Genomic DNA, 225,853 nt, shown 5'->3' with positions numbered 1-225,853 from the left:
CCGAGAACCCGGCCGGCCGGGCGTTCCGCTCGTCCGCTCCCGTCCACGGCGCCCCGCGCCGCCCGTCGCCGACGCCGTTCACCCGACCCACCCCCGACTTCCCCGAACTTCCCTGTTTACAGGGTCGGCCCGGAAAAGTCAGGGACCGCCTCGCGAACCACCTGAAAGCACGCCCGTCGTCACACGGTGTTCCCGGCCACCACCTCGCCGCCCTGGATGATGTGGCGGAAGTGCTTCGGCTCGGCCAAAACCCCGAGGTCGGTCAGCGGATCACCGTCCACCACCAGGAGATCCGCGTGCGCTCCCACGGCCAGCGTCCCGATCTCGCCGGTCAGGTGCAGCAGGTCCGCCGCCGTCGACGTGGCCGAACGGATCACCTCCAGCGGGGACTGGACCTCGCCGCGCAGGCGGAACTCGTGGTTCTGGTGCCGGTGCATGCCGCCCAGCAAATCGGTGCCGTAGACCAGCTTCACGCCGCCGCGGGCCGCTCGCTCCAGGGCCGCCATGCCCGCACCGAGGACGTCGTCGACCTTGCGCCAGCTCGATTCCGGGAGCCCGTGCTCGCGGCCCTCCTCCTTCAACGCCCAGTACGTCACCAGCGTCGGCACCAGGAACGCCTCGTGCTCGAGGAACAGCGAAACGCTGCGGTCGTCGAGGAGGTTGCCGTGCTCGATCGAGCGGACGCCCAGCTCCAACGCCCGGTTCACCGCGCGGGCCGTGTACGCGTGCGCGGCCACGTAGCGGTTGGCCGCCGACGCCTCCTCGACGATCGCGCGCAGTTCCTCGGCCGAGTACTGCGTCGAGTCGATGCGGTCGGTCGGGGACGCGACGCCGCCGGAGGCCATCACCTTGATGTGGTGGGCACCCTTGCGCAGCTCGTCGCGGGCCGCGGCGCGGACCGCGTCCACGCCGTCGGCCACCCGGCCGAGGCCCGCGCAGCACGGGTGGTCGTCCTTCGCGTTGGCCCCGCGGGTGCGGCTGTCGCCGTGGCCGCCGGTCTGGCTCAGCGCGCGGCCGCAGAACAACAGCCGCGGGCCGCGGAACAGGCCCTCCGCCTGGGCGTCGGCGAGGCCGTAGTCGGCGCCCGACGCGTCGCGGACCGTGGTGAACCCGCGGTCGAGCATCCGGCTCATCGTGCGGGCGGCGTGCGCGGCCACATAGGACGGTGACGACGACGGCAGCGAACCCAGGTCCGCCGTCGACGCCGTGACGTGCACGTGCGCGTCGACCAGCCCGGGCAGCACGACCGCGCCGCGCACGTCCAGCGAACGCACATCGGCCGCGGCGAGGCCCGGCCCCACCTCCACGATGCGGCCGGAGTCGGCACGCAGGTCGCCTTCGGTGTACTCCCCGGACAGCGGGTCGAGCAGCCGGGCGTTGCGCAGCAGCAGGGATCCGGTCACCGGTTCTCCTTCTCCAGGTCGAGCAGGGCGGACACGGCCAGCGGCGCGAGCGATTCGGCCACCACCACCGCATCCTCGTCGTAGGCGCCTTCCGCGTCGAGGATGTTGAGCACCCCGAGCGTCCGGCCGTCGGCGACCACGGGCACGTTGATGATCGAGCCGCAGCCGAGGCTTTCGATCAGGTCGTGGTCGGCGAAGATCTCCCGCACCGCGGCCCGGTCCGGTCCGAAGTAGGGCTCCTGCGCGGTGATGCACCGGTCGAGCCAGCCGGCGGCGACCTCGACGGTCTTCTCCCCGCCGACCGGGTACTCCGCGGGGTGGCTGCTGTGCACCCGCCGCAGCGCCCGGCGCTGCGGCACCCACGCGAGCACGGTGAACAGCCGCACGCCGATCGCGTCGCGCACCCGTTCCTCCACTGTGGACAGCGTCACTTCGTCATCTCCTTCGCGACGGCCTTCGGCGCGCCGTGTTCGGTCAGTTCTTCGAGCGAGCGGCCGGCGGTGGACAGGCCGAACACCAGCACGCACAGCACGCCGGCCGCGAGGACGGCCGTCGTCAGGCCGAAGACGCCGGCGAACCCGAGGCTCGCCGCGGAGAGGCCGATGATCGTCGGCGCGAGGATGCTGCCGACCCGGCCGAACGCGCTGGACAGGCCGGTGCCGCTGGCGCGGATCCAGGTCGGGAACACCTCGGGCGTGTAGGAGTACACGCCGGCGTAGGTGCCGTTGAGGAAGAACGAAAGCACCGCGCCGGCGAGCGTGATCGACCACGGCGCGCTCGTCTGGCTCAGCCAGAACGCGCTCACGGCCGAGCCGGCCAGGTACAGCGCGATGGTGTGCTTGCGGTCGAGCCGTTCGGACAGCCACGCGGCGGAGAAGTACCCGGGCACCTGGGCCAGGTAGATGATGATCGAGAACTCGAAGCTCTTCGTCACCGTGATGCCGCGTTCCACGAGCAGCGTCGGGATCCACGAGAAGAAGCCGTAGTAGGAGAACGTGATCACGAACCAGACGATCCAGATCACCGCCGTCCGGCGCCGCATCGCGGGGCTCCACAGGAACCTCAGCGCGCTCAGCAGGTTGACCTTCGGCGTCTCCGTCGCGGGCTGGGCGTCGGCCGGGGGCACCGGCGGGAGCGCCGTCCGCGTGGCCTTCTCGACGTCGCGTTCCATCTTGGCGACGATGTTCTCGGCTTCGGCCGACCGTCCCTGCGCGAGCAGGAACCGCGGCGACTCGGGCAGGGAACGCCGCCACCACAGCAGCATGACGATCGGCAGCGCGGTGACCAGCTGCGCGACCCGCCAGCCCTCGTCGAACGACGGCACGACGAACCGCCCGATCAGCGCGGCCGCGACGAAGCCGAAGGAGAAGAACCCGGCGAGCGCGCCGACGAACCAGCCGCGCCGCCGGGCCGGGACGAACTCGGACAGGAACGGCGCGATGATCGCGCTTTCGGCGCCGGCCCCCGCCCCGGCCAGCACGCGGGCGCCGAGGAACACCTCGTAGTTGGGGGAAAACGACGCGACGACGGAGAACAGCGCGTAGAACGCCAGCGCGTACATCATGACCTTCTTGCGGCCGATCCGGTCGCCGAGCAGGCCGGCGGCGATCGCGCCGAAGAGGAAGCCGAACGGCGTCGCGGAGCCGATCAGCCCGAGCTGGCCGTTGTCGAGGTGCCACACCGCTTTGGCGCTGGGCAGCAGGAAGGCGACGACCGCCGAGTCCATGCCGTCGAAGGTGTAGCCGAGCCCGCCGATGAGCAGCAGTTTGTAGTGGGGCCGGCTCAGCGGGAGCCGATCCAGTCGAGCCAGCAGCGTCATGGGGAACGCCTTCCGTGTCCGGGCGTCGAGAAGTGCGGACAACGTATACTGCACTTTCTGGATTTTGCAACGTTCGTTGCAGGTCGATATCCCTGCGTTACGGTCTACCCGATCGAAGGAGGGGGCCGAGGTGGCGGAGACCGACGACGGGTTCGAGGCGTGGCTGCGGGACCGGCTGCCCGAACGCGGGCTGCGGCCGAAGTCGGCCGCGGTGCTGGAAGTGCTGGTCTCCCAGCCGAGGCGGGCCTCCTTCGGCTCGACGGCCGAGCTGGCGCAGCTCGCCGGCGTCAACGTCGCGACGGTGACCCGCACGGCGCAGGCGCTGGGCTTCGCCGGCTGGCCGGCGTTGCAGCAGGAGCTGCGGGCGCGCTACATGTCGTCACTCAGCGCGCCGCAGGTCGCCGAGGAACACCGCGGCGTCGACTCGCCGGGCTCGGCGTCCCTGCGCCGCGACCTCGACAGCCTGGCCCTGCTGAACCGGCGGTTCGACGAGGAGGTGCTCCGCGAGGTCGCCCGCGCGATCGCCGCGGCGCGCCGCACGCTGGTGATCGCCGACGGCAGCTACGCGGCGGTCGGGATCGCCATGGCGCACAACGCGCGGCTGGCCGGCTACGACGTCCACGCCGTCACGGCGGGCGACGCGGAACTCGCGAACACGACGGCCAAGCTCACCGCCGACGACGCGCTGGTGGCGATCAGCTTCTGGCGCCTGTACGAGAGCACGGTCCTCGCGGCGAACGAGGCGAAGAGCCGCGGCGCGCGGGTCTTCGCGATCACGGACGCGGCCAGCCCGGCACTGGCGAGCGCGGCCGAGCACGTGCTGATCGTGCCGGCGGAGGGCGTGACGTTCTTCCCGTCCCTGACCGCGGGCATGGCCCTGGTCCAGGCGATCGTGGCCCAGCTGGCCGCGGTCGACCCGGCCCGCACGAGCGAGTCCATCGAGGCGGCCGAGGCCATGTGGTCCCGCTTCGACCTCCTGCACCGGCGGCCGTCGCCGAAGTCGGTGTGACCCACCTCACTCCGTAGCCCCGACGATTTTTCCCGCTGCCGAAGGTCTTGATCCGGTCCGCACCGCTCAGACCTCCGGGAGAGCCCGATGTCCACCCAGACCACCGCCGTCGTCACCGGGGCCGGCCGCGGCTTCGGGCGCGCGATCGCCGCCGCGCTCGTCGCCGCCGGGAACACCGTCGTCGGCGTCGCCCGCACCGCGGGGCAGCTCGAAGCCGTGCGCGCGGAGCTCGGCGAGCGGTTCCTGCCCGTCACCGCCGACGTGACCGAGGAAGCGCTGGCCGACGACGTCCTCCGCGAACACCGGCCCGGCCTGCTCGTCCTCAACGCCGGGGCCACGCCGCACATGGCGCCCGTGCACGAACAGACGTGGGAGACCTTCAGCCGCAACTGGCACGTCGACACCCGGCACGTCTTCGCCTGGACGCGGGCCGCGCTGCGCGAACCCCTCAAGCCGGGCGGCGTCGTCGTCTCGATGTCGAGCGCGGCTGCCATCGGCGGCTCGCCGCTGAGCGGCGGGTACGCCAGCGCGAAGGCCGCGATCCGGTACCTGCGCGCGTACGCGGCCGACGAGTCCGAGCGTGGCGGCCTCGGCCTCCGGTTCGCCACGCTCCTGCCGCAGCTGACCCCGGCCACCGACCTCGGGTCGGCCGGCGTGGCCGGCTACGCGGCGCGCAACGGCGTCGACCGCGACACCTTCGTCGGGAACATGCCCTCGGTCCTGACGCCGGAGCAGGTCGCGAAGGCGGTCCTGGAGGTGGTCGCCGGGAGCGCGGCGGAGTACCAGGTCAGCGGCACGGGCCTGCAGCCGCTCTAACGTGGACGGGACCATGACCGATTTCGCCGCGGAGACCGAGCCGTTCCGGCCGGAGCTGCTCGCGCACTGCTACCGCCTGCTCGGCTCGATCCACGACGCCGAGGACCTGGTGCAGGAGACGTACCTGCGGGCGTGGCGCGCGTTCGACCGGTTCGAGGGACGCTCTTCGGTGCGGCGCTGGCTGTACAAGATCGCGACCACGGCCTGCCTGACGGCGCTGGAAACCCGGGCCCGGCGGCCGCTGCCGTCGGGCCTGGGCGCGCCCGCCGACAACCACCGGGTGGCGGTGGCGGCCGCGGAACCGTCGGTGCCCTGGCTCCAGCCGATCCCGGACGCGCTCCTCGACCCGGCGCTGGTCGTGGCGGGGCGGACCGGGGTGCGGCTGGCGTTCGTCGCCGCGCTCCAGCTCCTGCCCGCCCGGCAGCGGGCCGTGCTGACGTTGCGGGACGTCCTGGCGTTCCGCACGGCCGAGGTCGCCGAGATGCTCGGCACGACGCCCGCGGCGGTCGACAGCGCGCTGCGCCGGGCCCGCGACCGGCTGGCCGGGGCCGGCCCGGTCGAGACGGACCTCGCCGAGCCGGACGGGCAGGCCCGGCTGCTCGACAGCTACGTCGACGCGTTCGTCCGGGCCGACCTGGGTGCGCTGGTGGCGTTGCTGCGCGCCGACGTCGAGCTGGAGATGCCCCCGATCCCGACGTGGTTCACCGGCCGCGACGCGGTGGCCGGGTTCCTCGCCCACCGCGTGCTCCGCCCTGGCCTCTGGCGGCTGGTCCCGACCCGCGCGAACGGCCAGCCGGCGCTCGTCGAGTACGAGGCGGCCGGCGGCGGCCGGTTCGCGGCGCACGGCGTCCAGGTGCTGACGCTGATCGGCACCCGGATCGCCCGGATCACGGCGTTCAACGACCCCGCCCTCGTCCCGGTGTTCGGCCGGGCCCCGGCGATGATGGAGCCATGACCCGCCTCGGCCTGCTGTACCCGACGCGCGACTGCGCCGACCTCTGCCGACGGCTCGATCCGGCCCTCGGCCTCGACTTCGCCTACGTCGAGTGGAGCGAGGACGTCGGTCGGCTGGACGAGCTGGACGCGGCAGGCCAGACGGCGGCCGTGCGCGAGATCGGGGCGCCGGAGCGGCTCACGGCGGCGGTGGAGCAGTTCGCTCCGCGACCGGACGTCGTCAGCTGGGCGTGTTCCAGCTGCAGCTTCACCCGCGGGGCGAGCGGGGCCCGCGAGCAGGCGGACTCGCTGAGCGCCCGGGCCGGCGTCCCGGCGAGCAGCACGTCGCTCGCCTACCTGGCGGCGCTCGACCGGCTGGGCGTCGACCGCGTCGCCCTCGCCTCCGAACGCAGCGGCCGCCGGTGCTCAGGTTCGCGGCGGCCGGCGATCGGGACGGGGCTGGGCCGGGACCGCGCAATCCGGCGCACCACCGGCCCAGCGGGTCGGGCGCGGCGAGACAGGGTGCCACCCCTCGGCGAGCCGGGCCGCGGCACAACCGGGTGCCACCGCAGCCGGGCTGGGGCGCGACCGGGGGCCACCGCAGCCGGGCTGGGGCGCGACCGGGGGCCACGATCAGCCAGCCCGGCCACACCTTCACCCGTCCGAACGACAGGCCGTCGCAGGGCGACCCCCGACCGCACTCAGGTCCGCGGCGGCCCGCCGTCGGCCGAGCTCATCCTCCTCGTGAAGCGCGCCGCCACGTCGCGGAGCTTGATGTTCGTGTGCTGGGACTCGACGATCAGCCGCTGCATCGCCGCGTCCTCGCTGACCCGGTGGATCAGCATCAGCATGCCCTTGGCCTGCTCGATCACCGCCCTGGTCTCCATCGCGTTGCGGAGCTCGTCGGCGAGGCGGCGGGCCTCGCGGTAGCGGCGGGTCAGCCGCAGGACGGTCTCCACGCAGAGCGTGAACAGCCGCAGCACCTTCGTGTCGAACTCGTGGTAGCCGTGGGCTCCGAAGCCGAACAGCGTGATCGCGCCGACGAGGGTGTCGTCCACCCGCAGCGGGACCGCCAGGTAGCTGCCGACGCCGAGCTCCTTCGCCGCGGCGACGAAGTCGGGCCACTGCCCGCCCGTCTCGTCGACCGCGACCCGGACGACCTCGCCCGTCAGCGCCGCGAGCAGGCCGGGACCGTCGTTCGCGGCGTACTGCACTTCGTCGATGCGGCGGGCGCGTTCGTCGGTGACGGCCGCGGTCTGCGTCACGCCGTCGCGGACGACCATGATGCTGGCCAGGTCCGCGTCCGGCACCACCCGGACCGCCTCGCCGCAGACGGCGTCGAGCAGACCCGGCGTGTCGGACACCGATTCGAGGACCCCCACGAGATCGGCCAGGACGGCGTTCAGCTCGTCGACCCGCTCCGCCATGCCGTCGCCAGTGGTCGGCACAGCCCCACCCCTCCCATGCGTCAAGCGGCGAGCACGGGGAAGAGCTCGCCAGCAGCGTCAACCGAGACCACCGCTGGCGTTTCAACGGGTCCGGGAGAACTCTACCGGCCGGGCCGCCCGGTTCGGCGAGGGCCGCGCCGGGTGACCGCCGGCGAGCCGTTCCACGCGGCCGTCAAGCCCGCCGGGCGCGGAATTCGGCGACCTTCGCCCGGTTGCCGCACGACCGCATGTCGCACCACCGCCGCGCCTGCTTGCGCGACTGGTCGACGTACAGCCGGGTGCACTCCGGCGCCGCGCACTCCTTGACGTTCGCGGCCGCCGGGCCGCCGAGGAGTTCGACGGCCGCGCGCGCGACCTCCGTCAGCGCGGCGTCGAGGCCGCCCGTGCGGCGCACCGAACCGTCGTCGGCGAGGCCGGTCTTCACCGCGGGACCGGCGGCCGCTTCGTTGAGGACGCGCCGATCGCCCGCGCGGTAGCCGGTGCCCTCGATCGCGCCCAAGGCCAGGCAGTACACCGCTTCGCGCAGCCGCAGCGCCGCGGCGAACCCGCCGGCGTCCACGGTCACCGGCCGGTCGACCAGCCCGGCGCCCGCGACCCAGCGGGCCAGGTCGGCCGGGGTGGCGAGCAGCTCGAGGACGTCGCTGCGCCGGTGCCCGACGGTGCCGACGAGGTCCAGCGCGAGGTTCCCGGTGCCGTACTTGAAGTCCACGCCGCCAGCGTAACCACATGGACAGGTTACCGCCACGGCTGCTAGCTTCCCCGTAACCACTCTGACCGGTTACAGGAGGACCTCGATGGCGTCCGACGTCACCCCGCGCCCGGCCGCCACGGCACGCCTCGAGCTCGCCGTGCGCCCGCTGTTCGTGGTGCTGTGGAGCAGCGCCTTCATCGCCGCGGTGTTCGGCACGGCCGCGGTTCCGCCGCTGCTGCTGACGTTCTCGCGGTTCGCCATCGCGGGCGTGCTGCTCGCCGGGATCGCCTGGGTGACGCGCTCGCCGTGGCCCCGGGGACGGCAGCTGCTGCACGTCGCGATCACCGGCCTGCTCATGCAGGCGATGCAGTTCGGCGCCTTCTACCTGGCCATCGCGCGCGGGCTGCCCGGCGGTGTCGTCGCCCTCGTGCAGGGGCTCAACCCGGTGGTCATCGCGCTGCTCGCGGGCGGCGTCCTCGGCGAGCGGATCACCCGTGCGCAGTGGCTCGGCTTCGCGCTCGGCGGCGCCGGGGTCGCGCTCGCGGTGGTGGACCAGCTGCACGTGTCGGCGTCCGGCATCGTGCTCTGCTTCGCCGGCCTGCTGGGCCTGAGTTTCGGCACGGTGTACCAGAAGCGCTTCGCCACGGGCACCGACGTCCGCAGCAGCACGGCGGTGCACTTCCTGGTGAGCGCGCCGGTCGTCGGCCTCGCCTCGCTGCTGCTGGAGACCCCGCACGTCGGCGACTGGACGGCGTTCGGCCTGTCCCTGTCCTGGATCGTGCTGGTCAACTCGGTCGGCACGTTCCTGCTGCTGAACTTCATGCTGCGCCGCCAGGCCGCGAGCCGGGTCGGCACGCTGTTCTTCCTGACCCCGGCCGTGACGGCGCTGCTCGCGTGGCTGGTCAACGGCCAGACCCTGGACGCGGTGACGATCCTGGGCCTGGCCCTCGGCGGGGCGGGCGTCCTGCTGGCCGCCCGCCCCGCCCGGGTCAGCGAGCCACGGCCTGCCAGCGCTGGTTCGGCCCGTTCGTCGGCCGGTACAGGCCGATCCGGGCCCCGTCGTCCCGGGACTCGCCCGTGACGTCCAGCAGCTGCCCGTCCGCCGCGTTGACGAACGTCCAGGTCCCGTCGCCCGTCGTCGACAACGTCCACTGCGACGCCGGGTCGGCGGTGCCCGCCGGCGCCAGCGTCACCGCGCCGCCGGCCGTGCGGAGCACCTGGCCCGTGCCGGCGTTGGTGATGGTGAACCGGTCGCGGCTGCCGTAGCGGCCCGTGCGGTCGGTCAGGGTCCAGCGCTGCGCGGCCGCCGAAGCGTCCGTCGTGCGCTGGACCAGCGTGCCGTTCTCCGCGGCGAGGGACTTGCCGCTCTGCACGCCGGTGAAGGTGACCGGCTTGCCCGAGCCGAGGCCCGTGCCCTCGGCCGTCGCCGAGACGCCGTCGACGAGGAACGTCGTCACCGAGCGCGCCGGCACCCGCAGCGTCGCGTGGGCCGACGTCACCCGCACCGGCTTGCCCCGCTTCAGCGCGCCGGTGACGTCGGTGACGACCGGCGTCACCGAGGCGCCGGGCCGGACGCACCCGAAGCCGGACAGGTCCAGCGTGACGTCCTGCTCGGTGGTCCCCGCGTTGGTGTGGACGACCGTCGCCAGGTCCTCGCCGCGCATCGCGGCCGTCGACGCGGTGTCGTTCACCGCCACCAGCCGGTCACCCGGCTTGATGTAGTGGGTGAAGTTGCGCATCGTGTCGAACTTGGTGTTCGTCCGGATCGGACAGTCGGCGGACGTGCAGTCGAACGGGACCTGGATCTCGCCCCAGTTCATCCCGGCCGCGGACTCGCCGCCGGGCTTCATGTTGTTGTAGTCCTCGATCGGCTGCCAGCTGATCCACGCGCTGGGTTCGAGCAGCCGCAGGTCGTCGGTGATCTGCGCGGCCATCCCGAGGCCGGGGTCCATGCTGGTGAAGTCCTGCCGGTCGAGCCAGCTGCCCCCGACTTCGCTCATCCACAACGGCTTCGCCGCGCCCTTGGCCAGATCCCGCGGGATCGGCCGGTTGCCGGTGCCGTAGGTGTGCACGTTCAGCCGTCCCGCCGCCGCGCGGGCGGCGGCCGACCAGCCGTTCCAGTCGGCGGCGAAGGTGTCCGGGTTGGTTTCGTCGGGCGCGGAGACGATCGTCTTCGAGCCGGCCAGCGCCTGCGCCATCGCCGGGATCAGCTGCGACTGGACCGACGGCCCGATGTGCGCGCCCTCCTGGCGGCCGCCGGTGGGGTTCCCGTCGGCGCCGAGGGTGGTCTTCCAGTAGTTCGTGTTGGGTTCGTTCAGCGGGTCCACCGACGAGAACCTGATGCCGTGCGCGCGTTCGAGGGTGCGGACGACCTGCGCCAGGTACGCGGTGAAGTCGCCGATCTTGTCGGTGCGCAGCTGCTCGTCGGTGGCGTTGAAGCCGCCCGAGACGTACCCCGACACGGTCTGGAAGTACGGCGGCGAGTTGCTGAACGCCTCCCACTTCGTGACGCGGTTCTTGACGCGGTCGATCCACCAGCGCTGGTTCGGGTCGGCCTTCGGGTCGAACTCGGCCGGGTCGCCGGGCGTCCACCAGTCCTTGTCGGCGCGGGTGGTGCCGGCCGGCGCCTTCCACCAGCCCGGCACCGCGCCGCCCGCGCGCAGGTACGGCGGGACGTCGGGGGCGTTGCCGCCGCCGATGTTGAACCGGGCGATGTTGAGGTTCAGGCCCTGGGGGCCGAAGACCAGGTCGGCCAGCTTGGTGCGGACCGCGTCCGGGTAGCCGCCGGTCGCCTCGGCCATCCACGCCAGGCTGGCGCCCCAGCCTTCGAACGGCTGCTGGCGGTAGGCCGGGTCGGGCTTCACCGTCACCGCGGTAGCGGCCGACGCCGGTGCGGCGGCGAGCCCGGCGGCGGCTATCGGTACACAAAGGACGGTGAGCAAACGCCGGAACGTGCGGTTCATCGTCGAACTGCCCTTCGTTTCGGTGGGGACGTCTCAGGCTTCGGTGTGGCCCAGCAGCGGCCGCGGCACGAACCGGGCCGCCGGGTCGAGCATCGTGTCGAGTTCGAGCACGACCAGTTCGTTGGCGCCGGCCAGGACCACCGGGCGCGGCACGTACAGCGTCCGCTGCGGCCCGCGCCGCCAGTACCGGCCGAGCGGGAACCCGTTGAGCCACGCCAGGCCCTTGCCCCACTCCCCGGTGTCGAGGAAGAGGTCGGCGGGGGCGTCCACGGAGACGTCGGTGCGCAGCAGCACCGGCCCGGCGATCGGTCCCGCCACCGGCGAAGCGACCGGAGGCCGCAGCGAAGGCACCGCGGCCAGGTCGAGCGGCAGCACGTCCCAGCCGATCAGCGGTTCGCCGTGCAGCGACGCGCCGCCGATGATGCCCTTCGCCTCGCCGATCCGCGGGCCGTAGTCGACCCGGCCCTGGTCCTCGACCAGCACGAGCAGTTCGCCGTTCGCGCGCGGCAGCGGGAGCGCGCGGTCGTGGTGCTCCCGCGTGAGCGTGCCGACCAGGGCGCCGTCGAAGAACACCGTCGCGCGGTCGCGGACCTCGCCGAAGGTCAGCACCCCGGGCCGGTCGCCGGTGACGGGCGTGCGCAGCAGCGCGAGCCGCGGCATCGGTGTCAGGTCGTCGAACGCGGGCAGCTCCTCGTGCGCCTCCCAGATGCCCCAGCGTTCCGGGGCGTCGAGCAGCCGGACGGGGTCGCGCAGCACCGCGCTCGGGGCCGGCGCGGGCCGCGCCGGCGGCGGCACGCTGTCCGGCACCTTGTGGTACTTGGCGATCACGTCGCGGAAGGCGTGGTACTTCGGGGTCGGGTCGCCGGCTTCGTCCAGCGGTGCGTCGTAGTCGTAGGAGGTGACCAGCGGCTGGTAGACGCCCTTGTCGTTCGCGCCGTTCGTGAGCCCGAAGTTGGTGCCGCCGTGGAACATGTACAGGTTGACCGACGCGCCCGCGGCGAGCAGCGCGTCGAGCTCGGCCGCGGAGTCCGCGACCGAGGTGGTGTGGTGGTGCGCGCCCCAGTGGTCGAACCAGCCGTTCCAGAACTCGCTGCACATCAGCGGCCCGGTCGGCTGGTGGGCCCGCAGGACCGCGAGCCGCGCCTGCGCCGCCGAGCCGAACGACGCCGTGCGGTGCAGCCCGTCGAGGCTGCCCGCCTCGAGCATCTCCGGCGTCGGCTGGTCCACCGTGGTCAGCGGCACGGTGATGCCCGACTCCCGCGTGTGCTCGGCAAGCGCTTTCAGGTACTGCTTGTCGTCGCCGAACGCGCCGTACTCGTTCTCGATCTGCACGAGCAGCACGGGCCCGCCGCGGTCGATCTGGTGCGGGACCACGACCTCGTACACCCGGGTCAGGTACTCGCGCACGGCGGCGAGGTAGCGCGGCTCGTACCGGCGGACGCCGACCCCGGGGTCGCGGAACAGCCACGCCGGCAGGCCGCCGTTGTCCCATTCCGCGCAGATGTAGGGGCCGGGCCGGACGATCGCGTGCATCCCGGCGTCGGCGATCAGGCCGAGGAACCGGTCCAGGTCGAGGCCGCCGGCGAGGTCGAACGTGCCCGGTTCGGGGGCGTGCGCGTTCCACGGCACGTACGTCTCGATGGTGTTGAGCCCCATCCGCCGGGCCTTGTCGATCCGGTCGGCCCACAGGTCCGGGTGCACCCGGAAGTAGTGCAGGGCGCCGGAAAGGATCCGGAACGGGCGGCCGTCGAGCAGGAAGTCGGTCTCCCCGATGACGAATTCAGGCATGCGGGCCCGCCTCCGGGCTCAGCTGGAGCACGGTCCAGGACAACGGTGGCAGTGTCACGGTGATGGTCGTCCCCCCTGGGTCGGACGTCACGGCGGTGCCGGGGAGCGGCACCGGCCGGACCGGTTGCGAGTCGGCGGTGTTGACGGCGTGGCGCGTCTCGCCGTCGGGTGTGGTGAGCGTTTCGGCGGCGTACACGGCGAACCGCGCGCCGCGGAGCCGGAGGCGGACCTCGGTCGGCGACGCCGTCGCGCGGTTGGTGAGGAACACCGCGCCGCGCCCGGACTCCTCGACCGTGGCGGCGACGTCGACCAGGTCCACCTCGCCGTGCTGCGCGGTGCGGAGCCGTTCGCCGTCGACCGACAGGCGCAGGCTCACCCCACCGGCCAGCGCGGCGACCTGCCGGAACGGGTGGAACGTCGGCTGCCGCCACGCCGGGCCGCCGGGTTCGGTGCGGATCGGCGCGATGACGTTCACCAGCTGGGCCTGGTTGGCCATGGTGACGCGGTCGACGTTGCGCAGCAGCGAGCTCAGCAGCGAGCCGACGACGACCGCGTCGGTGACCGTGTAGGTGTCCTCGATGATCCGCGGGTGCTGCCGCCAGCCGCCCTCGGCGAGCCGCGCCTGGTCGACCTCGTTCCAGCGGCGCAGGTCCCAGACGTTCCACTCGTCGACGCTGATCCCGATCTTCTTGTCCAGGCCCAGCTCGGCGAGCGTCTCGTCGATGATCCCGGCCGTCGTGCGGATGAAGCGGTCCAGCGCGGCGCCGCTGGCCAGGTAGCTGTCGGTGTCGCCGTGCAGCTCCTGGTAGTAGGCGTGCAGCGAGATGTGGTCGACCAGCTCGGCGGTGTGACGCAGCACCGTGCGTTCCCACGAGCCGAACGTCGGCATGTCCGCGTGCGAGCTGCCCGCGACGACGAGCTCGAGGTCCGGTTCGATCATCCGCATGACCCGCGCGGTCTCCGCGGCCAGGCGGCCGTACTCGTCGGCCGTCTTGTGGCCGATCTGCCACGGGCCGTCCATCTCGTTGCCGAGGCACCACAGCTTGAAGCCGAACGGGCGGTCGGCGCCGTTCGCGCGCCGCCGCTCGCTCAGTTCCGTGCCGCCCGCGTGGTTGCAGTACTCCAGGACGTCGGCGGCTTCCTGGATGCCGCGGGTGCCGAGGTTGACCGCGTACATCACCTCGGCACCCGCGGCTTCGGCCCACGCGACGAATTCGTGCAGGCCGAAGCGGTTGGATTCCACGCTGTGCCAGGCGGGGTCGAGCCGGACGGGCCGGTCCGGCCCGACGCCGTCTTCCCAGCGGTAGCCGGAGACGAAGTTGCCACCGGGGTAGCGGAGCACGGTGGGACCGAGCTCCCGGACCAGTTCCAGCACGTCGCCGCGGAAGCCGCGATCGTCCGATGTGGAGTGACCGGGTTCGTACAGGCCGGTGTAGACGGACCGGCCCATGTGCTCGACGAACGAGCCGAAGAGGCGACGCGGGACCGGGCCGATGACCTGGCCCGCGTCGCCTTCGATGTGGACGGTCATCCCGCGCTGACCGTGAAGCCCTGCTGGTTGCCGTAGTCGACGATGGCCTGCTGCCAGGCCGCCAGCCCGGCGTCGAGCGGGGTGGCGTTCAGGTAGGCCTTGCCGGCGGTGTCGCTGAAGACACTGTTGGCGTAGGTCTGGTACGGCAGGTACGTCCAGCCCGGCGCCACGTCCTTCGACGCCTGGGTCAGCACCTGGTTGATCTTCTGGCCGCCGAAGTACGGCACCTCCTGGTCGACGAACGCCGGCGAGGTCAGATCGGCCGTGGTCGACGGGAAGCCGCCGCTCTTGATGAACGGCTGGACACCGCCGGCGTGGTTGAGCCAGCGCACGAACGCCGCCGCGAGCGCCGGGTTCTTGCTCTGCTTCACCACGGACTGGGCGCTGCCGCCGTTCTCCGAGGTCACCGGCTTGCCGTCGTAGGTCGGCATCGGCGCGACGGCCCACTTGCCGGCGGCACCGGGCACCGAGGAGATGAAGTTGCCGGGCATCCAGGCGCCGGTGACCAGGGAGGAGATGGTGCCGTCACCGAGGGCGCGGAACCAGTCGTCGGACCACTCCTTGACCGGGGCGAGCTGCTTGCCCTGGATCAGCTGGTCCCACATCGCGGTCCACTTCTTGGTGCCCGCGTCGGCGAGGTTGACCTTGACGTTCCGGCCGTCGACGGTGAACGGGTGCCCGCCCGCCTGCCAGATCATGCTCAGCACGAAGCCGGGGTCACCGGTGTCCGAGGTGATGTACTTGGTGGGGTCGGCGGCGTGCAGCTTCTTCGCCGCGGCGATGTACTCGTCCCAGGTCTTCGGCACGGTGATGCCGTTCTTGTCGAAGACCTCCTTGTTGTAGAACAGCGCCATCGGGCCGGAGTCCTGCGGGAGGCCGTAGACCCCGTTGCCGTTCTTGACCTGCGCCCACGTCGAGGCGCTGTAGTCCTTTTCGAACGAGCCGAAGCCGAACTGGTTGAGGTCGGCCAGTGAATCGGTCAGCGCGAACTGCGGGAGGGCGTAGTACTCGATCTGGGCGACGTCGGGGGCACCCGAGCCGGCCTTGATCGCGTTCTGCAGCTTGGTGTACTCGTCCTTGTTGGTGCCCGCGTTGACGTAGTTGACCTTGACGTTCGGGTATTCCTTCTGGAACGCGGCCACCTGGTCCTTGGCGGACGGGGTCCAGCTCCAGTACGTGATCTCGCCGCCGGCCTTCAGCGCGGCGTCGACGGAGTCCTGGGTGCCGGTGGCGGCGGCGGGCGCGGAGGACGTGCCCCCGGACGAACAGCCGACCGCCAGTGCGGCGGCCAGCGCCACGGCGGCGGCCGCCTTGGCGCGGGTGCGGAATCTTGACATCGAGTGTCCCTTCACGGCGGTGTGACGGCGGTTTTGCTGATGACGCTGCTACTGCTTGACGCTGCCGGCGCTCAGGCCCGATTGCCAGAACCGTTGCATGAGCAGGAAAGCGACGACTAGGGGGATGATCGTGAGCAACGACCCGGTGAGGACCAGGTTGAAGATCGGCTGGGCGCCGGCGCCGTTCGCCTGCGCGCTCCACTGGTTGAGCCCGACGGTCAGCGGGTACCACTTCGGCTCGCTGAGCATGATCAGCGGCAGGAAGTAGTTGTTCCACGTCTGCACCATCGTGAACAGGGTGACGGTGATGATCCCGGGGACCAGCTGGCGCAGTGTCACGGTGAGGAAGATCCGGAGCTCCCCGGCGCCGTCGATCCGCGCCGCCTCCAGCAGCTCGTCGGGGATGGCGTCGGCGGCGTAGACCCAGATCAGGTACAGGCCGAACGGGCTGATCAGGGACGGGATGATGACCGCCAGCGGTGTGTTGGTCAGCCCGAGCTTGCTGAACATCAGGAACGTCGGCACGGCCAGCGCCGTCGGCGGCACGGCCACCGCCCCGAGGACGACGGCGAACACCGCGCGGCGGCCGGGGAAGCGGTACTTGGCCAGCCCGTAGCCCGCGGCCGTGGCGAGGATCGTCGCGCCACCGGCCCCGACCACGACGTAGAGCAGGGTGTTCCCGAGCCAGCGGAAGAAGATCCCGCCGTTGTAGGTGAACGTCTGGCCGATGTTGTCGAACAGCGCGAACGTGCCGCCGAAGGACAGTCCCGACGTCGAGAACAGCGCCGGCTGGGTCTTGCTCGCGTTGATCACCAGCCACACCAGGGGAACCAGGGTGTAGAGCAGGTAGAGCGCCATGAAGCCGGTGAGGACACGCGACTTGCGGGGTTTGGTCACCGAGAACCGTGTCAGTGAAGACGTGGCCACGTCACATCTCCTTCCGGGAGCCGCGCAGCTGCACGACGTAGGCGATGACCGCGGTGATCACGCCCATCACGATCGCGACGGTGGCGGAGTAGTTGTACTGCTGCCCGTTGAAGGAAAGGTTGTAGGCGTACATGTTCGGCGTGTAGAAGGTGCCGATCGTGTTCGGCACCAGGTTGCGCATGATGTTCGGCTCGTTGAACAGCTGGAAGCTGCCGATGATCGAGAAGATCGTCGCGACCACGATCGCGCCCCGGATCGCCGGGAGCTTGACCGACACGATCGTGCGGAACGTCCCGGCGCCGTCGATCGCGGCCGCCTCGAACAGTTCCTTGGGGATCACCTTCAGCGCGGAGTAGAAGATGAGCATGTTGTAGCCCACGAACTCCCACGTGACGATGTTGCCGATCGACGTGAGCAGCCAGCTCGGCGACAACGGCTTGACCGCGGTGCCCAGCAGGTGGTTCAGGTCGGCGGCGAGTCCGAAGTGGTCGCCGTAGATGAAGCCCCACATCAGCGCGGCGACGACGGCGGGCACCGCGTACGGCAGGAAGATCACGATCCGGAAGAACCCGGCGGCGTGCAGCCGGGCGCTGTCGATCGCCAGCGCCGCGACCAGCGCGAGCAGCAGCATGATCGGCACCTGCACGGCGAGGAACACCAGCACCCGCCGGAAGGCCTCCCAGAACTTGGGGTCGGCGAGCACCTGCGAGTAGTTGTCGGCGCCGACGAACACGGTGCCGCCGAAGAAGGCCTGGTCGCGGAAGAGGCTGAGCACGAACGCGTACACGACCGGCGCGATGAAGGTCAGCGCGAACACCAGCATGAAGGGGGCGACGAAGAGCCAGCCGCGCCACTTCCGCCGCGGCCGTCGGGCCGCCGGCGGCCGGCGGGACGGCGCCGGGACGGGCGGTGCCGCTGTGGACGTCATCGTCACTCCGGTGGTTCAGGAAAATGTTTACGTCAACATGGACGGGCGAAGGGTAACGTGTTGACGTAAACATGTCCAGGACACACCCGAGGAGACACTCGTGCCGGCTGCATCACCCCGTCGTGGACCGTCCATGGCGGACGTGGCCCGGGAGGCGGGCGTGTCGGGTCAGACGGTCTCGCGGGTCGCGAACGGCAAGACCAACGTGGACGAAGCCACGCGCGAACGCGTCCTCGCCGCGATGCGCCGGATCGGCTACCGGCCGAACAGCGCGGCCCGCGCGCTGCGCAACGGCAAGTTCCGCAGCATCGGCGTGATCATCTCGGCGCTGCCGACGTTCGGGAACAGCCGCACGCTCGACGCCATCGCGGCCGCGGTCGTCCCGGAGGGCTTCTCGATCATCCTGATGCCGGTGACCCGGCCGACGCAGGGCGAGGTGACCGGCGCGTTCAGCAAGCTGAACGAGCAGGCCGTCGACGGCGTCATCATCCTCATCGAGCAGCACCAGCTCGACCAGAGCGAAATCGAGCTGCCGCACGGGCTCCCGGTCGTCGTCATCGACTCCAGCGCCCGCTACGACTACCCCGTTGTCGACACCGACCAGGCCGACGGCGCCGAACGGGCGACCCGGCACCTGCTGGACCTCGGGCACGAGACGGTCTGGCACATCGCGGGCCCGCCGCAGTCCTACTCGGCCGAGCGGCGCCGGAAGTCGTGGCAGGCGACCCTGGAGCGGGCCGGCCGCGCGGTACCCCCCGTTTCGACCGGCGACTGGTCACCGGAGTCGGGCTACCGCGCGGGACTGGTCCTGGCCGCCGACCCCGCGGTGACCGCGGTGTTCGTGGCGAACGACCAGATGGCGCTGGGCCTGCTGCGCGCGTTGCACGAAGCGGGCCGCCGCGTGCCGGCCGAGGTGAGCGTGGTCGGGTTCGACGACATGGAGGAGTCGGCGCACTTCTGGCCGCCCCTCACGACGATCCGCCAGTCGTTCGAAGCGGTGGGCCGCCACGCGGTTTCGGCGCTGCTGGCGGAGATCGAGACGGGCGCCGAGGCGGGGGAACCGGTGTCGGTGCCGACGGAACTGGTGGTCCGCTCCAGCACGGCACCCCCACCGGCCTGAGCACGCGAACCGACCATCCAGGTACGCGAACCGGCCCTCCGAGTACGCGAACGAACCCTTCCGGTTTCAGCGCGGGGAGGCGGGGGCATTACTGGCCGCCAAGCCGGGTCGTCCACTCCCGCGAACGTCGCAGTGGTGTGGACCATTCGGCCCCCCGCTGGAGAAACGAGGTCACCGTGCTCGCCATTCTCGCCGCCGTGTTGTTCGGGCTCGCCCTGCTGATGGAACTCTTCGGGTTCGGGCTCGGCCCGGTCATCACGAGCGGGACGCTGACCACCGCCGGGCTGCTGTGCGTTGCGCTGCACCTGGCCGGCGTCGCCACCGACCGCTCGCGGTTCACCCGGCGGCGGCGCCGTCGCTGACGTCCGCCGCGCGCCGCAGGACCTGGGTGAACACCTCGGGCGACTGGGCTCCCGCCACGCCGAACCGCCGGTCGATCACGAAGAACGGCACCCCGGTGGCGCCCAGCGCCCGAGCCTGTTCGCCGTCCGCGGCGACTTCGGCTTCGTAAGTGTCCGAATCGAGCACCGCGCGGGCCTCGCCGGCGTCGAGCCCGGCTTCCGCGGCGAGCTCGATCAGCGAGCCGCGGTCGAACAGCGACCGCCGCTCGGTGAAGTGCGCGCGGTAGAAGCGCTCGACGACGGCGTCGGCCAGCCCGCGGTCGGCGCCGAGGTGGACGAGGCGGTGGCCGTCGACGGTGTTGCCCATGTGGACGCGATCGAGGTGGTACTCGAGGCCGTCGGCGGCGGCGCGCTCCTCCATCTGCGCTTCCATCGCGTCGGCTTCTTCCAGCGTCCGGCCGTACTTCTCGGCCAGCACCTCACGCGACGGCCGGGACGTCCCGCGCGGGAACGCCGGGTCGAGCTGGAACGAGTGGTGGACGACCTCGACGTCCAACCCGACGTCGGCGACCGCCCGCTCGAAGCGGCGTTTGCCGAGATAGCACCAGGGACAGACCAGATCGGACCAGATGTCGACGCGCACGACGCCACGCTAACCGAAGGGGCGGCGCGCACTTCAAGGTAACCGGCGGCGACCTGGTGACTTCCGGGACCGCGCCACCCGGAACCCCCTAAGGTGGGGCCGGTGACCGTCTCGACCGAGGAAATCGTCCGGCATGCGGCGCGGCTGCTGTACGCCGGAACCCGCCTCGACCTCGGCCGGATGGCGGCCGACTTGGGGATCTCGCGCACGACGTTCTTCCGGCGCGTCGGCAACCGCGACGACGTGATGGGCGCCGGCCTCCGCCTGCTGTCCGACCGCACCTGGCGCCGAGCCCTCGAGCGCTGGCACGAGTCCCACGGCGACGCGGTGCGGACGCCGGAAGGCCGGCTGCGTTGCCTGTGGGTGATGGAGGAGTACCGCCGCGAGGTCGCGGGCAACGACGGCATGCGCAAGCTGATCGAAGCGGAGTCGACGGTGGCACTGCGGGTGTTGACGGACCCCCGCGGCGCGGTCCAGCCGGCGCTGGTCGACGCGCACGTGGAGCTGTTCCGGGAGGACGCCGAAGCGGCCGGGTTGACCCCGCTGGTGGGGTTGCCGGACCTGGCGTTCGCAGTGGTCCGGCTCGGCGAGTCCTTTCTGTACTCGGATGTCCTGGCGGCGCGCACGGTGGATTTGGCCGTGGCGACAACCCTGCTGGACACCTTGGTGCGGGGAGCTTTGGAACCGGACGCCGGGCGCTGAGCCGGATGAAAGTGCCGGCCGCGACTCGCTGAGCCCGGTCGACGAGCGCCCCCAGGACGGCTTGGGGTGCGACTCGCGCACCCCAGGCCGTATGGGGACGCTCGAAACCCTCACGTACGTGCCAGTCGGCGGCTGAGCGACCGCCCAGTTCGTCAACCACTCACCCATTCGGACGTTGTGGAACATTTGGCCGAAGTGTTTCATAAGGCGACGGGAAAGCGGTTACCCCGCGTCCCGCCCGCGGCATTCCCCCCGTTGCCGCACCACGGTTCCGCCGGTCCGCCCGTCCGTGTCCGGGCACGCTTTCGCCTGCCCGGGGAAAGAGAGCGATCCATGTCCGTACTCACCAGCCCGCCGACGTTGTCTGGCTCGGGTGAGAAAATTTCCCGCCACCGAGGGTGGCGCGCCAAAGCCGCCGGGGTGGTCGTGGCCGCCTTGGCCCTGACCACCGGGGTCGCCGCGCCGGCGCCCGCCGCCGCGAATCCCTACGAGCGGGGCCCCGACCCCACCACGGCCAGCATCGAGGCCACCCGGGGCTCCTTCGCGACCAGCACCGTCACCGTGTCGAGGCTGGCCGTCTCCGGCTTCGGGGGCGGCACCATCTACTACCCGACGTCCACGACCGCCGGCACGTTCGGGGCCCTCTCGATCGCGCCCGGCTTCACCGCCACCCAGTCGAGCATCGCCTGGCTGGGCCCGCGGCTCGCGTCGCAGGGCTTCGTGGTGTTCACCATCGACACCCTGACCACCAGCGACCAGCCCGACAGCCGGGGCAGGCAACTGCTGGCCTCGCTCGACTACCTGACCCAGCAGAGCTCGGTGCGCTCGCGCATCGACAGCACCCGGCTCGGCGTCGTCGGGCACTCGATGGGCGGTGGCGGCACCCTCGAAGCGGCGCGCTCGCGGCCGTCGCTGCAGGCGGCCGTCCCGCTGACCGGCTGGAACCTGACCAAGAACTGGTCGACGCTGCGCGTGCCGACGCTCGTCGTCGGGGCGCAGTCGGACACCGTCGCGCCGGTGGCGTCGCACTCGATCCCGTTCTACACGAGTCTGCCGTCCACTTTGGACCGCGCGTACCTCGAACTGCGCGGCGCCAGCCACTTCGCGCCGAACTCGCCGAACACGACGATCGCGAAGTACACGCTGTCCTGGCTCAAGCGGTTCATCGACAACGACACCAGGTACGAGCAGTTCCTCTGCCCGATCCCGAGCACGAGCTTGACGATCTCCGACTACCGGGGCAACTGCCCGCACGCCGGCTGACCGGACCCCGGGAGGCGCCCCCAGCGCCTCCCGGGGTTCACCGCGTCACGACGACTTTTCCCTTGGCGTGCCCGGCTTCCTGGTACGCGATCGCCGCGCGGAGGTCGTCGAACGGATAGCTCCGGTCGACGACCGGCGTGAGCTCGCCGCGCTCGACGAGGGCGGTCAGCTCGCCCAGCACCACCTTCTTGTCCCGGCAGGCCACCGCGTCCGCCCGCACGACCCGCCGCCGCGTGAACGGGCCGGCCGCCAGCGCCCCGAAGACGTGCCCGGCCGGCTGCAGCCAGCGTCCGGCCGGTCCGCCGACGGCGACGAACGTGCCGTCCCTGTCCAGCACCCGGCGGCAGGCCAGGAGCGACCGGCTGCCCGCGATGTCCACGATGACGTCGTAGCGACGGCCACTCCGGGTGAAGTCTTCCGTCCGGTAGTCGGTCACCTCGGCCGCGCCGAGCGCGCGGGCGCGGTCGGCGTTGGCGGCACCGCAGACGGCGTCGACGTCGGCACCGAGAGCTTTGGCCAGCTGGACGGCGAAGGTGCCGACGCCGCCGGAAGCACCGTTGACCAGTACTCGCTGCCCGGCTGCGACCCCGCGCAGGGCGAGCAATGCGGTGACGGCCGCCATCGGCATCGCCGCCGCCTGCTCGTGGGTGAGGTTCGCCGGCATGGGCGCCAGCAGGTCCTCGCGCACGCAGACGTACTCCGCGTAGGCGCCGTTCGGCAGGAGCGCGTAGACGTCGTCGCCGGGCCGGAAGGTGGTCCCGGCCGTCTCGACCCGGCCGGCCAGGTCGCAGCCGAGGACGCCGGCCACGGGTCGCCGCAGGCCGAAGCCGCCGGTCATCAGGCGTGCGAGGTACGGCTCGCCTCTCATGAAGTGCCAGTCGTACGGGTTGACCGACGTGGCCCGCATCCGGACCAGCACCTCGCCGGCGGCGGGGACGGGGTCGGGCACGTCCTCGAAGCTCAGGCTTTCCGGCGGACCGTAGACGCGCTGGACCAGGGCTTTCATGACGCCTCCCGCTGCTCTTACGTTGTAAGTCTTACGACGTAAGGTACGCCGTACGCCGTAAGGCGGTCAAGCGGCGGTGCCTTGTACGATCTCCGGGGTGACCACGGAAGCGCGGATCCCGCTGAGCCGAGAGCGCGTCCTGCGGGCGGCGGTCGACCTCGCCGACGAGCACGGCCTGCGCGCGTTGACGATGCGCCGGCTCGCGGAGGAGCTGGGCGCCGAGGCGATGTCGCTCTACTACCACGTGGCGAAGAAGGAAGACGTGCTCGACGGGATCGTCGACGTCGTGGCCCAGGAGATCAACGACGCCGTCGCCGGGCTGGCCCCCGCGACCGGCTGGAAGCAGGAGGCGCGGCAGCGGATCCTCGCGGCGCGCCAGGTGTTCCTGCGGCACCGGTGGGCGCCGGAGCTGTTCGAGACGAGGTCGTCGACGAGCCTCGCGGTCCTGCGCTACTACGACGCACTGGTCGGCCTGATGCGCGACGGCGGGTTTTCGCACGACCTGGTCCACCACGCGCTGCACGCGCTCGGCAGCCGCGCGCTGGGGTTCAGCCAGGAACTGTTCGACCCGGCCGCGGGCGAGTCGACGGAGGTACCACCCCAGCTGGCGGCCGAGCTGCCGAACCTGGTGGGCATGCTGGCGGAGATAGCCCACGACGACCCGGACTCGACCCTGGGCTGGTGCGACGACCAGACGGAGTTCGAGTTCGGCCTTGACCTCATCCTCGACGGCTTGGACCAGCTGCGAGAGGGAGCCCAAGAGGCTGTCTCGCGGCGTCGATGATCGCCACTGCCGCGAACACCTTCCGTCTGGGCCGGAACGGCGGTATCAGCGGCGCGGCAATACGCCAGAGCTCATCGGGGACCGGGTCCCGCGCAAGATCGGACGATCATGCCCGAAGTAGCGCCTGCGGCCCGTGCTCGGGGCAGTGCGGGGATTGGCAGTTGGTCGTCGAGTCCCACGACTTCTAACCTGCTCAAATGATCGAAGACGGCCCTGCGGTACGCGTGGGAGACACCGGACCACGACCGGTCCACCTGCTCTTCCACGAGCCGACAAGACCGTTCGGGGACGACCCCACACTCGACTTCCTCGTGAAAGCTCGCGGGTAATGGGCGAGCATCGAGACCCTGGTGCGGACGTGGGACGGCGACGGCCTCGACACCTTCCTCTCCTCACTGGCCGAGGACTTCCGCGGCTGGGAAGGAGCGCGCGCCTGGCGCTCTCTGGAAGGCGACCTGACCATCTCGGCGGAACACCGCCCGGGCGGCTACGTCCACCTGACGTGGGGTATCCACGACCGGCCTCCGTCCGAGGAGTGGCACTTCGAGACCACCACCGTGCACGCGGCCGGCGAGGAGATGCGAAACCTCGCCGCCGAGCTCCACACGTTTCCGACGAGCGCCATCGAGTAGCTGAAGCACCACCACGTGAGACAGCCGCTAAGCCTCGTCGCCCAGCCAGGCCTGGAACCCCCGCTTGGCAGAACCGTGCGACCTGCACGCGTTCATACCCCGCCTTGAGTTCGCGCAGGCACCGCCAGGGCGGCCACGGCGGCGCTCCGGCACCACCGGGCACGTCCAGCGCGATGCGGTGGCGATCACCCGGGCTGGGGTGGCGACCCGGCGGGGTGGCGACCGGTCGGGCGCACGCAGAACTCGGTGCCGTCCGGATCCGCCAGCACGACGGTGCCGTCGTCGCGGACGTCGAGCCGAGCGGCGCCGAGGGAGATCAGCGCTTCGACCGCCGCCCGCTGGTCGCCGTCCGCCGGGAGCAGCTCGAAGCACTGCCGGTTCGGCCCCGCTTCCGGCGCCGCGGGCGTGCCATCCCATGCGTCCCAGGCGACTTTCGTGCCGCCGCGCGGTGATTGGATCGCAATCTGCTCGCCCCGGTCCCACACCAGGGGCCAGCCCAGCGCCTCGCTCCAGAACAGGCCGACCTGCCGGGTGCCGGCACAGGTGAGCTCGCCCAGCGGGCCGCATCCGGCGAGGTAGCCGTTGCCGGGCTCGATCACGCAGAACTCGTAGCCTGCCGGGTCGGCCAGCACGACGTGCCTCTCCTCGGGTCGCTGCCCGACGTCGACGTGGCGGCCGCCGAGCCTGACCGCAGTGGCCACCGTGCGCCGCTGGTCGTCGAGGTCGGCGCTGGTCAGGTGCAGGTGCATCCGGTTCGCGCCGAGCCGGCCGGCGCGGCCCGGTACGAACCGCAGGCCGAGCTGGGCGTCCCCGCCCGGGAGCAGCACACCACCGGCATCCTCGACGACCTCCCGACCGAGCAACCCGGCCCAGAAGCGAGCCGGTCCAGCCGGGTCGTCCGCCTCGAAGGTCACCGCCAGCAGTCGCGAACGCATCACCGGAACGTAGACACCTCCCCGTGGGGCGGCAAGGCAATATCGGACCGGCGGAAACCACCCGGTGGAAACCGACCCCGGTGCCCGGAATGGCTCGTTGTCCCCACCATGGCCCTGGGAGCCGTCGCCCAGCTGGTGGAACTCCCGCGGCCACCCACCCCGGCGCGGGCAGAATCGGCCCCGTGTCGCGACCACTGCGGAAGCTCGGCTTCCTGACCATCGGCCTCTTCGACCCGGACGATCCGCGCCGGGGGCACGAGTCGACCCTCGAGATCATCGAGCTCGGGGAACAGCTCGGCTTCGACAGTGCCTGGGTGCGGCACCGGCACCTCCAGTACGGCATCTCCTCGCCCGTGGCCGTGCTCGCCGCCGCGTCGCAGCGGACCGGCCGGATCGAGCTCGGGACCGCCGTGATTCCGCTCGGCTGGGAAAATCCGCTGCGGCTCGCCGAGGACCTCGCCACCGTCGATCTGCTCTCCGGTGGCCGGCTCAACCCGGGGATCAGTGTCGGCCCGCCGATGCGGTACGACGAGGTCAAGCACGCCCTCTACCCGGACACCGCGGACGCCGAGGACTTCGGCTACGACCGCGTCCGGCGGCTGCTGGACTTCGTGCGGGGCGAACCGGCCACCGGGTTCAGCGGGACCGCGGGGTTCGAGGTGTTCTCCGACCGCGTCCAGCCGCAGTCGCCGGGGCTCGGGGACCGCCTCTGGTACGGCGGGGCGAGCCTGCGCTCGGCCGAGTGGGCCGGGAAGCACGCGATGAACTTCCTGACCAGCAGCGTGGTCAAGACCGAAGGCGAGAGCACCGACTTCGCCGAGATCCAGCACTCCCACATCCGGACCTTCCGCGAGCACCACCCGGCCGGCCGCGTCTCGCAGGGCCTGGTCGTGATCCCGACCGACAGCGCGACGCCGGAGCAGCGTGCGAAGTACGAGGCGTACGCCGCGAAACGGCTGCCGCGCACCGCGGAACCGCAGGGCCCCGCGCGGATGCTGTTCTCCCCCGACTACGTGGGCACCTCGGCCGAGATCGCCGAGCGGCTGCACGCGCACGAGGCGTTCCGCGAGATCGACGAGGTGGCTTTCGCCCTGCCGTTCACCTTCGACCACGAAGACTACGTGCAGATCCTCACCGACATCGCGGAACGCCTCGGGCCGGAACTCGGCCGGAAGTCCTGACCTGATGAGGCTTATTCAGCCGTCGGTCGCCGCCGGACTTTTGCCTTGATCAACCGCGTGCGGGCGGGTCGCGGCGGCCTGACCGGAATAAGCCTCACTTGTTGGTGCCCGGCGTCAGCACCTTGTCGATCACGAAGACCGTGGCGTTCTTGGTGGGGATGTTGCCGCACAGGATCTTCGCGCCGTTGACGGTCATGTTCTCGCCCGAGCCCTCGATCTTCAGGGGGCCGCCGGCGGTGTTCAGCGACTCCAGCGAACCGGCCGCACCCAGCCCGGTGGCGTCGTAGCGCTTGCCGACGACGTGGTATTGCAGGATCGGCGCGAGCTCGGCCGGCTTGCCCGCCAGCTCGGCGAACTTCGCGTCGCCCAGCGCGGCGAAGGCCGGGTCGGCCGGCGCGAACACCGTGATGGCTTCCTGGCTGTTGAGGGTGTCGACCAGGTTGGTGGCCTTGACGGCCGCCACCAGCTTGGTCAGCAGCGGGTTGGTCGACGCGGCCGAGGCGACCGGCTGCGGGCCCATCGAGTCGAGCGAGCCGGGCGCCGAGCCCTGCGGCAGCTGCGAACAGGCCGGGCCGAAGACGTCGGCGTTGGTGGTCACGCCGTTCGCGGCGGCGGCGTTGGTGGACGGCGCCGGCATCGACGACGACGGGGCCATGGAACTGCCGGAGCTCCCGGAGGAAGCGGTGTCGCTGCCGCTGCACGCGGTCAGCGAAAGGGCGGCCACGGCGGCGAACCCGAATCCGGCGACACGAAGCTTGGTCACGAAAATCACTCCACTAAGCGGCTTGGACAGTTCACGCGGAACTGTTTCTTGTCGGGTATTCGGAACTGCGGTCGAAAAAGATTGCCGTCCGATCGGGTGACGTGGGTCACCGTGCGGTGAAAGCGAGGCTGTGCCACCCGGTCGCGCCATCGGGAACGGTTCCGGCCCGCACATCGGTCTGCGTGTACCCGCTTTTGTCGGTCGCCCGGCAGACGATCTGGTGGCCACCCGGCGCGGCGTCGAACTCGATCCACCACATGCGCCACGTGTCGGGGTTGACCTCGTGGGACAGCATGGCTTCGCGCCACGGGCCGTTGTCGACCCGCACCTCGACGCGGTCGATCCCGGTGTGCTGCGCCCAGGCGACCCCGGCGACGCGGACCTTTCCCGACGGAACCGTTTCGAATCCCTTCGGCGTGTCGATCCGCGATTCCGTCTTGATCGGCGCTTCCCGGCCCCAGCCGCGTTTCAGCCAATACGCCTGCCGCGCCTGCCACGTGGTGACCTCGAGGTCGGTCACCCATTTCGTGGCCGACACATAACCGTACAACCCGGGGATCACCAGCCGGGCCGGGAAACCGTGTTCGATCGGCAGCGGCTCGCCGTTCATCCCGATGGCGAGCATGGCGCCGCGTGCGCGGTCCATCGCCGCGGCGACCGGGCTGCCGGAGGTCCAGCCGTCCACACTGGACGAAAAGAGCTGCTCGGCACCGGGGCGCACGCCGGCCTCTTCGAGCAGGTCCGCCAGGTCGACGCCGATGAAGTTCGCGGTCGACACGTACGTGCCGCCGACCTCGTTGGAGACGCACGTCATCGTGATCGTGCGTTCCACGAGCGGCCGGTCGCGGATGTCCCCGTAGCCGTAGCGCACCTCGCGGTCCACCATGCCGTGCAGCCGCAGGCTCCAGTCCTCGGTCCGCACCTGCGGCACCGACAGCGCGGTGTCCACGCGGTAGAAGTCGGTGTTGCGGGTCAGGAACGCCGGAGTGCCCAGCTTCGCGAAGTCGGCGTCGGCGGGGATCACCGGCGCCGTCCGGGCCGGCACCAGCCGCCCGACCGCGGCGCGCGACGAGGCCGCGTCACGGCTGCCGGCGAGCAGCTGACCGCCGAGGCCGGCGACCCCGGCTCCGGCGACCACCCCGGCCCCGGCCAGCAGCACCGTGCGGCGCGAGGAACCGGCCGCGGGTTCCGGCGTGGCGTCGCGCCGGGCCAGCCGGTGCAGGACGGCGAACGCCGCGACCCCGGCGACCAGGCTCGCCAGCGGGGCGAGCAGCGCGACCACGTCGAGATCGGGCCGCGCGTACACCGCGACGAGACCGACGAGACCGAACCCGGCGATCACGACCAGCCCCGGCCACGGCGTGCGGCGCGAGAGGAGCCCGGCCACCGCGGCCACGACCACCAGCACCACGGCCATCCCGGACAGCAGCACGAGCTTGTCGTAGGTGCCGAACGTGCGGACCGCGAAGTCCTTGAGGCGCACCGGGGTGAGGTCGATGGCGCCGTTGCCGACCGCCAGGTACGGCGACGCGTTGACGCCGACGAGTCCCGCGACGAGGTGGCCCGCCGCCAGCGCGGTGGCGAGCGCCAGGACCCCCAGTACCGCGGCCACCCACCGGCTCAGCCGGGGTTCGGACGTGCTCATGGTGCTCCTGTCATGGTGCTAGGCAAGGGAAATCCGGCTGACGGCCGGGGTTGTCGGGCCCGGGGAGCCGCCCACGGGCTCGACGGTGATCCCGATCCGGTCGGTGCCCGGCGGAAGGTCCGCGACGAGCATTCGCTGCGACGGCTCCGGGCTCATCAGCCCGGCCGAATGCGCGCCGCCGGAGCCGATGAGCCACACCTGGTAGACGTGCCCCGCGTCGAGGGCAGGCAGCCCGGACGCGAGCAGCACGGCCTGGTTCCGGCTGCGCGAGACGACGAGCGTGGCGTGGCCCTGGCCGACCCCCGGGATCGCCGAGGCGTCGGGCGCGGACAGCACCGAGTCGACCGGAGCCGGCTCGGAAGTGGTGCCCCGGACGCCGATCGCGACCGCCGCCACGGCCGCCGCGGCGGCCCCGAACAGCGCGACGCGCAGCTGCCACGTCTTGGCCCGGCTCAGCTTGCGGACCACCGGCACCCTCGGCGGCAGCTGGCGGGCGCCGGCCACGCCGGCGAGCACCGCCTGCTTCAGCCCCGGCGGCGGGTCCACCGCGGCGGCGACGCCGAGCCGGGCGCCGGTCGCGCGCAGCTCCGCCACCTCCTGGCGGCACGCGGCGCACTCGACGAGGTGCCGCTCGAATCCGGCGCGGTCCACATCGGACACGGCGTCGATGGCGAAGGCCCCGGTCAGCATGTGCAGCTCGGCGGTCATCGGTCCACCCCCAAGCAGTCACGCAGCCGGATCAGGCCGTCGCGGATCCGGGTCTTGACGGTGCCCGGCGCGACCTTCAGCACCTCGGCGACCTCGGGGTAGGTGTAGCCGTTGTAGTAGGCCAGCACGATCGACTCGCGCTGCAGGTCGGTGAGCGCGGACAGGCACTGCCGCACCCGCTGCTGCTCCAGACCGGCCAAAGTGGACTCGGTGACCTCGTCGAACGGCCGCCGCACGTCCATCCGGCCGGCCCGCTCCTCCCGGTCGAGCACGGCCTGGTGCGAGCGCACGCGGTCGACGGCCCGGCGGTGCGCGATGGTCAGCACCCACGACAGCGCGCTGCCGCGTTCCGGGACGTACCTCGTGGCCTTGCGCCACACCTCCACCAGCACCTCCTGAGCCACTTCCTCGGCTTGGGCGTGGTTGCGCAGCACGCGCGTCGCCAGCCCGAGCACCGGACCGGCGACGACGTCGTACAGCGCCGAGAACGCCGTTTCGTCCCCGGCCGCGACCCGCCGCAGCAGTTCCTCGGCGCTCGGCACGGGCGCCGGCGCCTCGTCCGGCTGCAGCCGTAACCACCCACGCTCACCCATGCCCGGCACCCTCCACCTCGCCCACCACGCCTCCCGGCTTGTGAGGGGGGTTCGCGGCCGGAGGAGGGGGCGGACTGGTGCTCGGTGGCGGTTCCCACCCGGACGGTCCAACTCCGGCGGGAAGACCCATCCGCGGGCTTCGCCGCTCCGAAAGCCAGCTGCCGAGGTGCGGTCGCGGGCCCACCGTGAGCCCCGGTGGCACCACGAGTCACAGCAGAACCGGCGGAGTCACCGCCATTCACCGTGGGTGATCAGACTGCCCTTTCGGCCACGCTCACGGTGACGTCCGCCACTTCTTGATCACCCCTGCGTGTGAAAGTTTTTCGGATCGCTGGGCGTTGAACTCACCATGGGTTATCCCTGGAACAAGATCAACCCAACCGACGAGTAGCAAAGGGGCCATCCATGGCCGACTCCCACGACGTGACCAGTGCCAGCATCGACTTCGCCCTGCGGACCTTCGGGGCTCCGCCGCGGCCGGTGCCGGCCGAGCTGGAGTACGACACCCTCGACCCCTACGCGGTCGCCGTCGTGCTGCACGCCGGCGTGAGCGCCGTCCGGTGGCTGTTCGGGCGCGACCTGCTCGCCGACGGCCTGCTGGCCCGCTGCGGCGACGGCGACGTGCGGATCGGGCCCGGCTCCGACCCCGCCCTGATCGTCGTCGAGCTGAACTCCCCCGACGGCGCCGCCGTGCTCGAAGCGCCCGCGAAGGAGATCGCGGCCTTCCTCGACCGGACCTACGACGTCATCCCGGCCGGCAGCGAGAGCGACTGGTTCGACTTCGACGAGGAACTCGAGAAGCTCTCCTACCAGGACTGAGGCTTGTCCCGCTGAGTACCGTCCCGCGGGTGAGCTTCTTCCTGACGAAAGTGCTCACCGCCCTCGACGACGGCGGTGACCGGGTCCTCTTCCACTCCGGCGGTGCCACGACCTACCGCCAGGCCCGCGACCGCCTGCGCCGGCTGCACGCCGGCCTGGGCGACGCCGACGTCGTCGCGATCGACCTCCCCAACCGGCCGGAAACCGTCCTCGTCCAGCTCGCGGCCCTGCTGCGCGGCGCGACCGTGCTGCTGGTCGCGGCCTCGGCACCGCGCCGGGACCGCCTCGCCGCGGCCGAAGCGGCGCGGGTCACGACCGTCATCACCGACCGCCCGGGCGACTGGCCCGGCATCGACGTCCGGACCCTCGACGACCTCGACGGCGAGCCCCAGCCGCTCGAGCCGCCGGAAACGGTCAGCCTGCTCTTCCCCACCGGCGGCACCACCGGCACCCCGAAGCTCATCCGCCACAGCGGCATCTACGACGGCATGGCGCACATCTTCACGCCGAACGAAGACGGGCCCGGGCGCACCCTGCTCGTCGCGCCGATGACGCACATGACCGGCAACGCCACCGTGCTCGGCGCGCTGCTGCGGGGCGACACCGTGGTGCTGCAGGACGGCTTCGACGCGGGCGCCGTCCTCGGCGCGATCCAGGAGCACCGGATCGACACGCTTTCGCTCACCCCGCCGCGTCTGGCGGCGGTGCTCGACCACCCCGCGCTCGCGGAGACCGACGTCAGCAGCGTCCGGTCGCTGTCCCTCGGCGCCGCGCCGCTGCCGCCGCACCGGCTCGCCCAGGCCCTCGAGGTCTTCGGCCCGGTCGTCGGCCAGGGCTACGGCCTCACGGAGGCCCCGATGATCGCGAGCATCTCCGCCGCCGAGCTGATCGGCCGGCCGGAGCGGCTGGGCTCGGTCGGCCGGATCGTGCCCGGCATGGAGGCCCGGATCACCGGCGACGGCGAGGTCGAGGTGCGCGGACTGGCCATGATGGACGGTTACCTCGGCGGCCCGGACGTCGGCGCCGGCTGGCTGCGCACCGGCGACCTCGGCCGCTTCGACGACGAGGGGTACCTGTACCTGCTCGACCGCGCGGACGACGTCGTCGTGGTCGGCGAGCACGGCACCAAGGTCGCCTCGACCGTCGTCGAGCACGCCCTCGCGACGCACCCGGCCGTCCGGAGCGCGGCCGTCTTCGGCGTCCCGGGCGAAGACGGCCGGCTGCTGCACGCCGTCGTGGTCGCCCGGGGGCCGCTCACCGCCGAAGAAGTCCGGGCGCACGCGCGCGAAGCCTTCGGCCAGGAGCACTACGTCCCGGCCGGCGTGGACTTCGTCGACGCGCTGCCGCTCACCGCCGTCGGGAAGGTCGACAAACGCGCGCTCGTTCAGCTCGTGACGGCGCCGTAGGACGACGACCGGACCAGCTTCGCGTACTTCCCGAGCACGCCTTCCGGGAACTTGTTCGGCAGCGGCTCCCAGCCTTCCCGGCGGGACGCCAGCTCGGCGGCGTCGACGAGCAGGTCGATGCTGCGGCCCTTGATGTCGACGGCGATCCGGTCGCCGGTGCGGACGAACGCGATCGGCCCGCCGTCGGCCGCCTCCGGCGCGACGTGGCCGATGCAGAGGCCGGTGGTGCCGCCGGAGAACCGCCCGTCGGTCAGCAGCAGGACGTCCTTGCCCAGGCCGGCGCCCTTGATCGCCGCGGTGATCGCGAGCATCTCGCGCATGCCCGGGCCGCCCTTGGGACCTTCGTAGCGGATGACGACGACGTCACCGGCCTCGATGCGGCCCTCGTTCAGCGCCGCCATCGCGTCCTGCTCGCGCTCGAACACGCGCGCCGGGCCTTCGAAGTTGGCGGTGTCGAACCCCGCGGACTTCACGACGGCGCCCTCCGGGGCGAGCGAGCCGCGCAGGATGGTGATGCCGCCGGTCGGGTGCAGCGGGTTGTCCAGGGTGCGCAGGACCTCGCCGTCGATCGGGTCGGGGTCCAGCTCGGCGAGGTTCTCCGCCACGGTCTTCCCGGTGACGGTCAGGGCGTCGCCGTGGAGCAGCCCCTCGTCCAGGAGCGCCTTCATCAGCACCGGGATGCCGCCGTGGCGGTCGATGTCGTTCATGACGTACTTGCCGAACGGCTTGAGGTCGCCCAGGTGCGGGACGCGGTCGCCGACGCGGTTGAAGTCGTCGAGGGTCAGCTCGACCTTCGCCTCGTGCGCGATGGCCAGCAGGTGCAGCACGGCGTTGGTCGAGCCGCCGAGGGCCATCACGACGGTGATGGCGTTCTCGAACGCCTCGCGCGTGAGGATGTCGCGCGCGGTGATGCCGCGCTCGAGGAGCCCGACGACGGCTTCGCCCGAAAGGTGCGCGTAGTGGTCGCGGCGGCGGTCCGCGGACGGCGGCGCGGCCGAGCCCGGCATGCTCATCCCCATCGCCTCGGCCGCCGACGCCATCGTGTTCGCGGTGTACATCCCGCCGCAGGCGCCTTCGCCGGGGCAGATGGCGCGTTCGATGCGGTCCAGGTCGTCGGTCCCGAGCCGGCCCGCCCGGCACGCGCCGACCGCCTCGAAGGCGTCGATGATGCTGACGTCCTTTTCGGTGCCGTCGGTGAGCTTCACCCAGCCGGGGGCGATCGTGCCCGCGTAGAGGAACACCGACGCCAGGTCGAGCCGGGCCGCCGCCATCAGCATGCCCGGCAGCGACTTGTCGCAGCCGGCCAGCAGGACCGAGCCGTCGAGCCGCTCGGCCTGCATCACCGTCTCGACGGAGTCGGCGATGACCTCGCGGGAGACGAGCGAGAAGTGCATGCCGTCGTGGCCCATGGAGATGCCGTCGGACACCGAGATCGTGCCGAACTGCAGCGGGTAGCCGCCGGCCGCGTGCACGCCTTCCTTGGACGCCTGCGCCAGCCGGTCCAGGGATAGGTTGCACGGCGTGATCTCGTTCCACGAACTGGCGACGCCGATGATCGGCTTGCGCCAGTCGCCGTCCCCCATCCCGACGGCGCGGAGCATGCCGCGGGCGGGCGCGGCCTCGATCCCGTCGGTCACCGTGCGGCTGCGGGGCTTCGGGTCGATCGTCATCTCACAGGCCTCCGATACGACGTTCGGACGCACTGCATGCTACCCGGGTCCGCGCGGTCCGCTGGCCGGAACGAATTCCTTCCCGCCGCCGCGCGAACCCGCGAAAACTCGGACCCATGATCGCCACAGTGGTGTGGGGCACCGGCAACGTCGGCCGTGCGGCAATCCGGGCCGTCGACGCCCACCCGGCGCTGGAGCTCACCGGAGTGCTGGTGCACGACCCGGCGAAGGTCGGCAAGGACGCGGGCGAACTGGCCGGGGCCGGCGCGCTGGGGGTCGCCGCGACCGACGACGTCGACGCCGTGCTGGCCGCGAATCCGCGAGCCGTCGTCTACGCCGCTTCGGGCGACGTCCGGTTCGACGACGCGCTCGCCGACATCGTGCGGGCGGTCGGGACGGGCGCGGTCGTCGTGACCCCGGCCCTCTACCCGCTCTACGACCAGCGCAACGCCCCGCCCGAGCTGCGCGACCCGGTGCTGGCGGCGATCAAGGAAGGCGGGGGCTCGCTCTTCGTCTCCGGCGTCGACCCGGGCTGGGGCAACGACGTGCTGCCGCTGCTGATCAGCGGGCTCGGCACCGACGTCGACGTCATCCGCTGCCAGGAGATCTTCGACTACTCGACCTACGAACAGCCCGACTCCGTCCGGTACCTGGTCGGCATGGGCCAGCCGATGGGCTACGACCCGCCGATGCTGATGACCGGCGTGCCGTCGATGGTGTGGGGCGGGCAGGTCCGGCTGATCGCGCGCGGCCTCGGCGTCGAGGTGGACGAGCTGCGCGAGACGCTCGATCGCCGTCCGCTCGAGGAAACCGTGTCCACGCGGACCATGGGCGAGTTCGAGAAGGGCACGCAGGGCGCGGTCCGGTTCGAGGTCCAGGGCATCGTGGACGGCGAGCCGCGGATCGTCATCGAGCACGTCACCCGCATCCACCCGTCGTGCGCGCCGGACTGGCCGGTGCCGCCCAGCGGCGACGGCGCCCACCGCGTGATCATCGAAGGCCGGCCGCGCATCGAGGTCACCGTCGAGGCGAGCGACGAGGGCGACAACCGGTCGGCGGGCGGGAACGCCACCGCCGTCGGACGGCTCGTCGGCGCGATCGACTGGCTGGCCGAGGCGGAACCCGGCCTCTACGACGCACTCGACGTCCCGCTGCGCCCCGCAGCCGGCAAGCTCGGAAGGAGGCGTCCGTGAACATCGACATCCCCGAGGGCAAGGACCCGATCGGGTACGTCTGGGGCGAAATGGTGCCCGGCATCGGGATCGCCGCGTCGCAGTTCTCCCTGGCGGTGTACGCCCACACGACGTTGGGGCTGCGGGAGTTCGAGGCCGCCCGGCTGCGGATCGCGCAGATCAACGGCTGCGTCTTCTGCCTCGACTGGCGCACCGAGCGCGACGGGCAGAAGGTCGAGGAGGAGTTCGCGGACGCCGTGCTCGACTGGCGCACGACGGACCGCTTCGACGACCGGACGCGGCTCGCGGCGGAGTACGCCGAGCGGTACACCCTCGACCACCACAACCTCGACGACGAATTCTGGACGCGGATGTCCGCGCACTACAGCCAGCAGGAGATCGTCGAGCTGAGCATGAGCCTCGGCGCGTGGCTCGCGTTCGGACGGCTGAACCACGTCCTCGGCCTCGACACCGTCTGCGTGCTGCCGTCCCACCGGTCGTGAGGGGCTGAGCGCCCCTCACGACCTTCGGGTCAGAAGTCCGTCGAGATGATCTTCTCGATGTTCCGTTCCGCCAGCGCGGTGATGGTGACGAACGGGTTGACGCTGGTGTTGCCCGGGATCAGGGAACCGTCGATCGCGTACAGGCCCGGGTACCCGGCCAGCCTGCCGTAGTTGTCGGTCGCCTTGCCGAGCACCGCGCCCCCGAGCGGGTGGTAGGTGAGATGGTCGCCCCAGATCTTGTACACGCCGAACAGGTCGGTCCGGTAGATCGTCCCCTCCGTCGCGTTGATCTTGTCGAAGATGGTCTTCGCCATGTCGATGCCCGGCTGCTTCCACGCCGTCTGCCAGTTCAGGTCCACGCTCTGCGTCGACGGGTTCCAGGAGAACTGCGCGCGGTTCGGGTTCTTCGTGATCGACAGGTAGAACGACGCCCACGTCTCGATCCCGGTCGGCAGCGGCGCGACCTCGGCGAACGCGCCGCCCGCGGCCCAGTTGTCGATGCCGCCGCAGGGGATGGACGACTGGAGGGCCCCGGTCGGGTCCCAGATGTGGTTGGCGCGCCCGCACATCACGTTCCCGTTGTCGCCCCAGCCCTTCCCGACCTCACCGCTCAGGTTCGGCAGCGCGCCGGTGGCCTTCAGCTTCACGAGCAGCTTGCTGGTGCCGACGCTGCCGGCGGCGAAGAACACCTTGTCCGCCGTCACGGTCTTCGTCGTGGACACCGCCCCCGCGGTGGTGAGCTGCTCGATCGCCACGGTGTAGCCGCCGCCGGACGCGGGCGCGACCGACGTGACCCGGTGCAGCGGCGAGATGGTGACCCGGCCGGTCGCCGCGATCTGCGGCAGGTACGTCTTCTGCAGGGATTTCTTGCCGTAGTTGTTGCCGTACAGGATTTCCCCGGCCAGGGCCGACTTCGGCACGGTGCCGGCCGCCTCCTGCTCCATGTAGTTCCAGTCGTAGACGTCGGGGACGAACACGAACGGGAACCCCGACCGCTGCGCCTGTTTCCGGCCGACGCGGGCGTACTGGTAGCAGTCGGTGGTGTCGAACCAGGCCGGGCGGACCGTGGCGACGCCGAGGCCCGCGTTCGCGCGCGGGTAGTAGACGTTGTACATCTCGTCGGCGTTGACGGTCGGGAGGATGGCGGCGAAGTTCTCCCGCTTCGGCGTGACGGCCATGCCGCCGTTGACGAGCGAACCGCCGCCGACCCCGCGGCCCTGGTACACGGTGATCCCGCTGAACTCCTCGGCGTCGAGGATGCCGGTGTAGCGCGGGATGTCCTTGTCGATCGGGAACCCGAGGAAGTTGCTGAGCGGCTGCTTCGTCCTGGTGCGCAACCAGAACGAGCGCTGGTCCGGGGTCGTCGTGTTGGCGAAGATCTTGCCGTCCGGGCCGGGCGTGTCCCAGGCCATGCCCATTTCGACCATGTGCACGTCGACGCCGGCCTGCGCGAGCCGCAGCGCCGCGACCGAGCCGCCGTAGCCGGTGCCGATCACCAGCGCGGAGACGCGGGCGCCGTTGGGAATGGATTGCGCGGCGGCGGGCTGCTGCGCTGCGGCTCGGCCGGCCAGCGCCGCGCCGGCCAAGATAGAACTGGTTCCAGCGATGAAGAGGCGACGGGATATTGCGCCAGAAGTTGTTCTCCACACGGGTTCGTCACTCATGTGTTGTTCCTCACCGTTGAGGTATTTAGAACAAGTTATAGCTTGGTGGTGCAGACAAGTCGACACGTACCCGTCGGTAACCTGCCGGGGTGGCGCGGCTGTGCCGCTGAATGGGCCATGATGGACGACTGTGGAGTCGACCCGAGTGGACCGCTGGCTCTGGGCGGTCCGGCTGACGAAGACCCGCCCGGACGCGGCGGCGGCGTGCCGCGGCGGGCACGTGCGCGTCAACGACAAGCCCGCGAAGCCCGCGACGACGGTGGTCCCGGGCGACGAAGTCCGCGTGCGCCTCGCCGGGACGACGAGGGTCCTCGACGTGGTCAGGGTGATCCAGAAACGCGTGGGTGCAGCGGACGCGGCGACGTGTTTCGTGGACCGCACCCCGAAGCCACCCCCGGAAACGGCGATCCCGGTGGCCCGCCGCGAGCGCGGCGCGGGACGGCCGACCAAAAGGGAGCGTCGGGTGCTGGACGCGTTCCGCTCCCAGCAGGAGCCCTGAGGTGAAGTCGTTCAGCGCGGGGCCGCGGGTCTTGGGGCGCGGCCCCGGCTCGGTGAACGTCGGCGGCCCCAGCCCTGCCGTGCGCGGGGCCGCGGGCGCCGGGCCGCATTGAACCCCGCGGCCCAGCCCTTCCGCGAACCGGGCTCAGCCTGAGCGGTCCGTGACCACCTTGCGCAGCTGGCCGAGCGCTCGGTGCTGCGCCACCCGGACCGCGCCCGGGGTCGAGCCCACCGCCTCCGCCGTCTCCTCCGCCGACAACCCCACCACCACGCGCAGCACCACGATCTCCCGCTGCTTCTCCGGCAGGACCTGGAGCAGCTTCGCCATGCGCTCGCCCAGCTCACGGCGCAGGGCGTGGTGCTCGGGGTCCATCGAGGCGTCGACCTCGTCCGGCAGCTCGGCGACCGGCTCGTCCCACTGCCGTGCCGCGGCCTTTTGGGCCGCCGCCACCTTGTGGCGGGCGATGCCGCACACGAAGTTGGGGAACGGGCGGTCCGGGGGACGTCCGGGCAGCGCCTTGAGCAGCGCGAGGCACACGTCCTGCGCGACGTCGTCGGCCGAGTGCCAGGTGTCCTGCCCGGTACCGAGGCGGGCGCGGCAGTACCGCACCACCAGCGGCCGCGCCGCGGCCAGCAACCGGTCCGGGGCCCCCGTTTCGTGGGCTGTGCTGGTCGTCATGTCTTCCTTTCCGCGCGATGGGGCGCCGGCGGACGCGCACCGGCACGGGGGACTACCCGTTTTCCGCCGTCCCCGATCCGGGTGACGCGGATTCCCCGCTATTTCCGGTGAACCCGCACCGGAATCGGCGATCCCTAGGTCAAGTGCGCGGATGACCTTCAGGCCTGCGCGGTGGGCCGGACGACGATCTCGTTCACGTCGACGTCGGCCGGCTGCTCGACGGCGAACGCGATCGCCCGGGCGATCGCCTCCGGCGGGATGGCCACGGTGTCCCGGGTTTCGGTGAGCTGCGCCCGCACCTCCGGCTCCGGAATGCCGTCGATGAAATCGGTGTGGATGATGCCGGGCGAGACGAGTGTGACGCGCAGGTCCTGGCCCGCCTCCTGGCGCAGGCCTTCCGAGATCGTGCGCACAGCCGTCTTCGTGGCCGCGTACACGGCCATCGTCGGCACGGTGCGGTACGCCGCGGTCGACGCCGTGTGCACGAACTGCCCGAAGCCCTGCTCGCGGAACACCGGCAGGGCCGCCGCGATGCCGTGGAGCACGCCCTTGACGTTGACGTCGATCATCGTGTCCCAGTCGTCGACGCGCAGGGCGTCGAGCGGCGAGATCGGCCCGACGCCCGCGTTGCCGACGAGAACGTCCAGCCGGCCGTGCCGCTCGCGGGCCACTCGGACGAGGTTCGCGACGTCTTCGGCCTTGCGGACGTCCGTGGGCACGGCGACGGCGCCGATCCGCGCGGCCAGTTCGTCCAGGCGGTCCTTGCGCCGCGCGCCGAGCACGACCTTCGCGCCGCGCTCGGCCAGCAGCGTCGCGGTCGCCGCGCCGATCCCGCTGCTGGCGCCGGTGATGACGACGACCTTGTTCTCGATCATGGGAGCTCCTCGCTAAGTGGACATATGTCCGGTTACGTCTCCGACGGTAGCGGACAGCTGTCCGGTTGGCTAGGGTGAGGGGCATGACACCGATGCGGGCCGACGCCGAGCAGAACCGCGAGCGGATCCTCGAGGTGGCGCGCACGGCGCTCAAGGCGTCGAGCGCGGCGTCCCTGCAATCGATCGCGAAGGCCGCCGGTGTCGGCCAGGGCACGCTCTACCGCCACTTCCCCAGCCGGGAAGCGCTGCTGCTGGCGGTGTACCGGCACGACGTCGAGGAACTGATCGACGCGGCGCCGTCGCTGCTCGCCGAGCACCCGCCGGCGGAGGCGCTGCGGCGGTGGTTCGAGCGCCTGGCGGCGTACGGCCGCATCAAGCACGGCGTCGGCGAGGCCGTCGAAGCGGCGACGCGCGCCGATCTCTCGGGTGAGTACTACGAGCCGGTGCTCAAGGCGATCACGCTGCTGCTGGACGCGGGCAAGCGGGCGGCGACGCTGCGGCCGGACGTCGACGCCGAAGACGTGCTGCAGCTGGTGGGTTTCCTGTGGCGCAACGACTTCGGGCCCGACCGGGCGGCGCGGACCGCGCACCTGCTGACCCTGGTGATGGACGGGCTGAAACCGCAGTCCTGAGCGGCGCTTCCGGGGCTACGCTGGCCGGGTGAGCGACAGCGAGGATTTCGAAGGGCGCGACATCGGGTCCGGGATCTCGGTCATCCACGAACGCACCGACGTCGTCGGCGCCGGGCCGCGGCTGCACCGGCACCCCTACGCCGAGACGTTCGTCGTCATCCGGGGGCGGGCCCGGTTCACCATCGGCGACGAGCAGCGCGACGGCGGCGCCGGGGACGTGCTGGTCGTCCCGGCCGGTACGCCGCACAAGTTCGCCGTGCTCGGCCCCGGCGTCTACGAGGCCGTGCACATCCACGAGAGCGACCACTTCGTCACCGAATGGCTGGAGTGACGCTCAGAGCTCGCCGTCCCCGATCATGCCGCGCAGTTTGGTCAGGGCGCGGTACTGCGTGATGCGGACGTTGCCGGCGGAGATGCCCAGCGCCTCCGCCGTCTCGGTCGCCGACAGGCCGACCACGATCCGCAGCGTGAGGATCTCCTGGTGCAGCCGCGGCAGCGTCGCCACCAGCCGGCCCAGCCGGGCGCCGAGGTCCAGCTCGAGCACGTGGTTCTCCGGCTCGTTGCCGCCCAGCGGCCGGTCCGGCAGCTCCGGCACCGGCTTCGACCGGTCCCGCGCCACCGAACGGAAGGCGTCGGCGACCTTGTTCGCCGCGATGGCGCGCACGAGGTACAGGAACGAGCCGCCGCGATCCTGGTAGTTCGGCAGCACCTTCAGCACGGCCAGGCACACCTCTTGCGCGACGTCGTCGGCCGAGAGGTAGGACAGGTCGCGCCCACCCATCCGGGCGCGGCAGTAGCGCACGACCGTGGGCTTGACGAGCCGCAGCAGCGCCTGGACCGCGTCCGGGTCGCCGGTGCGCGCCGCCGCCACCACCGGGTCGAGCCGCTCCTTCGTCAGCTTGCCGTCCGGCCGCGGCGACTCCCCGAGCACGACGTAGCCGTCGACCGCTTCCGTCGCCGCCTGCGACGCCGAGATCATGGTATCCACGGGTCCCTCCTCGCGTCCGCCACCGGGTACCCGTCCGTCCACAGTGGAGCACATCGGTGCCTGGACGATCCCCGGTCCGACATCCGGAGTAATCGAGGCGCTGACCAGCAACGTTGCACGCCCGCAGTGGTTGTCCAGCTATTGTCCGTTAACCGGGAACGGCCCACCCGGGTTACCCGGCGGTCGCCACCGGATTACGGGACAAATCCTGGACAGCTCAGCGCCAGCGGATCCCGTACGCGAAGCCGGGCGCGAGGTGCCGGAACCGCACGTGCACCTCGCCGGCGTCGTCGGTCCGCAGCACGGCGCCGCCCGGCGCCCGGTCGCGCGGGTCGCCCCGGACGGCCTTTTCCAGCCGCACGATCCGCTCCGGCACGCGGTCGCCGAACCGGACGTGCAGGTCGAAGAGATCGCACGGGTGCCGCGGAACGCAGACGTACCGCTGTTCCCGCATGTTCGCGCGGAACCGCAGGCCGATCTCGTGCCGGTCACCGCGCCGCAGCGGCTCCGGCAACCGCAACGACAACCCCACGCGGTCGTTCGTCTCCATGACGCGGCCGGCGAGCACACCGCCGTGGAACACGTCCACTTCGAGATCCGACTCGCGCACCGATTCCCCGGATTCGACGGCGACGGGCAGCGTCAATGCCAGGTCCAGCTGTGCGATTTCGTCGGCGTCGGCGATCACCCGGCGGAATTCGAACGCCTCCGCCACGGGCTGGTCGAGCGCCAGCGTGACGCGCAGTTCTTCGGTGTGCCAGCTGCGGCTCGGATAGCGCGGTCCCGGGTCCGGTCCGCCGCCGACGGCCATTGCGGCGATCTGCTCGATTCCTTCGTCGATCCGCCGCCGCACCGTGCGGTCGTCACGGTCGATCGTGATCGCCGCCCAGTGCACCCGTTCCTGGTAGAACGGCTTGCGCGCCCGCTCGTCCAGCGCGAACGCGGCGAGCAGCGAGATCTTCAGATCGTCCGGCAACGACTCGACCAGCGGCCGCAATCGGTCGGAAAGCTTACGCCGCACCACCACGGAGTCGTCATCTTCCAAAATGCCACACGCGGCGCGCAATGCGGGCCCGACCCGGTCTGCGAGCGATGTCGTGAAAATTGCCCTCCCTTTGCGCAGGACCTTCAGCTCCCCGACCACGTCCGCCGCATTGAGGCCCACCGTTCCTCCCTCGCCTTTCCCACGCACGGTGCTCAATGCTCGCCAGCGCCACCGCCGATGTCCAGTCGATCATGGGGCGGCAAACGGATCGTTATCCCGCGGTTTCCTTTCCCGCCCGCACGGGAAACGGGAAACTCCTTGCCGCGGCGTTACCGGCGGCCGCATTCTCGGGGTGCCGCATCGATTGCGCGGCGAAAATCCCCCGGACATCGAGCGCCGTCTCCCCCTCTGTCGAAGGAGCCGAAATGAAGGTCGTCTGTTCGTTCTCGCTGTTGCTGCGGCTGGCTTTCTGGGTGTCGGCGGTGGCTCTCGTCACGGGCGTCGCACTGGGCCAGCCGGGTGATCCGGCCCCCGCACCGCCCGTCACCCCCGTGGTCGCCGCGCACGCCCCCACCGGGTGATCGTGGCCCGGGCCCGGCCCGCCACCGGTTGGCGGCCGGCGGCGCCGGGTACTTGTTGATCATGAGCCCGAAGATGTGGCGTTGGCTGATCTCGGGGTCGCTGCGGCTCTTCCTGATCAGCGCCGTACCGGCCGCGGCGCACTTGTCGCTGTTCGCCGGGCTGGCGGCGACCGTGATCGCGTTCGTCGTGCCGCCGCCGCAGACCCCGCACCAGCGCGGCGGCCCCTAGCCGGTCACGAAGCGCGCCAGCACGGACGGGACGTCCCGTTCGAGCTCGGCGGCGGCCTCTTCCGCCCCGGCCAGGTACCGGAGCAGGGCCTGCTGGAACAGGCCGTCGAGCAGCGCGTACGCGACCGGTGGCGGCACGTCCACCGGCGCCGCCGCGAGTTCGGCGTAGCGCCCCACGACGTGCCAGATCATCTCCTCGCGGCGCCGGTCGATCTCCAGGACGTCGGCGCGGAACGATTCCTCGAACAGGGCCTGGTTGCGCAGGTCGTACCAGAGCCGGTGCATCTTCGCGTCGGCGCGCAGCGTCGCGGCCATCGCCGCCGCGAAGTCCCGTCGCAGCTCCTCCGCGTTCCGCGCGCGGGCGACGATCTCGTCGTACCGTGTGACGCAGACCTCCTCGAACTGCCGCACGCAGTGGGTCAGCAGGTCGACCTTGTCGGCGAAGTAGTAGTGCAGCACGCCGTGCGAAAACTCCGAGTTCTGCGCGATCTCGCGCAGGCTGGTGCGCGCGTAGCCGAGCTCGGCCAGCGTCTGCAGCGCCGACTCGGCCAGCTGCGCCCGCCGCTGCTCGAACTTGTCGACCTGGCGGCGGGAGATCCGGTCCCGGGTCCGCTCCTTCGCCTCTGTCACGTGCACCGTCCGTCGTGTTGTCGGTTGCCGGGTTCAGTCTATCGGGCACTTGACCAACTTTTCCTTGACGAGTGTCCAAGAAACTCTTGACGACTGTCCAGTCCTGGCCTGATGCTGTGGCCCAGCCGTCTCAAGGAGGAGATGTCCATGGGTGGATACGACCTGTCCGGGCGCGCCGCGCTGGTCACCGGTGGCGCGCGGGGCCTGGGCGCCGGAATGGCCGAAGCGCTGGCCCGCGCCGGCGCCGCGGTGGTGATCGCCGACATCCAGGAGGACCTGGGCCGCGCGACCGCCGACGCGCTCAAGCAGACCGGCGCCACCGCCGCGTTCGTCCGGCTCGACGTCACCGACGACGCGAGCTGGGAGCAGGCCGTCACCGCCACGATCGCCGAGCTCGGCGGCCTGGACATCGTGGTCAACAACGCCGGCATCGAGATCTCCGGCCTGGTCGCCGACCTCGATCCGGCCGACGTCCGCCGGATGCTCGACGTCAACGTCCTCGGCACCGCGCTCGGCATCAAGCACGCGTTCCGCGCGATGCGCCCCGGCGGCCCGGCCGGGCACGGCGGCGCCGTCGTCAACATCTCCTCGGTCGCCGCGACCATCGCGTTCCCCGGCATCGCCGGCTACTCCGCGACGAAGTCGGCGGTCGACCGGCTGACCCGCGTGGCCGCGATGGAGGCCGGGAAGCTCGGCTACGGCGTGCGCGTGAACTGCGTCTACCCCGGCCTGGTGCCCACCGAGATGGGCAACCAGCTGGCCACCGACGTCGTCCGGCTCGGCCTGTTCCCCAGCGTCGAGGACGCCATCGGCGCGGTGGTCGGGCAGACCCCGGCCGGCCGGCTCGGCGAGGTCACCGACATGGCCGACGCCGTCGTGTTCCTGGCTTCCGACGCCGCCCGCTTCGTCACCGGCGCCGGCCTGCCGGTCGACGGCGGCATGGGCATGTGACCCGCTTCCCCACCGAAAGGCGCTGCTCATGACCAAGCCCGTCGTCGTCTACGGCGCGTCCGGCTACACCGGTCGCCTGATCTGCGAATACCTGCGCGAGTACAACGTCCCGTTCACCGCCGCCGGCCGCGACAAGGCTCGCGTCCAAGCCGCCCTCGACCAGATCCCCGGCCTCGACACCGTCGACCACGAAGTCGTGGAAGTCGGCCACGAGGCCGAGTCGCTGGCCGAACTGTTCGAGGGCGCGTCCGTCGTCTGCAACACCGTCGGGCCGTTCGCCGAATACGGCCACGAGGTCGTCGAGGCCTGCATCCGCAGCGGTGCCCACTACCTCGACACGACCGGCGAGCAGGACTGGCTGATCACCTGCGACGAGACCTACGGCGCGCGGATGGCCGAGCGCGGCCTGCTGCTCTCGCCCGGCATCGCGCAGATGTACACGACCGGCGAGATCGCCGCAAACCTCTGCCTCGAGACGCCCGGACTGGACACTTTGGACATCCTGGTGTTCTGGAAGGGTTACCCCACCGTCGCTTCCACGCAGACGATCCTGGTCAACGCCGCGCTGTCGAAGGCGTACTACCTGGAGCAGGACACCTACCGGGAGTGGTCCGCCGACGAAGGCCTGCACGACGTCGCCGTGCCGGGTCAGCACGAGATCGGGCTCGCCCTGCCCTGGGGCGGCACGTCCCACCCGGTGTGGTTCAAGCGCGACCCGCGCGTGGCGAACGTCAAGGCGCTCGGCGGCGTCTTCGACCGGGCGCTCATGCAGGGCGTGCCGCTGATCGTGAAGGCGGTGCTCGAACAGGTCGCCGACCTGCCGGAGGCGGAGAAGCTCAAGGTGCTGCACGAGCAGGCCGCGGCCGTGCGCGACGAGATGCCGCCGCGGGAGAACCAGCGGATCAACACCTCCCTCGACTCCGTGCACGCGTCGGGCCCGGCCGGGCGCGCCCACTGCGTCATCCACGGCACGTGCAACTACAAGCAGACGGGGCTCCTGCAGGCGTACGCGGCGTATTCGCTGCTGCTGCAGCCGCCGCGGCGCGCCGGGTTCGCGTCGGCGTGCCAGGCGTTCGGGCACCGCGAACTGCTGGGCGTGCTGCGGAACTTCGGCCTGGTCCAGTCGCCGGTCCTGACGGTCCAGACCTGATCGCCATGCGCCTGGTCGACTACCTCGACAAGGGGGCCTCCCTCGGCCCCTCGGCGCCGTGCCTGACGATGGCCGGCGTCTCGCTGAGCTACGCGTTCGTCCAGGAGCTGTCCTGGCGGATCGCCCGGGCGCTGGACCGCTCGGGCGTCCGCCCGGGCGAGAAGGTCGCGATCCTGTCCGGCAACGACCCGACGGCGTTCTCCTGCGTCTTCGGCATTTCGCGGGCGGGCGCGGTCTGGTGCCCGGTCAACCCGCGCAACGCCGCCGGGGAGAACCGCGACCTCCTGGACCTGTTCGACTGCACGTGCCTCATCTTCCAGTCGTCGTTCGCGGCGCTGGTCGAGGAGATCAAGCCGGACCTGCCCCAGCTGAAGACGGTGGTCTGCCTCGACGACGGTTCGTTCGAGCAGTGGCTCGAGGACCCTTCGCCGTGGGAAGCGCCGCCGGTGGACGACGTCGTGATGATCGTCGGCACCGGCGGCACCACGGGCCGGCCCAAGGGCGTGGTGCTGACCGGGCACAACATCGAGACGATGACGGCGCTGACGTTGATGAGCTACCCCTTCGAGGGGCGGCCCCGGTACCTGGCGCTGGCGCCCCTGACGCACGCGGCGGGGGTGCTGTGCTTCCCGGTCATGACGCTCGGCGGCGAGATCGTCGTGATGCCGTCCCCGGACCTGACGGAGTTCATCGACCTGGTCGAGCGGAACCGGATCACGCACGCGTTCCTGCCGCCGACGTTGATCTACCTGTTGCTGGACAACATCACCCTGGACGCCGCGGACCTTTCGTCGTTGCAGTGCCTCTGGTACGGCGCGGCACCGATGTCCACGGCGCGGCTGAAGGAGGCGATCGAGCGGATCGGGCCGGTGCTGGGCCAGCTGTTCGGCCAGTCGGAGGCGCCGATGATGATCTCCACGCTGGCGCCAGCGGACCACTTCACCCCGGACGGCGGCCTCGCCGTCTCCCGGTTCGCTTCGGCGGGCAGGCCGACGCCGTTGACGCAGGTGGCCATTGTGGATCCGGACGGCCGGGTGCTGGGGCGGGACGCGCGCGGGGAGATCGTGGTGCGCGGGCCGCTCGTGATGGCCGGGTACTACAAGGACCCCGCGGCGACCGCCGAGGTGTCGCGGGACGGGTGGCACCACACCGGCGACATCGGCTACCTGGACCAGGACAACTACCTGTACATCGTGGACCGGCTCAAGGACATGATCATCAGCGGTGGCTTCAACGTCTACTCCGCCGAGGTCGAGCAGGCCCTGATGAGCCACCCCGCGGTCCGGGACTGCGCCGTGGTCGGGTTGCCGCACGCGAAGTGGGGTGAGCAGGTCACCGCCGTGGTGCAGTTCCACGCCGGGCGCGGGGTCGAGCCCGGCGAGCTGCTGCGCTTCGCCAAGGGGCTGCTCGGGAGCGTCAAGGCGCCCAAGGAGGTGCTGGTCTGGCCGGACCTGCCCCGGTCGAAGGTCGGCAAGGTGCTGAAGGCGGAGGTCAAGGAGCGGTTGCTGAGCGGTCGGTCCTGACCCACGAACGCAGCTTCTCCGGGTTCCGCACCGCCCAGATGTGCCGGATCGACTCCCCGGCGACGTCGAACGCGATGACCGTCACCACGATCCCGTCCCGGCGGGCGACCAGGCCCGGCCGCCCGTTGACCGTGGTCTCGGCCAGCGTCATCGCCGGGACCCGCTCGGTGATGGCGACCGTGTAGCGCGCGATCTGCTCGCCACCCGTGACCGGGCGCAGCACGGTCGTCACCAGGCCGCCTCCGTCGGCGGTCGCGGTGGCCTGCGGGTCGAGCAGGCCGACCAGCCCGGCGATGTCCTTCGCTTCCCACGCCAGCTTGAAGGCCCGGACGACCTCGGCACTCCGGCCGGGAGCGGGCGGCGGGGACGCCCGGACCCGGCGCCGCGCCGAGGACGCGAGCTGGCGGCACGCCGCCGCCGTGCGGCCGAGCACCCCGGCCACCTCGGCGAACGGGTAGCCGAACACGTCGTGCAGGACGAACGCCACCCGCTCGGCCGGGGTCATCGACTCCAGCACGATCAGGAACGCCATGGTGATCGACTCGTCCAGCGTGACGCGGTCCGCCGGGTCGGGCAGCCCCGCGACCGGTTCGGGGAGCCATTCACCCACGTAACGCTCCCGCCGCACGCGGGCCGAGCCGAGGTGGTCGAGGCAGATGCGGCTCGCCACGGTCGTCAGCCACGCGCCGGGCGATCCGATCGCCTCGCGTTGCGGCTCGGACAGCGCGTACCACCGGCCGTACGCCTCCTGGACGACGTCTTCGGCGTCGCTCAGGGAACCGAGCAGCCGGTAGGCGAGGCCGATGAGCCGAGGCCGCTCGTGCAGAAGATCACTCACACGCTTCTGACGAACCCGGGCGGCGATCTGTGACAGCGGCGCCTCACATCCGCGCGGGCTGCGTCGTCGGGCTACCGACACACCCGACCGGAAAGAAGGAACCCCATGCTCGAGTCACGCCTGCCGGACCCCGCCGAGTTCTTCCCGGAGCTGGGCGAGATCGCCGGCGCCCTGATCAAGGCGACGACGAACGGCGCGATCCCGCGGACGACGCTCAACCTGGTGCAGCTGCGCATCGCCCAGCTCGTCGGCAACACCTACCACACGGTCCGGCGCACGGAGCTGCTCCGCAAGTCCGGGGCGACGGAGGAGCAGATCGCGGCGGTGGCGTCCTGGCAGGACGCTCCCTACTTCTCCGAAGCCGAGCGCGTCGCCCTGGAACTCGCGGAGGCCGTCCTGACCCCGAACCCGTCCGGCGAGCGCGTCTCCGACGAGCTGTTCGCCCGGGCCGCGTCCCACTACGACGACAAGGCGCTCTGGACGCTCGTCCTGATCCTCGCGCAGATGTGCTTTTTCGTTCCGGTGGCGTTGATCGCGAAGCCGATTCCGGGGCAGCCGCTGGGGAGGAACTACTCCCGCAAGCAGCTCGGCTAGGCGCGGCCGCCGGGCACGGACTGCCGCAAGCAGCCCGTCAAGCGCGGCCGCGCACCCGGCGACCCCGCAGCACCACCGCCACCGGGTCGGCCAGCACCGCCAAGTCGAGCCGGGGGTCCCGGTCGTAGATCACCGCATCGGCCGGGGCTCCCGGCTCCAGCCCCCGCAGCCCCAAGTACTCCCGCGCGCTCCACGACGCCGCCGCCAGGGCCGCCTCCGGGTGCACTCCCGCCGCCGCCAGTGCGTGGATCTCGGCGAGGATTCCGCCGTGGGGCAGGGAATCCGTGCCCGCCAGCACGCGGACTCCCGCTTCCGCCGCGGCCGCCGTCAATGCGCCGTGCACCCGCGCGCCACCCAGGTACCACGTGCGGGCCGGGCTGTCCGGCTCCTTTTCCCTTCGCCCCAGGCCTTCCGTGATCACCGACAACGTCGGGGTCAGCGCCGTGCCCTGCTCGGCCATCCGGGCCAGCAGGTCCGGGTCGAGGCACATCCCGTGCTCCAGGCTGTCGACGCCCGCCGCCACCGCGGCCGCGCCGCCGTCCGGGTGCTGGCTGTGCACCGCCACCCGCCCGCCTGCCGCGTGCACCTCGCGCACCACCGCCCGCAAGATGTCCACCGGCACCGCGGAATCGCCGACGCGCCAGTCCGCGATGATCTTCGCCCAGCCCGTCGCGGCCGCCTGCGCCGCCGCCAGGGCCGGCAGCTCGTCGTGGGCGGCGCGGCGGCCCCAGCCGTCGAAGAACTGACCGTGCTGGGCCAGCCACGGGCCCGCGTGCCGGGCGCGGGGCACGTCGGGGTCTTCGCCGAACCACGGCGGCGGCTCCCCCGGCAGGCCCGGTGCGCGGATCAGGGTCACCCCGGCGTCGACGTGCTGGTGCAGCTGTTCCCGCAGCAACGTGGGATCCATCGGCTCCCCCGGCGACGACGCGCCGGGATGCGTGTGCGCGTCGACCAGCCCCGGCACCAGCCAGCCTTCGCCGACGAGCGAGGCGCCCGGGACCGGGTCGGTGGTCCAGCGGTCGCCGTCGGCGTAGAGGTCGACGTACTCGCCGCTCGGCAGCGCGTACCCCCGGATGCGAACGATCACCACCTCGAACGTACCCGCGTACGCAGCCCGGCGTAGCCGCAAGTGCCGTACGCGGGCGGACGACCGCGGCGCCGCGGATCCCGAGGATGGGAGGCACCGAAAGGAGAACCCATGACCAGGCTGAGCGCCCGGGCCCGCAAGACGTACCTGGTGGCGCACATCGTCTTCGCCGGCGCGTGGATCGGGATCGACGCCGTCCTCGGCATCCTCGTCTGCACCGCGCTGCTCTCGAGCGATCCCGCCGTGATCACCACGAGCCTGCGGGCGCTCGACCTGTTCGCCGTGTGGCCGATGCTGATCGCCGCCGTCCTCACGCTCGCCACCGGCCTCGTGCTCGGCCTCGGCACCCGGTACGGCCTGGTCCGCTACTGGTGGGTGGCCGCGAAGCTCGCCGTCAACGTCCTGATGGCCCTGCTGATCCTGTTCGCGCTGCGGCCGGGGATCACCGAAGCCGCCGCCGGGACGGGCGACCCCCGCGGCCTGCTCTACCCCGTCGTCGTCGCCCCCAGCCTCTTGCTGTTCGCCAGCGTCCTCTCGGTCTTCAAGCCGTGGGGCCGCGTCCGGAAGGAGCCCCATGACCCAGCCCGTGGAAACGACCGCACTGACCAAGCGCTACGGCGCGATCGCCGCGGTGGCGGACCTGAACCTGTCGGTGCGCGCCGGTGAGGTGTACGGCTTCCTCGGCCCCAACGGCGCGGGCAAGACGACGACGCTGCGGATGCTGCTCGGCCTGATCCGGCCGACGTCCGGCCGCGTCCGGCTGCTCGGCGCGGAACCGGGACCCGGCAGCCTCGCCCGCGTCGGCGCCCTGATCGAAGGCCCCGCCTTCTACCCGTACGTGTCCGGCCGCGCCAACCTGCGGATCCTCGCCGACCACGCCGGCGTCCGCCGCACCCGGGTCGACGCCGTGCTCGACGTCGTCAGCCTCACGAGCCGCGCCAAGGACCGGTACGCGACGTACTCGCTCGGCATGAAGCAGCGCCTCGGCCTCGCCGCGGCCCTGCTGAAGGAGCCGGAACTGGTGGTGCTCGACGAGCCGACCAACGGCCTCGACCCGGCCGGCATGGCCGACATGCGGGTCACCCTGCGCAAGCTCGCCGCGGACGGCTGCACCGTGCTGCTCTCCAGCCACCTGCTGGCCGAGGTCGAACAGATCTGCGACCGCGTCGGCGTGCTCGACCACGGACGGCTCGTCACCGAGACGACCGTCGAGGACCTGCGGGCGGGCGGTGCGCTGCGCGTCGTCGCCACGCCGGTGGACACGGCCCGCGACCACCTCGGACGCCTCTTCGGCGCGGACCGCGTCCGCGTCGAGGGCAAGGCGCTCGAACTCGACGTCGAACCCGGCCAGGCCGCGCGGGTCAACGCGGCACTGGTCGCCGCCGGCCTCGACGTCAGCGAACTGCGCTGGCACGAACCCGACCTGGAACAGACCTTCCTCGCCCTGACCGGAGGTACCCCCGATGCTGCGTGACATCCGAGCCGAGCTCCTCAAGCAGTCCCGCCGCCCCGCGAGCTGGCTGCTGCTGGCCGTCGCCGTCGTGCTGAGCCTGACGTTCGGCTACGCCATCCCGTACGCGGGCTTGAGCGGGGCGACGTCCGGTCCGCCGGGCTCCAACCGAGGGCTGGCCGCCATGCTGCCGGACGCGTTCATCGGCAGTGCGCTGGGCGGGCTGCCGATCTTCGTCGGCGCCCTCGCGCTGATCTTCGGCGTGCTGGTGGCGGGGAGCGAATACGGTTACGGCACCTGGAAGACGGTGCTGGTGCAGCACCCGTCGCGCGTCGCGGTCTACGGCGCGAAGCTGGTGACCGTCGCGATCGCCGCGCTCGCCGTGGTGCTCGCGCTGTTCGCGGCGACGGCGGGCGCGAGCGCGCTCGTCGCGTCGCTCCAAGGCCAGGCCGTGAGCTGGCCGGCGGTCTCCGAAGTCCTGCGCGGCCTCGGCGCCGGCTGGCTGGTCACGACGATGTGGGGTGCGCTGGGCGTGCTGCTCGCGATCGGCCTGCGCTCGGTCGCGCTGCCGATCGGGCTCGGCCTGGTGTGGCTGCTCGCCGTGCAGAACCTCCTGGCCTCGATCGCCGCGCCGCTGCTGGACTGGGTCGCCGAGCTGCAGAAGGTGCTGCCCGGCCCGAACGCGGGCGCCCTCGCCGCCGCCTTCGGGGCGAGCGCGCCCGGGGTCGGGCAGGTCGTCGGGTCCGGGCAGGCCACCGCCGTGCTGGTCGGGTACGTGGTCGTCTTCGGCGCGCTCGGCGGCTGGCTGCTGCACCGGCGTGACATCGCCTGACCAAGGGTACCGGCCACCGGTGCGGTGAGCCCGCGAGCGATCACGCCCGGTGTAGTGTTTCCCGGTCCGACCGGCGGGCGTGACCCACGTGAGGTGCCATGACAGTGCGGCGGTACCCGGGGGCGATCCTGCTCGTCGCCGGCACGGTGGCCCTGGTCGCGGTGAACGGCCTCGCCCTGTGGGGCGACGGGTTCGCGCTGTGGATCGACGACGTCATGCAGCTCGGCGCCGGGGTGGCCGCCGTCGTCTGCGGCGTCCTGCTCGCCCGCCGCGTGCGCGGGCACCAGCGCTGGTGGCGGGTGCTGATCGCGCTCGGCATGGCCGGCTGGTCGCTCGGCCAGTGCGTCTGGTCCTGGTACCAGCTCGTCGACGGCCGCGGGCTGCCGTCGCCGTCGCTCGCCGACGTCGGCTACCTGAGCTTCCCGGTGTTCGCGCTCGCCGCGCTGTTCACCCTGGCCCGGGCGCGGACCCGGCCGGACCGCGAACGCTGGCGGCCCGAGCAGTGGACCGCCCACTTCGGGGTCGCGGTGGTGCTCGACGGCCTGGTCGTCACCGGCTCGTTGTTCATCCTCACCTGGACCGCGGCGCTCGGGCAGCTGGTCCGGGCGACCGCGCCGGACGCGCTCGCCTGGGCCGTCGCCATCGCCTACCCGCTGTCGGACCTGGTCGTCGTGGTCGTCGCGGTGCTGCTGGTGGTGTTCGACCGGGTGGACCGCCCGTACCGCGCGAACCTGCTGCTGCTCGCCGTCGGGATCGTCGCGCTGGCCTGCTCCGACAGCGTGTTCGCCTACCTGGTCAGCATCGGCGCGCAGAGCATGAAGCCGTGGGCGGACGCGGGGTTCGTGCTCGGCCCGCTGTTCATCGCCTACGCGTTGCTGGCCCTGCCGGACGAGCGGCGGCGCGACGAGGCGAACCCGCCGGTCGGGGTCGACTGGTGGCAGCTGGCGCTGCCGTACGTGCCGGTCACCGCGGTCGCCCTGCTGATCACCGTGCAGGTCGTGGCGGGCGCGGGGCCGGACGGCGTCGAGGTCGCCGTCGGCGTGCTGGTGGTGTTCCTCGTGCTCGCCCGGCAGCTGCTTTCCTTGCTGGACAACAGGTTGCTGCTGCGCCGGGTGTACGAGGGCCAGCAGCAGCTGACCCACCAGGCCTACCACGACCCGCTGACCGGGCTGGCCAACCGCGCGCTGTTCGCCGACCGGCTGGACCGGGCCATCGAACACAGCGGGGAAGGCACCGGCGGGCACCGGCCGCTCGTGCTGATCTTCGTCGACCTGGACGACTTCAAGGACGTCAACGACCGCTTCGGGCACGCGGGCGGGGATGTCCTGCTGCACGCGGTCGCCCAGCGGCTGCTGAGCTGCGTGCGCGCGGGCGACACCGTCGCGCGCCTGGGCGGTGACGAGTTCGCGATCCTGCTGGAGGGTGAGCTCGACGCCCCGCAGGCCGTCGCCGACCGGATCCAGGGCGTGCTGCGGCGCCCGTTCGCGGTGGACGGCACGCTGGTCCCGGTCCGCGCGAGCATGGGCCTGGTCGTGCCGGACCCGGCCGAGCCGCTGATCAGCTCGGACGTGCTGCTGGGCCGCGCGGACACGTCGATGTACGCGGGCAAGCGGCTGGGCAAGGACACCACCGTCGTCTACCGCCCCTCGCAGGACGGCCCGCCCGACTTCCCGTCGGCGCTGCGGCGCGCGGACGGCGGCCTCCCGGAGGGCTTCGGCCTGGTGTTCCAGCCGATCGTCCGGCTGGCCGACGAGACCCCGGTCGCGGTGGAGGCCCTGGCCCGGTGGACCACGCGGGACGGCACGTCGGTCTCGCCCGAGACGTTCGTCCGCGCGGCCGAAGGCGCCGGCCTCGGCGCCGAGCTGGACGCGCTGGTGCTGGACCTGGCCTGCCGGGAGATCACCGCGGCGGGCGTGGAGCTCACGGTGCACGTCAACGTGTGCGCGAGCCGGCTCGGCGCCGCGACGCTCGAGCGGAGCGTCGGCGCGAGCCTCGCCAAGTACTCGCTGCCCGCGGAGCGGCTCGTCGTCGAGATCACCGAGACCGTGCCGGTGCCCGACCTCGTCGCGGGCGCCGCGGCGATCCGCCGCCTGCAGGAGCTCGGCGTCCGCGTGGCGCTCGACGACTTCGGCGCCGGGTACAGCTCGCTGACCGTGCTGCACGCGCTGCCGGTCGACCTGATCAAGCTGGACCGGGCGCTGACCACCGGCGTGCAGCCGGAACGGGACACGGCGCTGTGCCGGTCGCTGGTCGGGCTCTGCGCCGACCTCGACATGGCGGTGGTCGCCGAGGGCATCGAGACGGCCGAGCAGGCCGAACTGGTCACCCGGGCGGGCTGCACCACCGCCCAGGGCTACCGGTTCGGCCGCCCGGCCCCGCTGTCCGCGCTGAGGCTGTCGACGCTTTCGACCGGTTAGACGCTGTCCGGCAAGCCAGTGGAGCCGACCTCGGCTCGATCACCGCCCGCGCCTTCTCCGTCGACGCACCGCGGCCCTAGGCAGTCCCCGGCGGCAGGACGCCGAAGATCGTCGCGGTCGAACCGGCGCCCTTGCGGTTGATCGGCCCGCCGGCGAGGACCCAGGCGCCGGTCGTGGGCAGGGCCGCCAGGTTGGCCAGGATCTCCAGGCTGATCCGGTGGCGCCGGTAGACCAGCTTGGACACCGTGTACGTCTCGTCGGTGCCGACGTCGGGGCTGAACGTGTCGGTGCCGGTGCCGCCGCGGCGGCCGAGCCGTCCGGTGTCGATCAGCCACCGCACCGCGGGGATCGAGAACCCCGGCTGGTGCAGCACGCCGTCGGCGCCGGTGTTCGGGAAGGCGGGGGTACCCCACTTGGCGTCCCAGCCGGTCCAGAGCACGACGACCGATTCGGCGGGGATCCGGCCGTGGCGCTTCTCCCACGCCTTGAGGTTGTCGATCGTCACGGCGTAGTCGGGGTTGCCCGCGGCCTTCGCTCTCACGTCGATCTTCACGGCGGGCCGGAACAGGTCACCGGGGTCCATCTCGTCGGCGAGCGGCTCGCCGGTGTTGAAGTGGCCGGGGGCGCCCCAGTGCGTCCCGGTGTGCTCGCCTTCGCGGACGTACTGCAGGTAGTAGCCGTCGTCGGGGATGGTGGCGATGGTCTCCAGCTCGAAGGCCGGGTCCCCGGGGAAGACGTTGGTCGTGGCGGGGTCGTTGACGTGGGACAGGTTGACCAGCTTCAGCTGGTCGAGCCGGACCGGCGGCACCGACTGCGCGGCCTGGGCGGTGCGCCCGGACAGCGCGGCACCGAACACCCCGGCCAGCCCCGCGGCCAGCACCCTGCGTCTCATCGGCATGAGGGATCACCTTTCACCGGAACATCCGCCGCGGTGGCGGCCCCGCACGGTGATATCACCCGGGCCCCGCACGGCCAAGGAGTTGCGCGAAGATGGCAGTCATGGACGACGACATCGAAGACAACGCCGACGACGGCATCCTCGACCCCGAGGACACTTTGGACGACCGCGACGAGCTCGCGGAGGGGTATTCCCCGCCCGAACGGGCGCAGGCCACCGAAGGCTGGGGCACCACCGCGCGCGAGACGGCGGAGGGCGAAAGCTGGGCGGGCCGGCTCGCCCGCGAGGTCCCCGACCTGGCTTCCGGCGACGACGACGGCCTCGGCGACAGCGAGGACACCGACGGCGAGCTGATCGACGACGAGGTCGGCGACGTCCGCGCGGGCCGCCTGGTCGCCACGGACGAGGGTTTCGGCGCGGACACCGACGAGGAGCTCTACGCCTCGGACGCGGGCATCGACGGCGGCGCGGCTTCGGCGGAGGAAGCGGCGGTCCACGTGATCGATCCCTCGCGGCGCTGGTGAGCCGTTCACATCCGTGAACCTTCACTGATCTTCCCGGGCACGCCGCCCGGCAACGTCGTCCCGCGACGGCCGGGCTTCGGCGGCCACGAACCCCGTGGTCAGCAAGCCGAAGCCCGGGCCGCACCGGGGCCGGACCCACCCCCACGACGGGTCCGGCCCCGATTTCCGCAACCGGCCTAATCCTTTCCCCCGACCGGCGCGTGGGGTAGGTGGCAGAGCGGTCAGCGTCCGGATCCGGCCGTTCCGCCCGCCACTGCCGGAAAGGGACACCGATGCTGGAAGGCTTGCTGACGCCCGGCGCGGGCGCGCTGTACGACGCCATGGTGCGCACCGGGCCGGTGCCGCTGGAGGACCCGCGGGCCGAGAGCCCGGAGATGCGGGAGCTGTTCGACCGCGGGTTCGTGCGCCGCGACTACCGCGACGACCCGGTCATCGCGCCGATGGAACCGGTCCGCGCGGTCGACCACGCCATCCTGGGCGCGCAGCAGCGGCTGCTGGAGCAGCAGCGCCAGATCGTCGCCGCACGCCAGCAGCTCGACATGCTCCAGGCGGTGTACCGGGCGGCGAACGGATCCGGCGGCGACTCCGCCGTCGAGGTGCTGACCGACCCGCGGCGGATCGGCTCCCTGTCGCTGGAGCTGTGCCTGTCCGCGCGCGAGGAGTTCCTCACCTTCACCACGCGGCACTTCAAGCGGAAGCCGGACGCGAGCACGGTGATGCAGCTGCCCGACGCCGTGACCGAACGCGGGGTGCGGCTGCGCAACGTCTACGAGCGCGCCGCGCTGGAGTTCGAGGGCGCGAAAGAGGTTGTCGACGCCAGTGTCGCCGCCGGCTGGACCATGCGGGTGGCGCCCGAGCTGCCGATGAAGATGGTGATCGCGGACCGCCACTCCGCGCTCGTGCCGCTGGACCCGAGCGGGATGGAGGGTGCGGTGTTCGTCCGCAGCCCGACGATCGTGGCGGCCCTGCGGATGCTGTTCGAGCTGGTCTGGAGCCAGGCCGTGGCGGTGCACGGCCCCGGCTCCGAGCCGCGGCACGGGCTGACGCCGACCCAGGCCAAGGTGCTGGACCTGCTGGCCACCGGGATGACCGACGGCGCGATCGCGCGGCACCTCGACGTCAGCGAGCGGACGGTCCGGCGGCACGTGCAGGGCCTGCTCGAAGCGCTCCAGGCGGACAACCGGGTGGCCGCGGTGTTCGCGGCCACCCGGTTGGGTTGGCTGGGCTGAGGCCCGCGCTACTCCCAGTGGCAGGTCGGGCTGCCGGCCGTCCAGATCCAGACGCAGTCGGTCTTGGGCTTGCCCGTGGGCCCTCCGGCGTCGGCGGCCTCGGCAGCCGGCGCACCGGCCACCACCAGCGCGGCGATCACGGCGACCAGCCCGGTCAGCGCTCGTTTGATCATGCTCGTCCTCCCACGAAGTGATCTCTCCCCTCCCGCACGTTAGGGCCCCGCGCCACGCACCGGCAGGGGCGGCTTCGGCCACTGTCCGGTTCCGGCCACCGTCCGCCCGGCCGGAACCGGACGTTGGCCGCCCTAGACCGGTGCGCGTCGCCGCGAAGCGCTCTTACGGTCGGGGCATGGGAGACGAGGCGCCTTCGCGCTGGTGGGCCGAGGAGGGGACCCGTCCCCGCCCGGAGCCGGCGGGCTGGTGGCCGGAAGCCGACACCCTGCACTGGGTCCAGGCGCCGGATCCGGACGACGACGCGGGAACCCGGTCGTGAGGGGAGAATCCGACGTCACCCCCGACTAGCGCGACGCGGGAAAGCAGGGGCGGCAAGAGAATCCGACTTCCCGCTGGACCGCACTACGCGGGAAACCAGCCGTGCCAGGAGAATCCGGCGGCGACCCTCCCCTCCTACCCCGGCGCGTCCTCGCCCACCAGGCCGTCGAACGCCTCGCGGAGCAGGTCCGCGTGCCCGGTGTGGCGGGCGTACTCCTCGATCATGTCCGCGACCACCCGGCGCAGGTTCGGGGTCCGCCCGTCGGGCCAGGTGACGTGGCCGGGCTGACCGGCGTCGCCTTCGGCCAGTGCCGCGGCGACCAGGGCGCGTGACCGGGTGATCGCCGCCTTCCAAAGGGCGTAGAGCTCCTCCGGGCTGTCGTCGGCGGCTGTGCGCCAGTCCCAGTCCGGGTCGGCGGTCCAGTCGACCGCGTCCCAGGGCGGTCCGATCGGCTCGCCGCGCAGGGTGACGGCGAACCAGTTCGCCTCGGCGCAGGCGAGGTGCTTGAGCAGGCCGCCCAGCGTCATCGTGGTCGCGGCCGTCGTGGCCCGCAGCCCGGCGGCGTCCAGGCCCCCGCACTTCCAGGCGAAGGTGCGGCGGATGCGTTCGAGGGTGCTGAGCAGGGTCGCGATCTCGTCGCCGTCCATGACGACGGTCGGGTACGGGGTGTCGTCGGTCATGGCCGCGAACCCTACGATCGGTTCCGGACGATCCCCTTCCGGAATCGAGAATTCCCATGGCGGACGACACGAGCCCGACCGCACGGGCGTTGCTGACCCTCGCCCTGCTCCAGGCGGGACCGGGGCTCACCGCCGACCGCCTCGCCGGCGAGCTCGGCGTCTCCGAACGCGCGGCCCGGCGCTACGTCGGCATCCTCCGCGAGGCCGGCATCCCGGTCGAAGCCACCCGCGGCCCCCACGGCGGGTACCGGCTCGGCCGCGGCCTGCGGCTGCCGCCGCTGACGTTCACCCCGGCCGAGGCCCTCGGGCTGGTCATGGCCGTGCTCGACGGCCACCACGACGCCGACGACCCCGGCACCCTGGTCGGCAGCGCGCTCGGCAAGATCGTGCGGGCGCTCCCCCAGCCGGTCGCCGCCCAGGCCGAGGCGGTCCGCCGCACGGCCTCGCCCGCACCCGACACCGCGGCCGTCCGGCCCGACGCGGACACCACGACCGCGCTCGTGCACGCCTGCGCCCACCACCGGCGGGCCCGGCTCGGCTACCGCTCCGAAGCCGGCACGGAGTGGACCGGCGACGTCGAACCGTGGGCGGTCGTCGTCCGCCACGGCCGGTGGTACCTGCTCTGCCGCACCTGCCCGGAGAACGCCGTCCGGGCGTACCGGATCGACCGGGTCCGCGGCGTGGAAGTGCTGGACACCGCCTTCGACCCACCGGCGGGCCTCGACCCCGTCGCGCGGCTCGAGGAGCACCTCGCGGCGGGGTGGGAGTACGACGTCGAGGTCGTGGTCGACGCGCCTCCCGAAACGGTGCGCCGGTGCCTCCCCCGCGCCGTCGGCCGCCTCGACCGGCTCGATGACGGCACCACCCGCTTGAGCGGCAGCACCAGCAATCCCGCCTGGTACGCCGAGCAGCTCGCGAAGATCCCGGCGGGGTACCGGATCGTGCACTGCCCCGAACTCCGACACGCGGCCCGCACCCTCGGGGAGCGCATGCTGGCCGCCGCCGGGTAGAAACGTCGGCTGCGGTGCCGGCGCCGCTGCCGTGTCGCGGGAAAGCGCCCCCGTGGGGCTTGAGCCGGGGCACTGGGCGGCCACCAGCTAGACGCGGTTGTACTCGCGCACCGCGTCGAGGTACTCGGAAATCGCGTCGCGGTTGCGCAGCAGGCATTCCGCGCGCCGGGCCATGCGGTCGCGTTCCTCCTCCAGCGTGGCGATCATCTCCGGGGTCGCGTCCGGGAAGTAGATCGCCCGGGGCTTGTCGAGGCACGGCAGGATCTGTTTGATGATCCTCGTGGGCAGCCCGGCGTCGAGCAGCCCGCGGACCTGGATCACCCGGTCGACCGTGGCTTCGTCGTAGTCGCGGTAGCCGTTCGGCCCGCGCGAAGCGATGATCAGGCCCTGCTCCTCGTAGTACCGGAGCAACCGGCGCGATGTCCCCGTCCGCTCCGCCAGCTCGCCGATCCGCATGTGCGCCACCTCACGTAGACCTTCACATCAATGTGAGGGTTCGAGCATAGCGGCATGACGAGCACCGAAGTCCACCGGCAGACCGCCGCCCTCCTCGCCCTGACCACCGCCGCGTTCGTCACCGTGCTCACCGAGGCGCTGCCCGCCGGCGTGCTGCCCGGCATGAGCGCCGGCCTCGGCGTCGGCGAGTCCGCGGCCGGCCAGGCCGTGACGATCTACGCGCTCGGCACCGCCCTCACCGCCATCCCGCTCTCCGCGGCCACCGCCGCCTGGTCCCGCAAGCGCTTGCTGCTGGCCGGGGTGGCGGGGTTCGCCGTCGCCAACACCGTGACGGCGATTTCCGCGACCTACCCGCTGACCATGGTCGCCCGGTTCGTCGCCGGGGTGGCCGCCGGTGTCGTCTGGGCGCTGCTGGCCGGGTACGCCCGGCGGCTCGCCCCGGACAACCAGGGCAAGGCCATCGCGATCGTGATGGCGGGCATCCCGCTCGCGCTGTCGCTCGGGATCCCGGCCGGGACGTTCCTCGGCGGCCTGCTCGGCTGGCGCTCGGCGTTCGGCGTCATGTCCGCGATCGCCGTGGTGCTCCTCGCCTGGATCGCCGTCAAGGTCCCGGACCAGCCCGGGCAGACCGGCGGCCGGATACCGGTCCTGCACACGCTGAGCGTGCCGGGCGTGCTCCCGGTGCTGGTCGTCACGCTGGTGTTCGTGCTGGCCCACACCGTGCTCTACACCTACGTCGCCGCGTTCCTCGGTCACGCCGGGATGGGCGACGCCGTGGACGTCGTCCTGCTCGTGTTCGGCGTCGCGTCGATGGCCGGGATCTGGGTTGTCGGCGCGCGGATCGACCGCGCGCTGCGCACGCTGACCGTCCTCAGCACCATCCTGGTCGCCGTCGCCGCGACGATCTTGGCGACCACAGCCGGCAGCCCGGTGCTGGTCTACGCCGCCGTCGCGCTGTGGGGCCTCGGCTGGGGCGGCGTCCCGACGCTCCTGCAGACCGCGGCCGGCAACGCGGGCGGCGAAGCGGCGGACAACGCGCAGGCCATGCTCGTCACGCTGTGGAACGCGGCGATGGCCGCGGGCGGCGTGCTCGGCGGCGTCCTGCTCGACGCCGCCGGGCCGGCGTCCTTTCCCTGGACGCTCCTGCTGCTCCTGCTGCCGGTGCTCGCCGTGGTCCTGGGCGCCCGGCGGCACGGCTTCCCCGCGGCGTCTTGAATGGACGAAGGGCCCGGGCGGTTCGCGCCCGGGCCCTCCAGCTTCTTGGGAAGGCGGAATCAGCAGCGGCCGGCGATGGCCCGCAGCAGTTCCGCGTTCGCGGTGTCGCCGGACAGCTCCCAGGCGAACACCCCGCCGAGCCCCTGCGACTTCGCGTAGCCGGCCTTCGCCGACGCCGTCTCGGGCGTGTCGTAGCTCCACCACTGCGAACCGCACTTCGCGTACGCCGTGCCGGCGACCTTGCCGTTGGCGGGGCACGTCGTCTTGAGGACCTTGTAGTCCTCGACGCCCGCTTCGTACGTTCCCGGGGCGGGGCCGGTGGCCGTGCCACCCGGCTGCTTCTGCGTCACGCCGTCCCAGCCGCGGCCGTAGAACCCGAGGCCCAGCAACATCTTCGCCGACGGGACGCCCTGGTGGCGCAGCTTCTGGATCGCGGCGTCGGCGTAGTACCCGGCGTGCGGGATGCCCGGGTAGGACCGCAGCGGCGAGTGCGGCGCGGTGGGCCCGGTCGGCTGGCCGCCCGCGACGAAGTAGTCGTAGGTCATCACGTTGTACCAGTCGAGGTACCGGCTCGCGCTGCCGTAGTCGGTGGCGTCGATCTTGCCGCCGCGAGAGCCGTCCGCGGTGATCGCGGCGGTGACGAGCTGGCGCCCGAACTTCGCCCGCAACGCCTTGACCAGCGCCGTGAACGCCTTCGGCCCGCTGGTGTCGCAGGTCGCGCCGCAGGCGTTCGGGTACTCCCAGTCGACGTCGATGCCGTCGAAGACCCCGGCCCAGCGCGGGTCGTTGACGAGGTTGTAGCAGGACTCGGCGAAGGCCTCCGGGTTCTCGGCCGCCTCGGTGAAGCCCGCCGACCAGGTCCAGCCGCCGAACGACCACAGCACCTTCAGCTTCGGGTGCAGCTTCTTCAGCTCGAGGAGCTGGTTGAAGCTGCCGTGCAGGGCACCGGGCTCGGTGCTGTCGGCCTGGCCGCTGACGCTCGTCGCGGCGTCGTAGGGCATGTCGTGGTCGGCCCACGGGTCGCCGACGGCGCACCCGCCGCCCGTCACGTTGCCGAACGCGTAGTTGAGGTGGGTCAGTTTCGCCGCCGACCCCGACGTCTCGATGTCCTTGACGTGGTAGTTGCGGGCGTAGACGTCCCAGTCGGCGAAGTAGGCCATCACCTTGCCCTGCGGCTGGCTCGCTGCGGCGGACGGCGCCACGACGGCGGCCGCCAGCGCCAGCGCGACAATCGCAAGCGGACCGGTGATGCTCTTTTTCATGCGTTGCACGGCTTTCCCTTCGACGGGGGAGCTTCGGCGAACCGGCGCGCTGAGGCTAACAGGTCCAGACCACTGCGGACCAGGGCGAAACGTTGTGGGCAAAGGTTTCGCGATGACACCGCAGCCCGGCGCGAATTCACGGCGTGGCATGATCGGCCGATGACCGAGTTCGGCTGCGCCCGCTGCTCCGGCGAAGACGCCCTCACCGCGCTGGCGTTCTGCACGACCCGCCTGCGCGAAATCCACCGTCTGGTCGAACAGTCCCACTTCGGCATCTCGCTGCGCGAATGCCCGGAGTGCCACCAGGGGTTCGCCGCGATCTTCACGGAGTTCGTCGACTGGTCGGGCGGCGAGGACGCGCAGTACTTCGACTTCGTCCCGCTCACCCCCGCCGAGGTGACATCGTTGGCAGCGCAGGGTTCCCGGGTCGACCTGGTGCGGCTGGGCGCGCTCGGCAGCGTCCGGCGGCGGCTGTCGTCGAGCTGGCCGACCGGCGCGGAGAAGCAGATCGCCTGGCGGACGGACCCGCTTTCGGTGCGCGAAGGCTACTGACCGGCCAGCCGGCGGATCGCCGCGGCCGAGCGGTCGACGTCGGCCTCCGTCGTCATCCAGTTCGAGACGGAGATCCGCAGGTAGCGGCGGCCGCGCCAGGTGGTGCCGCCGAGCCAGCAGGTGCCGTCGTCCTGGATGCGGCGGATGATCCCGTCGGTGCGTCGGTCGTCGCCGAAGGAGACCAGGACCTGGTTGAGGACGACGTCGTTGGCGATCTCGGCGCCGCCTTCGGCGAGGGTGTGCGCGAAGCGGCGGGCCAGCCGGCAGCAGCGGTCGACGAGCTCGGCGACGCCGTCACGGCCGAGTTCGCGCAGCGCCGCCCAGACCGCGAAGCCGCGGGCGCGGCGCGAGGACTCCAGGGTCAGGTCGCCCATGCCGGACACCTCGCCGGCGCCGGTCAGGTAGGCCGCGCGGTAGGCGATCGTCTCGGCGTGGACCTCCGGGTGGGCGCAGAAGACGAACCCCGAGTCGTACGGGACGTTCAGCCACTTGTGGCCGTCGCAGGCCCAGGAGTCGGCCAGCTCGACGCCGTCGAGGAGGCTCGCGGTCCTGGGGTTGGCGGCGGCCCAGAGGCCGAAGGCGCCGTCGACGTGGATCCAGGCGTTCCCCGCGACCGCCCGGGCGGCCCGGATGTCGTCGCACGCGCCGGTGTTCACGTTGCCCGCCTGCAGGCAGACGATGGTGGGTCCGTCGATTTTGGCGGCGAGGTCGTCGATGTCGATGGCACCGTCCGGATTGGCCTTGACGGGTTCGACCGCCCGGGTGCCGAAGCCGAGCAGCCGCAGGGCGCGGTCGACGGTGGCGTGCCGCTCCTCGCTCGCGACGACTCGGACGCGCGGGGCGCCGGCGAGCCCGTCGCGCTCGACGTCCCAGCCGGCCTCGGCGAGCACGTGGTGCCGGGCGGCGGCCAGCCCGACGGTGTTGGCGGCCTGCCCACCGGTGACGAAGCCGGCGGACGCGGTGGCGGGGAGGCCGAGCAGCTCCTTGAGCCAGTCCCCGGCGGCCTGTTCGGCGGCGGCCGCGGCCGGGGAGAGGACAGCGTTGAACGCGTTCTGGTCCCACCCGGCGGCAAGGACGTCGGCAGCGGTGGCGGCGGGCAGCGCGCCCCCGATGACGAAGCCGAAGAACCGCGGCCCGGCGGTGGCGACCAGCCCGGGTTCGGCGGCTTTCGCGAGTTCTTCGAGGACGGTGGCGGGTGGGGTGGGAGCGTCGCGGAGCTGCCCGAACCCCGCGCGCAAGGCTGCCGGGTCGACGGGTCCGGCAACCGGGCGATCTCCGAGGCGCCCCCGGTAGTCGGCGGCCAGCTCGGCGGCGCGGGCCAAGAGGTCACGTAGGTCGTCCACAGGGCGACTGTAGGCCGGAACGACCGGGACGGCTGGCGGTTTTCGCCTCGGCCGACCGCCCGGGCGGAAGCTGAGGCGCCGCGGTTCGCGCGCAGACCGCGCCGCCTTCAAGCCGCTGCGCTCGTCCATCGACCGCGACGCCCCCGCAAGGCCGAAGCTAAGCCGCCTTCGGGTGGGCAGCGCGCCGGTTCTCGCGGGCCAGCTCGACCGTCCGCTCGATCCGCCGCTGCCGCGTCTCCGGCCGCTTGGCCTTGGCGATCCACTCCAGGATGAGCCGCTTCGACGAGGGCGGGAACGCCGCGAAGTGCGCGGCCGCGGCAGCGTCGAGCGCCCGCTCCAGATCCTCCGGCACCACGCCGTCCTGCGCCTCGGCCAGCGCGTCCCAGGTCCCCGTGCGCCGGGCGAGGTCGACCATCGCCTGTCCCGCGGGCGCCATCAGGCCTGCCGAGGCCAGCCGGGCCACGCGGTCCCGGTTCACCCGGCTCCACGTGCTCGCGGGCTTGCGCGGCGTGAAACACAGGTACGTGCTCCCGGCGTCACGCCGCAGCGCCTTGCTGTCGATCCACCCGAAGCACAGGGCCTGCTCCATCGCCTCGTGGATCCCCACCCCCGGCTCCGGGTTCCCCTTGCGCCGGATCACCAGCCACACCGCCGTCTCCGTGCGGCCGGACGCAGCCAGCCACCGCCGCCACTCCGCCACGGATGTGACCTGCAGCACTGCGACACCGTCGATCTTCTCCATCCCCCCATCGTCCGGGGTTAAGTGTTCATCTTCTGAGCACTTTCGCGCGGGAACAATCACCGACCTCCCGGCGTAGCGTCCTGGTATGGAGACTCCGTTGAGCACCGACCGGCTCGTGATCCGGGACTGGACGGTGGACGACGCCGAAGCCGCCTTCGCGATCTACGGCGCGGAGGACGTGACGCACTGGCTGACCCCGGCCATGGACCGCGTCGGCGACATCGGCGCGATGCGCTCGGTCCTGCAGGCCTGGCAGGAGGCGCAGCCGAACCTGCCGCCGCCACGCGGGCGGTGGGCCATCGAGCGCAAGGAGGACGGCGCGGTGATCGGCGGCCTCGGCATCCGGCTGCTGCCGCCGTTCGAGGAGGACCTCGAGCTGAGCTGGCAGCTCAGCCCCGGCGCCTGGGGCCAGGGCTACGCGTCGGAGGCCGCGACGGCGCTGATCGAGTGGGCGTTCACGCAGGACACCGAAGAGCTCTTCGCCGTCGCGCGGCCCAACAACACCCGCGCGATCGCCGTCGCCAAGCGGCTCGGCATGAACTGGGTCGGCGAGACGGACAAGTACTACAACCTGCGGCTGCAGGTGTACCGGATCCGGCACACCGACCTCATCGGCTGACCGGCTCCAGCAGGAAGACGCGGATTTCGCGGCCCTGCGCGCGCTCGGCGTAGCGGTCGTACGCCGGCCAGTACGCCGCGACCGCGTCCCACATCTCCCGACGCTCGTCGCCGGTCAGGAGCCGGCCGGTGACCTCGACGGTCCGGCCGCCGATGGAGACCGTCGCGTCCGGGTGCGCCAGGAGGTTCGCCGACCACGCCGGGTGGGCCTCGCCGCCCCAGTTCGAACCGATCACGACGTACCCGCCGCCGCGCTCGACGTAGAGCAGCGGCACCTGGCGCGGCTCACCGCTGCGGCGGCCGATGGTGGTGAGCAGCAGCGTCCGCAGCCCGACCGCCGCGCCGACGCCGACCCGGCCGCCGCTGATCCGCAGCAGCACCCGGTCGGCGGGCACGAGCGCCCGCCCGAGCACCGCGAACGCCCGGCTCTTGCCGAACCCGGCGAAAACACCCCGCAAACCAGCCACGGCGAAACCCTAGCTCCCCCACCCCGACGGCGCCGGGGGCGGCACGACCGGCGGCCGGTCGTCGCAGGTGATCGTGTTCGGCAGCAGCCACGGCGCGAGCCAGCCGCCGTCGTTGCCCCCGAGGTCGGTCAGCGAGAACTCCGACCCCGACGGCGGGAAGCCGAACGAACCGCAGTTGTTGACGCCGACCGCGCCGACGTTGCGGGCGTCGACGTCGCGGAACGACGCCGAGCCCGCCGACCGGGCGCTGAGCACCGACGTCCCGGTGCCGTCGACGCGCAGGTCCGCGAACCGGAGCCCGCTGATCGAGTAGCGGTCCTTCACCGGGAAGTCGCTGACCAGCATGATGGCGTTGTAGGTGTTGTCCAGGAAGTGGTCGCCGGTCACCTCGATGTCCGCCGCGATGTCCTTCTCCAGCGCGTAGAACCAGATCGCGCCGAGCCCGATCTTCCAGTTCAGCTCGAAGGTCCCGGCCCGCACGGTCGTGTTGCCCGCGATGCGCAGCGAGCCGGCGAACGGTTCCGCACCGAACCGCGAGCCGGCCTGGATCGCGCTGCCTTCGCGGATCGGGTCGGCGATGAGGTTGCCCGACACCGTGTTGTCCGCACCGCCGTAGAGCGCGATCCCGTTGGCCAGCACCGGCGTCTGGACGGTGTTGTGGTCGAAGGTGTTGCGCGCGTCCTGCGCCTTCTCCGACCACATGGCCAGGCCGTCGTCACCGGTGTTGCGGACGAAGTTGCCCGCCACCACCGAGTCCGTCACCCCCGTGTGGAAGTTGAGGCCGTCGGCGATCTGGTCGGCGATGACGTTGCCGGTGACGCGGGTGCGCGTCATCGGCCCGTCGAACCACAGGCCGACCTTCGTGTGGTGGAGGTACAGGGAGTCCACAGTGGAATCACTGAGCGCGCCGCCGATCGCGTTGACCTGGTCGGTGTCGACGCGTTCCCGGACGTCACCCTCGATCGCGAAGCCGGAGAGGTGGACGTTGTGACTGCCCCCGGCCGAGGCTTCCTCGCCGTACAGGCCGACGCCGTGCCCCTTGATGATCGTGTACCAGCTGCCGGCGCCTTCGATCGTCACGTCGTCGACGATGACGTGCCGGTCGACCCGGTACGTACCCGGCGGCAGGTACACCTTCAGGTGGGCGCGCCGCGCGAAGGCGATCGCGCGCTCGACGGCGCCGGCCGCGTCACGGCGTCCCGTCGGGTCGGCGCCGAAGAGCCGCACGTCGGCCGCGAAGGGAACCACCCGAGGCGGGGCGACCTGTTCGGTGTCGAGCAGGTCGATGACGGTCCAGGCGGCGGCTCCGGCCGGGACGGTGAGCCGCACGCGGTCCCCCGCCCGGTGCGACCGGCCGAGCAGGAGCCGCTGTTCGTCGTAGAAGTGGCTGGGGCGGAACGGTTTCGCGATTCCGGGCGCCGGTGTCGTCGCCGCCGGGACGCACGAGCACTCGGTGATCCACCAGTCCGGGTGCAGCAGCTCCGCGTCCGGGTCGTTGGTGAACGGGTACTGGTTGTACAGCCAGGAGTACTGCGAGGTCAGCGTCATCCGCTGCCGGTGGCCGCCGTTCACCGTGACGTCGAGCGGCGAAGTGATTCCGCCGCCGCGCGGGGCGTCCGGGATGCTGTACCGGACGGTGATCGCGTTCGCCGCCGCGGGCAGCGTGAACTCGACGTGCTGCCCCGGCGCCAGCCGCACCGCGCGCCGGCCGGACGCTTCGGCGGGCAGCGTGTAAGCCGTGCGGTCCGGCCCGATCACCTCGCCGTCGGTGCGGGCGTTCTCGGCCTCCTGCTCGAGGAAGCCGACGTCGGCACCGCGCCCGGCGACCAGGGCCGGATCGAGCGCGGCCCGCGTCACGACCGGCCGGTCGGCGGCGGCGGCGGCCGGAGCGGCCACCGACCCGAGGGCGGCGACCGCGACCAGCACGGCTCCGAAGGTGCGTCGCGACATCGCGGCCTCGCTTCCTCGTGAGGGAGTGCGGCGGAAGAGTAGGCCACTTATCACGCATCAAACAAGACTCTGCCCGGAAGTTGCAAAAAGAAGTCCGGTACTTGCGCAATCGGACGTTCGCCACCGGACGGCCCGAAGTTCTGCCAGGGTCCGGTCATGACCCGCCCCGAATCCGCCGCCGAGGTCTTCGACGCGCTCGGCAAGGACTACGAACACGCCTTCCGCGCAGCGACCGCGCAGCGGGACGCGATCACCGATCTGCTCGCGAACCTGCCCGCGTCCGCGAAGGTCCTCGACCTCGGCGCGGGCACCGGGCGGCCCACCGCGGAGCTCCTGGCCGCCGCGGGCCACGACGTCACCGGGTACGACGTCGCCCCGAAGATGGTCGAGATCGCGCGGGCGCAGGTGCCCGCCGCCCGGTTCGAACTCGGCGACCTGCGCGAACTGGCCTTCGAGGACGGCACCTGGGACGCGGTCACGGCGTTCTTCTCGATGCTGCAGCTGTCCCGGGCCGAGCAGGAAACGATGATCGGCCGGATGGCGGCCTGGCTGAAGCCCGGCGGCCTGCTCGTCTTCGCCACCGTGCCGGCCGATGTCGACGGGGTCGGCATCGTCTTCATGGGCCACCCGGTCCGCGCGAGCAGCTTCGCCGCCGACGCGCTGGCCGGGCGGCTGCGGGCGGCGGGCCTGGAGGTCGTCCGCGAAGAGCGGGCGGAGTTCGTGCCCGACCACCCGGGCGCCACCCCGGAGCCCCACGTCTACTTCACCGCGCGCAAACCGGCCTGAGGCCGGTTCCCCGACGGACCTGAATTTTGCTCAACTTCGTGCATGTCCCGGGCCGCGGACCCGAGCTAAAGTGAGGAATGGGCATCGAAGCTCTGGCCAGACCGGTACCTCGCGAACACCGTGAGCTCGTGCGCGAGATGCTGTCCAGGCTGCCGGAGTTCGCCGACCGCCTCGCCCGCCTGCTCAGCGAGGAGGACGAGTTCTACCGCCAGGTGGACCACGTCGCGCCCGACGAACTGCGCCAGGTGTGCCGCGCCAACCTCGAACGCGCGCTGACGGCCCTGGCGGAGGGCCGCGGCCTCGCCCTCGACGCCGCCCGCAAGACCGGGCTCGTCCAAGCGCGCCAAGGCATCCCGCTGCCCGCCGTGCTGCGCGCGTTCCGCATCGGCGGCACCTTCGTCTACGAAGCCCTCCTGGAGCTCGCCGGCCCCGAGTTCCTCAGCCCGGCCCGGACGATCGAGATCAACTCCTACGTCTGGAAGGCGATCGACCTCTACTCCGACGCCCTGACCACGGCGTACGAAGAGGTCGCGGCCGAGCCGTCGCACGCGAACGCGCGGCTGCTGGACGACCTCCTGCGCGGCCGGCTCACGAGCCAGGCCGACATGGAAGCCGCCGCCCGCGAACTGGGCCTGCCGACCGCGGGCATGTTCGTCGCCGTGGTCACCGAACGCGTCGAGCCGGACGAGCACGACACCGTCGAGGCGCTGCTGCGGGCACGCCGCTGGCGGTCGGTGTGGCGGCCCGGCGGCGAGGCGGGTCTGGTCGCGATCGACCGGATCGAGGACGTCCGGCGGCTGCGCGAGGTGCTGGGTTCGCTGCCGGTGGCCGCGGGGATGAGCCGGCCGTTCGCCGGGTTCCCCGACGTCCCGGACGCGCTCCACCGCGCCCGGATCGCCCGCCGCTCCCTGCCGGCGGCGACGGCGGGCGTGGTGGTGTTCGGCGATTCGCCGGTGACCACGCTGGTCGCCGCCGCGCCGGGGATGGCCCGCGACGTCGTGCGCTCCGCGCTGGCCGGCGTGCTCGCGCTGCCGGGCGCGGAACGCAAGGTCCTGCTCGACACGCTGCTCGCGTGGTTCGCCGGCCACGGCTCGGCGAAGGAGGCCGCGGACCGGTTGTTCGTCCACCCCAACACCGTCCGCTACCGGCTGCGCCGCGTGCAGGACCTGACCAAGCGCGACCTGACCGACCCCGTCGACATCGGCGAGATGTACGTCGCCCTCGAGTCGGTGCGCCTGGATCCGGAGCCGGACTGATCGCAAATCGATCACTACCGATTGACTTTCGATAGAAATCCGGTGATAGTCGGCGCATGGTTACCGAGAAGTGGGCCGTTGCCGCGCTCAGAGTGTTCCTCGTGGTGCTCTTCGGGGTGCTCGTGGTGTTCCAGACGATGTCCCTGCCGGGCGGGATCGCCTACCACACGCAGCAGAACCCGCACGACGCGAACCTGCGCTGGCCGTTGACCGCCATCGCGGTGTTCCTGGTGCTGTGCGTCCAGGTGGTGGTCGTCGCGACCTGGAAGCTGCTGACCCTGGTCAAGAAGGACCGGATCTTCACCAGCGCGTCCCTGAAGTGGGTCGACGCGATCGTCTGGGCCGTGGCCGCCGCGTGGCTGGTGTTCGTCGGCATGCTGCTGTTCGTCGGCTTCAACGCGGACGACCCGGGGATGCCGATGGTGCTGTTCCTGGTGACCGTCGGCATCACCGTGATCGGGCTGCTGATGGTGGTCATGCGGGCCCTGCTGCGGCAGGCGACCACGCTGCGGTCCGACCTGGAAGCGGTCATCTGATGGCGATCGTCGTGCGCATCGACGTCGAACTGGCCAAGCACAAGATGAGCGTCGGGGAGTTCGCCGAGAAGGTCGGCCTGACGCCGGCCAACGTGGCGGTGCTGAAGAACGGCCGCGCCAAGGCGGTGCGCTTCAGCACCCTGGAAGCGATGTGCCGGGTCCTCGGCTGCCAGCCCGGCGACCTGCTCGAGTGGGTCGAGGACTAGGAGCTGTCCCGGAAGTCATCGAAGCCAGAGCACGAGGGCGGCGATGGGAGTTCGGTCTGCCCCAGGTGCCGGCCTTGGCCCACCACCGCAACCGCTCATGCGCAGTTTTCCAGGGCCCGTAGCGATCGGGCAGATCACGCCACGGGGCACCGGTGCGCAGCTTCCACGCCACCGTCGGCCGCCGCCTTGCCGAGGCGGCAGCAACGGCCCGATCACCCGCCCACGCCCTGTCCGTCAACTCACGCGCCCCCCGGCACAACTACCAGAGGCCCAGCTCAACCGCTTACAGGACGCGCCCTAAGCCAGGTCGACGGGCCGCACCCGCAGCTTCGCGGCGATGCGGGCGAGCGCCTGCTGGTCGGCCGCGGTCAGCGGGTCGAGCACGTCGCGGACGCTGCGCACGTGGACGGGCGCGGCCTCTTGGACCTTCGCGAAACCGGCGTCGGTGAGGGCGACCAGGGTGTACCGGCCGTCGCCGGGGTCGGGGGAACGCTCCACCCAGCCCCGCTGCTCGAACCGCTTGACCACATTGGACAGCCGCGACAGGGAGCCGTTGGCGAGGTAGGCCAGCTCGCTCATCCGCAGACGACGCTCCGGCGCTTCCGAGACGTGGCTGAGCGCCAGGTACTCGAAGAGGGTCAGGCCCGCCTCGTGCTGCAGCGGCGCTTCCAGCCGCCCCGGAAGCAGCAGGACCAGCGAAGCCAGCCCCGTCCAGGCTTCCTTTTCCGCCGGGTTGAGCCATCGGGGCTCGTCGGTGGTGGTCATGGCGGAACCCTACCCGGCTGCCGCTGACTTCACGCTTGAAGTAAAACCGTGCTAGGTTGACTTCAAGGATGAAGTCAATCGAAGGGAATCCCATGCCGCAGTTCTTCGTGACCCCCGGCTACGGCCCCCGGCACCTCGCCGCCCTGCACTACAGCCAGGCGGTCCGGATCGGCGACCGCGTCGAAATCTCGGGCCAGGGCGGCTGGGACGACGACACCGTCTTCCCGGAGGCCCTCGAGGACGAGATCGTGCGGGCGTTCGACAACGTCGAGCGCACGCTCGCGACGGCCGGCGCCACCTGGGAAGACGTCGTCGCGGTGGACTCGTTCCACGTCCCGACCGCGACCGGCACCATCGGCGACAACCACACGCGCGTGATGGTCGAGCAGTTCCGCAAGCGCATGGGCGACCGCGCGCCCATCTGGACCCAGATCGGCGTCGCGGCGCTGGGCGCCCCGGGAATGCGCGTCGAGATCCGGGCGACGGCCGTCACCGGGAGCTAGGCCGCGTCGGCTTCCACGAGCCTCGCCAGTTCCAGCAGCGTGCCCTCGAAGCCGGGGCCGGCGGTCAGGGCCACCGTGAGCGGGTCTCCGCGCCGTCCCGTGCCCACCGGGAGCGTCACCGCCGGTTCCGTCCACTGGGGACGGTCCACTCCGGCCGAGACGACCACGTCCGGCCGCGGCGCAGGGCGGCCGCCACCGGCGTCGAGGTCGAGCACCACGTTGCCGTGCAGGGAAAGCAGCGCCGCGACGTCGGCCACGGCGTCGCGCAGCTCGCGGTCGGCGATCGAGTCCGAATGGGCGCCGATCGCCGCCCGGGAGGGTTCGCCGCCGAGGCGCGGCACGATCCGCCCGAGGTCGCCCGCGGCGCAGGCGAGCACCCGGATGCCGGGTGCGCCGGGCGCGGGGTCGGTCAGTGTGATCCCCGCGCTCGCGGCCGCCGCCACGATCCGGGCTCGCCAGCGCGCGGTGGCCGCGATGGCGACCATCGATGGGTCCTGCGACAGGAGTCTCTCCTTTGCGGTCCGGCGCGGCGGGTGAGGATCGTCCGATGGTGGGCCCGCGCCCGTTGTGCCCGGGAACAAACATGTTTGGCCGCTTGGTCCGAACGGTCGCGCCCATGCGACCTTCCGGTCGCACCGGTTGTCTGTGACCGCCGGTCACACTTTGACGCGCGACGTGGCGGGGGCCACTATCCGGGCACTGATTACCGCCGGGTAATTTGCGTTGAGCCGAAGACGACCCAGGAGGACCGTTGCGACGAGCTTTCGGCCTGATCTTGCTGGCACTGGGGGTTTTCGCGGTCGCCGGGGCGGTGCTCCTGCCGACCTACGTCTACCCGAAGCTCGCCAAGGTGCCGCTGGACCAGGACTCGACGTCGGTGCTCGAAGGCACCGCGAGCAAGGTCCTCGCGGTCACCGACAACGGTTCCGGCCCGACTTCGCAGATCCGGGAAAACGCGAAGCTGACGGCGACGGCGCGCGTGCAGGCGAACTTCGCCGCGCCCGAGATGCACCAGGACACCGACTACGCGGTCTGGCTGCTGGCGGTGCAGGTCACCGACGACGCCGACAACACGGTGCTCAGCGCGAGCAAGCGGCAGGTCTGCTTCAACCGGCGCACCTCGGAGGGCTACGAGCCGCGCGGGGAAACCGATCCGAAGTGCGACGCCAAGAGCAGCTACGTCACCGAGCTCGCGGACAAGGCCGACAAGGAAGGCCAGAAGCCGCCCGAGACGACCGACTACAAGGCGCAGGGCGGGCTGAACTTCAAGTTCCCGTTCGGCACCGAGAAGCAGGACTACAAGGTCTACGACGACAACACCGGCGCGCCCGTCACGGCCCGGTACACCGGCACCGAGACGGTGAACGGGATCGAGACCTACAAGTTCGTCCAGGACATCCCCGACACGAAGGTCGCGACGAAGGACGTGCCGGGGTCGCTGGTCGGCTCGGACCAGCCGACCGTCAAGGCCGACCTCTACTACCGCGGCGTGAACACGATGTGGGTGGAGCCGGTCACCGGGATCGAGGTGAACCAGCAGCAACAGCAGCACCAGGAACTGCGCGCCGGCACCAGCACGGCGGTCGTGTTCGACGGGACGCTCGCCTACAACGGCAAGACGATCTCGCAGATGGTGGACCAGATCAACGCGAACAAGGGCAGGCTGGAGTTCCTGTCGAGCACCGGCCCGCTCTGGCTCGGGATCGGTGGTGGCGTGCTGATCGTCGTCGCGATCGTCCTGCTGGTCCGCCGTCGCCGCGCCGAGCCGCCGGCCCCGCCGCAGCGACGGCGGGTACCGGTGGGCGCCGGCCGCTGAGTCAGCGCTTCCGGAGGACCAGGACCAGATTCCAGGAAGCCACTTCACGGAGGCCGGGAATCCGCACGATCCACATCGCCCAGCTCGGGTGGTACCGCGGATAACCGGCCACCAGGTCGGCGAGCGGCGTCGCCTTCGCCCAGCGAAGCGCGGCGCCGACCGAAACCGGGAACAGGCTTTCGCCGAATTTGTTCTTCGGCTGCTTGCCGAGCTTCCGGAAATAACGCTGCCGGGCGTAATGGCCGCCGAAGAAATGCCACGGCGCGGTCTCGTGACCGCCCCACGGCGAATACCACGGCGTGAACGACGCGAAGACCGTGCCGCCCGGCTTGGTCACCCGGCACATCTCCTCGAGCATCACCCACGGCTCGGACACGTGCTCCAGCACGTTCGACGAGTAGCAGACGTCCACGGATCCGGTGCGGACAGGCAGTTCCGTGCCGCTGGCGCGGATCATGTTCTCCCCCGGCTCGCCGCGCGCGGACAGCTCGCCGACGTCCGGGTCGAGGCCGAGGTAGACCGCGCCGGCGCCGCGGAAGGCGTCCGAGAAATACCCCGGGCCACCGCCGACGTCGAGCACTGTTCGCCCGGACAGCGGAGTGTGCGCCGCCAATTGCCGGACCGAGTCGGCGGCGAGCGCGGAATAGAAACCGTCGGGGTCCGTCTGCTCGGTGAGGAACGTGCGGAACAGCGTGACGGAACGGCGGAGCGTAGCGCGGTGCGGCGGCACGGCTCCATCGACCAAAACCGGATTCCCTACCATTGAACCGTCGCTTTCCGGAATACGTTCATCTACTGTGTACGCACGAGTAACCTAGCACCGTCGCTAAAGTTTGGATAACCCGATGGAACGTCCTCGCGTGCTCCTCGTCAACTGGCGCGACACCGGCCACCCCGAGGGTGGCGGGTCGGAGCGGTACGTCGAGCGGATGGCCGAAGGGCTGGCGAGAGCGGGGTACCGGGTCGAGATCCAGTGCGCCGCCTACCCCGGCGCGACCGCGGGCGAGTGGCGCGACGGCGTCCGCTACCGGCGGCGCGGCAACAAGTTCGGCGTGTACGCGCACGCGTTGCGCGCCATCCGCCGGGCGCGCGCCGACCTCGTGGTGGACGTCCAGAACGGCATGCCGTTCTTCGCCCGGCTGGTCGCCGGCTGCCCCGTGCTGGTGCTCGTGCACCACGTCCACAAGGAACAGTGGATCAGCGCGCTCGGCGAGACGCTGGGCCGGGTCGGCTGGTGGATCGAGTCGCGGCTGGCGCCGTGGCTGTTCCGGAAGTGCCGCTACGTCACGGTTTCCGAGGTCACCAAGGCCGAGCTCGGGGGCTTGGGCATCGAGCGGGACCGCGTCACGGTGGTGGCGAACGGCCTCGACGCACCGCCGCCGTGCGTGTCCGAGCGCGACCGCGAGCCGACCCTGGTCGCGGTGAGCAGGCTGGTGCCGCACAAGCGGATCGAGCACGCCATCGACGTCGTCGCGCGGCTCGCGCGGCGCTGGCCCGCCCTGCGCCTCGAGGTCGTCGGCCAGGGGCCGTGGGACGAGGTGCTGCGCGCGCACGCGGCTTCGCGCGGGGTCGCCGATCGCGTGGTCCTGCACGGCTGGGTCGACGAGCAGGCGAAGCACGAGATCCTGGCGCGGTCGTGGCTGCACCTGTGCCCGTCGGTCAAGGAGGGCTGGGGCATCGTCATCATGGAGGCCGCCGCGCACGGCGTGCCGTCGGTGGCCTACCGCGCCGCGGGCGGCGTGGCCGAGTCCATCGTGGAGGGCCGCACCGGCCTGCTGGCCGACGACTTCGACGACTTCACGGCGAAGGTCGACGGCCTGCTCGCGGACGGCCTGCGGCGCGCGGAGATGGGTCTGGCCGGGGTCGAGCGGGCCGGGAAGTTCAGCTGGGACAGCAGCGTCGGCCAGTTCGCCTCCCTGGTCCGGGACGTCTCCGGGCGGCCGGCGCCCCGGCCGAGGGTCCTGAGTCAGGTGGCGCGCGGCGAAGCGCTGGCGTCGTGAACCGCGTCCCGGAACTCCTCCAGCAACCGGGCAGCCGCAGCCGCATCGAAGTCCCGGCGCCGGGCCCGCACGGTCACCGTCGTGGTGCCGGCGGTGGTCGCCACCTCGGCCGCGAGTCCGGTTCCCCGCCGACCACGCACCCCCCACGGCGCCGCTTTACGGGTCCTGAGGGGGTCACCCACAGCACTGCTGCCGGACTGCGTCGCCGGAACTCCTCCGCAACCGCGCGGCCGCGGCCGCAGCGCCGCTTCCGCGTCCTGAGTCAGGTGGCGCGCGGCGAAGCGCTGGCGTCGTGAACCGCGTCCCGGAACTCCTCCAGCAACCGGGCAGCCGCAGCCGCATCGAAGTCCCGGCGCCGGGCCCGCACGGTCACCGTCGTGGTGCCGGCGGTGGTCGCCGCGCCGAAGGCCACGCCTGAGCGGCCGCTCGCGGCCGGGTAGAACGCCAGCGAGCGCACCGTGTCCCCGGTGGACACCACGCCGAGGTTCGACACCAGGAACGTCGAGCCGAGCCGGCTCGCCAGCAGGCGCGTGCCCAGGCGGGCGAGCCTGCTGCTGCGGGCCGGGAAGTCCGGTTCCGGTGCCTGGGCCGCCAAAACCGCGGCGGCGTCCGCGCCGGGACCGAGGCGCAGCCGGAAGAACGCGCTGTCGTGGACCGGTTCCGGCGCGGCGCCGGAGCGCCATGACGCGCCCAGCGCGGCCACGACGCGGGCGGTGCGGGCGCCGTGCGCGCGGTTCCAGCGTTCCGTGGCGCGGGCGCCGGCCGCGACGAACCCCGCCGCGCCCAGCCGCAGCGCAGGATCGTGCCGGGCCGCGAAGACGTCTCCGGCGGCCGGGGCGGCGCGGTCGGGCAGGATGCGGCCCGGCGGCGCGAAAAGCGCCTCAGCGAGCCGCTGGAGGGCCGAAACGAGGAACGGTTTGCCGCCGGTGCGTTCCCCGATCCCGGTGGCCCCGGAGGAAACCGGGACGTCGAGGAGGATGCCGAGCAGGGCCAGCAGGCCGAGGCCGTCGAGGGCGCCGTGGTGCGCGGCGACGAGCAGCGTGGGTTCACCGGCCCGGACGGCGACGCGCAGGAGCGGCGCCGACCGTTCGTAGGGCTCGGCGGCGAAGCGGTCGCGAGTGGCCGGCAGGTCCGTCGTCAGCTCGATTTCCGGCACGGCACCGAGGTGCGGGTACTCCTGGATCGCGGCCGCCAGCCGCGCCCGCAGCTTTTCCGGTTCCGGTGCGGCCGCGCCGAGGTCCGCTTCGAGGAGGATGCTCCAGGAAACGGTGGGGTCGCCGTAGAGCCCGACGACGCGGTGCGCGTGGTCGGAGGCGAACTGCGTCATCCGCCGCGTCAGCGGTTCCCGTAGAGCTTGTTCGGGTGGTCGGCGGGGTTGTACTTCACCTGCGCGTTCAGCTTCTCCAGCACCTGGGCGGAGCTGTCCGGGTCCGCGCCCGCGATGAGGGCGAAACCCGCTCCGGTCGCCGTGCCGCCTCCGATGAGGACGGCGGCGATGACGCCGATGACCGTGCCCACGTGTCACTCCTTCCGCGGCGGGGAGATCCTGCCGCGGCCCAATGTACGCATCGGTAACATGCGGCACAACAGTGCGACGCACAGCAACGCGAGCGCTACTCCGTTTGCCACCAAGGCAGGCGTCCACGAAATCGCTTTCACCGCCGGCACACCGGGTGTCCGGTAGAGCGTCAGCCAGTCACCCGACCACACCCGGGTCGCGTCGGCGAGCAACCGCGGGTCGACGTCGCCGGGCGTCCCGTGTTCGACGAGGATCCAGCCGATGCCCGCGGCGGTGAGCTCCCGCGCGGACGTCGCGGCGCGGACGTCGCCGATCCTCGGGTCCTCGCCGGCGATGCGTTCGGTGCCGACCTGCAGCGTGTCGTCCATCAGCACCGGCCTCGGGAGCGCGCGAGGAGCCGGGTCGAGCTGCGTGCGGTCGTCGTTCCAGGCGAACCCGCGGAACGCCGACAGCGGCAACGCCAGCACGTCCCCGGGGCGGTCACCGAGCACTTCGGACACCGCCCGCCAGTCGTCCGGGTACTGCGCGGTGCCGAGCCGTCCCCAGCCGCCCCACGCCAGGTCCGGCATGGTGAGCAGCGGGAACACGACCGCCGCCGTCACCAGTGCGACCCGGCCTTGGGCGCTTCGCAGCTTCGACGCGGCGGCTTCGATGGCCAGCGCGAAGCCCAGCGCGAGCGGCAACGCCCACCAGGCCACCCACTTCTGGGCGTCCCGCAGCAGTCCGGCGCCGGGCACGTGCCGCGTCGCCGCGGTCAGCAGCGCGTCGCCGCCCGGCAACGTCGCCAGCGAGGCCAGGAGGACACCGGCGACGCCGAGGCCGGACAGGGACCAGGCCGGTGCCGCACCCCAGCGCGCCTTGAGCGTGGGGAACCCCGCCACCGCGATCGCGACGGTGACGAGGGTGAGCACCGGGATCAGCGGCATGCTCCGGCTGCCGGGCACCGTTTCGGCGTTCCAGATGCCGCCCAGCCCGAGCACGCTGAGCAGCGCGGGGCCCCAGCTTTCGGCGCGCGCGCTGAACGCCGTGACGCCGGCGGGGTCGGAGAACGTGCTGCCGGCGTTGAGGAACGTCGGCACCAGCCACGGCAGGTTGAGGACGACGGCGATGGCGGCCGTCTGCCGGAGCCGGCGCGAACCGGCGGCCGTGACCGCGACGGCGGCCGCGAGCACCCCGCCCGGCGGCGTCAGGACGGCGGGAGCGCAGGCGAGGACCAGCTTCGGCAGGGCGTTCGGTTCCCGTTCCCGCACCTCGAGCCCGGCCCGCACGATCCACGGCAGGGCCGCGTACGTCAGCAGCAACGGCCAGTGCCCGATGAACAACCGCTCCGCGACGTACGGCGTCCAGGCGTAGGCGGTCGCGGCGACCAGCCGGGTGCCGGTGCGGTCGGTCGGGACGAGCCGTCCCGCGCCGAGGGCGGCACCGAAGACGGCCAGCAGCAGGACGAGCTTCTGCACGAGGTCGCCGGGCAGCACGGTGGTCGCCAGCGCGACGACGGCGTCGGCGGGGACCGAGCGCGGCAGCGTGGCGCCGATCCCGAAGGCGTCCGGGACGAAGTACTGCCGCGGCGCGAACACCATGTCGTAGCTCAGGACGAAGCCGCGGCCGAGCAGGGGCGCGCAGACGGCGAACGCGAGCGCGGCGGACAGCACGGGGAGCGCGAGCCGTCTGCCCGGTGCGTCCACGGCCCTTCCTTTCCGTTGCCCGCGCGGTTAGGGTCCCTGGTCATTACCCGCCGGTAATGGGAGTCCCCCGTTGAGCGTAGACACCGAAGCCCCGTCCCGGACCGGCAACCGGGTCGCGGCGATCCTCGTCTCGCTGGCGCTCGCGGGCAACAACGCGGCCAGTTACGTGCTGAGCCTGGCGGCCGCGCGGATCCTCGCGCCCGGCGCGTTCGGGGAGCTGAGCTCGCTGCTGGCGGTGCTGGTCATCGGCGTCGTCCCGGCGATGGGGCTGCAGACCGTGGTGGCGCTGCGGGTGGCGCGGTCGCCGTCGCCGCACCCCGGCTCGCTGTTCGCCCTCGGGCTGGTGACGAGCGGGATCGTCGCGACGGTGGCGTTGACGCTGAGCCCGTTGCTGGTGCTCCTGCTGCACCTGGGCTCGGTGGCGCCGGCGCTGCTGGTGACGGCCGCGCTGGGCCCGTTGACGCTGCTCGGGCTGTTCCACGGTCTCCTGCAGGGCAGTCACCGGTTCGCGACGCTGGCCGGGCTGATCGCGCTGGAGGGCGTGGGCAAGGTCGGCGGGTCGCTGGTGGGGCTGGTCGTCTCGGGCTCTTCCACCGGAGCCCTGACCGGAGCGGCGATCGGTTCGCTGGCGGTGGTCGTGGCGGGCTGGCAGATCTGCGGCCGCCCGCGTCCCCGCTGGGCCGACCGCCACGGCGGCGAGGTACTCCACACGGCCCAGGCGATGCTGGCGCTGGTGCTGCTGGTGAACCTGGACCTGGTGCTGGCGCGGCACACGCTGCCGGCCGGTTCCGCGGGCGAGTACGCGCTGGGCGCGATCGTCACGAAGATCGCGTACTGGCTGCCGCAGGCGGTGGGGGTCCTGGTCCTCCCCCGGTTCGCGGTGCGCGACCGCCGTCGCCGGGTGCTGCCGGTGGCGCTGGGGGTGTGCGCTTTCCTGGATGCCTTCGTGCTGCTGGTTTCCCTGGTGGCCGGGCCCGCTCTGCTGCCGCTGATCGGCGGTGCGCGGTACGCCGGAAGCACGATGCCGGTGTGGCCGTTCGCCCTCGCGGGATCGATGCTGGCGCTGGTCCAGCTCCTGCTGTACGCCCGCCTGGCGGACGGCGACCGCCGCGTGACGGTCCTGATGTGGACGGCGGTGGCCGCGGAAACGCTGCTGATCACGGTCTGGTTCCACGGCTCGGCGGCCCAGGTGGTCACGGTGGCGGCCTGCTGCGCGGGCGGCTTGGCCCTGGCCGGAGCAGTGCTGGAACTCCGCCCCCGCCGCAACTCACGTGACTGAACCCCGAACTCGCGTGATTGAACACGTAACTCGCGTGATCGAGGCCGGAACTCACGAGTTACGTCCCCCGTCACGCGAGTTACGGGCCTGATCACGCGAGTTACGTCCCCCATCACGCGAGTTACGCCGAGCGGTCGGGTTCCGCGGGGTTTTCCTTGCGGGTGAACCAGTCCACGCACGTCGCCACCATCGCGGCCGCGGCCAGGAGCAGGGCCGCCTGGGTCACCGGGCCGTAGGCCCACTCCTGGCCGTGGCCGAGGACGCGACCCGTCACCGAAACGGCCGCCGCCACGACCATGCCGCCGAACGCCGCGTACCGGGGTGCGCGCTCGGAGAACTGGCGGGCCAGCAGACACGCGATCAGCAGCACCACCGGGAGCATCCCGCCCAGTGCCACCAGCAGGCCGATCAGGACCACCGGGACCCACGAACCGCCCGGGACGACGGCGAAGGACCGCCGGCGGCGGACCGGCCACGCCACCCCCACCAGCAGCGCCAGGACCGCCGCCGCGCCGATCAGCAGGCTCACGCGGTACCGCGAGTCCGGCTCGAACGCCAGCGAGACCACCCCGCCCGCGCCCGCCGGGACGATCCACGCCTGCTGCCAGCCGTCGACCCGCGTGCGCGTCAGCTGGTGACCGTCCAAAGTGGCCACCCAGCCCGCGTTCGCGTTCTCCGGCACCGCCAGCACCGACTCCGGACCCGCCCCGACCGTCACCGACCGCGACGCCGCCTCCCACGATCCCACCTGCACCGAGCGGTGCACGGGCGGCGAAGGAGCCTGGGCCGGGCGCAGCCACAGGTCCTGGACGACGAACGACTCCGACCGGTCCGTGCGCAGCTCGTGCCCGCCGGACGGCAGGTCGATGCCGCCCTCGGAGTCCCGGCACATCCGCAGCGGCAGCGGCCGGTGCGCGGTGATGTCGGCCAGCGTGCCCTGCACCGACGTCCGGTAGTCGAGGCCGTCCAGGTGGATGTTGGGTCCGGAACCGCAGGGCACCGTGAACGCCGGATCCGGCCCCGGCAGCAGGCCGTCACCGCCGGACAGCGCCAGGCTGCCGATCCCCACCACCGCACGGGCCGCGGGATCGTCGTCGTCGCCCGGCAGCACGATCTGCAGCTGGTCGGTGTCCAGGGGCTCGAAGGACGCGGACCCGCCCGCGTCGAGCTGCACCGACCGCGTCCCGGACTTGCCGACCAGCTCCAGCCGGCGGGGCACCCGGGCCCCGCTCGACGGCGAAACCTCGACGTGCACCCCGGAAATCGTCTTCGGGCCGGTCCAGCCGAGGGTCAGCGCCGGCCGCAGGTCGGTGACGTCGGGACGCCACGTCGTGCCCGCATCGCCGTCCACGGCCGCGAACCCCGCCGCCGCCGGGTCGCCGCCCAGCTGGGACGTCGACGCCACCGTGACCCCGGGCAGCGACACCGGGTTGCGCCCGCCGCCCGCCGGCAGCACCGAGCCGCCGACCAGGTACGTCTCCTCGGCCGGCGTGCTGAACAGCCGCCGGATCCCGTCGGGCTCTTCGCCGTCACGGGCGGCGGAAGCGTCGCAGCGCACCGCGTCGCCCGAAGGCAGGCACGCGTACCGCGGCTGGGCGCCGCGCGTGAACGCGAAGCCGGGTGCCGGGCCGACGGGCAGGTCCGCCGGCACCTCCAGGGCGCGCTGCGGCTCGGTGCCGGGGATCTTCAGCTCCGCGACGCCGACGTTCCCGTCCTGCCGCCCGACCACCAGCGACAGCAGCGTGATCCGCACCTTGCGGGTGACCCCGGCGGCGACCGCGTACTCGTGCGTCCCGGCGCCGCGGATCACCTGCTGGTCGACCGAGCCGTTGTCGGTCGTGATCCGGATCCGGGTGGGCGGCCAGCCCACCCGGATGTCGTCCACCATCTGCAGGTCCACCGAGTTCACCAGCCGCGGCGTGTCCAGCTCCACCTCGAGCCACTGGCCGATCGGGCCGGTGAACGACGACGAGTGCCACGCCGTGCGCGGGTCGCCGTCAATCGCCGCGAAGGGCTGGTGCCCCGGGTCGGAACCCCCGAAGGCGTCGGCGAAGGACGCGGCCGTCGACGCCGTCACCGAGCGGATGCCCCGGTAGGCGGCCACGGTCTGGTGTTCCTGCCCCGGGAACGGCAGCACGTCGCCCGCGGCGCGCTGCTGGCGGAACGCCTCGCCGGCGGTCAGGGTCTGGCTGAGGTTGTCGCGCACGCCGCCGACGTTCCGCTCGGCGCGGCGCAGGCCGTCGGTCACCAGCCGCGGCCCGCCCGCCGATCCGCCGTCGCCGGTGAGCACGGTCGGCGTCGCCGGGTCGAGCTGGCCGGAGTCGATCAGCGGGAGCAGGTTCTCCGGGCCGCCGCTCACCGTCGGGACGTCCTTTGTGGACGTCGCAGTCGCGAGTGGCACCGGTTGCCGCACCTCGTAGACCGCCAGCGGCCCGAACTCCGCGGCCTTGGCGATGCCCGGCGACCCGGCCAGCCCGGCGCGCAGGGTGGCGATCGGCGGGGCGTTCGTCCGCTCGCGGTCGATGTCGTTGCGCAGCAGCAGGAACCGGTACCCGGACCGCGCGAGCAGCGCGGCGAGCCCGGGGTCGCCGCGGCCGTCGGCGAGCGCCGCGTCGACCGAGTCCATCAGCCGCGTGTTGCCTTCGGACCCGAGCGGCACCTGGTTGCGCACCGCCCACGGGCTCCGCGCGATGGCCTGCGCGGGCTCGTCGACCGTGCGGCCCCACTCGTACTCGCCGAAGCCGGTGGCCGGCAGCAGCAGCGTCCGCGCGTCCGGGCCGGCCTTGGCGACGTAGCCCATCGCGTCGTACCAGTAGCCGGGGACCTCGTCCCAGCCCGGCCCGGACCGCAGGTTCAGCAGCCACGCCGGCGCGGCCATCACCAGCACCAGCAGCAGGCCCAGTGCCGGCCGCAGGAACCGGCGCGCGGACTTCACCCGGGCCGGGCTCGAAATGCCGTGCACGAACGCCAGCACCAGCGGCAGCCGCAGCACCGGCTCGAACTTGTGCACGTTCCGCAGCGGGGCCAGCGGCCCGTCGAGCAGGTGCCGCACCTGCTCGGCCAGCGGGCTGTCGAGCGTCCCGACGTAGCCGATGGTCAGCAGGGTCAGCCCGGTGACCACCCCCAGCACGAGGAACCGCCGCTCGGGCAGGCCACGCCGGGTCAGCCCCAGCAGCCCGATGCCGGCGACCAGCCCGGTGGCGAGCATCAGCACCGGGTTGTCGATCAGCGACCAGCCACCGGGCCACCACGGCGTGCCCTGCACGACGTAGGCGACCCACTGGTTGGTCCCGCGCAGCACCTCGAACAGCGACATCGGCGCGGTCGTGTTCGTCGCGGACTCGATGTAGTCCAGGAACGGCAGGCTGTATTCGCCGAGCAGCAGCAGCGGCAGGATCCACCACAGCGTCGCGCCGACGACGAAGAGGAACCACCAGAGGACGAGCTCGACGTGCGAACGCGTCCAGCGGCGGGTCAGCAGCCACAGTCCCGGCAGGACGAGCGCCATCACGACCATCGCGCCGTTCACGCCGCCCATGCCGAGCACGGCCAGCGCGGACAGCCCGGCGGCGCGCCGCGGTGAGCCGGTCGTCCCGGCCCGCACCAGCGGCACCAGCACCCACGGCAGCAGCACCGCGGGCAGCATTTCCGCCGAGAGACCGCCGATCTCGGTCAGCATGCGCGGCGCGAGCGCGTACCCGAGCGCGCCGATCAGCCGGGTGCGCTCGGTGCCGATCTTCATCGCCCGCGCCAGCAGCAGCGCGCCGCCGAACGCGGCCGACAGCAGGACCGCGCCCCACAGCCGTTGCGCGATCCACGCGGGCATGCCGACGGCCTGGCACAGCGCGAAGAACGGGCCCATCGGGAAGAGGTAGCCGTACGCCTGGTTCTGCAGCTCCCCGCCGGTGGCCTGGGGGTTCCACAGGTGCAGCGCGCGGCCGAGGAAGGCGAGCGGGTCGACGGCGAGGTCGAGTTTGGTGTCGAACGTCGTCTTCCCCGGCATCTGCAGGAATGACAACGTGGTCAGCGCCAGCACGATCCAGGTGCTCGGCCGGCGGAGGAACGCACCGGGCGAGAACTTCCGGTCGCGCCCCGTGGGCGGGGCGTCGTCCCGGGTCCGTTCGCGGGTGCTGGTTACCATCCGGTAGATACTAAGCCGAAACCTGGCTACCATGTGCCGACGATTTTCCCGACCTCCGACTTCACGGGCAGGTGCGCCATTTCCGACGAACTGGTGGCGGACGGCTTCGCCGACGCGTGGGCACTGGCCGAGCCGGTCAAGGGCTGGATGACGCGGGAGCAGGGCGCCGCGCTGTGGCGGGCCGCGCGCCGCCTCGAGAAGGGCGACGTCATCCTGGAAATCGGCAGCCACCAGGGCAGATCCACGATCGTGCTGGGTGCGGCCGCCCGCACGGTGGGGGCCACGGTGATCGCGGTCGACCCGTTCGTCGACGGCCGGTTGTTCGGCGGATCGCCGACGCGGCAACTGTTCGAGCGCAACATCCGCCAGGCCGGGCTGGACGACGTCGTCGAGCTCGTCGCCGGCTACAGCACGGAACTGCGCCCTGACTGGGACCGGCCCTTACAGCTGCTTTACATCGACGGCAAGCACGACTACTGGACCTACACCGACAACCTGCGCTGGTCGGCGCACCTGCCGCCGGGGGCGGAAATCCTGGTGCACGACTGCTTTTCCTCGATCGGCGTCACGCTCGGCACGCTCGCGAAGGTCCTCTTCGGACGCCGGTACACCTATGTGGACCGGGCGACGTCGCTGGCGCGGTTCCGGCTCGCGCCACCGTCCACGGCGGACCGGGTGCGCGTGCTGGCGCAGCTGCCGTGGTTCCTGCGCAACGTCGGGATCAAGGTGCTGCTGCGGCTGGACCTCCGGCCGGTGGCGCGGGTGCTCGGGCACGACAGCCCCTACGATCCCTACTGACCGCTACTGGGTGACCGGCTTCCCGACCTCCACCCTGGCGAGGCACACCGGCGCGCCCGGGCTCGACAGCTGCACGGCGATGTGGTCGAAGAGGCCGTCCACCGGCAGGTACAGCGAGTGCAGCCCGGCCTGGAACCAGACCGGCGTCCGGTCGACCAGGCCTTCGCCACCGTCCGAAGTGTAGTAATCCAGCTTGAGCAGGTACCGGCCGAGCACGGGTGTGTCCAGCGGGACGCGCACCTGCGTCTCGCCGATCGTGTACCCGCAGTTCGGCACCGGACCCGCGACACCGCGGGAAACCGGCTCCACACCGGTGATCCGGTGCGGTGTGCCCGTGGCGTCGAGCTGGTGCATCTGGTTGGTCGGCTGGTCGAAGTGCGTGCCGGGCAGCAGGCCGACCACCCGGGACGCGCGGGAGTCCACGCCGAACCATTCGTGCACCACGTCCGACGGCACGAAGGTGTCGAAGAAAACGAGATCCGGGTCCTCGGCGACGGCCGCGCGGACGTTGCCGACGTACTGACCGGCGTGTTCGAACCGCATTCCCGGCGACAACCGGGCGAAGCCGACGGCCGAACTGGCGAGCAGGAGCACGCAGACGGCTAGGGCGATCGGCCGTTCCCGCTTTCGGCCGGACGGCGCAACCTCCCCCGGCGCCAGGAAAGCGAACGCTCCACAAAGGGCGGCCACGAGCGCCAGCTCGGCGAGGTACCGCGGGTCGTCGCCGGCCGCCGGGCCGACTTCGCGCAGCCGCGTCGACGCCAGCAGCCCGACGTCCACGGCGAACAGCAGCAGGAGCAACGCCCACGCCCGCCACGCCCGGCGGCCGCCCGCGCGCACGCCGGCGATCACCAGCACGCACGCCGCGGCGAGCAGCAGGACGACAACCGCGAACGGCGACGGTGCCCAGGTCGCGCCCGGGCCGGGGCCGGACCACGGCCCGCCGGCCAGTCCCGGCAGCAGGGTGTCGCCGAGCATCCGGCCGGTGAGGTCGGCGACGGTCCCGGCGGACATCGGCGTGCCGCCGGTGCCCACCTGGCTCGACGTCAGGGCGAGGTAGCCGGCCACGAACGCCGCCAGCAGCACGACGTGCCCGGCCCAGTAGCGCACCCGGTCCTGGAAGGACTGTCCGAGCAGGACGGTCACACCGGCCAGCAGCACCGGGACGACCGCGGCCTTCTCGTAGAACGCGAGCCCGAACACCGTCCAGGCGAAGGCGCCGATCCACCAGCGCCCGCCGTCCTGGAGGTAGCGGACGTGGGCGTGCAATGCACCGGCGGCGGCCAGCACCACCGGGACGATCTGGACGCCGTAGGCCCACCACAGCGGCGGGACCAGCAGCAACGTCGAGGCCGAGAACACGGTGAACGGCACCAGGACCGCCCACCGGCGGCCGAAGCAGCGCACCAGCAGGCACCAGAACAACACCGTCGCGACGGCCCGCATGAGCAGCAGCGGCACCATCAGCGCGGGGACGTTCAGCGGCGCCCACGCGGTCGCCACGGCGGCGAGGAAGAACCCGCCCGGCGTCAGGTGCCCGTGGTAGTCCTGGAACAGGAACCCGAGGTCGAACGGCCCGGCCGCGGCGGCCTGGTAGGTGACGACGAAGTCGTCCTGCGCGAGATTCCCGTGCAGGGCCGCCCACGCGTGCATGAGGAACGGCACCAGCCCGGCGACGAACGCCGCCAGCACCAAAGTGGACGGTCTTCGGATGGCCCGGGGCGCGGATTTTTCGGTCAGCACCACCCCCTTCTTCGGGGGGTCCAGGGGGGCTTGCCCCCCGGCTGGGGTTTGGGGCTCGGCCCCAAAAGACATGGTGTCCTCAATTCTTGCAGGCGGGCGGCTGGCACATGAGCTTGCTCAGTGCCTGGTAGAAGACGTCGGAGATCTTGCGCGGGTCCGGCGTGGTGAAGGACTCGCCGCCGGTCGCGGCCGAGACCTCCCGCAGCTCGCTCGCGTCGATGTCGGGCCCGATGCCGATCCCGATCACCGGCAGCGGTTTCCGCGGGTCCTGCAGCCGGCCGAGCTCGGCGAGCAGGCCGGGCAGGCCGACCGAGTCGCTGTCCTCGTTGCGGCCGTCGGTGAGCACGACGACGACGTTGATCCGGCCGAGCTGCCAGTTCTGCCGGGCGTTCTGGTAGGCGGCGAGGATCGAGTCGTACAGCCCGGTGGCGCCGCCGGCCTTCGGCTTCACCGCCTGCAGCGTCGCCAGGCCGCCCGCGGCGAGCTGGGCGCTGATCGACCGGACCGGCAGCAGTTCCTTGTAGTCCTTGTCGCCGTCGAGCTTGGTCGAGAACAGCCACAGGCCGAGTTCGGTCGTCGGCTTGAACAGCCCGAGGCCCTGCGTCGCGGCTTCGATCGTCAGCGCCATCCGGCTCCGGCCGGTGCCGGGGACGGTGGCGGCCATCGAGCCGGACACGTCCAGCAGCACCTGGACGCGGGCGCTGAGGTTTGCCCCGGCCCAGGCCTGGAGCACGCCGTACATCGCTTCGGGCGCGGGCGGCCCGGCCGGGCGCGGCGCGGCGTTCGTGCGGGTGTCGGTCACCCGGTCGCCGAGCAGCTGGCCGGCCGGGGTGCGGAACCCGGCGTCGGCGAACGTCTTCGTGGCGGTCTGGTCGAGCAGCAGCCGCAGGAACCGCTCGGCCGCGGACCGCGAGGCCTCCGACGCGCGCGGCAGCACGACGTACGGGTAGTCGAAGCTCGGCACGCCGGAGGCCGGGTACGCGGCGACGAGCTTGCGGGCCAGCACGGACTGCTCCGAGGCGGGCGAGGCGCTGAACGGCTCCTTCACCGCCGAGAGCTTGCGGATCTCCTCGGTGAACGCCGCGGCGGGGTCGGGCGCGTCCTTCGTGAGCTGCTGCAGGCCGATCAGCGCGGCGATCCCGGCGGGGTCGCGCCCGGGGTCGGGCAGCCCGACCGGGTTGCCGGCGAGGACGTCCGACCAGGACGGTGACTTCCCCGGCCAGCCCGCCTTCGCGGCGGCCTCGTCGGTCAGCGCCAGCACCACCGGGGAGCTCGCCACCGACTGGCCGGATTCGGGCAGGTTCCACGCCCGGCCGTCGCGGGCCTGCAGCAACCAGGTGCTCGACTCCGGCACCCAGACGTCCGGGCCGGTCGCGCCGTTGGCTTCGAGGGCCGCCGCGGTGGCGGGCGACGCGCTCGCGGTGACTTCGACGGTGTAGCAGTCCGGCCCCGGGACGGTCCCGGCGAGCGCGGTGAGCACCGGCGCGATGTCCGGCGCGGCCGTGATGCGCACCGGGGTGGTGCTGTCACAGCCGCCCGCGGCCAGCCGGTTCCGCACGTAGTCGACCCCGGCCCAGGCCAGCAGGGCGACCACGAGCAGCGCGCTCAGGACGACGACCCGCGCGTCGATCCGCCGGGCTCGCGCCGGGTGTGCCGCCATGCACGTACCTTCCCTCGTGAAGTGCTGGCAGCTTGCCAGCCGGGTGAGCGGGAAGCCAGTACCGGAAGCGGAACGTCACCATCGAAGCGTGAGTCCGCGGTGAAGGAATTGTGCTGTGCGGCCATTTTGGTGATTGACAAGGAATGGGTAACGTTTGGCGCTTGACGCCCGTCCCACATGGGTAACAGCACGATGGCGGATCGCGGAGACGATTTCGCCGTCCCCGAAACGGCGATACGGCACCGAACGGAGACGCAACCCGTGCGCACGATGTACGACGCGGTCACGGCCGCGAACATCCCCGCCGACGCCCAGATGGTCGCGGGCTACATCGACAAGATCAAACTCGAACCGTGGTCGGCCGCGGACTGGGCGCGCTTTCCCCACGCCGTCAAGGTCACCATCGTCAAGAAGGCCGGCACGAACGACGGGCACGTCCTCGACGTCGAACCCGGTGACGCCACCCCGGCCCAGGCGCCGGGCTGGGTCCGGATGCGCCGCGCGGCCGGCGCGGACCCGACGATCTACTGCAACCTCTCGACCTGGCCTTCGGTGCGGTCGGCGTTCTCCTCCGCCGGCGTCCCCGAACCGCACTACTGGATCGCCCACTACAACGGCGATCCGGCCATCCCCGCCGGGGCGGTCGCCAAGCAGTACCTCGGGAACGTCGCCCCCGGCTACGACGTTTCGTCCGTCGTCGACTACTGGCCCGGTGTGGACGGCACCGAACCCGCCTCGACTGGAGTGGAGATCATGGAGCGCATCACCGTCACCCCGCCGAACATCGACGTCAACTCGGTGCGGGTCTTCCTGTCCGGCAGCCCCGGCGCGGCGATCGTGGTCCGGCCGCGGCTGGGCGCGGACGGCTACGCCACGGCGATGTGGATCAACAACATCTTCGCGTGGGGCAGCGACCGCAGCGGCATCGGGCACAACCCGGCCCAGGTCGGCGGGTACAACCCGAAGCTCCTGTCGCACCGGCGCTTCGACCTGCCCGGCGCCATCTGGGCGGACATCGACTACAGCGCGGCCGAACCGTTCGAGATCGACATCGTCGGCTGAGGCTCAGGCCGGCGGCAGCGCGCGGCACAGCGCGTCGACGGCCGCGGCGTAGGCGTGCTCGGGCGGGGTCGCATAGCCGACGACCAAGCCGTCCATTGTGGACATCGTGCTGGCCGGGTGCCGGAAGGCGGCCAGGCCGTCGAGCGCGAGTCCCTGCCACGTCGCGGCCTTCAGCGCGGACTGCTCGGTGCCCGGCGGGAGGCGCAGCACGGCGTGCAGGCCGGCGGCGATGCCGGTGGGCACGACGTGCGGCGCCCGCTCGGCGAGCGCCGCCACGAGCAGGTCGCGGCGGCGCCGGTAGCGCTGGCGCATCCGCCGGAGGTGCCGGTCGTACGCCCCGCCGTCGATGAACTCGGCCAGGGTGAGCTGGTCGAGCGCGCTCGCCCACGCCTCGCGCTGCCCCTTCGCGGCCAGCACGGCGTCGACGAGGTGCTCCGGCAGCACCAGCCACCCGAGCCGCAGGGCGGGCGACAGGCTCTTGCTCACCGAACCGACGTAGACGACGTGCTCGGGGTCGAGGCCCTGGACCGCGCCGACCGGCTTGCGGTCGTAGCGGAACTCGCCGTCGTAGTCGTCTTCGAGCAGCAGGCCGCCGGTCGCGCGGACGTGGCCGACGACGGCGGTGCGGCGGTCGTGGTGCAGCGGGCCGCCGGTCGGGAACTGGTGCGCGGGCGTGAGCAGCACGGCCGGCGCGTCCAGTTCGTCGACGCGGGCGCCGTTTTCGTCCAGGGGCAGCGGAATCGTGCGGATCTTCGCGGCGGCGAAGATCGAGCGGTGGAACGCGAGGCCGTAGGACTCGACGGCGAGCGGGCCGGGCAGCACCGCCGGGAAGAGCAGCCGCAGCGCGTGGGCGAACCCCGAGCACACGACGATCCGGTCCGGCGACGTCCGCACGCCGCGGGCCCGGGCGAGGTACCGGGCGAGGGCGTCCCGCAGTTCCGGGCGGCCGCGGGGGTCGCCGGGAGCGAAGGCGTCGTGCGGGGCCACGTTCAGCGCGCGCCGGGCGGCGGCGAGCCATTCGGCTCGGGGGAAACCGGTCGCGTCGGGCTGCCCCTGCCGGAGGTCGTACCGGGGTCCGGCGGTTTTCGGTGCTTTCTTCGGCGTGCGGGCCGGTTTGAGCGGTTCGGCGCGCTCGGCGACCCGGGTACCGGAGCCCTGGACGGCGGTCAGCCAGCCCTCGGCGACCAGCTCGGCGTAGGCATCGGCGACGGTGTTCCGGGCCAGCCCGAGGTCGGCCGCCAGTGACCGGTAGGGCGGCAGCCGGGTGCCGGGGGCGAGCCGCCCGTCGCGAACGGCGTCCCGCAGGGCGGCGATGAGGGCGGCCCGCTTGCCACCCGCGGCCGCCAGCTCCAGGTGCAGGTCGGCACCCAGCCGCTCCCCGAATTGACCCACGCTTTCGCCACGGAAATGCACCCTACAGGCGGGTCAACCGGGCCGTAGATTTCTGGTCATGAACCGCATCAACTTCGCCAAGACCGCCCCGAAGGCCTTCAAGGCCCTGATCGGCTTCGACGCCGCCGCCCGCGAGGGCCTGGACCTCGCGCTGGTCGAGCTGGTGCAGATCCGCGCGTCGCAGCTCAACCGCTGCGCGTACTGCCTGCACATGCACACCTCCGACGCCCGCAAAGCCGGCGAAAGCGAGGAGCGGCTGCACCTGATCGCGGTGTGGCGGGAAGCGTCGGGCTTCTTCACGGAGAAGGAGCAGGCGGCGCTGGCCCTGACGGAAGCGGTGACGCTGGTTTCCGGCGGAGTTCCGGACGACGTGTACGCCCGGGCCGCAGGTGAGTTCGGCGACGAAGAGCTGGGGAGGCTGCTTGCGTTGATCTTCGCGATCAACACTTGGAACCGCATCGCCGTCACGACGGCCAAGGTGCCGGGAACTGATGAGCGGGCGGCGCGCTGAGCAGCCCCCGTTTTCCACGCCGGCGGACGGCACCGGCAAATCTCGGCGCCGTCCGCTGGCTGCGGGTTCGCTTGTCCCCAAGCTCAGGTCAGTCCGCGAGGGCGAGCAGGTCCTCCTCGACAACCGGCTCCTCAACCACCCGCTTCCGGGCCGTCAAGCCGCTGATCGCGATCAGCAGACCCAGCACCGCGATGCCCGTCACCACGCTCAACGCCGGGGTCAGCCCGGTCAGCAGCGCGGCCGGGGAGGCCTCGCGGCCGCCGTTGGCGGTCAGGACCGCCGTCACCACCGCCAGCCCGATTGCGCCGCCCACCTGCAGGGACGTGTTCAGCAAGCCGCCCGCCAGGCCCTGCTCGCTGTCGGAAATCCCGGCCGTAGCCTGGATGTTCAGGGACGAGAACGCCAGCGTGAAGCCGATGCCGAGCAGGATCATGCTGGGCAGCACGAAGGCCGCGTAGCCCGAGTGTTCGTCCACGCGCAGGAACAGCGCGTAACCCAGCACGTGCGCGACCACGCCCGCGAAGATCGTGCGCGGCGTGCCCACCCGGTCGATCAGCGGCTCGATGCGCGGCGAACCGAACGCCACGATCAGCGCCGCCGGGAGGAAGCCGAGTGCGGTCTGCAGGGCGGACCAGCCGAGGACGCGCTGCAGGTAGAGCATCACGACGAACTGGAACCCGATGTACGCGCCGAAGAACAGCGCCCCGCCGAGGTTGGCCCGGGCGAGGGGGCCGGAGCGGAGGATGCCCAGCCGCAGCAGCGGGTGGCTGCTGCGCTTCTCGATCACCACGAACGTCACCAGCAGGGCGAGGGCGACGGCGAACGTGATCAACGTGCGCGGTGCGGCCCAGCCGATCTCCGGCGCTTCGACCACGCCGAACACCAGCAGCAGCGAGCCGGCGGCGCCGGTGATGGCGCCCGGGAAGTCGTACCCGCGGCCCTCTTCCCGCTGGTACGACGGGATCAGCTTCCACGCCGCGATCAGCGCGACCAGGGCGATCGGCGCGGGCAGCAGGAACGTCCAGCGCCAGCCGACCTCGGTCAGCAGGCCGGAGAACACCAGCCCGGCGGAGTACCCGCTGGCGCCGAACACGGCGAAGATGCTGATCGCCTTGTTGCGGGCCGGGCCCTCCTGGAACGTCGTGGTGATGATGGACAGCGCGGCCGGCGCGGTGAAGGCGGCCGCCAGCCCCTTGATGAAACGGCTCGCGATGAGCAGCGCGCCGTCGTCGACGAGCCCGCCGAGCAGCGAGGCCAGCGCGAACACGGCGACGGCGACGAGGAACACGCGGCGGCGGCCGAGCAGGTCGGCGGTCCGGCCGCCGAGCAGCAGCAGCCCGCCGTAGCCCAGGACGTACCCGCTGACGACCCATTGCAGCGCGTTGGTGGACAGGCCGAGGTCGGCCTGGATGGCGGGGAGCGCGACCCCGACCATGGACACGTCGAGCGCGTCGAGACCGATGACGATCGAAACAGTGAGCAGGACACCCCAGAGACGTGCGTCCCACCGGGTCGAGGTGGTGGATGACAACGCGGAAGAGCTCATGACGGCGACAGTACATGCACACGCATCTATTGTCTAAGCATTTAATGTGTTTGCATCAGATGTCTGCGCATGGTAAGTTGGCCGTCGTGAGCGACGTCGCTGAGCAAGGCCTGGTGCAGGAGTGGCACGAGCTGCTGGCGCGCTATTCGGCCGTGTTCAGCACGCTCGAGTGCCGCCTCCAGGAGCGCCACGGCATCGGCGCGAACGAGTTCGAGGCCCTCGAGCGGCTCGCGACCTGCGACTTCAAGTGCCGGTCGGCCGACCTCACCGAGGCCGTCCACCTCAGCCAGAGTGCCACGTCCCGGCTGGTCGCCCGCCTGGAGAAGGAGGGCCTGGTCGAACGCGCCCTCTGCGAAATGGACCGGCGCGGCATCTTCGTCACCCTCACCGACGCCGGCCGCGAGCGCTACCAGGCGGCGAAGCAGACGCACCGCGAAGTGCTCAACGAAACCCTTCGCTGACGCCTCAGCCAACCGGCCCCTCGGCCGCCTTCACCTGAACCTGCCGCTGGCCGCCGGAGGCGTTCGAGACCGTCAACGTCAGCTGGTCGCCCGGGTGGTGGGTGTCCATCACGTTGGTCAGCGTCGTCGCCGAGTCGACCGCCTTGCCGTCGATGGCCGTGATCACGTCGCCGGCCGCCAGGCCCGCCTGCTGCGCCGGTCCGCGCGGGACCACCTGGCGGATCTGGGCGCCCTGGCCCTGCGCGTCCGCCACCGAAACGCCGATGAACGCCGTCTTGCCGATGTGGACCTTGTCCGACGCCGTACCGGCGACGATCTGGTGCGCGATGTCGACGGCCTGGTTGATCGGGATGGCGAAGCCCTGGCCGGCACCGCCGCTGCGGCGGCCGTTCAGCTGGTAACCGGTGGACGCGGCCGTGTCGACGCCGATCACCTGCGCGTCCGCGTTCACCAGCGGGCCGCCGGAGTCGCCGGACTCGATGTTCGCCCGGACCTGGATCAGGCCGGTGAGCTGCTCGGACGACCCGCTGGACTCGTCCGAGGCGGTGATCGACTGGTCCAGCGCCGTCACCGTGCCCGGCGCGGGGACCGGGTCGCCGCCGCGGCCGCCGGCGTTGCCGAGCCCGAGGATCTGGTCGCCGACCTTGACCTTCGACGAGTCGCCGATGGTCGCGGTGGGCAGCCCGGAAGCGCCCTGCAGCTGCAGGACCGCGATGTCCTCACTCCGGTCGTAGCCGACGACCTCCGCCTTGTACGTGTCGCCGGTGCCGATGCTGGCGACCTTGATGCTGGTCGCCCCGGCGACGACGTGGTTGTTCGTGAGGATCTCGCCGTCCGGGGTCAGCACGATGCCGGTGCCCGCCGCGGCCGCGCCCTGCAGGCCGAGCTCGGTGGTGATGTTGACGATGGCGGGGTTGACCTTCGCGGAGACGGCCTCGACGTCGAGCACCGTGTTCGACGCGCTGGGCTGCCCGTTGAAGCCGAAGTTCTGGTTGCCGCTCGCGGTGGGGCCGTTCGCCCCGGAGATCAGGTGCCCGATGCCGAGCCCGGCGACGACGGCCAGCGCGACGGCGACCACCGCGACGGTCAGCGCCCGGAAGGGGTGCCGTTTGCGCGGCGGCGGCTGGTAAGCGGGCTGCGGGTAGCCGTAGACCGGCTGGGTGTAGGGCTGGTACGGACGGCCCCACTGGTCACGCGGCTGGTGGGCCTGCTGGTCGTAGTAGGGCTGGTCGTAGGGCTGCTGCGGGTAGTAGTAGCTCTGGCCCGGGTGCCCCTGCTGGTACTCGCCCTGGCCGGGGTGCTGGTACTCGCCCTGGCCGTAGCCGTACGGGTACTCGCCGCCGCCCCGCGGTCCTCGGTCGTACTCGCTCATGCACAGCTCCAGCCCTCGACAAGCCTCCGGCCGTTCCAGCAAACGCCGCGTTCCTGAGAATTTCCTGGCGCGCTTCCATGGACTTGCTGTGGATGTACCCGTTCGGCGCACGGGCGCGACCCGACGTGAGCGAAGACACCTCAGTGAGTGACGGCCCCCTCGCGGATCGACGCCGTCAGCCGAGCCGCCCGGGCACAGAGCGCGTCCACCGTCTCGCGGACCCCGGTGTCCGCGGCCGAGTGCACCTCGAGGCTCACCCCGGCCGTCGCCGCCGCCGCCCGGGCGGCCTCGGCCGCCGCCGCCAGATCGGTGGCGACCAGGGAGCCCGGTGGCACCCGGTCCGCCAGGTCGAGCACCGCCGCCGCGGCCGTGATCACCTCCGCCGCCGGTTCGCACGCGCGCCGGCGCGCTTCGGCCACGGCGGCCTCCCGCGCCTCCCCCGGCGGCAACCGGCGGGCGCGGGCCAAGGTCACCGCCGCGTGGGCCTCCTTCTCCGCCAAGCGCAGTGCGTGCATGCTCAACGCTCCGGCTTCACGGGCATCGGACACCCGGCCGATCAGGGCCGCGGCCTGGGCCACGTGCAGGGCCGCCGTCGCGCCGCCGCCCGGGGAGGCGTCGGACGCGAGGGTCTTGAGGAAGTCGCTCATGATCTGGTCACGCATGACTCACCGCCGGATCCGTTCCATGCCGGGGTCGACCAGCGGCTCGGCGGCCACGGTGGCCGCGACCCGGCGGCCGAAGTACTCGATCTCCACGCTGCTGCCGATGTCCGCCGAGGCCGGGAGCCACGCGTAGGCGATCGGACGGCCGATCGTGTAGCCGTAGGCGGCACTCGTGACGTAACCCGAGGCCACGCCGTCGACGAACACGGGTTCCTTGCCCAGCACGACCGTCCGGCCGTCGTCGATCGTCAGGCACCGCAGCCGCCGCGACGCGGTCCGGCCCTCGAGCGCGTCCCGGCCCAGGAAGCCGCCCTTCGCCGGACGCACCGCGAACCCGACACCGGCCTCGTCCGGGTCGTGCTCGGTGGTCATGTCGGTGCCCCACAGCCGGTAGCCCTTCTCCAGCCGCAGGCTGTTGAAGGCCGCCCGCCCGGCCGCGACGACCCCCAGCTCGCGTCCCGCCGCCCACAGCGCGTCCCACAGCCGCAGGCCGTTGTCCGCGCTGGTGTAGATCTCCCAGCCGAGTTCGCCCACATAGGACAACCGCATCGCGACGACGGGCACCCCGGCGATCCGCGCCTTCCGAGCCCGGAAGTACTTGAGACCCTGGTGCGAGAAGTCTTCGCGCGACAGCGGCTGCACGAGGTCCCGCGCCAGCGGACCCCACACGCCGAGGCAGCACGTCCCGCCGGTGATGTCCCGGACCCGCACGCCGGGAGGCGCGTGCTTGACGAAGTGGTCGACGTCGATGTTCCCGTTGATCCCGACCTGGAACACCTCGGGTTCGAGCCGCGCCACCGTGACGTCGCTGCGGACGCCGCCCGCGTTGTCCAGCATCAGTGTGTACGTCACCGAACCGAACGACTTGTCGAGCTGGTTGGTGGTCAGCGACTGCAGGAACTCCAGCGAGCCGGGCCCGCTGATCTCCACGCGCTTCAGCGGTGTCATGTCGTACAGCGCGACACCGTTTCGCGTGTGCCACGCCTCGGCCGCCGCGATCGGCGAGTGGAACTGCGCCGACCACGAGTCCCGCGCGGGCGGCAGCCAGTCGTGCGGGAGCTTCTTCACCAGCGGCGCGTTGGCCTCGAACCAGTGCGGCCGCTCCCAGCCGCCCGCCTCCAGGAACACCGCGCCCAGTTCACGCTGCCGCGCGTGGAACGGCGTCACCCGCAGATCGCGCGGGGAGAGCTTGGGCTGCAACGGGTGCAGGATGTCGTAGACCTCGACGAAGCTCTGCTGCGCGGTCTCGTCCACATAGGAACGCGCGAGCTGGACCTCTTCGAAGCGGTGGACGTCGACCTCGTGCACGTCCACTTCGGAGTGTCCGTCGACGAGCAGCTCGGCGACGGCCTTCGCGATCCCCGCGGAGTGCGTCACCCACACCGCTTCGGCGAGCCAGAAGCCGCGGACGTCGGCCGACTCGCCGACCAGCGACTGGCCGTCCGGGGTGAACGAGAAGATCCCGTTGAAGCCCTCCTCGACCTTGGTCTGCCGCAGCGCGGGCAGCAGCAGCTTGCTCTGCTCCCACGACGGCGCGAAGTCCTCCTCGGTGAACGGCAGCATCGACGGCATGGCCGTGTCGCTCACCCGAGGGTCCAAGGTGGACTCCTCGACCGGCATCGGCCGGTGCGCGTAGGAGCCGATGCCGATCCGGTCGACGTGCTCGCGGAAGTACAGGTCCTGGTCCTGGTGGCGCAGGATCGGCAGGCTCGCCTCGACCTCGTCGGTGTTGCGGCCGAGGAGTTCCGCGACCTGCCCCGTCTTCACGTACTGGTGCGCCAGCGGCAGCAGCGGGACGTCCATGCCCGCCATCGCGCCGATCTCACGGCCCCAGAACCCGGCGCACGACACGACGACGTCGGCCGGGAAGTCGCCCTGGTCGGTCCGGACGCCGGTGACGCGGCCGCCGTCCTGCAGGACGTCGGTCACCTTCGTGGACCCGATGAACTTCGCGCCCCGCGAACCCGCCCGGGCGGCCAGCACCTCGACGGCCTTGGCGGCCCGCGCGAGGCCGTCGGTCGGCGTGTGCAGCGCGCCGAAGATCCGCGAACCGTCCAGGAGCGGCCACCGCCGGACGCACTCGTCGGCGTCGATGAGCGAGCCGGGGACGCCCCACGACGTCGCCCAGCCGTGCTTGCGCTTGAGGTCCTCCCAGCGCGCCGGCGTGGTCGCCACCTCCATGCCGCCGACCTGGAGGAAGCAGTCCAGCTCCAGGAGCTTCTCGACGGTGTACCGGGCGAAGTCCGTCATCGCCTTCGACGGGTTGGTCTGGAAGACCAGGCCCGGCGCGTGCGACGTCGACCCGCCGGTGCGCGGCAGCGGGCCCTGGTCGAGCACGGTGACGTCGGCCCAGCCGCGGGCGGTCAGCTCGTCGGCCAGGTTCGCGCCGACGATGCCGGCGCCGATGATCACGACTCGCGGTGCGGTCATGGCGGAACTCCTTCTACCGGAAGACGACGGTGCTGTTGCCGTTGAGCAGGACGCGGCGTTCGCAGTGCCAGCGCACCGCTCGGGAGAGGGCGAGGGCTTCGGCGTCGCGGCCGACGGTCACCAGTTCGCGCGGCGAGTACGTGTGGTCGACGCGCTGGACCTCCTGCTCGATGATCGGGCCCTCGTCGAGGTCGGGCGTGACGTAGTGCGCGGTCGCGCCGACGTACTTCACGCCGCGGTCGTAGGCCTGGTGGTAGGGCTTGGCACCCTTGAAGCCGGGCAGGAACGAGTGGTGGATGTTGATCGCGCGGCCTTCGAGCTTCTGGCACAGCTCGTTGGACAGCACCTGCATGTACCGGGCGAGGACGATCAGATCCGCGGAGTACTCCCCGACCAGGTCGAGCAGCCGCTGCTCGGCCTCCGGCTTGGTGTCCGGGGTGACCGGGACGTGCACGAACGGCACCCCCGCGGCTTCGGCCATCGGCCGCAGGTTGTCGTGGTTGGAGACGACGACGGCGATCTCCGCGCCGAGCCCGCCCGCGCGCCAGCGGAAGAGCAGGTCGTTGAGGCAGTGCCCGAACTTCGACACCATCACGAGGATCCGGGGTGGCGTGCCGTCGGAGAAGCCGAACTCCATCCCGAAGTCCCCTGCCACCGGGGCGAACGCGCGGGTCAGATCGTCCACTGTGGTCGCTTCGGTGCAGGTGAACGACGTGCGCAGGAACAGCGAGCCGCGGACGTCGTCGTCGAACTGCTGGTGCTCGACGATGTCGCAGCCCTGCCCGACCAGGAACGTCGTGACGGCGTGGACGATGCCCGAGCGTTCCGGGCACTTGAGCGTCAGGGTGAAGGTCACGAGACGTACTCCCAGCTCGCGTCGGCCAGCCAGGCCTGGAAGTAGCCGGCGAACGACTGCCGAACGAGGATCGTGAAGCCCTCTTCCCGGACCATGAGCACGATCCCGGTCCGCGCGAGCAGCGTCTGCACGCAGGTGCCGGGCGGCGACACCGACGGATCGAGGTCGATCGAACAACCGTGCGCCAGGACGTCCCGCGCGTGCTCGCCGGTGAGCCGGACGACGTTGCGCTGCGCCGAGACGTCGACGACGGCCGCCGCGCCCTCTTCCCGAAGCCTGGCTTCCAGCTCGCCCTGGCGGCCGGGCTCGGCGAGCACGAGGTACTCGTCCGGGCCCATCCAGAGGACGTCGACGCCGTTGCCGCTGGTGAAGGTGCACGGCCCGGGCAGGTCGACGCCGAGCAGGGCGTGACCCGCCCGGAGGCGGACGGTGAGCTGGGTGCGGAACGGTTCTTCGACCGCGTCAACCGTCACGGCGGGCTCCTTCCTTGTCGAAGAGCACGGATTCGGTCACCGTCACCGGCACCACCTGGTCGCCGACCGGCACGTACAGCGTTTCGCCGACCCGTTCCCGGCCCGAGCGCACCAGAGCGAGCGCGAAGGTGCGGCCGAGGGCGGCGCTGTCGTAGCTGGAGGTGACGTGCCCGAGCATCCGCACCGGCGGTTCCGGCACGACCTCGGACTCGATGATCTGCGACCCCTCGGGCAGCAGCACCGACGGATCGACCGGCAGCAGACCGACCAGTTGCTTGCGGTCCGGCCGGGTGTTCTCGGCGCGGGCGAAGGAGCGTTTACCGAGGAAGTCGGCCTTCTTCTTCGACACCGCCCAGGACATGCCGAGGTCCTGCGGGGTCACCGTGCCGTCGGTGTCCTGGCCGATGATCGGGTAGCCCTTCTCGGCGCGCAGGACGTGCATGGTTTCGGTGCCGTACGGCGTCGCCCCTTGGTCCACTACGGACCGCCACAGCGCGGGCCCGTGCCAGGACGGGACGTTGATCTCGTAGGCCAGCTCGCCGGAGAAGCTGATCCGGCAGACCCGCGCCGGGATGCCGGCGACCTCGGCGTCCTGCCAGGTCATGAACCCGAAGGCCTCGTTCGAGACGTCGAGTCCCGGTGCCAGGCGGCCCAGCACGTCCCGGGAGCGCGGGCCGACCAGGGGAATCGTGGCCCAGTGCTCGGTGACCGACGTCGCGAAGACCTCGAGGTGCGGCCACTCCGTCTGGAGCCACTCCTCCATCCACTCGAGGATCTTCGCCGCGTTGCCGGTTGTCGTGGTGACCAGGAACCGGTCCTCGGCGACGCGGATGACCGTGCCGTCGTCGAGCACCATCCCGTCGACGCCGCACATCACGCCGTAGCGGATCCGGCCGACCTTGAGGGTGCTCATCAGGTTCGTGTAGAGCATGTCGAGGAACCAGCCGGCGTCCGGGCCCTGGACGTCGATCTTGCCGAGCGTGGAGCCGTCCATGACCGCGACGCCGTTGCGCGCGGCGCGGCATTCGCGCCGGACGGCGTCTCGCATCGTCTCGCCCGGTTGCGGGTAGTACCACGGCCGCTTCCACTGGCCGACGTTCTCGAACACGGCACCGTGCTCGACGTGCCAGGGGTGGATCGTGGTGACGCGCACGGGATCGTGCAGGTCGCCGCGGTGCCGGCCGGCCAGCGCCGCGAAGGAGACCGGGGTGTAGGGCGGCCGGAACGTCGTCGGCCGCTGGGTCGACAGGTCGACACCGAGGGCCTCGGCGGTGATGCCCGCGGCGAGCATGCCGGACGTCTTGCCCTGGTCGTGCGCGGTGCCGATGGTGGTGTAGCGCTTGATGTGCTCCAGCGAGCGCAGCCCGGCGCCCGTCGCGCGCAGGACGTCGGACACGGTGGCGTCGCGCTGCTGGTCCACGAAGCGGGTGTCCGCTTCGGACTCCGGTGCGGGCACCTGCCAGAGCACCTTCGTCTCCGGCAGCCCCTCGCCCGCTGCGGCTCCGACGACGCTCACCGTGGGCAGGTCGCCGTCCGGGACGTACGCGCCCAGCTCCGGCGCGTACCGGAGCTGGCCGCGAGCCTGGCTGAACAGGTGCACGGCCGGGCTCCAGCCGCCGGACACGAGCAGCAGGTCGCACTCGACGCGCTCCCCCTCGAACGATCCCAGCGGAGCGACGTGGGCGGCGGTGACGTGGGAGTCGCCGTCGGTGCCGATGATGCCGTAGCCGGCGCGAGCGTCGACGATCCGCACGATCTCGGCCCCGGCGTCGGCCAGTTCGGAGGCGGCGTCGTACGCGCTGTCGTTGGTGGTGAAGACGACCACTTTCCGCCCGGCCAGGACGCCGTAGCGGTTCAGGTACGTGCGGGCGGCGGAAGCGAGCATGATGCCGGGACGGTCGTTGTCCGGGAACACGATCGGCCGCTCGTGGGCACCGGTCGCGATGACGATCCGCTTCGCGCGGATCCGCCAGACACGCTGACGCGAGATGCGCTCGGGGGCCGCGGGCTCGCCTCGGCGTTCGAGCGCCAGCACGAACCCGTCGTCGTAGATGCCGAACGCCGTGGTGCGTGAAAGGAACCGGACACCGTCGGGAGCTTCGCCGCCGGGCTGGTCGTCGATGAGCAAGACCCGGCCGGAAGCGGCGCGAGCGGCGGCGAGACCCGCCGGTCCGGCACCGATGACCAGGACGTCACAGTGGGCGTGCTTGGCGTCGTACCGCGCCGGGTCGGGCTCGGCGGCCAGGCGCCCCTGACCGGACAGGCCGCGTGCTTCGAGACCGTCGTACAGCTCGACGGTGGTCGCGGACAGCATCGGCTCGGGGAACGGTTTCTCGATCTGCACGAGGGCGTTCGAGTCCTCGACACCCGCCGCGACGATGCCGCGCGGCCGTCCGTACTTGATGCTGGTGGCGACCTGGTGGATGCCGTTGGCCAGCAACGCGGAAGCCAGGGTGTCGCCGAGGAAACCGGTCAGCTCGCGGCCGTCGAAGGTGAACTTGAGCGGAGAGCCGCTGAGGCCGCCGCTCCAATTACGCAGCCGGGTCATGAGATCACCGGCCTGGGTTCGTCCAGGCGGTAGACCGCCAGGAGGTCGTGGGTGCGGGTGTCGCGGACGGCGTTGAACCACCGGCGGCAACCCGCGGAATGGCTCCAGCGCTCGGGATGAGGCCCGCTCGGGTTCTCGCGGAAGAAGACGAACTTGGCCCACTCCTCGTCCGACATCGCCGAGGGATCCGAGGGGTAGGCGACATGGGCCTGGCCGCCGTAGTGGAACTCGGCTTCCTCGCGTGGCCCGCACCAGGGGCAAGGGATCAGCTGCATCAAGACTCCTAGTGGGCGACGGCGGCGGCGCCGTGCTCGTCGACGAGGGCACCGGTGGTGAACCGGTCCAGGGTGAACGGCTCCGCGTACTCGTGCGGCTTGCCGCGGGCGATGGTGGCCGCGAAGACGTCGCCGACCCCGGGGGTGGCCTTGAAGCCGCCGGTGCCCCAGCCGCAGTTGAGGAACAGGTTTTCGACCGGGGTGAGCCCGACGATCGGGGACGCGTCCGGGCTGACGTCGACGATGCCCGCCCACGTCCGCAGCAGGTGCGCCCGCGCGAACACCGGGAACAGCTCCAGCGCGGCGGACATCTGCTCTTCGATGATGTGGAACGAGCCGCGCTGGCCGTAGCCGTTGTAGCTGTCGATGCCGGCGCCCATCACGAGTTCGCCCTTGTGCGCCTGGGAAACGTAGACGTGCACGGCGTTCGACATGACGACCGTCGGGTGGATCGGCTCCAGCAGCTCGGACACCAGCGCCTGCAACGGGTGCGAGACGAGCGGGAGGTCCAGGCCCACCATCTTCGCGAGCACCGACGAGTGCCCGGCCGCGCAGAGCGCGACCTTGCCCGCCGCGATCCGGCCCCTCGACGTCTCGACGGCCGTGACCCGCCCGTTCACCGTGGAGATGCCGGTGACCTCGCAGTTCTGGATGAGGTCGACGCCCATCCCGTGGGCCGCCCGCGCGAAGCCCCAGGCCACGTAGTCGTGCTTCGCGATACCCGCGCGCGGCTGGTAGGTCGCGCCGAGCACCGGGTACCGGACGTCCGGGGCGGTGTTGACGATCGGGCAGAGCTCCTTGACGCCGTCGGCGTCCACCCATTCGGCGTCGATGCCGTTGAGCTTGTTGGCCTCGACGCGGCGGACGCTGTCCCGGACGTCCTGCAGGCTGTGCGCCAGGTTCAGCACCCCGCGCTGGCTGAACAGGATCGGGTAGCCGAGGTCCTCTTCCAGGCCTTCCCACAGCTTGAGGGAGTGCTCGTAGATGCCGGAGCTTTCGTCCCAGAGGTAGTTGGAGCGGATGATCGTGGTGTTGCGGGCCATGTTGCCGCCCGCGAGCCAGCCCTTTTCCAGCACGGCGACGTTCGTGATGCCCTGTTTGGCCAGGTAGTACGCGGTGGCGAGGCCGTGCCCGCCGCCGCCCACGATGACGACGTCGTAGGTTTTGCGAGGCTCGGGGTTGTCCCACAGGAAGTCCGGGTGCTCCGGCAGGTCGGTCATCGGGTCTCCCCCGGGTAGAGCGGGAACGCTTCGGCGAGCACCGTGACGCGGGCCCGCAGCTTCTCGGCGTCGTAGCCGGGCCGCAGCGCCTCGGCGATGACGTCGGCGGCTTCGCGGAACTCGGCGTCACCGAACCCGCGGGTGGCCAGGGCCGGCGTGCCGATCCGCAGGCCGGAGGTGACCATCGGCGGCCGCGGGTCGAACGGGACGGCGTTGCGGTTGACGGTGATGCCGACCTCGTGGAGCCGGTCCTCGGCCTGCTTGCCGTCCAGCTCGGAGTTCCGCAGGTCGGCGAGCACGAGGTGGACATCGGTGCCGCCGGTCAGCACGGCGATCCCGTCCTCGGCCACCAGCCGCTCGGCCAGGAGCTTCGCCCCGCGGAGCGTGCGCTGCTGGCGTTCGGCGAACTCCGGCTCGCCCGCCATCTTGAACGCGACCGCCTTGGCCGCGATGACGTGCTCGAGGGGACCGCCCTGCTGGCCCGGGAACACCGCCGAGTTGACCTTCTTGGCCAACGCGGGGTCGTTGGTGAGCACCACGCCGCCGCGTGGACCGCCGAGGGTCTTGTGCGTGGTGGTCGTGGTGACGTGCGCGTGCGGCACCGGCGACGGGTGCAGGCCGGCGGCGACCAGCCCGGCGAAGTGGGCCATGTCGACCATGAGGTACGCACCGACCTCGTCGGCGATCTCCCGGAACCGCGCGAAGTCGAGCTGCCGCGGGTAGGCCGACCAGCCGGCGATGACGAGCTTCGGCCGGTGCTCACGCGCCAGGAGGGCGACCTCGGCCATGTCGACGCGGTAGTCCTTTTCGGACACTTCGTACGCGGCGACGTCGTAGAGCAGGCCGGAGAAGTTGATCCGCATGCCGTGCGTCAGGTGGCCGCCGTGGGCCAGCGAGAGGCCGAGGATCTTGTCGCCGGGCTTGATGAGCGCGGCCATCGCGGCGGCGTTCGCCTGGGCGCCCGAGTGTGGCTGGACGTTGGCGAACCCCGCGCCGAACAGTGACTTGACGCGGTCGATCGCGAGTTGTTCGAGGACGTCGACGTGCTCGCAGCCGCCGTAGTAGCGGCGGCCGGGGTACCCCTCGGCGTACTTGTTGGTCAGCACCGAGCCCTGGGCCTGCAGCACGGAGAGCGGCGCGAAGTTCTCGGAAGCGATCATCTCCAGCGTCGACCGCTGCCGGTGCAGCTCGGCGCCGATCGCCTCGGCCACCGCCGGGTCGTAGTCGGCCAGGGAGCGGTTGAGCACGTGTTGGTCGATCGTCGCGGTCATCACAAACTCCGTCTGGTCGACTTCTGATATATCAATCGTCGATGTAGGCTAAGCGCCATGCACCCGCAGGTCAATCCCCCCTCCCTGGCGGAACAGGCGTACCGCTTCGTCCGTGATCGCCTGGTCATGCTCGACATCCCGCCCGGCTCCCCCCTCAACGAGGAGGAGCTCGGCAGCGAACTCGGCATGGGCCGGACGCCGATCCGCGAGGCGCTGAAGCGGCTGGAGTCCGAACGCCTGGTCGTCGCCTACCCGCGGCGCGGGACGTTCGCCACCGACGTCAACATCTCCGACCTCGCGCACATCTCCGAGGTGCGGCGCACGCTGGAGCCGATGGCGACGGCCGCCGCGGCCGAGCGGGCGACCGCGGCCGACCGGGCCACGCTCACCGAGCTGCGCGCGCAGCTCGACGCCGGCGTCCCGAGCGGGGACAACGCCGAGCTGCTCCGCACCGACCTCGCCCTGCACCGGGCGATCTACCGGTGCGTGCACAACCCGTTCCTCGAGGACACGCTGGTCCGGTACGACAACCTCGCGACCCGGATCTGGTGCGTGTTCGTGCCCCGGCTGTCCGGGATGGCCGGCCACGTCGACGAGCACGTCCCGCTCCTCACCGCGATCATCGAAGGCGACGCCGAGAAGGCCGCCGCTCTCACGCTGGAGCACGTCACCGGCTTCGAGGCCGCCATCCGCGCGTTGATCTAGACGCTCAGCCGGGCGCGGACCCAGTCGTGGAACGCGCCGATGTGGTGCTCACTGGGGACGAGCACGCCGCCGTTCGCGTACGACCGCGAATCCATCGCGAGCTGGCAGCGTTCGCAAGCCTCGAAGTCCTGCAGGTTGACGCGGTGGAACAGCTCGACCGACCGCGTCAGGTCCCGGCCCGATTCGACAACCTCGGGCAGGTAGAGCCAGTCGCAGCGCACCAGCGTCCGGTCCGGGGCCAGCGGGAACATCCGGTGCAGGATGACGTGGTCCGGGACGAGGTTGACGAAGACGCCCGGTTTGATGGTGATCGCGTAGTACTTGCGGTCCTGGGCCTCGGTGACGCCGGGGAGGCGGTCGACACCTTCGCTGCCGTCGACGGTGAAGCCCTTGATGTCACCGCCGAACTCGGCGCCGTGGCCGACGTAGTACTGCGCGGCGTAGCCGTCGGCGAACTCCGGCAGCACCTCCGTGAGCTCCGGGTGGATCGTCGCGCAGTGGTAGCACTCCATGAAGTTCTCGATGATCTGCTTCCAGTTCGCCTTCACGTCGTACTCGATGCGCTTGCCCAGCGCCAGGCCGTCGATGCCGTAGGCGTTGATCTCTTCGGCGCCGCCGAGGCGTTCGGTGACGGCGCCGACGACGGTCTCCTCGAACGACGGCGGCTCGTCGGCCAGGCAGACCCAGGCGTAGCCGAGCCACTCGCGCAGGTGGACCTTCGTGAGGCCGAACTCGGTGCGGTCGACGTCCGGCATGCCGGTGAGGTTCGGCGCGGCGATGAGCTTGCCGTCCAGGCCGTACGTCCACGCGTGGTACGGGCACTGGAAGGCACGCTTGACCGTGCCGCTTTCCGCCGTGCAGAGCCGGGCGCCGCGGTGGCGGCAGACGTTGAGGAACGCCGCGAGCTTCCCGTCCCGGCCCCGGGCGACCAGGACGCTCTCCTTGCCGATCTGCACGGTCTCGAACGCGCCGGGGTTCGGCAGGTCGGCGCTGCGCACGGCGCAGAACCAGTCCGCCTCGAAGATCTTCGCCTGCTCCAGCGCGAAGATCGCCGGATCGGTGTAGAAGCTGCCGGGCAGCGTGGCGAGCAGGCTCGGCGGGAGATCGATAGCGGTCACCGGCGTGGGTCCTCTCCGCGGTCAGGACGAGAGTTGCGCAGAACGCGTCTTGTTGCTCACTCCGGAACAGAGTGACTGCCGCCACGCACGGCTGTCAAGCCGGGTTTTTCCGTGCCCGCAAAGAGTTCAGGCCGCCGGGCCGTCGATCGCCCGGCGGAACAGTGTTTCGATCTCCTCGCGGGCCGGGCGCGGGTCGGCCAGGGCCGCCTGCATCAGGAGGCCGCAGAACAACCCGGCCAGGAGGCGGCCGGTCAGCGGGTCGGTGCGGGCGCCGAAGAACGCGATCAGGGCGTCGTCCCAGGCCGCGCTCGCCTTGCGGAGCGCGGGCCGGTGCAACGCCGCGACGTACAGGTCGTACTCGACCACGGTGTCGCGGTACTGCTCGTTGATGTAGCCCATGACCAGGTCGGCGAGGGCCGCGGCGAAGTCGGTGTCCGGCGGGAGCGCGGACTCCCACTCCTTCAGCGCGTGGACGTTCTTCTCGGCGGCCTCGTGCAGGGCGACTTCCAGCAGGTCGTCCAGGGTCGCGAAGTGGTACGTCGTCGAGCCCAGCGGCACGCCGGCGGCCGCCGCGACGGCCCGGTGGGTGACCCCGTCGATCCCCCGCTGGGCGACGACTTCGATCGCCGCCTTGGCGATCCGCGCGCGTCGCTCGGGGTCGTTCGGGCCACGGCGGCGGGTCGCGCCGGATTCGTTCTTCGACATCGGTGTCGAGCCCCCTTGTTGGACATCTGTACACACTTCGCGTACAAATGTACGCACTCAAGGCACCGAGCAGCCACTACCGATCCGGGAAGGGCCGCATGAAGGACCTCCACATCGACGGCATCTGGACGGACGCCGGAACCCGCTCCGACGTGCTGAACCCCGCCACCGGCCAGGTCATCGAGACCGTCGCCGAAGCGGGCCGCGAGGAGGTCGACGCCGCCGTCAGAGCCGCGCGGCGGGCCTTCGACGAGGGCCCGTGGCGCCGGACCACCGCCGGTGAACGCAGTGCTCTGCTCCGGAAGACGGCCGACCTGCTGGTCCGCGACCGCGAAGAACTCGCCCGCACCGAGAGCCTCGACACCGGCAAGACGCTGGGCGAAGGCCGCATCGACATCGACGACGTGACGAACGTCTTCCGCTACTACGCCGACCTCGCGGACAAGGACGCCGGACGGCTGGTCGACGCCGGCAGCGCCACCGTGGTCAGCCGGATCGTGCACGAACCGGTCGGCGTCTGCGCGCTGATCGCGCCGTGGAACTACCCGCTGCTCCAGATGTCCTGGAAGGTCGCGCCCGCGCTGGCCGCGGGCAACACCGTCGTGCTCAAGCCCAGCGAAGTCACCCCGCTGACCACGATCAAGCTGGTCGCCCTCCTCGAGGAGGCCGGCACCCCGCCCGGCGTCGTCAACCTCCTGCTCGGCCCGGGCCACGTCGGCGCGGCGATGGTCGAGCACGCGGGCGTCGACCTGGTCTCCTTCACCGGCGGCTACGCGACCGGCGAGAAGATCATGACCGCCGCCGCCAAGGGCGTCCGGCGCGTCGCACTGGAACTGGGCGGCAAGAACCCGAACGTGGTCTTCGCCGACGCAGACTACGACACGGCCCTCGACTACGCCCTGATGGCCGCGTTCGTCCACTCCGGACAGGTCTGCTCGGCGGGCGCGCGGCTGATCGTCCAGGACGACATCCATGACCGGTTCGTCGCGGACCTCGCCGCCCGCGCCGACCGGATCCGCGTCGGCGACGGCCTGGACCCGGAAACCGAGACGGGCCCGCTCGTCTCGGCGCAGCACCGCGCCAAGGTCGAGGCCTACATCGAAAGCGCTCTCAGCCAGGGGGCGACGCTGCGGGCGGGCGGCAAGCGCCCGGAAGGGCCCGGGTACGAGAACGGTTTCTTCCTCCGGCCGACGGTGTTTTCCGACTGCACCAGGGACATGGCGATCGTCCGGGAAGAGGTCTTCGGCCCGGTCGTCACCGTGGAACGCTTCAGCGAAGAGGCCGACGCGATCGCGCTGGCCAACGACACCGAGTACGGGCTCGCCGGAGCCGTGTGGACGTCGGACGCGTCCCGCGCCCAGCGCGTCGCCGGGGCCCTGCGCCACGGCACCGTGTGGATCAACGACTACCACCCCTACCTGCCGCAGGCGGAGTGGGGCGGGTTCGGCAGATCGGGCATCGGCCGCGAGCTGGGGCCGTCCGGACTGGCGGAGTACCAGGAGAGCAAGCACGTCTACCAGAACATCGATCCGGTTCCGCAGCACTGGTTCAAGGGCTGAAGCTCGTTCCGGTCAGCCCGCCGCGCGCACGCCGCCGGTCACCGCGGACGCCGTGCGGCGGGCCACGGCCGGCCGAGCTTCACCGAGCTCACCCCCACCACCACGTGAGGACGTTGCCATGACCACCCAGGAAGTACCGGCGGGCGGGGGGCCTGCTGCCGACGACTCGTCCGACCTCGAAAAGTTCGGCTACCGCCAGGAGCTCGAGCGCTCGCTCGGGTCGTTCTCCAGCTTCGCCGCCGGGTTCAGCTACATCTCCATCCTGACCGGCGTGTTCCAGCTGTTCTTCTTCGGCTTCGGCTCGGGCGGGCCGGCGTTCATCTGGACGTGGCCGCTCGTCTTCGTCGGCCAGGCCGCGGTCGCGTTGTGCTTCGCCGAACTCGCCGGGCAGTTCCCGCTCGCCGGGTCGGTCTACCAGTGGGCCAAGCAGATCGCGAAACCCGCGACGTCGTGGCTGGCCGGCTGGATCATGATCATCGGCGCGATCGTGACGGCGGCAGCCGTCGCGGTCGCCTACCAGATCATCCTGCCGCAGGTCTCGACCGCGTTCCAGCTCGTCGGCAGCGACGCCGACGCCGGCCTGACGTCCACCCCGGGCGGCGCGCAGAACGCCATCATCCTGGCCGTGGTGCTGGTCGTGTTCGCCACGATCGTCAACATCATCGGCGTCAAGCTGATGGCGAAGATCAACAACTTCGGGGTCGCGGTGGAGCTCGGCGCGAGCGTCCTGCTCGTGATCGCGCTGGCCATCCACATCAAGCGCGGTCCCGGTCTGGTCTTCGACACGGCCGGCACCGGGGAAGGTCACTCGTTCGGGTACCTCGGGGCGTTCCTGGTGGCGTCCCTGATGAGCGCGTACGTCTTCTACGGCTTCGACACCGCGGGTTCGCTGGCCGAGGAGACCACCCAGCCGCGGCGGCACGCGCCGCGCGCGATCCTCCGGGCGATCACCGCGGCGTTCATCGTCGGCGGGCTGATCATGCTGTTCGGCATGATGGCGGTCGGCAACCTCGGCGCCGAAGAGCTGAGCACGTCCGGGATGCCGTACCTGCTGAAGAGCACGCTCGGCACCGGATTGGGTGACGCTTTCCTGATCTGCTCGGCGATCGCGATCACCGTCTGCTGCCTCGCCGTGCAGACCGCCGCCATCCGGATGACGTGGGCGATGGCCCGCGACGGCCGCCTGCCGTTCAGCCGCGCCATGGCGAAGGTCTCGCCGCGCTCGAAGACGCCGGTGCTGCCCGCCCTGCTGACCGGCGGCCTCACCGTCGTCGTGCTGCTGGTCAACCTCGGCAACCAGCGGGCGTTCTTCATCCTGACCTCGACGGCGATCATCCTGTTCTACATCCCCTACCTGATGGTCACCGGCCCGATGCTGGTGCGCCGCCTGCGCGGGCACTGGCCGCGGCCGGAGCACGGGCCGTACTTCAAGCTCGGCCGCTGGGGCACGCTGGTGAACCTGGTCGCGGTGCTCTACGGCGGCGCCATGACGGTCAACCTGATCTGGCCGCGCGCCGAGGTCTACGGCTCCGACCACTGGTACTTCCAGTGGGGCGCGGTGATCGTCACCGGGCTGATCGTGATCATCGGCGCGATAATGCTGTACGTCCGGCGCCGCACCTGGGGCTCGGCCCACACGAGCCCCGAGCACATGCCCGACAGCGCTCCGGATTCCCTGCCCGGCTGAGGAGGACCCATGAGTTCCGATACCTACGACTTCGTCATCGTCGGCGGTGGCTCGGCGGGCTGCGCGCTGGCGAACCGGCTCTCCGCCGACCCCTCGAACAAGGTCCTCGTCCTCGAGGCCGGCCGGTCCGACTACAAGTGGGACGTCTTCATCCACATGCCGGCCGCGCTGACCTTCCCGATCGGGTCGAAGTTCTACGACTGGGGCTACCGCAGCGAGCCGGAGCCGCACATGAACCGGCGTCGCATCTACCACGCGCGCGGCAAGGTGCTCGGCGGGTCGTCCAGCATCAACGGGATGATCTTCCAGCGCGGCAACCCGATGGACTACGAGCGCTGGGCGAGCGACCCCGGTATGTCCACTTGGGACTACGCGCACTGCCTGCCGTACTTCCAGCGCATGGAGAACTGCCTCGCCGACGCCCCGGACGGGCAGTGGCGCGGCCACGACGGTCCTCTCGAACTGGAACGCGGCCCGGCCTCGAACCCGTTGTTCCAGGCCTTCTTCGACGCCGCCGAGCAGGCCGGTTACCCGCGCACCGACGACGTCAACGGCTACCGGCAGGAGGGCTTCGCGGCCTTCGACCGCAACGTCCGGAAAGGACGGCGGCTCTCCGCCGCGGGCGCGTACCTGCACCCGGTGCTGGGCCGGCCCAACCTCACGGTCAAGACGCACGCGTTCGTGTCGCAGATCCTCTTCGACGGCACCCGGGCGGTCGGCGTCGAGTACGCGCAGGGCCGGGGCGTGCCGGGTGAGGTGTACGGCAAGGAGATCATCCTCTGCGGCGGCGCGATCAACTCGCCGCAGCTGCTGCAGCTCTCCGGCGTCGGCAACGCGGCCGAGCTGGAGAAGCTCGGCATCGACGTCGTGAAGGACCTGCCGGGCGTCGGCGAGAACCTCCAGGACCACCTGGAGGTGTACATCCAGTACGCCTGCAAGCAGCCGGTCTCGATGCAGCCGTCGCTGGCGAAGTGGAAGCGGCCCTACATCGGCGCGCAGTGGCTGTTCCTGCGTTCCGGGCCGGCCGCGACCAACCACTTCGAGGGCGGCGGGTTCGTCCGGTCCAACGACGAGGTGAAGTACCCGAACCTGATGTTCCACTTCCTGCCGGTGGCGATCCGCTACGACGGGTCGGCGCCCACGGAAGGGCACGGCTACCAGGTGCACGTCGGCCCGATGTACGCCGACACCCGCGGTTCGGTGAAGATCACCTCCACCGACCCGCGGCAGCACCCGGCGCTCAGGTTCAACTACCTGTCGACCGAGAACGACCGGCGTGAATGGGTCGAAGCGGTGCGGGTGGCGCGGAAGATCCTCAACCAGGCCGCGCTCGAGCCGTACAACGGCGGGGAGATCTCGCCGGGACCCCGGGTGGACACGGACCAGGAGATCCTCGACTGGGTCGCCCGGGACGCCGAAACCGCGCTGCACCCGTCGTGCACGACGAAGATGGGCGTGGACGAGAAGTCCGTCGTCGACCCGCAGACCATGCGGGTGCACGGCACCGAGGGCCTGCGCGTCGTCGACGCCTCGGTCATGCCCTACATCCCCAACGGCAACATCTACGCGCCGGTGATGATGACCGCCGAGAAGGCGGCCGACCTCATCCTCGGCAACACCCCGCTCGCCCCGCTCAAGCTGCCGTTCTACCGGCACGGGGAAGCCGCCGCTCACTGAGCCCGACGTCGTCGCGCCCGTACCGCCATCCCCGGTACGGGCCTTCGGCGTGCCCGCGTTCTCCGTTACCGGGTAACGGAAACTACCCGCGCGTACCCCCTTGACTCCGGTTGGCACCGGATTCAGACTTGTTGCGTATCGAGGTGAATGTTCCCCAATGCGCAACAGAACCCGGAGGCGTCATGATTCGCGCGTGCACGGTGGACGAGCTGCCCCCCGGTGAGTCCGTCCGCATCCCCGGGCCGCCCGCCATCGCGGTGTTCAACGCCGACGGGGAGCTGTACGCCATCGGCGACACGTGCACCCACCAGGACGCCTCCCTGGCCGACGGCTGGCTCGAAGGCTGCTTCGTCGAGTGCCCGCTGCACGCGGCGCTGTTCGACCTGCGCACGGGCATGCCGACGTGCCTGCCGGCGAAGGACCCGGTGCGCACCTACTCCGTCGTGGTCGACGACGGGGTCGTCTACGTCCAGGGCGTCGCCGCCGAGGACGCCGCGTGAAACGCGTCGCGGTCGTCGGCGCTTCGCTCGCCGGGGTCCGCGCCGCGCAGGAGCTGCGCGCGCAGGGCTACGACGGCGGGATCGTGCTGATCGGGTCGGAAGCCCACCTGCCCTACGACCGGCCGCCGCTGTCCAAGGCGTTCCTGGCCGGGACGGCGTCGCGCGAGTCGCTGGAGCTGCTCGACGCCGGTGACCTGGCCTCGCTGGCGCTGGACTTCCGGCTCGGCGTGCGGGCCACGGCCCTGGAACCGGCGAACCGCCGGGTGCTCCTGTCGGACGGCGGGTCGGTGCACGCCGACGGCGTCGTCATCGCCACCGGCGGCCGGGCCCGCACCTTGCCGGGGTTCGAAGGCGCCCACACCCTGCGGACGATCGACGACGCGCTCGCCCTGCGCTCGGCTTTGGTCCCCGGAGCCCGCGTGGTGATCATCGGGGCGGGGTTCATCGGGGCCGAGGTGGCCTCGACCTGCCGTTCCCTGGGGCTCGACGTGGTCGTCCTGGAGGCGTTGCCGTTGCCGCTGACACCGGTGCTGGGGCCTGAGCTGGCCGCCGTGTGCGCCCGGCTGCACGCCGACCACGGCACCGACCTGCGCTGCGGGGTCCGGGTCGAGGGCCTCGCGGAGTCCGGCGTCCGCCTGGCCGACGGCTCGCTCGTCCCGGCCGACGTGGTCGTGGTCGGCGTCGGGATGACCCCGGCGACCGAGTGGCTGGCCGGCTCGGGTTTGAAGGTCGGCGACGGTGTCCACACCGACGCGGGCCTGGTCACGGAGCTGCCCCAGGTGGTCGCGGTGGGCGACGTGGCCCGGTACGCGGGACAGCGGCACGAACACTGGACGAACGCGTCGGAGCAGGCGCCGGTCGCGGTGGCGAACCTGCTGGCGGGCCGGACCTCGCGCACGTACACGCCCAGCGGCTACGTCTGGTCGGACCAGTATTCGGGGACCATGCAGCTGGCCGGCCACCCGCGTCCCGGCGACTCGCTTTCGTTCGTGGACGGCGACCCTTCGTCGTCTTCGTTCGTGGCGACGTTCTCGCGGGACGGCGAAACGGTGGGGGTGTTCGCGCTGAACAACGCGAAGCTGTTCAACCGCCTGCGGCGGCAGGCGCTGCGGCGGCCCGCGACCGTCTGAAAGTCTCAACCGGCCGTTCAAAGATACGCTTCAGGGGTATGGAGCTGAGTCTTGACGAGCTGCGGGCGCTGACGGGCTGGGCCGCGGACTGCGCGTCACGGGTGCTGCCGCTGATCCCCGACGACCCACGCCCGGCCGCGGCGATCTCGGCGGCGCGGGAGTTCGCTTCGGGAGGCCCGCGCACCCGGGCCCTGCGCACGGCGGCGTGGGACGCCCTGGCGGCGGCGGGCGAAGCAGCCGACCCGGCCGCTTCGGCGGCGGCGCGCGCGGCAGTGGGCGCGGCCGGCGCGGCGTACCTCCACCCGCTGGCGTCACCGCACCAGGTCAAGCACATCGTCGGCCCGGCCCAGCAGGCCGCGCTGGCGCGCGAACTGGCGGGCGGTTCCGCGGAGGCGGAGATCGAGTGGGCACTCTCGCAGGCCCCACCGGAGGTCCGCGAGACCCTGCGGAAGTTCCCCCCGGGCAAACCAGGCAAAACCCGCCTCGGCGCGTTGCACCGGAAGCTGGAGTCAGCCCTCCGCGGCTGACCCGACGGGCATCACAGGGCGAGGTCGTCCGAATCGGACTCCAGCCTCGCTCGCCAGGTCCAGCGGCGCTCGGTCGTGTCCGCTCCCTCGGTCGGCGGCGGGCCCAGCGGCAGCGCCGGGTCCCTGATCCCGAACGTCACCCGGTACGCGAGCACCGACGCGGCCGTGCGGATCCACGCGTCCCCCGACGTCCCCGACGGCGGGGCGACGCCCAGCGCGTGCCCGAACCACGTCGGGAGCAGGGCGTTCGAGCCGAGCGCGTCGGTGATCCGGGTCCGCAGCCGCACCTGCAGGTCTTGCCACGCGCGTTCGGCCCGCTCCAGCTGCGGCACCACCCGCGCCTCGACCGCGTCGGCCTCGCGCAAGGCCAGCGTCGCCTGGTCCGCCGCCGAAACAGCGGCCGGGATCTCCTCGTCCAGCAACGTCCGGCGCCGGGTCGTCAACGCCCGCAGCGACGACTCCGCGTCCCCCCGGGCGCGGGACGCCCGGTCCGTCGACGCCAGGACCCGCATCACCTCCAGCAGGTCGGCGTCGCAGCGAGACAGCGCCGACCGCACCGAGTCCAGGTGCGCGATCTCCTCCGCGTACCTGGCCCGCTGCTCCTTCGTGACGAGCTCCTTGTGCAGGTCGTCCCACCGCGCCGCCTCCGCCGCGAGCGCCTGCGTCTCCGGGCCGACGTCGTCGAGGTCCACCTGCGGAACGCCGTCGGACACGCGGACCGCGCGCTCCAGGGCCTGGACCTGCTGCTGCAGCCGGTCCAGGCGCCGGCCGAGCAGGTCGAGGCGGTCCTGCTGCCCGTGCGCGCCCCCGGTTTCGAGCCGCTCGGTCAGGTCGGCGACGTCCTGGCGCAGGCGGTCGTCGGTCTCCTCGACGGCCGCGCGCAGCCCGTCGACCGCCGCGAACAGCTCGTCGACGTCGCGCCGCGTCGAGTCGACGGGCTCGACGTAGTCCTGCGAGAACTCGGGATCGTCGCCGTAGGTCGCGTAGCCGTGGCTCACGGGATCCGGCTTTCCCGCCACAGCAGCGCACCCGTGCCCGCGACCCCCACGGCCGTCAGGATCGTGAAGACGACGGCCGCGGACCACGGGACCAGCGCCAGGGCCAGGAAGCCGGCCGTGACGCTGCCCGCCCACGCGCCCCGCGTCCGCTCGCGGATCACCTCGCCGACCCGGCGGACCGGGCCGAAGCCGATCCACAGGCCCGCGGCGAACAGCGGGACCAGCGCGAACAGCCACAGCGGCGAGAGCACCTCGAACAGCACCAGCGCCCCGGCGACCAGCGGCACCAGCACCGGCGCGGCCGCGAACCAGACGACCGCGCGCTGCGTCGCCGCGTGCCGGGACTCGAGCTCGGCGTTGGCGAGCCGGTGCTTGGCCTCGTCGAACGCCAGCTCGGCGTCGAGCAGCCGGTGGGCCGTCGCGACGAGCCGGTCCATCGTTTCGACGTCCCCGGGCGGGGTCGTCAGTCCGTCCCGCAGGTCCTGCTTGAGCCGGCCCACGCGGGCTTCCGCCTGGTCCCGGTCGTGCTGGGCTGGAGTCGTCACGCCAACACTTTAAGTGCCACGACCGTCACCACCGGCCAACGCCGCCGGTGAGTCGTTACAGGTCGCCCAGGGCCGTGACCGGCGACTCGACGCAGTCGGCGACGAGCCGGAGGAACCCGCCCGCCGTGCCGCCGTCGCAGACGCGGTGGTCGAAGGCCAGCGTCAGCTCGCAGATCTTCCTGGCCACCAGTGCGCCGTCGACGACCCACGGCCGGTCGATGATCCGGCCGATGCCGAGGATCGCGGCCTCGGGGTGGTTGATGATCGCGGCCGAGCCGTCGACGCCGAAGACGCCGTAGTTGTTCACCGTGAACGTGCCGCCGGTGAGGTCCGCGGGCGCGAGCTTGCCGTCGCGCGCGGTGCGGGCGCGGTCGCCGATCGCCGCCGAGAGATCGCGCGTGGAAAGCTCCCCCGCGTCCCGCACGACCGGCACGACCAGTCCGCGGCTGGTCTGCGCGGCGAAGCCGAGGTGGATCCCGTCGAGCAGGACGATCTCGTCGCCTTCGACGCGCGAGTTCAGCTCGGGGTACTTCTTGAGGCCGGCGACGGCGAACCGCGCGATCAGCCCGAGCAGGCTGACCGGCCGGTCGGACTTGGCATTCAGGGCCGCGCGCGCCGCGACCAGCCCGGTCGCGTCGACGTCCACCCACACCGTGGCTTCGGGGATTTCGCGCCGGGACGTCGTCAGCTTGTCCGCGACGGCCTTGCGCACCCCGGTCAGCGGGATCCGCTTGCCGTTCGCGACGGGCTTCTTCAGCGCCGCCTCGACGTCGGCGCGGCGGATGATGCCGTCCGGACCGGCCGGGGTGAGCCGGGCGAGGTCGATCCCGTTGTCGGCAGCCAGTTTCCGGACGAACGGCGAGATCACGCCGGGCGCCTTGGCCTTCGGAGCGGGTGCTTCGACGCGGCGGACGCGCTTGCGCCGGGTCGACGGCGCGGTGCCGTAGCCGATGAGGACGTTGCCGCTGCCGCTCGACGTCGTCACGCCGGGTTCGGCGAACCCGCCGACGCTGAGCAGGGGCGCGCCGACCGGCAGCAGCTGCCCCGGCTCGCCGTGCAACGCGGACACGACGCCGGCGAACGGCACCGGCACCTCGACCGCCGCCTTCGCCGTCTCGACCTCGACGACGATCTGGTCGACGTCGACGGTGTCGCCGACCTTGACCCGCCAGTCCACGATCGCCGCCTCGGTCAGTCCTTCGCCGAGGTCCGGCAGCAGGAAGTCAGGCACCGGCCACCACCGGTGTGTCGTTCCACTGCAGGCGGGCGATCGTGTCGAGGATCCGGTCGACGTCCGGCAGCTGGTGGCGCTCGAGCTTCGGCGGCGGGTACGGGATGTCGAGCCCGGTCACCCGCAGCACCGGCGCGTGCAGCTGGTGGAAGCACTGCTCGGTGACGCGCGCGACGACCTCGGCGCCGTAGCCGCCGAAGCCGGCGGCCTCGTGGACCACCACGGCCCGCCCGGTGCGGCGCACGGAAGCCGTCACGGTCTCGTCGTCGAACGGGCTCAAGGAACGCAGGTCGACGACCTCGACGTCCCATCCCTCGGCCGTCGCGGCTTCGGCGGTTTCGAGCGCGGTCGCGACCATCGGGCCGTACGCGATGAGCGTGACGTCCCTGCCGTGGCGCCGGACGACGGCCTGGTCCATGGCCGGGCCCTGGCGGGTGAAGCTCACCTCTTCGGCCGACCAGTAGCGGCACTTCGGCTCGAGGAAGATCACCGGGTCCGGCGACTCGATGGCGTCGCGAAGGAGGTCGTAGGCGTCCTGCGCGGTGCCGGGCGTGACGACGCGCAGGCCCGGCGTGTGCGTGTAGTAGGCCTCGCTGGAGTCGCAGTGGTGCTCGACGCCGCCGATGCCGCCGGCGTAGGGGATGCGGATGACCATGGGCAGTTCCAGCGCGCCGCGGGTGCGGTTGCGCAGCTTCGCGACGTGCGAGGTGATCTGTTCGAACGCCGGGTAGGCGAAGGCGTCGAACTGCATCTCGACGACCGGCCGGAAGCCGCCCATCGCCATCCCGACGGCGAACCCGACGATGCCGGACTCGGCCAGCGGCGTGTCGAAGCAGCGGTCTTCGCCGAAGTCGGCGGTGATGCCGTCGGTGACCCGGAAGACGCCGCCGAGCGCGCCGACGTCCTCGCCGAACACCAGGACCCGGTCGTCGTCCTTGAGGGCGTCGCGCAGGGCCGCGTTGAGCGCCTGCGCCATCGTGGTCGTCATCAGGCCTCCAGTTCCGCGGCCACCATGGCCCGCTGGGCTTCGAGCTGGCGGGTCGGCTCGGCGTAGACGTGGTCGAACAGCGAGAGGGGGTCGAGCTCCGGCTCGGCGTTCAGGGTGTCCCGGACGGTCTGGGCGAAGGTCTCGGCTTCGGCCCGGAACCGCTCGATGTCCTGGTCTTCGATGAGGTTCCGGTTCTTGAGGTAGGTCTCGAGCCGCTTGAGCGGGTCCGCTTCGCGCCACTTCGCGACTTCGTCGGCTTCGCGGTAGCGGGTGGCGTCGTCGGCGTTGGTGTGGGCGTCGATGCGGTAGGTGTGGGCCTCGACGAGGACGGGTCCGCGGCCTTCGCGGGCGTGCTTCACGGCGTCGTCGAGGACGGCGAGGACCGCGACGGCGTCGTTGCCGTCGACCTGCTCCGAGCGCATGCCGTAGCCGATTCCCTTGTACGCCAGCGCCGCCGCGGCGCTCTGCTTCTCGAACGGCACCGAGATGGCGTAGCGGTTGTTTTGCACGAAGAACACCGCAGGCGCCTTGAAGACGGCCGCGAAGTTGAGCGCTTCGTGGAAGTCGCCTTCACTGGTGGCGCCGTCTCCGATGAGCGCGAGCGCGACGGCGTCTTCGCCACGTCGCTGCATCGCGTGCGCGAGACCGGCGGCGTGCAGTGTCTGCGTAGCGAGCGGAGTGCACTGGGGCGCTACGCGCGTCTCGGCGGGGTTGTAGCCGCAGTGCGCGTCGCCGCGAAGCAGCGTCAGCACTTCGCCGGGCTTCAGGCCGCGCGCGATGAGGGCGACCGAGTCGCGGTAGGTGGGGAAGAGCCAGTCGTGCTTCGTGAGCGCCAGCGCGGCGGCGACCTGGCAGGCCTCCTGGCCGGCGCTGGAGGGGTAGACGGCGAGGCGGCCCTGCTTGGTGAGCGCGGTCGCCTGGACGTCGAAGCGGCGGCCCAGGACCATCAGCCGGTAGGCCTCCGTGAGCCGGTCTTCGGCGGGCTCGGCGTACCCGCCGTGCTGGTCGGCGCGGGTTCCGTCCTCGGCGACGAAACGCACCGGGGACGCGGACGGCAGCAACGTCTCCTGCGTCAAAACGCACACCACCTCTCGCAGACATATGATGCCGAAATGGTGCTTCTCGGCGGTGTTGTGTTCAAGGGTTGGCGGAAATGAGCGACAAACGGTCTCCTTCAGGTGGATTGGAGGACCAAACGTCCACTCCGTCCGTGGCTCCCGACGGCTGGGCGGGACGAACGGTCCCGGCCCTCGACGACGTCGACCGCGCGATGCTGGCGGAGCTCTCGGCGGACGGCCGGCTGGCGGTGCGCGCCCTGGCGGAGAAGCTGCACATTTCGCGCACCAACGCGTACGCGCGTCTGGAGCGGCTGATGGCGGAGGGGGTGATCACCGGCTTCGGCGCGCGGATCGATCCGCGCCGGGCGGGCCTGGGCACGTCGGCGTACATCATGGTGACGGTGGAGCAGACGTCCTGGCGCACGATGGCGACGGACCTCCACGAGATCCCGTACGTGGACCACGTGGCCCTGGTGGGCGGCGACTTCGACATCCTGCTGCTGGTGCGGACGCCGGACAACACGACGTTGCGGGACGTGGTCCTGGAGCGGCTGCAGGCACTGGAAGGGGTGCGCTCGACGCGGACGTGGCTGATCTTCGAGGAACTGCCCGGCTCGGTGCTGGGCTGACCGTAGGCTGCCGGGCATGAGCTACACCTGCACCTGCTGCGGCGGGCAGCACGGAGAACTGCCGTTCGCGTACGGCGCCCTCGCGCCGGCCTTCTGGCACGACGGGCTGGTGGGCGAGCCGGGCAACGTCCTGGAGTCCGAGCAGTGCGTCATCGGGCACGAGCACTACTTCCTCCGCGGCCGCGTGGTCCTCCCGGTGACCGACGCCGACGAAGACTTCGAGTGGGGCGTCTGGGTTTCGGTGAGCGAGGAGAACTTCTTCCGCGCCGAGCGGCTGTGGACGAACCCGCAGCGAGAGTCCGAGCCGCCGTACTTCGGCTGGCTGGCCACGGAACTGCCGGGCTACGAGCCGGGGACGTTGAACCTGAAGACCAACCTGCACACGGGCCCGGTGGGGCGGCGCCCGCTGGTGGAACTCGAGCCGACGGACCACCCGCTCGCCGTCGAGCAGCGGGCCGGGATCACGCGGATCCGGGTCCAGGCCATCGCGGAGATGCTGCTGCACCCCTGATCGGCAGGTGTGTCGCCGCTGAAGCCGACGCGGATGTCGCCGCTGAAGCCGACGCGGATGAACCACCCGTCCCGCGCGGAGGTCACCGGCCGCCGCTGCCGTGGGTCGGTCGACCCGCTGAGCACGGTTCAAGCCCCCATCGGGATGACCGGCGGGGCGCTCAGAACGTCCACGTCAGCACCGTCTGCCCACCCTCCGCCGTCCCGCCCGCGCGCCGGTAGGTCGCCGTGGCCGGGGCGTTGTCCTCCTCCGTCACCACCCACATGCCGTAACACCCGCGCTCCCGGGCCAGCTCCGCCAGCGCACCCACCAACGCCCGCCCGAGGCCGTGCCCCCGGTACTCCGGTTCGACGCTCAGCTCGTACAGGAACATCTCCGTCCCCTTGTCCGGGTGCGTCATCTCGACCCCCGTCACCATCCCCGCCGGGGCACCGTCGACGTACCCGATCAGCACGTGGTGCCCCTCCGCGGCGAGGAAGCGCTCCGTGGCCTCCGGGAGCGGTGCGTCGTCGAACAGGTGCCCGGCCGCCAGGAGCGGCTCGGCGGTCGTGATCCGGCGGATGTCCATCCCGGCAGCATCACGGGGCAGAAGACCTGCCCGCAAGTGCTCTTGACCTTGCGCCACCAGCGGAGTATGCGGCGCCCTCTGACCGGCTGACTCTTAGTTTATGGCGAGAATTAACGAGCCCGACGCCTATTGACGCCGCCCCCGTGGCCGATGAGGATCAGCCGGTCCGCCGTTCATCGCAGAATGGACCAGACCATGGCCAGAAGATCCCGCGCGTGGTCACGTGCGCGCCGAAGTTCGCTCGTCACCCTGATGAGCCTGAGCCTGCTCGGCGGGGTCGCAACCGCGACGCCGGCCCAGGCGCAGACGACCCAGCCCGTCATCGGCCAGCCCGCCCTCGGCAAGGACGGCTGCGCCAAGATCGAAAAGAGCCTGCCCACCCTCGCGGACTGGCCCAAGGTCGACAGCCGGCTCAAGGGGAAGGCCGGCGACGAGCAGCGGATCGCCGAAATGCTCAAGGGCATGACGCTCGAAGAAAAAGTCGGGCAGATGACGCAGCCCGAGATCGCCGCGATCACCCCCGACGAGGTCCGCCAGTACGCCATCGGCTCCGTCCTCAACGGCGGCGGCTCGTGGCCGGGCGGGAACAAGCACGCCACCCAGCAGGACTGGCTGAACCTCGCCGACTCCTACTGGAACGCCTCGAAGACCAGCCGCACCAAGATCCCCGTCATCTGGGGCATCGACGCCGTGCACGGCAACAACAACGTCTACGGCGCCACCGTCTTCCCGCACAACATCGGCCTGGGGGCCGCCCACGACCCGTGCCTGGTCCGCGACGTCGCCGGCGCGACCGCCCGGCAGATCCGCGCCACCGGCCAGGACTGGGCCTTCTCCCCGACCCTGGCCGTCGTCCAGGACGACCGCTGGGGCCGCACCTACGAAGGCTTCTCCGAAGACCCGCGCATCACCCGCGCCTACGGCTTCGAGTCCATCAACGGCCTCCAGGACGGCGCCACCAAGCGCATCGACTACAACGGCGTGATCGCCACCGCCAAGCACTTCATCGGCGACGGCGGCACGCTGAAGGGCCAGGACCAGGGCGTCAACCCCTCGTCCGAGGCGGACATGATCAACATCCACGGCCAGGGCTACTACGGCGCGCTCGCCGCCGGCTCGCAGACCGTGATGGTGTCGTTCAACAGCTGGACCAACGCCGACCTCGGCATCAACGAGGGCAAGCTGCACGGCAGCGACAAGGCACTGAACCAGATCCTCAAGGGCAAGATCGGCTTCGACGGCCTCGTCGTCTCCGACTGGAACGGCATCGGCCAGGTCACCGGCTGCACGAACTCCTCGTGCCCGCAGGCGATCAACGCCGGCATCGACATCGTGATGGTGCCGAACGACTGGAAGGCGTTCATCACCAACACCGTCGCGCAGGTGCAGAACGGCCAGATCCCGATGTCGCGCATCGACGACGCGGTCACCCGCATCCTGCGCGTCAAGCTGCGTGACGGCCTGTTCGAGTCGCAGAAGCCGTCCGACCGCTCCTACGCGAACTCGGACGAGGCGCTGAAGGACAACTGGCTGGCCCGTGACGCCGTCCGCGAGTCGCAGACGCTGCTGAAGAACAACGGCAACGTGCTGCCGCTCAAGCCGGCGTCGAAGGTGCTGGTCGTCGGCAAGAGCGCCGACAACATCCAGAACCAGACCGGCGGCTGGACGCTGAGCTGGCAGGGCACCGGCAACACCAACGCCGACTTCCCGAACGCCACCTCGATCCTCACCGGGCTCAAGCAGGACCTCGGCGACGCCAACGTCACCTTCGACGCCACCGGGAACGTCGATCCGAAGGGCTACGACGCCGTCATCGCCGTCATCGGGGAGACGCCGTACGCCGAGGGCGTCGGCGACCTGACCCGCAAGACGCTGGAAGCCTCGCGGCTCTACCCCGAGGACCTGGCCGTGCTGGACAAGGTCAGCGGCAAGGGCACCCCGGTCGTCACCGTGTACGTCGGCGGCCGCCCGCTGTACATGAACAAGGAGATCAACCGCTCCGACGCGTTCGTGGCGGCCTGGTTGCCCGGCACCGAGGGCGGCGGCGTCGCGGACATGATGGTCAAGGGCAAGGACGGCACCGGCTACCAGGGCCAGCTGTCGTACTCGTGGCCGAAGAGCGCGTGCCAGACGCCGCTCAACCCGTGGTCGGCGGACTACGACCCGCTGTTCAAGCTCGGCTACGGCCTCAAGACCGGGCAGCGCGCCACGGTCGGCCGGCTGGACGAGACGGCCGGGCCGGCGACCTGCGGCTCGACCGGTGGCGGCGGGACCGCGACCGAGGACCTGTCGATCTTCGACCGCACCGACGTGCCGCCGTACACCAGCCAGATCGGTTCGGCGGAGAACTGGGGCGGCACCGTGATCGGCCCGGACGGCACGGCGGCGCACAGCGAGATCAACGTCGTCCCGGCGGACGTCAACGTGCAGGCCGACGGGCTGAAGACGACCTGGACGGGCACCGGCCCGGCCCAGCTCTACATGCAGAACACGGCGGGCACGAACGACCTGCGCGGCTACCTGAACGCCGACGCGGCGCTGGAGTTCGACACGATCGTGCACCAGGCGCCGACGAACCGGACCGTGGTGAGCATGCACTGCGTCTACCCGTGCTTCTCCGAGGTGAACGCGACCCAGCTGTTCACCGGCCTGGCGGGCGGCGCGAAGACGACGGTGAAGATCCCGGTGTCCTGCTTCAACAACGGGCTGGACTTCGAGAACATCAACACCCCGTTCCTCGTCTACACCGACGGCCCGTTCTCGGCTTCGTTCGCGAACGTGCGGTGGGTGCCCAACGGGGCGAAGGATCCTGATGCGAGACCCTGTTCGAGTTTGACCTGATCGGCGACCGGGCCGGGAGCGGAAAGCTCCCGGCCCGGTCCGTTTTCCGCCACGACGGCGTGCGGGCGTGGGTCGATCAGTGCTGCGGGCCGTAGGACTTCTGGCACGGGTAGCCGTCACCGGTGGCGGACCAGCTCGCGGGGTAGCCGTTCTGCGCCCAGGCCGCGTACGCCTGCGCGTAGGGGTAGCCGCGCGCGTGCAGCCACTGGCACGGCGTCTGGCCGGCCGCGGGGGTGATGGCGATCCAGGGCTGCGCCTCGATCCAGCTCGCCTGGGCATACCACTGACTCGCCGCGGCAACCCCTTTCGGAGCAACGTAGACGGTCTGCGGCGGCGGCACGACGACGGTTTGCGGTACCGGCGCGGTGACGGTGGGCGTGGCCGGCGCGGTGACGGTCGCGGTGGAGGCCGGAGCCTGGGCCGGGGCACCGGAAACGGTCCGCGGCAGGCCGCACCCGGCGAGGGCGAGCGCGGCGGAGAGGGCGGCGACTGTCCGAAGTGTACGCATGGCGGGCCTCATTTCGTCGGGCTCACGTCGGTGGCGGTCGGCGCGGCCATGACGTCGTCGCGAAACCGTTGGCGTACCTGGTGTCTCCGCCGCTGCCCGCGAGGCGGCTGGTCCCCGGCACGCGTGCCGCGCCCCTCGCCGTAGCGGTCACCGGCGGGGCGCGGAGCCACCGGCGTGCCGCACGCGGCCGTACCCACCAGAACCAGGGCGGCGACGGCGATTCTGGTCGCCTTCACGGCCATCACCTCCTTCCGTGTCCGCCCCCTGGAATCGGGCGGCCGGCGGCTTCTGCAACGGATCCCGTGAACCGCGACGCAAGCGTTATCCCGTGGGATTCACACCGCTGATGTCGTACGCCGTCATCGCGGCGGCCAGGTGGCGGGCGTCCGCGGGCCGGGTGGCGTCGTAGCCGGTGATCAGGTGGATGCGGCCCAGCCGGTAGGTGAGCGTGTTGCGGTGGATGTTCAACGCCGTCGCCGCTTCGCCGCGGTTGTAGCCCGACGTCACGAATGCGCGCAGGGCGTCGATCAGGTGCGGGTGGTCCTCAAGCGGCGAGAGCACCCCGGCGAGCGCCTCCCGCGCGGGGCTCGGCTGCGCCAGCTGGTACTCGATCGCCAGGTCGGCCAGCCGGTAGAGCCGCGGCGGGCGGCGCAACCCCTCCGCCAGCGCCAGGATCTCCACCGCTTCGGAGTGCGCGGCCGGGATGTCCGCGAGCGTGGGCGCGCGGGACGCCGCCGCGGTGCACGGGCGTCCGCAGACCCGATCGACCCTCGCCGCCACCGCGTCGACCGCGGGGCCGGAGGGCACCAGCAGCACGCCGCCATCGCCCTTGAACGTCACCAGGACACCCGACTGAGTGTCCAAATCGGACCGGACGGCGCGGAAGAGGTCCGTCGCCGCGCGGGAGGCCGAGGAGGTGGGCGACGGCAGGTGGAACACGACGACGTCGTAGCTCTCGGCCAGCTCCCGCCGCCGCACCGGGCGGCCCGCCAGCAGGCTCGCGGCGAGGTTCTGCCGGTCCTCCCGCCGCTCCCAGTCGAGGTCGTCGCGCTCCCGGAGGTACGCCTCGGCGACGCGCGGCATCACCTCGCCGAGGAAGCCCAGCATCCGCGCGCCGAGCACGGCGCGGTCGCCGTCCACCAGCTCCCACGCGACGCCGGCGGCCAGGGGGTAGATCTGCAGCACGGCGTCCAGCGGCAGGCCGTCCCGGGCCCGCTCGGCGCCCCACGCGATCGGCAGGGCGAGCTCATCGGGTGTCGGCCGGCGGTCCTCCGCCACCGTGGTCAGGAACAGCTCGAACACCGCCGTCGCGTTGGCGACCAGGTCGCCCTCCAGCACGCTGGCCGGCAGCAGCCGGTACGCCGGGATCTCGGCGGCGCACCGGGCGATCATCGCGGTGGCGATCTCCCCGGCCCGCGGGAACAGAGCGTCGACGGCATCCATCGACGCATTGTCACCGTGCACAAACGGCCACGGCAAGTTTCTGCGCGTTTTGCCAGCAGACAGCCTTGATCGCGGCGCGCATGCTGTGCAGAGCAACCAGACGAAAGGACTCGCAATGGCGCGGGGAACGAAACGATGGCTGGCCGCGATCGGCCTGGCGAGCACGCTGCTCCTCGGCTCGGCGGTACCGGCCCAGGCGGCGGCCGGCGGCAACAACGACTTCGCGTGCCGCCCGAGCGCCGCGCACCCGAACCCCGTCGTGCTGCTCCACGGCACCTTCGCCACCTACTACGAGGACCTCAACTTCCTCCAGGCCGACCTGGCCGCCCGCGGCTACTGCACGTTCTCCCTGACCTACGGCGCCTACCCGCAGTTCCCCTTCGTCGGCGGGCTCAAGCCGGTCGCGGAGTCCTCGCTGGAGATCAAGGACTACGTCGAAAAGGTCCGCGCGGCCACCGGCGCGGCCCAGGTCGACGTCGTCGGCCACTCCGAAGGCGGCCTCCAGTCGCTCTACCTGGCCAAGATGCAGGGCATCCAGAGCGAGCTCGGCAAGGTCGTCGCCATCGCCCCGCCGACGCACGGCGCCAACGCGTCCGGCCTCCTGACCCTGGCCTACAAGCTGCTCGGCAAGTCCACGTGGGACACCATCGTGAAGACGATCGGCCTGCCGATCTTCGCCGACGAACTGGACGGCGGCGCCGCGATCGTCGCGCTCAACACCGGCCCGGTCGCCCAGCCCGGCATCGACTACACGATCATCACCTCGCGCTACGACGAGCTGGTGACGCCGACCGAGACGTCGTTCGTCCGCGAGCCCGGCGTGAAGAACCAGTACGTCCAGGACTTCTGCCCGTTCGACCCGGTCGGCCACATCGGCGAGGCCTACGACCTCAACGTCTGGCATCTGGTCCGCAACGCCCTCGACCCGGCGAACGCCGCGCCGATCAAGGTCTGCGCGGTGGGCTCCCCCGGATGACCTGGCCCCGCTACGACGGCCCCGGCGACCTCGCCGTCATCGAAGCCGTCCCGCTGGAAGACCGCGGCCTGCCGGAGAGCACCTACGAGCTCCTCCGGCAGGCCGGGACCCGGTTCGCCGACCGCCCGGCTGTGACGCTGCTGCCCTCCGGCGAGGCCTGGGAGCACCCGGTGACCTGGACGTTCGGCGAGCTGCTCGCCCGCGTCCACCGGATGGCCAACGTCCTCACCGACCTGGGTGTCACGCGGCGGGACGCCGTCGCGCTGCTCGCCCCGAACAGCGGGGACGCCCTCGCGGCGACGCTGGCGGCCCAGGCCGTCGGCATCGCCGCGCCGGTCAACCCCGGCCTCGCGCCCGGCCAGGTGCGGGAGCTGCTCGAGGCGTCCGCCGCCAAGGTCGTCGTCGCCGCCGACTCCGACCTGGTACTCGGCCGCCCGGTGCTTCCGCTGGCCGAGCTCGCCGAACGGGCCGGCCGGGCCGATCCGGCGCGGCTGCACGCCGCGCCGCCGCGCGCGAGCGACCTGGCGGGCTACTTCCACACCGGCGGCTCCACCGGCACCCCGCAGATCGCCGTACACACCCAGGCCGGCGAGGTCGGCATGGCCTGGACGCTGGCCGCCTGCACCGGCGGCGACGGCCTCGTGCTGTTCGCCGCGCTGCCGCTGTTCCACGTCAACGCGCTGCTCGTCACCGCGATCGCCCCGCTGTTCAAGGGGCAGCACGTCGTCTGGGCGGGCCCGCTCGGCTACCGCGACCCCGGCCTCTACCCGGTGTTCTGGCGCATCGTCGAGCGGTACCGCATCGGCGCGATGTCCGCCGTGCCGACGGTCTACGCCGTGCTCGCGCGGGTTCCGGTCGACGCCGACATCTCGAGCCTCGGCTTCCCGATCGTCGGCGCGGCCCCGCTGCCGTCGGCGGTGCGGCGCCAGTGGCGCGAGCGCACCGGCGTCGACCTGGTCGAGGGCTACGGCCTGACCGAGGGCACCTGCGCGTCCGCGCGCGGCTTCCCCGGCGTCCCCCGGCCCGGGACGGTCGGCCAGCGGATGCCCTACCAGGAGATCAAGGCGGTGCGGATCGACGGCGACGGCTGGACCGACCTGCCGCCCGGCGAGACCGGGGTGCTGGTGATCCGCGGCCCCAACGTCTTCCCCGGCTACCTGCGCGACGGCGAACCGGACCCGGCGGGCAAGGTCGTCGGCGGCTGGCTCGACACCGGAGACCTCGGCAGCGTCGACGCCGAGGGGTTCGTCCGGCTCGCCGGCCGCGCCAAGGACCTGATCATCCGCGGCGGGCACAACCTCGACCCGGCGGTGATCGAGGAGGCGCTGCTGGCGCACCCGGCCGTGTCCGGCGCGGCCGCGGTGGGCCGGCCGGACCGGCACGCGGGCGAGGTCCCGGTGGTCTACGTGACGCTGCACGCCGCGACGGCCGCGTCGGAGCTCCTGGACTGGGCCGCCGGGCACGTGCCGGAACGCGCGGCCGTGCCGAAGGAGATCCACGTCGTCGCCGAGATCCCGCTGACGGCGGTCGGCAAGCCGTACAAACCGGCGCTGCGCCAGGACGCCCTGCGCCGGGTGGCCGAGGACGAAGCCGCCGCGCTCGAGCTCGACGGCGTGGAGATCACCGTCGAGCTCGAGCGCGACGAGCCCGTGGTCGTCGTCGGCGCGCCCCCGTCGGACGCGTTGGCGGCCGCCTTGGACGCCTACGCCTTTCGCTGGCGCTACGCCTGACCGATCGCGAAGACGTGCAGGTCCGGATCGGACGGCAGGGTCACCGAGGCGATCCGCTTCCCGGCCGGGGCGTCGAACGGCGTCGTCGCGTACACCGACGCCCCACCACCCTGGCCGCCCGGCTGGTTGCGGTGGCCGGTGCGCGCCACCAGGGTGGTGCCGAACACCGGGTCCGTGCCGCCGCCGGGGAACACCCAGTCGCCGAACGACAGGTCGGCCTGGCCCGTGGTGCCGTCGGTGAAGGTCACCGTGGCCTTCGCCTGGTGGTCGCCGTTGGACGCCGTGCCGATGAACGACAGCCGCGTCCCGGACAGCCGGATCGTCTGCCCGGCCGGGACGACGTTGTCCGGACGCCCGGCCGGCGCGGCGGGCCACACGAACGACGTGCCGACCGCCTGCGAGGTCTGACCGCCCACCAGTCCCGCCGCGGCCAGGGCCTGCCGGGACAGGCTGTTCCCGGCGCCGTCGATGTCGGCCGACCCGGCGTCGCCGTCGTCGGAGATGCCGACGTTCGAGTACGCCGCCGCAAGCCCGTCCTCGGGCGCGACCAGCACGATCACCGAGCCGGGCACCGACGTCGAGCCGCCGCGGACGGTCACCGGGACCTGGTAGTAGCCCTCGGGCGTCCCGGCGGCCACCGAAACCGTGAATTTCGCCGTGCCACTGCCCGTCCGGTCGTCGAGCCGCAGCTGCCGCGGCCCGGTCACCGAGATCCCGGACGGGGCCTGCGTGGCCACGTCGAGCACGCGGTCGTGCCCGCCGAGCCGCTGCCCGCTCACCGTGAACTCCCCGGTGCCGCCGGGTTCGGCGACGACCTGGTTGGTCGCCGACGCCAGGAACGGCTTCTCGTTGTCGCGATAGGACGGTGGCGCCGAGTCCGCCGCCCAGCGCTTGTCCGGAGTGGACGCGAGCGAGAAGTCCAGGCGGCCGCCGTCCCGCGCGGTGTTCGCGGGCAGGGACGTGCGGTCCCAGTCCCGGCCGTTGAGCGAGAGGTCGTGCACGTACGTCGCCGGGGCCTTCGGCGCGCGGATGTCGAGAGCCCGCCCGTTCGGCAGGGACAGTACCGCGCGTTCGAACAGCGGGCTGTGCACGACCAGGTCGGACGTGCCCGGCGTGGCCGGGTAGACGCCGAGCGCGGCCCAGACGTACCACGACGACTGCGCGCCGAGGTCGTCGTTGCCCGGCTCGCCGTCCGGGGTGGCGCTGAACAGCGTCGTCGCGATCTCGCGGACGACCTGCTGCGCCTTCCACGGCTGCCCGACGTGGTTGTACAGCCACGGCACGCCGAAGTCGGGTTCGTTGCCCGCCCACATGTACGGCTCGTTCGGGCCGACGTTCAGCTTCTGGAAGAAGGTGTCCAGCCGCTGGGAAACCGCGGCGGGCCCGCCCATCGCCGTCACCAGCCCGGCCGGGTCCTGCGGCACCAGCCAGGTGTACTGCGCGGCGTTGCCCTCGTCGAAGCCGTCCTGGCCGAACTTGCCGGGCGGCGGCGGCACGTACGCGGGCCCGTCCGGGAAGCGGCCGTCCTGCCCGCGCGGCTGGAGGTAACCCGTCAAGGGGTTGAAGAGGTTCTGCCAGTTCTGACCGCGTTTGGTGAACTCGCGGGCGACGTCGCGGTCGCCGATGCCCTGCGCGAACCGCGCGATGGCGAAGTCGTCGATCGCCCACTCCAGGGTGATCGACGCGCCGACGCGGGCGTGGTCGCCCCGCGAGGCGTCGTTGTTCGGCAGGTACCCACGCGTGACGTAGTCCTGGATGCCCCGGCGTTCCTGGTACGCACCGGGCGTGTCGTCGACCGATGTCGCACCCTTGACCAGGTACTTCAGCGCCGTCTTGACGTCGAAGTCGCGGGCGCCGAACGCGTAGAGGGTGGAGATCAGCGCGACCGAGCTGTCGCCGGTCATCTGACCGGTGTAGTCGTTCGCCATCGGCCAGCGCGGCCACCAGCCGCCCTGCACGGCGTCGTTGGTCAGCGACTGCGCCATATCGCTGGCTTCCTTCGGGAAGAGCATGGCGTGCAGTGGCGCGAGCGAGCGGTAGGTGTCCCAGTCGGAGAAGTTCGCGTACTGGTGCCGGCCCTGCGGCAACGTGCGGATCTGGTCGTCGAAGCCGATGTAGCGCCCGTCGGCGTCGTCGAACGTGTTCGGGTGCATCAGCGAGTGGTACAGGGCCGTGTAGAACGTCTTGAGCTGCGCCGCATCGCGCCCCGCGACCCGGATCTTGCCCAGCGCCTGCGTCCACCTGTCCCTTGTGGACTGACGGACCGCGCCGAAGTCCCAGCCCGGGACCTCGGCGGTCATGTTGCCCTTCGCGCCGTCGACGCCCACGTAGGACATCGAGACCTTCGCGTGCACCACGCTCTCGCCGCCGAAGGTCAGGTACGCGCCCGCCTTGGGCGAGTCGACGCTGTCGGCGCCCGGCTGCACCGAAGAGCCGTCCCACGTACCGTGCGCGGTGAACGGCCGGTCGAAGGTGATGGCGTAGAAGACCGTGTACTTGTTGGGCTTCCCGCAGAAGTTGCCGGTGGTGGCCGAGCCGCTGACTTCGCGGTCACCGGTGATCTTCAGGTCGGCCTTCGAGTTCCCGGCGAGGCTGGCGCCGCCCTTGACCAGCACCTGCGCGGTCGCGCCGGCCGGGAAGGTGAACGCGGCGAGCCCGGTGCGGGTCGTCGCGGTGAGCTCGGCGCGGACGTTCGAGTCGGCCAGCGTCACGGCGTAGTAGCCCGGCTCGGCCTTCTCGTCGTCGTGGGTGAAGTGCTCGACGCGGTTCCACGGCGCCGCCCCGACATCGCCGGTGACCGGCAGGATCGGCACGTCGCCGAACGCGTTGCAGCCGACCGAAGCGTGGTCGAGGCTGAAGCCCCGGATCTGGTCGCTGTGGTACTGGTAGCCGGCGTACGCGCCCTGGGTGTCCGGCGAGAACTGCATCATCCCGAACGGTGCGGCCGGCCCCGGGAAGTTGTTGATCTCCCCCACCGAGCTGCCGCCCCGGCCGGTCCCGATCAGCGGATCGACGTACGCCGCCGGGTCGCCGACCAGGGGTGACATCGTTGTCGGAGCCGCCGAAGAGACAGAGGGCGCCCCGATCACCGCCGTCGCGACCATCGCCGCCAAGAACCTGAACCGCACCGGTGCCTCCCAGGCTGGACCGTCCCCTTTCATCCGACCTTTCCCCGCGCCGCGGCCGCGGTCAACACTTTGACAAAGACCTGGCTCGTGCCCCGAGGTGTGAAGATCCGGTCAGGATGGGGTGGGAACCGTGTCAGGGCGCCTACTGTCGACGCCGTGTGCGCACGTGTACTGGTCGCCGAGGACGACGAGAAGCAGGCCGAGGTCCTCCGGCTCTACCTCGAAAGCGAAGGCCACACGGTGGTGCTGGCCCCGGACGGCCGGGCGGCGCTCGACGAGGCCCGCCGCGACCGGCCCGACCTGCTCGTGCTGGACGTGATGATGCCGAAGGTCGACGGCCTCGACGTCTGCCGGATCCTGCGCGGCGAGTCCGACGTCGCGGTGCTGATGCTGACCGCCCGCGCCACCGAGGACGACCTGCTGCTCGGCCTCGACCTCGGCGCGGACGACTACCTGACCAAGCCGTACAGCCCCCGCGAGCTGATGGCACGGGTCCGCACGCTGCTGCGGCGGACCGCCTCCCGGCGCGAGCCGCCCGACACGGCGTTGCGCGCGGGCGGGCTGCGGCTCGACCCGGTGCGGCACGAGGTGTCGGTCGACGGCCGGCCGGTGGAGACGACCCCGGGCGAGTTCCAGCTGCTGGAGACGCTGATCCGGCAGCCGGGCCGGGTGTTCACCCGCCGGCAGCTGCTGGAGCTCACGCGCGGCGACGACCGGTTCGTCAGCACCCGCATCATCGACGTCCACGTGCTCAACCTGCGCAAGAAGCTCGAGCCGGACCCGCAGCACCCCGTCTACCTGCGGACCGTGTTCGGCGTCGGGTACAAGCTGACGGCGGAAAATGACACCTAGCTTCCCCCGGCGGCGCAGTCTCGTCGTCCGGCTCACCGCCGTCTCGCTGCTCATCGCGCTCGGCTCGATCGCCGCGACCGCGTGGCTCGCCGTGCAGACCACGACCCGCGCGATCCAGCAGGAGCAGGGCCAGGCGCTCTCCGGCGACGCGACGATCTACACCGAGCTGCTCGGCTACGCCGCGGTCAACCACACCTGGGACCAGGTCGGCCCCCGGCTGCGGGCCCTGTCGGAGCAGACCGGGCGGCGGATCGTGCTGACCACCCTCGACCGCCGCGTCCTCGGCGACTCCGGCGGCGAGCCGGTGACCCTGCCGGTGAAGGCGACGGCGTCGGTCGATCCGCTGCACGTCGACCCGGTGCTGCTGCCCGAAGCCGGCACCAGCGGCATCGACCCGCGCGCGGCGGGCCCGTTCCTGCTGCCGCCGCGGGAGCGCGACGACGTCACCGCGCTGGCCAGGAAGGCGTCCGCCTGCCTCACCGATGTGGGCTTCCCGAGCCAGGTGCGGGACACGGCGAGCGGACGGCCGCAGCTGACCGGGCTCGACCCGCTGGCCGCCCGCTACTTCGCGGCCAAGTGCGGGCTCTACGAACTGGCCACGCCGACGCCGACCGAGCAGGCCGCGCTCGACGCCCTCAACGAGGTCGTGAACCGCTGCCTGGAGACGCAGGGCGCGGGCCAGGTGAAACTGGGCCTCGACTTCCAGGCGCTCGCCGTCGCCGACCAGGGCCCCAGCCAGGGCTGCATCGCCTCGGCCCGCCGCGAGCAGCTCACGCCGTACGTCGCGCCGCCCGCGCTGCTGTTCACCCTCGGCCCGGGCGGGTCGCAGCTGCCGACGTTCACGCTGTCGCGGGAGAACCTGACCCGGATCCTCGCGGTGACCGGCGGCGTGCTGGTGCTGGCCGCCCTGCTCACCGTGCTGGTCGCGCGGCGGCTCTCCCGTCCGCTGCGCGCCCTGACCGAGGCGGCGAAGCAGGACCGCCCGGCGCCGGTGAAGACCCGCGACGAGGTCGGTTACCTCGCCGCCGCGTTCAACGACCTCACCGCGCGGCGGGAGCGCATCGAGGAGCAGCGCAAGGCGATGGTCAGCGACATCGCCCACGAGCTGCGCAACCCGCTCAACGTCATCCGCGGCCGGCTGGAGGCCGCCGAGGACGGGCACCTGCCGTTCGACCGGGCCCTGAGCGCGTCCCTGCTCGAGGAAACCGTGCTGCTGCAGCACATCGTCGACGACCTGCAGGACCTCGCGGCGGCCGACGCCGGGCAGCTGCGCCTGCACCCGGAGGTCCTCGACGCGGCCGAGCTGGCCGGCCACGTCGCCACCGCGCACGCCGACCGGGCCGCCGCGGCCGGCGTCACGCTCAGCGTCGAGGCCCTCGGCGAAACGGGGTTGACCGCCGACCCGGTGCGCCTGCGCCAGGTCGTCGGCAACCTCGTGACGAACGCGGTCCGGCACACCCCGCCCGGTGGCCGGGTGACGATCCACGTGTCGTCCACTGTGGACGAGGTGACGCTGGCCGTGGCGGACACCGGCACCGGGATCGCCGCCGCGGACCTGCCCCACGTGTTCGACCGGTTCTGGCGGGCCGAGAAGTCCCGCAGCCGTCAGACCGGCGGCAGCGGGCTCGGTCTCGCCATCGTGCGCCACCTCGTGCAGGCCCACGGCGGCACGGTGACCGTCGAGTCCGCGGTGGACGCCGGCTCGACGTTCACCGTCCGGCTACCGAAGGCGGATCGTCGTGGTGAGGGTGCCGGGGTGCGGCACCCGCAGGACGTGCAGCCGCCGGGCGCCGTCGCGCAGGAAGGTGACGGCGGTGGCGGTCACTTCGGCGGCGAGGGCGGTACCCCAGCCGATCGTGATCGTCGTGCCGCCGCGGCGGATCGTCAGCCCTGACGCGGTCGCCGTGGCATCGGCGCCGTGCGTCACCGGGGTGCCGTCGGTGAACCGCACGTCGTCGCCCGGGTGCAGGACCAGCGGGACCTGCTCGGTGAGCGGGGTCGTGCCCCGGACCGCCCGCGTGACGGTGTCCCGCGTGATGGTCAGGTCCGTCCGGATCCGCGTGTCGAGGCCGTACCGCACGACAACCGGCGCGGAGCCGGGCAGCTTCCGGCTGCCGTCCCACGGGCGGTCGCCGATCGAGAAGGCCGCGTCGAGGGTGCCGCGGGCGTCCGGGTTGCCGCTGGGCAGCAGGCTGGCCCAGCACTGGGTGTCGTCCTGCTGCGAGTGCACGACCATGCCGGCCCGCGGGTGCCACAGCATGCCCTGCGCGCCCCGGACGTAGCTCGACGGCCGCGTGCCCCAGAACCCGGCGAGGTAGAGCTGCGGGCGCCGCACGTAGACGTACGTCTGGTTCAGCCCGTCGTCCCGGCGCTGCACGGCGAAGTCGGTCGAGCGCAGGTACGGCAGCTGCCGGAGCGAAGCCTGCTTCTCGCCGTGCGACGGGAACGCCTCGCCGTAGGAAACGTGGGCCAGGATGCGCGGGGACGTGTCCTGTTTGGCCGGCCCGATCGCCGGGCCCGGGGTGGCCGCCCACTGCCGTCGCGTTTCGGCGCGGTCTTCGCGGGTGGTGAAGAACGCCGCCAGCTCCGGGACTTCCGGGACGAACAGCGAGCCGAGGTTGGTCCGGTCCGGGTCCGGGATCACGTCGTCGTAGTACGACACGTGCGTGCGGCTCGACGTCGCGACGTAGGTCAGCGAGCCCGAGCCGTCCGGTTCCCGCACCACGTTGTAACCGAACCACTCCGCGAACTTCCGGGCCATGCCGACAACCGTGCGGTCGCGGGTGAGCGCGTAGATCTCGGCGAGCTCCGGGAGCATCACCTCGAAGTTGTAGTTGACGTCCATGCCGGTCGGCTCGTAGAAGAACCCGGCCGGGCTCTGGCCGTGCGCGGCGAGGAACTCGATCCGGTCGCGCAGTTTCCCGCCCAGCGCCGCGTCCGGGGTCAGTTCCAGCGCCAGCTGCGCCGACGAAAGCCCGGACGCGTTCTGGTTGGCGTACTCGACCGGGTGCGCCCAGATCGGGTTGGCCGGGTCGAGGAACCACGTCATGCCCTGCCGCAGGGAGGCTTCGAGCTCGGTCCGGCGGGCGGGCAGCGCGCCGACCTGCCGCAGGTTGGCGAGGGTCTTCGCCAGGTAGCCCAGGCCGAACCCGGTGGCGGCCTTGGACTCCTCGGTGATCGAGTACTCCGGGAACGAGCCGTCGGCGTGCTGCAGGTTCAGGTAGTGCGCGATCGCCGCTTCGAGGCGGTTGCCCAGGGCGGGGTCCAGGTAGTACGGGTTCCACGGCCGCCGGTTCGCGTAGAACCAGCTCAGGGTGTAGACGTGCTCCTGGACGCGGGCGTTGTACGGCTCGCTCGGCGTCCGCCACCAACCGCCGCCGAAGAACCCGAGCGTGGCGGGATCGGTGCTGACATCGTTGACAATGCCCGGCAAAACGGCGAGGTAGGGCGCGAAGCGCTGCTCCAACGGTGAGAAGAGCCGCCGGTTCGGGGCGCCGGCCGGGAGCGGGGCGAGCGGCGGGAACGGTCCCGCCGGCGGCGGCACGGCGGCCGACGCCGTCCCCGGCGGCGGCACGGCAGCCGCTGCCGTCCCCGCTCCCGCGATCCCCAGCACTGCGGCGGCGGTGGCCCCGCCGAGGAAGGTTCTGCGATCGATCACGACTGCCTCCTAGCCTTTGAGGCCGCTCTGGGCGAGCCCTTCGACGAACTGGCGCTGCGCGATGACGAACACGACCAGCACCGGCACGACCGTCGTGGTCGCGGCGGCGAGCTGGACGTTCCAGAGGTGGCCGCCGTAGACGTCGACGTACTGCGTCAGCGCCACCGGCAGCGTGAACATGCTCTTGTCGGTCAGGTAGACCAGGGGTTCCAGGAAGAAGTTCCACGTGTTGAGGAAGGTGAAGATGGCGACCGCCGCCAGTGCGGGTTTCGCGATCGGCAGGGCCACGCGCCGGTAGAGCCCGAACCGCGAGAGGCCGTCGAGCCGGCCCGCCTCCTCCAGCTCACCGGGGATCGTGATGAAGAACTGCCGCATCACGAAGGTCGCCAGCACGCTCGGCGCGCCGAAGATCGGGACGACGATCAGCGGCCAGTGCGTGTTGGTCAGCCCGAGGTCGTCGACCACCCGGAACAGCGGGATGATCGTGACCTCGCTCGGCACCATCAGCCCGACGAGGATCAGCCCGAAGAACTTCTCGCCGCGGAACCGGATGCGGGCGAAGGCGTACCCGGCGAGCGAGGAGGAGAACATCGTGCCGACGGTGACGAGCACCGCGATGTAGAGGCTGTTGAAGTACTGCTCCGCCAGCGGGAAGTCGGTGAACGCCGTCCGGTAGTTCTCCCACTGGGGCTGGTCCGGGAACAGCTTCGGCGGGTACGCGAGCACCTCGTTGGCCGGCAGCAGCGACGCCGTGATCATCCACCAGGTCGGGAACACGAACGGCACGGCCAGCACGACCATCACCGCGTAGCAGGCGATCTTCGCCCTACGACTCATGGAACACCCACCGCTTCCGCATCCGCCACTGCAGCAGCGTGAGCACGAGGATGACGAGGAACAGCACGACGGCCAGCGCGGCGCCGTAGCCGAGGTCGTGGTTGGCGAAGGCCTGCTGGTAGAAGTAGAACACCAGCACGTTGGTGCTGTCGGCGGGGCCGCCGAGGGTCAGCACCTGGATCTGGGCGAACACCTGCAGGGCGCCGGCGACCGTGATGATCGCGGTGAGCAGCGTCGTCGGGCTGATCATCGGCAGGATCACCGAGCGGAACCGCCGCCAGGGTCCGGCGCCGTCCAGCTGGGACGCTTCCACAATGGACTGCGGAATGCCCTGGAGCGCGGCCAGGAACAGCACCATGTTGAGCCCGACGTTCTTCAGCACCTGCACGACGATCACCGACAGCATCGCCGTGCCGTTGCCGCGCAGCCAGTTCGGGCCGTCGACGCCGACGGTCTGCAGCAGCGCGTTGATCCCGCCGTTGTCCTGCAGGAGGAAGTTCCACACGATCGTCCAGGCAACGAGCGTGATCACCACCGGCGAGAAGAAGACCGTGCGGAACACGGTGGTGCCGCGCAGCTTGAGGTTGAGCAGCAACGCCAGTGACAGGGCCAAAGCCAGGTTCAGCACGACCAGGCCGACGCAGAAGATCGCCGTCGCCCGCGCGACCTTCGGCGCGACCGGGTCGTCCAGGAGCTTCGCGTAGTTGTCCGCGCCCGCGAACGACGACGTCCCGGCCAGCAGGTTGACGTCCTGGAAGCTGTACCACACCACCGCGGCCAGTGGCGCGGCCACCAAGGCGAGGAAGCCCAGCGCCTGCGGGGCGATGAAGAGCCACCCCGCCAGCTCTTCGCGCTTCCTCGACGTCCACGTCATGGGTTCAGCGCGGGGTCGATGGCCTGGCAGACCCCGGCGAGGGCGGCGGGCACGTTCGCGTCCGGCTTCCACATGGGGTCCAAAGCGGACTGGACGAGCGACGCGATCCGCGCGCTGCCGGTGTGCGACGGCAGGACGGCGCCGGTCTTGATGCCGTTCACCACGACGTTCTGCAGCTGCTCCTGGCTGAACAGCGGGTTCGCCTTGGCCAGGGTGGCCGCGTTGAGCAGGCTGTCGCGGGCCGGCGGGAAGTACTGACCGAGCTTCGCCGCGTTGGCCGGGTTGGTGAAGAACGCCAGGAAGTCCGAGGCGGCCTTGGCGTGCTTGCCCTTCACCGGGACGCCGATCCCGGCCTGCCCGATGACCTGGGCGTTCGCCTTCGGCCCGGCGGGCAGCGGGACGATGCCCCATTCGAACGGCTTCGCCTTGAGCAGCCCGGCGCGGCTGATCTGCGCGATGGTCAGGCCGCTTTCCCCGGCGAAGAAGTCGGCCGTCGTGCCCGGGCCGGGCAGTGCCTTGTCGGTGAAGATCGCCTGGTGCAGGAACGTCATCGCAGACGTCATCTCCGGCGAGGTGAAGCCGCACGTCTTGCCGTCCGGGCCCCACGCGTCGGCGCCGAAGCCGCGCCAGACCGAGGCGAGCAGCACCCACTGCTTGTACTCGAACTCGCGGATGACCAGGCCGGCCTTGCCGGTGTCGCGCGCGGCGACCTGGGCGGCGATCTGCTTGGCGGCGTCCCAGGTCCAGCGTCCGCTCGCGAGCAGCTGATCCGGCGTCTCCGTGATCCCGGCCTGGGTGAGCAGGTTCTTGTTGTAGAACATGCCGAACGGCGAGGTCGAGAACGGGTAGGCGTACAGGCCGTCACCCTTGGTCCACAGCTTCGTCGCGGACGGGACCAGTTCCCCGGCGTTGTAACCGGCGGCGGCGTCCAGGGTGGGCTTGAGGTTCGCCAGCGCGCCGGACTGCACGAAGTCCGGGGCGTCGCGTTCGAGGATCCACGCCAGGTCGGGCGGGTTGCCGCCGGACAGCTGGGTGGTCAACGCGGCCGAATAGGCGCTGGTGTCCCCCGGGACGACGTCGAACTTGACCGACGCGACCTCGGGGTGGGCCTTGCGGTACTCGGCGGCGATGGAGTCGAAGAGGGCGAGCTGGTTCTTGTCCGTCGTCCAGACCGTCATGCGCAGGGCGATGTTCGTGTCGTCGCCGGCGTCGCCGGAGCACGCCGTCGAAGCCAGTGCGACGGCGGACAATGCCGCGGCGGCGAGCAGCCGGGCTCTCTGGTAGGCCACAGTGCCTCCTGGTTATTCGAATTAGCAGCGACCGTAAGCGCCGGTCGGCAGGCTGTCAACCGGCGGTTCGCCGGTCAGCGGGAGTACTTTGTGGAGGGTCCCGCCGTGGTGGCGCCCTCGTGGATCTTGCACGGCAGCAGCAGCTGCCGGGGTTTCGGGTTCGCGAGCAGTCCGATGAGGACGCGCACCGCGTGCACGCCCATTTCGTGGCGCGGGATGCGGAACATCGACCAGTCCGTTGCCGTGCTCGGCACCGCGTGGACGTGCGGCTGCTGCGACGGGTCGGCGTCGCCCAGCACGACGATCGAAAGGTCCTCGGGCACCCCGAGACCGACGTCCCGCGCGCACGCCAGGATGCCGTCGGCCATCGCCGAGCTTTCGACGAGCAACGCCGTGACGCCCTCGTCGCGCACCTGCCGCAGGGCGAGCGCCGGATCCTCCTCGAGGAAGACCAGCGGCGTCCGGCGGTGCTTGCGCGCCGCCGCCTCGTACCCGGCGCGGCGGTCGAGGGTCGGCTCGTTCTCCTCGGTCACGCTGAGGAGCCCGATCCGGCGGTGCCCGAGGTGCCACAGCCGCTCGTGGACCTCACGGGTGGCCGCGACGTAGTCGGCGCCGACGTAGCTGATCGGCCCGGTCGGCGACTCGCGGCGGCCGACGAACACGAACGGGAACTGCTCCTCGACGAGCTGCGCGAGCTCCTGCGGGTCGTTGTGCCGGCCGAGCAGGATCGAGCCGTCGGCGATGCGGAGCCGGTTCGTGCCGTGGTCGTAGATGCGGCGGCGCCCGTCGCGGCGGCCGCCGCTGGTGAACAGCAGGAGGTCGAAGCCCTGCGCCTCGGCCTCCTCCTCGATGCCGAGCAGGAACGGCCGGTAGAAGTCGGCCACGCCGGAGGGGAACACCGACTCGTAGGTGAACACGCCGAGGATCTGGTTGGACTTGCCGCGCAGCCGGCGGCCCATGATGTCCACGGTGTACCCGGTTTCGCGAAGCACCTGCTGCACGCGTTCGCGGGTCTCGGGGGTGATGCGGAGGCTGTCGGAGCCGTTCAGGACCATGGACACGACGGCCTGCGAGACGCCGGCCAGGCGTGCCACCTGGGCCTGCGTGACCCGGCCCGAACCCGCCGTCATCCGTGACTCCCTCCCGTGCGGTTCGCCTGGACTCTACCGGCGGCACGGTCGGCACTGCGCCGATCGTCGCTGATCCGGCCACAGTCACGGCCGAACGGCTTTCGCGATAACGGTTGCGGACCGCCCGGGGGCGGCCTGCTTTGGGCCGCATCAGTAACCCCGCACTTCCGGCCACCGGCGTTCCACCCCGGCGGCGTCCAGCACGCGCGCGAAGTCCTCGAAGTGCCGCGGGTCTTCCCGCACGGCCCGCGGCTCGACGCCCTCGCGCACGGCGAACGCGGCGAGCAGCCCGGCGACTTCGCCGATGTTCCACTCCACCGGGTGCAGCCGGAAGCAGCCGTTCGTGATGTGCGTGGTGCCGATGTTCTTGCCCGCGGGCAGGAGGTTCCCGGTGCGGACCGGCAGCAGCGTCCCCAGCGGGATCTCGTACGGCACGCTGGCGACGTCGATGTAGTTGTCGCCCGCCGTCGACGGGTGCAGGTCGATCCGGTAGCTCCCGACGCCGACGGCGTCCTCGCGGCGGACCCGGCCGTCGACGCCGAGGATCTCGGCCGAGACGTCGTGTTCGGTGACGGTCGTGACCGCTTTGATGCGCCGCGCTTCGCGGACGTACGCGGACTTCGCGAGGCCGTCCTTTGTGTCGGTGACGTCCGGGCGGAGCCTGAGGCCGGGGAAGCCGGTGCCGCCGTCCGCGCGCGGGGCTTCGGTCTGCAGCCAGTAGAGGACGGACAGGCTGAGCTGCTTGGCCTCGTGGTGGGCCGTGGCGACGTCCGCCTCGGTGGTGTGGCCGGGAATGGTCAGTGCGGGTTTGAGCCAGTAGTCGTTGAGCGGCCAGTTGACGAGGGTGACGTCGGAGTCGAAGGCGCCGTCGGTGTGCAGGTGGCGGGCGAGGATGCGGCGGAAGGTCCACAGTTCCTTGTCGCCGGCGTCGGCGCTCTGGTCGGCACTGACGGCCAGGGGGTCGCCGGGCGGGTTCGGCACGAAGGTGCGTTTCACCGGATCCAGCGTCCGCGGGTCGGGGGCGACGAAGCCGAGCAGCGGGCCCGGCCAGAAGTCCGGCTGGTAGTCGCGCCAGAAGGCGTACATCTCCGGCCGGTCGATGACGTGGTTCTCGCCTTCGTGGTGGGAAACCGCGAAGCAATACGTAATACCTTGGAGGTTGGCCGGGTCGGCCTCGTCGGGGGCGTGCGGTTCGTCGTGGTCGCTGCGGGCTTCGGCGCCGGTGACGTGCTCGGTCCCGGTGAGCGGCAGGAGGTCGCCGTTCTCGGTGGCGTCGAGGACGTACCGGGCCTTGACGATGATGCGTTCTTCGCCTTCGAGGACCACGGCGTCGACGCGGTCCCCGGTGGTGTGCGCCCCGACCGGGCGGTGGTGGCGGAGGACGTGGATCCGCCCGGCGCTGACGTGCGGCGCGAGCAGGGCCTCGATGACGGCCAGGGCCACGCGCGGTTCGTGGCAGAGCTTGCTGACCTTTCCCGCCCCCGGGTTGAGTTCGGCGCGCTTCGCGGCTTCGGCGCGCAACGGGTAGTGGCGGCGGTAGTGGTCGCGGATGCCCGCGCGCAGCTCCCGGTAGGTGCGGGTGGACCCGAACTTCTCGATCCAGGGATTCTCGTCCGGCGGCACGGCCTGCGCGGTGAGCTGCCCGCCGAGCCAGCCGGTCTCCTCGGTGAGCACGACCCGCCGGCCGTGGGAGGCCGCGGCCAGCGCGGCGGCGACCCCGCCGAGACCCCCGCCGACCACCAGAATCTCCGTGTCCAGTTCCCTCATGAAGCCATCCCACCGGTTGATAATTCGAATTACTACGGGGGTATGGTGCGACCCGGGAGCCACGGACGTCAAGGGTCAGAACCGGACAGGCCGTGCGCCGAGAGGCATCACGCGTGTCTGGGCGGGCATCACGTGTGTTTGAGCGGGCATCAGCGTGATGCCCCCGCAATCACGCGTGATGCCCCTCCAAACACAGGTGATGCCCGGCTGATTACACGTGATGCCCGGTTCGGCACGGGCTACAGGGGCAGGCCTGCGTAGTTTTCGGCCAGTTCGGTCTTCGCCGCCGTCGAGGTCACCGTGCGGCGGAGCTGGGAGAGCTGGAGCTGGGCGTCGAAGTCGTCGCCGTGGCGGTGCAGCATCGACGTCATCCACCACGAGAAGTGGGTGCACCGCCAGACCCGCCGCAACGCCGTCTCCGAGTACGCGTCCACCAGCTCGTCGTCCCCGCGGAACGACGCCGTCAACGCGGTCGCCAGCAGCGCGACGTCGGCGACCGCCAGGTTCAGCCCCTTGGCCCCGGTCGGCGGCACGATGTGCGCGGCATCCCCGGCCAGGTAGAGGTTCCCGTGCCGCATCGGTGTCGTGACGAAGCTCCGCATCGGCAGGACGCTCTTCTCGGTGATCGTCCCGGTCCGCAACGTCCACCCGGAAACCCCGAGCCGCGCGGACAGCGCGGTCCAGATCCGGTCGTCGCTCCACTGCGCGATGTCCTCGTCCGGCGCCACCTGCAGGTAGAACCGGCTCACCCGCGGCGACCGCATGCTGTGCATCGCGAAGCCGTCGGGGTGCCAGGCGTAGATCAGCTCGTCCGTCGACGGCGCGACGTCGGCCAGCACCCCCAGCCACGCGAAGGGGTACGTCCGCTCCCAGACCTGCGGCGCGGGGATCGACGACCGGCTCGGCCCGTGGAAGCCGTCGCAGCCGACGACGACGTCGGCGTCGACCCGCCGCGCGGCACCGTCGGCGTCCACAAAGGTCACGTACGGCCGGTCGGTCACGTCGTGCAGCGCGACGTCGGACGCCGAGTAGTACGCCGGGCGGCCGGCCTTTTCCCGCGCCGCCATCAGGTCCTTGGTGACCTCGGTCTGCCCGTAGACCGTCACTGACCGGCCGATGAGGTCGGCGAAGTCCACGTGGTGCCGGTTTTCCGGCCACTGCAGGTGGATCCCGCGGTGCTCCATGCCCTCGACGTCGAGCCGGCCGCCGACCCCCACCTGGCGCAGCAGCTCGACCGTGCCCGCCTCGAGGATGCCCGCGCGGATGCGGGCCTGGACGTACTCCGCGGTCTGCCGTTCGAGCAGCACCGAGTCGATGCCTTCGAGACCGAGCAGGTGGGACAGCAGCAGCCCGGCCGGGCCGGCGCCGACGATGACGACCTGGGTGCGCACGGGGACGTCCTTTCACGCGGAGAACCCGAGCATGGAACGGCCGCCGCCCCGCCCACTACGGCTTTCTCATTCAGTGAGAGAGATTCCCCATCGCCCGCGAGATGCCCCGCGCCGCGGCCTGCAACGCCGGGATCTGCATCCGCGCGTTCCGGTCGTTGGGCACGATCACCGACAGCGCCGCGACGACGTCACCGCCCGGCCCCCGCAGCGGAACGGCGATCCCGGTGGTCTCCTCGTCGATGAAGCCCGCGCAGAACGCGTAGCCGGTGCGCCGGACGTCGGCGAGGGACCGCCGCAGCCTCGCCGGATCGGTCAGCTTGGTGCGGCGGAAGGCGCCCAGCGGGCCGGCCAGCACCTGTTCCTGCAGGTCCGCGGGAGCGTGAGCGAGCAGCACGAGCCCGGACGACGACGCGTGCAGCGGCAGCCGGCCGGCCACGCGCGTCACGTTGACGACCGCGCCGGGCGCCGAGAGCCGCTCGACGAACAGCACCTCGCGGTCCTCCAGCACCGCGAGCTGGGTGTGGTGCCCGACGACGGCGTGCAGGTCCTCCATGAACGGCATCGCCGCTTCGCGCAGCCCGAGCGTCGGCGAAGCACGGGACGCCAGCTCCCAGAGCCGGACGCCCACCCGGATCCGCCGGTCGGGGTCGCGGCGCAGCCAGCCGTGCCCGATGAGCTCGTCGACCAGCCGGGACGCGGTCGCGACGTGCAGGTCCGCCCGCCGCGCGATGTCCGTGACGCGCAGCGCCGGCGTGTCCGGCCCGAACGTCTCGAAGATGCGGACGACGCGCGAGAGCACGGACTCGCCGTGCTCGGGTTTCACCACGTCGAGCAGTGTGCCCCACCGTTCGCGGCGGGGCACACTCCCGACGTCACGGCAGCGAGTTCAGGAACGGCTCGTGGCTGTTCTGGAACTCCCAGTGGTAGTACTTGTCCCAGTTGATCGACCACGTCATCAGGCCCCGGAGACCGGGCGAGGTGCCGCCGCGCAGCGTGTACGAGCCGCAGCCACTGCCCTTGACCAGGCAGTTCACCGCCGTCTGGACGTCGGCGGGCGAGGTGTAGCCGTTGCCGGCGCTGACCGCGGCGGGCAGGCCGATGGCGATCTGGTCGGGGCGCAGGCCGGGGAAGAACTGGCCGGTGTTCGCCACGCTGAAGCCGGCTTTGAGCATGTCGGTCATCGCGATGTGGAACTCGGCGCCGCCCATGTTGTGGTACTGGTTGTCGAGCCCCATGACCGGGCCGGAGTTGTAGTCCTGGACGTGCAGCACGGTCAGCGAGTCCCGCAGCGCGTGGATCACCGGCAGGTAGGCGCCGGTGCGCGCGTCGCCACCGCCCGCGCCGCCGTAGAACTGGTAGCCGACCTGCACGAAGAACGTCTCCGGCGCCATCGTCAGCACGAAGCCGGAGCCGTACTTGGCCTTGAGCGTCTTCAGCGCGGAGATCAGGTTGACGATCACCGGCGTGGTCGGGTTGCGGAAGTCGGTGTCGCCGGCGTTGAGGGAGAGGGAGTGGCCCTCGAAGTCGACGTCGAGCCCGTTGAGGCCGTACTTGTCGATGATCGCCGAGACGGAGCTGACGAACTTGTCGCGGGCCGCGGTGGTGGTCAGCTGGACCTGGCCGTTCTGGCCGCCGATCGAGATCAGCACCTTCTTGCCCTGCGCCTGCTTGGCCTTGATGGCGGCCGTGAAGTCGGCGTCGCTCTCGACGTTCGGGCATTCGCTCGCGGGGCACCGGTTGAACCGGATGTCGCCGGAGGTGACCGACGTCGGCTCGCCGAAGGCCAGGTCGATGATGTCCCAGGCCGCCGGGACGTCGGCCATCCGGACGTAGCCGGAGCCGTTGGCGAAGCTGGCGTGCAGGTAGCCGACGAGGGCGTGCTTGGGCAGGCCGGTGTCGACGCAGCCGGTGGTGGTCGCGCTGGTGGCCGCGGTTTTCGCCGACTCGCCGGCGCTGTTGTAGGCGGCCACCGAGTAGCTGTGGGTTTCGCAGGCCTTCAGGCCGGTGATGGTGGCGGCCGTCCCGCTGACGGTCGCGACGGCGGTGTTGCCTTCGTAGACGCGGTACCCGGTGACGGTGCCGGCGCTCGCGCCCCAGCTCAGGGCGATGGAGGAGCTCGTGACGGCGGTGACCTGCGGGGTCGCCGGAGCGCCGGGCGTGCCGGGGGTGGTGCCACCGGGACCGTCGAGGACGACGTCGTCGGCGTAGTAGGTGCCCGCGCCGTACCAGCCGTGGAGGTAGAGCTGGGCGGAGGTCTGGTTGCCGGTGGTGAAGGTGAGCTGCAGCTGGTTGTAGGCGCTTCCGTTGCCGGACCACGTCGAGGGGCCGCCGGTGATGCCGAGGTAGACGGGATTGCCGCGCACCCAGGCGGAGACGGTGTAGGTGGTGTTGGGCTGAACGGAGACGGTCTGGGCGCACTGGGCGTAGTCGGCGCCGACGGGAGTGCCGGCGAGGGCGTAGCCACCGCCGTGCACGGGGGTGCTGACGGCGGTCGCGTTGGCACAGGACCAGCCGGAGAGCGACCCGGCTTCGAAGCCGGGGTTGACGAGGAGATTGGCCGCTTCGGCTGGGGTACCGGCCAGAAGACCGGAGAGCGCCAGCAGGACGGCGGCGAGGATTGCGGACGGTCTGGAACGCCTCATCGGGTCCTCCAGTCAGGGGAGGATTTTATTGTCTAGACCAATATGTAAAATGTCCAGACCAAAGCTTCGCCCGCGGTGCCGGTTCAACGCGCCCGACGCCGGTTCGGATGCCTCACGGGCCACACGACCGGCCGGGCATGAGCGCCCCGCCGGCGGTTTGGCGGCGAGCAACCGCACCCGGGCCGCCAGCAACCCGGCGACTTCACCCGCCCGGCAACAACCTGGCGACCCGGCAACCACACCCGCCCGGCAGCGACTTGGCGACCCGGCAACCACACGCGCCCGCCCACAACCCGGCGACCCGGCAACCACTCCCGCCCGCCAGCAACCTGGCGCCCCCGACCCCCGCGCCCGTCAGCCACGTGCCGCCCGGCAATCACACCCGCCGGCCCACACCCACCGGCGGCCAGGCAACCGCCGCCGTCAGCAGCCTGTCAGCAGCTTTGTGACCAGCCGGGTCCGGCCCGCTCGTGCCCGGTCGATCACCTGGACACTCCGCCACCCCGGCGGGACCTGCTCCGCCAGCAGCTCCTCCCGCCACCTCCCCGCCCGCCGGACGTGGCGGGCGAACGAGCGCGGCCGCACCAGGCGGCCGCGCTCTCGCTGGCCCTCCAGGGCCTGCTCGGCCGTCACGTCCAGGAACAACAGGCGGACCGGGCGGCTCGTCAGCGCGCCCACCAACGCCAGCAGCGCCCGGGTCGAAGCGCGGGTCGACGGCTCGTGCACCACCAGCGGACCGTCGACCGCCAACGCCCTTCGCACGATCCGGAGCCGGTGCCAGGCGTGGACCACCGGGCGGTAACACCCGTACGGCACCGCGGGCACCGCCGCGCTCAGCCGCTCGCGGACCTGGTCGGAGTCCAGCACCGGGAGGCCCGTCGCGGCGTGGCGGAGCATGGTCGTCTTGCCCGCCCCCGGCAGCCCCGCCACCACGAGCAGGTCGCGCGGGCCGAGCTCGATGACAGTCTGCTCGCTCATGCCCTGCCAACGTCCCGCCGAAGGTAATGGTTCCTTTACTTTCACGGACACCGTCACGCTCCGTGCGGTGACCGCCGGGGCCGGACGAAGAACCGAAGCGGCCACCCGTGCGGGGAAAGCCACCCGGCAGGGGAACCGGTTCTCACGACGCGTGTCCGGCGTCACCCGGTCGCCTGAAAACCCATGCGTGGCAGGGCATTCGACGTCCCGGCCCCGGGCCGGAACCGCTTCGGGTGAAGATCGTGCGCACCCCTTCCCGGCGTCCGGAAAATCCCTATCTTCGGGGAAGGGACGCACGAGAACAGGGGAAACCGACATGACCCAGTCGCTGGAACTCCCGGTCCAGGAATTCTGTCTCGATTGGACGCTCGCGGGCGACGAAGGCGGCCGCGTCGGGATCAGCCTCTCCGGGCAGGTGGCCCTGCTCGACAACAACCGGTTCTACAAGATCGACGGCGTCGTCTACGTCACCGAGGGTGACGCCGACATCCGCGCGGTCGGCAACCCCCGGATCTCCGTGCGGCGCAACGGCGTCGAGAAGAGCGGGCGCCAGTGGGGCTGGGAAATGTGCTCGGCCCGCAAGAGCCTCGGCGCGCTGAACACGATGGAGGGCTACTTCGTCCGCACCGGGTACTGGGCGCCCGCCGACCGCGCCATCCAGCTGAGCCTGTGCGCCGAACACGGGTGGAGCCGGCGCAAGAGCTACAGCCCGCACGTCACCGTCCGGATGGTCGACTGACCGCTGTGGACGCCCGGCGGCGCGCCGCCGCGACGACCAGCCCGGCCGCGACCGCGCCCGCCACCGCGCACCCGGCGCCGAACCCCGGCGACGGCTCGTGCACGCGCAGCACGGAAACGCACAGCCACACCGCGGCACCGAACAACACGCCCAGCACCGGCCCGCCGACCGCCGAGCCCCGCCACCGGTGGCCGTTGCGGATCGTCCGCAGCCCGGATTCGAGGTAGGCGAGGGCGAACAACGCGAGGATGAGGCTCCCCGCCCCCATGGCGCTCGCCAGCGGGTGCTGGCTGGTGAGCAGCGTGAACGTCTGCGTGGCCGGCCCGGTCCGCACGGTCGCCGTGACCGCGCCGCCGACGATCCACCGGGCGATCCCCGGGAGGGTGAGCTGTGCGGTGAAGCCGTTTCCGTCGGCCTTCGCTTCGGTCGCCGCCGAGCCGAGCGGGATCCCGGCCGCCGACAGGTCGATCGCGACCCGGCCGGGGTTGCCGGGGCCGCTCAGCGTGAGCGGTTTGCTGAGGTCCACCTCGACCGGCGCCGACACGGGCTTCCCGCCGAGGTCCAGCGTCGGTGACGGCTCGTGCGGCAACCGCTCCGGGGTCAGCAGGGCGAGCACGACCAGCACGACCGCGGCGGCCGCCGCGGCCAGCCGCAACCACAGCACGGCGGCCCGGGAAGCACCGGCAGGTTCGGAAGCCGGCTCCAGCGAGCCACTCGTCGCGGCCAGCGTGGGGTCGGGCCCCGACGGGCGCGGGACCGGGCGCGTCCGCGCGTCGACCGGCGGTGACGGCGCGGTCGCCGAGTTGAGCCCGGCGATCACCCGGGGCGTCAGGTGCAGCACCGGCACGCCGGAGCGCTCGAGCCAGCCGGAGCCGTAGACGGCGGTGGCGGCCCCGGCCAGGTCGGCCGCGAAGGACTCGGCCTCGCGGTAGCGCGAGCCGAGCTCGCGCGCGAGGCTGCGCATGATCACCCCGGCGATCGGCATCGGCACGCCCGAGATCGGCTTCGGATCGGTGAACATGTGCTGGCGCATCATGCTGATCGCGCCGCGGGTGTTGTCGAACGGCAGCTGCCCGGACAGCAGCTCGTAGAGCACCGTGCCGGCCGCGTAGACGTCGGCCGCCGGGCTGAGCGCGTTGCCCATCGCCTGCTCCGGCGCGATGTAGGCCGGGGTGCCGAGGATCTCGCCGCCGTGCGTGACGAGCGTGGCGCCCTCGCTGATCACCCGCGCGATGCCGAAGTCGGCCACCTTCATCACGCCCTGCGTGCTGAACAGCAGGTTCCGCGGCTTGACGTCGAGGTGGAGCACACCGGCCCGGTGCGCCGCGTGCAGCCCGGCGAGCATCGCCAGGCCGATCGCGCACGCCTGCTCGCCGGTGACGCCGCCGCCGTGGAACCGGCTGTGCACGGTGCCGCCGTCGAGCCGTTCCATCACCAGCAGGTGCTCGCGGCCGGTGCGGACGTAGTCGTACACCGGCACGATGTGCGGGTGGTCCAGGCTGGCGAGCACCCGCGCCTCGCGGTCGAACAGCTCGCTGCTCGCGGTGTGGTCGAGCACGTCCCAGGGCAGCTGCTTGATCGCGACGCTGCGGCCCAGCGTCCGGTGCGTCCCGGCGAACACGACGCCCATGCCGCCTTCGCCGATCTCGGCCCCGATGTCGTACTGCGGCAGGGCGGCGACCAGCTCGGCCGGTGCGCTCATCGGGTGAATTCCTGCGTCGACGGGACCGGCAGCCGGACGGTGGAGCCGTCTTCGGCGGGCGCGGCGGCCGGCGGCGCCGGGTGCGGGGTCAGGTAGCCGAGCAGGAACGCGATCGCCGCGGCGCCGAGCACCACCGGGATCTCGATCGCCGGCTCCGGCGGCACCAGCCGCAGCACCGACAGGCTGATCACCGCGACCAGGCCGGTGCCGAACCCGGCGGGCAGGAACCGCAGGCCGCGGCGCCAGCGGTTGGGCGCCAGCCGGTGCCGGGCCAGCGCGAGCAGCGCCGTGAGCCAGGCGAGCACCGTGAGCACGAGCATCGCCAGGCCGAAGACGCCGTAGACCGACCAGAAGGAGCCGCGGACGTCGGCGACGGTCGCCGCCTCGCCGAGCGTGGCGCGCTGGGCGTCGAGCAGCTCGACCGACGACGGCAGCAGCCCGGTGGCCTGGCCGGCCAGGTCGCCGAGGTCGAGCACGAACGTCCGGGTGACCGTGCCCCGGGCCGGCACCTCGAACGGCGCCGTCGTGTCGTAGGCGAAGAACGTCAGCGCGAGGGCGACGCCGGACAGCCGCACGCTGCGGACCTTCACCGGCGCGGCACCGGTGTTGGTGGCCACGACCCGCAGCTCGATCTGCTGGGCCGGGTCGACCGGGACCGTGGCGTCCGCGATCGGCGTGCCGCCGATCGACGCCTGCACGCCGAGTGAAGCAGACTCCGCCGAGGCCGGCGGGGCGCCGAACAGCACCGCGCACAAACCCAACGCAACCCCCGCCGCGATGACACGTCCCATTGGGCATCCCCTACTTGCGTTATCCGACTGGTCCGGAATGCTACAGCGAGCACACACCGGGGAGGACGTCCCAATGCGATTCGTGGTTCGGCTGTTTTTCGGCGCCGCGGCCGGAACGTTGCTTCTGCTCGCCTTCGCGGGCAACGCCAACGCACAATACACATCGTCGGTTGGTTTGAAACCGTCGAGCGGGGCGGCCGGGAGTCCGTTCACCATTTCCTGGAATTTCTACCCCTGCAAAGGACCGGTCACCTTTTCCTGGAACGGCACCCCGATGTGGTCGGCCGAAACGACCCTCCAGAACACCAGCGGCACGGTCGCGGCCAAGGTGCCGGCCGGCGCCCAGCCCGGCACGTACCCGGTCACCGGCACGTGCACCAACGCCCGGACCGGCGGGCCGCTCAGCGCGGGCAGCCGGTTCACGGTGACCGGCACGCCGTCCACCACGCCGCCGCCGGTGACGACCACCCCGCCCCCGCCCGTGACCACGCGGCCGACGCGGCCCGGCACCACGACGACCCCGCCCGCCACGACAACCACCCCGCCGGCCGCTTCCACCACCCCGCCGACGTCCACCACACCGGCCACGCCGGGCACGCCCACGACGTCGACGACCGAGCCGAAGCCCGGCGAACTGGTGCTCGACCGGCCGAACATCAAGCCCGGCGAGACGCTGTCGGCGTCCGGCAAGGGCTGCCGGCCGGGCCGGATGGTGACGCTCACGTCCGACGGCGCCGAGGTCGGCACCGCCTTCACCGACAGCTCCGGCGCGTTCACCGCACCGGTCGAGTTCACCCGCATCGAGGCCGGCCCGCACACCGTCGTCGCCGAGTGCGGGGTGCGGCTGACCGGCGCGGTAGACCAGGTCGTGACGCGGTCGTCCGGCGGGCAGACCGGCACGCTGGTCGTCCTCGTGTTCTTCGTCCTCGCCGGCATCACGGTCATCCGCTTCCGCTGACCCCCGGTTGACATGCAGCCGTTCGGCTGCCTATCGTGAACATGCAGCCGAACGGCTGCATGTTGCGGGAAGGCGCGATGGACGAGGTCTTCAAGGCGCTGGCCGACCCCAGCCGCCGTCAGCTGCTGGACGTGCTCAACGAGCGCAACGGCCAGACCCTGCGCGAGCTGTGCGCGGGACTGGCCATGGCCCGCCAGTCGGTGAGCAAGCACCTGGCCGTGCTCGAGGCCGCCGGGCTGGTCACGACAACCTGGCGCGGCCGGGAGAAGCTGCACTACCTCGACGCCGCGCCGATCAACGCCATCGCCGAGCGCTGGATGACCCGCTACGACCGGCGGCGGGCCGGCGCGCTGGCCGACCTGAAACGAGCACTGGAGTCCGCACCGATGAACGAATTCGCCTACACCACCTACATCAACACGACACCCGGGAAACTCTGGCAAGCGCTTACCGATCCGGCCTTCACCCGGCAGTACTGGGGCGTGTCCTTCGAAACGGACTGGAAAAAGGGATCGCCGATGGTCTGGGCCGAAAACGGCGCGAAAACGAGCGACCCCGAACAGGTCGTCCTCGAATCGGAACCGTACCGCCGGCTCTCCTACACCTGGCACACCTTCACGGCCGATTGGGCGAAAGGATCCGGCGTCGACGAAGAAACCCTCGCGAAACTGCGGGCCGAAAGCCGCACCAAAGTCACCTTCACCTTGGAACCGCACGGTGAACTGGTGAAGCTGACGGTGCTGCACGACGGGTTCGACCCCGGCAGCACGGTGCTGGCGATGTGCAGCCAGGGCTGGCCCGCGCTGCTGTCCAGCCTGAAGACGCTCCTGGAGACCGGCGCTCCCCTGCCATGACCCGACCAATCGGTCGAACCGCTTGAACACGACAGATCTGGCACACGGAAAAGTCGGAATCCTCCCCCTTTCGGGAGCGCCCGGCTGAAGTCCGGGTGAATTCCCTTCTCCCGACGGCATCCGATGCGGTTTTTCGCGCGCTAGGCTCGCATAATCCGTGATCGGTGATAGTCCGATCGAGTGACGGGAGAGTGTGCGTGCCGGGGTCAGTACGTGCTCGCTGGATCGTCGCGGTGGCCGTCCTCGCCGTCGTGGCGGGAGCCGTCGTGGTGTTCCGGCCGGACAGCGCCGGCGCCCAGGACCCCGAGATCGCGGTGTCGCGCTCGGCGTGCGGCACCGGCTGGGCGGACCCGAAGCCGGGGCCGCAGACGTTCCGCCTGCACAACACCGGCTCGGTGACCGCCGAGGTCGACCTGATCGACCCGGCGACCGGCGTGATCTACGGCGAGGTCGAGGGCCTCGGCTCGGGCACCACCCGGCCGCTGCAGGTCAACCTGGGCAACGGCAGCTACGCGTTCCGCTGCCTGCCCGAGGACGCGGGCGCGATCGTCGGGCCGGCCGTGCAGGTGAGCGGGGGCGCCGAACGGACCGGGCCGGGCGTCGCGCCGGTGACGCACGACAACCTGCTCGGCCCGCTCAAGGCGTACCAGCAGCACGTCACGACCGGGCTCGGCGAGCTGGTCGCGAACACCGGCGCGCTCAGGAACGCCGTCCACGGCGGCGACCGGGCGGCGAGCGAGGCGGCGTGGCTGACCGCGCACCTCACCTACGAACGGCTGGGCGCCGCCTACGACGCGTTCGGCGACTCCGACGGCGCCCTCAACGGCACGGCCGACGGGCTGCCCGGCGGCTCGTCCGACGCGGGCTTCACCGGCTTCCACCGGCTCGAACTCGGCCTGTGGCACGGCGAAGACGTGGGCGCGCTCGCCGGGGTCGCCGACCGGCTGGACACCGACGCCCACGCGCTGCAGACGTCCTTCGGCGACAGCCAGGTCGACGGCAACGACCTCGGGCTGCGCGCGCACGAGATCATGGAGAACACGCTGCAGTTCGAACTGACGGGCCGCACCGACTACGGCAGCGGCACCAACCTGGCCACGGCCCGCGCCAACCTCGACGGCACCCGCGCGGTGCTGGACGTCCTCCGCCCGCTGCTGGCGCCGCGCTACCCGGACCTGTCCAAGGTGGACTCCTGGATCGCGCGCACACAGTCCACACTGGACGCCGCGCGCCGGCCCGACGGCAGCTGGGCACCGCTGGCGCAGCTGACCCCGCCGCAGCGGCGGAAGCTGAACGCGGACGTGAGCGAACTGACCGAGCTGCTGGCGCCGATCGCCGCGATCGCCGAGCCGAGGAGGGTCTCGTGACCGGCCTCCCCCGCCGTTCCTTCCTGCGCCGGGCCGCGCTGGGCGCGGGCCTGACCGTGGCCGCCGGCGCCGGGCTCGGCGCGTCCTCCGCCGCCACCGACAGCACGTCGCCCGTGCCGTTCCACGGGCGGAACCAGGCCGCCGTCCTGCGGCTTCCGCCGACGCAGACCATCGTCGCGTCCTTCGACGTCGTCGCCGGCTCGAAGGCCGAACTCACCGACCTGTTCCGCGCCATCACCGACCGGGCGCGGTTCCTCACCGCCGGCGGCGCACCCGCCGCCCTCGGGATCACCGCGCCGCCCGCCGACTCGGGCGTGCTCGGGCCCGTCGTGCCCGGCGGCGATCTGGGCGTGATCCTCGGCGTCGGCTCGTCGCTGTTCGACGAGCGGTACGGCCTGGCGAAGCTCAAGCCCGCCAAGCTGAAGCCGATGACGACGTTCCCGAACGACGCCCTGGACCCCGCGCAGTGCCACGGCGACCTGAGCCTGGTCCTTTCGGCGAACGCCACCGACACGGTGCTGCACGCCCTGCGCGACATCGCCCGCGCGACCCGCGGCGGCATGCAGCTGCGCTGGAAGCTCAACGGCTTCAGCTCCCCGCCGCGCCCGGCAGGCACCCCGCGGAACCTGATGGGTTTCAAGGACGGCACCGCCAACCCGACCGGCTCCGAAGTGGACAGTCTCGTGTGGACGACCGGTGCCGGCGAGCCCGCGTGGACCGCGGGCGGCAGCTACCAGGTCGTCCGGCTGATCCGGATGCTGGTGGAGTTCTGGGACCGCGTCTCCCTGGCGGAGCAGGAGAACATGTTCGGCCGCCGCCGCGACACCGGCGCCCCGCTCGACGGCACCGAGGAGACCGACGTCCCCCGCTACGCCGACAACCCGATCGGCACGGTCATCCCGCTGACCAGCCACATCCGGAAGGCGAACCCGCGCACTCCGGAGACCGACGCCAGCCGGATCCTGCGCCGCGCGGTGAACTACGACCGCGGCATCGACAGCAACGGCAACCTGGACATGGGCCTGCTGTTCGTCTGCTACCAGCAGGACCTGGAGCGCCAGTTCGAGGCGGTCCAGACGCGGCTGGCCGACGAACCCCTGACCGACTACATCTCCCCGTTCGGCGGCGGCTACTTCTTCGCGCTGCCGGGCGTCACCGGCCCGGACGACCACTTCGGGCGCTCCCTGCTCGCCTGAGCGCACTCCCCACCACGAAAGGAAACCACTGTGAACAAGAGACCCCGTCGGCGACGACGCGGCCTGCTCGGGGCCGGGGCGCTCGCCTCGGTGGCCGTGCTGGCCGTCGCCACCGGCTCCGCGGCGAGCACCGCGGACGCCCAGCCGCTGCACCCGTTCCCGGCGCAGTGGATCCCGACGGCGACGCCGATCAAGCACGTCGTGGTCATCTTCGGCGAGAACATCTCGTTCGACCACTACTTCGGCACCTACCCGAAGGCGGCCAACACCGACGGCACGCCGTTCACCGCCGCGCACAACACCCCGAAGGTCAACGGCCTCGACCACAAGCTGCTGACCGACAACCCCAACGCCTACAACCCGAAGCGGCTCACGCCCCAGCAGGCGATGACCTGCGACCAGAACCACAACTACGGCGCGGAGCAGGCCGCGTTCGACGGCGGCAAGATGGACAAGTTCGTCGAGAAGACCGAGACGGACAAGTGCACCGGCCAGCCGATCCTGTTCGGCGAGCCCGGCCTGGTGATGGACTACTACGACGGCAACACCGTCACGGGCATGTGGAACTACGCCCAGCACTACGCGATGAGCGACAACTCGTTCAACACGGTGTTCGGCCCGTCGACCCCCGGCGCGCTGAACCTGATCTCGGGCCAGACCCACGGCGGCCAGGCTGTCACGTCGCTGACGCACGAGCCGACCACCGACTCGTACGTGGTGGCCTCGCCGGACGCGAACGGCGTCGGCACGGTGATCAACGACCCCGACCCGGCGTGGGACGACTGCTCGGACAAGAACCACACGAGCACGGACAACCTGGCGGCCCTGAACGGCCGCAACGTCGGTGACCTGCTCAACCAGCGCAACGTGACCTGGGGCTGGTTCCAGGGCGGCTTCCGCCCGACGGGCTCAGCCAACGGGCTCGCGGTCTGCGGCCGGACGCACACGAACGTGGGCGGCAACGCGGTCGTCGACTGACAGCCCGCACCACGAGCCGTTCCAGTACTACCGGTCGACGGCGAACCCGAAGCACCTCGCGCCGTCGTCGGTGCAGGCGATCGGCCAGACCGACCGCGCGAACCACCAGTACGACATCACGGACTTCGACGCCGCGCTGCAGGCCGGCTCGATGCCCGCGGTGAGCTTCCTGAAGGCGCCGGAGTACCAGGACGGCCACGCGGGTTACTCGGACCCGCTGGACGAGCAGCAGTTCGTGGTCAGCGAGATCAACAAGATCCAGCAGTCCCCGGACTGGAAGTCGACGGCGATCGTCCTGGCGTACGACGACTCGGACGGCTGGTACGACCACGCACCCTCGCCGATCGTCAACGGCTCCCACGACGCTTCGCAGGACCAGTCGATCTGCACGGCGAAGCCGACGTCGCTGGGCGGGTACGCGGACCGCTGCGGTTACGGACCGCGGCTGCCACTGCTGGTGGTTTCGCCGTACAGCAAGGTCAACCACGTCGACCACACGCTGACGGACCAGACGTCGGTGCTGAAGTTCATCGAGGACAACTGGTTCGCCGGCCGCATCGGCGACTCCTCGTTCGACGCCAGGGCCGGGTCGTTGACCGGCATGTTCAACTTCTGGTGGCCGCAGGCGAAACGGGTCACGCTGGACCCGAAGACCGGGGCAGTGGTCCGGAACTAGCGGTTCGAGGGCCCCGAGGTGGCGTCGGATCCGACGCCACCTCGGGGCCTTTCACCGTTTCAGGGCCGGACCGGGGTCAGGTCCCAGGCCAACGTCACCACGGTCCCCTCTTCGCCGGACGAGATGTCGGCCCGGTCGGCGCTCGCCCGCAGCAGCAGCAAACCCCGCCCCCGCAGGGACACCGGGCGGGGGTCGAGGACCGGCGTCCGCCACTTGCCGTGGTCGGTGATCACGACCTCGATCCGGTCCGGGTGCACCGCCGCGTCGAGGTCGACCACGCCCCGGCCCGAACCGCCGTACGCGTGGTCGGCCACGTTCGCCAGCGCCTCGTAGCTCGCCAGCACGATGTCGCCGGCCCGGACCTCGTCGACGCCGGCGGAGCGGACCCACGCCGTCAGGTCGTGGCGGAGGCGGCGCAGGGCGTCCGGCGCCGCGGGGACGTCGTGGCGGCGGAACGGGCCGGTGGATTCCTGCATCGGGGCCCGCCTCACTTGAGCGCTTCGGCGACCGTCGGGTGGATGCCGATCCACGTGTCGAGCCCGGTGGTCTTCAGCGGCCCCGACGTCACCGGGGAATCGCTCACGACCCGCAGCGCGTGCTCGGCCAGCCGCCGGTGGGCCGCCGCGAGCACCTGCAGGCCCGCCGAACAGAAGAACGTCACCTCGCGCAGGTCCACCACCAGCGTCTCCGGCCCGTCGGCCAGCACCGCGCCGACGACGTCCTCGAACTCCGGCGCGCTCAGCAGGTCGATCTCCCCCGCCACGCACAGCACCGCGGCCCGGCCCCGCCAGTCCAGCGTCACCGCCAGCTCGGCAGCGGGAAGGTCCCGTGATGAAGGGGTCACGGCCCCTTATCGTGCCCGACTCCCCGCCAAACGGCTACCGGTGCGGCAGCTGCACCACCGTGACCCAGAAGTCGTCGATCTTCCGGACCACCTCGACGAACTTCTCGAAGTCGACCGGCTTGGTGACGTAGGCGTTGGCGTGCAGGTCGTAGCTGCGCACGATGTCCTCTTCGGCCTCCGACGTCGTCAGCACGACCACCGGGATCGTGCGCAGCCGCGGGTCCTGCTTGATCTCGCCGAGCACCTCCCGGCCGTCCTTGCGGGGCAGGTTGAGGTCGAGCAGGATCAGTCCCGGCCGCGGTGCCTCCCGGAACCGCCCGCGGCGGTTGAGGAAGTCGATCGCCTCGACGCCGTCGCTCGCGACGTGCAGGGCGTTGCGGATCTTGTGGTGCTCGAAGGCTTCCCGGGTCATCAGCACGTCGCCGGGGTCGTCCTCGACGAGCAGGATGTCGATCGGGGCGCGTGCCCGCGTCATGCGTCCCCCTCGTCCTCGGCGGCCGGCACGGTGAAGCGGAACGTGGTGTTCCCGGCTTCGGTGTCGAGCCAGATCCGGCCGCCGTGGTACTCGACGATCCGGCGGCACAGGGGCAGGCCGATGCCGGTGCCCGGGTAGGCGTTGCGCGTGTGCAGCCGCTGGAACAGCGCGAAGATCCGTTCCGCGTACTCCGCGTCGATGCCGATGCCGTTGTCCGACACCGAAAACACCCAGTCGTCGCCGTCGCGCTCCGCGGTGACCCGCACCTCCGGCGGCGCCTCGCCCTTGAACTTGAGCGCGTTGCCGATCAGGTTCTGGAACACCGCTGTCATCAGCGCCGGCTCGACGCGCACCTCGGGCAGCTCGCCGCGGTCGACCTTGCCGCCGCTGAGCGAAAGCGCGACCTCCAGGTTCGCGAGCGCGTCGTCGACCAGCCGGCCCGCCTCGGCGACGACGTGCTCGCCCGGCTGCCTGCCGACCCGGGAGAACGCCAGGAGGTCGTTGATCAGGCCCTGCATCCGCTTGGCGCCGTCGACGGCGTACTCGATGTACTGCTCGCCGCGTTCGTCGAGCAGGCCCTGGTAGCGCCGCTGGAGCAGCTGGCAGAAGCTGGCCACCTTCCGCAGCGGTTCCTGCAGGTCGTGCGAAGCGACGTAGGCGAACTGCTCCAGGTCGGCGTTGGACCGCTCCAGCTCGCGCGTCCGCCGGTCCAGCAGCGCGTTGGAGCGCTCCGCCTCGCGGGTGCGCTTGTCGAGCAGCGCGTTGGAGCGCTCCGCCTCGCGGGTGCGCTTGTCCAGCAGCGCGTGCGCCCGCTCGAGCTCGGCGACCTCGTCGAGGATCCGCAGCCGCATGGCCTCGACGTCGGCGCCGAGCTGGGCGATCTCGCGCGGCCCGCTGCCGTGCACCGGCCGGTGGACGTCCTGGTCGGCGACCTGGCGCACCTCGCCGGCCAGCCGCAGGATCGGCCGGGTGATGACCTGGCGCAGGCCGAGGAACAGCACCACGAACAGCAGCACGACCAGCACGGCGACGGCCACGAGCATCGCGGTCAGGAAGCTCGCCGCGCCGTCGAGGTCCGCGCGGCCGGTGTCGCGGACCTCGGCGAGGTGGCCGAGCTGGGCGTCGAGCGCCGCGCGCACCTGGACGAACAGGTCCCGGTCGCGCTCGACCTGCGCCGCGGTGACCGGCGGCGCGCCCGGCGCGAGGGTGGGCGCGACCGCGGCCTGCCAGGCGGCGGCCGCGCGCAGGACGGCGTCCAAGTCGTCGCCGAGCCGGGTGCCCGGCACCGCGCCGAGCTGCCGCAGCTGGGTGACCGCGTCGGCCTGCGCGCGGACGCCGTCGGTGTACGGGGCGAGGAAGACCGGCTGGCGCCCGAGCTGGTAGCCGCGAGCGCCGCTCTCCTGGTCGACCAGCGCGGTGGACAGCTGGCTCGCGTTGACCCGCTGCGGCCCGATCACGTCGAGCAGGCGGTTGCGGGCGTCGGTGAGGTTGTTCAGCGCGATCCCGCTCGCGACCAGCGCGGCGAGCAGCAGCACGGTCTCGGCGACGGCGAACAGGACCAGCCAGCGGCCGATCGACCAGCCGCGTTCGTCAGCGCTCATCGGCCGCACTTCCCGGGTCGTGGCGGAGCAGGGCGAGGGCGACGTCGTCGTCGAGCGGGCCCGAGTTGAGGCGTTCGGCGCGGGCGATCAGCTCGTCGAGCAGGACGTGGCCGTGCCCGCCGGTCTCGCGCCGGATGTCGAGCATGAGAGCGGCCATCCGTTCGTGGCCGAGGCGCTCGGACCCGGCGCCGACGCGGCCTTCGAACACGCCGTCGGTGTACAGCAGCAGGGACCACCCCGGCTCCAGGGCGACTTCGAGGGCGTCCCACTTGGCGCCTTCGACGACGCCGAGCGGAACGCCGAGGCGCTCGCCTGAGAGCAGGTGCCCGTCGCCGGGGGTGAGCAGCAGCGGCGGGAGGTGCCCGGCCAGCGACAGGCGCAGCGATCTTCGGTCCGGCGCGACGACAACCATGCAGACGGTGGCGAACAGCGGCTCGATCCGCTCGTGCACCAGGACCCGCTCGACCATGCTCAGCACGTCGGACATCGGCAGGCCGGCCATCACCAGCGAGCGCCACGCGATCCGCAGCGCGACGCCGAGCGCGGCCTCGTCCGGGCCGTGGCCGCAGACGTCGCCGATCATCATCTGGACGGTGCCGTCGCCGAGCTCGATCGCGTCGTAGAAGTCGCCGCCCAGCAGGGAACCGTTGCGGCCGGGCCGGTACCGCGAGGCGAGGTCGAGGTGCGGGTCGCGCAGCAGCGGGCTGGGCAGCAGGCCGCGTTCGAGCCGCGCGTTCTCCCTGGCGAGCAGCTGCTGCTGCAGGAACTGCTGCTCGACCTGCTCGGCGCGCTTGCGTTCGCGGGCGAAGCGCAGCGCTTTCACCAGCAGCGGCCCGTCGACCTGGTCCTTGACGAGGTAGTCCTGCGCGCCGGCGGCGACGGCCGCGACACCGGTGGCCTGGTCGTGCTGCCCGGTCAGGACGACGACCGCGACGCCGGGCGCGTGCTGGCCGAGCTTCGTCAGCCCGCTCAGCCCCATGGCGTCGGGCAGCTGCAGGTCGAGCACGACGCAGTCGGCGGTGAGCGGGCCGGCGAGCGCGGCGGCCAGGGTTTCGACGCGTTCGAGGGAGAACGGGATGGACGTGTCCGCCAGCATCTCCTCGACGAGCAGCGCGTCGCCGTCGTCGTCTTCGATGAGCAGCACGCGCAGGCGGGTGCCGGGCTCCCACGATGGTTCGTGCGCGGCGGTCACCGGCGTCTCCCCGTTCGGCTGCTCGTGAGCCAGCACATCCAGACGATCACCCTAGCGGCACCGGCGGCGGACGACCACGGCCGTGGAACCGGTCCCACCGGGGTAGCGTTTTATAGCACCCGGCCGGACGACGGGTGGGTAACGGTTCGGGTCGTGTCCGTGCCGCGACCGCCCGGTCCCGCCCTACGCTGGCGGTCATGTCCCCGCGCGCGGTCGTCGCCTGGTGGGCCGCGACGGCGTGCTGGTTCCTCGGCTCGCTGCTCGGGGGACGCGGGACGCCCGTGGAGGCCGCCGTCCCGCTCCCGGTCGCGGCGCTCGCGTACGTCGTCTGCGCCGGGCTGTGGGCGTTGCTCGTGTACGGCGTCCACCGCGGGGTCAAGGGGACCCGGGTGGTCCTGCTGGTCGCCGGCGTGGCCGGCCTCGCGGTCCTGGTGGTGCAGCTGGCCCGGGACGCCGGGGAACGCCACTACGTGCACGGCGCGTTCTTCCTGGCCGCGCTGGTCCTCTCGCTCGCCGGGTTCGTCCTGCTGGTCAGGCGCCGCTGAGCCGCCCGGCGAGGAACTCCTCCTCGACGGCGTTGCCGCTCAGCGCGAGCGCCGCCCGGTAGGCCTCGGCCGCCTCGGCGTCCCGGCCGAGGCGGTGCAGCAGGTCGGCCTTGGTGGCGGGCAGGTAGCGGTAACCGGCGAGCCTGCCCTCGGCTTCGAGCCGGGTGACCTCCTCGAGGGCCACGGCCGGGCCGGCCACCGCGGCCAGCGCGACCGCGCGGTTGAGCGCCACGACGGGCGACGGCCACAGGCGCAGCAGCACGTCGTAGAGGGCAAGGATCTGCGCCCAGTCCGTCTCGGCGTAGCTCGGTGCCTGGGCGTGCAGGGCGGCGATCGCGGCCTGGACGGCGAAGCGGCCGGGCGGGCCGCCCTTCAGCGCTTCGACGACGAGCCGGTCGGCCTCGGCGATCAGCGCGGTGTCCCAGCGGGACCGGTCCTGGTCCTCGAGCCGCACCAGCCGCCCGGCCGCGTCGGTCCGGGTGGCCCGGCGGGCGTGGTGGACCAGCAGGAGCGCGAGCAGCCCGGCGACCTCGGTGTCCCCCGGCAGCAGCGCCCGCAGCATCCGCGCCAGGTCGAGCGCGCGGCCGGTCAGGTCGTCGCGGACGAGGTCGTCCCCCGACGGCGCGGTGTGCCCGGCCGCGTGGAGCAGGTGCAGCACGGTCAGCACGACCGACACCCGCGCGGGCAGGTCTTCGGCCGACGGCACGGCGTACGGGATCCGCGCGGCGGCGATCTTCTTCTTCGCACGGGTGATCCGGGCGGCCATCGTCGGCTCGGGCACCAGGAAGGCGTGCGCGATGTCGGCGGTCGCGACCCCGCACACGAGCCGCAGCGTGAGCGCGATCTGGGCCTCCTGCGCGAGCGCCGGGTGGCAGCAGGTGAAGACGAGCCGGAGCCGGTCGTCCGGGATCGGGCCGGTGGGCTCCGGCGGCTCGCCGCCGGCCGGCTCGACCAGCAGCGGCAGCTTGCGCCGCAGCACCTCCCGGTGCCGGACGGCGTTGAGCGCGGTCCGGCGCGCGACCGTGGTCAGCCACGCGCCGGGCCGCTCCGGGACGCCGTCGCGGGCCCAGCGGGCCATGGCCTGCAGGTAGGCGTCCTGCACGGCCTCCTCGGCCTCGTCGAGGTCGCGGGTGACCCGCACCGTCGCGGCGAGCACGGAGGCCCACTCGCGCCGGTGCGCCTCGGCGACGGCGTCCGCGGCGGCGGTCAGTCCGGCACCACCTGGAAGTCCACGAGCGGCCGCACTTCGACGCCGCCTTCGGCGACCGGGGTGAGCTTCGCGCACGCGAGGGCGTGGTCGAGATCCCGGGCCTCCAGGACGTACACCCCGGCGAGCACCTCTTTGGTTTCCACGAAGGGCCCGTCGGTCACCAGGTCGCCGCGGATGGCGGTGGCCGTCTCGTTGGGCTGCAGGGCCAGGCCGGCGGTCACCTTGCCGCCCAGCTCGCCGATCCGCTCCGGCAGGCCGAGGTGCCGGTCCATGATCTCCTCCGGCAGGTCTTCGGCGGGGATCCGCTCGTAGATCAGCACCGCGTACTGCGCCATGTCCGTTCCTCCTGGCTCGCTTCCGTCTGTCTTCATACCCGTCACGCGGGGACGGACGGAATCGACAACGGCGGAGGAGGTTTTTCAGCGCGCGGTCAACGTCAGCGCGAAGGTGTTGCCCTCCCCCTGGACCAGCGAACTCAGGTACGGCGTGAACGTGCCGCAGCCGGCCAGCGCCGGGATCGCGTAGGTGCCGGTCACCGGGCCGCCCGTGGCCGGCACGAACCCGCTGCCCGAGCGCAGGTCGACCGGGATCGGGGCGCTCGCCCGGCACCCCGCGTCCGCCACCGGCAGCCCGAACAGCGTCACCTGCGGCAACGCCAGGGCGAGCTTCGCGTGCGCGACGAACCCGCCGCCGCCGAGGTCCGCGGTCTGCGGTCCGTCCGGGCTGAACTGCAGGTCGGCGGTGCCGGGCACGAACCCGAGCACCTTGAACTCCGCCCGTGTCCGGTCGAACGCCGGGCGGAAGTCCTGGGCGACCGTGAACGACCCGGTCAGCGGCGGGGACGCACCGAGCGCCTTCACCGCCGTCACCCCGGCGACGCCGTAGTCGTAGGAAGACTGCGCAGCGCCGAGGTCGAAGCTCAGCAGCACCGGGTCCTGGCCCGGGTCGAGCGTGCAGTCCGAGGTGAAGGAGCCCAGCCCGGTGAACGAGCCGTCGGCCTTCTTGGGCGTCAGGCGGGTGCTGAAGCCGCCGATCGTCAGCGTCGTCCGGCCCGCGTTCGGCAGCTGCACCGGCGGGACCGAGCCGGACGCCGGTGTCGTGAACGCCCCCGACGCGGGCACCGCCGTCTTCGCCACGGTCAGCGGCAGGCTCAGCGGCAGCGTCAGCGAGCCGTTGGCCAGCGTCACCCCTGCGGACGCCGTCCCTTCGATGCTCGCCGCGCCGACCAGGGCCAGGCCGCGCGTGGACTTGTCCGGCACGGTCACCGAGACGGCCAGTTCCGTCGTGGTGAACGTGCCGCCCGGCGCGGACGGCACCTCGAACGACGCCTTGATCTCGACGTCCAGTTTCTGCCGTCCGATCAACGGGAACGGGCAGGTGAAGCTCAGTTTCTTGGCGATGGGCGTCGACGCCGCCGAGGCGGGCGAGACGACCGTGAAGACCGCGAGGCAGGCGAGGCCCGCCGCGAGCAACGTCCGGGCTTTCGGCACGGGCTCTCCCTTTCCGGGGCATGGCACCGGCCCCCGCCGCGGCGCGGCGGGGGCCGGCAGATCAGGTCACTTCTTGGCGAGCACGAGATCCAGCGAGTTGCCGTCACTCTTGGCGAACGCGCTGATGATGTCGTTGAACGAGCCGCAATTCTGCAGCGCGGACAGCGAATAGGTGCCCGACAGCTTGCCGCCCTTGAGCAGGTCGAAGTCGGGACCGGTGGTCATTTCGCTGGTCGACGAGCTGACCGTGCCGCACTTCGGGTCGGTGCTGATCGGGATGCCGAACAGGTTGACCGTGGTGAGGAACGTGTCGAACTTGATGTGCGCCTTGAACCCGGTGCCCACCAGCTCACCGGTCTGCGGGCCGTTCTGCACGACCTTGACGTCCGAGCTGCCCTGCAGGAAGCCGAAGAGCTTGAAGTCGGTGTGCGTCGGGTTCAGCTGCAGGTTCCCGGTGAACGTCTTGGCCGACAGGTTGACGTCGGCGTCGAACGAGCCCGTGATCGGCGCGGTGCTGCCGAGCGACTTGAGCGAGGTCTGCCCGGTGATGCCGAACGAGTACTTGATGCCCCCGCCCGGCGGGGTCGTGGTGGGCGGGGTCGTCACCGGCGGCGTGGTCGTCGGCGGCGTCGTGGTCGGCGGGGTGGTGGTGGGCGGGGTCGTCGTCGGCCCGCCACCGCCGTTGATGGTGATCGTGGCCAGGGTGTTGTTCTGGCCGCTGTCCTGCGTGCACGGCGCGTCGATCGTGCCGTCCGGCGTGATGCCGGTGACCGAGCCGTCGGCCTTGCGCGGGGTGACCTTGAGGTTCAGGTCCCCGACGGTGATCTTCGCCTGGCCCGCCTGGGTGAACGTCAGCGACGGCGTCTTGCCCGCGGCGTTGATGTTCATCTCACCGGACGCCGGGATGTTCGTCTTGTCCAGCGTGATCGGGACGCTGACCGGCAGGTTGAGGCTCGGCGCCGCGACGGTCGCGGCGGCGGTCGCGGTGCCTTCGAGCGTCGTGGCACCGATCAGGCTCAGGCCGCTGACGGTGTCCGCGTTGATGGTGGACACGGCCTTGATGTCGAACGCGCCGGTCGGCTGCCCGGTGTTCACCGTGGTCGGCAGGTCGGTGTTGATCACCACCTTGAGCGACTGCGACCCCACCAGCGGGAAGGTGCAGTGGTAGTTCAGCGCCAGCGAGATCGGGTCGGCGGCGCTGGCCTGCGCCCCGACAACCAGTGCGGTGGCGATCAACCCCACCGCGCCCGCGGCCGCGGCGGCCGCGACCGTCTTCTTCTTGCCTCTTGGGTGACTCACGATGGTCCTTCCGTGTATCAACAGTGATACGAAACGGCACGCGTTCTCCCGGAAATCGCGACCGAACCGTAAGTTAACGAGCGCGGATGGCGTCGATCAAGGGCTTTCGGCAAAAAGGTCACATAGGCACCGCAAATTGTCACACCGGCACGCCACCCCGTCCGGGTTCCTAGCAGGGACGGGAAGGTTTCCCCAGTACAGCGGCGCCGGCGAACCGCTGACACACGTAACAAAACCGGGTCCGGAAATGTTGACACACGTGCCAACCGCCCATTCTGTTCTTGCCCGCCCACTTCTACGCCGCGTAGCTTCGAAACCCATGAAAAGAATGCACAGCGCGGTGCTCGTCGTGTCGGCCGCCGCGCTTCTGTTGTGCGCCGCCTGCGGGTCGGACGCCCCGGCCGACCCCGGCCGCCACGCCGACCCCGCGGCACTGGCCTGGGTCGACAAGGTGTGCACCGGGGTCGCGGCGGGCTCGGCGAAGCTGTCCCAGCCGCCGGCCGTCGACGACGCGGATCCGGTGAAGACCCGGGACGCGATGGTCGACTTCCTGGGCCGCCTGGGCTCCGCCCTCGAGGACATGGCGGGCGGCATCCGCACCGCCGGTGTCCCGCCCGTCCCGGATGGACAGTCCGCTGTGGACAAGGCGACCGGCAACCTCGCCGAGACCAGGACCAAGCTCGCCGAGACGAAGGCCAAGATGGAGCAGGCGAAGGTGACCGACCAGGGCAGCCTGCGCCAGGTCATCTCCGAAGCCGACGCCACCATGGGCCAGCTCGCCGACCCGGAGGGCCCGATCAAGGACCTCAAGGCGAACCCCGAGCTGAACCTGGCCTTCAGCGAGTCCGCCACCTGCAAGCGCGTCTACGGGACGGGCTCGTGACCGCCCGCCGCGTGCTCGCCGCGCTGGTCGCCCTGGTCCTCGCCACGGCCTCGGCCCCGGCGGCTTCGGCCGCACCGCCGCCGGGCGGGACCGGCCCCTTCGACGACTCCTTCTACACCCCGCCGTCACCGCTGCCCGCGGGCGAACCGGGGGACGTGATCCGCTGGCGGACGTCCAACGCCGGCCCGCGCCGGGCTTCGGTGGACGCGTGGCAGGTGATGTACCTGTCCACGAACGCGCTCGGGCAGCCCGACGCCGTCACCGGGACCGTGCTCGTCCCGAAGAACGCCGACCGCGCGACGGCTCCGATCGTCTCGTTCGACCCCGGCACGCACGGCCCGGCCTTCGACTGCACGCCGTCGAAGATGATCGACATCGGCGCCTTCTACGAACAGCCCGGCCTCGACGACCTCCTGGACGCGGGGTACGCCGTCGCCGTCCCGGACTACGAGGGCTACCAGAGCACGCCGAAGACGACGTACGTCGTGGGCCGCTCCGAAGGCCCGGCGGTGATCGACGGCGTCCGCGCGGCCCAGCGGCTCACCGCGGCCGGGCTGTCGGCGACGTCGAAGGTCGTCTTCCGCGGCTACTCCCAGGGCGGCGGGGCCGCGGCGTGGGCGGGCGAGCTGCAGCCGGCGTACGCGCCGGAGCTGAACCTCGTCGGGATCGCGGCCGGCGGGGTGCCGGCGGACCTCGTCCAGGTGACGCTGCAGCTCGACGGCAAGTTCGGGTTCGGCGTGTTCGCCTACGCCCTGCTCGGCCTCGACCAGGCCTACCCCGAACTGCAGCTGGACTCGTTCCTCAGCGACAACGGCCGCGCGAAGCTGGCCGAGATGAAGCAGAGCGCGTGCACGTTCGAGCTGCTCACGACGTACGCGAACCAGAAGATCGCGGACTACACGACCGGCCCGGGCTACATCAAGCCCGCGTGGGTGGCCCGGCTGAACGAGAACAAGCTCGGCGGCGTCCCCCCGCGCGTTCCGGTGTTCCAGTACCACGGGACGGGCGACCAGCTGGTGCAGTTCGCGCAGGCCGACGCGCTGCACAAGGCGTACTGCGCGGCCGGGGTCCAGGAGACGTGGAAGACCTACGACACCGACCACATCACGCTGGTCTACACCGGCAACGCCGACGTCCTGGCCTTCGTGAAGGACCGGATCGCCGGGAAGCCGGCGACGTCGAACTGCTGATCAGCGGTCCCCGCGGCCGCGGCCGTGCTGCCACGAGCTGATCATCGAGCTCACGTATTCGCGCCACTGGTCCTCGGGCGCCGAGGAGGTCGCGGGGCGCGCCGGTTTGCGCCCCGCGGCGGCCGGCGCGCTGGTGGTCTCGACCGGGGAGTGGCGCACCTCGGCCGTCAGCGGGGCCGGTTCCTGGGTCGCGCTCATCGTCTCCACCGCTTCGCTGGAGGTCGGCGGCGGAGCGGTGGCGGGCTTCCCGGGCGGCGGCACGGCCGTGCCGCCGACCTGGTGCGGCTGGAGCAGCACGACCGCGGCCAGCCCGAGCGCGACGGCCGCGCCCGCGGCGAGGACGTACGGCTTCGTGCGGCGGGACCCGTCGGCGGGCGGGGCGTCCTGCGGGCGGTCATCGGGTTCGCCGCCGGGTTCGCCGTCGGCGGCCAGTTCGGCGTCGAGGATGGCCAGCGGGTCGGGGGCGGGCTCGGGTGCCGGTTCTTCGGCGAGCTTCGCGTCGAGTTCACCGCGGATCATCAGCGGCTTCGTCTGCGAAAGGTTCACCAGTTCGGCGACGGAGGGAAGTTCACCCTCACCGCCCGTGCGTGCCATCGAAAGACCTCCACCCTGTCGGCGTCACCTGGAGGAACCATGCCCGAGCCGCGAGAGCTGCTCCGCTTCGCCGTCGTCGGCCTGGCCGCGTACGGGGTCACCCTACTGGGCGACTACAGCCTGAAGCTCACCGTGTTCCGGGAGAAGCCGGTGACGGCCCTCGCGATCGCCACGATCGCCGCCACGGCGTTCGCGTACCTGCTCTCCCGGCGCTGGTCGTTCGCCACGCGCGGCGGCCACGGGCGGCTGCGGGAGGCGACGCTGTTCTTCGCCGTCAACGCGGGCGCGGTGGCCGTGAACCTCGTGCCGCCGCTGGTCTCGCGGTACCTGCTGCACCTGGCGGTGCCGCACGTCGGTTACCTGGCGCAGGAGGTCGCGGACTTCGTCGCCGGGATGGTGCTGGGCACCCTCGCGGGCACGGCGTTCCGCTGGTTCGGGTACCGGCGGTGGGTGTTCCCCTCAGCGCCACCAGTTCGCGTCGCCGAGGGTGACGAAGCCGAGCTTCTCGTACAGCGGCCGGCCGGACCGGGACGCGGTCAGCGTGACGGGCAGGTCGTCGAAGTGCCGTAGCACCGCGTGCATCAACTCGCGTCCGACGCCTTTCGAGCGGTGCTCCGGCAGGGTCGTCACCCAGTAGGCGCCACCGACGCCGCCGTGGTCCATGGCGAGGCAGGCGCCCTCGGCCTCCTTGACGAAGAACGCCGTGGCCCGCTCGAGAAGGCCGGGCGGGAAGACGGTGGTCGCGCGGAGGGGCTGGTACTCCTCCAGCGGGAAGCCGTGGACCACGATGTCCTCGGCTTCGGCCAGCTCAGCGGGGGTCCGGACGCGCTCGACGTCCACCGGCTCCGGCACCGGGCCGGGTTCGCGGACCATGACCGGCAGCTGCCCGGCCTGCATCCCGAGCCCGGTGAGGTCGAGCACGCGGAACGGGTCCTCGACGACGACGGTCCGGCCGTCTTCACGGCGCGCCCGCGCGAGTTCGGTCAGCTCGGCCACGCCGGCCGCGTCCGGGGTGGCGGTCTTGAGCATGATCCGGAACCGCCGCCCGTCGATGACGGTGAAGGTGTCCCGTTCGAGCACGTCATCACCGCGGGCGCGGGCCAGGGTGGCCCACATCGCGACGGCGTTGTCGGAGGCTTGCCGCAGGCGCTCGGTGAGCAATCCGGTCATGCCGGGCAGCCTAGAACGGGATTGGCCGTCTCCCCAGAGCCAATCGGGAGCTTGGGGACCAGTCCACTCAGTCGCGGCCGGGCAGCGCCCGCTCGGCCAGCAGAGCCAGCTCCAGCCGCAGCCGCTCGGCCGGATCGTCCAAGCGCTCCCCGAACAGCTCGGCCAGCTTCTTCAACCGGGCCCGGACCGTCTGCGGGTGCAGGGCGAGCAGCCGGCCCAGTTCGGGTGCGCTGCCGCGGGTCTGGACCAGGGCCAGCAGCGTCTCCGCCAGCTGCTCGCGGCGGCGGCCGGACAGCCCGGACAGCGGCTCGAGCGTCGTCGACGCCAGCTGGCCGACCAGGAACTCGTCCGCGAGCAGGAGCAACGTCGTCACGTGGTCGCGGCACCAGACCACCGGCCCCGGGACGTCGAGGAGCCCGCGGGCGGCCAGGTCCACCGCACGGCGGGCGACCCGGAAGGACTCCGGGGCCTCGGCCGGCGGCACCAGCGGCCCGACCGCGGCCGTCCAGCCCGCGGGCAGCCGGACGAGGGCCGCCAGGTCCGTGTCCGGGGCCGGGGTGAGCGCGGCGGGCGGGTCGCCGGCCGGGTCGGCCGGGACGTGCTCGGGCAGCAGGTCCGCCGGGAACTCCGGGGCGCCGGGCAGCGCCCGGAACGCCACCGCGGCGACCCGCTCGGGCAGCGGCAACCCCGACGCGGCGACCAGACCGTCCACTTCGGCCGGTGTCCGGCCGCCGATCAGCGCGCGGAGCAACCGGCGGTGCCGCTCGCCGGTGCCGGACATCGCGGCTTCGGCCGCGCGGTACCCCTCGGCGACGGCCGCCATCGACGTCTCGACGTCGGCGAACATCCCCTCGGCCGCGCCGTAGAGGACGTCACCGGAAAGCCCGGCGTCCCGGGCGATGTCGGCGATCCAGCGCCAGGTGACCCGGCTCGACACGCGCACGGCCGCCTGCACCGCCTCGCGGCTCAGACCATTGTGGAACGCCGCCCGCCCGTGGCCGCGGAACTCGGCGAGCCGGTCGGCCTGCCACAGCGCGGGCGTGCCGACGCGGTCGACGTCCCGCTCGATCCCGCGCCGCGCCTGCTCGATCGCGGTGACGCGCCCGGGGCCGGGGGCGAAACTCCGGGAATATTCCGGAATCTCCGCGGCGATGGCGTCGATGCAGGCCCGGGCGATCTCCGGGATCCGCGGGCGCACCGCGTCCCCGAGCTCGTGCGGGAGCCGGGCCCACACCGAGCCGTCCGAAGCAGCGGAACCGCGCATGGGGAATTCGGTCCTCCACTCGGGAATTGGCGCCTCAGAAATATCCCCCGGGAAACCGGCGCCATCTGACACGGAGCGTAGGACGCCCACCCGTCCGTGTCAAAAGGACGTGTCCGTGTCACCCTTTCAGGGATCGCTCGTTGAATTTCGGTGACACATCCCGGCCGCCGAGTTCGGATACGCTCGGCTCCGCCCGGACGACTCGAAGGGGGATTGGTGGTCGAGTACCGGAGCTTCCGCCTGCTGGCCTCGCTGCCGCGCGCGCTGGGCGCGGGCCTGCGCCCGCACGTCGGGCACGCCGCGGCCTCGATGATCCAGGAGGTCCAGCGCACGGTCCCGGCCTACGGCCAGCCGCTCAAGGGCGTGTTCGGCAAGGTGCTGGTCAAGAGCGTCGAGTACGCGGTGCAGCACTGCATCGACTCGATGGGCGAGCCGGCGCTGTGCCACGAGCGCTGGATCGAGTTCTACCGCGGCCGCGGCCGGAGGGAGTTCACCGAGGGCCGCAACCTCGACGCGCTGCAGGACAGCGCCACGATCGGGGCGCGGGTGGCCTGGCGGGCGATGCACCCCGGCGTCGTCGCCGCGGGCGTCGACCCGGCCGTCATCTCCGTCGCCGCCGAGGCCATCTTCGCCTACGTCGACGAGCTGTGCGCGACCGCGATCGAGGGCTACCAGCAGGCGCAGGCCGAGGCCGAGGGCGCCGTCCCGGTCCGGCGGCGACGGCTCCTGGAGCTGATCGTGCAGGCCCCCGAAGGTGCCGCGAGCAGCATCGCCGAGCTGGCCGGCGGCGCGGGCTGGCCGCTGCCGGAGACCGCCGCGATGGTCGCGCTCGAACGCGGCCCCGACGCCGCCGACTTCCCCGCCGACCTGCTCGGCGACGGCGTCCTGGCCGACCTCGACGGCCCGGAGCCGCACCTGCTGACCCGCGATCCCGACGCCGACCTGGCGCCGCTGGAAGCCAAGCTCGACGGCTGGCGGGCGGCGGTGTCACCGACCGTGCCGCTGGCCGACGCCCCGGCCGCGCTGCGCACCGCGCGGCGGGCGCTGCTGCTGTCCGGGCCGGACACCCCCGGCCCGATCATCTGGTGCCGCGACCACCTGGCCACGCTCTGGCTGCTCGCCGAGGACTTCCTGGCCGCCGAGCTGGCCCGGCAGAGCCTCGACCCGTTCGCGTCCCTCACCGAGAAGCAGCGCGACCGGCTCAGCGAGACGCTGCTGGCCTGGCTGGAGACCCGCGGCGGGGCGCCGGAGATCGCGCAGCGCCTCGGCGTCCACCCGCAGACCGTGCGCAACCGGCTGCGGCAGCTGGAGGAGCTGTTCGGCGACCGCCTCAAGGACGCCGACGACCGTCTCGGCATGCAGCTGGCGCTGCGGGCTCAGCGGCTGATGCGGGCGCACCGGCCGCCGGACGCCTGACCGGCGCGTTCTCGCAGCGGGCCAGCCGGCTCATCGGCACGGGCAGCACGCGCCGCCACGGACGACCGCGCCGCGGGCCGGGCCCGCCGGGTTCACCCGAAAAGAACTGGAAACTCGCGCGGCAGGACATCAGCGCGTCCGGTGCGTCATTGCGACCATGTCCGAGGAATACCCGGGTGCCGGCGGAATGTCGATACGCATTACCGGTGACGCCGGGAAAACCCGCACACCCGGCCGCGTTTCCGCCGTAGTTCTTATCATGCTGGACCCGGATTCGGGCCGCGTGGTGTTCGCCACATCGGGGGCGAATGGCCGGATGCCCTATTTTCGGGGTCGAGAGAAAGGCCGCCGATGACCTTCGAGACGTCCGTCCTCACCCTCCACGGCCGGCGCGTCCGGCTGCACGAGCACGTGCCGCCCGCGGGCGCGGGCGACGAAGCGATCGTGCTGCTGCACGGGATCGCGGGCAGCGCCGAGACCTGGGTGCCGGTGCTGGAGCGGTGCGCCGCGCTCGGCCGCCGGGTGCTGGCACCCGATCTGCCGGGCCACGGCGAATCCGACGCGCCGCGCGCGGACTACGGGCTCGGCGCGATGGCGAGCATCGTGCGGGACGTGCTCGCGGTGTCCGGCGTGCGGCACGCGACCGTCGTCGGGCACTCGCTCGGCGGCGGCATCGCGATGCAGTTCGCCTACCAGTTCCCGGAAATGTGCGACCGGCTCGTGCTGGTCGGCAGCGCCGGGCTCGGTCCGGAGGTGAGCCCGGTGCTGCGCGCGTCGGCGCTGCCCGGCGCACCGGCCTTCCTGGCCTTGACGGTGAACCGGGCGACGCTCGCCGTCGCGCGGGCCGCGGCCCGGCTCGGCCGCCGGCTCGGCGGGTCGTTGAAAACTGAAACACGGGAGCTGGCCCGGCATTTCGGCTCGCTGGCCGATCCCGCGCGGCGGCGGGCGTTCCTGTTCATCGCCCGCGGCCTGATCGACCTGCGCGGCCAGCGCGCGAGCGCCGTGGAGAAGCTCTACCTGGCCGACAAGGTGCCGATGCTGCTGGTCTGGGGTGCGCGCGACCCGCTCATCCCGGTGGCGCACGGGCGCCGGACGGCCGAACTGCTGCCGGACAGCCGCTTGACCGTACTGGAAAACGTGAAACACTTTCCACACGTGGCCGACCCGGAGGGGTTCTGCCTGCTGCTGAACGAGTTCGTCACGGGGACCGCGCCCGCGCGGCTGACCCTCGACGACGTCGTCGCCCGCCTGACGGCCGGCTGGGGCACGCAAAAGGCCCGCTGAAAAGTTGTCACCCGCGCACCATCCGCGAACAGCGGAAGTGTCACCTCCCATCGCGCCGTTCCACCCGTTCGGGTGTAGTCCGGACGGGTTACCGCAAAGTCAGCGGAGAACCCGTTGACAGTGCCGTTCGCACGAAATTATGTTGCCTGAGCCACAAAATCTGGATCGGCTTCGAAGACGAAGAGGCCGGTTTTGTTGCCAGCAAGGATAAAACACATGACCGACGTGGACACCGGATTCGCCGGCCCCGCCCTGCGGGTGAACCGGCCCAACTCCGGCGAGCGCTCTTCCGGACCGGCCTACCGGCAGCAGTCCGTGTCGGCCGACCGGCCCCGGCCCGCCTACCCACCCGCCCCTCGAACCCCGGCGGAACCCAAGCCCGTGCGCGCCTCCGGCGCCATCGGGCTGTGGGCTTCGCTGCCCCGCGAGCTGGCGATCCGCTTCAAGCCGCGGGTCGACCCGCTCGCCCGCGCCATCCTGCAGGAGGTCCAGCGGGCGGTGCCCGAGTACCGCCAGCCCCTCGAAGGCGCGTTCGGACACATCATCACGCAGGGTGTCCGGCAGGCGATCATCCAATGCCTCGACAGTGTCGGCACCCCGGGTGCCGTGCCGCTCGAGACGTGGACGACCGTGTTCCGCAACCTCGGCAAGATCGAGTTCAACGAAGGCCGCAGCCTCGACTGCCTGCAGACCGCGTACCGGGTCGGCGGGCGGGTCGCGTGGCGGCACATCTCGGAGTTCGGGCAGGCCGCCGGCGTCGCCGCGGACACGCTCTGCACGTCCGCGGAGGCCATTTTCGCCTACGTCGACGAGATCTCCGCGTTGTCGATCGAGGGCTACACGGCGGCGCAGACCCGCGCCGCCGGCACCCGGGCGCGGCGCCGGAGACGGTTGCTCGAGCTCCTGCTCGCCGACCCGCCGTCGGCGCCGCAGACCATCAGCGCGCAGGCCGGCGTCGCGCAGTGGCCGTTGCCGGCCGAGGTCACGGTCGTCGCCCTCGAACCCCGCGCCGACCAGCACAGCCTCGCCGCGCCGGACCTGCACTCCGACGTCCTCGTCGACCTCGAGGGCAGCGAGCCGTGCCTGGTCACCGGCGATCCGGGGAAGCACCTGAAGAACCTCACCGAGCGGCTGCAGGGCTGGCGCGCGGTGATCGGCCCGACCGTGCGGCTCACCGACGCACCGCGGTCGCTGCTGTGGGCGCGCCGGACGTTGAAGCTCGTCCAGCGCGGCGTGCTGCCGGACGCGCCGGTCACGCGCTGCACCGACCACCTGTCCACGCTGTGGCTGCTCGCCGACGAGTTCCTCGTCCGCGAACTGTGCTCGCGCAGCCTGGAGCCGTTCAAGGACCTCACGCCGAAGCAGCGGGCGCGGCTCGGCGAGACGTTGCTGATCTGGCTGCAGTCCCGCGGCAGCGCGCCCGAGATCGCGAAGAAGCTCAAGGTCCACCCGCAGACCGTGCGGTACCGCATGCACCAGCTCATCGACCTGTTCGGCGACCGGCTCAACAACGCCGACAACCGGCTCGACATGGAGATCGCGCTGCGGGCGGAGGCCCTGCTCGGCTCCTGAGGCTCTGTCATCTCCTCGATCTCACAAAGTGGTGAGGCCCGTGTCGGGAGCTTCCGACGAGACGGCCTTCGGGCCGATGCTGGGCGGCGACGGCCGGCCGGGACAGCTGTGGGCCATGCTCCCCCGTGAGCTGGCCGCGGTGTTCCGGCCGCGCATGCTGGACGTCGCCGACGAAGTGCTGCGCGAGATCCAGCGGACCATCCCGGACTACGCGCGGCCGCTCGACGGCGCCTTCGGCAAGGCGCTGCGCGCGGGCGTGCACGCGGCGATCCTGCAGTTCATCGACCGGATCGCCGCCGCCGGCCCGGTGCCGGACGACCGCCGCAAGCTGTTCGTCGGGCTCGGCGTGCACGAGCTCGCGCAGGGCCGCAACCTCGACGTCCTGCAGGCGGCCTACCGGGTCGGCGCGCGCGTCACGTGGCGGCGGATGGCCGAGGTGGGCACCCGGGCGGGCGTCCCGTCGGCGACGCTGTGCCTGCTGGCCGAGGCCATCTTCGCCTACATCGACGAGCTGTCGGCGTTGTCGATCGAAGGGCACGCGGCGGCGCAGGCGCGGGCGGCGGGCGCGCTGGAACGGCGTCGCCGTCGCCTGCTGGACCTGCTGCTGGCGGATCCGCCGTCGCCGTCGCGGACGGTTCAGGAAGCCGCGACGGCGGCGGAGTGGCCCTTGCCGCATCGGCTGGTCGCGGTGGCCCTCGACGGACCGGCCGACGTCAACGGGCTGGGCGCGCTGGAGGACCTCGAAGACGGCACGCCGCGGCTGCTGCTGCCCGCGCCGTCGGACCGCAGTGCGCTGACGGCCGCGTTGGCCGGCCACCGGGCCGCGGTGGGCCCGCCGGTGCCGCCGCGGCAGGCGGGCCGGTCACTGGCGACGGCGCAGGAGGCCCTCCGCCTGGTGGTGGCGGACGTCCTGCCGGACGAGCCGCTGACCTGGTGCGAAGACCACCTCGCGACGCTCTGGCTGCGCAAGGAGCCGTTCCTCGCCACGGAGGTGTCCCGGCGGCGGCTGGCCCCGCTGACCGCGTTGACGCCGAAGCAGTACAGCCGCCTGGCCGGGACGCTGCTGGCCTGGCTGGAGACGTGCGGCAACGTCCGCGAGGTCGCCGACCGCCTGGCGATCCACCCGCAGACGGTCCGGGCCCGGGCCCAGGAGCTCGAAACCCTCTTCGCGGACCACCTGCGAGACCCGGACGACCGCTTCGAGATGATCCTCGCCCTCCGCGCGACCCTGACCTGACCGGTCGGCTCACGTACCCGAAGGGTCGGAGGCCGGTGACGTGGGCCAGTCGCCTCGGTCAGACGGGGGTGGGGCCGGGGCTGGTGCGGCCGGCCAGTTCGGCCGCGAGCCGGCGGGCCAGCTCCTCGGCGTGCGGCGGGTCGACCATCGACCGGTGGTCCCCCGGCACCACCTCGACGTGCAGGTCGGCGCAGCACGCGTCCCAGCCCAGCGGGTCCGGGTCCTGCGCGCGGAAGAGCACGACCCGGCCCGCGTACGGCTCCGCGCCGGGCCGGGCTTCGGCGTCGATCAGCACCACGACCTCGACCCGCTCGCCGAGGGCGGTCAGCCGCTGCGCGGTCTCGAACGCCAGCTGCCCGCCGGACGACCAGCCCCCGAGCCGGTACGGCCCGGTCGGCCGCACCTCCCGCAGCAGCGCGACGCAATCCTCCACAGTGGACGCTTCGAAGCCGTGACAGGGCACTTCGCCGAGCCGGTCCAGCAGCGGCCGGTACACGCCGGCCTGGCCGAAGAGCACCAGCGGCGTGCCCTCGCCCTCCCGCGGCGGCCGCGGCGCGGGGGTGCCCGTCACGTACTCGGCGAGGTCGTCCAGGGTCGCCCCGCGCAGCAGTAGCGGCACCGGCAGCTCGACGCCGAACTCGCGCTCGGCCGCGGCCCGGGCGCGCGCCGCCAGCGCGGAGTCGAGGCCCAGCTCGACCAGCGGCACGTCCCCGGTCACCTCGCCCGGCGGGCAGCCGAGCAGCCCGGCGAGGAGGGCCGCGAGCCGCTCGTGCGTGCCGCCGGCCGGCGGCGTGGTGACGCCGTCGAGCACCGCCGAGAAGAACGGCCGCCGGGCCGGTTCGGGGAACGCCCCGGCGACCAGGCCCGCGTCGAGCCGCGCGATCCCCACCGACGGCAGGTCCGAGGCGAGCACGGCGGGCAGCGCTTCGAGGCCTTCGGCGATCGGCATCGGGTCGAGCACGGGGTCCGCCGTCCACGCACCCCAGTTCACCGTCGTCGCGGGCAGTCCCCGCGACCGGCGCCAGACGGCGAACGCGTCCAGCCAGGCGTCCGCCGTCGCGTGGGCCGTCCGGCCGGGCGAGCCGAACAGCGCGGCCGCCGACGAGTACAGCAGCCACCAGTCCGGCGGGGTGTCGGCGGTCGCTTCGTGCAGCCGTCGCGCCCCGAGGACCCGGGGCCGCCACACCGCGGCGACGTCTTCAGTGCGCACCCCGGCCGCGTGGACGATCCCCCGCAGCGGCAAGCCGTCCGCCGTCGCGGCGGCGACCAGCCGTTCCGCGACGCCGGGTTCGGCGATGTCCCCGGCGACGACCACGACGTCCACTCCGGACAGGGCGACCTCGCCGCCGCGGCGTCCGGAAAGGACGATCCGGGTGGCGCCGTTGCCCGCCAGCCAGCGCGCGGTGGCCAGCCCCAGAGCGCCGAACCCGCCGGTGACCACGTACGCGCCGGGCCCGGTCGACACCCCGTCGACGAGCGGCACGCGGGCCAGCCGCGCCGCGTACCGGACGTCGTGGCGCCAGCGCACCTCGTCGTCGGGCGCGTCCGACCGCAGCTCGCGCACGAGAACGTCCACATCCGACCGCGCGTCGAAGTCGACGAGGCTCACCCGCAGTTCCGGCCGGTCGAACGCGAGCACCCGCACCAGCCCGCGCAGGCACACCAGCCCCGGCTCGCCGCTCGACTGCGTGACCAGGTGGAACCGGACGCCGGGGCGGAGGCGGCCGACCACCTGGAGCACCGAAAGCAGCAGGTCCCGCGCGTCCTCGGGGTCGTGGTAGGCGTGCGGCGCCCCGGTGAAGAAGACGACCCCGCGCACCGGCCGCTCGGCCAGGAACCCGGGCAGCTCGTCGAGGTCGTCCTGCGGCAGCGAGAGCGCCTCGTCGCCGGCTTCGGCCAGCGCCAGCGCCAGGGCGACGGCCCGGCCGAGCGCCGCCGGGTGCTCGTCGGTGAGCAGCAGCCACGAGCCCGGCTCCCGGAGCGGCCAGGGTGGCAGCGGTACCTCGGGCCAGGTCGTCCCGAACGCGCGGGCGGCGAGCGGGACGCCACCGAGGGCGCGGAGGCGGATGTCGCCGAGCTCGGCGACGACTTCGCCGTCGGCGGCGACGAGCTGGACCGCGCCGACGCCGCCGGCCAGGGTCGCCTCGCACCGCACGCCCCGGCGCGGGTCGCCGAGCAGCCGGACCCGGCCGAACCCGGTCGGCAGGTGGATCTCTTCCGTGCCTCCGGGCCGCGTCGCGGCGAGGGCGTGCAGGCAGGTGTCGGCCAGGACCGGGTGCAGCGCGTAGCCCGGTGGTACCCGGGTCACCGCACCCGAGGCGCGGCCAGGGACGCCGCGAACCGCGTGCAGGCCGCGGAAAGCGGGCCCGTACCGCCGTCCGGTCCGGTCCAGGTCGGCGTAGACGTCGCGCGGTACACCGTCCACTTGGGACAACGCGGCGGGCGCGGCTCCGGTGTCCGGCGAGACCCACGCGGTCGCGTGCCGCACCCAGCCCGCGCCGGTTCTGGCCCGCACCACGGCCGTGCCGTCGGCGCGGATTTCCGTGCTCAGCACCGTTTCCCCGGTGACCGCGAGCATCCGGTGCACTTCGAGGCCGTCGACCCGGACGCGGCCGGTGCCGAGCAGTTCGCGGGCCCCCGCGAGGAACAGCTCGAGGAACCCGGTCGCCGGGAACACCGGGACGTCGTGCACGCGGTGCTCGCCGAGCCAGGCGGGCGTGTCCGGCGCGATCGTCGCCTGCCAGAGGTGCCGGTCCTCGTCCGGCACCTCGACGCGGGTGCCGAGCAGCGGGTGCCCGCCCGGCGACGGCCGCCGCGGCGGCCAGAACGTCCGGTGGTCCCACGGCGGCGGGGGCAGGTCGAGCACGGGCGCCTCCGGGTAGCGCCGGTCGAGCGCCGCCGGGTGCCCGGCGGTGTGCAACGCGGCGAGCGAACGTGCGTAAGCGTTTTCTTCGCCGTCACGACGGCTCAGCGTGGCCAGCGTCCGCACGTCGGCGCCGGCCGCGCGCGCGGTCCGTTCGACGGCGTCGAGCGCGATCGGGTGCGGCGAGACCTCGAGGAACCAGCGGTGGCCGTCGGCCACCGCGGCGGCGACGGCCTGCGTGAACCGGGCCGGACGGCGCCGGGTGGCCGTCCAGTAGTCCTCGTCGAAGGACGGCACCGCGCGCGGGTCGCCGAGCACGCTCGAGTAGTACGTGGTGGCGGGCGGCCGCACCCCGGCCGGCTTCGACCGGCCGGCGACGATGTCGAGCGCGGCCTCGACGTCCAGCGCGCCCGCGACGACGGCGGCGGCGAACTCGCCCGTCGAGTGCCCGAGCACCGCGGCGGGTTCGACGCCGTGCGCCCGCCACCAGGCCGCCAGGGCGACCTGGGTGCCGAACAGCAGCGGCCGAGCCTCGGCCGGATCGCCGAGGCCGGCCGGCCGGCGGCGCAGCGCGCCCCGCAGCGAGAAACCGGCCTTGGCCAGGAACAACGGCTCCAGCGCGGCCACCGCGACCCGGAACTCCGGCTCGGCGCTCAGCAACCGCCTGCCCATCGCCGGCCACTGCGAGCCGTACCCCGAGAAGACGAAGACCGGGCGCGGCAGCTCGCGCCCGGCCGTCCCCCGCACGACGTCCGCCGTCTCCTCGCCGAGGGCGACGGCACGGAGGCCCTCGGTCAGGGCGGCGCGGGACGAGGTGACGACGGCGGCCCGCAGCGGCAGCTGCTCCCGGCGGCGGGCGAGCGCCGCGGCCAGGTCGCCCGGGGCGGTGCCCCGGCCCGGGCCGGCGAGCCAGTCCGCGAGGTCACCGGCCCGGCGGCGCAACGCGGCTTCCGAGCGGGCCGACACCGTGAAGACCTGCGGCCTGCCGTTCCACCGCGAGCCCGGCGCGGCCGGGGTCAGGGGCTTCGGCCACTCCTCCAGCACGACGTGGGCGTTGGTGCCGCTGAACGCCGAGACGCCGGCGCGCGCGGTGCCGGAGTACCGGGGCCAGTCCACTCCGGACAGTCGCGGGGCCGGCCCGGAGGACGACGGCGGGATCCGGTCGTGCCACAGCGCGAGCACCACCTTGATCAGCCCGAGGATCCCGGCCGCGGCGCCGAAGCCCGTCTTGGCGGAGCCGAGCAGCAGCGGACGTCCCGGGGGCCGCCCGCGCCCGAGCACGACGTCGAGGGCGCGGGCCTCGGCCGCGTCGGGACCGTGCGCCTCGACGTAGTCCACAGTGGATGGCGCCGACCCCGCGGCGGCGTGCGCGTCGGCCAGCACCTGCTCCCGCGCGCCCAGGCCGGCGGACTGCCCGTCCGAACCGATCGCGCTGCCGCGGATCACCGCGAGGACGCGGTTGTCGTCGCGGCGGGCGTCGGCGAGCCGCTTCAGCACCACCACCCCGCAGCCCTCGCCGGGGGCGACGGCGCCGGTGCCCGGCGGCGCGAACAGCACGCGGACCCCCGCGGCCACCGTCAGGTCGGCCTCCCCCGCGGCCAGTGCGCGGACCGCCTGGTGGACGGCGACCAGCGACGCCGAGCCCGCCGTGTCCACGACCAGGCTCGGCCCGCGGAAGTCGAACCGGCCGGACACCCCCTGCGCGAGCGTCGGCGCCGGGCCGGCGGGGGCGGACGACACGGACTCGGTGGCCGAGACGCCGGCGAACACGCCGGTGCGGCTGCCGCGCAGCGACCCGGGCGCGAGGCCGGCGTGTTCGAGCGCCGCCCAGGTCGTCTCGAGGAGGATCCGCTGCCGCGGGTCCATCGCGGCGGCCTCGGCGGCGCCGATTCCGAAGAAGGCGGCGTCGAACCCGGCGACGTCGGCGAGGAACGCGCCGCGCCCGTCGCCGAACCACGGGCGGCGGTCGGCCGGGACCGTGCCGACCGCGTCCACGCCGGCCAGGAGCGCGCGCCACAGCTCGTCCGGCGACCGGACGCCGCCGGGCAGGCGGCAACCGATGCCGATGACCGCGACCGGCTCGCCGCGGGGCCGCGACGAGCCGGCGAGCGCCTCGGCCAGCGCGGCGATCGACGGGTACCGCCAGAGCAGGCCGAGGTCGGGTTCGCGGCCGAGCAGCTCGCCGAGCTCGGCGGCCACGGTCACCGCGTCCCGCGAGGACAAGCCCAGCTCGGCGATCGGGACGCCGGCGTCGACCAGCTCCGGCGAGAGGCCGGCGAGCCCGGCGATCCGCTCGGCGAGCCACCGGCGGAGCTCGGCGGGGTCGTTCACCGCAGGCCGTCCAGGGTCAGCAGGCCCGCCAGGTACCGGTCACGGCACAGGGCCCGGGCGACCTTCCCGCTCGAGGTCCGCGGCACCTCGCCCGCGGACAGCACGACGACCCGGCGCAGCGCGAGCCCGTGCCGCGCCGAGACCGCGCCCCGCACGGCCCGCTCGACCTCGCCCCGCGGCGGCGGGACCGCACCCTTGGCCAGCTCGACCACGATCACGGCCTGCTCGCCGGGAACTCCGAAGGCGGCCGAGGCCCGGGGTTCGATCGCCGGGTGCGCTTCCTCCGCCGTTGCTTCGAGATCTTGCGAGCGGTGGTCGGGAACGCCGAAGGCGGCCGACGACAGGGAGTCGATCGCCGGATGCGTCTCCTCCGCCGTCGCCTCGGGATCCCGCGAGCGGTGGTCGGCGACGAGGCCCCCGCTCCGGCCGCTCACGATCAGCTCGCCGGACTCGGTCAGCACGCCGATCTCGCCGGTGCGCAGCCACCACCTGGGCTCGTCGTCCCCGCCGAGGAAGGCGCAGAACACGCGGGCCGACTCCTCGGGGCGGTTCCAGTAACCGCGGCCGATGTTCGGGCCGCTCACCCAGATCTCGCCGGCGCGGCCCGCGGGCAGCCGCCGGCCGCCCGGGTCGACGATCGCGATCCGCTGGCCTGCCGGGTGGCCGTCGCAGGCGACCAGGGCCGTCGCCTCGGCCAGGACGTACCCCGTCCGCAGCCGCCCGGCCCCGGCGAACGCCTCCCGCACCCGGTCCAGGTCCGGATCGGCGACGCTCACGATGGTGCTGACCGAGCCCAGCCCGCGAACGGTCCCGGCCAGGCACTCGAGCCGGTCCACGACCACCGTCGGACGACCCGTGGTGAGCGGCACCGCCACCGTGAGCAGCAGCCCCAGCGGATCGCTCGGCGGCCGCCAGCTCACCACGACGCCCGGGCCCAGTGCCCGCGCCGCCTGCCGGGCGTTGGCCACGACGTTCGCGTGCGTGACCATCACCCCGCGCGGGTACTGCAGGTAGGCCACGTCCTCGGCGGCGACCGGGTCTTCGGTGAAGCCCGGCGCGCCGGGCACGGCGTCCACCGCCAGCACGCGGTGCCCGCAGGTGTCCAATGCAGCCAGGAACTGCCGGGTGGCGGTCACGGTCGCCGCGGTCGCCAGCACGATCGCCGGTTCGGCGTCCGCGAGCACGCGTGCCGCCTCGTCCGGCCCGGCGGGGACCGCGACCAGCCCGGCCCGCAGCACGCCGAGGAACGCGACGACGTGGTGCACCGAGTGCGGGACGAGGATCGCCGCCCGCCGGCCCGGCTCGGTGACCTGGCGCAGGGCCGCGGCGACGGCCGTCGCCCGGCGGTCCAGCTCGGCCCAGGTCAGGGTGTGCTCCCCGGTTTCGGAGACCCAGGTCAGCGCCGTCTCCCCGCCCGCCACCGCCGCGCGGCGGGCGAGGAGCGTCGAGAGCGTGGCGGTCCGGGTGACGACCGGTTCGGAACTCGTGAGCATCGATTCCTCGCGCATCCTCAGGCGGCGGACATCCCGGTGACGCGCCACTTGCCGGCGACGCGCTCGGCCGTGACGCTCAGCTGGGCGGCGCCGGTGCTGCGCTGCCCGTCGCCTCTCGTGCCGGTCTGGTCGAGGAACACCAGCACCGCCGCGCGGTCGCCGTCGAGGAGCTTCACCCCGGAGACGACGGCGGTCGAGGTGACGACGAGCTTCTGGTCCGCGGCGAGCTTGCGGACCTGGCCGAAGAGCTGGTCGTACTGCGCGAGGGCGGCCCCGGTGAGGACGTCCTTCGCCGCCTGCTCGCTCTTCGCCGGGTCGTCGTAGCGGTAGGAGAAGACCGTGCCGAGCGCGGCGCTGATCTGCTTCCCGGCTTCCGCGGTGCCGGCGACGTCGGCCAGCGCGGTGTTGTGCGCGACGACGGCGTTCGTGGCCCGCGCCTCGAGGGTGAACCAGACGGCGAGCCCGGCCATCACGACGGCGACCGCGGCGAGCCACAGCCGCAGCTTCGGCTTCGGCTCCGGCGGCGCCTCGACGACGTCGTCGTCGGCCGGTTCCGGCTCGTGGTGGCGGCCCGCGACCTTCACCAGGCGCTTCTTCGTGGGCACGGTCATGGCGTCTCCCCCGTCGGAACCTGGCCGAGGCCGGTGACGTGCCAGCCGTCCGGCCCACGGGTCAGGTCGGCCTGGAAGCGGTTGCGCTTGGTCACCGCGTCCCCGCCGTCCGGCGCGACGACCAGCTCGACCGACGCGATCAGCTTCGCCGTCCCCGCTCCGGTGTCCACTTCGGTCACCGCGGCGTCGGTGACCTTCCCGGTGGTGACGGTCTTCGCCTGCGCGATCCGGTCGAGGCTGCCCTGGCGATCGGCGGCCAGCTCGTCGTGCAGCGCACCACCGGAGAGGTCGAGCCAGTGCTGGTACCCGGGTGCCGCCTGCCGGTAGTCCAAAGTGGTCAGTCCCGCGACGGCCGTCCGGCCCGCCGCCAGCGCGTCCTCCCGGACCACCGCCCGCGCGACGCCGTCGTCGTGCGCCGCCTGCCACCAGCCGAACCCGGACCAGCCGGCCGCGACGGTCGCCAAGGCCGCGGCCAGCCACAGAAAGATTCTCACGGCCGTCCTCCCGGTGCGTTCTGCGAGCCCCGCACGTTCGTCGGGTCGCCCTTCGGCAGCGCGCAGCGCGCGGCCGTGTTCAGCGGGCGGGTCGAGGTGTCGAGGCCATCGCGGTACGGCGTCGTGTACCCGGTGGTGCACGGCGGTGGGTCGAAGAACGTCAGCGACAGCCCGAAGTGGGCGCCGTCCGGCCGCACCACGGCGGTGCCCGCGGCGACCGCCTCCGGCGCGGTGATCAGCAGCTGCCGGAGCCCGTTCTGGCGGGCTTCCAGGACGTCCGCGGTGGTGAGCAGGTTGGCCAGCAGCACGCCGAGGTCCGGCCCGGAGTCGCGGATCAGCGCGCTGACCTCGTTGGCCGCGGCGGGCACGGCCGGGATGAGGGTCCGCAGGTCGCCGTCGGACTGCTTCAAGGTGGCAGCCAGCAGCTTCGCGTTGGCCCCGAAGCTGCGGATCGCGCCGGCCTGCTGCACCTGGGTGTCGAGCACTGTGTGCGCGTCGGTGACGAACCGGGTCAGCGGCGCGACGTGCGCGCTCGCCGCTTGGACGAACTCGATGCCGCGGCCGATCAGCTGGTCGAGCGCCGGGCCGGCGTCCGACGTCGCGTTGTACAGCTCGTCGACGACGGTGCGCAGCGCGGGCTTGGGCACCGACGCGGCGAAGGAGTCCACTGTCGACAGGACGACGTCGACCGGGAGCGGGATCTTCGTGTCGGCCTGGGTGATCACCGAGCCGTCCCGCAGCTTCGGGCCGCCGTCGGTGCGCGGCCGGAGGTCGACGTACTGCTCGCCGACGGCCGACCGGTTCGCGACGACGGCTTCGGTGTCGGCGGGCACGGGCGCGGTGCCGGAGTCGATCTCGAGGTCGGCTTCCATCCCGGCGGGCGTGAGCCGCAGCTCGCCGACGCGGCCGATCGGCACGCCGCGGTAGGTGACCTCGGCGTTGGTGAAGATGCCGCCGCCGGTCGGGAACTGCGCCTTGACCGTGTAGCCGCGGTCGAAGAACACCTTGTCGAGGCCGGCGTAGGTGGCTCCGACGTAGGCGACGCCGAGCACGGCGATGACCACGAAGGCCGTGACCTGCACGCGCACGAACCGGGTCAGCATCAGTGGCCCACCTTGAGGAACCCGTTGAGGTAGTCGCCGCGGATGGTGTCGAGCGCGGCGTCCGGGAACGGGAAGGTGAAGATCATCTCCATGGCCTTCGGCAGCTTGTCGCCGGAGTCCGCCAGCCGCCGCAGCAGCGGCTCGAGGGCCTTCAGGTCGGCGACGAGGTCGTCCTTGCTGCGGTTCACCGTGTCGACGGCGACCGACGTCAGCCCGTCGAGGGACTTGAGCATGCCGACCAGCGCTTCCCGCTGCTGGTTGAGCACGCCGATGCCGGGGGTCAGGCCGTTGAGCGTCGTGGTGATCTGGCCGGTGTGCGCGTTGAGCGTCGCGGCGAGCTTGTTGACGCTCTCGATGGCGCGCGTGATCTCGTTCCGGTGCTCGTCGAGGCCCTGGACGAAGGTGTCCAAACTGGACAGCAGGTTGCGCGCCGCCGTCTCCCGGCCGCCGAGGGCCTCGTTGAGCTGGTGGCTGATGTTCTGGACCTGCGCCACCCCGCCGCCGTTGAGCAGCAGGGACAGCGCGCCGAAGACCTCTTCGATCTCCGGGGTCAGCGTGGAGCTCTCGAGCGGGATGGCCGCGCCGTCGAGGAGGCGGCCCGACGGCGTCGCGTCGTCCGGCGGGGCCAGCTCGACGAACTTCTCGCCGAGGATGCTGGCCTGCCGCAGCCGGGCGACGGCGTTGCCCGGCAGGTCGACGTCGCCGTTGACGAGCAGGTCCACGACCGCGCTGTGCCCGTCCGGCGCCAGCTCGACCTTGACGACCTGCCCGACCGGGACGTCGTTGACCTTGACCCCGGACTGCGGCACCAGGTCGAGCACGTTCGTGAAGCTCGCGGTGACGTGGATCGGGTGCGGGCCGAGCGCGGCGCCGCCGGGCAGCGGGATGTCGTAGACGCTCACCCCGCGCCCGCAGCCGGTGGTGACCAGGGCGAGGGTCACCACCGCGGCGACCTTGACCAGGGACTTCATTTCGTCTCCGGGAACTCGAGGAGGTTGCCGCGGCCGTCGATCGTGCCGTTCGCCTTGTCGTAGGCCTCGAGCAGGTTCGTCAGGGCGTTCGGGGCCGCGTCGAGCGCTTCGGCGAGCGAGGCCTTCTGGTCGACGAGCACCTTGGTGACGTCGGCCAGCTTGTCCACATCGGACTGGACCTTGCCGCGGTTGTCCTTGATGAACCCCTGCACGACGGTCAGCGCCTGGGTCAGCTCGGTCAGCGCGCCGGAGAACTGGTCGCGCTGGTCGGCCAAGACCTGGCTGAGCGACGCGATCTGGGCGATCGCCTGCTTCACCTGGCCGTCGTTGGCGGCGAGCATCGCGGTGAACTTGCTGATGTTGTCCACCGACGTGAAGAGGTCGTCCTTGGAGTCGCTGGCGGTGCGGGCGAACTCGCCGAGGTTCTTGATCGCCTCGCCGATGGTCTGCCCGGTGCCGCTCAGGTAGTCGGCCGACTTGGTCAGCACGTCGCTCACCGCGCCGTCCTTGTTGGCCCCCTTCGGGCCGAGGGCGGACATCAGCTGGTTGAGGCTGGTCAGCAGCTGGTCGACCTCGACCGGCGTCGCGGTGCGCTCGCGCGGGATCGACGCGCCGTCGGCCAGCTGCGGCCCGCCGTGGTAGACGGGCGTGAGCTGGACGTACCGGTCGGCGACCAGGCTCGGGGTGATGACGACGGCCCCGGCGTCGGCGGGCAGCTGGACGTCCGGCTTCAGCGTCATCGTCACCTTGACGTCGGTGCCGTTCGGCTCCACCTTGGACACCGACCCGATGGCGACGCCGAGCACGCGGACGTCGGAGTTCGGGTAGATGCCGACGGCGGCGGTGAAGTACGCGGTCAGCGTGCGCTCGCCGGGCCGGGCCAGCAGCGGCCAGACCGCCGTGACCAGCAGCGCGAGCACCACGCCCACGGCGAGGGCCCGCAGCCGCGAGCGGCGTTTCGCCTGGCTTCCCAGGTCGATGAGCTGGTGCGCCATCAGCGTCCCCCGTTCTTCGGCGGCAGGCAGCTGCCCGGTGTGGTGCCGGTGGGGACCAGCCCGCAGATGTAGGTGTCGATCCACCGGCCGTTGCCGACGGCGTTGCCGAGCAGCCGGTAGAACGGGCCGGCCAGGCGCAGGCTGTCCTCGAGCTTCCCCTGGTTCCGCTGGAGCACCGTGGCCACGCGGTCGAGCTGGTCGAGCGCCGGGCCGAGCGTCTTCTGGTTCTCCGCGACCAGCCCGCGCAGCTGGATCGACAGGTTCTTGATGCCGCTGAACAGCTGCGCGATCGCGTCCTTGCGGGCGTTCAGCTCGGTGAGCAGCGTGTTGCCGTCGCGGATCAGGGCCTGGATCTGGTCGGAGCGCTCGCCGAGCGTCTTCGACACCTGGTTCGTGTTCCGGAACAGCTTGACCAGCTCTTCGTCGCGCGACGCCAGTGTCTTCGACAGCGCGGCGATGCCGTCGAACGCCGTCCTGACGTCGCTGGGCGCCGACGCGCCGAGCGTGTCGGACAGCGTGCGGAACGCCTGCGCGAGCTGGTCGGTGTCGATCGCCCCGACGGTGCTCGCCAGGTCGTTGAAGACGGCGGTGACGTCGTAGGGCGAGCTCGTGCGCTCGGCCGGGATCGGCTGGTCCGGGTCGAGCTCGCCGTTGCCGACCGGGTCGAGCACGAGGTTCTTCTGGCCCAGCAACGTCTTGATCTTGATCGCCGCGGTGGTCCGGTTGCCCACCCAGGTGTCCCTGACCCGGAACAGCACCTCGACGTGGTCGCCGGCCAGCCGCACGTCGGTGACCTCGCCGACCTTCACCCCGGCGACGCGGACCTCGTCGTTCGGCTTCAGCCCGGCGGCCTCGTGGAACTCCGCCTTGTACGTGGTGCCGCCGCCGATGATCGGCAGGTCGTCGGAGAAGAAGGTCGCGCCGGCGACCAGCGCCATGACCAGCGCGGTCGCCGCGCCGACGGCGATCGGGTTCCGGGCGCGGAACGGCTTGATCCGGGGCGGTTTCATCGGCACCTCGCGGCCGTGACGGGAATGCCGGGTGGCGGGCCGCCCGGCGCCGGCTTCGCGTCGGATTCCACCGCGCACAGGTAGAAGTTCGCCCACGAGCCGTAGGAGAACAGCGTGCCGATCCGGTCGAGCTTCTTCGGCAGGTTGTCGATGAACTGCTGGAACACCGGGGTGTTGTCGGCGAGGTTCTTCGACAGGTCGCCGAGTGCGGTGATGCTGTCCTTCAGCGGCTGACGGCCCTGCTGCAGCAGCCCGGCGGTGGCGGTGGTCAGCTCGCCGAGCCCGCCGATCGCCTGCCCGATCGGCTTCGCGTCCGCGGCGAGGCCGGTGACCAGCTGCGCGGTCGTGTCGACGAGCGCGTCGAACTGGTCGCCCTGGGCGTTGACGGTGTCGAGCACGGTGTTGAGGTTGCCGATCACCTGTCCGATGACGGCGTCCTTGCCGGCCAGGGTGGAGGTCAGCGACGCCGTGTGCCGCAGGAGGCTCTCGATCGTGCTGCCCTCCCCCTGCAGGACCTGGATGATCTCGAACGACAGCTGGTTGACGTCGTTCGGGGAGAGCGCCTGGAAGAGCGGCTTGAAGCCGTTGAACAGCGCGGTGAGGTCGAGCGCCGGCGTGGTCCGTTCCGGCGGGATCTGCGCACCCTCGGCCAGCGTCGGCGAGGTGTCGGCGGCGCCGGGGTCGACCGAGAGGTACCGCTGCCCGACCAGGTTGCGGTAGCGGATGGTGACCGAGGCCGACGCGGTGAGCCGGTGCGCGCGGTCGACCGAGAACGCGACGTCGGCCAGGCGGTGTTCGACGACCTCGACCGAGTCGACCTGGCCGATCCGGACGCCGGCCATGCGGACCTCGTCGCCGGGGTTGACCGACGTCGCGTCGGTGAACCGGGCCGTGTAGCCGATCGTCGCGCCGACGCTGGAGTTGGCGATCGTGACGGCGAGCACGGCGGTGGCGACCGCGGTGACCACGAAGAAGATCAGGCCCTTGATCGCGGGACCGGCGACGCTCCTCATCGGACGGTCACCTCCGTCCCGCGCAGGGCCGGTCCGACGAGGACGCTGCTCCAGTCCGGCACCGCACCCAGGGCCGGCGCGAGGAGCTCGGCGACCAGCTGCCGCTCACCCGGGGAGTTGGCCGGGCCGAGGTCGCCGTCGGTGGCGAACGCGGGACCGGCGGCCGCCGCGCCACCCCCGTAGCACTTCGGCCCCCCGGTGGCGTCGAACCGCGGGGTGTCCCGGCCGGGGACGTACTTCTCGCGCGGGTCCTGCACGGTGAGCGTCACGTGCAGGCCCGGCTCGTTCGTGCCCTTGCCGAGCGCCTTCTCCATGAGCGGCTTGAGCCGGTTCACCGCGTCGAACAGGCACGGGAACTCCGGCGAGTACCGCGACAGCAGCTCCAGCGACGGGCGGCTCGCCGCGGAGACGCCGATGATGTTGTCCTTGTTCTTGCGCAGGAAGTCGTTCAGGTGCCCGGTCGCGCTGGTGACGCTCGTGTAGAGGCTGTCGAGGTCGGCGCGCGTGTCCACAATGGTCTTCGCGGTGGTCGACAGGTCGGTCAGCGCCTGCAGGATGTCCGGCGCGGCGCCGGTGTAGACGTCGGCCGCGTTCGCGAGCCCGGTGATGTCCGCCTTGAACTGCGGCATCAGGGGGTTCACCTGGGCCAGCAGGTCCTGCAGCTTCACGATGCTGTCGCCGATCGGTTCGCCGCGGTTGTCGAGCGCCTGCGAGATCGCGCCGAGGGAGCTGTTCAGCTTCTGCGGCTGGACCGCGCGCAGCAGCGGCAGCAGGTCGCCGAGGACGCGTTCCAGCTCGATCGCGTTGGTGGAGTGGTCCTGGGCGATGACGTCACCCGCGCCGAGCTTCCCTTGTGGACGGTCCGGGAGCACGAGGTTGACGTACCGCTCGCCGAACACGGTCTTCGGCAGCAGCCGCGCGGAGACGTTCTCGGGCAGCAGGCCGATCTTCGCCGGGTCGAGCGCCAGGTCGATCTCGGCACCCGTGCGCGTGCTGCGCACGGCCCTGACTTCGCCGAACGGCACGCCCTTGACCTTCACCTCGGCCGTCGGCGCGAGCTGGTTGCCGACCCGGTCGGCCCGCAGCGTCACGAGTTCCGAGTCGTCGAAGTCCTTGTCGTAGATGGCGACCGCGAGGTAGCCGAGGAGGACGAGCACGCCGAGGAACGCGACCCCGGCGAGCTGCGTGCGGAACCGGCTCATCCCGACACCTTCACCGTGGTCGTGGCGCCCCAGATGGCCAGCGACAGGAACAGGTCGAGCACGCTGATCAGCACGATCGACGTCCGCACGGCCCGGCCCACCGCCACGCCGACGCCGGCCGGGCCGCCACTCGCCCGGTAGCCGTAGAAGCAGTGGGTCAGGATCACGCCGACGCTGAAGACGAGCACCTTGCCGAACGACCACAGCACGTCGCCGGGCGGCAGGAACAGCGTGAAGTAGTGGTCGTAGGTGCCGCCGGACTGTCCGAAGAAGACGACCGTGGTCAGCCGCGAGCCGAGGTAGGAGATCAGCAGCCCGATGACGTACAGCGGGATGATCGCGATGAAGCCGGCGATGATCCGCGTGGTGACCAGGTACGGCATGCTCCGCACGGCCATCACCTCGAGGGCGTCGATCTCCTCGGAGATCCGCATCGCGCCGAGCTGCGCGGTGAACCCGCTGCCCACGGTGGACGAGAGCGCGAGCCCGGCGACCAGCGGGGCGATCTCGCGGGTGTTGAAGTACGCGGTCAGGAAGCCGGTCATCGCCGAGATGTTGATCTGGTTCAGCGCGCTGAAGCCCTGCAGGCCCACGGTGACGCCGGTGAACACGCACAGCCCGACCATCACGCCGATCGTGCCGCCGATCACCGCGAGCGCGCCGCTGCCGAACGTCACCTCGGCCAGCAGCCGCACCACCTCGCGGAAGTAGCGGGTCACCGCGAGCGGGACGGCCGCGATCGCGCGGACGTAGAACAGCAGCTGGTCGCCGAGGTCGAACAACCGGTCGCCGGGTTTGCCGAGGATGGCCACTCAGGTTCCCTTCGCCGGGACGAGCTGCAGGTACAGCGCGGTGAGCACGGTGTTGACGAAGAACAGCAGCAGGAACGTGATGACGACGGACTGGTTGACGACGTCGCCGACACCCTTCGGGCCGCCCTTGGGGTTCAGCCCGCGGTAGGAGGCGACGACCCCGGCGAGGTAGCCGAAGATCACCGCCTTGACCGAGCTGACGACGAGGTCGGGCAGCTGCGCGAGGGCGTTGAAGCTGGCCAGGTACGCGCCGGGCGTGCCGCCCTGGATGATGACGTTGAAGAAGTAACCGCCGAGCACGCCGACCACGCTGACCAGGCCGTTCAGCAGCACGGACGCGCAGACCGCGGCCTGCACTCGGGGCACGACCAGGCGCTGGATCGGCGAGACGCCGAGCACCTCCATCGCGTCGATCTCCTCGCGGATGCTGCGCGCCCCGAGGTCGGCGCAGATCGCGCTCCCGCCCGCGCCGGCGATGATCAGCGTCGTCACGATGGGGCTCGCCTGCTGCACGACCGCCAGCACGCTCGCCGCGCCGTTGAACTGCTGGGCGCCGATCTGGCTGGTGAGCGAACCGAGCTGCAGCGAGATCACCGCGCCGAACGGGATGGAGACGAGGATCGCCGGCGCGATGGACACGCTGGCGATGAACCAGAACTGCTGGACGAACTCGCGGACCTGGTAGGGGCGCCGGAACATGGCGAGGATGATGTCGAGGCCCATCGCGCACATCCGGCCGAACTCGCGCAGGCCGTTGGCGGCGCGCTGCTGCACCTGGATCGTCATGCCGTCCCGCACCCGTTCGGCCCGGTGCTGCCGACGCAGCGGAGCACGAGGTTGGTCACCAGGGTGTTGCCGGGCCCGGACACCAGGCCCGTCAGCAGGCGGCTGAGGTCCTCGTGGCCGCGGCACCCGGCGAACGGCGGGGTGCTGAAGGTGGTCTGCGTCTTCGCCGGCTGCGCCGGGAACGCCAGGGGCAGCAGGGACTTGAGGGTCACCTCGGCCGGCTGGGCCGTGCGGCAGTCCGGGCCGACGTCGAGGACCCTGCCGTCCACCTTGACGTCCGAGAGCTTGACGAAGACCTTCGCCGTCACCTCGGCGTCGGCGCAGAGGTTGGTCTGCGTCTGCTTGCAGTTGGTGTCCTTGCCGGTCAGCACCTGGGTGGTGCCGGTGACGTCGCCGTCCGGGACCAGCTCCACCGTGCCGGTGGCCGGCATGAACCGGAAGGCGACGAAGTAGCTGGAGGTCGCCGGGACGCTGAGCTTGCCGGTGATCGGCACGCGGCCGGACAGGCCGAGCAGGGCGCCGTCGAACCGGCCCTGCGGGAAGGTGATGTCCGAGCCGAGCTTCGCGACGTGGCTCGTGGTCGGCTGCTGCGCGTCGCCCACGTAGAAGCCGACCGGGAAGTTGACCGCGGCCTGGGCCGCGGGCGCGTTCTCGCCCGGCGCGGCTTCCGCGGCGCCGAGCGAGAACGCGGTCAGCACCAGCACGAGCAGGAGCGGCACCGCGCGTGTCAGCACTGACATCCGTCGTTCCTCATGTTCCGTAGTTACTCACGATTCCCGTTGCGACACAAGGAATCCGCGTTTCTTGTCATGCCGCTCAGTGGTGCGCGGCGCGGTTCTTCCGCGCCGCGTCACAACTTCACTTCTTGGTGAGGTTCACTTCCAGCTTGTTGCCGGGGCCGGAGGTGATGCCGGTGATCAGGCCGGTCAGGAAACCGCAGCCGGTGAACTGCGGGATGCCGTACGTCGCGGTCAGCTTGCCGCCCTTGAGCGGGTCGAAGCCGGGCGCCGAGGTGAGCGGCACGTCGGCGGGCTTGACCGTGTGGCACGAGTTCGACGACAGGATCGGGAAGCCGAACACACGGACCTTGGTGAGGTGGACGTCCATCTGCGCGTTCGCCTTGACCGCACCGGCGGTCAGCGTGCCGTTGATCGCGCCGACCTGGTCGAGCTTCACGGTCGCGGACGCCGGGATGAAGCCGAGCACTCGGAAGTACACGTCGGACTTCGGCAGCGCGAGCTGGGCGCCGAACTTGCCGGACGCGGCGTCGAGCTTCGCGTCGAGGGTGCCCGGGCCGAGGGGCAGCGTGGCGTGCAGCTGCTTGAGGATCGACTTGCCCTGCACCGAGTACTTGACGTCGATGCCGCCCGGCGGGGTGGTCGTCGTCGGCGTGGTCGGCTCCGTGGTGGGGGTCGTGGGCTCGGTCGTGGGGGTCGTCGGCTCCGTGGTCGGAGTCGTGGGTTCCGTCGTCGGGGTCGTCGGCTCCGTGGTGGGAGTCGTCGGGGTCGTGGGTTCGGTGGTCGGCGTCGTCGGCTCCGTGGTGGGAGTCGTCGGCTCGGTCGTCGGCGTCGTCGGCTCCGTCGTGGGAGTCGTCGGTTCCGTGGTCGGGGTCGTGGGTTCCGTCGTCGGGGTCGTCGGCTCCGTGGTCGGCGTCGTCGGCTCCGTCGTCGGCGTCGTCGGCTCCGTCGTCGGGGTCGTCGGCTCGGTGGTGGGCGTCGTCGGTTCCGTCGTCGGGGTGGTGGGCGTGGTCGGGGTCGTCGGCGTCGTGGTGCCGCCCGCCGGCTTGATCTCGAACGTGCCCAGCTGCTGGTTCTGCCCCGGGACCGCGACGCAGTCCGAGGTGAACGTGCCGAGGTCGGTCGGCTGGCCGTCCGCGGTGCGCGGGGTCATCGTCGTGCTGAAGTTCCCGACCGTCACCGACGCGGTGCCCGGGCTGGGGAACGTCACCGCCGGCGCCTTGCCGCTGCTCTTGACGTGGAACGCGCCGGACGGCGGCACCGCGGTCGACGCGATGGTCAGCGGCAGGTTCAGGTTCAGCGTCTTGTCCACCGGGTACTTGAGCACCGCGGCGGCCTTCGCCGAACCGTCCAAAGAGGTCGCGCCGACGAGCGCCAGCCCTTCGGTGGCCGTCTCCGGGACGGTGACGTCGACGTCGAACGTGATCGGCGTCGACGAGGCCCCCGCCACGGCGTTGTCGGGCAGGTTGGTGTCGATCTTCACCGCCAGCACCTGGTCGCCGATCAGCGGGAACGGGCAGTTGTAGTTCAGCGTCAAGCTCACCGGCGCGGCCTGGGTCGGCCCGGCCCCGACGAGCGCGACGGTGGCCGCCACGCCCGCGGCGGTAGCGGCGGCCAGACCGAAGGCCGGCTTTCTCGACTTCCACGAAAACTTCACGGCTCGTCACCTCAGGGAATGGGGGAATTTCGGCAAAGTTACCTCCGTGATTCCGGGCGAACAAGCGGCTTCCGATTCTTTGTCACGCACAGGGGATCGACCCCTTCCCGAACGGTCACGCAGGTCAGGGCTTGTCACGCGCGTGCGATCCGATTCCGCGAAAATTGTCATGCGTGCGGCGAATGGACGCGATCTTCTTGCCCGCGGCACCCCGGCGCCGTTACCTTTTCCCGGGCAGGGAAAGGAGCGGCCATGAACCAGCCGGTCATCGCCGTGACGGACCTCGCGAAGCAGTACGGCGAAGTCACCGCGCTCGCCGGGATCAGCCTCACCGTCGCCCGCGGCGCGGTACTGGCGGTCCTCGGCCACAACGGCGCCGGGAAGACCACGCTGATCGACATCCTCAGCACCCGCGTCCGGCCGAGCGCCGGCCACGCCCGCGTCTGCGGGTACGACGTCGTGCAGCGCGGCCGCGCGGTCCGGCGGCGGATCGGGGTGACCGGGCAGTTCGCCGCGGTCGACGACGCCCTCTCCGGCCGCGGCAACCTGGTGCTGATCGCCCGGCTGCTGGGCGCGAAGCCGCGGCAGGCGCAGGCGCGGGCCGCCGAGCTGATCGCGTCCTTCGGCCTCGAAGACGCCGCCGACCGCCCGGCCGGGACCTATTCCGGGGGCATGCGGCGGCGCCTCGACCTGGCCGCGGGCCTCGTCGGCGCGCCGCAGGTGCTGTTCCTCGACGAGCCGACCACCGGCCTCGACCCGGTGAGCCGGTCCGGGCTGTGGGCGGTCGTCGAAGGGCTCGCGGGGCGCGGCACCACCGTCGTGCTGACCACCCAGTACCTGGAGGAGGCCGACCGGCTGGCCGACCACGTCGTCGTCCTCGGCTTCGGGCACATCACCGTCTCCGGGACGCCGGCGCAGCTCAAGGCGCGGCTCGGCAACCGGACCGCGACGCTGACCTTCGGCACCGAACTGGCGTTGCGGCGCGCGGTGGACGCGTTGTCGCGCCTCGGGATGTCCGCGGGCCGGACCGGGCTCGTCCTCGCCGTGCCGCTGAGCGGCCCCGGCGACATCCCGGTGCTGGTGCGCGCGCTCGACGCGGCCGGCGCGCCGCTGCGGGACCTCACGGTCACCGAGCCGACGCTCGACGACGTCTACCTGTCCCTGCACCAGACGGCGGTGGGCTGGTGACGCAGGCCCGGCACCGCGCGGCCATCGCCGCGCTCGGCGACCCGACCGGCTGGCCCGAAGCCGGGTTCTGGACCCAGGTCCGGGTGCTGGCGGCGCGCTCGCTGCGGACCGCGTTCGGCGACCGGCGGCTCGTCTTCTTCGGGCTGTTGCAGCCGGTGGTGCTGCTGTTGTTGTTCAGCCAGGTGTTCAGCGGCGTCGGCGCGCTGCCCGGCGTCGCGGCGTACCAGGGTTACGTGAACTTCCTGGTGCCGGCGACCCTGGTCAACATCGCGATGACGACGGCGATGAGCTCGGGCGCCGGCCTGCTGGCGGAGATCTACGGCGGCTTCACCGGACGGCTCCGGTGCCTGCCGATCTCCCTGTTCTCGGTCCTGGTGGCCCGCACGCTGGCGGACTCCGCGCGGCTGGGCGTCCAGCTGGTGGTGACGGCGCTGGCGAGCGTGGTCTTCCTGGGGTTCCGCCCGGCGGGCGGGGTGCTCGGCCTGGGGCTGGCGCTGGTCCTGACCCTGGTCGTCGGCTGGTGCCTGAGCTGGGTGTTCGTCGCGATCACGACGTGGCTGCGCAAGGCCGAGACGCTCCAGGCGGCGTCGTTCGTGGTGATGTTCCCGCTGATGTTCTCCTCGAGCGCGTACATGCCGCTGGACACGATGCCGACGTGGGTCCGCGCGGTCTCGGCGGTCAACCCCCTGACGTACGCGATCGACGCGACCCGCGCGCTGGCCCTGGCCCGTCCCCTCGGCTGGTCCCTCCCGGCAGCCCTGGTCATCGCCGCGGTGGCGGCGGTAGCGGGCTCCACCCTGGCCGCCCGCACCTTCCGCAACGGGCATCACTCGTGATGCCCCTCCGATCACACCCCTGCCAGGGATTCCAGGTGGGTGGCCGCCTCCTCGGCCCCGCCGGCCGCCTCGAACGAGGCGCGGATGCGGGCCGCGCCCGCGCGGTACTGCCCGGCCGACTCGATCGCCGTGCGGATGTCCGGTGCCTTCGCGCGGTCGAAGCGGAGCCGGACGCCCGCGCCCGCGGCCGTCACCTGCTGGGCCAGCATCGACTGGTCGTCCCGGATCGGGGCGACCACCAGCGGGACGCCGGCCGCCAGCGCTTCGCACACCGTGTTGTGCCCGCCGTGGCACACCACCACCGACGCCCGCGCGAACACCGCGACCTGCGGGATCCGCCGCACCAGCCCGACGCTTTCGCTGACCAGCGAGCCCGCCGGATCGACCACCAGGCCCTGGACGTCCGGCATCCCGGCCAGCGCGTCGACGCTCTCGGCGAGGAACCGCGTCCCCGCCGAAGCGTTCGACGTCCCCAGCGTCACCACGACCAGCGGCCGTCCGTCCGCACCGGACCACTCGCCTGAAGAAGCGGGCAAGGCGGGCCCGACGTAGGACACCGGAACCGCCAGCCGTGACTCCCCGGCCAGCGCCCGGGTCGTGAAGGCCAGCACCAGGTGCGGCGAGAACCGCAGGTCACCCAGGAGCACGCCGTGCCGGGCGCGCAGCCCGGCTTGGAGGTCGGACACCCAGGCGGCGATCTTCGGCAACGACCCCAGCGGGTCGGCCAGCTCGGTGGACGTCGACGCCGACGTCGCCCACGGCAGCCCGCAGCGCGCGGCCACCAACGCTCCCGCCATCGCCTGCTGGTCGACGACGACGACGTCCGGCCGGAACGACGCCACCGCCGCCGAAACCCCCGGCGCCATCGCGTCCGCCAGCGGCACCAGGTACGACTCCCAGAGGTACTTCAACGCGGCGAACCCGCGCAGCCCCGGCGGCCGCAGCGACAGCGCGAACGGCGCGGAGTCACCGGCCGGGAAGACGCGACCCGAGACCAAAGTGGACACTTCCGGCTCCGGACCGCACCAGGCCACGGAATGGCCCCGCCGCGAGAGAGCCGAAGCCACCCCGAGCAGCGGCGCCACGTGCCCGGCCAGCGGCGGCACGACCAGCAGGAACCTCACGCCGCGTGCCGTTCGATCCACTTGAGCACCAGCTCACGCACCTCCCGGTGCTGCTCGACCAGCACCGAGTGCCCCTGCCCCTCGAACACGTGCAGCTCACCGTGCGGCAGCAACGACGTCAGCGCTTCGAGGTCGTCGGCCTGGTAGCCGTGACTGCCCAAAATGGACAGCACCGGGCAGCCGATCGCCGCCACCTGCTCCCACGTGAGCAACGGCCCCAGCGGCACCTCCTCGGCCATCTTCGTCGACGTCATCCGCTCGGCCGCCATCCGCGCGAGCCGCCGGTGGTGGGCGCTGAAGTTCGCCTCGATCCAGTCGAAGCTCTCCTCCACCTGCAGGAACTTCACGGTGTGCGCGAGGATCTCGCTCATCTTCCCGGCCCACACCTCGGTCGCGGGCTCGGACTCGATGCACACGATGCTGCGCACGCGGTCCGGGTTCGCCACGGCGTAGCTGTAGGCCAGCGTGCCGCCGAAGCTGTTGCCCACCAGGTGCACCGGCCGGTCGACGCCGAGCTGCCGCAGCAGGTCGTCGAGGTCGGCGACGAAGTCACCCAGGGTGTACCCGCGCTCGGGGCGCTCGGTCTTGCCGTGCCCGCGCAGGTCGTAGCTGATCACGTCGATGCCGGCGGCCGCGACCGGCGGCGCCAGCGTGAGGTAGAAGCTCGCCAGGCTGTCGGTGCCCATGCCGTGCAGGAACACCACGGTCTCGGTGCCGCCGGCGGGCACGAGCTGCACGTTGGTGCGCAGCCCGTTCACGGTCATCGTGGGCACGTGCGCTCCCCCACGAACCGGGCGATGTCGCCGACGGTCAGCCCGATGACGTCGTCGAGGTCCTTCTCCGCCAGGTACTCGGCGAGGTTGACGTCGGCGCCGAAGTGCTCGGCGAGGATGCTCGCGAAGGTCACCAGGTCGATGCTCTCCAGCTGCAGGTCCTCGTGGAACGTCGTGTCGGGCGTGATCTCCAGGCCGAGGACCTCGGCGTCGCCGACGAGCTCGGTGAGCAGCTCGGCGACGACGTCGAAGACGGCGGAGGCGTGGTCGATGGTCATGACGTGCTCCTGTGTTCGGGGTGCGGGACCGCCAGCGCGACGGCGACGTCACCTTCCTGCGAGACGGCGACGGCGAGGTCCGGCAGCACGCGGCCGTGGCGGCCGGACACCCGCCCGTCGCCGGTCACGCGGATTTCCGCCGGGTAGACCGGTTCGGCGAGCCGGGCCCGGACGGCGTCCTTCATGGCGATGCGCTCGAGCAGCCAGCCACGCTGGCGCCGCGGCGGGCAGGCGGCGAACTCGGCGCGTTCCTCGGCGCTGAGGTAGACACCGGCGTAGATGTCCCGCGCGGCGACGGTCGGCCAGCGGTCGGTGACCGTGACCCAGCCGTCGTCGTGCTGTTCGGACAGCAGGTGCCGGTCGGGGAAGGCGTACACGCGGTGGGCCGCGCGGTCGCAGGGGAACCGGACGTCCCGCCAGCCTTCGACGCTCGCCAGGACCCGGCCGTCCCGGACGAGTTCGGCGTCCATCTCCAGCACGTCCGGCCGCGGCAGCCGGACCCGCACGAGGCAGTCGAGCCGCGTCCCGGGCGCGGGTTCGGGCCCGTGCCAGGTGAGCCGGCCGATCGACCGCGGGAACGCGAGCAGGTCGTCGGACCGGGTGGCCATCAGCCAGCACCCGAGCAGCTGGCCGACGTTGTCGAGCAGCCCGCCGGGCGCGGACGGCACGACCAGCTCACCGCGGATGTGCTGCTCGCCGAGGCCGGTCAGCCGGGACAGGCCCTGGTAGGCCGGGCCGTGGAACATCTCGCGCTGCGCGTAGACCTCGGCCGCGCTCAGCGGGGGCGCGGTCTCCGGCCCGGGCACGACGGCCGGGGACGGCGGTGGCGCGAAACCCCGGCCCAGTTCGATGTTCAGCAGCGCGTACGGTCCGATCTCGACGGTCACGTGGTCGCCGTCGCGGCTCAGGGACAGCGGAACGCGCTGGGCCGGCGAGGCGATCAGCCACCGCGAGAACACCGCGTCCCGCACCGCGACCGCCGTCGTGCCCGGCCACGTCCGTTCGGCGGCCCGGCAGGCGAGGTCCACCAGCGTCGTCGCGGGCACCACCGGCCGGAAGTCGGACTCGTCGGGCCAGCCGTCGCGCTGCCGGAAGAACCGGTGGTCGCGCAGGTACGGCATCGCCGCCAGCGAGACGTCCACAGTGGATTCGACGCGCCGTCGCGCGGCCGCCGCGACGACGTCCGCCGCGCTCCGGCGGGTCTCGGTGAGCAGCGCGGTGAACTCGGCGACGATCGCGTCCGGCACCCCGGCGGGCAGCTCGGGCAGGCTCTGCTCACCGAGCAGCCCGCGAGCCGATTCCCCCAGCGACAGCAGGGGGTTCCCGGTGTCGATCCGGATCCGCCGCGGCTCCAGGGCTTCGAAGTCCGGGTCGCCGCCTTCGGTCCACAGCGCCGTCGCGACGCGGCGCAGCTGCGCGAGCCCGGACCGCGTGCCGGACGCGGCGGCGACGACCAGGTGCCGCCGCTCGCCGAGGGTGTCGGTGACGAACGAGCCGAGCTGGCCGGCGCCGACCTGAACGAACGCCCGGAACCCGGCCGCGTGCAGGGCCTCCGTCAGCTCCCGGAACCGGACCGGGCGCAGCAGGTGCTCCAGGTACAGCTCGCGGACCTCGTCCGGGGCCGCCGGGTACGGCCGCGCGGTCGTCGCCGACCACACCGGCAGCGCGGGTTCCCGCAGGTCCAGGTCCGCGACGAGCCGGGCGAACGGCGCGAGGCGGGGCCGCATCAGCGGGGTGTGGAAGCCGGAGCGGAACGGCAGCGTCCTGGCCACGATCCCCAGCCCGCGGCAGGTGACGGCGAAGCTCGCGACGGCGTCCGGCGGCCCGCACACGATGGTCTGCCGGGCCGCGTTCTCGTGGGAGATCACCAGGTCGTCCCCGAGCAGCTCCGCGACGCGCGCCGCCGGGCAGCCCAGCACCAGGTAGTCGGCCTCGGGGAGCGCAAACCCGTCGGGCCAGTACCGGTCCAGGACGTCCGGCGCCGCCCGGTACATGCCGGCGGCCTGCATCGCGGTCCACTCGCCGACGCTGTGCCCGGCGAGCGCGTCCGGCCGGATCGCCAGCCGCCGCAGCGCCTGGTCGAGCACCAGCCCGGCCGCCGAAACGCTCGCCGCGCGGTCGAGCACGCTCGCCGTCGACCACTGTGGACGGTCGAGGCCGAAGCGCCGGGCGACGTCGTCGAGGCGCGGTTCGGCGTCGGCCTCCAGGCCCGGGTAGACGAACACCGTCTTGGCCCGCGGCAGCCGCAGCAGCGGATCGACGGTGCACCAGACGTCGCCGCCGCCGTGCCACGACCGGCCCTCCGCCGCCACCTTGGCGATCACCCGGCGGGCCGTGGCCAGCTTGCGGTCGTCCGGGCCGGCGATCCCGATCCGGCACCGGCCGTCCCCGGGGGTGCCGGGGCGATCGAGCCGGCGCAGGAGTTCCCCGGGCGAGTCCGCGGCCAGCCGCAGCACGCGTTCCGGCTCGTCGACGCGCACCCGCCGTTTCGGCGCCGGGTCACCGGCTTCCAGCACGACGTGCGCGTTCACCCCGCCGAACCCGAACGCGTTGACCGCGGCGACGCGCGGCAGCGCGCCCCACGGCTGCGCCTCGGCCAGCACGCGGAACCGGGTCTTGCCCAGCAGCGGGTGGGGGTCGGCGCAGTGCAGCGTCGGCGGCAGCACCTCGTGGTGCAGGGCGAGGGCCACCTTGATCAACCCGGCGACCCCGGCCGTCGGCAGCGTGTGCCCGATCATCGACTTGACCGAGCCGATCACCGCCCGCGGGCCGCCGGCCGGCCCGAAGAAGCCGGCGACGGTGGTCAGCTCGGCGGCGTCGCCCGCGGGCGTGGCCGTCCCGTGGGCCTCCAGCAGGCCGATCTCCGCCGGGTCGAACCCGGCCCAGGCGCGCCGCAGGGCGAGGGTCTGCCCGGCGACGGACGGGCTGAGCAGGCCCGCGCCACGCCCGTCGCTCGACGTGCCGCTGCCGCGGATCACGGCGTACACGCGGTCGCCGTCGCGCCGCGCGTCGGCCAGCCGCTTGAGCACGACGACCGCGGTGCCCTCGCCGATGAGCATGCCGTCCGCGGCCGCCGACAGCGGGCTGATCCGCTGGCTCGGCGACAGCGCGCCGAGCTGGGTGAACAGCGACCAGAGCGTGTCGTCGTGCGTCTGGTGCACGCCACCGGCGAGCACGACGTCGCAGCGGTGCCGGGTCAGCTCCCCGATCGCCTGGTCGACCGCGACCAGCGAAGACGCGCACGCGGCGTCCACCGTGTACGCCGGGCCGCCGAGGTCGAGCCGGTTGGCGACGCGGGCCGCGGCGAGGTTGGGCACGAGCCCGGCGGCGGTCTCCGGGCGGAACTCGCCGAGGGGTTCCAGCAACGCCGTCCGCAGCCGGTCGAGGACGTCCGGCCCGGCCGAGGGCAGCAGCTCGCCGACCGTGCGGGTGATCTGCCGGACGGTGCGGACCCGCTGGTCGAAGCCCCGCAGCCCGGGCGAGAGGTACCCGCCGCGGCCGAGCACGACGCCGATCCGTTCGGGGTCGCCGAGCCGGCCGAGGCCGCCGGCGTCCTCGACCGCGGCCACCGCGACGGCCAGTGCCGTCAGCTGGTCCGGTTCCGTGCCGTCGAGGGACGTCGGCGGGACGCCGTGGGCGACCGGGTCGAACTCGCACGTCTCCGGGGTGAAGCCACCGCGACGGCCGTGCGTCCGGTCGGGCGCGACGCCGTCGTGGCCGTGGAACGCCGGGTCACGACGGTGCGCCGGGAGCTCGGTGACGGCGTCGGTGCCGGAAACGACGTTCCGCCAGAACTGCTCCACTGTGGACGCGCCGGGCAGGAACGCGCCCATGCCGACGAGGGCGACCGGTTCCTGGTTCACCACAGCGACGCCGTGTAGAGCACCGAACGGTCCGTCCCGTAGGCGAGTTCGCGCAGCAGGGCCGCGGTGGCCTCGTGCGCGTCGAGCAGGCCGACGTCCCGGCGCTCGTACTCGCGCGCCAGCTCCGGCGACACCATGCCGCCGTGGTCGGCGGCGGGCGCCCACGGTCCCCAGTGGACGGTCACGGCACGGCCGGGCCAGCTCGCCCCGAGCGCCTCCAGCGCGTCGTTCGCCGCGGCGTAGTCGGTCTGGCCGCGGTTGCCGAGCACGGCGGCGATGCTGCCGAAGAACGTGACGAACCCGGGTTCGACGCCGAACTCCGTCAGCGAGGCGAGCAGCGCGCGGGCACCGTCCACCTTCGTGCCGAACACGGTCCGGAACGACTGCTCGTCCTTGTCCGCCATGAGCTTGTCGTCGATCACCCCGGCGGCGAAGACGACGCCGTCGAGCCGGCCGTGACGCGCGTGCAGGTCCTTGACGAGCTGGTGCACGGCCTCGGGGTCGCGCACGTCGAGCGCCCGGTACGCCGGTTCACCGCCGGCCGCGCGGACCTCGTCGAGGGTCCGGCCGATCTCGCGCTGGGCCAGCACGGTCCGCACCCGGCGTTCGATGTCGGCCACCGAGCCGCCGCGGCCGGCCAGCACGGCCCGCATCGCGGTGGGGTCGGCGGGCAGGTCGTCCGGCTCGCCGGGCCACGGCGTGCGGCCCGCGAGTTCGATGCGGCAGCCCGAAGCGGCGAACGCGATCGCCGCGCGGGCGGTGATCCCGCGAGCCCCGCCGAGCAGCAGCACCACCGAATCCGGGCCGAGGCCCAGCGCGGCGAGCTCCCCGCCACCGGGCCCGGCGCCGGAGTAGGCGATCGACGGGAGGTCGACGGGCCGCGGTTCGAGCGTGAAGCGGCCGCTGTCGTCGTGGCCGACGACCGCGGGCCCGTCGCTGAGGGCCTCGTCCACCAGCACCTTCGCGATGTCCTGCCGGGCCTCGACGAGCCGCGTCACGCCTTCGCGTTCGAGCGCGGCCGCCCGGACCAGTCCGCGCAGCCCCGCCGTCCCCGGCTCCGCCGCGACCAGCACGGTGCCGCTCAGGGCCTTGAGCAGCGTGAACACCTCCGGGACGCCGCGGTCGCCGGCCAGCACAACGGTGACGTCCGCGGCTTCGGTGACGATCTCCGCGCCGGCCCGGGTGAACGCCGCCCGCACGGACTCGTCGTCGCCCAGGACCGCCACGGACTTCCCCCGCAGTCTCGCGGGATCCGGGTCGAGGGGCACCGGCACGCGTTCGAGCCGGTACCGGGTCGGGGCGGCCGCGGCCGGCGCCGGGGACAGCCAGCTTTCCAGGTGCGCGGTCAGGGCGTCGGCCGTCCGGTCGCGGCTGAGCTGGTCGGTGCGGTCGTCGGCGGGCAGGCCCAGCCTGCCGAGCAGTGTCCCGGCGATCTCGGTCCGCTTGATGGAGTCGATCGACAGGTCGGCTTCGAGGTCCAGGTCGCCCGCGATCATCTCGGCCGGGTAGCCGGTGCGCTCGCTGATCACGCCGATCACCGTGGTGAGGACGTCGACCGGCGCGGCTTCGACGACCGGTTCCGGCTCGGGGACGACGACCACGGGCTCCTCGACCACCACGGGAGCCGGGGCCGCGACCGGAACCGGGGCGGGCGCGGCACCGAGGTAGCCGAGCATCACCTCGCGCTGCGCCGCGACCAGCTCGCGGGTGGTGCGCAGGAAGTCGACGATCGCCTGGTCGCGGCCGGGCGCGGGCTGGGTCATGGCGGAACTCCGGATTCGTCGGGCCGGGGGCAGGGCGGGTGCCTCGGCGCCGGGCGCGCGGGCGGACCGCCCGTCGACGGCCCAGGCGGTGGGGGACGGTTCGGGGCGCGACGGCCGCGTCAGCCGGTCGGTGCGGACGTCGACCCCGGCTTCGGCGAGCCGGGACAACGCGGTCAGGAACGCCGGCAGATCGGGTCCGCAGGCGACGACGGTGTGCGGCCGGTCGCCGAGGATCTCCCCGGTCAGCCGGGTCAACACCCGGCCGGGGCCGACCTCGACGAAGGTCCGTGCCCCCGCCTCGTACATCGCTTCGATCTGGTCGAGGAACCGCACCGGCGCCCCGATCTGCGCCGCGAGTTCCCCGCGGACGTCGCCGTCGTACGGCTTCGCGGTCCGGTTCGACCACACCGGCAGCTGCGGGTCCGCAATGGACGCCTCGGCCAGGGCCGCGGCGAAGACGTCACCCGCGGCGGCGACGAGCGGGCTGTGGAAGGCGCAGGCCACGGGGATCCGCTGGGCGGTGAGACCGGTCTCGCGCAGCCGCCGGATCGCGCGTTCGATCGCGGCCACCGGCCCGGACAGGACGACCTGCTCGGGCGCGTTGTGGTTGGCGACGACGACATCGGGACCGATCAGGGTCGGCGTGAGGAGGTCCCGCGACGCCGTGACGGCGGCCATGGTCCCGGGCTCGGCGACTTCGGCGATGGCGCCGGCCCGCGCGCGGCTGAGGCGCAGCAGGGTCTCGGTCTCGAACGCGCCCGCGACCGACAGCGCGACCAGTTCGCCGTAGCTGTGCCCGGCCAGGAAGTCGGGCCGGACGCCGGCCTGCGCCAGGAGCCGGGCCACGGCGGTTTCGACGAGCCCCAGCGCGGGCTGCGCGACGCGGGTGTCGGTCAAGGCTTGCTCCCGCGCTTCGGCGGTCTCGGGGTCGAAGGCCCGCGGGGGGAACGCTTTCCCGGCGACGTCGGGGGCGAGCCGCAGCAGGTCGGCCAGCTCCGGGAAGTGCACGAACAGCTCGGCGAGCATGCCGGTGCGCTGGCTCCCCTGCCCCGGGAAGAGGAAGGCGACCTTGCCGGGGTCGGCTGTGCCGCGTCGGATTCCGGCGAGGACCCCTTCGGCTTCGGGAGCCCAGTCGCGCAGGCCGTGGCTCCGGTCCGGGGCGACGGGGGCCGCGCCCAGCACCGCGTGGAAGTTCGTCCCGCCGAAGCCGAACGCGCTCACCCCTGCCAGCCGGGCCGGGTTCGCCCAGGGCCGCGCCTTCGTCGTGAACGTGAACGGGCTCGTCGCCGCGTCCCACGCCGCGTTCGGCCGGTTCAGGTGCAGCGTCGGCGGGACCACCTCGTGCCACATCGCCAGGGCCGCCTTGATCAGCCCGGCCAGCCCGGCCGTGCACTTCGTGTGGCCGATCTGGCTCTTCACCGACCCGAGCACGCAGCTGCCGGGCTCGGCGCCCGCTGTTGCGAAGAACTTCGTGAGGGTGCGCAGTTCGGTCGCGTCGCCGACCACCGTGCCGGTGCCGTGCGCTTCGACGAGCCCGACGTCCACGGGGGACACTCCAGCGTCGCGGTAGGCCCGCTCCAGCGCGCGGTGCTGCCCCTCTGGGCGGGGTGCGGTGAGGCCGAGCGCCTTGCCGTCGCTGGCCGCGCCGACGCCCTTGACCACGGCGTAGATCCGGTCGCCGTCGCGTTCGGCGTCGGCGAGCCGTTTGAGCACCAGGCAGGCGACGCCTTCGCCGAGCGCGATGCCGTCGGCGGCCGCGTCGAACGGGCGGCAGCGCCCGGTCGGCGACAGCGCCCCGGCCGAGGTGAACATCAGGTAGTCGTGGATGCCGTTGTGCAGGTCGACCGCGCCGCAGAGGACCAGCGAGCTGGTCCCGGCCCGCAGTTCCTTGGTGGCGAGGTCCAGCGCGGCCAGCGAGGAGCCGCACGCGGCGTCCACCGTGTAGTTCGCCCCGCCGAGGTCGAGCCGGTTGGCGATCCGGCCGGAGATGACGTTGGCGAGCGTGCCGGGGAAGGTGTCCTCGGTGGGTTCGGGCAGCTGAGCGAGCAGTTCGGGCGGCACCTCGTCGAGGTAGCCGTCGAGCAGGGAGCGCACCGTGCCCGCGTTGGCCAGGTCGCCGCCCGCCTCCGCGCCGAACACGACGCTCGTGTGCTCGCGGTCGAAGTCCCGGTGCGCGTAGCCGGCGTCGGCCAGCGCCCGGCGCGCGGTTTCCAGCGACACCAGCTGGGCCGGGTCGATGCTGCCCATCGCCGACGGCGGGATGCCGTGGTCGAGCGGGTCGACGGCGAGGGCGGGCAGGAACCCGCCCCACTTCGACGTCGACTGTCCGAAGTAGACGTCCGGGTCCCAGCGCTCCTTCGGCACCTCGGTGACCGCGTCTTCGCCGCGGAGGACCGCCGACCAGAACGCGTCGAGGTCGGGAGCGCCCGGGAAGGTGCAGGCCATCCCGATGACGGCGATGTCCCGGGATTCCCCCGGCGCCGCTTCGGTTTCACGCGCGAACGTCGTCCCCGCGGTGACTTCGGCGTGCAGCTCGGCGATCGTCGTCCGGCGGTCCCGCAGCACGGCGACCTGACCGGCCAGGTACATCCCTTCGGCGAACTGAGTGCGTTCGTCGAGCCGCTCGCCGTCGCGGCGGACGCCCTTGCTCGCGACGCGCAGGCGTCCGGTGTTCAGCTCTTCCAGCCGTTGCCAGGCCTCCTGCGCCGGGACGTCGCGCAAACCGGCCTTGACCTGCTCGAACTCCGCCGTGTACGGGCTGGGCAGGCACCGCGTGCGGTGGCCCGGCGCGGTTTCGAGCGTGACGGTCGTGCCGGCGGCGAGCGCGCGTTCCTGGAACAGGCCGGTGATCGCGCCGTGCGTCACCGCTTCCTCCGTGAAGAGGTACGCGGTGCCCATCAGGATCCCGGCGCCGTCGAGCGGCTCCGCCATCGCCCGGACCATCGCGGCCGAGCGGGCGTCGTGGATCCCGCCCGCGAAGAGCACTTCGACGTCCTTCGCCGCCTCGAGGACGGCCAGTTGCTCCTCCCACAGCTCGAAGCTCGTCCGCGGGCCGATGTGCCCGCCGCACTCCGCGCCTTCGAAGACGAACCGGTGGACCCCGGCGTCGAGGTACTGGCCGAGCAGGATCGGCGAGGGCACGTGCAGGAACGTCGCGATCCCCTCGGCCTCCAGTGCCTTGGCCTGTCCCGGCTTCCCGCCCGCGATCAGCACGCACCGCGGCCGGGCGGCCCGGATCGCGGCGAGCTGCTCGACGCGCAGGGCGTCGGGCACGAAGCCGAGGATGCCCGCGCCCCACGGCCGGTCGCCGAGGCGCTCGGCGGTCCGGGTGAGCAGCTCGGTGGTGCGCGCACCGTTCGCCGTGGCCACCGCGACGAAGGGGAACCCGCCCGCTTCCGCGACCGCGGCCGCGAAGCCCGGCTGGTCGCTCACCCGCGTCATCGGGCCCTGGACGACCGGTAGCGCGCTGCCCAGCGTCCGGCACAGCCGGCCGGACAGGGGCGTCGTCGTGGGCACTTCGGCGCCGACGATCCGGCGCACGGTGGCCTCTACGTCCACAGTGGACGTCAGGAACGCCCCGGCCGCACCGCCGGCCCGGGCGCCCACCGCCGTCCGCGGCCCGGCCACGCTGCCCCACACCGGGACGTCGAAGGTGTTCAGGAGTTGTTGCAGCAGCACGAAGTCGCTCAGGTCCCCACCGCGCGCGGCGAGGCCCAGCGCGCCGCCGCGGACGGCTTCGGTGGCTGTGGCGACGTCCGCGACCTCGGCGATCGCCCCGGCCCACGGCGCGGTCGTGCGGACGGCGAAGGCCGCACCTTCGGGCCGCGGGCCGTCGGTGCGCACGCCGTAGGGCACCCGGACGCGGGCCGCGACCAGCCGCAGGTCCGCCGGGTCGGCGCCGTCGAGCACGCCGAGGCCCCCGCCGCGCGCGACGGCGGCCACGACGTCGGGGGTGCCGGCGCCGAGGCACCGCAGCCGTCGAGCGTGCGACGGCGGGACGAGCTCGGCCATCGGCGGACCTCCTGGTGCGCGGGTGTTGCGATCTTCAGGAATAACGCACGGGGCATCGTAAACGCAATACTCGTGCTACCGTACGAAACCGTGGAACAAAGCACAATCACGGCCCTGACCAGCACTTTTATCACCCGCATCGCAACCGGGAAATATATTTCCCGCACGTACGTGACAATTCGACTCTGAAATAACTGGAGCCCGCGTGGAACTGACTGGACGGGTGGTCGTGCTGACCGGCGCGGCCCACGGGATCGGGGCCGCCATGGCCCGCCGCTTCGCCGTGGAAGGGGCAGCCGGGGTGGTCGTGTCCGATGTCGACACCGCGGGGGCCGCGCGGGTGGCGGAGGAGATCGCCGCCGCGGGTGGCCGGGCCGTCGCGCTGGCCGCCGACGCGACGTCCAAAAAGGACCTGAAGATGCTGGTCGAGGCGGCGCGCGCCGAGTTCGGCCCGGTGGACCTGTTCTGCGCCAACGCGGGCGCCGCGTTCGGCACCGGCGTGCACGCGGCGGACGAGCAGTGGCAGAAGTCGTGGGAGATCAACGTCATGCAGCACGTCCACGCCGCGCAGGTCGTGTTGCCCGCGATGCTCGCGCGCGGCGAGGGCTACCTGCTGATCACGGCCTCGGGCGCCGGGCTCCTCGGCACCCCGGGCGACGCGCCGTACTCCGTCACCAAGCACGCGGCCGTCGGGCTCGCCGAGTGGCTGGCGATCACCTACCGGCCGCGCGGGGTGCGGGTCAGCGCGCTGTGCCCGCTCGGCGTCCGGACGGCGCTGCTCGAACCCGGCATCGCCGCGGGCCACCCGGCCGCGCTGGCCATCGCCGCGGCGGCGCCGCTGCTCGAACCCGAGGACGTCGCCGAGGCGGTCGTGCGCGGGCTCGGCGAGGAAGAGTTCCTGATCCTGCCGCACGAATCGGTGCGGGCGTCCTTCGCCCGCAAGGCCGGCGCGGTCGACGCGTGGATCGACGAGATGGCTGTCCAGGGAGGCTGAACGTGGAGTACCGCAGGCTCGGCGCGAGCGGGCTCGCCGTGAGCGAGATCGCCTACGGCAACTGGCTGACGCACGGCTCGCCCGGCTGCGTCGCGGCGGCGCTGGACGCCGGCGTCACGACGTTCCACACCGCGGCGGCGTGGGACGGCGGCGCGGCGGAAGAGGCGTACGGGACGGCGTTCGCCGGTCTTCGCCGGGACGAGCTGGTGCTGTGCACCGGCGTGTTCTGGCCGGAAGGGCCGGGGCCGAACGACGCCGGGCTGAGCCGCAAGCACGTGATCGCGTCGCTCGAAGGTTCGCTGCGGCGGTTGCGCACCGACCACGTCGACGTCTACCAGCTGCTGCGCTTCGACTACCGGACACCGGTCGCGGAGACGTTCCTCGCGCTCTCGGACCTCGTGCGGCAGGGGAAGATCCGCTACGTCGGCACGGCGGAGTGGACGGCCGAGCAGCTCCTGCAGGCCCACGAGGCGGCTTCGCGGTACGACGTCCCGCTGATCGCGAACCAGCCGCACTACTCGATGCTGTGGCGGGTCGCGGAGGCGCAGGTGATGCCGGTGGGCCAGCGGATCGGCGTCGGGCAGTTCGCGTCGGTGCCGCTCGCCCAAGGCGTGCTGACCGGCAAGTACCGGGACGGGCGGATCCCGGCGGGTTCCCGCGCGGCCGAGGCGGCCCACGCCCGGCCGTTGCTGATGCCGGAGCTGCTGGAGCGGGTGGAGCTGCTGCGCGGCGTCGCGGACGACGCCGGCCTGACGATGGCGCAGCTGGCGCTGGCGTGGACGCTGCAGCACGACACCGTCGCCGCGACGGTGGTGGGCGCGAGCACGCCGGAGCAGGTCACGGAGAACGCCAAGGCCGCCGGCGTCCGGCTCGACCTCGACGTCCTGACCCGGATCGACCAGCTGCTCGGCAGCTTCGTCCAGACCGATCCGCGGCTGGTGTGGTCGCCGCCGGCGCAGCTGTCCTAGCCGGTCAGCCGGCGCCGAGGCAGACGAAGGGGCGGCGGAACGGGTCGACGGCGATCGCGTCGGCCAGGGCCAGCGCCGGGCTGTCCCGGACGGTCAGCGCGCGGTAGTAGTCGTCCATCGCGGCCGCCGAGGCGAGGTCGCCGACGCGCGACAGCGGCGCGATCACCGTCCGCGAGCCGCTGGCCAGCAGCGCGCTGGCGAACCCGAGGGCTTCGTCGCCCGGCCGGATCCGGTTCAGCGCCAGCTCGCACGCGGCGAAGACGACCTGCCGCGGCGGTTGCCGCAGCCCGGCCATCTCGTGGCCGAAGAGGGCGCCGTCGGCCAGCTCGAGCCGGGAGAACAGCGCGTTCTCCGGCTCGTGCGCGCCGTGCGCGGCGAAGTGCGCGAGCTTCGCGCCGTCCATCGCGCGCAGCACGGACTTCACCGTGGCCGCGGGGCCGGTCATCGTCGTCGCCGTGCGGTAGTGCGTGGTCAGCTTCTCGAGCTCACCGCGGGCCCCGGCCAGCCCCGGCCCGCGGACCAGCACGATCTTGCGGGCGCGCGGCGACTTCGTCAGCTCGGCCGCGAGCCAGGCGGTCGCCGACGGCGCGACGACGGTCGGCCGGCCCCGCAGGCCCGGCAGCACACCCCACGGCACGGCGTAGAGCGGCCCGGTGGGGACGATGACGAGCTCGCGGTCGCCGAACACCTCGGCCAGCGGGCGGATCAGCTGCGCGTCGAGCTTCTCGGCCTGCTTGCGCGCCGACGCCATGACGACCTCGGCCAGCCGCTCGGGCAGGTTGTCGGGCGCGAGCGCGTCGAGGTCGACGTTCAGCACCCGCGCCGACTCGGCCGCCTCCCCGGCCGAACCCAGCCGCACGAGCCGGCACTCACCCCCGGCGACGACGACGGCGACGAGCTCGTCCCCGGAGGCGGCGAAGCTGACCATCGCCCGCTCCCCGAGGTGCCCCACGACCTCCCCGAGCCCGGCCACCGGCCGCGGCCGGCCCCAGCGCCCGGTGTGCCACCCGAGCCGCTGGGCTTCCCGAAGCCGTTCGTTGTACTTCGCCCGCAGCCCGGCGATGGGGTGCCCGTCGTGCTGGGCCTCCTGGATGGCCTGGCCGAGGCCCCGCACCTCGGCCACGCGCGCGGCGAGCTCCGGATCGGTCCCGGCGGAGAGCGGTTCGTAGCGGTAGGTCTGGGCACGGGTCCGTTCGAGCCAGACGAAGAGCCGCCGGGCATCGTTGCGCTCGAGCACGAGCTTGACGGCGAGATCGGCGAGCTCCTGGCCGTGGAGGGCGGTGCCGGACACGAGATCGAGGCCGCCCATCCGGTCCCGCACGGCGTCGAGCTCGGTGAGCCCGGACCGGATCTCGGTGAGCGCCTTGGCCCGGTTCCCCTGGGCAACGGCGAGTTCGGCCCGGCAGAGCCGCCGAAGCATCCGGTAGTCGATGGGGGTGAGCTGCCCGGGGCGGGGAACCTCCTGGAGGGTGTCGACGGCACGCTTGAGGTTGCCGCGGCGGATGTCGAGCCGAACGGCGAGCATCCGTGCGGTGGCGGCCTGGTCGGTGAGCAGCGGCACGGGCATCTTCGCCGCGATCCTCAGTGCCCGGGTCGGCAGCGCGGCGGGGATCGTTGCGGATCGCAGGGTCTCGCGCACATCGGCCTGCAGCCCGATCACGGTCGCGTTGGCGACACAGGTCCGGCAGCCGACCTTCAGCATTCCGCGCCGGGCCGAGGCGGCCATCCGGCGAGCCAGTTCGATCTCGTCGTTCATGAGCGCGGCGGAAGCGCGGTGCAGCTCGGCGTTGGCGCGCTTGCGGGTCACGTTGTGCTGCTCGTTCATCATCTCGAGCGCGTCGTCGAGATGGCTGCCCGCCTCCTCCGCCAACCCGGCCGCGATCAGGGCATGTGCTTGCTCGAGGCGCAGCTGGAGGGGCACTTCGAGGCCCATCGCCTGGTAGGTGCGCTCGCCGATCTGGTAGAGCCGCAGGGCTTCGGGCAAGTCGCCGGTGCGGTGGGCGAGCACACCGAGACTCCGCCGCACATCGGCGGCCTCGACCCGCAGCTCGTGCTTCTCGGCGAGGTCGAGCGCCCGGTGCAGATCGTCGCGCGCCTGGCGGACGTTGCCCAGTTTCGCGTGCGACCACCCCCGGGCCGACAAGGTCTGCACGAAGGCGCCCATGCGAGCCGCGGGATTCGAACCGTGCTTGAGCCGGTACTCGTGGTGCTCGACCGACGCTTCGAAGTAGCCGAGGCTGTCTTCGTTCCGGCCCACGGTCATGAGCTTCATGGCGTAGTTGTGGTTCAGCGAAGCGCTGAGTTCGGCGCGGAGCACGGGGTCGGTGACGGCGTCGATGAGCAGGCGCACATCGTCGAGACCGGCAAGTCCCGCCGGAACGTCCCCGGTGACCTCGGTCGACATGGCGGCCAGGGTGCTGGCCAGCCGGATCCGGGTCACCAGCCAGTCGGACCGGTACGCGGGCGCCACCGGGTGGATCGAATCCAGGAGGGCCATTCCCTGGCGAAGCTGCCGGACCCCCTCGTGGTAGCGCCCGAGGCAGGAGGCGGCAGAGGCCGCCTTCTGCAGCGTGCGTACCCGCTCGAGCACATCCGGAGGGTGGGGCTTTGTCACAGGCACACTCCTATGACAGCACAGCTGAGGGCAGAAGGAAGCCCGCCTACCGAGGAAAGATCGGCAGGCGGGCCGTCACGCTTCGGCGATTCAGTTCTGCCGCTGGTAGCAGGGGTCGCCACAGTTGGGCGAAGCCACCGGCTTCTCCAGCACGTGACCGACGTGCACCCAGCCGTGCTCATCGGCCTCCGGGACCACCGGGCCGGCCTTTTCGACCGGCTCCGGGGTTTCTTCGGGCTTGGTGTCCGTGGGCGTCGACATGGTCGATCTCCTCTCCCCTGGGGATCTGCATGGGGACGCTGACCGTGACGGTGAGTCCCCCTCGCGGGGCCCTCTCCCCGCGAACGGCCCAATGGTTCCACAACGGAGCAATGATCGGGAGGGTTTTAGCTACTGAAAGTCAGACCAACTTGCGTGAACAGGCCAAACACTCCGGCCGGAACGTCCTAACGAGTGAACTCTGTAACGGCGTCCACTCAGGACGTGCATTCGGCTTGCTGGGTGAGCGGGGGCCGGACCGTCCGGGGGTCCGTGTTGCTCCGGGTACCTACCGTAACCGTCCGGGAAGAACCGGACGCGTGTCCGCCCGGCGGGAACTCCGGGCGTGCTTGCGGCCGGGCGGTTCGCGCCACCCGGGCGAGAGACTCGGAGCGTGCTCGCGGCCGGATGGTTCGCCCCACCCCGCCGGAGCGTCCGGACGCGCGTGGCGCTGGGTGGCTCGCACCACCCAGCGGGAACTTCCGGGCGCGGGAATGTCCTTTGTGGACTCTTAGGCCGTCACCGCCGCGTGGAGGGTGCGGACCAGGCGGGCGTTCTCCGGGGCTGCACCGCCCGGGAAGGCGAAACGGCGGCGGTTGTAGCCGTACGCGAGGCCGGTGCGGGGGTCGGCGAATGCCTGGGAACCGGCCGCGCCGCTGTGGCCGAAGGCGCCCTGGCCCAGGACCGGGTAGTCGTCCGACACGATCGCGAAGCCGAGACCGAACGCGTTGTGGTTGCGCGTGGAGACGTCGTCGCCGATCGAATGGACCTGGGCGAACTCCGCCGCCGTCTCCGGGTGCAGGAGCGGGTTGGGGCCGCTGATCACCGCCGCGTACATGCCGGCCAGGCCGCGAGCCGACGCCACGCCGCCGACCGACGCCGGGCTCAGCCGGCGGACCAGTTCGATGTTCGGCAGCTCCCAGAGTTCCGGCGCCTTCGGGTGGTTGCGGTTGAAGGCGATCCCGGTGATGCTCTGCGGTCCGGTCGCGTTCGCCTCCAGCTCGGCCAGCTGCTCCGGCGTCGGCAGCATCGGCTGCGTGGTCAGGAACCGCGGCTCCAGCTCCTCCGGGAGCCCGAGGTAGAAGTCCAGGCCGAACGGCTTCCGGACGCGCTCCTCGTAGTGTTCCTGGATGCTCCGGCCGGTGACGCGCCGGACGACCTCGCCGGTCAGCGCGCCGATCACCAGCGCGTGGTAGCCGAACGCGGTGCCGGGCCGCCAGTACGGCCGCTGCGGGGCGAGCCGCTCGGCGATGATCCGGTCGTCGGCGATCTCTTCGGCCGTGAACCCGTCGTCGGCGCCGACGACGCCCGCGCGGTGCGCAAGCAGCTCCCGCAGGGTGATCCGGTCCTTGCCCGCGGCGGCGAACTCCGGCCAGTAGTGCGCGACCCGCTGGTCGAGGTCCAGCACGCCGTCCTGGACCAGCAGCGCGACCACCAGGTGCGCGGCCCCCTTGGTCGAGGAGAACACGCCGGTCAGCGAGTCGGCCGTCATTTCGGGGCCGGTCCACAGGTCGACGACGCGCTCGCCGTCGACGTGCGCGACGAGCTGGGCGGCGTAGTCACCTCCCTGGTCGGCCGCGACGGCGGCGAACTCCGCCCGGACGGACTCGAACCCGTCGGCGACGGTTCCCTGGATGTGCTCGGACGACATGGCGGCTCCCTCAGCGATCTCTACGCCTGCGCCAGGGAACAACCCGCCCGGCGCCGGGGTATTCCGGTAACGCGAAGCCGTCCGGCCGGGATGTTCCCGGTATGGGGGCACCCGAGATCGAACCCGAGGCACCGGAAACCACGCGACCCGGCCGCGGCCTGGCGATCGCGTCACTTGCCATCGGCGCGTCCGGCCTCACGCTGGCGGTCGCGACCTGGGCGGCCTGGCTGATCGTCCGCCCGCCGGTCGTTTCGGCGTGGGTGTTCTCCTGGGTCGCGCAGGCGTTCATGCTGGTCCTCGGCGCGCTGTGGTTCGCGCTGCTGCCGATCAGCGTGCTGGCGCTGGTCTTCGGCGTGTACGCGGGCGCGCGCACCCGGCCCGGCCCCGGCCGGATCGGCGCCACGCTCGCCGTCATCACCGCCCTGCTCGCGTTGTCGGGTGCCGCGGTGTTCGCGACGACGTCGTGGCGGCACGTCGGCCCGCCGATCGAGTACTTCGACAACCAGCCCGGGACGCCCCGGTAGAGATCCCGCCGAGCGGGTACCACCGGATCATGAAACTGACCTCCACCGTGCTCGGCACGCCGGAACCCCGTGCGCTCGCCGAGTTCTACTCGAAGCTGCTGGGCTGGCCGATCCGCACCGACGAGCCGGAGTGGGTGACGCTGCGCCCGGACGACGGCAGCGCGGGGCTGTCGTTCCAGCTGGAGACCGGGCACGTCCCACCGGTGTGGCCGCCGGCCGACGGCACCCAGCAGATGCAGCTGCACCTCGACATCGAGGTCGACGACCTCGAGGCGGCGACGGCGGAAGCGACCGCCGCGGGCGCCGTGGTCGCGGACTTCCAGCCGCAGGACGACGTCCGCGTGTGCTTCGACCCGGCCGGGCACCCGTTCTGCCTCTGGACGCACACGGGGTGACGCCCCGCGTTCGACCGGTCACAGGATCCGCTATGTTCGGCTGAGGTCCTGTTCCCGGCGAACGGAGTTGAGTCCTGTGGGGGTGCACCGGATCTGGCACCACGGACTGGTCCCCACCGAGGGGAAGCGCCCCCTGGACGCGTTGCGCAGCAGGCTGATCGCCCGCCAGCGGCAGCACGAGGACTACACGGTCACCGATCTGGGCTCGTCCGACGACGGCGGATCGCGCCGGTGTGACCTGAAGTTCGCGTGGTCGGACGACGTCGGCCGCTACTCCGTTCAGGTACTGCTTTCGCTGTGCTACCACGCCGGCGAGGACCGGGTGGCGTGGCTGCTCGCCGCGGCGTGCACGCGGGCGTGGCGCAGCTGCCACCCGGCGCCGGCGCTGCGGATCGGGCTGGAGGAGCTGGGCGCGAGCGGCAGCGACGAAATCCCGATCGAGACCCCGGTGCTGGCCATGCGCGGGTGGTCCCGCAAGGAATGCGACCGCGTCGCCGACCTGCTGGGCGAGGCGCTGGTGGCGCCGTGGCGGACGTCGGCGGTGCTGGTGCTCACCGAGCCGCCGACGGTGCCGGTGGAAGGCTGGCCGGGCCTGGTCAACGTGTTCGACGTCGACAACCGCTTCCGCCGCACGCTCAACCGGCACCTCCCCCTCGGCTGCGCGCTGCCGCAGGGCGCGCGGCTGTACGTGCCGCCGTGCGACCAGCTCCCGGACTTCGTCGAAACCGCCAGCCCGGTGCCGGGCGAGGCGCTCCAAGGCGCGATCACGAGGCTCATCCAGGCGCGGAGCCGGACGCCGCTGCCGGAGGAGTGGACGGACGTGCCGAGCGTGCGGGCCTGGTACGACGCGGACCCGTTCGCCTCGCCGGAGCGGGAGCCGGACGCCGAGCTGACCGAGAAACTCGGCCGCGCCGAGCGCGAACTGGCCGAGGCGCGGGGCGTGATCACGATCCTGCGCAAGAAGTCGAAGGCCGACGCCGAGGAACGGGATCGCCGCGCGGGCGAGGTGAAGGTGCTTCGCCACCGTCTCGAAGACCTCTCCGCGACCGACGTCGCGTGCCTGCGGAAGCAGCTGGCGCAGCTGCAGGAGGAAGTGGACGACTACGCGCGCGCGTTCGAGGAGACGGAGGCCGAGCGCGACGAACTCAGGCGGGTCAACGGGTTGCTGGCGGGCACGCTGTCCCGCTACCACGACGCGGACGACGAGGTCGCCGCCGCCGAGCGCCCGCCGCGGGAGTTCCCGAGTTTCGGCGAGCTGCTCTGCGCCGCGACGGCCGGGCTCAAGCACCTCACGATCACCGCCGAGCCGGCTCCGGCCGCGATCCTCGACCACCACCCGAAAGCCGCCGCCTGGCGCCGCAAGGCGTGGGACGCCCTGCGCACCCTCGACGCGTACGCGAGCGCGCGGATGGCGTTGCTCGACGCGGGCCAGGACCCGGGGCCCGAGCTGTCCGACGTGCTCGCGTTCGCGCGCACCGGCCAGCCGGGTTCGCTGATCAGCGCCAACATCATCGCCCTGGCCGAGTCGGACACGGTGACCACGAACGAACGGCTCCGGCAGGCCCGTACGTTCCGCGTCGACCCCCGGACGAACCCGGCGGGCCGCGACTACTTCGGCGCCCACATCGCCTTGGAGCGCTTCAAATCCCCGGCTCCGCGCCTGCACTTCCTGGACGACACGGACCGCACGGGCACGGTGTACGTCGGGTACCTGGGCGCCCACCTGCCGACCTCGAAGACCAACTGAGCGAGAATCGCGCGCATGACGGAGATCGCGCACAAGCACCTGGCCTACTGCTGGATCGTTCGCGGCGACCGGGTGCTGTTCCTCCGCCGCGGGCCCGGGGTGTTCCTCGCGGGGCGGTGGGAACTGCCGGGCGGGACTGTCGAGCCGGGCGAACCCTTCGAGACCACCGCGGTGCGCGAGGTGGCGGAGGAGACCGGGTTGACCGTGCGTGTCACGGGTGAGTTGTCCCGGGACTCGTGGCCGGACGTCGCCGGGCGGGCGATGCGGGTCCACGCTTTCGTTTACACGGCACAGGAAGCCGGGGCCGGTGACGTGGTGCTCAACCCTGAGGAGCACGACGACTTCGGCTGGCTGACGGTGGCCGAGGCACGGGAACTGGAGCTGCCGTCGCACTTCCGGCGGCTGCTCGACTCGTAGGGGCAGGATTCGTGGGGGCAGCGCCACTTCACGTCGCTCGTGGCGCTGCCGGGATCTTCGGCGCTGGTCGGCGGGGGAAAGCGTCGTCGTAGTCACACCAACGACGTTACCGAACACACGTGCGAAGGTCATCGCTGAACCGGGTGAAACCCGCGCAGGAATTCCGGCGGAGATTTTCGTTGCGGTGCAAGGAAAACGAGCGCGGGTCGACGCGAGGAGCCCCCGAATTCCACGATACCGGTGACCACCGACAGAAACGGCGGGAATGGCTACCGAGGACTCAGGTACCGCAGCAAAACGCTGGCCCCGTCGGTGAGCACCGAAGCCAGCTCCAACGCGGCCGGGTCGATCGACGCGCCGATCGCCGCGCGGCCCGCCGTTCCCGCCACCAGGAAGGGGGCCACCGTCAAGCGGAACTCGTCGACCACGCCCGCCTCGATCAACGAGCCGAACAGCCTCGGCCCGCCTTCGCAGTCGATGCGGCCCAGGCCCTCGGCCACCAGGGTCGCGACCACCAGCTCGGGGGCCACCTGCTGTTCGCCCGCCACGAACACCTGAGCGCCGTTCTCCGTCCAGGCGTCCCGCAACGAAACCGGGGTCGCCTCGCACGTGAAGACCAGCGTCGGCACCAACGCCTTCGCGATCACCGGCGCGTCCGGGGGCAGGGAGCGACCCGTCGTCACCACCGCGACCGGGGCGATCGGGGCCAGCCCGAACCGGCGCCGCCGGCCGGCGGTGCGCTCGTCGGGGCGCATGCCTTCGAAACCCTCCGCCATCGCCGTGCCCGCGCCCACGAGGACCACGTCGGCCAGGTCGTTGCCGAGGCGGTAGACGATCCGGTCGGCCGGGGTCGACAGGCTCGCCGAGCGGCCCTCGACCGTGATCGCGCCGTCCGTGCTGGAGACGAAGTTCACCGCTACCCACCGGGGGTCCGCCGGGTAGCGGTACAGCTGCTCGAGGTCGTGGTCGTCGAGACCGCGCTCGACCGGCCAGATCTGGCGGATCACTCCCATCGGACCGCCTTCGCCGGCGGGCGGGTGCCCGCGATGCTCGCCGCCATCTCGGCCACGTGCCTCGTCGAGCGCACGTGCCTCGTCCGGATGATCGCCGCCCCCGCCGACGCCGCGAGCGCCGCCAGCGCCAGGCCGGCGGGCGTCCCGTCCCCGGCCACCTCGAGCAGCACCGGCACGTCCTCCGGCAGCGACGGCGCCGCGCGCAGCACCCCGACGTCCAAAACGACGCCGTCAGCCGGCAAGCCGGCCGCGTCAGGCGGTGAAGAGCAGGCGTAACCGGCGCCGAACCGCGCCGCGACGTCGGCGAGGCCGGTCCGCGCGAGGATCAGGTCGGCGCCCGCCTCACAGCCGCTCGCGGCCACCGACGGGTCCGCGGTGTCCACTCCGATGACCAGTTCGGGATAGGTCTCTCGCGCCCACGCGACCAGGGGCTCGACGCCGGTTCCGGCGAAACTCACGAGGTCGGCGCCGTCGGCGAGGGCGGTGCGGACGGCGTCCCGCGCCGACGGGAGCGCCTCGACCGCGGCCAGCACCAGCGCGCGGTCACTGCTCAACCGGCGGCCCCGGAAGACGAGGTCGGGGGTCTTCATCGCACTCTCCCTGCTGGACATCCGTGCGTCGCGATCATAAGCGAGCGCGGGCCGAGGGGTGCGCGGTCTTCGCCGGCAGGTGGCGGGGCCTCGTCGCCGGGCCACCCGGCCGTGGCGGACTCCTCAGGAGGCGATGGCCTCGTTGATCGCCAGCAGCTCCTGAGCGGTGCGCGTGGCGGTGAACTCGATGACGTCGTAACGGGCGAGCCGACGGACGACGAACGGATCGCTGGCGAGCACGGCGTCGAGCTTGCCGCGCAGGCACGGGCGGGTCAGGATCACCTGGTCGGCCGCGCCGTTGCCCTTTCCGGAAACGAGGAAGATTCCCTTCGTGAATTGCTTGCGCAACCAGTCCGAATGGTCCGGTAGCGCGTAGTCGACTTCTGTTTCGGGTGCCGTGTAGGTCAGCAGGGCGATGTACATGATTCGATAGTAGGACTCCGGGGACCGCGCCGCATCCGCCTGCCGAGTGGCACCGGACACCATTTTTGGCAATGGCTTGTTCAAGAATCACCAATGATTCTTTACCGAATTTCTCCGATATTGCCGTACGCCCGTCGGCGTACGTCGTGGTGTCGACGCCGGGCCGACGCGGCGCGGGCCCGCCGCGGGCGACACTTCGGGTCATGAACGCACTGACCCGGATCCGGCACGACGGCAGGCGAGCCGAGCGCGTCGCCTACGCCGTCGGCGCGGCCCTGTTCCTGAGCGGCACCGTGCACGCGATCGTGCTCATCGCCACCGGCGGCTCGTGGCTGGGACCGCTGTCGATGCGCAAGGCCGTCACCTTCGGGTGGTCGTTCGGGCTGACGCTCGCGTCGGTCGCCTGGGCGACGTCGTTCCTCACCGTCCGCCCCCGGCTGCGCGCCGTCCTGCTCGGCGCGTTCACCGCGGCGAGCGTCGCCGAGGTCGCGCTGGTCAGCATGCAGGCCTGGCGCGGCGTGCCATCGCACTTCAACTTCGAGACGTCGTTCGACAACGCCGTTTCGATGACGCTCGCCGCGGGCGGCGGCGTGATCATCCTGACCGTCATCGGCTTCACGGCCGCGGCGCTCGTCGAACCCGGTCCGGACGCGCCGAGCCTGCGCCTGGCCATCCGCGCGGGCCTCGTCGTGCTGCTGGTCGCGCTGGCCACCGGCGCCGTGATGATCGGCCGCGGCGTCGTCGCGGCGCGCGGCGGGGACCCGCAGCTGGCCTACACGACGGCGGGCGCGCTCAAGCCGCTGCACGCGGTGGCGATGCACGCGATCCTCGTGCTGCCCGCGCTCGCGTGGGTCCTGAGGTTCACGCGGTGGCCCGAGACGCACCGGCTGCTGGTCGTGAAGGTCGCGGTCGCCGCCGACGCCGTGCTGACCGCCGTGGTCGGCGTCGAGTCCTTCACCGACGTCTCGCCGCTCGCCGCACCGCTGCCGGTGCTCGCGCTGTCCGTGCTGGCCGCGGCCGTGCTCGCCGGGACGGGGAGCTACGCCCTGTCCGGCGTTGAACCGGCCATCCGATTCGTACGTATCCCGATTGGGAAGGCAAGGGGCCGGTAAAACGGCGGACGGAGACCACGCGTGCGGCACGGTATGACGACCAAAGGCCTTTTCCAGCAGAGCGCGGCCCACAGCCCGTCGTTCTTCTCCGTGGCCAGGGCGATGGGCCAGCACGCGGACGACCTCGCGGACTTCTGCATCCCCTGCAACCCGTACTTCCCGACCGACGAGATGTTCGGCGAGCTGGAGCGGAACCTCCGCACCATCCTCAAGTTCTACCCGAGCGACGCCGGCGCGATCACCGCGCAGCTGGCGAGCGTGCTGCGGCTCAACCCGTCGACGATTTCGCTCGCCAACGGCTCGACCGAGCTGATCACCTGGATCGACCAGCTGCTGATCGGGTCCAGCATCGCCGTGCCGATCCCGACGTTCGGCCGCTGGACCGACCAGCCGCTGGAAACCGGCAAGCGCGTCGACATGTTCCTGCTGAAGGAAGCCAGCAACTTCGAGCTCCGCGTGGACGAGTACATCGAGTTCATCAAGCGCCGCGGCTCCCGGGTCGCGGTGCTGTGCAACCCGAACAACCCCGACGGCGGGTACCTGCCGCGCCGCGAGGTGATCCGGTTCATGGACGCCCTCGAGGACCTCGACCTGGTGGTGATCGACGAGTCGTTCATCGACTTCGTCGAAGTGGAGATGAACCCGTCGGTGGCCGCCGAAGCCGTCGTCCGGCCGAACGTCATCGTGCTGAAGAGCCTCGGCAAGAACTTCGGGCTGCACGGGATCCGGTTCGGCTACCAGGTGTCGAACCCGGCGCTGACGCGGAAGCTGTCGGCCGCGCTGCCGAAGTGGAACCTCAACTCGCTCGCCGAGACGGTGATCTTCATGCTCGCCGAGCGCCGCGCGGAGTACGAGGACAGCCTCAAGAAGCTCGCCCTCGACCGGTTCATGATGAACTCGCAGCTCGGGCAGTTCCAGGAGCTGACGGTGTACCCGTCGCAGGCGAACTTCCTGCTCGTCAAGCTGCCCGGCTCGGTCGACGGCGCCGAGCTGTGCGACTACCTGCTCGCCGAGCACCACCTGCTGGTGCGCCAGTGCGGCAACAAGATCGGGATGACCAGCCAGTTCATGCGCTTCGGGGTGCGGCCGGACACCGAAGTCGAGCGGCTGGTCGAAGGACTGCGCGGCGTGGAGCGGCTGGGCGGCGGCCGGCACACGCCGACGATCGAGCTGGTCTCGCACTCGCGCGAGCCGGAACGGTCGATCAGCTGAGCACGTGGGCGATGGCCGACTTCGCCGCGAACAACCGGCCGTTCGCCGAACTCGACCGCTCTGGGCGCACCCGACGCCTGCGCCGGCTCGCCGAAGCGGCGTTGACCGCCTACGACGTCCCGGTGGCCCGGCTGACCCCGCTGACGCACGGGCTCAACACGGCGTTCCGCGTCGACGGCGCGGACGGCCGGCGGTACGTGCTGCGCGTGCAGCGGCCGAACGGGCCGGGCGCCGCGCAGGTGCGCTCCGAGATGGCCTGGCTCGCCGCGCTGGGCCGCGAAACCGACCTCGTCGTCCCGCGGCCGGTGCCGACGCGCGCGCGGGACCTGGTCACCGTGGTCGCCGACCCCGCCGTGCCCGAACCGCGGACCTGCGTGCTCTGCCACTGGGTCGAAGGCCGGTTCGTCGACGAGCGGCTCAGCGCGCCGCAGCTGTACGCGGTGGGCGAGTTCACCGCCCGGCTGCACCGGCACGGCGCGCGGATGCACGGGCTCGACCGCGGCCGGGTCGACGACCTCACCGAGTTCGGCCGGTCGCAGGTGGACGGCTTCTCCGCAGCGTCCGTCGAGCGGGCGGTCGCGCTGGCCGGCGGCGACGAACGGGTGCGCGCCACCGTGCTGCGGGCCCGCGCGGTGCGGGCCGAGCTGGGACGCGGCGCCGACGTCTTCGGGCTGGTGCACGGCGACCTGCACCAGGACAACTACCTGTTCCGCCGGGGCCGGGTGCGGGCGATCGACTTCGACGACTGCGGGTTCGGGCACTACGCCTACGACCTCGCCGTGGCCATCGGCCGGCTCGAGCACTTGCCGCAGCGAGCCGAACTGCGCGAGGCGCTGCTGGACGGCTACCGGTCGGTGCGCCCGGCCGGGGCGACGACCGATCCGGACGTCCTGGCCGCCTTCGCCGGACTGCGCGAGGTCCAGTTGCGGCTGCGCTGACGTTACACACCGGCGTTACAATTGCTATATGGCCGGACGATCGAGCAACGCCACCAGTACCCGCGACCGCCTGCTGCTGGCCGCCGGGCAGCTCCTGCACGAGGCGGACGGCGGCCCGGTTTCGACCCGGGCCATCTGCGAGCGCGCCGGCGTCCAGGCGCCGACGCTGTACCACCACTTCGGCAGCAAGCAGGGCCTGCTCGACGCCGTCGTGAACTACGGCTTCACCCAGTACGTCCAGGCCCCGTCGCCGGACGGCGACCCGGTCGACCGGATCCGCGCGGGCTGGGACCGGCACGTCGAATACGGTCTGGCGCACCCCGCGTTCTACGTGCTGCTCTACGGCCAGATCGAGCCCGGTGTGCCGTGCAACCTCACGTCGAGCGCCGAGGCGATGCTGCTGGAGCTGTTCACGCCGCTGGCGCGCGACGGCCGGCTGCGCGTCGAGGCGGCCGAAGCCGCGCGCCAGCTCGCGGCGGCGAACACCGGGGTCACCCTCAGCCTGATCGCCCAGCCCGAGGAAGCCCGTGACCTGACCATGTCCGCGCAGGTCAGAGAGGCCGTCCTGGCCGGGCTGCTCGCCGAGCGGCCGGCGGAAGGGTCGTCGGTGAGCGCCCTCGCTGTCGCTTTGTCGACCGCGCTCGCGGACGACGTCGACGAGCTGACCACGACCGAACGGCAGCTGCTGCGGGAATGGCTGCACCGCCTCTCGAACTAACGCGATACATTTGCTACATTAGGTCGTATGACAAGTGTAGTGAACCTCGGCACCTACGGCGTGTTCCTGTCCCCGCACCGCGACGACGTGACCCGCAAGCAGCACGCCATCGCGGCGGACAAGCTCGGCTACGGCACGGCCTGGCTCGGCACCGGGCGCGCCTCGATCAGCGACCTCGCCTTCGTCGAAGACATCCTGGCCTCGACCGAGCGGATCACCGTGGCGACGGCGATCGTGAACGTCTGGGCCGACGCGCCGGAGCCGCTGGCCGAGTCGTACCACCGGCTCGCGGAGCGCTACGGAAAGCGCTTGCTGCTGGGAATCGGCGTCGGCCACCCCGAGTCCGTCACCGGCTACCACAGCCCGTACGCCACGCTCGTCGACTTCCTCGACCGGCTCGACGCCGCCGGCGTGCCCATCGAGGCCCGGGTGCTCGCCGCGCTCGGCGACCGGGTCCTGGAACTGGCCAAGGACCGCACGGCGGGCGCGCACCCGTACCTCGTCCCGGTCGAGCACACGCGGCACGCCCGGTCGGTCCTGGGCGCGGGCAAGATCCTGGCCCCGGAACAGAAAGTCGTCGTCGGCGCCCCCGAGGAGGCCCGCGAAGTCGGCCGCGCCTTCATCCGCGAGCCCTACCTCGGGTTGCGCAACTACGTGAACAACCTGCTCCGCCACGGGTACACCGAGGCCGACGTCGCCGACGGCGGCAGCGACCGCCTGATCGACGACCTCGCTTTCCACGGCACGCCCGAGGAGATCGCGAAGGGGCTGCGGTCCCATCTGGACGCCGGCGCCGACCACGTGGCCGTCCAGGTGATCGGCCGGTCCGCCGAGGTCGAGGCCGAGAACCACCGGCAGCTGGCCGAAGTGCTGCTCTGATCAGCCGGGCGCGGGCAGGAGGGCGTTCAGCGCGGTGACGATCGTGCGCTCCTCGTAGGCGAAGTGGTCGTCCAAAGCGGACGCCAGCCGGTCGAACTCGGCCCGCAGGCGAGCCGGATCGCTTTCCTCGTCGGCGAGCCGCTGGATCTCCTCCTGCAACCGCGCCACGACGACGTGCTCCTCGCCCAGCTTCTCCAGCGTGGGCGCGAGCGCCGGGAACCGCGCGGCCAGCATGGGGAAGATCGCGGCGTCCTCCCCGGAGTGGTGCCGGGTGATCGCGGCGCAGAAGCCGGAGCACCGCGTGCTCAGGCGCTGCGATCCACCGTCGCGCAGGTCCCGCAGCTCGGCGCGCAGCCAGTCGTGCACCTCGACGAGCCAGTCGCCCATGCGGCGCACGGCATCGAGCCGGTGCAGCTCGATGACCGGCAGCACGCGAGCCGTTCTCGCCTGGTAGTCCGCGAACCCCGGTTCGCGCGCGACGATCTCGGCGAACAACGCGTCGCGGTCGGGCGCGATCGCGGCCATCGCCTCGAACGTCTCGGCTTCCGTTTCCACCGTGACCAACGGGTTCCGGCGGATGTTGTGGTACCAGGCGGGGTGCTTCGGCGAGCCCATCGCCGAAGCGACGACGACCAGCCGGCCGTCGATGTCGAGCAGTCCCAAGGGAACCCGGTGTTTCCGGCCCGAGCGGGCACCGGTCGTGGTGAGCTGGATCAAGTTGCTCCTTCGGCGATGAAGTGATCACCGGAGGCCCGTGAGCCGACACGGAATGGGCGCGCGGAAGGCACACTCCTGCCAGGAAAGGCAGAATGTGTCGAACTCAAGGGGGCTGAGTAGCCACTACCTCCGTGCGTAGGCCCATCCGGGGCGCATCCGCACAGTAGCACGGGATCAGCGGGCGGCGTCGGCGGCTTTCTCGGCTTCGCCGGCGGCCGCGTCGGCCTGTTCGTAGGCTTCCTTGGCCTTCTCGAACTCGGCCGTCGCGCGCCCGGCGCGTTCCTCGGCCTCGGCGAGGCGGGTGCGCAGGTCTTCGACGCGGGCGTTCGCCTGCTCGGCCGCGCGTTCGGTGCGCACCAGGTCGCGCTCGGCCACCGCGCGCTCCTTGGCCAGCTCGGCGGCCTGCTTGCGCAGGCGCTCGCGTTCCGCGCGGGCCTTCGCCCGTTCCTCTTCCTCGCGCCGGTGGTCGCGCTTCGGCTCCGCCGGTTCGGCTTTCTCCACCAGCTTCGCCGGCCGCTTCTGTGTCTTGCCCGTCGACGGCGGCGCGCTCGCGGCGAGGGAGAACCACTGGTCGGTGTCCTGGTGCGCCACCGACGTCAGCCGCCCGGCGAGCGCGAGGGCCGCGGTGTCCGGGTCGGCCGCGACGGCTTCCAGCGTGGCCTCGACCTCGCGGGACACGGTGTCGCTCATCGACGGCAGCCCGTGGACGATCCGCCGCACCAGGTCGCCGCGACGCCGGGTCAGCGCGCGCAGGTCGTCGCCGGCCAGGCGGGTGTGCGCGTCCCGCAGCTCGTCGCCCAGCTCGGCCAGCTCGCGCAGCTCGTCCGGGTCTTCCCGGGCCAGCCGGTTCACGATCGCCGCCGCCGTGGTCGGCTTCCGCAGGTCCCGGATCCGGGCCGCGAGCTCGGCGTTCCCCTCGGCCTTCGCGGCCTTCGCCGCCGCGTTGCGCGCGCTGACGAACTCCGCGAGGTCACCCCCGTAGAGCTCGCCGGCCACCGTGTCGAAGTCCATCGTGTACCAGCGAACCACATCGGACTGGTGCGAGCACCTGCGACGAGTCATCATCGGGGGCATGTTCTTCGATCTGGCTGTCCGGGACTTCCTCGACCGCGCGGAGACGGTGTACCCGGACCGCGTCGCCGTGGTCGACGAGCCGGACCAGCCCGCGCCGAGCTGGGGCTCGCTGACCTACCGCGAGGTGGCGCACCGCGCCCGGGCGCAGGCCGCCAACCTCGACGCGCTGGGGGTGCCGGCCGGCGGCCGCGTCGCGATGGTGTCGCACAACGCGGCGCGGCTGCTCGTGTCGTTCTTCGGCGTGTCCGGCTGGGGCCGGATCCTGGTGCCGGTGAACTTCCGGCTCGCCCCGGCCGAGGTCGAGTACATCGTGGAGCACTCCGGCGCGGAGGTGCTGATCGTCGACCCGGAGCTGGAGCACCTGCTGGAGACGGTGACGGCGAAGCACGTCTTCGTCCTCGGCCGCGACGACGAGGCGATCTGGGGCGGCGACGGGACACCGCGGCCGTGGGACGGCGACGAATCGGCCACGGCGACCATCAACTACACCTCCGGGACGACCGCGCGGCCGAAGGGCGTGCAGCTCACCCACCGCAACATCTGGCTGAACGCCGTCGTCTTCGGCCTGCACACGACGTTGACCGACGACGACGTCCTGCTGCACACCCTGCCGATGTTCCACTGCAACGGCTGGGGCATGCCGTACGCGGTGACCGGCCTCGGCGGGCGGCACATCGTGCTGCGGAAGGTCGACGG

The 225,853-nt window shown here is 72.1% G+C and carries 211 protein-coding genes and 1 pseudogene (2 of these 212 only partly in view); 90 read left to right on the top strand and 122 right to left on the bottom strand.

The genetic code is table 11. The features are described from left to right. The 4 genes from ACH54P_RS39780 to ACH54P_RS39765 all read right to left on the bottom strand — a co-directional run. A protein-coding gene (locus tag ACH54P_RS39780; protein ID WP_489908436.1) for an ATP-binding protein crosses the window boundary here: on the bottom strand, positions 1-82 show its 5' portion. It extends 2,075 nt beyond the left edge of the window; 82 of the gene's 2,157 nt are visible here — the first part of the coding sequence; its start codon is at positions 80-82; its stop codon lies beyond the left edge, outside the window. 97 nt (positions 83-179) lie between these two features. Further along, complete coding sequence (locus ACH54P_RS39775) at positions 180-1,403, bottom strand: metal-dependent hydrolase family protein (protein WP_489908435.1); 1,224 nt, start codon at positions 1,401-1,403, stop codon at positions 180-182. Beyond that, complete coding sequence (locus ACH54P_RS39770; protein WP_489908434.1) at positions 1,400-1,834, bottom strand: GAF domain-containing protein; 435 nt, start codon at positions 1,832-1,834, stop codon at positions 1,400-1,402. The genes ACH54P_RS39775 and ACH54P_RS39770 overlap by 4 nt, the downstream gene beginning before the upstream one ends. Beyond that, positions 1,831-3,222, bottom strand: a complete 1,392-nt coding sequence (locus ACH54P_RS39765; protein WP_489908433.1) for an MFS transporter — start codon at positions 3,220-3,222, stop codon at positions 1,831-1,833. Before ACH54P_RS39765 ends, ACH54P_RS39770 begins: the two co-directional genes overlap by 4 nt. Before the next feature lie 130 nt (positions 3,223-3,352). Here ACH54P_RS39765 and ACH54P_RS39760 point away from each other — a divergent pair, with 130 nt between their 5' ends. The 3 genes from ACH54P_RS39760 to ACH54P_RS39750 all read left to right on the top strand — a co-directional run bounded on the left by ACH54P_RS39760 (position 3,353) and on the right by ACH54P_RS39750 (position 6,002). Further along, positions 3,353-4,231 (top strand): MurR/RpiR family transcriptional regulator, encoded by an 879-nt coding sequence (locus tag ACH54P_RS39760; RefSeq protein ID WP_489908432.1) that lies wholly within the window; start codon positions 3,353-3,355, stop codon positions 4,229-4,231. Positions 4,232-4,318: 87 nt separating this feature from the next. Beyond that, positions 4,319-5,047 (top strand): SDR family oxidoreductase, encoded by a 729-nt coding sequence (locus tag ACH54P_RS39755; RefSeq protein WP_489908431.1) that lies wholly within the window; start codon positions 4,319-4,321, stop codon positions 5,045-5,047. A gap of 13 nt (positions 5,048-5,060) precedes the next feature. Further along, positions 5,061-6,002 (top strand): RNA polymerase subunit sigma-70, encoded by a 942-nt coding sequence (locus tag ACH54P_RS39750; RefSeq protein ID WP_489908430.1) that lies wholly within the window; start codon positions 5,061-5,063, stop codon positions 6,000-6,002. Positions 6,003-6,084: 82 nt separating this feature from the next. Here the strand turns inward: ACH54P_RS39750 and ACH54P_RS39745 are convergent, their stop codons facing one another. The 3 genes from ACH54P_RS39745 to ACH54P_RS39735 form a co-directional block, all read right to left on the bottom strand. Beyond that, positions 6,085-6,324 carry a hypothetical protein gene (locus ACH54P_RS39745; RefSeq protein WP_489908429.1) on the bottom strand — a complete coding sequence of 80 codons (240 nt, stop codon included), beginning with the start codon at positions 6,322-6,324 and terminating at the stop codon, positions 6,085-6,087. Positions 6,325-6,681: 357 nt separating this feature from the next. Then, positions 6,682-7,407, bottom strand: coding sequence for an ANTAR domain-containing response regulator (locus ACH54P_RS39740; protein WP_489916913.1), 726 nt, complete (start codon positions 7,405-7,407; stop codon positions 6,682-6,684). A gap of 193 nt (positions 7,408-7,600) precedes the next feature. After that, positions 7,601-8,137, bottom strand: coding sequence for a CGNR zinc finger domain-containing protein (locus tag ACH54P_RS39735; protein ID WP_489908428.1), 537 nt, complete (start codon positions 8,135-8,137; stop codon positions 7,601-7,603). 85 nt (positions 8,138-8,222) lie between these two features. Between ACH54P_RS39735 and ACH54P_RS39730 the strand changes: the two genes are divergently transcribed. Continuing rightward, positions 8,223-9,200: a DMT family transporter gene (locus ACH54P_RS39730; RefSeq protein ID WP_489908427.1), complete on the top strand. Its 978-nt coding sequence runs from the start codon at positions 8,223-8,225 to the stop codon at positions 9,198-9,200. Here ACH54P_RS39730 and ACH54P_RS39725 read toward each other — a convergent pair. The 6 genes from ACH54P_RS39725 to ACH54P_RS39700 all read right to left on the bottom strand — a co-directional run bounded on the left by ACH54P_RS39725 (position 9,109) and on the right by ACH54P_RS39700 (position 17,593). Next, positions 9,109-10,989, bottom strand: a complete 1,881-nt coding sequence (locus ACH54P_RS39725) for an RICIN domain-containing protein (RefSeq protein ID WP_489908426.1) — start codon at positions 10,987-10,989, stop codon at positions 9,109-9,111. The genes ACH54P_RS39730 and ACH54P_RS39725 overlap by 92 nt on opposite strands. Before the next feature lie 126 nt (positions 10,990-11,115). Next, on the bottom strand, positions 11,116-12,870 hold the full coding sequence (locus tag ACH54P_RS39720) for a glycoside hydrolase family 35 protein (protein WP_489908425.1): 1,755 nt from the start codon (positions 12,868-12,870) through the stop codon (positions 11,116-11,118). Then, the gene (locus ACH54P_RS39715) at positions 12,863-14,401 is read right to left on the bottom strand and encodes an alpha-N-arabinofuranosidase (protein WP_489908424.1); all 1,539 of its coding nucleotides are present in this window, start codon (positions 14,399-14,401) and stop codon (positions 12,863-12,865) included. Before ACH54P_RS39715 ends, ACH54P_RS39720 begins: the two co-directional genes overlap by 8 nt. Next, positions 14,398-15,738, bottom strand: a complete 1,341-nt coding sequence (locus ACH54P_RS39710; RefSeq protein ID WP_489908423.1) for an ABC transporter substrate-binding protein — start codon at positions 15,736-15,738, stop codon at positions 14,398-14,400. Before ACH54P_RS39710 ends, ACH54P_RS39715 begins: the two co-directional genes overlap by 4 nt. A gap of 48 nt (positions 15,739-15,786) precedes the next feature. Next, positions 15,787-16,650 (bottom strand): carbohydrate ABC transporter permease, encoded by an 864-nt coding sequence (locus ACH54P_RS39705; protein WP_489916911.1) that lies wholly within the window; start codon positions 16,648-16,650, stop codon positions 15,787-15,789. 16 nt (positions 16,651-16,666) lie between these two features. Beyond that, positions 16,667-17,593, bottom strand: a complete 927-nt coding sequence (locus ACH54P_RS39700) for a carbohydrate ABC transporter permease (protein WP_489908422.1) — start codon at positions 17,591-17,593, stop codon at positions 16,667-16,669. A gap of 133 nt (positions 17,594-17,726) precedes the next feature. On the opposite strand from ACH54P_RS39700, the gene ACH54P_RS39695 reads away from it, so the two are divergent. Together ACH54P_RS39695 and ACH54P_RS39690 are read left to right on the top strand one after the other, a co-directional pair. After that, positions 17,727-18,713, top strand: coding sequence for a LacI family DNA-binding transcriptional regulator (locus ACH54P_RS39695; protein WP_489908421.1), 987 nt, complete (start codon positions 17,727-17,729; stop codon positions 18,711-18,713). 176 nt (positions 18,714-18,889) lie between these two features. Continuing rightward, a complete protein-coding gene (locus tag ACH54P_RS39690) occupies positions 18,890-19,075 on the top strand; it encodes a hypothetical protein (RefSeq protein ID WP_489908420.1) in 186 nt (61 codons plus the stop codon). Here the strand turns inward: ACH54P_RS39690 and ACH54P_RS39685 are convergent. Beyond that, positions 19,050-19,697 (bottom strand): DsbA family oxidoreductase, encoded by a 648-nt coding sequence (locus ACH54P_RS39685; RefSeq protein ID WP_489908419.1) that lies wholly within the window; start codon positions 19,695-19,697, stop codon positions 19,050-19,052. The genes ACH54P_RS39690 and ACH54P_RS39685 overlap by 26 nt on opposite strands. Positions 19,698-19,799: 102 nt before the next feature. On the opposite strand from ACH54P_RS39685, the gene ACH54P_RS39680 reads away from it, so the two are divergent. Both ACH54P_RS39680 and bdeA read left to right on the top strand, forming a co-directional pair. Next, positions 19,800-20,399 carry a QsdR family transcriptional regulator gene (locus tag ACH54P_RS39680; protein WP_489908418.1) on the top strand — a complete coding sequence of 200 codons (600 nt, stop codon included), beginning with the start codon at positions 19,800-19,802 and terminating at the stop codon, positions 20,397-20,399. A gap of 333 nt (positions 20,400-20,732) precedes the next feature. Then, positions 20,733-21,662, top strand: a complete 930-nt coding sequence (bdeA, locus tag ACH54P_RS39675; RefSeq protein ID WP_489908417.1) for a bis(hydroxyethyl) terephthalate hydrolase — start codon at positions 20,733-20,735, stop codon at positions 21,660-21,662. A gap of 37 nt (positions 21,663-21,699) precedes the next feature. Here bdeA and ACH54P_RS39670 read toward each other — a convergent pair whose 3' ends face one another. Continuing rightward, positions 21,700-22,668 carry an NAD(P)-dependent alcohol dehydrogenase gene (locus tag ACH54P_RS39670; RefSeq protein WP_489908416.1) on the bottom strand — a complete coding sequence of 323 codons (969 nt, stop codon included), beginning with the start codon at positions 22,666-22,668 and terminating at the stop codon, positions 21,700-21,702. A gap of 97 nt (positions 22,669-22,765) precedes the next feature. Between ACH54P_RS39670 and ACH54P_RS39665 the strand changes: the two genes are divergently transcribed. Beyond that, a complete protein-coding gene (locus ACH54P_RS39665) occupies positions 22,766-23,452 on the top strand; it encodes a TetR/AcrR family transcriptional regulator C-terminal domain-containing protein (RefSeq protein WP_489908415.1) in 687 nt (228 codons plus the stop codon). A 350-nt stretch (positions 23,453-23,802) separates the two neighbouring features. Continuing rightward, positions 23,803-24,084: a DUF6228 family protein gene (locus ACH54P_RS39660; RefSeq protein WP_489908414.1), complete on the top strand. Its 282-nt coding sequence runs from the start codon at positions 23,803-23,805 to the stop codon at positions 24,082-24,084. A gap of 185 nt (positions 24,085-24,269) precedes the next feature. Here the strand turns inward: ACH54P_RS39660 and ACH54P_RS39655 are convergent, their stop codons facing one another. Then, complete coding sequence (locus ACH54P_RS39655) at positions 24,270-25,019, bottom strand: VOC family protein (protein ID WP_489908413.1); 750 nt, start codon at positions 25,017-25,019, stop codon at positions 24,270-24,272. 182 nt (positions 25,020-25,201) lie between these two features. Here ACH54P_RS39655 and ACH54P_RS39650 point away from each other — a divergent pair, with 182 nt between their 5' ends. Continuing rightward, positions 25,202-26,200 (top strand): LLM class flavin-dependent oxidoreductase, encoded by a 999-nt coding sequence (locus tag ACH54P_RS39650; protein ID WP_489908412.1) that lies wholly within the window; start codon positions 25,202-25,204, stop codon positions 26,198-26,200. 94 nt (positions 26,201-26,294) lie between these two features. On the opposite strand, the gene ACH54P_RS39645 is transcribed toward ACH54P_RS39650, so the two are convergent. The 4 genes from ACH54P_RS39645 to sigK all read right to left on the bottom strand — a co-directional run bounded on the left by ACH54P_RS39645 (position 26,295) and on the right by sigK (position 29,909). After that, positions 26,295-26,963: a fasciclin domain-containing protein gene (locus tag ACH54P_RS39645; RefSeq protein WP_489908411.1), complete on the bottom strand. Its 669-nt coding sequence runs from the start codon at positions 26,961-26,963 to the stop codon at positions 26,295-26,297. 106 nt (positions 26,964-27,069) lie between these two features. Then, the gene (locus tag ACH54P_RS39640; RefSeq protein ID WP_489908410.1) at positions 27,070-28,608 is read right to left on the bottom strand and encodes a molybdopterin-dependent oxidoreductase; all 1,539 of its coding nucleotides are present in this window, start codon (positions 28,606-28,608) and stop codon (positions 27,070-27,072) included. Positions 28,609-28,626: 18 nt separating this feature from the next. Continuing rightward, positions 28,627-29,316: an anti-sigma factor gene (locus ACH54P_RS39635; RefSeq protein WP_489908409.1), complete on the bottom strand. Its 690-nt coding sequence runs from the start codon at positions 29,314-29,316 to the stop codon at positions 28,627-28,629. Beyond that, complete coding sequence (gene sigK / locus ACH54P_RS39630) at positions 29,313-29,909, bottom strand: ECF RNA polymerase sigma factor SigK (RefSeq protein WP_489908408.1); 597 nt, start codon at positions 29,907-29,909, stop codon at positions 29,313-29,315. Before sigK ends, ACH54P_RS39635 begins: the two co-directional genes overlap by 4 nt. Positions 29,910-30,314: 405 nt before the next feature. Between sigK and ACH54P_RS39625 the strand changes: the two genes are divergently transcribed. Together ACH54P_RS39625 and ACH54P_RS39620 are read left to right on the top strand one after the other, a co-directional pair. Next, positions 30,315-30,728, top strand: a complete 414-nt coding sequence (locus ACH54P_RS39625; RefSeq protein WP_489908407.1) for an SsgA family sporulation/cell division regulator — start codon at positions 30,315-30,317, stop codon at positions 30,726-30,728. A gap of 29 nt (positions 30,729-30,757) precedes the next feature. After that, entirely contained in the window at positions 30,758-32,134 is a 1,377-nt protein-coding gene (locus tag ACH54P_RS39620; protein ID WP_489908406.1) for a class I adenylate-forming enzyme family protein, read from the top strand. Here ACH54P_RS39620 and ilvD read toward each other — a convergent pair. Continuing rightward, the gene (ilvD, locus tag ACH54P_RS39615; protein ID WP_489908405.1) at positions 32,113-33,804 is read right to left on the bottom strand and encodes a dihydroxy-acid dehydratase; all 1,692 of its coding nucleotides are present in this window, start codon (positions 33,802-33,804) and stop codon (positions 32,113-32,115) included. The genes ACH54P_RS39620 and ilvD overlap by 22 nt on opposite strands. Positions 33,805-33,920: 116 nt before the next feature. Here ilvD and ACH54P_RS39610 point away from each other — a divergent pair, with 116 nt between their 5' ends. Both ACH54P_RS39610 and ACH54P_RS39605 read left to right on the top strand, forming a co-directional pair. Next, positions 33,921-34,997: an NAD(P)H-dependent amine dehydrogenase family protein gene (locus ACH54P_RS39610; protein WP_489908404.1), complete on the top strand. Its 1,077-nt coding sequence runs from the start codon at positions 33,921-33,923 to the stop codon at positions 34,995-34,997. Beyond that, positions 34,994-35,479, top strand: a complete 486-nt coding sequence (locus ACH54P_RS39605) for a carboxymuconolactone decarboxylase family protein (protein WP_489908403.1) — start codon at positions 34,994-34,996, stop codon at positions 35,477-35,479. The genes ACH54P_RS39610 and ACH54P_RS39605 overlap by 4 nt, the downstream gene beginning before the upstream one ends. A gap of 29 nt (positions 35,480-35,508) precedes the next feature. On the opposite strand, the gene ACH54P_RS39600 is transcribed toward ACH54P_RS39605, so the two are convergent. Then, positions 35,509-37,065: a GMC oxidoreductase gene (locus tag ACH54P_RS39600; RefSeq protein WP_489908402.1), complete on the bottom strand. Its 1,557-nt coding sequence runs from the start codon at positions 37,063-37,065 to the stop codon at positions 35,509-35,511. Positions 37,066-37,273: 208 nt separating this feature from the next. On the opposite strand from ACH54P_RS39600, the gene ACH54P_RS39595 reads away from it, so the two are divergent. Then, entirely contained in the window at positions 37,274-37,642 is a 369-nt protein-coding gene (locus ACH54P_RS39595) for an RNA-binding S4 domain-containing protein (RefSeq protein ID WP_489908401.1), read from the top strand. Between the two features lie 144 nt (positions 37,643-37,786). Here the strand turns inward: ACH54P_RS39595 and shbA (ACH54P_RS39590) are convergent, their stop codons facing one another. After that, the gene (gene shbA, locus ACH54P_RS39590) at positions 37,787-38,320 is read right to left on the bottom strand and encodes an RNA polymerase sigma factor ShbA (RefSeq protein WP_489908400.1); all 534 of its coding nucleotides are present in this window, start codon (positions 38,318-38,320) and stop codon (positions 37,787-37,789) included. 158 nt (positions 38,321-38,478) lie between these two features. Then, complete coding sequence (locus tag ACH54P_RS39585; RefSeq protein WP_489908399.1) at positions 38,479-39,195, bottom strand: SDR family oxidoreductase; 717 nt, start codon at positions 39,193-39,195, stop codon at positions 38,479-38,481. 83 nt (positions 39,196-39,278) lie between these two features. Between ACH54P_RS39585 and ACH54P_RS39580 the strand changes: the two genes are divergently transcribed. Both ACH54P_RS39580 and ACH54P_RS39575 read left to right on the top strand, forming a co-directional pair. Beyond that, a complete protein-coding gene (locus ACH54P_RS39580) occupies positions 39,279-39,827 on the top strand; it encodes a TetR/AcrR family transcriptional regulator (RefSeq protein ID WP_489908398.1) in 549 nt (182 codons plus the stop codon). A gap of 28 nt (positions 39,828-39,855) precedes the next feature. Further along, positions 39,856-40,158, top strand: coding sequence for a cupin domain-containing protein (locus tag ACH54P_RS39575; protein ID WP_489908397.1), 303 nt, complete (start codon positions 39,856-39,858; stop codon positions 40,156-40,158). Positions 40,159-40,161: 3 nt separating this feature from the next. Here the strand turns inward: ACH54P_RS39575 and shbA (ACH54P_RS39570) are convergent, their stop codons facing one another. Then, the gene (shbA, locus tag ACH54P_RS39570) at positions 40,162-40,815 is read right to left on the bottom strand and encodes an RNA polymerase sigma factor ShbA (RefSeq protein WP_489908396.1); all 654 of its coding nucleotides are present in this window, start codon (positions 40,813-40,815) and stop codon (positions 40,162-40,164) included. 217 nt (positions 40,816-41,032) lie between these two features. Then, positions 41,033-41,980, bottom strand: coding sequence for a hypothetical protein (locus ACH54P_RS39565; RefSeq protein WP_489908395.1), 948 nt, complete (start codon positions 41,978-41,980; stop codon positions 41,033-41,035). Positions 41,981-42,225: 245 nt separating this feature from the next. Between ACH54P_RS39565 and ACH54P_RS39560 the strand changes: the two genes are divergently transcribed. Both ACH54P_RS39560 and ACH54P_RS39555 read left to right on the top strand, forming a co-directional pair. After that, the gene (locus ACH54P_RS39560; protein WP_489908394.1) at positions 42,226-42,381 is read left to right on the top strand and encodes a hypothetical protein; all 156 of its coding nucleotides are present in this window, start codon (positions 42,226-42,228) and stop codon (positions 42,379-42,381) included. 61 nt (positions 42,382-42,442) lie between these two features. Next, positions 42,443-42,610 (top strand): hypothetical protein, encoded by a 168-nt coding sequence (locus ACH54P_RS39555; protein WP_489908393.1) that lies wholly within the window; start codon positions 42,443-42,445, stop codon positions 42,608-42,610. Here the strand turns inward: ACH54P_RS39555 and ACH54P_RS39550 are convergent. Then, complete coding sequence (locus tag ACH54P_RS39550; RefSeq protein ID WP_489908392.1) at positions 42,607-43,239, bottom strand: TetR/AcrR family transcriptional regulator; 633 nt, start codon at positions 43,237-43,239, stop codon at positions 42,607-42,609. The two genes, ACH54P_RS39555 and ACH54P_RS39550, sit on opposite strands and share 4 nt — an antisense overlap. A gap of 147 nt (positions 43,240-43,386) precedes the next feature. Here ACH54P_RS39550 and ACH54P_RS39545 point away from each other — a divergent pair, with 147 nt between their 5' ends. Genes ACH54P_RS39545 through ACH54P_RS39535 form a run of 3 tightly spaced genes read left to right on the top strand, consistent with a single transcriptional unit; the run spans position 43,387 to position 46,863 of the window. Continuing rightward, positions 43,387-44,190, top strand: a complete 804-nt coding sequence (locus ACH54P_RS39545; protein WP_489908391.1) for an SDR family NAD(P)-dependent oxidoreductase — start codon at positions 43,387-43,389, stop codon at positions 44,188-44,190. 28 nt (positions 44,191-44,218) lie between these two features. Then, the gene (locus ACH54P_RS39540; protein ID WP_489908390.1) at positions 44,219-45,340 is read left to right on the top strand and encodes a DUF5938 domain-containing protein; all 1,122 of its coding nucleotides are present in this window, start codon (positions 44,219-44,221) and stop codon (positions 45,338-45,340) included. Between the two features lie 5 nt (positions 45,341-45,345). Next, complete coding sequence (locus ACH54P_RS39535; protein ID WP_489908389.1) at positions 45,346-46,863, top strand: AMP-binding protein; 1,518 nt, start codon at positions 45,346-45,348, stop codon at positions 46,861-46,863. On the opposite strand, the gene sigJ is transcribed toward ACH54P_RS39535, so the two are convergent. After that, a complete protein-coding gene (gene sigJ, locus ACH54P_RS39530; protein WP_489908388.1) occupies positions 46,832-47,701 on the bottom strand; it encodes an RNA polymerase sigma factor SigJ in 870 nt (289 codons plus the stop codon). The genes ACH54P_RS39535 and sigJ overlap by 32 nt on opposite strands. A 105-nt stretch (positions 47,702-47,806) precedes the next feature. Between sigJ and ACH54P_RS39525 the strand changes: the two genes are divergently transcribed. Beyond that, complete coding sequence (locus ACH54P_RS39525; RefSeq protein WP_489908387.1) at positions 47,807-48,295, top strand: carboxymuconolactone decarboxylase family protein; 489 nt, start codon at positions 47,807-47,809, stop codon at positions 48,293-48,295. A gap of 37 nt (positions 48,296-48,332) precedes the next feature. Here the strand turns inward: ACH54P_RS39525 and ACH54P_RS39520 are convergent, their stop codons facing one another. Then, positions 48,333-49,382: an amidohydrolase family protein gene (locus tag ACH54P_RS39520; RefSeq protein ID WP_489908386.1), complete on the bottom strand. Its 1,050-nt coding sequence runs from the start codon at positions 49,380-49,382 to the stop codon at positions 48,333-48,335. A 111-nt stretch (positions 49,383-49,493) separates the two neighbouring features. Here ACH54P_RS39520 and ACH54P_RS39515 point away from each other — a divergent pair, with 111 nt between their 5' ends. The 4 genes from ACH54P_RS39515 to ACH54P_RS39500 all read left to right on the top strand — a co-directional run bounded on the left by ACH54P_RS39515 (position 49,494) and on the right by ACH54P_RS39500 (position 54,081). Next, entirely contained in the window at positions 49,494-50,048 is a 555-nt protein-coding gene (locus ACH54P_RS39515) for a hypothetical protein (RefSeq protein WP_489908385.1), read from the top strand. After that, the gene (locus tag ACH54P_RS39510) at positions 49,957-50,856 is read left to right on the top strand and encodes an ABC transporter ATP-binding protein (RefSeq protein ID WP_489908384.1); all 900 of its coding nucleotides are present in this window, start codon (positions 49,957-49,959) and stop codon (positions 50,854-50,856) included. The genes ACH54P_RS39515 and ACH54P_RS39510 overlap by 92 nt, the downstream gene beginning before the upstream one ends. Next, positions 50,846-51,664 (top strand): DUF2705 family protein, encoded by an 819-nt coding sequence (locus ACH54P_RS39505; RefSeq protein WP_489908383.1) that lies wholly within the window; start codon positions 50,846-50,848, stop codon positions 51,662-51,664. Before ACH54P_RS39510 ends, ACH54P_RS39505 begins: the two co-directional genes overlap by 11 nt. Positions 51,665-51,762: 98 nt before the next feature. Beyond that, on the top strand, positions 51,763-54,081 hold the full coding sequence (locus ACH54P_RS39500; protein ID WP_489908382.1) for a putative bifunctional diguanylate cyclase/phosphodiesterase: 2,319 nt from the start codon (positions 51,763-51,765) through the stop codon (positions 54,079-54,081). Positions 54,082-54,157: 76 nt separating this feature from the next. On the opposite strand, the gene ACH54P_RS39495 is transcribed toward ACH54P_RS39500, so the two are convergent. Further along, positions 54,158-54,979 (bottom strand): cyclase family protein, encoded by an 822-nt coding sequence (locus ACH54P_RS39495; RefSeq protein ID WP_489908381.1) that lies wholly within the window; start codon positions 54,977-54,979, stop codon positions 54,158-54,160. 101 nt (positions 54,980-55,080) lie between these two features. Between ACH54P_RS39495 and ACH54P_RS39490 the strand changes: the two genes are divergently transcribed. Then, positions 55,081-55,503, top strand: a complete 423-nt coding sequence (locus ACH54P_RS39490; RefSeq protein ID WP_489916909.1) for a DUF5709 domain-containing protein — start codon at positions 55,081-55,083, stop codon at positions 55,501-55,503. 272 nt (positions 55,504-55,775) lie between these two features. Further along, positions 55,776-56,732: a LuxR C-terminal-related transcriptional regulator gene (locus ACH54P_RS39485; RefSeq protein ID WP_489908380.1), complete on the top strand. Its 957-nt coding sequence runs from the start codon at positions 55,776-55,778 to the stop codon at positions 56,730-56,732. Positions 56,733-56,740: 8 nt separating this feature from the next. Here the strand turns inward: ACH54P_RS39485 and ACH54P_RS39480 are convergent, their stop codons facing one another. Beyond that, entirely contained in the window at positions 56,741-56,905 is a 165-nt protein-coding gene (locus tag ACH54P_RS39480) for a hypothetical protein (RefSeq protein ID WP_489908379.1), read from the bottom strand. Between the two features lie 176 nt (positions 56,906-57,081). On the opposite strand from ACH54P_RS39480, the gene ACH54P_RS39475 reads away from it, so the two are divergent. After that, a complete protein-coding gene (locus ACH54P_RS39475) occupies positions 57,082-57,225 on the top strand; it encodes a hypothetical protein (protein ID WP_489908378.1) in 144 nt (47 codons plus the stop codon). A gap of 134 nt (positions 57,226-57,359) precedes the next feature. Here the strand turns inward: ACH54P_RS39475 and ACH54P_RS39470 are convergent, their stop codons facing one another. Beyond that, a complete protein-coding gene (locus ACH54P_RS39470) occupies positions 57,360-57,905 on the bottom strand; it encodes a mycothiol transferase (RefSeq protein WP_489908377.1) in 546 nt (181 codons plus the stop codon). A gap of 56 nt (positions 57,906-57,961) precedes the next feature. Here ACH54P_RS39470 and ACH54P_RS39465 point away from each other — a divergent pair, with 56 nt between their 5' ends. Next, positions 57,962-58,915, top strand: coding sequence for a helix-turn-helix transcriptional regulator (locus ACH54P_RS39465; protein WP_489908376.1), 954 nt, complete (start codon positions 57,962-57,964; stop codon positions 58,913-58,915). 87 nt (positions 58,916-59,002) lie between these two features. Here ACH54P_RS39465 and ACH54P_RS39460 read toward each other — a convergent pair whose 3' ends face one another. Continuing rightward, positions 59,003-59,371 carry a MerR family transcriptional regulator gene (locus ACH54P_RS39460; protein WP_489908375.1) on the bottom strand — a complete coding sequence of 123 codons (369 nt, stop codon included), beginning with the start codon at positions 59,369-59,371 and terminating at the stop codon, positions 59,003-59,005. 54 nt (positions 59,372-59,425) lie between these two features. Between ACH54P_RS39460 and ACH54P_RS39455 the strand changes: the two genes are divergently transcribed. Next, positions 59,426-60,586: an MFS transporter gene (locus ACH54P_RS39455; RefSeq protein WP_489908374.1), complete on the top strand. Its 1,161-nt coding sequence runs from the start codon at positions 59,426-59,428 to the stop codon at positions 60,584-60,586. 59 nt (positions 60,587-60,645) lie between these two features. On the opposite strand, the gene ACH54P_RS39450 is transcribed toward ACH54P_RS39455, so the two are convergent. Next, positions 60,646-61,848 carry a glycoside hydrolase family 18 protein gene (locus tag ACH54P_RS39450; protein WP_489916907.1) on the bottom strand — a complete coding sequence of 401 codons (1,203 nt, stop codon included), beginning with the start codon at positions 61,846-61,848 and terminating at the stop codon, positions 60,646-60,648. A gap of 159 nt (positions 61,849-62,007) precedes the next feature. Between ACH54P_RS39450 and ACH54P_RS39445 the strand changes: the two genes are divergently transcribed. Next, the gene (locus ACH54P_RS39445; RefSeq protein ID WP_489908373.1) at positions 62,008-62,400 is read left to right on the top strand and encodes a hypothetical protein; all 393 of its coding nucleotides are present in this window, start codon (positions 62,008-62,010) and stop codon (positions 62,398-62,400) included. Here the strand turns inward: ACH54P_RS39445 and ACH54P_RS39440 are convergent. Further along, positions 62,394-63,743, bottom strand: a complete 1,350-nt coding sequence (locus ACH54P_RS39440) for a pyridoxal phosphate-dependent decarboxylase family protein (RefSeq protein WP_489908372.1) — start codon at positions 63,741-63,743, stop codon at positions 62,394-62,396. The two genes, ACH54P_RS39445 and ACH54P_RS39440, sit on opposite strands and share 7 nt — an antisense overlap. A 157-nt stretch (positions 63,744-63,900) precedes the next feature. Then, positions 63,901-64,485 (bottom strand): YdeI/OmpD-associated family protein, encoded by a 585-nt coding sequence (locus tag ACH54P_RS39435; protein ID WP_489908371.1) that lies wholly within the window; start codon positions 64,483-64,485, stop codon positions 63,901-63,903. Between the two features lie 85 nt (positions 64,486-64,570). Between ACH54P_RS39435 and ACH54P_RS39430 the strand changes: the two genes are divergently transcribed. Further along, positions 64,571-65,104: a GNAT family N-acetyltransferase gene (locus ACH54P_RS39430; RefSeq protein WP_489908370.1), complete on the top strand. Its 534-nt coding sequence runs from the start codon at positions 64,571-64,573 to the stop codon at positions 65,102-65,104. Here ACH54P_RS39430 and ACH54P_RS39425 read toward each other — a convergent pair. Both ACH54P_RS39425 and ACH54P_RS39420 read right to left on the bottom strand, forming a co-directional pair. Beyond that, positions 65,094-65,561 (bottom strand): nitroreductase family deazaflavin-dependent oxidoreductase, encoded by a 468-nt coding sequence (locus ACH54P_RS39425; RefSeq protein WP_489916905.1) that lies wholly within the window; start codon positions 65,559-65,561, stop codon positions 65,094-65,096. The genes ACH54P_RS39430 and ACH54P_RS39425 overlap by 11 nt on opposite strands. A gap of 18 nt (positions 65,562-65,579) precedes the next feature. Beyond that, entirely contained in the window at positions 65,580-67,520 is a 1,941-nt protein-coding gene (locus tag ACH54P_RS39420) for a glycosyl hydrolase family 28-related protein (protein ID WP_489908369.1), read from the bottom strand. Between the two features lie 156 nt (positions 67,521-67,676). Here ACH54P_RS39420 and ACH54P_RS39415 point away from each other — a divergent pair, with 156 nt between their 5' ends. The 4 genes from ACH54P_RS39415 to ACH54P_RS39400 all read left to right on the top strand — a co-directional run bounded on the left by ACH54P_RS39415 (position 67,677) and on the right by ACH54P_RS39400 (position 70,304). Then, entirely contained in the window at positions 67,677-68,306 is a 630-nt protein-coding gene (locus tag ACH54P_RS39415; RefSeq protein WP_489908368.1) for a class I SAM-dependent methyltransferase, read from the top strand. A gap of 77 nt (positions 68,307-68,383) precedes the next feature. Further along, the gene (locus ACH54P_RS39410) at positions 68,384-69,562 is read left to right on the top strand and encodes a PucR family transcriptional regulator (protein WP_489908367.1); all 1,179 of its coding nucleotides are present in this window, start codon (positions 68,384-68,386) and stop codon (positions 69,560-69,562) included. A 56-nt stretch (positions 69,563-69,618) separates the two neighbouring features. After that, positions 69,619-70,098 carry a DUF2975 domain-containing protein gene (locus ACH54P_RS39405; protein ID WP_489908366.1) on the top strand — a complete coding sequence of 160 codons (480 nt, stop codon included), beginning with the start codon at positions 69,619-69,621 and terminating at the stop codon, positions 70,096-70,098. Then, positions 70,098-70,304, top strand: a complete 207-nt coding sequence (locus tag ACH54P_RS39400; protein WP_489908365.1) for a helix-turn-helix domain-containing protein — start codon at positions 70,098-70,100, stop codon at positions 70,302-70,304. The genes ACH54P_RS39405 and ACH54P_RS39400 overlap by 1 nt, the downstream gene beginning before the upstream one ends. On the opposite strand, the gene ACH54P_RS39395 is transcribed toward ACH54P_RS39400, so the two are convergent. Further along, entirely contained in the window at positions 70,231-70,476 is a 246-nt protein-coding gene (locus ACH54P_RS39395; protein ID WP_489908364.1) for a transposase, read from the bottom strand. The genes ACH54P_RS39400 and ACH54P_RS39395 overlap by 74 nt on opposite strands. A 125-nt stretch (positions 70,477-70,601) precedes the next feature. Further along, positions 70,602-71,069, bottom strand: coding sequence for a MarR family winged helix-turn-helix transcriptional regulator (locus tag ACH54P_RS39390; RefSeq protein ID WP_489908363.1), 468 nt, complete (start codon positions 71,067-71,069; stop codon positions 70,602-70,604). 68 nt (positions 71,070-71,137) lie between these two features. Between ACH54P_RS39390 and ACH54P_RS39385 the strand changes: the two genes are divergently transcribed. After that, a complete protein-coding gene (locus tag ACH54P_RS39385) occupies positions 71,138-71,572 on the top strand; it encodes a RidA family protein (protein ID WP_489908362.1) in 435 nt (144 codons plus the stop codon). Here ACH54P_RS39385 and ACH54P_RS39380 read toward each other — a convergent pair. Further along, positions 71,569-72,057 carry a hypothetical protein gene (locus tag ACH54P_RS39380; RefSeq protein WP_489908361.1) on the bottom strand — a complete coding sequence of 163 codons (489 nt, stop codon included), beginning with the start codon at positions 72,055-72,057 and terminating at the stop codon, positions 71,569-71,571. The genes ACH54P_RS39385 and ACH54P_RS39380 overlap by 4 nt on opposite strands. 266 nt (positions 72,058-72,323) lie before the next feature. Here ACH54P_RS39380 and pgfA point away from each other — a divergent pair, with 266 nt between their 5' ends. After that, positions 72,324-73,388 carry a cell envelope lipid trafficking protein PgfA gene (gene pgfA, locus ACH54P_RS39375; RefSeq protein WP_489908360.1) on the top strand — a complete coding sequence of 355 codons (1,065 nt, stop codon included), beginning with the start codon at positions 72,324-72,326 and terminating at the stop codon, positions 73,386-73,388. Between the two features lies 1 nt (position 73,389). Here the strand turns inward: pgfA and ACH54P_RS39370 are convergent, their stop codons facing one another. Further along, positions 73,390-74,118: a class I SAM-dependent methyltransferase gene (locus ACH54P_RS39370; protein WP_489908359.1), complete on the bottom strand. Its 729-nt coding sequence runs from the start codon at positions 74,116-74,118 to the stop codon at positions 73,390-73,392. A 130-nt stretch (positions 74,119-74,248) separates the two neighbouring features. On the opposite strand from ACH54P_RS39370, the gene ACH54P_RS39365 reads away from it, so the two are divergent. After that, complete coding sequence (locus ACH54P_RS39365; RefSeq protein ID WP_489916903.1) at positions 74,249-75,388, top strand: glycosyltransferase family 4 protein; 1,140 nt, start codon at positions 74,249-74,251, stop codon at positions 75,386-75,388. A 262-nt stretch (positions 75,389-75,650) separates the two neighbouring features. On the opposite strand, the gene ACH54P_RS39360 is transcribed toward ACH54P_RS39365, so the two are convergent. The 3 genes from ACH54P_RS39360 to ACH54P_RS39350 are packed head-to-tail and all read right to left on the bottom strand — an operon-like array spanning position 75,651 to position 78,592. Next, the gene (locus ACH54P_RS39360; protein ID WP_489908358.1) at positions 75,651-76,715 is read right to left on the bottom strand and encodes a hypothetical protein; all 1,065 of its coding nucleotides are present in this window, start codon (positions 76,713-76,715) and stop codon (positions 75,651-75,653) included. An 8-nt stretch (positions 76,716-76,723) separates the two neighbouring features. Then, positions 76,724-76,906, bottom strand: a complete 183-nt coding sequence (locus tag ACH54P_RS39355; RefSeq protein ID WP_489908357.1) for a hypothetical protein — start codon at positions 76,904-76,906, stop codon at positions 76,724-76,726. A gap of 3 nt (positions 76,907-76,909) precedes the next feature. Then, complete coding sequence (locus ACH54P_RS39350; protein WP_489908356.1) at positions 76,910-78,592, bottom strand: MmpA family trehalose lipid delivery protein; 1,683 nt, start codon at positions 78,590-78,592, stop codon at positions 76,910-76,912. Positions 78,593-78,662: 70 nt separating this feature from the next. Here ACH54P_RS39350 and ACH54P_RS39345 point away from each other — a divergent pair, with 70 nt between their 5' ends. Next, entirely contained in the window at positions 78,663-79,871 is a 1,209-nt protein-coding gene (locus ACH54P_RS39345; RefSeq protein ID WP_489908355.1) for a lipopolysaccharide biosynthesis protein, read from the top strand. Positions 79,872-79,992: 121 nt separating this feature from the next. Here ACH54P_RS39345 and ACH54P_RS39340 read toward each other — a convergent pair whose 3' ends face one another. Beyond that, positions 79,993-84,012: an alpha-(1->3)-arabinofuranosyltransferase gene (locus tag ACH54P_RS39340; protein WP_489908354.1), complete on the bottom strand. Its 4,020-nt coding sequence runs from the start codon at positions 84,010-84,012 to the stop codon at positions 79,993-79,995. Between the two features lie 33 nt (positions 84,013-84,045). Between ACH54P_RS39340 and ACH54P_RS39335 the strand changes: the two genes are divergently transcribed. Beyond that, positions 84,046-84,810 (top strand): class I SAM-dependent methyltransferase, encoded by a 765-nt coding sequence (locus ACH54P_RS39335; protein ID WP_489908353.1) that lies wholly within the window; start codon positions 84,046-84,048, stop codon positions 84,808-84,810. Between the two features lie 3 nt (positions 84,811-84,813). On the opposite strand, the gene ACH54P_RS39330 is transcribed toward ACH54P_RS39335, so the two are convergent. Both ACH54P_RS39330 and ACH54P_RS39325 read right to left on the bottom strand, forming a co-directional pair. Continuing rightward, positions 84,814-86,556, bottom strand: a complete 1,743-nt coding sequence (locus ACH54P_RS39330; RefSeq protein ID WP_489908352.1) for a hypothetical protein — start codon at positions 86,554-86,556, stop codon at positions 84,814-84,816. Between the two features lie 76 nt (positions 86,557-86,632). After that, a complete protein-coding gene (locus ACH54P_RS39325; RefSeq protein ID WP_489908351.1) occupies positions 86,633-88,213 on the bottom strand; it encodes a substrate-binding domain-containing protein in 1,581 nt (526 codons plus the stop codon). Between the two features lie 261 nt (positions 88,214-88,474). On the opposite strand from ACH54P_RS39325, the gene ACH54P_RS39320 reads away from it, so the two are divergent. Then, on the top strand, positions 88,475-89,275 hold the full coding sequence (locus ACH54P_RS39320) for a glycoside hydrolase family 25 domain-containing protein (RefSeq protein WP_489908350.1): 801 nt from the start codon (positions 88,475-88,477) through the stop codon (positions 89,273-89,275). A gap of 3 nt (positions 89,276-89,278) precedes the next feature. Here ACH54P_RS39320 and pdxR read toward each other — a convergent pair whose 3' ends face one another. Then, positions 89,279-90,667, bottom strand: a complete 1,389-nt coding sequence (gene pdxR, locus ACH54P_RS39315; RefSeq protein ID WP_489908349.1) for a MocR-like pyridoxine biosynthesis transcription factor PdxR — start codon at positions 90,665-90,667, stop codon at positions 89,279-89,281. Between the two features lie 52 nt (positions 90,668-90,719). Here pdxR and ACH54P_RS39310 point away from each other — a divergent pair, with 52 nt between their 5' ends. Beyond that, positions 90,720-91,178, top strand: coding sequence for a carboxymuconolactone decarboxylase family protein (locus ACH54P_RS39310; RefSeq protein ID WP_489916901.1), 459 nt, complete (start codon positions 90,720-90,722; stop codon positions 91,176-91,178). An 88-nt stretch (positions 91,179-91,266) separates the two neighbouring features. On the opposite strand, the gene ACH54P_RS39305 is transcribed toward ACH54P_RS39310, so the two are convergent. Continuing rightward, complete coding sequence (locus ACH54P_RS39305; protein ID WP_489908348.1) at positions 91,267-92,724, bottom strand: MFS transporter; 1,458 nt, start codon at positions 92,722-92,724, stop codon at positions 91,267-91,269. 86 nt (positions 92,725-92,810) lie between these two features. On the opposite strand from ACH54P_RS39305, the gene ACH54P_RS39300 reads away from it, so the two are divergent. After that, positions 92,811-93,185, top strand: a complete 375-nt coding sequence (locus tag ACH54P_RS39300) for a MarR family winged helix-turn-helix transcriptional regulator (RefSeq protein ID WP_489908347.1) — start codon at positions 92,811-92,813, stop codon at positions 93,183-93,185. A 4-nt stretch (positions 93,186-93,189) separates the two neighbouring features. Here ACH54P_RS39300 and ACH54P_RS39295 read toward each other — a convergent pair whose 3' ends face one another. The 9 genes from ACH54P_RS39295 to glyA all read right to left on the bottom strand — a co-directional run bounded on the left by ACH54P_RS39295 (position 93,190) and on the right by glyA (position 104,292). After that, on the bottom strand, positions 93,190-94,557 hold the full coding sequence (locus tag ACH54P_RS39295) for a S1C family serine protease (protein ID WP_489908346.1): 1,368 nt from the start codon (positions 94,555-94,557) through the stop codon (positions 93,190-93,192). Positions 94,558-94,697: 140 nt separating this feature from the next. Then, positions 94,698-95,219, bottom strand: a complete 522-nt coding sequence (locus ACH54P_RS39290) for a cyclodeaminase/cyclohydrolase family protein (protein ID WP_489908345.1) — start codon at positions 95,217-95,219, stop codon at positions 94,698-94,700. Positions 95,220-95,222: 3 nt separating this feature from the next. Beyond that, positions 95,223-97,649 carry a GcvT family protein gene (locus tag ACH54P_RS39285; RefSeq protein WP_489908344.1) on the bottom strand — a complete coding sequence of 809 codons (2,427 nt, stop codon included), beginning with the start codon at positions 97,647-97,649 and terminating at the stop codon, positions 95,223-95,225. 13 nt (positions 97,650-97,662) lie between these two features. Further along, positions 97,663-98,505 carry a formyltetrahydrofolate deformylase gene (gene purU / locus ACH54P_RS39280; protein ID WP_489908343.1) on the bottom strand — a complete coding sequence of 281 codons (843 nt, stop codon included), beginning with the start codon at positions 98,503-98,505 and terminating at the stop codon, positions 97,663-97,665. Continuing rightward, positions 98,502-98,978 (bottom strand): sarcosine oxidase subunit gamma, encoded by a 477-nt coding sequence (locus ACH54P_RS39275; RefSeq protein WP_489908342.1) that lies wholly within the window; start codon positions 98,976-98,978, stop codon positions 98,502-98,504. Before ACH54P_RS39275 ends, purU begins: the two co-directional genes overlap by 4 nt. After that, the gene (locus ACH54P_RS39270; RefSeq protein WP_489908341.1) at positions 98,968-101,526 is read right to left on the bottom strand and encodes a 2Fe-2S iron-sulfur cluster-binding protein; all 2,559 of its coding nucleotides are present in this window, start codon (positions 101,524-101,526) and stop codon (positions 98,968-98,970) included. Before ACH54P_RS39270 ends, ACH54P_RS39275 begins: the two co-directional genes overlap by 11 nt. Then, positions 101,523-101,801 (bottom strand): sarcosine oxidase subunit delta, encoded by a 279-nt coding sequence (locus tag ACH54P_RS39265; RefSeq protein ID WP_489908340.1) that lies wholly within the window; start codon positions 101,799-101,801, stop codon positions 101,523-101,525. Before ACH54P_RS39265 ends, ACH54P_RS39270 begins: the two co-directional genes overlap by 4 nt. Positions 101,802-101,809: 8 nt before the next feature. After that, positions 101,810-103,021 (bottom strand): sarcosine oxidase subunit beta family protein, encoded by a 1,212-nt coding sequence (locus tag ACH54P_RS39260; protein ID WP_489908339.1) that lies wholly within the window; start codon positions 103,019-103,021, stop codon positions 101,810-101,812. Further along, positions 103,018-104,292 (bottom strand): serine hydroxymethyltransferase, encoded by a 1,275-nt coding sequence (gene glyA / locus ACH54P_RS39255; RefSeq protein WP_489908338.1) that lies wholly within the window; start codon positions 104,290-104,292, stop codon positions 103,018-103,020. The genes ACH54P_RS39260 and glyA overlap by 4 nt, the downstream gene beginning before the upstream one ends. A gap of 57 nt (positions 104,293-104,349) precedes the next feature. Here glyA and ACH54P_RS39250 point away from each other — a divergent pair, with 57 nt between their 5' ends. Further along, a complete protein-coding gene (locus ACH54P_RS39250; RefSeq protein ID WP_489908337.1) occupies positions 104,350-104,997 on the top strand; it encodes a GntR family transcriptional regulator in 648 nt (215 codons plus the stop codon). On the opposite strand, the gene ACH54P_RS39245 is transcribed toward ACH54P_RS39250, so the two are convergent. Next, positions 104,994-106,115: an aromatic ring-hydroxylating oxygenase subunit alpha gene (locus ACH54P_RS39245; RefSeq protein ID WP_489908336.1), complete on the bottom strand. Its 1,122-nt coding sequence runs from the start codon at positions 106,113-106,115 to the stop codon at positions 104,994-104,996. The two genes, ACH54P_RS39250 and ACH54P_RS39245, sit on opposite strands and share 4 nt — an antisense overlap. 126 nt (positions 106,116-106,241) lie before the next feature. Next, positions 106,242-106,820, bottom strand: coding sequence for a TetR/AcrR family transcriptional regulator (locus tag ACH54P_RS39240; protein ID WP_489908335.1), 579 nt, complete (start codon positions 106,818-106,820; stop codon positions 106,242-106,244). 98 nt (positions 106,821-106,918) lie between these two features. Between ACH54P_RS39240 and ACH54P_RS39235 the strand changes: the two genes are divergently transcribed. From ACH54P_RS39235 to ACH54P_RS39210, 6 genes are all read left to right on the top strand, one after another. After that, positions 106,919-108,379 (top strand): aldehyde dehydrogenase family protein, encoded by a 1,461-nt coding sequence (locus ACH54P_RS39235; RefSeq protein WP_489908334.1) that lies wholly within the window; start codon positions 106,919-106,921, stop codon positions 108,377-108,379. A gap of 118 nt (positions 108,380-108,497) precedes the next feature. Beyond that, on the top strand, positions 108,498-110,066 hold the full coding sequence (locus ACH54P_RS39230) for an amino acid permease (RefSeq protein WP_489908333.1): 1,569 nt from the start codon (positions 108,498-108,500) through the stop codon (positions 110,064-110,066). Between the two features lie 9 nt (positions 110,067-110,075). Then, complete coding sequence (gene betA, locus ACH54P_RS39225; protein WP_489908332.1) at positions 110,076-111,743, top strand: choline dehydrogenase; 1,668 nt, start codon at positions 110,076-110,078, stop codon at positions 111,741-111,743. A gap of 182 nt (positions 111,744-111,925) precedes the next feature. Next, positions 111,926-112,243 carry a bifunctional 3-phenylpropionate/cinnamic acid dioxygenase ferredoxin subunit gene (locus tag ACH54P_RS39220; protein WP_489908331.1) on the top strand — a complete coding sequence of 106 codons (318 nt, stop codon included), beginning with the start codon at positions 111,926-111,928 and terminating at the stop codon, positions 112,241-112,243. Continuing rightward, a complete protein-coding gene (locus tag ACH54P_RS39215; RefSeq protein WP_489908330.1) occupies positions 112,240-113,373 on the top strand; it encodes an NAD(P)/FAD-dependent oxidoreductase in 1,134 nt (377 codons plus the stop codon). Before ACH54P_RS39220 ends, ACH54P_RS39215 begins: the two co-directional genes overlap by 4 nt. A 38-nt stretch (positions 113,374-113,411) precedes the next feature. Beyond that, positions 113,412-113,900, top strand: coding sequence for a putative immunity protein (locus ACH54P_RS39210; RefSeq protein WP_489908329.1), 489 nt, complete (start codon positions 113,412-113,414; stop codon positions 113,898-113,900). Positions 113,901-113,911: 11 nt separating this feature from the next. On the opposite strand, the gene ACH54P_RS39205 is transcribed toward ACH54P_RS39210, so the two are convergent. Genes ACH54P_RS39205 through pdhA form a run of 5 tightly spaced genes read right to left on the bottom strand, consistent with a single transcriptional unit; the run spans position 113,912 to position 118,738 of the window. Next, complete coding sequence (locus ACH54P_RS39205) at positions 113,912-114,898, bottom strand: hypothetical protein (RefSeq protein WP_489908328.1); 987 nt, start codon at positions 114,896-114,898, stop codon at positions 113,912-113,914. Beyond that, complete coding sequence (locus tag ACH54P_RS39200) at positions 114,895-115,443, bottom strand: hypothetical protein (RefSeq protein WP_489908327.1); 549 nt, start codon at positions 115,441-115,443, stop codon at positions 114,895-114,897. Before ACH54P_RS39200 ends, ACH54P_RS39205 begins: the two co-directional genes overlap by 4 nt. Before the next feature lie 55 nt (positions 115,444-115,498). Beyond that, positions 115,499-116,674 (bottom strand): dihydrolipoamide acetyltransferase family protein, encoded by a 1,176-nt coding sequence (locus ACH54P_RS39195; RefSeq protein WP_489908326.1) that lies wholly within the window; start codon positions 116,672-116,674, stop codon positions 115,499-115,501. Continuing rightward, a complete protein-coding gene (locus ACH54P_RS39190; RefSeq protein ID WP_489908325.1) occupies positions 116,667-117,662 on the bottom strand; it encodes an alpha-ketoacid dehydrogenase subunit beta in 996 nt (331 codons plus the stop codon). The genes ACH54P_RS39195 and ACH54P_RS39190 overlap by 8 nt, the downstream gene beginning before the upstream one ends. Further along, positions 117,662-118,738, bottom strand: a complete 1,077-nt coding sequence (gene pdhA / locus ACH54P_RS39185) for a pyruvate dehydrogenase (acetyl-transferring) E1 component subunit alpha (protein WP_489908324.1) — start codon at positions 118,736-118,738, stop codon at positions 117,662-117,664. Before pdhA ends, ACH54P_RS39190 begins: the two co-directional genes overlap by 1 nt. A gap of 134 nt (positions 118,739-118,872) precedes the next feature. On the opposite strand from pdhA, the gene ACH54P_RS39180 reads away from it, so the two are divergent. Then, positions 118,873-119,349, top strand: a complete 477-nt coding sequence (locus tag ACH54P_RS39180) for an Lrp/AsnC family transcriptional regulator (protein ID WP_489908323.1) — start codon at positions 118,873-118,875, stop codon at positions 119,347-119,349. Positions 119,350-119,365: 16 nt separating this feature from the next. After that, positions 119,366-119,860, top strand: a complete 495-nt coding sequence (locus tag ACH54P_RS39175; protein WP_489908322.1) for a DUF2199 domain-containing protein — start codon at positions 119,366-119,368, stop codon at positions 119,858-119,860. A 160-nt stretch (positions 119,861-120,020) separates the two neighbouring features. Here the strand turns inward: ACH54P_RS39175 and ACH54P_RS39170 are convergent, their stop codons facing one another. Then, on the bottom strand, positions 120,021-120,428 hold the full coding sequence (locus tag ACH54P_RS39170) for a GNAT family N-acetyltransferase (protein ID WP_489908321.1): 408 nt from the start codon (positions 120,426-120,428) through the stop codon (positions 120,021-120,023). A gap of 252 nt (positions 120,429-120,680) precedes the next feature. Here ACH54P_RS39170 and ACH54P_RS39165 point away from each other — a divergent pair, with 252 nt between their 5' ends. Further along, on the top strand, positions 120,681-123,269 hold the full coding sequence (locus ACH54P_RS39165; protein ID WP_489916899.1) for a glycoside hydrolase family 3 protein: 2,589 nt from the start codon (positions 120,681-120,683) through the stop codon (positions 123,267-123,269). A gap of 76 nt (positions 123,270-123,345) precedes the next feature. Here the strand turns inward: ACH54P_RS39165 and ACH54P_RS39160 are convergent, their stop codons facing one another. The 3 genes from ACH54P_RS39160 to ACH54P_RS39150 all read right to left on the bottom strand — a co-directional run bounded on the left by ACH54P_RS39160 (position 123,346) and on the right by ACH54P_RS39150 (position 125,220). Next, on the bottom strand, positions 123,346-123,777 hold the full coding sequence (locus ACH54P_RS39160; protein ID WP_489908320.1) for a hypothetical protein: 432 nt from the start codon (positions 123,775-123,777) through the stop codon (positions 123,346-123,348). Positions 123,778-123,785: 8 nt separating this feature from the next. After that, positions 123,786-124,019, bottom strand: coding sequence for a hypothetical protein (locus tag ACH54P_RS39155; protein WP_489908319.1), 234 nt, complete (start codon positions 124,017-124,019; stop codon positions 123,786-123,788). Positions 124,020-124,098: 79 nt separating this feature from the next. After that, entirely contained in the window at positions 124,099-125,220 is a 1,122-nt protein-coding gene (locus tag ACH54P_RS39150) for a PucR family transcriptional regulator (RefSeq protein ID WP_489908318.1), read from the bottom strand. 115 nt (positions 125,221-125,335) lie between these two features. Here ACH54P_RS39150 and ACH54P_RS39145 point away from each other — a divergent pair, with 115 nt between their 5' ends. Both ACH54P_RS39145 and ACH54P_RS39140 read left to right on the top strand, forming a co-directional pair. Next, positions 125,336-126,196 (top strand): esterase/lipase family protein, encoded by an 861-nt coding sequence (locus tag ACH54P_RS39145; protein ID WP_489908317.1) that lies wholly within the window; start codon positions 125,336-125,338, stop codon positions 126,194-126,196. Further along, complete coding sequence (locus ACH54P_RS39140) at positions 126,193-127,926, top strand: AMP-binding protein (protein WP_489908316.1); 1,734 nt, start codon at positions 126,193-126,195, stop codon at positions 127,924-127,926. Before ACH54P_RS39145 ends, ACH54P_RS39140 begins: the two co-directional genes overlap by 4 nt. On the opposite strand, the gene ACH54P_RS39135 is transcribed toward ACH54P_RS39140, so the two are convergent. Beyond that, positions 127,917-131,054, bottom strand: a complete 3,138-nt coding sequence (locus ACH54P_RS39135) for a GH92 family glycosyl hydrolase (RefSeq protein ID WP_489908315.1) — start codon at positions 131,052-131,054, stop codon at positions 127,917-127,919. The genes ACH54P_RS39140 and ACH54P_RS39135 overlap by 10 nt on opposite strands. Positions 131,055-131,210: 156 nt before the next feature. Between ACH54P_RS39135 and ACH54P_RS39130 the strand changes: the two genes are divergently transcribed. Both ACH54P_RS39130 and ACH54P_RS39125 read left to right on the top strand, forming a co-directional pair. Next, positions 131,211-131,906 (top strand): response regulator transcription factor, encoded by a 696-nt coding sequence (locus tag ACH54P_RS39130; RefSeq protein WP_489908314.1) that lies wholly within the window; start codon positions 131,211-131,213, stop codon positions 131,904-131,906. Further along, a complete protein-coding gene (locus ACH54P_RS39125; RefSeq protein ID WP_489908313.1) occupies positions 131,896-133,800 on the top strand; it encodes a sensor histidine kinase in 1,905 nt (634 codons plus the stop codon). Before ACH54P_RS39130 ends, ACH54P_RS39125 begins: the two co-directional genes overlap by 11 nt. 1,773 nt (positions 133,801-135,573) lie before the next feature. On the opposite strand, the gene ACH54P_RS39120 is transcribed toward ACH54P_RS39125, so the two are convergent. The 9 genes from ACH54P_RS39120 to ACH54P_RS39080 all read right to left on the bottom strand — a co-directional run bounded on the left by ACH54P_RS39120 (position 135,574) and on the right by ACH54P_RS39080 (position 146,472). Further along, positions 135,574-136,401 carry a carbohydrate ABC transporter permease gene (locus ACH54P_RS39120; RefSeq protein WP_489908312.1) on the bottom strand — a complete coding sequence of 276 codons (828 nt, stop codon included), beginning with the start codon at positions 136,399-136,401 and terminating at the stop codon, positions 135,574-135,576. Then, positions 136,391-137,275: a carbohydrate ABC transporter permease gene (locus ACH54P_RS39115; RefSeq protein ID WP_489908311.1), complete on the bottom strand. Its 885-nt coding sequence runs from the start codon at positions 137,273-137,275 to the stop codon at positions 136,391-136,393. Before ACH54P_RS39115 ends, ACH54P_RS39120 begins: the two co-directional genes overlap by 11 nt. Further along, the gene (locus ACH54P_RS39110; RefSeq protein WP_489908310.1) at positions 137,272-138,564 is read right to left on the bottom strand and encodes an ABC transporter substrate-binding protein; all 1,293 of its coding nucleotides are present in this window, start codon (positions 138,562-138,564) and stop codon (positions 137,272-137,274) included. Before ACH54P_RS39110 ends, ACH54P_RS39115 begins: the two co-directional genes overlap by 4 nt. A gap of 74 nt (positions 138,565-138,638) precedes the next feature. After that, the gene (locus tag ACH54P_RS39105) at positions 138,639-139,694 is read right to left on the bottom strand and encodes a LacI family DNA-binding transcriptional regulator (protein WP_489908309.1); all 1,056 of its coding nucleotides are present in this window, start codon (positions 139,692-139,694) and stop codon (positions 138,639-138,641) included. Between the two features lie 150 nt (positions 139,695-139,844). Then, positions 139,845-141,461 carry an FAD-dependent oxidoreductase gene (locus ACH54P_RS39100; RefSeq protein WP_489908308.1) on the bottom strand — a complete coding sequence of 539 codons (1,617 nt, stop codon included), beginning with the start codon at positions 141,459-141,461 and terminating at the stop codon, positions 139,845-139,847. A 239-nt stretch (positions 141,462-141,700) separates the two neighbouring features. Beyond that, on the bottom strand, positions 141,701-142,852 hold the full coding sequence (locus tag ACH54P_RS39095) for a 4-hydroxybenzoate 3-monooxygenase (RefSeq protein ID WP_489908307.1): 1,152 nt from the start codon (positions 142,850-142,852) through the stop codon (positions 141,701-141,703). Between the two features lie 70 nt (positions 142,853-142,922). Next, entirely contained in the window at positions 142,923-143,675 is a 753-nt protein-coding gene (locus ACH54P_RS39090) for an IclR family transcriptional regulator (protein WP_489916897.1), read from the bottom strand. Between the two features lie 49 nt (positions 143,676-143,724). Next, complete coding sequence (locus tag ACH54P_RS39085) at positions 143,725-145,494, bottom strand: chitinase (protein WP_489908306.1); 1,770 nt, start codon at positions 145,492-145,494, stop codon at positions 143,725-143,727. 423 nt (positions 145,495-145,917) lie between these two features. Further along, complete coding sequence (locus ACH54P_RS39080; protein WP_489908305.1) at positions 145,918-146,472, bottom strand: AAA family ATPase; 555 nt, start codon at positions 146,470-146,472, stop codon at positions 145,918-145,920. Positions 146,473-146,788: 316 nt separating this feature from the next. Between ACH54P_RS39080 and ACH54P_RS39075 the strand changes: the two genes are divergently transcribed. Then, positions 146,789-147,211, top strand: a complete 423-nt coding sequence (locus ACH54P_RS39075; protein WP_489908304.1) for a hypothetical protein — start codon at positions 146,789-146,791, stop codon at positions 147,209-147,211. On the opposite strand, the gene ACH54P_RS39070 is transcribed toward ACH54P_RS39075, so the two are convergent. The 3 genes from ACH54P_RS39070 to ACH54P_RS39060 form a co-directional block, all read right to left on the bottom strand. Beyond that, on the bottom strand, positions 147,189-148,913 hold the full coding sequence (locus ACH54P_RS39070) for a serine/threonine-protein kinase (protein ID WP_489908303.1): 1,725 nt from the start codon (positions 148,911-148,913) through the stop codon (positions 147,189-147,191). The two genes, ACH54P_RS39075 and ACH54P_RS39070, sit on opposite strands and share 23 nt — an antisense overlap. Further along, positions 148,910-149,704 (bottom strand): hypothetical protein, encoded by a 795-nt coding sequence (locus tag ACH54P_RS39065; protein ID WP_489908302.1) that lies wholly within the window; start codon positions 149,702-149,704, stop codon positions 148,910-148,912. The genes ACH54P_RS39070 and ACH54P_RS39065 overlap by 4 nt, the downstream gene beginning before the upstream one ends. A gap of 228 nt (positions 149,705-149,932) precedes the next feature. After that, positions 149,933-150,361: a hypothetical protein gene (locus ACH54P_RS39060; protein ID WP_489908301.1), complete on the bottom strand. Its 429-nt coding sequence runs from the start codon at positions 150,359-150,361 to the stop codon at positions 149,933-149,935. Between ACH54P_RS39060 and ACH54P_RS39055 the strand changes: the two genes are divergently transcribed. The 6 genes and pseudogenes from ACH54P_RS39055 to ACH54P_RS39030 form a co-directional block, all read left to right on the top strand. Then, positions 150,342-150,662: a hypothetical protein gene (locus ACH54P_RS39055; protein WP_489908300.1), complete on the top strand. Its 321-nt coding sequence runs from the start codon at positions 150,342-150,344 to the stop codon at positions 150,660-150,662. The genes ACH54P_RS39060 and ACH54P_RS39055 overlap by 20 nt on opposite strands. 77 nt (positions 150,663-150,739) lie before the next feature. Further along, positions 150,740-151,516 (top strand): ArsR/SmtB family transcription factor, encoded by a 777-nt coding sequence (locus ACH54P_RS39050; RefSeq protein WP_489916895.1) that lies wholly within the window; start codon positions 150,740-150,742, stop codon positions 151,514-151,516. Between the two features lie 197 nt (positions 151,517-151,713). Then, entirely contained in the window at positions 151,714-152,883 is a 1,170-nt protein-coding gene (locus ACH54P_RS39045; protein WP_489908299.1) for an EfeM/EfeO family lipoprotein, read from the top strand. Then, positions 152,880-154,079: a Dyp-type peroxidase gene (locus tag ACH54P_RS39040; RefSeq protein WP_489908298.1), complete on the top strand. Its 1,200-nt coding sequence runs from the start codon at positions 152,880-152,882 to the stop codon at positions 154,077-154,079. Before ACH54P_RS39045 ends, ACH54P_RS39040 begins: the two co-directional genes overlap by 4 nt. A gap of 30 nt (positions 154,080-154,109) precedes the next feature. After that, positions 154,110-155,057, top strand: a complete 948-nt coding sequence (locus ACH54P_RS39035) for an alkaline phosphatase family protein (RefSeq protein WP_489908297.1) — start codon at positions 154,110-154,112, stop codon at positions 155,055-155,057. Between the two features lie 64 nt (positions 155,058-155,121). After that, positions 155,122-155,733: pseudogene (locus tag ACH54P_RS39030) on the top strand (phospholipase C); the annotation flags it as partial. Between the two features lie 59 nt (positions 155,734-155,792). On the opposite strand, the gene ACH54P_RS39025 reads toward ACH54P_RS39030, so the two are convergent. Genes ACH54P_RS39025 through ACH54P_RS39005 form a run of 5 tightly spaced genes read right to left on the bottom strand, consistent with a single transcriptional unit; the run spans position 155,793 to position 159,845 of the window. Further along, the gene (locus ACH54P_RS39025; RefSeq protein ID WP_489908296.1) at positions 155,793-156,209 is read right to left on the bottom strand and encodes an ATP-binding protein; all 417 of its coding nucleotides are present in this window, start codon (positions 156,207-156,209) and stop codon (positions 155,793-155,795) included. 11 nt (positions 156,210-156,220) lie between these two features. Further along, positions 156,221-156,577 carry an STAS domain-containing protein gene (locus ACH54P_RS39020; protein ID WP_489908295.1) on the bottom strand — a complete coding sequence of 119 codons (357 nt, stop codon included), beginning with the start codon at positions 156,575-156,577 and terminating at the stop codon, positions 156,221-156,223. Between the two features lie 34 nt (positions 156,578-156,611). Further along, on the bottom strand, positions 156,612-157,052 hold the full coding sequence (locus tag ACH54P_RS39015) for a response regulator (protein ID WP_489908294.1): 441 nt from the start codon (positions 157,050-157,052) through the stop codon (positions 156,612-156,614). Further along, positions 157,049-158,653, bottom strand: coding sequence for a sensor histidine kinase (locus ACH54P_RS39010; RefSeq protein ID WP_489908293.1), 1,605 nt, complete (start codon positions 158,651-158,653; stop codon positions 157,049-157,051). The genes ACH54P_RS39015 and ACH54P_RS39010 overlap by 4 nt, the downstream gene beginning before the upstream one ends. Beyond that, positions 158,643-159,845 (bottom strand): PP2C family protein-serine/threonine phosphatase, encoded by a 1,203-nt coding sequence (locus tag ACH54P_RS39005; RefSeq protein WP_489916893.1) that lies wholly within the window; start codon positions 159,843-159,845, stop codon positions 158,643-158,645. Before ACH54P_RS39005 ends, ACH54P_RS39010 begins: the two co-directional genes overlap by 11 nt. 197 nt (positions 159,846-160,042) lie before the next feature. On the opposite strand from ACH54P_RS39005, the gene ACH54P_RS39000 reads away from it, so the two are divergent. Beyond that, positions 160,043-160,390 carry a hypothetical protein gene (locus ACH54P_RS39000; RefSeq protein WP_489908292.1) on the top strand — a complete coding sequence of 116 codons (348 nt, stop codon included), beginning with the start codon at positions 160,043-160,045 and terminating at the stop codon, positions 160,388-160,390. On the opposite strand, the gene ACH54P_RS38995 is transcribed toward ACH54P_RS39000, so the two are convergent. The 4 genes from ACH54P_RS38995 to ACH54P_RS38980 all read right to left on the bottom strand — a co-directional run bounded on the left by ACH54P_RS38995 (position 160,377) and on the right by ACH54P_RS38980 (position 164,389). Continuing rightward, the gene (locus tag ACH54P_RS38995; protein WP_489916891.1) at positions 160,377-161,600 is read right to left on the bottom strand and encodes an RNA polymerase sigma factor; all 1,224 of its coding nucleotides are present in this window, start codon (positions 161,598-161,600) and stop codon (positions 160,377-160,379) included. The two genes, ACH54P_RS39000 and ACH54P_RS38995, sit on opposite strands and share 14 nt — an antisense overlap. Further along, positions 161,597-161,935, bottom strand: coding sequence for a YciI family protein (locus tag ACH54P_RS38990; RefSeq protein WP_489908291.1), 339 nt, complete (start codon positions 161,933-161,935; stop codon positions 161,597-161,599). Before ACH54P_RS38990 ends, ACH54P_RS38995 begins: the two co-directional genes overlap by 4 nt. Positions 161,936-162,019: 84 nt before the next feature. Further along, entirely contained in the window at positions 162,020-163,090 is a 1,071-nt protein-coding gene (locus tag ACH54P_RS38985; RefSeq protein WP_489908290.1) for a DUF6801 domain-containing protein, read from the bottom strand. 66 nt (positions 163,091-163,156) lie between these two features. Continuing rightward, the gene (locus ACH54P_RS38980; protein ID WP_489908289.1) at positions 163,157-164,389 is read right to left on the bottom strand and encodes a DUF6801 domain-containing protein; all 1,233 of its coding nucleotides are present in this window, start codon (positions 164,387-164,389) and stop codon (positions 163,157-163,159) included. A 319-nt stretch (positions 164,390-164,708) separates the two neighbouring features. Here ACH54P_RS38980 and ACH54P_RS38975 point away from each other — a divergent pair, with 319 nt between their 5' ends. Then, entirely contained in the window at positions 164,709-165,272 is a 564-nt protein-coding gene (locus ACH54P_RS38975) for a hypothetical protein (protein ID WP_489908288.1), read from the top strand. Next, on the top strand, positions 165,269-166,462 hold the full coding sequence (locus tag ACH54P_RS38970) for a lipase family protein (protein WP_489908287.1): 1,194 nt from the start codon (positions 165,269-165,271) through the stop codon (positions 166,460-166,462). The genes ACH54P_RS38975 and ACH54P_RS38970 overlap by 4 nt, the downstream gene beginning before the upstream one ends. On the opposite strand, the gene ACH54P_RS38965 is transcribed toward ACH54P_RS38970, so the two are convergent. Then, a complete protein-coding gene (locus ACH54P_RS38965) occupies positions 166,463-167,056 on the bottom strand; it encodes a hypothetical protein (protein WP_489908286.1) in 594 nt (197 codons plus the stop codon). A 39-nt stretch (positions 167,057-167,095) separates the two neighbouring features. Between ACH54P_RS38965 and ACH54P_RS38960 the strand changes: the two genes are divergently transcribed. Beyond that, positions 167,096-167,626, top strand: a complete 531-nt coding sequence (locus ACH54P_RS38960) for a GtrA family protein (RefSeq protein ID WP_489908285.1) — start codon at positions 167,096-167,098, stop codon at positions 167,624-167,626. On the opposite strand, the gene ACH54P_RS38955 is transcribed toward ACH54P_RS38960, so the two are convergent. Together ACH54P_RS38955 and ACH54P_RS38950 are read right to left on the bottom strand one after the other, a co-directional pair. Further along, positions 167,516-168,226, bottom strand: a complete 711-nt coding sequence (locus ACH54P_RS38955) for a GNAT family N-acetyltransferase (RefSeq protein ID WP_489908284.1) — start codon at positions 168,224-168,226, stop codon at positions 167,516-167,518. The genes ACH54P_RS38960 and ACH54P_RS38955 overlap by 111 nt on opposite strands. Before the next feature lie 67 nt (positions 168,227-168,293). Next, positions 168,294-169,490 carry a PucR-like N-terminal domain-containing protein gene (locus ACH54P_RS38950; RefSeq protein WP_489908283.1) on the bottom strand — a complete coding sequence of 399 codons (1,197 nt, stop codon included), beginning with the start codon at positions 169,488-169,490 and terminating at the stop codon, positions 168,294-168,296. 213 nt (positions 169,491-169,703) lie between these two features. Here ACH54P_RS38950 and ACH54P_RS38945 point away from each other — a divergent pair, with 213 nt between their 5' ends. From ACH54P_RS38945 to ACH54P_RS38930, 4 genes are all read left to right on the top strand, one after another. After that, positions 169,704-170,906 carry a PucR family transcriptional regulator gene (locus ACH54P_RS38945; protein WP_489908282.1) on the top strand — a complete coding sequence of 401 codons (1,203 nt, stop codon included), beginning with the start codon at positions 169,704-169,706 and terminating at the stop codon, positions 170,904-170,906. A 351-nt stretch (positions 170,907-171,257) separates the two neighbouring features. After that, positions 171,258-172,190 (top strand): alpha/beta fold hydrolase, encoded by a 933-nt coding sequence (locus tag ACH54P_RS38940; RefSeq protein WP_489908281.1) that lies wholly within the window; start codon positions 171,258-171,260, stop codon positions 172,188-172,190. Positions 172,191-172,571: 381 nt separating this feature from the next. Beyond that, positions 172,572-173,762 (top strand): PucR-like N-terminal domain-containing protein, encoded by a 1,191-nt coding sequence (locus tag ACH54P_RS38935; protein ID WP_489916889.1) that lies wholly within the window; start codon positions 172,572-172,574, stop codon positions 173,760-173,762. Between the two features lie 76 nt (positions 173,763-173,838). Continuing rightward, the gene (locus tag ACH54P_RS38930) at positions 173,839-174,999 is read left to right on the top strand and encodes a PucR-like N-terminal domain-containing protein (protein ID WP_489916887.1); all 1,161 of its coding nucleotides are present in this window, start codon (positions 173,839-173,841) and stop codon (positions 174,997-174,999) included. A gap of 58 nt (positions 175,000-175,057) precedes the next feature. Here the strand turns inward: ACH54P_RS38930 and ACH54P_RS38925 are convergent, their stop codons facing one another. The 14 genes from ACH54P_RS38925 to ACH54P_RS38860 form a co-directional block, all read right to left on the bottom strand. Beyond that, positions 175,058-180,193, bottom strand: coding sequence for a beta-ketoacyl synthase N-terminal-like domain-containing protein (locus ACH54P_RS38925; RefSeq protein WP_489908280.1), 5,136 nt, complete (start codon positions 180,191-180,193; stop codon positions 175,058-175,060). Beyond that, on the bottom strand, positions 180,190-181,686 hold the full coding sequence (locus tag ACH54P_RS38920; protein ID WP_489908279.1) for an AMP-binding protein: 1,497 nt from the start codon (positions 181,684-181,686) through the stop codon (positions 180,190-180,192). The genes ACH54P_RS38925 and ACH54P_RS38920 overlap by 4 nt, the downstream gene beginning before the upstream one ends. Before the next feature lie 17 nt (positions 181,687-181,703). Next, positions 181,704-182,297 (bottom strand): hypothetical protein, encoded by a 594-nt coding sequence (locus tag ACH54P_RS38915; RefSeq protein WP_489908278.1) that lies wholly within the window; start codon positions 182,295-182,297, stop codon positions 181,704-181,706. Beyond that, a complete protein-coding gene (locus ACH54P_RS38910; RefSeq protein WP_489908277.1) occupies positions 182,294-182,791 on the bottom strand; it encodes an Rv1363c family protein in 498 nt (165 codons plus the stop codon). Before ACH54P_RS38910 ends, ACH54P_RS38915 begins: the two co-directional genes overlap by 4 nt. Continuing rightward, positions 182,788-183,894, bottom strand: a complete 1,107-nt coding sequence (locus ACH54P_RS38905; RefSeq protein ID WP_489908276.1) for an MlaD family protein — start codon at positions 183,892-183,894, stop codon at positions 182,788-182,790. The genes ACH54P_RS38910 and ACH54P_RS38905 overlap by 4 nt, the downstream gene beginning before the upstream one ends. After that, positions 183,894-184,865 carry an MCE family protein gene (locus ACH54P_RS38900; RefSeq protein ID WP_489908275.1) on the bottom strand — a complete coding sequence of 324 codons (972 nt, stop codon included), beginning with the start codon at positions 184,863-184,865 and terminating at the stop codon, positions 183,894-183,896. Before ACH54P_RS38900 ends, ACH54P_RS38905 begins: the two co-directional genes overlap by 1 nt. Then, a complete protein-coding gene (locus tag ACH54P_RS38895; RefSeq protein ID WP_489908274.1) occupies positions 184,862-185,860 on the bottom strand; it encodes an MCE family protein in 999 nt (332 codons plus the stop codon). The genes ACH54P_RS38900 and ACH54P_RS38895 overlap by 4 nt, the downstream gene beginning before the upstream one ends. After that, positions 185,860-186,870, bottom strand: a complete 1,011-nt coding sequence (locus tag ACH54P_RS38890) for an MCE family protein (protein WP_489908273.1) — start codon at positions 186,868-186,870, stop codon at positions 185,860-185,862. Before ACH54P_RS38890 ends, ACH54P_RS38895 begins: the two co-directional genes overlap by 1 nt. After that, positions 186,867-187,883 (bottom strand): MCE family protein, encoded by a 1,017-nt coding sequence (locus tag ACH54P_RS38885; RefSeq protein ID WP_489908272.1) that lies wholly within the window; start codon positions 187,881-187,883, stop codon positions 186,867-186,869. The genes ACH54P_RS38890 and ACH54P_RS38885 overlap by 4 nt, the downstream gene beginning before the upstream one ends. After that, the gene (locus ACH54P_RS38880; protein ID WP_489908271.1) at positions 187,880-189,085 is read right to left on the bottom strand and encodes an MCE family protein; all 1,206 of its coding nucleotides are present in this window, start codon (positions 189,083-189,085) and stop codon (positions 187,880-187,882) included. The genes ACH54P_RS38885 and ACH54P_RS38880 overlap by 4 nt, the downstream gene beginning before the upstream one ends. Beyond that, positions 189,082-189,897 carry an MlaE family ABC transporter permease gene (locus ACH54P_RS38875; RefSeq protein ID WP_489908270.1) on the bottom strand — a complete coding sequence of 272 codons (816 nt, stop codon included), beginning with the start codon at positions 189,895-189,897 and terminating at the stop codon, positions 189,082-189,084. Before ACH54P_RS38875 ends, ACH54P_RS38880 begins: the two co-directional genes overlap by 4 nt. Beyond that, positions 189,898-190,683, bottom strand: coding sequence for an MlaE family ABC transporter permease (locus tag ACH54P_RS38870; RefSeq protein WP_465303245.1), 786 nt, complete (start codon positions 190,681-190,683; stop codon positions 189,898-189,900). Next, the gene (locus ACH54P_RS38865; RefSeq protein WP_489908269.1) at positions 190,680-191,423 is read right to left on the bottom strand and encodes a hypothetical protein; all 744 of its coding nucleotides are present in this window, start codon (positions 191,421-191,423) and stop codon (positions 190,680-190,682) included. Before ACH54P_RS38865 ends, ACH54P_RS38870 begins: the two co-directional genes overlap by 4 nt. Before the next feature lie 118 nt (positions 191,424-191,541). Next, positions 191,542-193,077, bottom strand: coding sequence for a DUF6801 domain-containing protein (locus ACH54P_RS38860; protein WP_489908268.1), 1,536 nt, complete (start codon positions 193,075-193,077; stop codon positions 191,542-191,544). A 252-nt stretch (positions 193,078-193,329) separates the two neighbouring features. Here ACH54P_RS38860 and ACH54P_RS38855 point away from each other — a divergent pair, with 252 nt between their 5' ends. Then, complete coding sequence (locus tag ACH54P_RS38855; RefSeq protein ID WP_489908267.1) at positions 193,330-194,265, top strand: ATP-binding cassette domain-containing protein; 936 nt, start codon at positions 193,330-193,332, stop codon at positions 194,263-194,265. Further along, positions 194,262-195,101 (top strand): ABC transporter permease, encoded by an 840-nt coding sequence (locus ACH54P_RS38850; RefSeq protein ID WP_489908266.1) that lies wholly within the window; start codon positions 194,262-194,264, stop codon positions 195,099-195,101. The genes ACH54P_RS38855 and ACH54P_RS38850 overlap by 4 nt, the downstream gene beginning before the upstream one ends. 11 nt (positions 195,102-195,112) lie before the next feature. Here ACH54P_RS38850 and ACH54P_RS38845 read toward each other — a convergent pair whose 3' ends face one another. The 5 genes from ACH54P_RS38845 to ACH54P_RS38825 are packed head-to-tail and all read right to left on the bottom strand — an operon-like array spanning position 195,113 to position 206,913. After that, entirely contained in the window at positions 195,113-196,225 is a 1,113-nt protein-coding gene (locus tag ACH54P_RS38845) for a glycosyltransferase (RefSeq protein WP_489908265.1), read from the bottom strand. Beyond that, positions 196,222-196,998 (bottom strand): alpha/beta fold hydrolase, encoded by a 777-nt coding sequence (locus ACH54P_RS38840; protein WP_489908264.1) that lies wholly within the window; start codon positions 196,996-196,998, stop codon positions 196,222-196,224. The genes ACH54P_RS38845 and ACH54P_RS38840 overlap by 4 nt, the downstream gene beginning before the upstream one ends. After that, positions 196,986-197,276 (bottom strand): acyl carrier protein, encoded by a 291-nt coding sequence (locus ACH54P_RS38835; RefSeq protein ID WP_489908263.1) that lies wholly within the window; start codon positions 197,274-197,276, stop codon positions 196,986-196,988. The genes ACH54P_RS38840 and ACH54P_RS38835 overlap by 13 nt, the downstream gene beginning before the upstream one ends. Beyond that, positions 197,273-201,142: a beta-ketoacyl synthase N-terminal-like domain-containing protein gene (locus tag ACH54P_RS38830; RefSeq protein WP_489908262.1), complete on the bottom strand. Its 3,870-nt coding sequence runs from the start codon at positions 201,140-201,142 to the stop codon at positions 197,273-197,275. Before ACH54P_RS38830 ends, ACH54P_RS38835 begins: the two co-directional genes overlap by 4 nt. Then, the gene (locus ACH54P_RS38825) at positions 201,136-206,913 is read right to left on the bottom strand and encodes an SDR family NAD(P)-dependent oxidoreductase (protein ID WP_489908261.1); all 5,778 of its coding nucleotides are present in this window, start codon (positions 206,911-206,913) and stop codon (positions 201,136-201,138) included. Before ACH54P_RS38825 ends, ACH54P_RS38830 begins: the two co-directional genes overlap by 7 nt. Positions 206,914-207,118: 205 nt before the next feature. Here ACH54P_RS38825 and ACH54P_RS38820 point away from each other — a divergent pair, with 205 nt between their 5' ends. Both ACH54P_RS38820 and ACH54P_RS38815 read left to right on the top strand, forming a co-directional pair. Next, the gene (locus ACH54P_RS38820) at positions 207,119-207,907 is read left to right on the top strand and encodes an SDR family oxidoreductase (protein ID WP_489908260.1); all 789 of its coding nucleotides are present in this window, start codon (positions 207,119-207,121) and stop codon (positions 207,905-207,907) included. A gap of 2 nt (positions 207,908-207,909) precedes the next feature. After that, the gene (locus ACH54P_RS38815; protein WP_489908259.1) at positions 207,910-208,875 is read left to right on the top strand and encodes an aldo/keto reductase; all 966 of its coding nucleotides are present in this window, start codon (positions 207,910-207,912) and stop codon (positions 208,873-208,875) included. A gap of 4 nt (positions 208,876-208,879) precedes the next feature. On the opposite strand, the gene ACH54P_RS38810 is transcribed toward ACH54P_RS38815, so the two are convergent. From ACH54P_RS38810 to ACH54P_RS38800, 3 genes are all read right to left on the bottom strand, one after another. Continuing rightward, positions 208,880-211,489, bottom strand: a complete 2,610-nt coding sequence (locus ACH54P_RS38810; protein ID WP_489908258.1) for a CHAT domain-containing protein — start codon at positions 211,487-211,489, stop codon at positions 208,880-208,882. A 90-nt stretch (positions 211,490-211,579) separates the two neighbouring features. Beyond that, positions 211,580-211,750, bottom strand: coding sequence for a hypothetical protein (locus ACH54P_RS38805; protein ID WP_489908257.1), 171 nt, complete (start codon positions 211,748-211,750; stop codon positions 211,580-211,582). 508 nt (positions 211,751-212,258) lie between these two features. Next, a complete protein-coding gene (locus ACH54P_RS38800) occupies positions 212,259-213,398 on the bottom strand; it encodes a serine hydrolase domain-containing protein (RefSeq protein WP_489908256.1) in 1,140 nt (379 codons plus the stop codon). A gap of 101 nt (positions 213,399-213,499) precedes the next feature. Between ACH54P_RS38800 and ACH54P_RS38795 the strand changes: the two genes are divergently transcribed. From ACH54P_RS38795 to ACH54P_RS38780, 4 genes are all read left to right on the top strand, one after another. Then, on the top strand, positions 213,500-213,922 hold the full coding sequence (locus ACH54P_RS38795) for a hypothetical protein (RefSeq protein WP_489908255.1): 423 nt from the start codon (positions 213,500-213,502) through the stop codon (positions 213,920-213,922). 29 nt (positions 213,923-213,951) lie between these two features. Beyond that, complete coding sequence (locus ACH54P_RS38790; RefSeq protein ID WP_489908254.1) at positions 213,952-214,317, top strand: VOC family protein; 366 nt, start codon at positions 213,952-213,954, stop codon at positions 214,315-214,317. Between the two features lie 76 nt (positions 214,318-214,393). After that, positions 214,394-216,064 carry a hypothetical protein gene (locus tag ACH54P_RS38785; protein WP_489908253.1) on the top strand — a complete coding sequence of 557 codons (1,671 nt, stop codon included), beginning with the start codon at positions 214,394-214,396 and terminating at the stop codon, positions 216,062-216,064. 15 nt (positions 216,065-216,079) lie between these two features. After that, positions 216,080-216,481 carry an NUDIX domain-containing protein gene (locus tag ACH54P_RS38780; RefSeq protein ID WP_489908252.1) on the top strand — a complete coding sequence of 134 codons (402 nt, stop codon included), beginning with the start codon at positions 216,080-216,082 and terminating at the stop codon, positions 216,479-216,481. 269 nt (positions 216,482-216,750) lie between these two features. Here the strand turns inward: ACH54P_RS38780 and ACH54P_RS38775 are convergent, their stop codons facing one another. The 3 genes from ACH54P_RS38775 to ACH54P_RS38765 form a co-directional block, all read right to left on the bottom strand. Further along, positions 216,751-217,488 (bottom strand): dihydrofolate reductase family protein, encoded by a 738-nt coding sequence (locus tag ACH54P_RS38775; RefSeq protein ID WP_489916885.1) that lies wholly within the window; start codon positions 217,486-217,488, stop codon positions 216,751-216,753. After that, complete coding sequence (locus ACH54P_RS38770) at positions 217,485-218,084, bottom strand: dihydropteroate synthase (RefSeq protein ID WP_489908251.1); 600 nt, start codon at positions 218,082-218,084, stop codon at positions 217,485-217,487. The genes ACH54P_RS38775 and ACH54P_RS38770 overlap by 4 nt, the downstream gene beginning before the upstream one ends. 123 nt (positions 218,085-218,207) lie before the next feature. Then, positions 218,208-218,507, bottom strand: a complete 300-nt coding sequence (locus tag ACH54P_RS38765; protein WP_489908250.1) for a YciI family protein — start codon at positions 218,505-218,507, stop codon at positions 218,208-218,210. 203 nt (positions 218,508-218,710) lie between these two features. Here ACH54P_RS38765 and ACH54P_RS38760 point away from each other — a divergent pair, with 203 nt between their 5' ends. The 5 genes from ACH54P_RS38760 to ACH54P_RS38740 are packed head-to-tail and all read left to right on the top strand — an operon-like array spanning position 218,711 to position 223,366. After that, entirely contained in the window at positions 218,711-219,619 is a 909-nt protein-coding gene (locus ACH54P_RS38760) for a hypothetical protein (protein ID WP_489908249.1), read from the top strand. A gap of 33 nt (positions 219,620-219,652) precedes the next feature. Continuing rightward, the gene (locus ACH54P_RS38755; protein ID WP_489908248.1) at positions 219,653-220,831 is read left to right on the top strand and encodes a pyridoxal phosphate-dependent aminotransferase; all 1,179 of its coding nucleotides are present in this window, start codon (positions 219,653-219,655) and stop codon (positions 220,829-220,831) included. A gap of 11 nt (positions 220,832-220,842) precedes the next feature. After that, on the top strand, positions 220,843-221,769 hold the full coding sequence (locus ACH54P_RS38750) for a phosphotransferase enzyme family protein (protein WP_489908247.1): 927 nt from the start codon (positions 220,843-220,845) through the stop codon (positions 221,767-221,769). 28 nt (positions 221,770-221,797) lie between these two features. After that, complete coding sequence (locus ACH54P_RS38745; protein WP_489908246.1) at positions 221,798-222,487, top strand: TetR/AcrR family transcriptional regulator; 690 nt, start codon at positions 221,798-221,800, stop codon at positions 222,485-222,487. A 27-nt stretch (positions 222,488-222,514) separates the two neighbouring features. Further along, positions 222,515-223,366 (top strand): LLM class F420-dependent oxidoreductase, encoded by an 852-nt coding sequence (locus ACH54P_RS38740; protein ID WP_489908245.1) that lies wholly within the window; start codon positions 222,515-222,517, stop codon positions 223,364-223,366. Here the strand turns inward: ACH54P_RS38740 and ACH54P_RS38735 are convergent, their stop codons facing one another. Continuing rightward, entirely contained in the window at positions 223,367-224,083 is a 717-nt protein-coding gene (locus tag ACH54P_RS38735) for a nitroreductase/quinone reductase family protein (protein ID WP_489908244.1), read from the bottom strand. A 174-nt stretch (positions 224,084-224,257) separates the two neighbouring features. Further along, positions 224,258-225,094, bottom strand: a complete 837-nt coding sequence (locus tag ACH54P_RS38730) for a hypothetical protein (protein ID WP_489908243.1) — start codon at positions 225,092-225,094, stop codon at positions 224,258-224,260. A 61-nt stretch (positions 225,095-225,155) separates the two neighbouring features. On the opposite strand from ACH54P_RS38730, the gene ACH54P_RS38725 reads away from it, so the two are divergent. Next, on the top strand, positions 225,156-225,853 hold the start of the coding sequence (locus tag ACH54P_RS38725) for an AMP-binding protein (protein ID WP_489908242.1). It continues 826 nt past the right edge of the window; only the first 698 of its 1,524 coding nucleotides appear in the window; it begins with the start codon at positions 225,156-225,158; its stop codon lies off the right edge, out of view.

The sequence above is a fragment of the Amycolatopsis sp. N2S4-7 genome (assembly GCF_058119595.1).
This window is presented reverse-complemented; position numbering and strand designations above follow the sequence as displayed.

Coding starts and splice junctions, on each gene's coding strand:
- ACH54P_RS39105 (WP_489908309.1), bottom strand. CDS start 139,694: ATGACGGCGGGTTCGGGCCGGGTCACGCAGGCCCAGGTGGCACGCCTG.
- ACH54P_RS39610 (WP_489908404.1), top strand. CDS start 33,921: ATGATCGCCACAGTGGTGTGGGGCACCGGCAACGTCGGCCGTGCGGCA.
- ACH54P_RS39545 (WP_489908391.1), top strand. CDS start 43,387: ATGGGTGGATACGACCTGTCCGGGCGCGCCGCGCTGGTCACCGGTGGC.
- ACH54P_RS39465 (WP_489908376.1), top strand. CDS start 57,962: ATGGCGGACGACACGAGCCCGACCGCACGGGCGTTGCTGACCCTCGCC.
- ACH54P_RS39540 (WP_489908390.1), top strand. CDS start 44,219: ATGACCAAGCCCGTCGTCGTCTACGGCGCGTCCGGCTACACCGGTCGC.
- ACH54P_RS39075 (WP_489908304.1), top strand. CDS start 146,789: ATGACCCAGTCGCTGGAACTCCCGGTCCAGGAATTCTGTCTCGATTGG.
- ACH54P_RS39360 (WP_489908358.1), bottom strand. CDS start 76,715: ATGACGCAGTTCGCCTCCGACCACGCGCACCGCGTCGTCGGGCTCTAC.
- ACH54P_RS39560 (WP_489908394.1), top strand. CDS start 42,226: ATGAAGGTCGTCTGTTCGTTCTCGCTGTTGCTGCGGCTGGCTTTCTGG.
- ACH54P_RS39250 (WP_489908337.1), top strand. CDS start 104,350: ATGCACCCGCAGGTCAATCCCCCCTCCCTGGCGGAACAGGCGTACCGC.
- ACH54P_RS38790 (WP_489908254.1), top strand. CDS start 213,952: ATGAAACTGACCTCCACCGTGCTCGGCACGCCGGAACCCCGTGCGCTC.
- ACH54P_RS39080 (WP_489908305.1), bottom strand. CDS start 146,472: ATGAGCGAGCAGACTGTCATCGAGCTCGGCCCGCGCGACCTGCTCGTG.
- ACH54P_RS39140 (WP_489908316.1), top strand. CDS start 126,193: ATGACCTGGCCCCGCTACGACGGCCCCGGCGACCTCGCCGTCATCGAA.
- ACH54P_RS39155 (WP_489908319.1), bottom strand. CDS start 124,019: ATGGCCGTGAAGGCGACCAGAATCGCCGTCGCCGCCCTGGTTCTGGTG.
- ACH54P_RS39525 (WP_489908387.1), top strand. CDS start 47,807: ATGCTCGAGTCACGCCTGCCGGACCCCGCCGAGTTCTTCCCGGAGCTG.
- ACH54P_RS39285 (WP_489908344.1), bottom strand. CDS start 97,649: ATGACCGCACCGCGAGTCGTGATCATCGGCGCCGGCATCGTCGGCGCG.
- ACH54P_RS39505 (WP_489908383.1), top strand. CDS start 50,846: ATGCTGCGTGACATCCGAGCCGAGCTCCTCAAGCAGTCCCGCCGCCCC.
- ACH54P_RS39435 (WP_489908371.1), bottom strand. CDS start 64,485: ATGGAGAAGATCGACGGTGTCGCAGTGCTGCAGGTCACATCCGTGGCG.
- ACH54P_RS39235 (WP_489908334.1), top strand. CDS start 106,919: ATGAAGGACCTCCACATCGACGGCATCTGGACGGACGCCGGAACCCGC.
- ACH54P_RS39470 (WP_489908377.1), bottom strand. CDS start 57,905: ATGACCGACGACACCCCGTACCCGACCGTCGTCATGGACGGCGACGAG.
- ACH54P_RS39555 (WP_489908393.1), top strand. CDS start 42,443: ATGAGCCCGAAGATGTGGCGTTGGCTGATCTCGGGGTCGCTGCGGCTC.
- ACH54P_RS38825 (WP_489908261.1), bottom strand. CDS start 206,913: ATGGCCGAGCTCGTCCCGCCGTCGCACGCTCGACGGCTGCGGTGCCTC.
- ACH54P_RS38780 (WP_489908252.1), top strand. CDS start 216,080: ATGACGGAGATCGCGCACAAGCACCTGGCCTACTGCTGGATCGTTCGC.
- ACH54P_RS39500 (WP_489908382.1), top strand. CDS start 51,763: ATGACAGTGCGGCGGTACCCGGGGGCGATCCTGCTCGTCGCCGGCACG.
- ACH54P_RS38905 (WP_489908276.1), bottom strand. CDS start 183,894: ATGCTGACCCGGTTCGTGCGCGTGCAGGTCACGGCCTTCGTGGTCATC.
- sigK (WP_489908408.1), bottom strand. CDS start 29,909: ATGGGTGAGCGTGGGTGGTTACGGCTGCAGCCGGACGAGGCGCCGGCG.
- ACH54P_RS38885 (WP_489908272.1), bottom strand. CDS start 187,883: ATGAGGAGCGTCGCCGGTCCCGCGATCAAGGGCCTGATCTTCTTCGTG.
- ACH54P_RS39165 (WP_489916899.1), top strand. CDS start 120,681: ATGAGCCTGAGCCTGCTCGGCGGGGTCGCAACCGCGACGCCGGCCCAG.
- ACH54P_RS38930 (WP_489916887.1), top strand. CDS start 173,839: ATGCTGGGCGGCGACGGCCGGCCGGGACAGCTGTGGGCCATGCTCCCC.
- ACH54P_RS39755 (WP_489908431.1), top strand. CDS start 4,319: ATGTCCACCCAGACCACCGCCGTCGTCACCGGGGCCGGCCGCGGCTTC.
- ACH54P_RS39670 (WP_489908416.1), bottom strand. CDS start 22,668: ATGAAAGCCCTGGTCCAGCGCGTCTACGGTCCGCCGGAAAGCCTGAGC.
- ACH54P_RS39490 (WP_489916909.1), top strand. CDS start 55,081: ATGGACGACGACATCGAAGACAACGCCGACGACGGCATCCTCGACCCC.
- ACH54P_RS38835 (WP_489908263.1), bottom strand. CDS start 197,276: ATGACCATCGACCACGCCTCCGCCGTCTTCGACGTCGTCGCCGAGCTG.
- ACH54P_RS39380 (WP_489908361.1), bottom strand. CDS start 72,057: ATGGTCGCCATCGCGGCCACCGCGCGCTGGCGAGCCCGGATCGTGGCG.
- ACH54P_RS39585 (WP_489908399.1), bottom strand. CDS start 39,195: ATGATCGAGAACAAGGTCGTCGTCATCACCGGCGCCAGCAGCGGGATC.
- ACH54P_RS39580 (WP_489908398.1), top strand. CDS start 39,279: ATGACACCGATGCGGGCCGACGCCGAGCAGAACCGCGAGCGGATCCTC.
- ACH54P_RS38730 (WP_489908243.1), bottom strand. CDS start 225,094: ATGGACTTCGACACGGTGGCCGGCGAGCTCTACGGGGGTGACCTCGCG.
- ACH54P_RS38990 (WP_489908291.1), bottom strand. CDS start 161,935: ATGGCGCAGTACGCGGTGCTGATCTACGAGCGGATCCCCGCCGAAGAC.
- ACH54P_RS39740 (WP_489916913.1), bottom strand. CDS start 7,407: ATGGCGGAGCGGGTCGACGAGCTGAACGCCGTCCTGGCCGATCTCGTG.
- ACH54P_RS39025 (WP_489908296.1), bottom strand. CDS start 156,209: ATGCAGGAATCCACCGGCCCGTTCCGCCGCCACGACGTCCCCGCGGCG.
- ACH54P_RS38870 (WP_465303245.1), bottom strand. CDS start 190,683: ATGACGATCCAGGTGCAGCAGCGCGCCGCCAACGGCCTGCGCGAGTTC.
- ACH54P_RS38975 (WP_489908288.1), top strand. CDS start 164,709: ATGAAAAGAATGCACAGCGCGGTGCTCGTCGTGTCGGCCGCCGCGCTT.
- ACH54P_RS38765 (WP_489908250.1), bottom strand. CDS start 218,507: ATGTACATCGCCCTGCTGACCTACACGGCACCCGAAACAGAAGTCGAC.
- ACH54P_RS39220 (WP_489908331.1), top strand. CDS start 111,926: ATGATTCGCGCGTGCACGGTGGACGAGCTGCCCCCCGGTGAGTCCGTC.
- ACH54P_RS39125 (WP_489908313.1), top strand. CDS start 131,896: ATGACACCTAGCTTCCCCCGGCGGCGCAGTCTCGTCGTCCGGCTCACC.
- ilvD (WP_489908405.1), bottom strand. CDS start 33,804: ATGACGATCGACCCGAAGCCCCGCAGCCGCACGGTGACCGACGGGATC.
- glyA (WP_489908338.1), bottom strand. CDS start 104,292: ATGACCGCGACGATCGACCAACACGTGCTCAACCGCTCCCTGGCCGAC.
- ACH54P_RS38760 (WP_489908249.1), top strand. CDS start 218,711: ATGAACGCACTGACCCGGATCCGGCACGACGGCAGGCGAGCCGAGCGC.
- ACH54P_RS39385 (WP_489908362.1), top strand. CDS start 71,138: ATGAAGTCAATCGAAGGGAATCCCATGCCGCAGTTCTTCGTGACCCCC.
- ACH54P_RS39000 (WP_489908292.1), top strand. CDS start 160,043: ATGTCCCCGCGCGCGGTCGTCGCCTGGTGGGCCGCGACGGCGTGCTGG.
- ACH54P_RS38745 (WP_489908246.1), top strand. CDS start 221,798: ATGGCCGGACGATCGAGCAACGCCACCAGTACCCGCGACCGCCTGCTG.
- ACH54P_RS39420 (WP_489908369.1), bottom strand. CDS start 67,520: ATGTCGCGACGCACCTTCGGAGCCGTGCTGGTCGCGGTCGCCGCCCTC.
- ACH54P_RS39120 (WP_489908312.1), bottom strand. CDS start 136,401: ATGAGTCGTAGGGCGAAGATCGCCTGCTACGCGGTGATGGTCGTGCTG.
- ACH54P_RS38940 (WP_489908281.1), top strand. CDS start 171,258: ATGACCTTCGAGACGTCCGTCCTCACCCTCCACGGCCGGCGCGTCCGG.
- ACH54P_RS39415 (WP_489908368.1), top strand. CDS start 67,677: ATGACCCGCCCCGAATCCGCCGCCGAGGTCTTCGACGCGCTCGGCAAG.
- ACH54P_RS39765 (WP_489908433.1), bottom strand. CDS start 3,222: ATGACGCTGCTGGCTCGACTGGATCGGCTCCCGCTGAGCCGGCCCCAC.
- ACH54P_RS39455 (WP_489908374.1), top strand. CDS start 59,426: ATGACGAGCACCGAAGTCCACCGGCAGACCGCCGCCCTCCTCGCCCTG.
- ACH54P_RS39635 (WP_489908409.1), bottom strand. CDS start 29,316: ATGACCGCCGAGCTGCACATGCTGACCGGGGCCTTCGCCATCGACGCC.
- ACH54P_RS38865 (WP_489908269.1), bottom strand. CDS start 191,423: ATGTCAGTGCTGACACGCGCGGTGCCGCTCCTGCTCGTGCTGGTGCTG.
- ACH54P_RS39085 (WP_489908306.1), bottom strand. CDS start 145,494: ATGAGGCGTTCCAGACCGTCCGCAATCCTCGCCGCCGTCCTGCTGGCG.
- ACH54P_RS39485 (WP_489908380.1), top strand. CDS start 55,776: ATGCTGGAAGGCTTGCTGACGCCCGGCGCGGGCGCGCTGTACGACGCC.
- ACH54P_RS39305 (WP_489908348.1), bottom strand. CDS start 92,724: ATGAGCTCTTCCGCGTTGTCATCCACCACCTCGACCCGGTGGGACGCA.
- ACH54P_RS39325 (WP_489908351.1), bottom strand. CDS start 88,213: ATGGCGGCACACCCGGCGCGAGCCCGGCGGATCGACGCGCGGGTCGTC.
- ACH54P_RS38915 (WP_489908278.1), bottom strand. CDS start 182,297: ATGACCGTGCCCACGAAGAAGCGCCTGGTGAAGGTCGCGGGCCGCCAC.
- ACH54P_RS39510 (WP_489908384.1), top strand. CDS start 49,957: ATGACCCAGCCCGTGGAAACGACCGCACTGACCAAGCGCTACGGCGCG.
- ACH54P_RS39050 (WP_489916895.1), top strand. CDS start 150,740: ATGGACGAGGTCTTCAAGGCGCTGGCCGACCCCAGCCGCCGTCAGCTG.
- ACH54P_RS39115 (WP_489908311.1), bottom strand. CDS start 137,275: ATGACGTGGACGTCGAGGAAGCGCGAAGAGCTGGCGGGGTGGCTCTTC.
- ACH54P_RS39265 (WP_489908340.1), bottom strand. CDS start 101,801: ATGCAGCTGATCCCTTGCCCCTGGTGCGGGCCACGCGAGGAAGCCGAG.
- ACH54P_RS38750 (WP_489908247.1), top strand. CDS start 220,843: ATGGCCGACTTCGCCGCGAACAACCGGCCGTTCGCCGAACTCGACCGC.
- ACH54P_RS39640 (WP_489908410.1), bottom strand. CDS start 28,608: ATGAGCACGTCCGAACCCCGGCTGAGCCGGTGGGTGGCCGCGGTACTG.
- ACH54P_RS39445 (WP_489908373.1), top strand. CDS start 62,008: ATGACCGAGTTCGGCTGCGCCCGCTGCTCCGGCGAAGACGCCCTCACC.
- ACH54P_RS39340 (WP_489908354.1), bottom strand. CDS start 84,012: ATGGTAACCAGCACCCGCGAACGGACCCGGGACGACGCCCCGCCCACG.
- ACH54P_RS39260 (WP_489908339.1), bottom strand. CDS start 103,021: ATGACCGACCTGCCGGAGCACCCGGACTTCCTGTGGGACAACCCCGAG.
- ACH54P_RS38895 (WP_489908274.1), bottom strand. CDS start 185,860: ATGGCGCACCAGCTCATCGACCTGGGAAGCCAGGCGAAACGCCGCTCG.
- ACH54P_RS39460 (WP_489908375.1), bottom strand. CDS start 59,371: ATGCGGATCGGCGAGCTGGCGGAGCGGACGGGGACATCGCGCCGGTTG.
- ACH54P_RS39295 (WP_489908346.1), bottom strand. CDS start 94,557: ATGAGCGAGTACGACCGAGGACCGCGGGGCGGCGGCGAGTACCCGTAC.
- ACH54P_RS38965 (WP_489908286.1), bottom strand. CDS start 167,056: ATGGCACGCACGGGCGGTGAGGGTGAACTTCCCTCCGTCGCCGAACTG.
- ACH54P_RS39290 (WP_489908345.1), bottom strand. CDS start 95,219: ATGCGTGACCAGATCATGAGCGACTTCCTCAAGACCCTCGCGTCCGAC.
- ACH54P_RS39715 (WP_489908424.1), bottom strand. CDS start 14,401: ATGACCGTCCACATCGAAGGCGACGCGGGCCAGGTCATCGGCCCGGTC.
- shbA (WP_489908400.1), bottom strand. CDS start 38,320: ATGACGACCAGCACAGCCCACGAAACGGGGGCCCCGGACCGGTTGCTG.
- ACH54P_RS39750 (WP_489908430.1), top strand. CDS start 5,061: ATGACCGATTTCGCCGCGGAGACCGAGCCGTTCCGGCCGGAGCTGCTC.
- ACH54P_RS38805 (WP_489908257.1), bottom strand. CDS start 211,750: ATGTCGACGCCCACGGACACCAAGCCCGAAGAAACCCCGGAGCCGGTC.
- ACH54P_RS39230 (WP_489908333.1), top strand. CDS start 108,498: ATGACCACCCAGGAAGTACCGGCGGGCGGGGGGCCTGCTGCCGACGAC.
- ACH54P_RS38755 (WP_489908248.1), top strand. CDS start 219,653: ATGACGACCAAAGGCCTTTTCCAGCAGAGCGCGGCCCACAGCCCGTCG.
- ACH54P_RS39730 (WP_489908427.1), top strand. CDS start 8,223: ATGGCGTCCGACGTCACCCCGCGCCCGGCCGCCACGGCACGCCTCGAG.
- ACH54P_RS38880 (WP_489908271.1), bottom strand. CDS start 189,085: ATGAGCCGGTTCCGCACGCAGCTCGCCGGGGTCGCGTTCCTCGGCGTG.
- ACH54P_RS39480 (WP_489908379.1), bottom strand. CDS start 56,905: ATGATCAAACGAGCGCTGACCGGGCTGGTCGCCGTGATCGCCGCGCTG.
- ACH54P_RS38770 (WP_489908251.1), bottom strand. CDS start 218,084: ATGAAGACCCCCGACCTCGTCTTCCGGGGCCGCCGGTTGAGCAGTGAC.
- ACH54P_RS39170 (WP_489908321.1), bottom strand. CDS start 120,428: ATGGACATCCGCCGGATCACGACCGCCGAGCCGCTCCTGGCGGCCGGG.
- ACH54P_RS39150 (WP_489908318.1), bottom strand. CDS start 125,220: ATGGATGCCGTCGACGCTCTGTTCCCGCGGGCCGGGGAGATCGCCACC.
- ACH54P_RS38740 (WP_489908245.1), top strand. CDS start 222,515: ATGACAAGTGTAGTGAACCTCGGCACCTACGGCGTGTTCCTGTCCCCG.
- ACH54P_RS39655 (WP_489908413.1), bottom strand. CDS start 25,019: ATGCGTTCGCGACTGCTGGCGGTGACCTTCGAGGCGGACGACCCGGCT.
- ACH54P_RS39515 (WP_489908385.1), top strand. CDS start 49,494: ATGACCAGGCTGAGCGCCCGGGCCCGCAAGACGTACCTGGTGGCGCAC.
- ACH54P_RS39015 (WP_489908294.1), bottom strand. CDS start 157,052: ATGACGCGGGCACGCGCCCCGATCGACATCCTGCTCGTCGAGGACGAC.
- ACH54P_RS39535 (WP_489908389.1), top strand. CDS start 45,346: ATGCGCCTGGTCGACTACCTCGACAAGGGGGCCTCCCTCGGCCCCTCG.
- ACH54P_RS39175 (WP_489908322.1), top strand. CDS start 119,366: ATGAGCTACACCTGCACCTGCTGCGGCGGGCAGCACGGAGAACTGCCG.
- ACH54P_RS39410 (WP_489908367.1), top strand. CDS start 68,384: ATGGGCATCGAAGCTCTGGCCAGACCGGTACCTCGCGAACACCGTGAG.
- ACH54P_RS39060 (WP_489908301.1), bottom strand. CDS start 150,361: ATGTTCGGCCGGTCGAGCACCAGTTCGCCGGGCTTCGGCTCGGTCGTC.
- ACH54P_RS39145 (WP_489908317.1), top strand. CDS start 125,336: ATGGCGCGGGGAACGAAACGATGGCTGGCCGCGATCGGCCTGGCGAGC.
- ACH54P_RS39070 (WP_489908303.1), bottom strand. CDS start 148,913: ATGAGCGCACCGGCCGAGCTGGTCGCCGCCCTGCCGCAGTACGACATC.
- ACH54P_RS39495 (WP_489908381.1), bottom strand. CDS start 54,979: ATGCCGATGAGACGCAGGGTGCTGGCCGCGGGGCTGGCCGGGGTGTTC.
- ACH54P_RS39065 (WP_489908302.1), bottom strand. CDS start 149,704: ATGGGACGTGTCATCGCGGCGGGGGTTGCGTTGGGTTTGTGCGCGGTG.
- ACH54P_RS38920 (WP_489908279.1), bottom strand. CDS start 181,686: ATGCTCACGAGTTCCGAACCGGTCGTCACCCGGACCGCCACGCTCTCG.
- ACH54P_RS39405 (WP_489908366.1), top strand. CDS start 69,619: ATGGTTACCGAGAAGTGGGCCGTTGCCGCGCTCAGAGTGTTCCTCGTG.
- ACH54P_RS39710 (WP_489908423.1), bottom strand. CDS start 15,738: ATGTCAAGATTCCGCACCCGCGCCAAGGCGGCCGCCGCCGTGGCGCTG.
- ACH54P_RS38900 (WP_489908275.1), bottom strand. CDS start 184,865: ATGAAGTCCCTGGTCAAGGTCGCCGCGGTGGTGACCCTCGCCCTGGTC.
- ACH54P_RS38855 (WP_489908267.1), top strand. CDS start 193,330: ATGAACCAGCCGGTCATCGCCGTGACGGACCTCGCGAAGCAGTACGGC.
- betA (WP_489908332.1), top strand. CDS start 110,076: ATGAGTTCCGATACCTACGACTTCGTCATCGTCGGCGGTGGCTCGGCG.
- ACH54P_RS39475 (WP_489908378.1), top strand. CDS start 57,082: ATGGGAGACGAGGCGCCTTCGCGCTGGTGGGCCGAGGAGGGGACCCGT.
- ACH54P_RS39160 (WP_489908320.1), bottom strand. CDS start 123,777: ATGCGTACACTTCGGACAGTCGCCGCCCTCTCCGCCGCGCTCGCCCTC.
- ACH54P_RS38890 (WP_489908273.1), bottom strand. CDS start 186,870: ATGAAACCGCCCCGGATCAAGCCGTTCCGCGCCCGGAACCCGATCGCC.
- ACH54P_RS39240 (WP_489908335.1), bottom strand. CDS start 106,820: ATGTCGAAGAACGAATCCGGCGCGACCCGCCGCCGTGGCCCGAACGAC.
- ACH54P_RS39210 (WP_489908329.1), top strand. CDS start 113,412: ATGGAGCTGAGTCTTGACGAGCTGCGGGCGCTGACGGGCTGGGCCGCG.
- ACH54P_RS39010 (WP_489908293.1), bottom strand. CDS start 158,653: ATGAGCGCTGACGAACGCGGCTGGTCGATCGGCCGCTGGCTGGTCCTG.
- ACH54P_RS39190 (WP_489908325.1), bottom strand. CDS start 117,662: ATGACGACCACGATGGCGCAGGCGCTCAACGCGGCCCTGCGCGACGCC.
- ACH54P_RS39400 (WP_489908365.1), top strand. CDS start 70,098: ATGGCGATCGTCGTGCGCATCGACGTCGAACTGGCCAAGCACAAGATG.
- ACH54P_RS39270 (WP_489908341.1), bottom strand. CDS start 101,526: ATGACCCGGCTGCGTAATTGGAGCGGCGGCCTCAGCGGCTCTCCGCTC.
- bdeA (WP_489908417.1), top strand. CDS start 20,733: ATGTCCGTACTCACCAGCCCGCCGACGTTGTCTGGCTCGGGTGAGAAA.
- ACH54P_RS39450 (WP_489916907.1), bottom strand. CDS start 61,848: ATGAAAAAGAGCATCACCGGTCCGCTTGCGATTGTCGCGCTGGCGCTG.
- ACH54P_RS39695 (WP_489908421.1), top strand. CDS start 17,727: ATGGCGGACGTGGCCCGGGAGGCGGGCGTGTCGGGTCAGACGGTCTCG.
- ACH54P_RS38955 (WP_489908284.1), bottom strand. CDS start 168,226: ATGACCGGATTGCTCACCGAGCGCCTGCGGCAAGCCTCCGACAACGCC.
- ACH54P_RS39100 (WP_489908308.1), bottom strand. CDS start 141,461: ATGAGGGAACTGGACACGGAGATTCTGGTGGTCGGCGGGGGTCTCGGC.
- ACH54P_RS39720 (WP_489908425.1), bottom strand. CDS start 12,870: ATGCCTGAATTCGTCATCGGGGAGACCGACTTCCTGCTCGACGGCCGC.
- ACH54P_RS38950 (WP_489908283.1), bottom strand. CDS start 169,490: ATGCGCGGTTCCGCTGCTTCGGACGGCTCGGTGTGGGCCCGGCTCCCG.
- ACH54P_RS38795 (WP_489908255.1), top strand. CDS start 213,500: ATGGGGGCACCCGAGATCGAACCCGAGGCACCGGAAACCACGCGACCC.
- ACH54P_RS38800 (WP_489908256.1), bottom strand. CDS start 213,398: ATGTCGTCCGAGCACATCCAGGGAACCGTCGCCGACGGGTTCGAGTCC.
- ACH54P_RS39700 (WP_489908422.1), bottom strand. CDS start 17,593: ATGACGTCCACAGCGGCACCGCCCGTCCCGGCGCCGTCCCGCCGGCCG.
- ACH54P_RS39390 (WP_489908363.1), bottom strand. CDS start 71,069: ATGACCACCACCGACGAGCCCCGATGGCTCAACCCGGCGGAAAAGGAA.
- ACH54P_RS38960 (WP_489908285.1), top strand. CDS start 167,096: ATGCCCGAGCCGCGAGAGCTGCTCCGCTTCGCCGTCGTCGGCCTGGCC.
- ACH54P_RS39625 (WP_489908407.1), top strand. CDS start 30,315: ATGGCCGACTCCCACGACGTGACCAGTGCCAGCATCGACTTCGCCCTG.
- ACH54P_RS39430 (WP_489908370.1), top strand. CDS start 64,571: ATGGAGACTCCGTTGAGCACCGACCGGCTCGTGATCCGGGACTGGACG.